Annotated in this window: 174 protein-coding genes and 4 pseudogenes; 76 read left to right on the forward strand and 102 right to left on the reverse strand. The window is 72.0% G+C overall.

Annotated features, from left to right (window positions below; translation table 11 throughout):
- Positions 1 to 208: 208 nt before the first annotated feature.
- The 5 genes from ABD832_RS30880 to ABD832_RS30900 all read right to left on the reverse strand — a co-directional run bounded on the left by ABD832_RS30880 (position 209) and on the right by ABD832_RS30900 (position 4,266).
- Positions 209 to 403: a hypothetical protein gene (locus tag ABD832_RS30880; RefSeq protein ID WP_344902209.1), complete on the reverse strand. Its 195-nt coding sequence runs from the start codon at positions 401 to 403 to the stop codon at positions 209 to 211.
- A 75-nt stretch (positions 404 to 478) separates the two neighbouring features.
- On the reverse strand, positions 479 to 748 hold the full coding sequence (locus ABD832_RS30885) for a WhiB family transcriptional regulator (protein ID WP_329085648.1): 270 nt from the start codon (positions 746 to 748) through the stop codon (positions 479 to 481).
- A gap of 128 nt (positions 749 to 876) precedes the next feature.
- Positions 877 to 1,206 (reverse strand): hypothetical protein, encoded by a 330-nt coding sequence (locus tag ABD832_RS30890; RefSeq protein WP_344902212.1) that lies wholly within the window; start codon positions 1,204 to 1,206, stop codon positions 877 to 879.
- 115 nt (positions 1,207 to 1,321) lie between these two features.
- Entirely contained in the window at positions 1,322 to 2,188 is an 867-nt protein-coding gene (gene tesB / locus ABD832_RS30895) for an acyl-CoA thioesterase II (RefSeq protein ID WP_344902215.1), read from the reverse strand.
- Positions 2,185 to 4,266, reverse strand: coding sequence for an ATP-dependent DNA helicase UvrD2 (locus ABD832_RS30900; RefSeq protein ID WP_344902218.1), 2,082 nt, complete (start codon positions 4,264 to 4,266; stop codon positions 2,185 to 2,187). The genes tesB and ABD832_RS30900 overlap by 4 nt, the downstream gene beginning before the upstream one ends.
- A gap of 190 nt (positions 4,267 to 4,456) precedes the next feature.
- On the opposite strand from ABD832_RS30900, the gene ABD832_RS30905 reads away from it, so the two are divergent.
- Together ABD832_RS30905 and ABD832_RS30910 are read left to right on the forward strand one after the other, a co-directional pair.
- Positions 4,457 to 5,635 (forward strand): alpha/beta hydrolase, encoded by a 1,179-nt coding sequence (locus tag ABD832_RS30905; RefSeq protein ID WP_344902221.1) that lies wholly within the window; start codon positions 4,457 to 4,459, stop codon positions 5,633 to 5,635.
- Positions 5,636 to 5,692: 57 nt separating this feature from the next.
- Positions 5,693 to 5,947 carry a glutaredoxin family protein gene (locus tag ABD832_RS30910; protein WP_344902224.1) on the forward strand — a complete coding sequence of 85 codons (255 nt, stop codon included), beginning with the start codon at positions 5,693 to 5,695 and terminating at the stop codon, positions 5,945 to 5,947.
- Positions 5,948 to 6,124: 177 nt separating this feature from the next.
- On the opposite strand, the gene nudC is transcribed toward ABD832_RS30910, so the two are convergent.
- On the reverse strand, positions 6,125 to 7,093 hold the full coding sequence (gene nudC, locus ABD832_RS30915) for an NAD(+) diphosphatase (RefSeq protein WP_344902227.1): 969 nt from the start codon (positions 7,091 to 7,093) through the stop codon (positions 6,125 to 6,127).
- 386 nt (positions 7,094 to 7,479) lie between these two features.
- On the opposite strand from nudC, the gene ABD832_RS30920 reads away from it, so the two are divergent.
- Genes ABD832_RS30920 through ABD832_RS30930 form a run of 3 tightly spaced genes read left to right on the forward strand, consistent with a single transcriptional unit; the run spans position 7,480 to position 12,193 of the window.
- Positions 7,480 to 8,646, forward strand: a complete 1,167-nt coding sequence (locus ABD832_RS30920) for a siderophore biosynthesis protein (RefSeq protein ID WP_344902230.1) — start codon at positions 7,480 to 7,482, stop codon at positions 8,644 to 8,646.
- Complete coding sequence (locus ABD832_RS30925) at positions 8,643 to 10,589, forward strand: IucA/IucC family protein (protein WP_344902233.1); 1,947 nt, start codon at positions 8,643 to 8,645, stop codon at positions 10,587 to 10,589. The genes ABD832_RS30920 and ABD832_RS30925 overlap by 4 nt, the downstream gene beginning before the upstream one ends.
- Positions 10,586 to 12,193, forward strand: coding sequence for an IucA/IucC family protein (locus tag ABD832_RS30930; RefSeq protein ID WP_344902236.1), 1,608 nt, complete (start codon positions 10,586 to 10,588; stop codon positions 12,191 to 12,193). Before ABD832_RS30925 ends, ABD832_RS30930 begins: the two co-directional genes overlap by 4 nt.
- 184 nt (positions 12,194 to 12,377) lie before the next feature.
- Here ABD832_RS30930 and ABD832_RS30935 read toward each other — a convergent pair whose 3' ends face one another.
- The 6 genes from ABD832_RS30935 to ABD832_RS30960 all read right to left on the reverse strand — a co-directional run bounded on the left by ABD832_RS30935 (position 12,378) and on the right by ABD832_RS30960 (position 20,488).
- Positions 12,378 to 15,647 (reverse strand): penicillin acylase family protein, encoded by a 3,270-nt coding sequence (locus tag ABD832_RS30935; RefSeq protein WP_344902239.1) that lies wholly within the window; start codon positions 15,645 to 15,647, stop codon positions 12,378 to 12,380.
- A gap of 225 nt (positions 15,648 to 15,872) precedes the next feature.
- Positions 15,873 to 16,667 carry an SAM-dependent methyltransferase gene (locus ABD832_RS30940; RefSeq protein WP_344902242.1) on the reverse strand — a complete coding sequence of 265 codons (795 nt, stop codon included), beginning with the start codon at positions 16,665 to 16,667 and terminating at the stop codon, positions 15,873 to 15,875.
- Positions 16,668 to 16,743: 76 nt separating this feature from the next.
- The gene (locus ABD832_RS30945; protein WP_344902245.1) at positions 16,744 to 17,397 is read right to left on the reverse strand and encodes a hypothetical protein; all 654 of its coding nucleotides are present in this window, start codon (positions 17,395 to 17,397) and stop codon (positions 16,744 to 16,746) included.
- 45 nt (positions 17,398 to 17,442) lie between these two features.
- The gene (locus tag ABD832_RS30950; RefSeq protein WP_344902248.1) at positions 17,443 to 18,639 is read right to left on the reverse strand and encodes a cytochrome P450; all 1,197 of its coding nucleotides are present in this window, start codon (positions 18,637 to 18,639) and stop codon (positions 17,443 to 17,445) included.
- A 31-nt stretch (positions 18,640 to 18,670) separates the two neighbouring features.
- Complete coding sequence (locus ABD832_RS30955) at positions 18,671 to 19,363, reverse strand: TetR/AcrR family transcriptional regulator (protein WP_344902251.1); 693 nt, start codon at positions 19,361 to 19,363, stop codon at positions 18,671 to 18,673.
- 204 nt (positions 19,364 to 19,567) lie between these two features.
- On the reverse strand, positions 19,568 to 20,488 hold the full coding sequence (locus ABD832_RS30960; protein WP_344902254.1) for an EamA family transporter: 921 nt from the start codon (positions 20,486 to 20,488) through the stop codon (positions 19,568 to 19,570).
- 35 nt (positions 20,489 to 20,523) lie between these two features.
- Between ABD832_RS30960 and ABD832_RS30965 the strand changes: the two genes are divergently transcribed.
- Complete coding sequence (locus ABD832_RS30965) at positions 20,524 to 21,006, forward strand: Lrp/AsnC family transcriptional regulator (RefSeq protein ID WP_344902257.1); 483 nt, start codon at positions 20,524 to 20,526, stop codon at positions 21,004 to 21,006.
- A gap of 58 nt (positions 21,007 to 21,064) precedes the next feature.
- Here ABD832_RS30965 and ABD832_RS30970 read toward each other — a convergent pair whose 3' ends face one another.
- The 9 genes from ABD832_RS30970 to ABD832_RS31010 all read right to left on the reverse strand — a co-directional run bounded on the left by ABD832_RS30970 (position 21,065) and on the right by ABD832_RS31010 (position 37,030).
- Positions 21,065 to 24,943, reverse strand: a complete 3,879-nt coding sequence (locus ABD832_RS30970; RefSeq protein WP_344902260.1) for a UvrD-helicase domain-containing protein — start codon at positions 24,941 to 24,943, stop codon at positions 21,065 to 21,067.
- Between the two features lie 28 nt (positions 24,944 to 24,971).
- Positions 24,972 to 28,391, reverse strand: coding sequence for a UvrD-helicase domain-containing protein (locus tag ABD832_RS30975; RefSeq protein ID WP_344902263.1), 3,420 nt, complete (start codon positions 28,389 to 28,391; stop codon positions 24,972 to 24,974).
- Between the two features lie 278 nt (positions 28,392 to 28,669).
- Complete coding sequence (locus ABD832_RS30980) at positions 28,670 to 31,573, reverse strand: CDP-glycerol glycerophosphotransferase family protein (protein ID WP_344902266.1); 2,904 nt, start codon at positions 31,571 to 31,573, stop codon at positions 28,670 to 28,672.
- Positions 31,574 to 31,686: 113 nt separating this feature from the next.
- On the reverse strand, positions 31,687 to 31,995 hold the full coding sequence (locus ABD832_RS30985; RefSeq protein ID WP_344902269.1) for an MGMT family protein: 309 nt from the start codon (positions 31,993 to 31,995) through the stop codon (positions 31,687 to 31,689).
- The gene (locus ABD832_RS30990) at positions 31,983 to 32,207 is read right to left on the reverse strand and encodes a hypothetical protein (RefSeq protein ID WP_344902272.1); all 225 of its coding nucleotides are present in this window, start codon (positions 32,205 to 32,207) and stop codon (positions 31,983 to 31,985) included. The genes ABD832_RS30985 and ABD832_RS30990 overlap by 13 nt, the downstream gene beginning before the upstream one ends.
- Positions 32,208 to 32,463: 256 nt before the next feature.
- Positions 32,464 to 33,900: a S8 family serine peptidase gene (locus ABD832_RS30995; RefSeq protein WP_344902275.1), complete on the reverse strand. Its 1,437-nt coding sequence runs from the start codon at positions 33,898 to 33,900 to the stop codon at positions 32,464 to 32,466.
- Positions 33,894 to 34,886, reverse strand: a complete 993-nt coding sequence (locus tag ABD832_RS31000) for a hypothetical protein (protein WP_344902278.1) — start codon at positions 34,884 to 34,886, stop codon at positions 33,894 to 33,896. The genes ABD832_RS30995 and ABD832_RS31000 overlap by 7 nt, the downstream gene beginning before the upstream one ends.
- A gap of 117 nt (positions 34,887 to 35,003) precedes the next feature.
- Positions 35,004 to 36,302, reverse strand: coding sequence for a S8 family serine peptidase (locus ABD832_RS31005; RefSeq protein WP_344902281.1), 1,299 nt, complete (start codon positions 36,300 to 36,302; stop codon positions 35,004 to 35,006).
- On the reverse strand, positions 36,296 to 37,030 hold the full coding sequence (locus tag ABD832_RS31010; RefSeq protein WP_344902284.1) for a hypothetical protein: 735 nt from the start codon (positions 37,028 to 37,030) through the stop codon (positions 36,296 to 36,298). Before ABD832_RS31010 ends, ABD832_RS31005 begins: the two co-directional genes overlap by 7 nt.
- A gap of 129 nt (positions 37,031 to 37,159) precedes the next feature.
- Here ABD832_RS31010 and ABD832_RS31015 point away from each other — a divergent pair, with 129 nt between their 5' ends.
- Both ABD832_RS31015 and ABD832_RS31020 read left to right on the forward strand, forming a co-directional pair.
- The gene (locus ABD832_RS31015; RefSeq protein ID WP_344902286.1) at positions 37,160 to 37,642 is read left to right on the forward strand and encodes a hypothetical protein; all 483 of its coding nucleotides are present in this window, start codon (positions 37,160 to 37,162) and stop codon (positions 37,640 to 37,642) included.
- A complete protein-coding gene (locus ABD832_RS31020; RefSeq protein WP_344902289.1) occupies positions 37,639 to 37,944 on the forward strand; it encodes a winged helix-turn-helix domain-containing protein in 306 nt (101 codons plus the stop codon). The genes ABD832_RS31015 and ABD832_RS31020 overlap by 4 nt, the downstream gene beginning before the upstream one ends.
- Before the next feature lie 174 nt (positions 37,945 to 38,118).
- Here ABD832_RS31020 and moeZ read toward each other — a convergent pair whose 3' ends face one another.
- Together moeZ and ABD832_RS31030 are read right to left on the reverse strand one after the other, a co-directional pair.
- Positions 38,119 to 39,300, reverse strand: coding sequence for an adenylyltransferase/sulfurtransferase MoeZ (gene moeZ / locus ABD832_RS31025; RefSeq protein ID WP_344902292.1), 1,182 nt, complete (start codon positions 39,298 to 39,300; stop codon positions 38,119 to 38,121).
- 88 nt (positions 39,301 to 39,388) lie between these two features.
- A complete protein-coding gene (locus ABD832_RS31030) occupies positions 39,389 to 40,300 on the reverse strand; it encodes an alpha/beta fold hydrolase (RefSeq protein WP_344902295.1) in 912 nt (303 codons plus the stop codon).
- Between the two features lie 605 nt (positions 40,301 to 40,905).
- Between ABD832_RS31030 and ABD832_RS31035 the strand changes: the two genes are divergently transcribed.
- The 4 genes from ABD832_RS31035 (at position 40,906) to ABD832_RS31050 (ending at position 43,252) form a co-directional block, all read left to right on the forward strand.
- On the forward strand, positions 40,906 to 41,220 hold the full coding sequence (locus ABD832_RS31035; RefSeq protein ID WP_344902298.1) for a hypothetical protein: 315 nt from the start codon (positions 40,906 to 40,908) through the stop codon (positions 41,218 to 41,220).
- Positions 41,221 to 41,736: 516 nt separating this feature from the next.
- Positions 41,737 to 42,048 carry a hypothetical protein gene (locus ABD832_RS31040; RefSeq protein ID WP_344902302.1) on the forward strand — a complete coding sequence of 104 codons (312 nt, stop codon included), beginning with the start codon at positions 41,737 to 41,739 and terminating at the stop codon, positions 42,046 to 42,048.
- A gap of 61 nt (positions 42,049 to 42,109) precedes the next feature.
- A complete protein-coding gene (locus ABD832_RS31045) occupies positions 42,110 to 42,739 on the forward strand; it encodes a TetR/AcrR family transcriptional regulator (protein ID WP_344902306.1) in 630 nt (209 codons plus the stop codon).
- A 282-nt stretch (positions 42,740 to 43,021) separates the two neighbouring features.
- Positions 43,022 to 43,252, forward strand: a complete 231-nt coding sequence (locus ABD832_RS31050; protein ID WP_344902309.1) for a DUF3107 domain-containing protein — start codon at positions 43,022 to 43,024, stop codon at positions 43,250 to 43,252.
- A gap of 478 nt (positions 43,253 to 43,730) precedes the next feature.
- Here the strand turns inward: ABD832_RS31050 and ABD832_RS31055 are convergent, their stop codons facing one another.
- Positions 43,731 to 44,396 (reverse strand): ferritin-like fold-containing protein, encoded by a 666-nt coding sequence (locus tag ABD832_RS31055; protein ID WP_344902312.1) that lies wholly within the window; start codon positions 44,394 to 44,396, stop codon positions 43,731 to 43,733.
- A 264-nt stretch (positions 44,397 to 44,660) separates the two neighbouring features.
- On the opposite strand from ABD832_RS31055, the gene ABD832_RS31060 reads away from it, so the two are divergent.
- Positions 44,661 to 46,730 carry a DEAD/DEAH box helicase gene (locus ABD832_RS31060; RefSeq protein ID WP_413224493.1) on the forward strand — a complete coding sequence of 690 codons (2,070 nt, stop codon included), beginning with the start codon at positions 44,661 to 44,663 and terminating at the stop codon, positions 46,728 to 46,730.
- A 100-nt stretch (positions 46,731 to 46,830) separates the two neighbouring features.
- On the forward strand, positions 46,831 to 47,703 hold the full coding sequence (locus ABD832_RS31065) for an alpha/beta fold hydrolase (RefSeq protein ID WP_344902318.1): 873 nt from the start codon (positions 46,831 to 46,833) through the stop codon (positions 47,701 to 47,703).
- 177 nt (positions 47,704 to 47,880) lie between these two features.
- Here ABD832_RS31065 and ABD832_RS31070 read toward each other — a convergent pair whose 3' ends face one another.
- From ABD832_RS31070 to ABD832_RS31080, 3 genes are read right to left on the reverse strand one after another with little or no spacing between them, the layout of a single operon-like run.
- Positions 47,881 to 48,789 carry a RecB family exonuclease gene (locus ABD832_RS31070; RefSeq protein WP_344902320.1) on the reverse strand — a complete coding sequence of 303 codons (909 nt, stop codon included), beginning with the start codon at positions 48,787 to 48,789 and terminating at the stop codon, positions 47,881 to 47,883.
- 6 nt (positions 48,790 to 48,795) lie between these two features.
- Positions 48,796 to 49,512 carry an MBL fold metallo-hydrolase gene (locus ABD832_RS31075; RefSeq protein ID WP_344902323.1) on the reverse strand — a complete coding sequence of 239 codons (717 nt, stop codon included), beginning with the start codon at positions 49,510 to 49,512 and terminating at the stop codon, positions 48,796 to 48,798.
- Positions 49,513 to 49,523: 11 nt separating this feature from the next.
- Positions 49,524 to 50,447 carry a TetR/AcrR family transcriptional regulator gene (locus tag ABD832_RS31080; protein ID WP_344902326.1) on the reverse strand — a complete coding sequence of 308 codons (924 nt, stop codon included), beginning with the start codon at positions 50,445 to 50,447 and terminating at the stop codon, positions 49,524 to 49,526.
- 80 nt (positions 50,448 to 50,527) lie between these two features.
- Here ABD832_RS31080 and ABD832_RS31085 point away from each other — a divergent pair, with 80 nt between their 5' ends.
- A complete protein-coding gene (locus tag ABD832_RS31085) occupies positions 50,528 to 52,282 on the forward strand; it encodes a right-handed parallel beta-helix repeat-containing protein (RefSeq protein WP_344902329.1) in 1,755 nt (584 codons plus the stop codon).
- A 146-nt stretch (positions 52,283 to 52,428) separates the two neighbouring features.
- On the opposite strand, the gene ABD832_RS31090 is transcribed toward ABD832_RS31085, so the two are convergent.
- Positions 52,429 to 53,079, reverse strand: coding sequence for a DUF6758 family protein (locus ABD832_RS31090; RefSeq protein WP_344902332.1), 651 nt, complete (start codon positions 53,077 to 53,079; stop codon positions 52,429 to 52,431).
- Positions 53,080 to 53,152: 73 nt separating this feature from the next.
- On the opposite strand from ABD832_RS31090, the gene ABD832_RS31095 reads away from it, so the two are divergent.
- Positions 53,153 to 53,551 (forward strand): NUDIX hydrolase, encoded by a 399-nt coding sequence (locus tag ABD832_RS31095; protein WP_344902335.1) that lies wholly within the window; start codon positions 53,153 to 53,155, stop codon positions 53,549 to 53,551.
- Here the strand turns inward: ABD832_RS31095 and ABD832_RS31100 are convergent.
- Positions 53,535 to 57,401 carry a hypothetical protein gene (locus ABD832_RS31100; RefSeq protein WP_344902338.1) on the reverse strand — a complete coding sequence of 1,289 codons (3,867 nt, stop codon included), beginning with the start codon at positions 57,399 to 57,401 and terminating at the stop codon, positions 53,535 to 53,537. The genes ABD832_RS31095 and ABD832_RS31100 overlap by 17 nt on opposite strands.
- A 375-nt stretch (positions 57,402 to 57,776) precedes the next feature.
- Between ABD832_RS31100 and ABD832_RS31105 the strand changes: the two genes are divergently transcribed.
- Together ABD832_RS31105 and ABD832_RS31110 are read left to right on the forward strand one after the other, a co-directional pair.
- Positions 57,777 to 58,445, forward strand: a complete 669-nt coding sequence (locus ABD832_RS31105) for a hypothetical protein (protein WP_344902341.1) — start codon at positions 57,777 to 57,779, stop codon at positions 58,443 to 58,445.
- On the forward strand, positions 58,445 to 59,005 hold the full coding sequence (locus ABD832_RS31110; protein WP_344902344.1) for a DUF6529 family protein: 561 nt from the start codon (positions 58,445 to 58,447) through the stop codon (positions 59,003 to 59,005). Before ABD832_RS31105 ends, ABD832_RS31110 begins: the two co-directional genes overlap by 1 nt.
- Here ABD832_RS31110 and ABD832_RS31115 read toward each other — a convergent pair.
- Positions 58,995 to 59,936, reverse strand: a complete 942-nt coding sequence (locus ABD832_RS31115) for an HpcH/HpaI aldolase/citrate lyase family protein (protein ID WP_344902347.1) — start codon at positions 59,934 to 59,936, stop codon at positions 58,995 to 58,997. The genes ABD832_RS31110 and ABD832_RS31115 overlap by 11 nt on opposite strands.
- A 435-nt stretch (positions 59,937 to 60,371) precedes the next feature.
- On the opposite strand from ABD832_RS31115, the gene ABD832_RS31120 reads away from it, so the two are divergent.
- Together ABD832_RS31120 and ABD832_RS31125 are read left to right on the forward strand one after the other, a co-directional pair.
- Positions 60,372 to 60,947 carry a biotin transporter BioY gene (locus tag ABD832_RS31120; RefSeq protein WP_344902350.1) on the forward strand — a complete coding sequence of 192 codons (576 nt, stop codon included), beginning with the start codon at positions 60,372 to 60,374 and terminating at the stop codon, positions 60,945 to 60,947.
- Between the two features lie 60 nt (positions 60,948 to 61,007).
- Positions 61,008 to 61,376, forward strand: coding sequence for a hypothetical protein (locus ABD832_RS31125; protein ID WP_344902352.1), 369 nt, complete (start codon positions 61,008 to 61,010; stop codon positions 61,374 to 61,376).
- Between the two features lie 106 nt (positions 61,377 to 61,482).
- Here ABD832_RS31125 and ABD832_RS31130 read toward each other — a convergent pair whose 3' ends face one another.
- Positions 61,483 to 62,487 (reverse strand): EamA family transporter, encoded by a 1,005-nt coding sequence (locus ABD832_RS31130; protein ID WP_344902355.1) that lies wholly within the window; start codon positions 62,485 to 62,487, stop codon positions 61,483 to 61,485.
- A 140-nt stretch (positions 62,488 to 62,627) separates the two neighbouring features.
- Here ABD832_RS31130 and ABD832_RS31135 point away from each other — a divergent pair, with 140 nt between their 5' ends.
- Positions 62,628 to 63,872, forward strand: a complete 1,245-nt coding sequence (locus ABD832_RS31135; protein ID WP_344902358.1) for a magnesium transporter MgtE N-terminal domain-containing protein — start codon at positions 62,628 to 62,630, stop codon at positions 63,870 to 63,872.
- Positions 63,865 to 64,356, forward strand: a complete 492-nt coding sequence (locus ABD832_RS31140) for a DUF1003 domain-containing protein (protein ID WP_344902361.1) — start codon at positions 63,865 to 63,867, stop codon at positions 64,354 to 64,356. The genes ABD832_RS31135 and ABD832_RS31140 overlap by 8 nt, the downstream gene beginning before the upstream one ends.
- 99 nt (positions 64,357 to 64,455) lie before the next feature.
- Here ABD832_RS31140 and ABD832_RS31145 read toward each other — a convergent pair whose 3' ends face one another.
- Complete coding sequence (locus ABD832_RS31145; RefSeq protein WP_344902364.1) at positions 64,456 to 66,378, reverse strand: Xaa-Pro dipeptidyl-peptidase; 1,923 nt, start codon at positions 66,376 to 66,378, stop codon at positions 64,456 to 64,458.
- Positions 66,379 to 67,068: 690 nt separating this feature from the next.
- On the opposite strand from ABD832_RS31145, the gene ABD832_RS31150 reads away from it, so the two are divergent.
- Positions 67,069 to 68,211, forward strand: a complete 1,143-nt coding sequence (locus tag ABD832_RS31150) for an Mrp/NBP35 family ATP-binding protein (protein WP_344902366.1) — start codon at positions 67,069 to 67,071, stop codon at positions 68,209 to 68,211.
- Between the two features lie 101 nt (positions 68,212 to 68,312).
- Here ABD832_RS31150 and ABD832_RS31155 read toward each other — a convergent pair whose 3' ends face one another.
- The 5 genes from ABD832_RS31155 to sigE form a co-directional block, all read right to left on the reverse strand.
- On the reverse strand, positions 68,313 to 68,666 hold the full coding sequence (locus ABD832_RS31155; protein WP_344902368.1) for a sec-independent translocase: 354 nt from the start codon (positions 68,664 to 68,666) through the stop codon (positions 68,313 to 68,315).
- Between the two features lie 114 nt (positions 68,667 to 68,780).
- On the reverse strand, positions 68,781 to 70,427 hold the full coding sequence (locus tag ABD832_RS31160) for a S1C family serine protease (RefSeq protein WP_344902371.1): 1,647 nt from the start codon (positions 70,425 to 70,427) through the stop codon (positions 68,781 to 68,783).
- Positions 70,428 to 70,522: 95 nt separating this feature from the next.
- Positions 70,523 to 71,560 (reverse strand): sigma-E factor regulatory protein RseB domain-containing protein, encoded by a 1,038-nt coding sequence (locus ABD832_RS31165; protein ID WP_344902374.1) that lies wholly within the window; start codon positions 71,558 to 71,560, stop codon positions 70,523 to 70,525.
- On the reverse strand, positions 71,557 to 72,090 hold the full coding sequence (locus ABD832_RS31170; protein WP_344902378.1) for an anti-sigma factor family protein: 534 nt from the start codon (positions 72,088 to 72,090) through the stop codon (positions 71,557 to 71,559). The genes ABD832_RS31165 and ABD832_RS31170 overlap by 4 nt, the downstream gene beginning before the upstream one ends.
- Positions 72,091 to 72,142: 52 nt before the next feature.
- Positions 72,143 to 72,775 (reverse strand): RNA polymerase sigma factor SigE, encoded by a 633-nt coding sequence (sigE, locus tag ABD832_RS31175; RefSeq protein WP_344902381.1) that lies wholly within the window; start codon positions 72,773 to 72,775, stop codon positions 72,143 to 72,145.
- Positions 72,776 to 72,946: 171 nt separating this feature from the next.
- Here sigE and ABD832_RS31180 point away from each other — a divergent pair, with 171 nt between their 5' ends.
- Complete coding sequence (locus ABD832_RS31180) at positions 72,947 to 73,597, forward strand: O-methyltransferase (protein WP_344902384.1); 651 nt, start codon at positions 72,947 to 72,949, stop codon at positions 73,595 to 73,597.
- A 74-nt stretch (positions 73,598 to 73,671) separates the two neighbouring features.
- On the opposite strand, the gene ABD832_RS31185 is transcribed toward ABD832_RS31180, so the two are convergent.
- On the reverse strand, positions 73,672 to 75,171 hold the full coding sequence (locus tag ABD832_RS31185) for a leucyl aminopeptidase (RefSeq protein ID WP_344902387.1): 1,500 nt from the start codon (positions 75,169 to 75,171) through the stop codon (positions 73,672 to 73,674).
- Positions 75,172 to 75,431: 260 nt separating this feature from the next.
- Positions 75,432 to 75,599: a DUF3117 domain-containing protein gene (locus ABD832_RS31190; protein WP_084195322.1), complete on the reverse strand. Its 168-nt coding sequence runs from the start codon at positions 75,597 to 75,599 to the stop codon at positions 75,432 to 75,434.
- Positions 75,600 to 75,788: 189 nt separating this feature from the next.
- On the opposite strand from ABD832_RS31190, the gene ABD832_RS31195 reads away from it, so the two are divergent.
- Positions 75,789 to 76,634, forward strand: a complete 846-nt coding sequence (locus ABD832_RS31195) for a PaaX family transcriptional regulator (protein ID WP_344902390.1) — start codon at positions 75,789 to 75,791, stop codon at positions 76,632 to 76,634.
- A 155-nt stretch (positions 76,635 to 76,789) separates the two neighbouring features.
- Positions 76,790 to 77,572 carry an enoyl-CoA hydratase-related protein gene (locus ABD832_RS31200; protein ID WP_344902393.1) on the forward strand — a complete coding sequence of 261 codons (783 nt, stop codon included), beginning with the start codon at positions 76,790 to 76,792 and terminating at the stop codon, positions 77,570 to 77,572.
- A gap of 89 nt (positions 77,573 to 77,661) precedes the next feature.
- Here the strand turns inward: ABD832_RS31200 and ABD832_RS31205 are convergent, their stop codons facing one another.
- Positions 77,662 to 78,276, reverse strand: a complete 615-nt coding sequence (locus ABD832_RS31205) for a DNA-3-methyladenine glycosylase I (protein ID WP_344902396.1) — start codon at positions 78,274 to 78,276, stop codon at positions 77,662 to 77,664.
- The gene (locus tag ABD832_RS31210) at positions 78,273 to 79,220 is read right to left on the reverse strand and encodes a hypothetical protein (RefSeq protein WP_344902399.1); all 948 of its coding nucleotides are present in this window, start codon (positions 79,218 to 79,220) and stop codon (positions 78,273 to 78,275) included. The genes ABD832_RS31205 and ABD832_RS31210 overlap by 4 nt, the downstream gene beginning before the upstream one ends.
- Positions 79,221 to 79,369: 149 nt before the next feature.
- On the opposite strand from ABD832_RS31210, the gene ABD832_RS31215 reads away from it, so the two are divergent.
- Positions 79,370 to 79,672: a hypothetical protein gene (locus tag ABD832_RS31215; RefSeq protein ID WP_344902402.1), complete on the forward strand. Its 303-nt coding sequence runs from the start codon at positions 79,370 to 79,372 to the stop codon at positions 79,670 to 79,672.
- Here the strand turns inward: ABD832_RS31215 and ABD832_RS31220 are convergent.
- The 4 genes from ABD832_RS31220 to ABD832_RS31235 all read right to left on the reverse strand — a co-directional run bounded on the left by ABD832_RS31220 (position 79,649) and on the right by ABD832_RS31235 (position 83,299).
- Complete coding sequence (locus ABD832_RS31220; RefSeq protein WP_344902405.1) at positions 79,649 to 80,236, reverse strand: LOG family protein; 588 nt, start codon at positions 80,234 to 80,236, stop codon at positions 79,649 to 79,651. The two genes, ABD832_RS31215 and ABD832_RS31220, sit on opposite strands and share 24 nt — an antisense overlap.
- A 9-nt stretch (positions 80,237 to 80,245) precedes the next feature.
- Positions 80,246 to 81,040, reverse strand: coding sequence for an LOG family protein (locus tag ABD832_RS31225; RefSeq protein WP_344902408.1), 795 nt, complete (start codon positions 81,038 to 81,040; stop codon positions 80,246 to 80,248).
- A gap of 320 nt (positions 81,041 to 81,360) precedes the next feature.
- The gene (gene dapE, locus ABD832_RS31230) at positions 81,361 to 82,422 is read right to left on the reverse strand and encodes a succinyl-diaminopimelate desuccinylase (protein WP_344902411.1); all 1,062 of its coding nucleotides are present in this window, start codon (positions 82,420 to 82,422) and stop codon (positions 81,361 to 81,363) included.
- 10 nt (positions 82,423 to 82,432) lie between these two features.
- On the reverse strand, positions 82,433 to 83,299 hold the full coding sequence (locus tag ABD832_RS31235) for a 2,3,4,5-tetrahydropyridine-2,6-dicarboxylate N-succinyltransferase (RefSeq protein ID WP_344902414.1): 867 nt from the start codon (positions 83,297 to 83,299) through the stop codon (positions 82,433 to 82,435).
- Between the two features lie 70 nt (positions 83,300 to 83,369).
- On the opposite strand from ABD832_RS31235, the gene ABD832_RS31240 reads away from it, so the two are divergent.
- Positions 83,370 to 84,194 (forward strand): hypothetical protein, encoded by an 825-nt coding sequence (locus ABD832_RS31240; protein ID WP_344902417.1) that lies wholly within the window; start codon positions 83,370 to 83,372, stop codon positions 84,192 to 84,194.
- Between the two features lie 149 nt (positions 84,195 to 84,343).
- On the opposite strand, the gene ABD832_RS31245 is transcribed toward ABD832_RS31240, so the two are convergent.
- From ABD832_RS31245 to fdxA, 3 genes and pseudogenes are all read right to left on the reverse strand, one after another.
- The gene (locus tag ABD832_RS31245; RefSeq protein WP_344902420.1) at positions 84,344 to 85,018 is read right to left on the reverse strand and encodes a DUF4178 domain-containing protein; all 675 of its coding nucleotides are present in this window, start codon (positions 85,016 to 85,018) and stop codon (positions 84,344 to 84,346) included.
- A gap of 11 nt (positions 85,019 to 85,029) precedes the next feature.
- Positions 85,030 to 86,110 (reverse strand): annotated as a pseudogene (gene dapC, locus ABD832_RS31250) (succinyldiaminopimelate transaminase).
- 205 nt (positions 86,111 to 86,315) lie between these two features.
- Positions 86,316 to 86,642 carry a ferredoxin gene (fdxA, locus tag ABD832_RS31255; RefSeq protein ID WP_344902423.1) on the reverse strand — a complete coding sequence of 109 codons (327 nt, stop codon included), beginning with the start codon at positions 86,640 to 86,642 and terminating at the stop codon, positions 86,316 to 86,318.
- A gap of 160 nt (positions 86,643 to 86,802) precedes the next feature.
- Here fdxA and ABD832_RS31260 point away from each other — a divergent pair, with 160 nt between their 5' ends.
- The 10 genes from ABD832_RS31260 to ABD832_RS31305 all read left to right on the forward strand — a co-directional run bounded on the left by ABD832_RS31260 (position 86,803) and on the right by ABD832_RS31305 (position 102,155).
- Positions 86,803 to 87,006 carry a putative acetyltransferase gene (locus ABD832_RS31260; RefSeq protein WP_344902426.1) on the forward strand — a complete coding sequence of 68 codons (204 nt, stop codon included), beginning with the start codon at positions 86,803 to 86,805 and terminating at the stop codon, positions 87,004 to 87,006.
- 86 nt (positions 87,007 to 87,092) lie between these two features.
- On the forward strand, positions 87,093 to 88,160 hold the full coding sequence (locus tag ABD832_RS31265) for an ABC transporter substrate-binding protein (protein ID WP_344902429.1): 1,068 nt from the start codon (positions 87,093 to 87,095) through the stop codon (positions 88,158 to 88,160).
- A gap of 127 nt (positions 88,161 to 88,287) precedes the next feature.
- Complete coding sequence (locus ABD832_RS31270) at positions 88,288 to 89,040, forward strand: class I SAM-dependent methyltransferase (RefSeq protein WP_344902432.1); 753 nt, start codon at positions 88,288 to 88,290, stop codon at positions 89,038 to 89,040.
- Between the two features lie 111 nt (positions 89,041 to 89,151).
- Positions 89,152 to 91,809 carry a hypothetical protein gene (locus ABD832_RS31275; protein WP_344902435.1) on the forward strand — a complete coding sequence of 886 codons (2,658 nt, stop codon included), beginning with the start codon at positions 89,152 to 89,154 and terminating at the stop codon, positions 91,807 to 91,809.
- Positions 91,810 to 91,812: 3 nt separating this feature from the next.
- The gene (locus ABD832_RS31280) at positions 91,813 to 93,870 is read left to right on the forward strand and encodes a UvrD-helicase domain-containing protein (RefSeq protein WP_344902438.1); all 2,058 of its coding nucleotides are present in this window, start codon (positions 91,813 to 91,815) and stop codon (positions 93,868 to 93,870) included.
- A gap of 51 nt (positions 93,871 to 93,921) precedes the next feature.
- Positions 93,922 to 95,763, forward strand: coding sequence for a sigma factor-like helix-turn-helix DNA-binding protein (locus ABD832_RS31285; RefSeq protein ID WP_344902441.1), 1,842 nt, complete (start codon positions 93,922 to 93,924; stop codon positions 95,761 to 95,763).
- A gap of 154 nt (positions 95,764 to 95,917) precedes the next feature.
- The gene (cysS, locus tag ABD832_RS31290; protein WP_344902444.1) at positions 95,918 to 97,297 is read left to right on the forward strand and encodes a cysteine--tRNA ligase; all 1,380 of its coding nucleotides are present in this window, start codon (positions 95,918 to 95,920) and stop codon (positions 97,295 to 97,297) included.
- 234 nt (positions 97,298 to 97,531) lie between these two features.
- Positions 97,532 to 98,008, forward strand: coding sequence for a GNAT family N-acetyltransferase (locus ABD832_RS31295; protein ID WP_344902447.1), 477 nt, complete (start codon positions 97,532 to 97,534; stop codon positions 98,006 to 98,008).
- Positions 98,009 to 98,126: 118 nt separating this feature from the next.
- Positions 98,127 to 99,065 carry an aldose 1-epimerase family protein gene (locus ABD832_RS31300; RefSeq protein WP_344902450.1) on the forward strand — a complete coding sequence of 313 codons (939 nt, stop codon included), beginning with the start codon at positions 98,127 to 98,129 and terminating at the stop codon, positions 99,063 to 99,065.
- Between the two features lie 273 nt (positions 99,066 to 99,338).
- The gene (locus ABD832_RS31305; RefSeq protein WP_344902453.1) at positions 99,339 to 102,155 is read left to right on the forward strand and encodes a penicillin acylase family protein; all 2,817 of its coding nucleotides are present in this window, start codon (positions 99,339 to 99,341) and stop codon (positions 102,153 to 102,155) included.
- Here ABD832_RS31305 and ABD832_RS31310 read toward each other — a convergent pair.
- From ABD832_RS31310 to mshB, 4 genes are all read right to left on the reverse strand, one after another.
- A complete protein-coding gene (locus tag ABD832_RS31310) occupies positions 102,047 to 103,291 on the reverse strand; it encodes an MBL fold metallo-hydrolase (RefSeq protein WP_344902456.1) in 1,245 nt (414 codons plus the stop codon). The two genes, ABD832_RS31305 and ABD832_RS31310, sit on opposite strands and share 109 nt — an antisense overlap.
- Positions 103,292 to 103,349: 58 nt before the next feature.
- Positions 103,350 to 103,793, reverse strand: a complete 444-nt coding sequence (locus tag ABD832_RS31315) for a hypothetical protein (protein WP_344902459.1) — start codon at positions 103,791 to 103,793, stop codon at positions 103,350 to 103,352.
- 78 nt (positions 103,794 to 103,871) lie between these two features.
- Positions 103,872 to 104,399: a DUF6113 family protein gene (locus ABD832_RS31320; RefSeq protein ID WP_344902689.1), complete on the reverse strand. Its 528-nt coding sequence runs from the start codon at positions 104,397 to 104,399 to the stop codon at positions 103,872 to 103,874.
- A gap of 14 nt (positions 104,400 to 104,413) precedes the next feature.
- Positions 104,414 to 105,421, reverse strand: a complete 1,008-nt coding sequence (gene mshB, locus ABD832_RS31325; RefSeq protein WP_344902692.1) for an N-acetyl-1-D-myo-inositol-2-amino-2-deoxy-alpha-D-glucopyranoside deacetylase — start codon at positions 105,419 to 105,421, stop codon at positions 104,414 to 104,416.
- Between the two features lie 118 nt (positions 105,422 to 105,539).
- On the opposite strand from mshB, the gene ABD832_RS31330 reads away from it, so the two are divergent.
- Positions 105,540 to 107,600 carry a S9 family peptidase gene (locus tag ABD832_RS31330; protein WP_344902462.1) on the forward strand — a complete coding sequence of 687 codons (2,061 nt, stop codon included), beginning with the start codon at positions 105,540 to 105,542 and terminating at the stop codon, positions 107,598 to 107,600.
- A gap of 46 nt (positions 107,601 to 107,646) precedes the next feature.
- Here ABD832_RS31330 and ABD832_RS31335 read toward each other — a convergent pair whose 3' ends face one another.
- The gene (locus ABD832_RS31335; RefSeq protein ID WP_344902465.1) at positions 107,647 to 108,030 is read right to left on the reverse strand and encodes a YybH family protein; all 384 of its coding nucleotides are present in this window, start codon (positions 108,028 to 108,030) and stop codon (positions 107,647 to 107,649) included.
- Between the two features lie 6 nt (positions 108,031 to 108,036).
- Here ABD832_RS31335 and ABD832_RS31340 point away from each other — a divergent pair, with 6 nt between their 5' ends.
- Positions 108,037 to 108,705 carry a LysR substrate-binding domain-containing protein gene (locus ABD832_RS31340; protein ID WP_344902468.1) on the forward strand — a complete coding sequence of 223 codons (669 nt, stop codon included), beginning with the start codon at positions 108,037 to 108,039 and terminating at the stop codon, positions 108,703 to 108,705.
- Positions 108,706 to 108,896: 191 nt separating this feature from the next.
- Here ABD832_RS31340 and ABD832_RS31345 read toward each other — a convergent pair whose 3' ends face one another.
- The gene (locus tag ABD832_RS31345) at positions 108,897 to 110,702 is read right to left on the reverse strand and encodes an ABC transporter ATP-binding protein (protein ID WP_344902471.1); all 1,806 of its coding nucleotides are present in this window, start codon (positions 110,700 to 110,702) and stop codon (positions 108,897 to 108,899) included.
- Positions 110,699 to 112,390 (reverse strand): ABC transporter transmembrane domain-containing protein, encoded by a 1,692-nt coding sequence (locus tag ABD832_RS31350; RefSeq protein ID WP_344902474.1) that lies wholly within the window; start codon positions 112,388 to 112,390, stop codon positions 110,699 to 110,701. Before ABD832_RS31350 ends, ABD832_RS31345 begins: the two co-directional genes overlap by 4 nt.
- 107 nt (positions 112,391 to 112,497) lie before the next feature.
- Here ABD832_RS31350 and ABD832_RS31355 point away from each other — a divergent pair, with 107 nt between their 5' ends.
- Positions 112,498 to 112,731: an RNA polymerase subunit sigma-70 gene (locus tag ABD832_RS31355; protein WP_344902477.1), complete on the forward strand. Its 234-nt coding sequence runs from the start codon at positions 112,498 to 112,500 to the stop codon at positions 112,729 to 112,731.
- A 2-nt stretch (positions 112,732 to 112,733) separates the two neighbouring features.
- Entirely contained in the window at positions 112,734 to 113,291 is a 558-nt protein-coding gene (locus ABD832_RS31365) for a Clp protease N-terminal domain-containing protein (RefSeq protein ID WP_413224498.1), read from the forward strand.
- Positions 113,292 to 113,390: 99 nt separating this feature from the next.
- On the opposite strand, the gene ABD832_RS31370 is transcribed toward ABD832_RS31365, so the two are convergent.
- The 3 genes from ABD832_RS31370 to ABD832_RS31380 are packed head-to-tail and all read right to left on the reverse strand — an operon-like array spanning position 113,391 to position 116,838.
- Positions 113,391 to 114,128 (reverse strand): succinate dehydrogenase/fumarate reductase iron-sulfur subunit, encoded by a 738-nt coding sequence (locus ABD832_RS31370; RefSeq protein WP_344902480.1) that lies wholly within the window; start codon positions 114,126 to 114,128, stop codon positions 113,391 to 113,393.
- Entirely contained in the window at positions 114,125 to 116,062 is a 1,938-nt protein-coding gene (locus ABD832_RS31375) for a fumarate reductase/succinate dehydrogenase flavoprotein subunit (protein ID WP_344902483.1), read from the reverse strand. Before ABD832_RS31375 ends, ABD832_RS31370 begins: the two co-directional genes overlap by 4 nt.
- Positions 116,059 to 116,838 (reverse strand): succinate dehydrogenase cytochrome b subunit, encoded by a 780-nt coding sequence (locus ABD832_RS31380; protein WP_344902486.1) that lies wholly within the window; start codon positions 116,836 to 116,838, stop codon positions 116,059 to 116,061. Before ABD832_RS31380 ends, ABD832_RS31375 begins: the two co-directional genes overlap by 4 nt.
- Positions 116,839 to 117,072: 234 nt before the next feature.
- Here ABD832_RS31380 and ABD832_RS31385 point away from each other — a divergent pair, with 234 nt between their 5' ends.
- The 7 genes and pseudogenes from ABD832_RS31385 to ABD832_RS31415 all read left to right on the forward strand — a co-directional run bounded on the left by ABD832_RS31385 (position 117,073) and on the right by ABD832_RS31415 (position 125,291).
- Positions 117,073 to 118,035, forward strand: a complete 963-nt coding sequence (locus ABD832_RS31385) for a LysR family transcriptional regulator (protein WP_344902489.1) — start codon at positions 117,073 to 117,075, stop codon at positions 118,033 to 118,035.
- A gap of 203 nt (positions 118,036 to 118,238) precedes the next feature.
- On the forward strand, positions 118,239 to 119,393 hold the full coding sequence (locus tag ABD832_RS31390; RefSeq protein ID WP_344902492.1) for a PP2C family protein-serine/threonine phosphatase: 1,155 nt from the start codon (positions 118,239 to 118,241) through the stop codon (positions 119,391 to 119,393).
- Positions 119,390 to 120,988 carry a sensor histidine kinase gene (locus tag ABD832_RS31395; protein WP_344902495.1) on the forward strand — a complete coding sequence of 533 codons (1,599 nt, stop codon included), beginning with the start codon at positions 119,390 to 119,392 and terminating at the stop codon, positions 120,986 to 120,988. The genes ABD832_RS31390 and ABD832_RS31395 overlap by 4 nt, the downstream gene beginning before the upstream one ends.
- The gene (locus tag ABD832_RS31400; RefSeq protein ID WP_344902498.1) at positions 120,981 to 121,430 is read left to right on the forward strand and encodes a response regulator; all 450 of its coding nucleotides are present in this window, start codon (positions 120,981 to 120,983) and stop codon (positions 121,428 to 121,430) included. Before ABD832_RS31395 ends, ABD832_RS31400 begins: the two co-directional genes overlap by 8 nt.
- Before the next feature lie 387 nt (positions 121,431 to 121,817).
- Positions 121,818 to 122,603, forward strand: coding sequence for a hypothetical protein (locus ABD832_RS31405; RefSeq protein WP_344902501.1), 786 nt, complete (start codon positions 121,818 to 121,820; stop codon positions 122,601 to 122,603).
- Positions 122,604 to 122,612: 9 nt separating this feature from the next.
- Positions 122,613 to 124,527 (forward strand): annotated as a pseudogene (locus tag ABD832_RS31410) (fumarate reductase/succinate dehydrogenase flavoprotein subunit).
- Between the two features lie 2 nt (positions 124,528 to 124,529).
- On the forward strand, positions 124,530 to 125,291 hold the full coding sequence (locus tag ABD832_RS31415) for a succinate dehydrogenase/fumarate reductase iron-sulfur subunit (protein WP_344902505.1): 762 nt from the start codon (positions 124,530 to 124,532) through the stop codon (positions 125,289 to 125,291).
- A 63-nt stretch (positions 125,292 to 125,354) separates the two neighbouring features.
- On the opposite strand, the gene ABD832_RS31420 is transcribed toward ABD832_RS31415, so the two are convergent.
- Positions 125,355 to 125,795, reverse strand: coding sequence for a MarR family transcriptional regulator (locus ABD832_RS31420; protein WP_344902508.1), 441 nt, complete (start codon positions 125,793 to 125,795; stop codon positions 125,355 to 125,357).
- A gap of 136 nt (positions 125,796 to 125,931) precedes the next feature.
- On the opposite strand from ABD832_RS31420, the gene ABD832_RS31425 reads away from it, so the two are divergent.
- A complete protein-coding gene (locus ABD832_RS31425; protein ID WP_344902511.1) occupies positions 125,932 to 127,404 on the forward strand; it encodes an MFS transporter in 1,473 nt (490 codons plus the stop codon).
- Between the two features lie 26 nt (positions 127,405 to 127,430).
- On the opposite strand, the gene ABD832_RS31430 is transcribed toward ABD832_RS31425, so the two are convergent.
- The 12 genes from ABD832_RS31430 to ychF all read right to left on the reverse strand — a co-directional run bounded on the left by ABD832_RS31430 (position 127,431) and on the right by ychF (position 145,518).
- Positions 127,431 to 128,855: a hypothetical protein gene (locus ABD832_RS31430; protein ID WP_344902515.1), complete on the reverse strand. Its 1,425-nt coding sequence runs from the start codon at positions 128,853 to 128,855 to the stop codon at positions 127,431 to 127,433.
- Positions 128,856 to 128,972: 117 nt separating this feature from the next.
- Positions 128,973 to 131,654, reverse strand: coding sequence for a hypothetical protein (locus ABD832_RS31435; protein WP_344902518.1), 2,682 nt, complete (start codon positions 131,652 to 131,654; stop codon positions 128,973 to 128,975).
- Positions 131,655 to 131,762: 108 nt separating this feature from the next.
- Entirely contained in the window at positions 131,763 to 132,176 is a 414-nt protein-coding gene (locus tag ABD832_RS31440) for a (deoxy)nucleoside triphosphate pyrophosphohydrolase (protein WP_344902521.1), read from the reverse strand.
- A 14-nt stretch (positions 132,177 to 132,190) separates the two neighbouring features.
- Positions 132,191 to 133,291 carry a C40 family peptidase gene (locus ABD832_RS31445; RefSeq protein WP_344902524.1) on the reverse strand — a complete coding sequence of 367 codons (1,101 nt, stop codon included), beginning with the start codon at positions 133,289 to 133,291 and terminating at the stop codon, positions 132,191 to 132,193.
- A 178-nt stretch (positions 133,292 to 133,469) separates the two neighbouring features.
- Complete coding sequence (locus ABD832_RS31450; protein WP_344902527.1) at positions 133,470 to 134,150, reverse strand: hypothetical protein; 681 nt, start codon at positions 134,148 to 134,150, stop codon at positions 133,470 to 133,472.
- Between the two features lie 14 nt (positions 134,151 to 134,164).
- Entirely contained in the window at positions 134,165 to 136,702 is a 2,538-nt protein-coding gene (locus tag ABD832_RS31455; RefSeq protein WP_344902530.1) for a type IV secretion system protein, read from the reverse strand.
- Entirely contained in the window at positions 136,699 to 139,188 is a 2,490-nt protein-coding gene (locus ABD832_RS31460; RefSeq protein WP_344902533.1) for an ATP-binding protein, read from the reverse strand. Before ABD832_RS31460 ends, ABD832_RS31455 begins: the two co-directional genes overlap by 4 nt.
- Complete coding sequence (locus ABD832_RS31465; protein ID WP_344902536.1) at positions 139,185 to 139,316, reverse strand: hypothetical protein; 132 nt, start codon at positions 139,314 to 139,316, stop codon at positions 139,185 to 139,187. The genes ABD832_RS31460 and ABD832_RS31465 overlap by 4 nt, the downstream gene beginning before the upstream one ends.
- Positions 139,317 to 139,339: 23 nt before the next feature.
- A complete protein-coding gene (locus ABD832_RS31470) occupies positions 139,340 to 142,381 on the reverse strand; it encodes a TcpE family conjugal transfer membrane protein (RefSeq protein WP_344902539.1) in 3,042 nt (1,013 codons plus the stop codon).
- A 47-nt stretch (positions 142,382 to 142,428) separates the two neighbouring features.
- Positions 142,429 to 142,704: a hypothetical protein gene (locus tag ABD832_RS31475; RefSeq protein ID WP_344902698.1), complete on the reverse strand. Its 276-nt coding sequence runs from the start codon at positions 142,702 to 142,704 to the stop codon at positions 142,429 to 142,431.
- Between the two features lie 151 nt (positions 142,705 to 142,855).
- On the reverse strand, positions 142,856 to 143,887 hold the full coding sequence (locus ABD832_RS31480; RefSeq protein WP_344902542.1) for a conjugal transfer protein: 1,032 nt from the start codon (positions 143,885 to 143,887) through the stop codon (positions 142,856 to 142,858).
- 542 nt (positions 143,888 to 144,429) lie between these two features.
- Positions 144,430 to 145,518, reverse strand: coding sequence for a redox-regulated ATPase YchF (ychF, locus tag ABD832_RS31485; RefSeq protein WP_344902545.1), 1,089 nt, complete (start codon positions 145,516 to 145,518; stop codon positions 144,430 to 144,432).
- Positions 145,519 to 145,674: 156 nt separating this feature from the next.
- On the opposite strand from ychF, the gene ABD832_RS31490 reads away from it, so the two are divergent.
- Positions 145,675 to 146,979, forward strand: a complete 1,305-nt coding sequence (locus ABD832_RS31490; RefSeq protein WP_344902701.1) for a DNA recombination protein RmuC — start codon at positions 145,675 to 145,677, stop codon at positions 146,977 to 146,979.
- A 127-nt stretch (positions 146,980 to 147,106) separates the two neighbouring features.
- Positions 147,107 to 147,628 (forward strand): DUF6542 domain-containing protein, encoded by a 522-nt coding sequence (locus ABD832_RS31495; protein ID WP_344902548.1) that lies wholly within the window; start codon positions 147,107 to 147,109, stop codon positions 147,626 to 147,628.
- Between the two features lie 95 nt (positions 147,629 to 147,723).
- Here ABD832_RS31495 and ABD832_RS31500 read toward each other — a convergent pair whose 3' ends face one another.
- Complete coding sequence (locus tag ABD832_RS31500) at positions 147,724 to 148,686, reverse strand: 4-hydroxy-3-methylbut-2-enyl diphosphate reductase (RefSeq protein WP_344902551.1); 963 nt, start codon at positions 148,684 to 148,686, stop codon at positions 147,724 to 147,726.
- Positions 148,687 to 148,818: 132 nt separating this feature from the next.
- Here ABD832_RS31500 and ABD832_RS31505 point away from each other — a divergent pair, with 132 nt between their 5' ends.
- Together ABD832_RS31505 and xseA are read left to right on the forward strand one after the other, a co-directional pair.
- A complete protein-coding gene (locus ABD832_RS31505) occupies positions 148,819 to 150,681 on the forward strand; it encodes a hypothetical protein (protein WP_344902554.1) in 1,863 nt (620 codons plus the stop codon).
- 27 nt (positions 150,682 to 150,708) lie between these two features.
- Positions 150,709 to 151,917, forward strand: a complete 1,209-nt coding sequence (gene xseA / locus ABD832_RS31510) for an exodeoxyribonuclease VII large subunit (protein WP_344902557.1) — start codon at positions 150,709 to 150,711, stop codon at positions 151,915 to 151,917.
- Here the strand turns inward: xseA and ABD832_RS31515 are convergent.
- A complete protein-coding gene (locus ABD832_RS31515) occupies positions 151,895 to 152,365 on the reverse strand; it encodes a GNAT family N-acetyltransferase (RefSeq protein WP_344902560.1) in 471 nt (156 codons plus the stop codon). The genes xseA and ABD832_RS31515 overlap by 23 nt on opposite strands.
- Before the next feature lie 73 nt (positions 152,366 to 152,438).
- Here ABD832_RS31515 and ABD832_RS31520 point away from each other — a divergent pair, with 73 nt between their 5' ends.
- A complete protein-coding gene (locus ABD832_RS31520) occupies positions 152,439 to 152,669 on the forward strand; it encodes an exodeoxyribonuclease VII small subunit (RefSeq protein WP_344902563.1) in 231 nt (76 codons plus the stop codon).
- A 123-nt stretch (positions 152,670 to 152,792) separates the two neighbouring features.
- Here ABD832_RS31520 and ABD832_RS31525 read toward each other — a convergent pair whose 3' ends face one another.
- Positions 152,793 to 153,326, reverse strand: a complete 534-nt coding sequence (locus ABD832_RS31525) for a DUF4245 domain-containing protein (RefSeq protein ID WP_344902566.1) — start codon at positions 153,324 to 153,326, stop codon at positions 152,793 to 152,795.
- 38 nt (positions 153,327 to 153,364) lie between these two features.
- Positions 153,365 to 153,970: a TetR/AcrR family transcriptional regulator gene (locus ABD832_RS31530; protein ID WP_344902569.1), complete on the reverse strand. Its 606-nt coding sequence runs from the start codon at positions 153,968 to 153,970 to the stop codon at positions 153,365 to 153,367.
- 83 nt (positions 153,971 to 154,053) lie between these two features.
- Here ABD832_RS31530 and glpX point away from each other — a divergent pair, with 83 nt between their 5' ends.
- Positions 154,054 to 155,088: a class II fructose-bisphosphatase gene (glpX, locus tag ABD832_RS31535; RefSeq protein ID WP_344902572.1), complete on the forward strand. Its 1,035-nt coding sequence runs from the start codon at positions 154,054 to 154,056 to the stop codon at positions 155,086 to 155,088.
- Between the two features lie 142 nt (positions 155,089 to 155,230).
- On the opposite strand, the gene ABD832_RS31540 is transcribed toward glpX, so the two are convergent.
- The gene (locus ABD832_RS31540) at positions 155,231 to 155,833 is read right to left on the reverse strand and encodes a DUF1707 SHOCT-like domain-containing protein (protein ID WP_344902575.1); all 603 of its coding nucleotides are present in this window, start codon (positions 155,831 to 155,833) and stop codon (positions 155,231 to 155,233) included.
- Positions 155,834 to 155,994: 161 nt separating this feature from the next.
- Here ABD832_RS31540 and ABD832_RS31545 point away from each other — a divergent pair, with 161 nt between their 5' ends.
- The gene (locus tag ABD832_RS31545) at positions 155,995 to 157,191 is read left to right on the forward strand and encodes an MFS transporter (protein ID WP_344902578.1); all 1,197 of its coding nucleotides are present in this window, start codon (positions 155,995 to 155,997) and stop codon (positions 157,189 to 157,191) included.
- Here ABD832_RS31545 and iolD read toward each other — a convergent pair.
- From iolD to ABD832_RS31580, 7 genes and pseudogenes are all read right to left on the reverse strand, one after another.
- The gene (iolD, locus tag ABD832_RS31550; RefSeq protein ID WP_344902581.1) at positions 157,182 to 159,041 is read right to left on the reverse strand and encodes a 3D-(3,5/4)-trihydroxycyclohexane-1,2-dione acylhydrolase (decyclizing); all 1,860 of its coding nucleotides are present in this window, start codon (positions 159,039 to 159,041) and stop codon (positions 157,182 to 157,184) included. The genes ABD832_RS31545 and iolD overlap by 10 nt on opposite strands.
- Complete coding sequence (gene iolB, locus ABD832_RS31555) at positions 159,038 to 159,859, reverse strand: 5-deoxy-glucuronate isomerase (RefSeq protein ID WP_344902584.1); 822 nt, start codon at positions 159,857 to 159,859, stop codon at positions 159,038 to 159,040. Before iolB ends, iolD begins: the two co-directional genes overlap by 4 nt.
- A 268-nt stretch (positions 159,860 to 160,127) precedes the next feature.
- Positions 160,128 to 160,994, reverse strand: a complete 867-nt coding sequence (locus ABD832_RS31560; protein WP_344902704.1) for a class I fructose-bisphosphate aldolase — start codon at positions 160,992 to 160,994, stop codon at positions 160,128 to 160,130.
- 207 nt (positions 160,995 to 161,201) lie between these two features.
- Positions 161,202 to 162,125, reverse strand: a pseudogene (gene iolC, locus ABD832_RS31565) (5-dehydro-2-deoxygluconokinase); the annotation flags it as partial.
- Positions 162,122 to 163,006, reverse strand: coding sequence for a TIM barrel protein (locus tag ABD832_RS31570; RefSeq protein WP_344902586.1), 885 nt, complete (start codon positions 163,004 to 163,006; stop codon positions 162,122 to 162,124). The pseudogene iolC and the gene ABD832_RS31570, both read right to left, overlap by 4 nt.
- Positions 163,003 to 163,980 (reverse strand): Gfo/Idh/MocA family protein, encoded by a 978-nt coding sequence (locus ABD832_RS31575; protein ID WP_344902589.1) that lies wholly within the window; start codon positions 163,978 to 163,980, stop codon positions 163,003 to 163,005. Before ABD832_RS31575 ends, ABD832_RS31570 begins: the two co-directional genes overlap by 4 nt.
- 291 nt (positions 163,981 to 164,271) lie before the next feature.
- The gene (locus ABD832_RS31580) at positions 164,272 to 166,026 is read right to left on the reverse strand and encodes an aminotransferase-like domain-containing protein (RefSeq protein WP_344902592.1); all 1,755 of its coding nucleotides are present in this window, start codon (positions 166,024 to 166,026) and stop codon (positions 164,272 to 164,274) included.
- Between the two features lie 67 nt (positions 166,027 to 166,093).
- Here ABD832_RS31580 and ABD832_RS31585 point away from each other — a divergent pair, with 67 nt between their 5' ends.
- The 4 genes and pseudogenes from ABD832_RS31585 to ABD832_RS31600 form a co-directional block, all read left to right on the forward strand.
- On the forward strand, positions 166,094 to 167,095 hold the full coding sequence (locus ABD832_RS31585; RefSeq protein WP_344902595.1) for a DMT family transporter: 1,002 nt from the start codon (positions 166,094 to 166,096) through the stop codon (positions 167,093 to 167,095).
- 538 nt (positions 167,096 to 167,633) lie between these two features.
- A complete protein-coding gene (locus tag ABD832_RS31590; protein WP_344902598.1) occupies positions 167,634 to 169,286 on the forward strand; it encodes a fumarate hydratase in 1,653 nt (550 codons plus the stop codon).
- A 240-nt stretch (positions 169,287 to 169,526) separates the two neighbouring features.
- A complete protein-coding gene (locus ABD832_RS31595) occupies positions 169,527 to 170,744 on the forward strand; it encodes a serine/threonine-protein kinase (RefSeq protein WP_344902601.1) in 1,218 nt (405 codons plus the stop codon).
- Positions 170,745 to 170,848: 104 nt separating this feature from the next.
- Positions 170,849 to 171,511 (forward strand): annotated as a pseudogene (locus tag ABD832_RS31600) (serine/threonine-protein kinase); the annotation flags it as partial.
- Here ABD832_RS31600 and ABD832_RS31605 read toward each other — a convergent pair.
- The gene (locus ABD832_RS31605) at positions 171,424 to 171,630 is read right to left on the reverse strand and encodes a hypothetical protein (protein ID WP_344902707.1); all 207 of its coding nucleotides are present in this window, start codon (positions 171,628 to 171,630) and stop codon (positions 171,424 to 171,426) included. The pseudogene ABD832_RS31600 and the gene ABD832_RS31605 sit on opposite strands and share 88 nt — an antisense overlap.
- Before the next feature lie 266 nt (positions 171,631 to 171,896).
- On the opposite strand from ABD832_RS31605, the gene ABD832_RS31610 reads away from it, so the two are divergent.
- From ABD832_RS31610 to ABD832_RS31640, 7 genes are all read left to right on the forward strand, one after another.
- Positions 171,897 to 172,562 (forward strand): hypothetical protein, encoded by a 666-nt coding sequence (locus ABD832_RS31610; RefSeq protein WP_344902710.1) that lies wholly within the window; start codon positions 171,897 to 171,899, stop codon positions 172,560 to 172,562.
- Positions 172,563 to 172,655: 93 nt separating this feature from the next.
- Entirely contained in the window at positions 172,656 to 174,056 is a 1,401-nt protein-coding gene (locus ABD832_RS31615) for a class II fumarate hydratase (protein WP_344902604.1), read from the forward strand.
- 73 nt (positions 174,057 to 174,129) lie between these two features.
- The gene (locus tag ABD832_RS31620) at positions 174,130 to 174,516 is read left to right on the forward strand and encodes a tautomerase family protein (RefSeq protein ID WP_344902607.1); all 387 of its coding nucleotides are present in this window, start codon (positions 174,130 to 174,132) and stop codon (positions 174,514 to 174,516) included.
- A 157-nt stretch (positions 174,517 to 174,673) separates the two neighbouring features.
- Positions 174,674 to 175,420, forward strand: coding sequence for a 3-hydroxybutyrate dehydrogenase (locus ABD832_RS31625; RefSeq protein WP_344902610.1), 747 nt, complete (start codon positions 174,674 to 174,676; stop codon positions 175,418 to 175,420).
- Positions 175,421 to 175,764: 344 nt separating this feature from the next.
- Positions 175,765 to 177,843: a helix-turn-helix domain-containing protein gene (locus tag ABD832_RS31630; protein ID WP_413224503.1), complete on the forward strand. Its 2,079-nt coding sequence runs from the start codon at positions 175,765 to 175,767 to the stop codon at positions 177,841 to 177,843.
- Positions 177,844 to 178,058: 215 nt separating this feature from the next.
- Positions 178,059 to 179,378 carry an MFS transporter gene (locus ABD832_RS31635; RefSeq protein ID WP_344902615.1) on the forward strand — a complete coding sequence of 440 codons (1,320 nt, stop codon included), beginning with the start codon at positions 178,059 to 178,061 and terminating at the stop codon, positions 179,376 to 179,378.
- A gap of 380 nt (positions 179,379 to 179,758) precedes the next feature.
- Positions 179,759 to 181,051, forward strand: a complete 1,293-nt coding sequence (locus ABD832_RS31640) for a tannase/feruloyl esterase family alpha/beta hydrolase (protein WP_344902618.1) — start codon at positions 179,759 to 179,761, stop codon at positions 181,049 to 181,051.
- A 64-nt stretch (positions 181,052 to 181,115) separates the two neighbouring features.
- Here the strand turns inward: ABD832_RS31640 and ABD832_RS31645 are convergent, their stop codons facing one another.
- Positions 181,116 to 183,092, reverse strand: a complete 1,977-nt coding sequence (locus tag ABD832_RS31645; RefSeq protein ID WP_344902621.1) for a glycosyltransferase family 2 protein — start codon at positions 183,090 to 183,092, stop codon at positions 181,116 to 181,118.
- A 60-nt stretch (positions 183,093 to 183,152) separates the two neighbouring features.
- Positions 183,153 to 183,887: an aggregation-promoting factor C-terminal-like domain-containing protein gene (locus ABD832_RS31650; RefSeq protein ID WP_344902624.1), complete on the reverse strand. Its 735-nt coding sequence runs from the start codon at positions 183,885 to 183,887 to the stop codon at positions 183,153 to 183,155.
- A gap of 298 nt (positions 183,888 to 184,185) precedes the next feature.
- Here ABD832_RS31650 and ABD832_RS31655 point away from each other — a divergent pair, with 298 nt between their 5' ends.
- From ABD832_RS31655 to ABD832_RS31665, 3 genes are read left to right on the forward strand one after another with little or no spacing between them, the layout of a single operon-like run.
- The gene (locus tag ABD832_RS31655; protein ID WP_344902627.1) at positions 184,186 to 184,860 is read left to right on the forward strand and encodes a response regulator; all 675 of its coding nucleotides are present in this window, start codon (positions 184,186 to 184,188) and stop codon (positions 184,858 to 184,860) included.
- Positions 184,857 to 186,263, forward strand: coding sequence for an ATP-binding protein (locus ABD832_RS31660; RefSeq protein ID WP_344902630.1), 1,407 nt, complete (start codon positions 184,857 to 184,859; stop codon positions 186,261 to 186,263). The genes ABD832_RS31655 and ABD832_RS31660 overlap by 4 nt, the downstream gene beginning before the upstream one ends.
- On the forward strand, positions 186,260 to 186,919 hold the full coding sequence (locus ABD832_RS31665) for a hypothetical protein (RefSeq protein ID WP_344902633.1): 660 nt from the start codon (positions 186,260 to 186,262) through the stop codon (positions 186,917 to 186,919). Before ABD832_RS31660 ends, ABD832_RS31665 begins: the two co-directional genes overlap by 4 nt.
- A gap of 86 nt (positions 186,920 to 187,005) precedes the next feature.
- Here the strand turns inward: ABD832_RS31665 and phoH2 are convergent, their stop codons facing one another.
- The 13 genes from phoH2 to ABD832_RS31730 all read right to left on the reverse strand — a co-directional run bounded on the left by phoH2 (position 187,006) and on the right by ABD832_RS31730 (position 199,993).
- On the reverse strand, positions 187,006 to 188,328 hold the full coding sequence (phoH2, locus tag ABD832_RS31670; protein ID WP_344902636.1) for an RNA 5'-3' helicase PhoH2: 1,323 nt from the start codon (positions 188,326 to 188,328) through the stop codon (positions 187,006 to 187,008).
- Positions 188,329 to 188,570: 242 nt separating this feature from the next.
- A complete protein-coding gene (locus tag ABD832_RS31675; RefSeq protein ID WP_344902639.1) occupies positions 188,571 to 189,338 on the reverse strand; it encodes an isoprenyl transferase in 768 nt (255 codons plus the stop codon).
- A 79-nt stretch (positions 189,339 to 189,417) separates the two neighbouring features.
- Positions 189,418 to 189,894, reverse strand: a complete 477-nt coding sequence (locus ABD832_RS31680) for a hypothetical protein (protein ID WP_344902642.1) — start codon at positions 189,892 to 189,894, stop codon at positions 189,418 to 189,420.
- 88 nt (positions 189,895 to 189,982) lie between these two features.
- A complete protein-coding gene (locus tag ABD832_RS31685; protein ID WP_344902645.1) occupies positions 189,983 to 190,972 on the reverse strand; it encodes a DUF7064 domain-containing protein in 990 nt (329 codons plus the stop codon).
- A gap of 73 nt (positions 190,973 to 191,045) precedes the next feature.
- Entirely contained in the window at positions 191,046 to 191,849 is an 804-nt protein-coding gene (locus ABD832_RS31690) for a TIGR04222 domain-containing membrane protein (protein WP_344902648.1), read from the reverse strand.
- A 139-nt stretch (positions 191,850 to 191,988) separates the two neighbouring features.
- Positions 191,989 to 192,423 carry an SCO6045 C-terminal-like domain-containing protein gene (locus ABD832_RS31695; RefSeq protein ID WP_344902651.1) on the reverse strand — a complete coding sequence of 145 codons (435 nt, stop codon included), beginning with the start codon at positions 192,421 to 192,423 and terminating at the stop codon, positions 191,989 to 191,991.
- Positions 192,416 to 193,231, reverse strand: a complete 816-nt coding sequence (locus ABD832_RS31700; RefSeq protein WP_344902654.1) for an MbnB/TglH/ChrH family RiPP precursor modification enzyme — start codon at positions 193,229 to 193,231, stop codon at positions 192,416 to 192,418. Before ABD832_RS31700 ends, ABD832_RS31695 begins: the two co-directional genes overlap by 8 nt.
- A complete protein-coding gene (locus ABD832_RS31705; RefSeq protein ID WP_344902657.1) occupies positions 193,224 to 194,210 on the reverse strand; it encodes a TIGR04222 domain-containing membrane protein in 987 nt (328 codons plus the stop codon). Before ABD832_RS31705 ends, ABD832_RS31700 begins: the two co-directional genes overlap by 8 nt.
- A 384-nt stretch (positions 194,211 to 194,594) precedes the next feature.
- Entirely contained in the window at positions 194,595 to 196,391 is a 1,797-nt protein-coding gene (locus tag ABD832_RS31710) for a phosphoenolpyruvate carboxykinase (GTP) (RefSeq protein ID WP_344902660.1), read from the reverse strand.
- Between the two features lie 290 nt (positions 196,392 to 196,681).
- Positions 196,682 to 197,209 (reverse strand): hypothetical protein, encoded by a 528-nt coding sequence (locus ABD832_RS31715; RefSeq protein WP_344902663.1) that lies wholly within the window; start codon positions 197,207 to 197,209, stop codon positions 196,682 to 196,684.
- Between the two features lie 233 nt (positions 197,210 to 197,442).
- Positions 197,443 to 198,750 carry a C40 family peptidase gene (locus tag ABD832_RS31720; RefSeq protein WP_344902666.1) on the reverse strand — a complete coding sequence of 436 codons (1,308 nt, stop codon included), beginning with the start codon at positions 198,748 to 198,750 and terminating at the stop codon, positions 197,443 to 197,445.
- Between the two features lie 205 nt (positions 198,751 to 198,955).
- Positions 198,956 to 199,456, reverse strand: a complete 501-nt coding sequence (gene greA, locus ABD832_RS31725; RefSeq protein ID WP_344902669.1) for a transcription elongation factor GreA — start codon at positions 199,454 to 199,456, stop codon at positions 198,956 to 198,958.
- Positions 199,457 to 199,564: 108 nt separating this feature from the next.
- Complete coding sequence (locus ABD832_RS31730) at positions 199,565 to 199,993, reverse strand: DUF4307 domain-containing protein (RefSeq protein WP_344902672.1); 429 nt, start codon at positions 199,991 to 199,993, stop codon at positions 199,565 to 199,567.
- Positions 199,994 to 200,225: 232 nt separating this feature from the next.
- Between ABD832_RS31730 and mca the strand changes: the two genes are divergently transcribed.
- The 3 genes from mca to ABD832_RS31745 are packed head-to-tail and all read left to right on the forward strand — an operon-like array spanning position 200,226 to position 201,851.
- Positions 200,226 to 201,110 carry a mycothiol conjugate amidase Mca gene (mca, locus tag ABD832_RS31735; protein WP_344902675.1) on the forward strand — a complete coding sequence of 295 codons (885 nt, stop codon included), beginning with the start codon at positions 200,226 to 200,228 and terminating at the stop codon, positions 201,108 to 201,110.
- A gap of 34 nt (positions 201,111 to 201,144) precedes the next feature.
- A complete protein-coding gene (locus ABD832_RS31740) occupies positions 201,145 to 201,456 on the forward strand; it encodes a hypothetical protein (RefSeq protein WP_344902677.1) in 312 nt (103 codons plus the stop codon).
- A 38-nt stretch (positions 201,457 to 201,494) separates the two neighbouring features.
- Positions 201,495 to 201,851, forward strand: a complete 357-nt coding sequence (locus ABD832_RS31745; protein WP_344902680.1) for a GNAT family N-acetyltransferase — start codon at positions 201,495 to 201,497, stop codon at positions 201,849 to 201,851.
- 34 nt (positions 201,852 to 201,885) lie between these two features.
- On the opposite strand, the gene ABD832_RS31750 is transcribed toward ABD832_RS31745, so the two are convergent.
- Entirely contained in the window at positions 201,886 to 203,046 is a 1,161-nt protein-coding gene (locus ABD832_RS31750) for a hypothetical protein (RefSeq protein ID WP_344902683.1), read from the reverse strand.
- Positions 203,047 to 203,181: 135 nt separating this feature from the next.
- On the opposite strand from ABD832_RS31750, the gene ABD832_RS31755 reads away from it, so the two are divergent.
- On the forward strand, positions 203,182 to 203,643 hold the full coding sequence (locus tag ABD832_RS31755; protein ID WP_344898950.1) for an STAS domain-containing protein: 462 nt from the start codon (positions 203,182 to 203,184) through the stop codon (positions 203,641 to 203,643).
- 46 nt (positions 203,644 to 203,689) lie between these two features.
- Here ABD832_RS31755 and ABD832_RS31760 read toward each other — a convergent pair whose 3' ends face one another.
- Positions 203,690 to 204,364, reverse strand: coding sequence for a DUF6766 family protein (locus ABD832_RS31760; RefSeq protein WP_344898952.1), 675 nt, complete (start codon positions 204,362 to 204,364; stop codon positions 203,690 to 203,692).
- A gap of 97 nt (positions 204,365 to 204,461) precedes the next feature.
- A complete protein-coding gene (locus ABD832_RS31765) occupies positions 204,462 to 204,869 on the reverse strand; it encodes a hypothetical protein (protein WP_344898954.1) in 408 nt (135 codons plus the stop codon).
- A 161-nt stretch (positions 204,870 to 205,030) separates the two neighbouring features.
- Here ABD832_RS31765 and ABD832_RS31770 point away from each other — a divergent pair, with 161 nt between their 5' ends.
- On the forward strand, positions 205,031 to 205,954 hold the full coding sequence (locus ABD832_RS31770; RefSeq protein WP_344902686.1) for a cytochrome P450 family protein: 924 nt from the start codon (positions 205,031 to 205,033) through the stop codon (positions 205,952 to 205,954).
- Positions 205,955 to 230,686 lie beyond the last annotated feature (24,732 nt).

Genomic DNA, 230,686 nt, shown 5'->3' on the forward strand with positions numbered 1-230,686 from the left:
TGAACGGCCTGGGTGAACAACCCGGGTGATCCGAAGGGCTCGTCCGAGGGGAACGGAAACGATCGAGGGGCGACCCCGGTACGGGCCCACCCCTCGATCGTCGTGCCGTTCTTCTATGTTCCTTTGTGTCTCGGCCTGCTGTGTCCCGGCCCGTGCCTCAGCCGATCCTCGCGAACCAGATACGAACCAGATGCGGATCGGATGCGGATCAGATGAGGCGCAGGATCGCGGTGCGCAGGCGGGCCGAGGCACGCTCCGCATCGCGCTCGGCGCGCCGGAGGCGCTGGAGACCGGCCGCCCTGCGATGTTCCTCCGCCTCGCGGTGGAGGGTTTGTATTCGGTCCCGGACCAGTTCTTGGTGCATAGACGACAGGTCGAGGCCGCTGGTGGAGAGGTAGCTCATCGGAGTGATCCTTTCGAGGAACGTTCTGTGGTGGTCGATCGGGTTCTCGGTGGTACCGGTCGGTGACCGGGTCGTTCAGGCAGCGACCGGGTTCTTGCGCGGACGCCCGCGCGGACGCTTCCGGGGGACGATCGCCCCACGCAGGACGAGCTCGCCACCCCAGACCCCCCACGGCTCCTCGCGCTCCAGAGCGCGAGCCAGGCAGGCCTCACGGATCGGGCAGCCCCCGCAGAGCGCCTTGGCGAACTCCACGTCCTCCGGAGACTCGGCGAACCACAGGTCGGGGTCGGTACGACAGGGGATTGTGGCTTCGTCGATCAGGTCCATGACCGTCTGGGCCCCCATCTGTTTCACCTCTCAGCTAGGCGTTGATCTTTGGTTACCTCTTGGGGTGGGGGTCAGGAACGACGCGGACAAACAAGAAGGCCGCGGATCCTGGTGCGGATCCGCGGCCTGAAGGCTTTTTTCCTCGGTCAGGTCATGACCGGAGGATGCCCCCAGGGTTGCGGACCGCGCAGTCCACCGTTTCCGATGTGCTGGGTCATTGCTGCGTAGCTGTCGCCCACCCGGGTCTCGGCAGCCGGGACGAACGCCACCGGCTTGACCGTCGCCGGAGCGGCCGTCGCCGGGAAGGCGGCGGGCGTGGCCCAGCGTCGGGCTTCGATCTGGAAGTGGGCAGAATCGTCCTGCGAGACCGGAGCTGCCGCACCGACGGTGAGGAGGGTCCGGACGGCGCAGGGCAGAACGGTGTTACGGCGCGAGGAAGCGAGTCCCATCTGGGACGGCATCAGGATGCTTTTCACAGCGGACTCACCTCCATTCGTTGATCGTCGGACAGTAGAGCCCGACTTGCATGACCATGACCCTAAACCCCTGCCGGGGAAGTGGGCAACATATTTTCTACCTGCGGTGTTGCGACTATCTCACGCGAATCATGGCCTCCTGAACTACCGACACGGCCAGGTCTCCGGACCGGGTGAACATCTCGCCCCTGGCGAGTCCCCGCGCCGCCCCCGACCACGGCGACTCCTGGGCGTAGAGCACCCACTCGTCCACCCGGATGGGGCGGTGGAACCACATCGCGTGGTCCAGCGAGGCGCCGGAGAGGTTGGAGGCGCCCCACGCCAGGCCGTGGGTGAGCAGCACGGTGTCGACGAGCGTGAAGTCGGAGGCGTAGGCGGCCAGCACGACGTGCAGCAGCGGGTCGTCGGGCAGCTCGGCGTCGTAGCGGAACCAGACGTTGGTCTTGGAGCCGCGCAGCTCCGGGTCGCGGTGGGCCTCCCAGGTGAGGGGGGTCACGTAGCGGGCGTCCACCGGCCTGGGCTTGGCGAGCCACTCGCGCATCGGCGAGTCGTTCCCCACGACCTGGAGCATCCGGTCCCGGAAGAGCGGCAGGGTCTCGGGGTCGACCACCTCGGGCATGGTGGTCGCCTGGTGCTCGACGCTGGTCTCGGTCACGTGGAAGGAGGCCGACATGGTGAATATCGCCTTGCCGTGCTGGACGGCCACCACCCGCCGGGTGGTGAAGGATCGGCCGTCGCGGACCCGTTCGACGTTGTAGACGATCGGGATGGCCGGGTCGCCCGGCCGGATGAAGTAGGCGTGCAGCGAGTGGACGTTCCGGTCGTCGGGCACCGTCCGGCCCGCGGCGACCAGGGCCTGGGCGGCCACCTGGCCGCCGAAGACACGCTGGATACGCTCCTCGGGGCTGCGGCCCCGGAAGATGTCGAGCTCGATCTGCTCCAGGTCGAGCAGGTCCAGAAGCTCCTTGAGCGCCTCGTTCACGCGTCCTCCGTCCGGTTCGCGGCGTTGCGGCACAGTTCGAGCACCGCTTCGCCGTAGCGATCCAGTTTGACGCGTCCTATTCCGGTGATCGCCAGCAGGTCCCGTTCCGAGAGGGGGGCCCGCTCGGCGATGGCCTGGAGGGTGATGTCGGTGAAGACGGCCCACTGCGGCAGCTTCTCGTTCTTCGACACCGCCGTACGCCAGGTCTTGAGCTCGTCGAGCAGCCTCTCGTCGTGGTCGGCGGGGCAGGTGGCGCACCTGCCGAGCTTCTGCTCGGTGGCGACGGCCAGGGTCTTGCCGCAGACCCGGCAGCTGATCGGCGAGGCGACCTGGCGGCGCTCCGGCGGGGAGGACCCGGCGCGGCCCTTCTGCGCGGAGCGGCCCTGGGGGGAACGGCCGGTGAGCCCGTCCAGGAAACTGGACGGCCTGCGGGAGCGCCGGCCCCCCGGGGAGCGCGCCAGCGCCCAGGAGAGCGCCAGGTGGGCGCGGGCCCGGGTGATGCCGACGTACAGCAGCCGGCGCTCCTCCTCGATCTGCTCGGGCGTCTCGGCATAGACGATCGGCAGCATGCCCTCGGTGACGCCGACCAGGAAGACCGCGTCCCACTCCAGGCCCTTGGCGGCGTGCAGCGAGGCGAGGGTGACCCCCTCCACCGGTGGCGCGTGCTGCTCGCTGGCCCGGCGCTCCAGCTCGGCCACGAACGCCGGCAGGTCCGCCCCGGAGGCGGCCATGTCCTCGGCGAGGTCGGCCAGGGCCTTGAGCGACTCCCACTTCTCCCGGGCCTTGCCGCCTCCGGGGGGCTGGGGGGTGAGGCCGATGCCGGACAGGATGTGGTGCACGGTCGAGGCGAGGGTGTCCCCGGGTTCGGCCGAGCGGGCGGCGCCGCGCAGCAGCACGACCGCCTGGCGCACCTCGGGGCGTTCGAAGAACCGGTCGGCGCCGCGCAGCACGTACGGCAGACCGGCCTTGGCGAAAGCCTGCTCGTAGGCCTCGGACTGGGCGTTGACCCGGAAGAGCACGGCGATCTCGCGGGTGGGCACCCCGGTGTCGGCGAGCTTGCGCACCGCGCGGGCCACCCCCTCGGCCTCGGCGGTCTCGTCGTCGTACTCGGTGAAGACCGGCTCGGGGCCGTCCGGGCGCTGGGCGATCAGGGCGAGCTTGTGCGGGGTGCGTGCCCTGTCGAGCACCCGGTTGGCCAGCGAGACGACCTGGGGGGTGGAGCGGTAGTCGCGGACCAGCCTGATCACGGTGGCGTCGGGGTACTCGACCGGGAAGCCGGTCAGGTAGCGGGTGGTCGCGCCGGTGAAGGAGTAGATCGTCTGGTTGGGGTCGCCGACCACGCACAGGTCGTCGCGTCCGCCGAGCCAGGTGTCGAGCAGCAGCTTCTGCAGCGGGTTGACGTCCTGGTACTCGTCGACCACGAAGTAGCGGTACTGCTGGCGGATCTGCGAGGCGACCTCGCGGTGCTCGGTCATCACCGCGGCGGTGAGCTCCAGGATGGTCTCGAAGTCGACCAGGTGCCGGTCGCGGCGGAGGTTCTCGTACTCCTCGTAGAGCCGGACGACCTCCTCGACCGCGACGGGCGGCGTCCGCCCGGCCTTCTTGGCCGCGGCCACGTAGTCCTCGGGGCCGATCTGGGTGACCTTGGCCCACTCGATCTCCGAGGCGATGTCCCGCAGCTCCGAGCGGTCCTGGTTCCTGCGCAGGGAGCGGCAGGCGTCGATCAGCAGCGGCAGCTTCGACTCGATCACCCTCGGCGGGTCCCCGCCGATGACGCGCGGCCAGAAGTAGGTGAGCTGGCGCAGCGCCGCGGCGTGGAAGGTGCGCGCCTGCACGCCCGGCGTGCCGAGCTGCCGCAGCCGCTGGCGGAGCTCGCCGGCCGCGCGTGTGGTGAACGTCACGGCCAGCACGCCCTGGGGGTCGACCACCCCGCTGCGGACCGCGTGCGCGATGCGGTGGGTGATGGCGCGGGTCTTGCCCGTGCCCGCTCCGGCGAGGACGCAGACCGGCCCGCGGACGGCTTCGGCCACCTCACGCTGCTCGGGGTCCAGTGCCGCCAGGACGTCGTCGGGCTCCACGGAGGCTCCTTCACGCAGTCGGACACACGCGGTCGGACGGACCGGGCGGCCCCATCCTCCCAGCCACCGGTCGGCACCGCTCATTCTGGCAACACGCCGCCGTCAACCTATGTGGTTCGCCGAGATGCACAAAGCACGTCCTTTGCTCCACAATGGGGGCTGATTGCTCCCAGGGAAGGAAAAAAGGCCCGTGCGAACTGGGGTAACCGCGGGTGCGCTCGCTCTCGCGGCGGTGATGCTCGGACCCGCGGTGATGCACACGACCGCGCACGCCCACACGACCGCCGCTCCGGCCCGGCTGGACGGCGCGACCACCGCCACCGGCACGAGGACGCCCGTGACCGGCCCGACGTCCCCGACCGGCATGGTCTCCGCGACCCGGAGCACCGTGACCGCGGCCCGGGGTGACGCGGGCGACCGGCGCACGGCCCGCGGCGCCGGAACCGGGACCGGGAGCCGGGAGAGCACCGGCGACGAGGCCGGACGCGGTGCGACGGGCGGCGCCCGCACCGGCGGGGCCGCGGAGCGCACCCCCACGCCGACCCCGACCCCCACCGCGACGGCCACGCCCGACCCGTCGAGCCAGGGCACCGTCGTCGACACCGTCTCCTACGGCCCGCACCCCCGCCAGCGGATGGACGTCTGGTACCAGTCCGACGAGATCAAGCGGCCCGCCGTCTTCCTCATCCACGGCGGCTGGTGGTCCTCGGGCGACAAGAAGTACATGACGGAGATCAGCCGGAGCTACGCCGAGCAGGGCTACGTCGTCTTCAACCTCAACTACCGCCTGTCCGGCGACGCCTCCTGGCCGGCCCAGCGCACCGACACCCTGGACGCCGTCGCCACGGCGCGCAGGCACGCGGCGCTGTGGTCCTTCGACCCGAACAACTACGTGATCATCGGTTTCTCCGCGGGGGGTCACCTGGCCACCGCGGCGGGCACCTACAAGAGCCGCCCGCGGGGCCTGCGGGGCGTGGTCGGCATCTCCCCGGTCGTCTCCCCGCTCACCGCGTACACCGAGGGCGCCGACACCTTCGACCTGAACAAGCGCAGGCTGCGCGAGGCCGCCATCAAGCTCGCCGGAGGCTGCGAGCCCACCGGCAGGTGCGCCAAGGTCTGGTCCAGCATGGAGGTGCCCTGGCACGCGAGCCGGGGCGACGCACCCATGCTGGTGGTGCACTCGGAGGACGAGTTCGTGTCGCCCGAGCACGGCAACCAGCTCAAGGAGCACCTGCGCCCGTTCGGCGTGCCGGTGACGGTGCTCACCGAACCGGGCATCGAGCACAGCGCTCCCCTGTACCGGTTGCCGGGCGTGGCCGAGCAGACTCAGGAGTGGGTCGCGCAGAAGCTTCTCGCTTCGGGAAGCTGAACGCCTCTCACGTTGTTGGCAATGGCGCCGGACATCACACGAGGGGATTTCTCAGACATGGCGCTGACTGTGTACACCACCACCTGGTGCGGTCCCTGCAAGCGGCTGAAGAGCCAGCTGGGCCGCGAGGGCATCGCCTTCACCGAGGTCGACATCGACAGTGACCCCGACGCCGCCTCGTTCGTCATGAGCGTCAACAACGGCAACCAGACCGTGCCCACCGTGGTGGTGGACTCCCCCACCGGGCGGATCGTCAGGACCAACCCCTCGGTGATCGAGCTCAAGCGCATCCTGGCGGGCGCGGGCGTGTAGCCGCCCGGCACCGACGCCTCCGGCCCCGGACCGCGGACGCACCCCGTCCTCGCGGACACCGGGGCCCTCGCGTGTCCGGATCCTGCGAGGTCGCTCGAATACGCGGACGGCCGGGCCGTACGGACGACGGCCGGGCCGTACGGACGTCCAGGGCCCAAGGGGACCGGTGGGCGAGGGTCACCAGTCGCCGTGCAGCGGCTCTCCGTACCAGGTCTCGATGAGCCTGCGGGCGATCGAGAGCGAGGACGGCAGGCGGACCTCGCCGCTCTCCAGCGCGGCCAGCAGCTCGGCGCGGCTGAACCAGTGCGCCTCGGCGATCTCCTCGGGCTCCAGGACGAACTCCGTCGTCGTGGCCCGCGCGAAGAAGCCGATCATCAGGCTGCGCGGGAAGGGCCAGGGCTGGCTGCCCATGTAGCGCGCGTCGACCACGCGCACGCCGACCTCCTCGGCCACCTCGCGGGCCACGGCGTGCTCCAGCGACTCTCCCGGCTCGACGAACCCGGCCAGCACCGACAGCCGCCCCTCGGGCCACTGCGGCCCCCTGGCCAGCAGGCACCGGTCCCGGTCGTCGTGGATCAGCATGATCACCGCGGGGTCGACCCGGGGGAAGTGCTGGCTGCCGTCGGCGGGGCAGACGCGGACGTGCCCGCCCGCCCGCACCTCGGTGCGGCTCCCGCAGCGGGGGCAGAACTCGTGGGTGGAGTGCCATGCCTCCAGGGCGACCGCGTACACCAGCAGCCCGGCGTCCAGATCGCCCAGCAGCGAGCCGACCTGCCGGAGCCCGGCCGCGGAGACCTCTCCCCGCCCGGCGGGGAGCGCGGCGGCGAGCCGGTCGAGAAGGGCGGGACCGGAGCCTGTGGCGCCCGGGGGGGCCACGGCGAAGTAGGCGACCTGCTCGGCGTCCACGCCGAGCAGGTAGCGCTCCCCCTCGGGCGCCTCGGCCGGGGGCAGCAGCACCAGCCCGGCCTCCTCGCCCTCGCGGCGGACCAGGGCCCGCCCGTCGTCGACGACCACGACCCTGGTCGCCCCGTCCGCCCAGGCCCGCTCCAGCCATCCGGCGTCACCGCGGAACGCGGCCGACCGGTCGATGGCGGTGCGTGCGAGCAGCAGGGGGCCGAGCAGTCCTTCTTGTGCGGTGATCTCCACGCCGTTCCGTCCTCCCGAACCGAGTGCACATCCTATGCGCCGTGACCGGCCCTGCCCCGCGGCCCGTTCGGGTAGCCTCCCTCCCGACGGATCCCGTACGCGCCACGGCGACCGGCCGCTCCCGTCCGGTCCCGCCCCGCCCCGCCCCGCCGCGAGAGGACCGCCTCGGGGAAGGAGCGTCCCCGTGGGAAGGCCGCTCCCGCGCGAGGACCGGCCCGCGGTGGGCACCGGGACGCGCGTCTCCACCGGCACGGCGTACAGGGATGCAGGAAGACCCCGATAGGCGGGCGACACGGGTATACACGGTCAATACCCCGGTCCCCCGTACGCGATGATCGCCGTCTGACTAGGATGCGGACGGTTAGGTTAGCCTTACCTGATATGGGGTGTCTGCATTGCGGCTGTACCTCACCGCGCTGAAACCGACGGACTCGGTGACCGACGGTTTCCTACCGGCGGCACGCGCGCTCGGCTGCGAGGTCACCATCCTCACCGACCGTCCCGGGCACCACCGCGACGCCGGGACGGAGGTGCTCCACTGCGACGTACGGGACCCGCGAGCGGTGATCGACACGGTCGCGCACCACGTCCCCCCGGACGCGATCTTCTCCAACTCCGACCACATCCAGGCCGAGACCGCGCTCGCGGCGGCCTACTTCGACCTCCCGGCCAAGGACTGGCGGGCCTGCGTCGACACCAAGAACAAGGCGCTCACCCGGCGGAGGCTGGCCGCGGCCGGGGTCGAGAGCGTGTGGTCCCGGCGACTGGGACCGGCCGACCCGCTGCCCGGCGACCCGCCCTTCCCCGCCGTCGTCAAGCCCCGCGAGGGCGTGGCCAGCGAGGACGTGGTGCTGGTCCGGGACGCGGACGAGCTCACCGAGGCCGTGGCGGGGATCAGGGCACGGCGGCCCGGCGAGGCGCTGGTCGTGGAGGAGTACCTCGACGGGCCGCTGCACACCATGGAGACGCTCGGCGACGGCGAGCGGATCGAGGTGCTCGGCGGTTTCCGCACCGTCCTGGGCCCGCTGCCGCACTTCGTGGAGGAACGGCTGGACTGGGAGCCGCCTCCCGGCCGCGACCACGTGCTGCGGGCCCTGGAGGCGCTGGGGGTGGGGCTGGGCGCCTGCCACACCGAGTACGTGATGACCCGGCGGGGACCGCGGATCGTGGAGGTCAACTACCGGGTGATCGGCGACCACTGCGAGTTCCTGCTCGCGGACCTGCTGGGCGTGCCGCTGTTCGAGCTGATCCTCGGCGTCCATCTCGGGTCGGGGCTGCCGGCTCCCGGCCGGGCCCGGGGGCACGGGACCGCGCTGAGCCTGGTCGCCGGGCGGCCGGGGACCGTGGCCGCGGCCCCCGGGACGGTCGTCCCCGCGGGCGGCGAACCGGTCAGGGTCTGGCACCGGCCGCTGCGCGCCGTGGGCGACCGGATCGAGCCGAACCACACCAACCGCGACTACCTGGGGATCGTCCGCGCGATCGGGCCGGACCGGGCGAGCGTGGACGCGGCCATCGCGGGCTTCACCACCGCGAACCCGTGGGTGATCGCATGACCGGTTCCGGCCAGGGACCCGCCTCCCCCGCCGGTGCCGTCACCGGCCCCGGCCCCGGCCCGGGGTCAGGCTTCGGCTCGAAGTCCGGCCTCGGTTCGGGTGCTGGCTTCGGCCCGAGGCCCGGCCTCGGCTCGGGTCCCGAGATCGGCTCAGGTCCCCGCCTCGGCCCGGGGTCCGGCCCGGTGAGCCCGCGGGAGCCGTACCTGGCGGCCCGGGTGCTGAACGCGCTGCTGCGCGAGGACTACGGCGGCCTGGCCGGGCGGATGACCCGCGGCAAGGACGGGGTCGCGCTGCTGCTGCCCGGGGGCAGGCGGGTGCGGCTGGTCCCGGGCTCGCTGTTCCAGGACTTCGTGACGGCCCCGCAGGAGGCGCTGCGCCTGGAGGAGGTGCTGCACGCGCTGCGGGAGGTCTCCGCCCCGGCCGACGCCCCCGGGGTGGAGTCGTTCGTCCGGGAGTGCCGTGAGGCGCTGCGCGCTCTGGACCTGCACGACGCCCGGCGCGAGGAGGTGCTCGCCCGGCTGACCCCCGTTCCCGGCGGCACGACCGCCACCGGGGGCACGCGGTACGAGACGCTGGCCGCCTTCGTCGACCACCCGGTCTACCCGACGGCCCGCTGCCGGTTCGGGCTGTCCGACGAGGAGCTGGTGGCGTACGCGCCGGAGTTCGCGCCCGTCTTCGCGCTGCGCTGGGCCGCGGTGCCGCGCGAGCGGCTGACCGGGGCGGAGGTCCCGTGCGCGCCCGTCTTCGAGGCCGTCGGGCTCGCGCCGGGCCTCGCGCGGACGCACGCGCTGTTCCCCGTGCACCCGCTGACGATCGGCGAGGTCGGGCAGGTCGGGTGGGCGGTCGTGGCGCCGGAGGCGTACCTGGAGGTCAGGCCCACGCTGTCGATGCGCACGGTCGAGGTCTCGCCGGGCACGTACCTGAAGCTGCCGCTGGCCACCAGCACGCTCGGGCTGCGCAACCGGAGGTCGATCAGGCCCGGCACGCTGGCCGACGGGGCACGGGCCGAGCTGCTGCTGCGCGCCATGCCCGACCCGCGGGTGTTGCTGGCCGACGAGCAGACCTACGGCCATGCCGGGCACGAGTACCTGGGCTGGCTGCTGCGGCGCCACCCCGCAGGGGAGGCCGTCACGGTCGCGGCGCTGCCGGCACCGCTGCCCGGGGGCGGGACGGTCGTGGAGGAGCTGGCCGGGCGGTGGTGCGGAGGGGACGTCGCCGGGCTGCTCGGTGAGTACCTGCGGGTCCTGTTCGGCTACCACGTGCGCCTCTTCGTCAGGTACGGCACCGCGCTGGAGGCCCACCAGCAGAACCTCTCGCTGGTGTTCGGACCGGCCGTCGGCTCTCCCCTGCCCGGCTCCGGCGTCCCGGCGTCCCGCGAACCGGCCCTCGGCGCACCGGAACCGGACCCCCGCGGACCGCTCTCCCGTGGACCGCTCTTTCGCGGACCGGGGCGTGACACCGGGCCCGGCGGCGTGGGCGGTGGCCTGGCCGGGGTGCTCGTCAAGGACAACGACGGCCTGCTCACCTCGCCCGAACGGCTGCGGGACGCGGGCCTGGCGGTGCCGGACTTCACCGATCCCCGGATGCTGACCGACGATCCGCACGCGCTGGCCGACATGTTCGTGACCATCACCCTGCACCTGGCCGCCGCGGCCCCGGTGTTCGGCGCGCTGGCGCCGCGCCCGGCCTTCGAGCTGGTCCGCGGGACGCTGGCCGAGGCGCTCGACGAGTACGGGGAGGACCCGATGGCCAGGCTGCTGCGGGCCAGGACCCTGGACGCCGCCCGGCTCGTCGGGAAGTCGATGGTCACGGCCGGGACCCTGGTGGACAAGGCGCGCACCGGCGCGCGCGACGTGAACAAGTTCTACGGCACAAGCGGGCCGAACTACCTGCGCCAGCCGCCCCAGGCCGCACCGGCCACGACCACGCGAAGGACGTCATGACCAGCCTCGCCCTCGACTCCCCGGCGTCCGTCGCCGAGGAGGCCTCACTCGCCGCGCTGCTGCGCTGCTGCGTGCGGGAGATCTCGGGACCCCGCGGCCAGGTCGAGTACACCCGGCCGTACGTGCTGCTGCGCGTCGCCGGCACCCTGCTGCGCGTCCGCGCGCACGGCGGCCTGGCGCTGCGCTTCGACGGGCGGGCCGAGTGGCTGGAGAACGGCTCCTGGCAGCCGCTCTCGGCGGAGAGGCTCGTGCGGCTGGTGGAGAGCGAGCTCGGCGAGGACAACGACGAGTTCGCCTCCCAGGTGGCCGAGAGCAGGGACGTCATGACCACGCTGCTCGCGGCGCGGCGGGACGCGCCGCCGCCCGCCGATCCGTGGCTGGCCTCGGAGCAGGCGCTGGTCTTCGGGCACCCGTTCCATCCCAGCCCCAAGGCGCGCGGCGGCGACGGCTGGCTGCGGTACGCGCCCGAGGCGCACGCGAGCTTCCCGCTGCGGCTGCTGGGGGTCAGGAGGGACGTGCTGGCCGGTGCCGGTGACACGAGCTCCCTGGACGCGCTCGGCCAGGCGCCGCCGGGCTACGCGCTGCTGCCCGCGCACCCCTGGCAGCTGGAGCTGCTCGCCGCGGACCTGGCCGCGCCGCTGGCCGACGGCCGCCTGATCGACCTGGGCGAGGGCTCCCGCAGGGCGGTCCCCACCTCGTCGGTCCGCACGGTCTACGAGCCGCTGATCGACCGGTGCCTGAAGTTCAGCCTGGACGTGCGGATCACCAACTGCCTGCGGAAGAACTCCTGGTACGAGCTGGCCGGGGCGGTCGAGCTGAGCCGCCGCCTCGAACCGGTCTTCCGGGACCTGTCGGCCGCCTTCCCGGGCACCCGCTGGCTGCCCGAGCCGGGCTACCGCTCAGCCGCCCTGGGCACCCGGCTGCTGGAGGGGCTGGGGGTGATCGTCCGGGTCGCGCCGTGGTCGGTCTGCCGACCGGGGGTGACCCCGCTGCTCAGCGGTGCCCTGGCCGCGGCCGGGCATCCGGTGGCCGACCCGGTGGGCTGGTGGCGGGCGTACGTGGAGCGCGTGGCGCCGCCGGTGCTGGAGGCCTACCTCGGCCACGGCGTGGTGCTCGAACCCCACCTGCAGAACGTCCTGATCGGCGTGGACGCGGCGGGCCTGCCGGTGGAGGCGGTCTTCCGCGACCTGGAGGGGACCAAGCTCGTCGCCGGGCGGCACGAGGTGTCCGGGCTGCCCGGCCGGGTCGCCGAGGCGCTCACCTACGACCCGGCCGCCGGGTGGGACCGGGTGGTCTACTGCCTGATGGTCAACCACCTCCCCGAGATCGCCGCCTCCCTCACCGAAACCGCTCCGGGCTCCGGGGACGGGGACGGGCCGGGCGACGGGGACCGGGACGGGAACGGGCTCGGACGCGAGCTGTGGGCGGTGGCCCGGGAGGTGCTGGCCGGGTACGCCGGGTCCCGCGGGTGGCCCCGGCCGGTGGCGGACCTGCTCTCCGGCAGGCCGCTTCCGGCCAAGGCCAACCTGTCGGTCAGGTGGGCCCGCTCGGCGGACCGCTCGGCCGGGTACGTACCGGTCGCGAACCCGCTGCCCCCGTTCTGACCGGTACCGGTCGCGGACCCACCGGTGCCGTCCCGAACGCACGAGTGCCCGGTCACGGGCCCATCGGTGCCGTTCCGGGCGCACGGGTCCCGGTCGTGAGTGCGGGCGCTCTTCCGGGGGTGCGGAGAGGGGGCGGCCGCGGTGCGCGCGCCGCCGCCCCCTGCCCTCCCCGTCCGCGGCGGGGTCAGTGGGAGTGAACCTCCAGCTCGTAGAGGGAGTAGCCGTTCGAGGTGCCGCGGGTGACGCCCTGGACGCGCACGTAGCGCGCCTGGACCGGGGCGAACGTCACGTTGTCGACGCCGCCGTTCCCGCCGGTGACCGAGCGGACCGTGGTCCAGGCCGAGCCGTCGGCGGAGGTCTGGATCGAGTACGCCGACCCGTAGGCCGCCTCCCAGCGCAGCACCGCCCTGGACACGGTCGCGTTCGATCCCAGGTCGACCTGGAGGTACTGGTCGTCACTGGACGAGCTGGACCAGCGGGTCCTGGGGTCGCCGTCGACGGCCCGGCTCGCCGGGTGGAAGAGCTGGCTGCTGGAGGCCCTGGCGCTCTTGCCCTGGGCGAGGTTGGCGATCGCGTCGCCCCGGTGCGCAGGGAACGACACGACCTCCTGGTAGGTCGGCCGGTTCTGCCAGGAGATCAGCGAGTGCTTGATGCCGCCGAGCGGGGAGTGCTCGATGGCGTCGGAGCACCACTGGTCGCCCGCGGAGCAGACGTCGTCGGCCGGGTAGGTCGTCGCCGCGGGCTCGGCGAGCGCCGCCGACAGGCTCTCCAGCAGCACGGTGCGGCAGCCCGCGACGGTGCCGCCCCCGCAGTACCTGGCGGGCAGCGGCCCGGAGACCTGGTCCCCGAGCACCGCGCGCACGTCCTTGCTCACGTATCCCCACCAGCCGTACTGGAACGCCGAGCCCTTGTGCGCCTGGGCCTCGTTGGCGGAGGCGGGGAACGAGGACACGTCACCCTGCTGGTGGCCCGAGGGCGACTCGTTGATCTGCAGGGCGTTGACCAGCGACTGGTAGAGGCCGTCTCCCAGGCCGGGCCTGAACTGGGCCCGGACCAGCTTCGGCCACCACGCGTCGAACGCGCGGATCGCCTCGGCGTGGGCGTAGTTCTTGCTGCCCGGTGAGGTCTCCACCCGCTTGGCGCCGGACGCGGCCCAGGCCGACAGCTTGGAGACCGTCGAGGCCAGGGCCGGGTCGGTCACCGCGGCGCTGCCCAGGACCCGCAGCAGGTCGGGCAGGACCCTGGTGCCGCGCAGGTCGGTCACGGCGGCCTCCGCCATGATCTTCACGGTGCCCGCCTTGTCGAGCTTGCCGGCACCGGCCAGCGCAGCCTTGACGGGCCGGTCCAGCAGGTCGGCCCGGTGGACGGGACCGAAGCTGAAGTTGCCGTCCGCGGCGCCGTAGTCCTTGGCCTGCTTGTTGTTCCAGCTGACGAAGTAGTCCTGGCCGGCCGACTGCGGATGGGTGGAGGCGGGGGTGTAGGTCGCGGTGTTGGTGGCGGGGTCGAAGCCCGCCCACTCGTGCGCCGTGTCGGCCGTCATCGGCAGGTTCGGGTCGGAGACCGCGGACCTGACCGGGGTGTTGCCCGACATGAAGTACGCCGCGTCGCGGGAGTTGACGTAGAACCAGTTGAACGCGAAGCCGATGGTGGAGGCGGAGTTCATGAACGCCGCCGTGTCGCCCATCTGGCCGGGGTCGTTGAACATCTGGAACCCGATCGCCGAGTCCACCTCGTGCCGGTAGGTGGACCGCAGGGTGGTGAAGGCGGTGGGCCGCCCGCCGACGGTCCCGCGCCAGCTCACCAGGCCGTACCGGGTGCGCTGGACGACCAGGTCGTAGGAGCCCCTGGCGGTGGAGTCGGCGACGGTGGGCTTCCAGGAGTTGGTCTTCCTCAGCGTCTCCATCGCGGTGCAGACGCCCTGGTGGAGGTAGTGGTTCGAGGAGACGGTGGGCGTGCCGCCGCCGGGCTCGCACAGCTGCAGGGCGTAGGTGTCGGTGATGTCCTGGGCGCTGGAGGTGGCGTTCCAGGCATAGTCGGTGCCCCGGCCGAGCAGCACGTAGAGGTTCAGCCCGGCGAAGGCGGCGCCGCGGGCCCGGACGCCGGGTCCGGACAGCTCCTGCAGCATGAGGAGCTGGGGGGCGAAGTAGCCGGTCTGCGGGCCGAACACCGCGATCGGGTGCCCGGTCGAGGACTCGGCGGCCGACACCACCACGGCGTTGGACATGCCGGGCTTGGAGTTGTCGACGAGCAGGCCGTCCATCATGCCCTTGGGGGCGGTGGCCGAGGGGGCGGCCGAGGACGCGGCCGAGCCGGTCTCGTTGGCGGTGATGTCCACCGGTGCCGTGGCCGGGTCGGGAAGCACGACCCCGGTGGCGCCGGACGGCGCGTTCCCCGACGGGAAGCTCTGGCCGTTGTGCAGGGTGAGCGTCGTCTCCGGGTCGTTCTGCGAGCGGAACGCGGTCCAGACCTGGTCGCCGACGGCCGTGCCGTACTTGGCGCGGGCCGCGACGCGGACCAGCGCGGACTGCATCTCGGCGCCGCCGCCACCGCCGAACAGACCGCCGATCACGCCGGAGATCGCCACCAGGTCGGTCATGGTGAAGTCCACCGGCCCGCCCGCGTTGGTGATCGCGTCGAGGTGGCCGGTCAGCACGTACTCGCCGGGGCAGTTGCGGTCCGCCATGCAGCGGTCGATGTAGGCGTTGACACCGCTGATGTAGTTCTGCACGTCGTCGTAGAGCTGGGCGCCCCGCGGGCCGGAGGCCCTGACCCGGTCGATCTGCGCCTGCAGGTCGGCCTCGGTGTAGGGGGCGTTGCGCCAGGCGCTCTGCTCCAGCGCCCGGTTGCCCGGCGCGCCTCCGGCGAACGGGGTCAGCTCGCCGCGTCCGACGTGCCGCATCAGGTCCATCACCCACAGGCGGTCCTGCGCGCCCGCGTACCCGGCGCCGAACATGGTGCCCTCGCGGGTGGTCCCGGTGATGTGCGGGACACCGGTCGCCTTGTCGCGGACGATCGTCACGTCCGGGCGGGGGCTCGTGGTGCTCTCCACCTGTCCTTCGGGGACGCCGAACGAGGCGTCGTTGAAGAAGTCGGAGATCTGCTCGTTCGTCAGGCCGGTGTAGGCCGAGACGAGGTTCGCGTACCGGCCGAGCTGGTCGTCGCTGTGCTTGGGCTTGGTCCCCAGCGCCTGGTGGGCGAGGATCCCGGCCAGGGTCGCGTTGCCGTTCTGCCCGGGGGGCAGGATGTCGGCGCATTCGCCCAGGCAGTAGTCGTCGGGGGGGAGCGAGACGGCGGCCGCCCCCGACGTGGAGGCCGACGCGGACGCCGCCGTGGATCCTGTGGCGGACGCGGCCGTGGACGCCGATGCGGAGGCGGGGACGAGGGGGGATGCCAGCGCGAGGACCAGCAGCAGCGCGGGAGCCGCCGTGATCGTCCGCCTGAGGCGTGCATGCATAGGAGAATCCCTAAAACATGAGACATACTCGGATGTTGAGAGGAACATACGTTCCGTCCAACACCGAATCAATGGCCGCCGTGAGAATCGTCCGCGCCGATCCCCGGCCGCCCGGCGAGGCGGCCGGACGCCGTCCCGCCCGGCCTTTCCGGCCCCCGCGTGCCGCTCCGCCCCTGCCTTCGTCTTCGTGTCCCGGTGTCGCCCGGACGGCGAGACGTCAGGACGTCAGGGCTTGAGCCCGACGCCGCCGAACGCGTCAACCTCCTCGGGCTCCCCCCACGAGCTGGGCGCCGGCCGCCACCGCGAGACCGACACCACGCCGGGGTCGAGCACCTTCAGGCCGTCGAAGAACCGGGCGATCTGCTCGGGGGTCCGCAGCCGGTAGTCGTAGGCGCGGCCCTCCTGGACGACCTGCTCCGCCTGCTTGGCCGCCTCCGGGATCACCACGTTCGTCCCGTCCTCGAAGACCAGGTAGCTCCCCGAGGGCAGCGCGTCCACGAACCTGCGGACGAGCGCGCGGGCGTCGTCGTCGTCGGGGACCGTGCCCAGCACCCCGAACATCATCAGCGCGATCGGCTCGTCGAAGTCCAGGGTCGCGGCCGCGCCGCGCAGGACCGTCTCCGGGTCGCGGGCGTCGGCCTCCAGGTAGGCGCACTCGCCCTCGGGGCTGCTGGTGAGCAGCGCCTGGGCGTGGACGAGCACCAGCGGGTCGTTGTCGACGTACACGATCCGGCAGGTGGGGTCGGATCGCTGCGCGACACCGTGGACGTGGTCGTCGGTGGGGAGCCCGGTGCCGATGTCGAGGAACTGCCGGATCCCGGCCTCCTCCACGAGGAAGCGGACGACGCGGCCCTGGAACGCGCGGGCCTGCCGGACGACGGCCCCCATCTGCGGGTAGCCCTGCAGGATGTACCCGGCGGCGACCCGGTCGGCCTCGTAGTTGTTCTTGCCGCCACCGAGGTAGTCCCAGACCCGGGCCTGATGCGGAATGTTGGGGTTGATACCGGATATTTCCGTCATGGGGCTCTCTTTTGGTCTGATCATTTTCTGCCCAACATAGAGGATCTGTCCGTATACCGGCGCTCTTTCCGCAAGATCATTCTTGTGCGGCACCGGTCTTGACGGCACCGAACACGACGACCGTGCTGAACGTCGTGCCGTCGATCTGGTACGCGTAGCAGCCCGGCCCGCCGACCGTCGTGGTGCCCGGCAGGCTGTTCGGCGGCATGGTCACCTCGGCGTGGAACCCGTCGTCGCGCACCTCGCCGGTGTAGGAGAACCTGGCGCTCGCCGTACCCTTCCCGTCGATCCGGTCGGCGCGGATGAGGACCGGCCCGGTGTACCCCGAGGAGAGCCAGCGGACCTTCTTCACGTACGAGCCGTCCGGGTCACGGTCGCCGGGGCGGAGCTCCAGGACCGTACCCTTCATGAAGTAGTCGGCGATCGGGTACAGCGGCCCGTCGCCGAGCACCCCGGCCGCCTCCCCGGGCCCGGACCACGGGCGCCGGGGGGTGGTGGGGCAGGCGGCCCCCGCGCGGACGGCGGGGAGCCGGAGCGGCGAGGGCCTCAGCGCCACCGGGGACGGCGACGCCGAGGCGGAGACGGACGCCGGCGCGGACTCCCGAGCGGACGTCGGCGCGGACGCCGGGGGTGACGCCGTCCCGCGCGGTGACGGGCCGGAGCAGGCCGCCGCGGCCAGGGCGATCACGGCGAGTGCCGACGCGCGCGTCAGTGATATCGGTGGCGTCATAGGAGCCACTATCGGCCATCCCGCGCGCCGCGTCGACGCCGGCGGTCAGCCGGCCGAGGTGAGCAGCGGCAGCCTCCGTACCCCGGTCAGGTTGGGGCTGGCCAGGAACTGCGGCGGCTCGTCCGGGTCGGTGCGCAGACGGGGAAAGCGGTCGAGCAGCATACCGAGCGCGATCCGTCCCTCCAGGCGGGCCAGGGGCGCACCCAGGCAGAAGTGGATCCCCCGGCCGAAGGCGAGGTGCGGGTTGGGATCGCGGGTGGGGTCGAAGACACCGGGGTCGGCGAACTGGCGCGGGTCGCGGTTGGCCGCCGCGACCCAGACCATCAGCAGCTCTCCCGCGGGCACGTGCTCGCCGCCGAGCTCGACGTCGACGTCGGTGACCCGGCCGAGGGTGGCGAACGGGCTGAAGAAGCGCAGGGACTCCTCGATCACCGCGGGAATCGTCGACCGGTCCTCGCGGACCCGGCCGAACCACTCCGGGTGGGCGTCCAGGCAGAGCACCGTGTTGCCCAGCAGCATGGTGGTGGTGATGTGCCCGGCCAGCAGCAGGAGGTTCGCGAAGTTCACCACTTCTGTCCGGGTGAGGCGCTCGCCGTCCACCTCGGCCTCGACGAGCTTGGTGAGCAGGTCGGCGCGCGGCCTGCGCCGCCGCTCCTCGACGTGCTCGCCCAGGTAGTCGGTCAGGTGCGTGACCTGCTCCCTGACGTAGGCCAGGTCGCGCACCTGCTCCTCGCTCTGGTCGCGGAGGGAGAACTGCCGGGAGCTGTCGAAGATGCCGTCCACCCACTGCTTGAACAGGTGGCGGTCGCCGGCGGGCACGCCCAGCAGCTCCGCGATGACGATGACCGGCAGCGGGTAGGCGAGGTCGGCCACCAGTTCGAGCCGGTCCCGTCCGTCCAGCGCGTCCAGCAGCTCGCCGGTCACCTCGGCGATCCGCGGTTCGAGGTCGGCGACGACCTTGGGGGTGAAGGCGTGGCTGACGAGCTTGCGGAGCTTGCCGTGCAGGGGCGGGTCCATCTGCACCAGGTTGCCCTCGGTGGGCTCCTGCATCTCGGGGGGAAGCGTCCGGGCGGTGTCGGAGGAGAACGTCTTCGGGTCCCCGAGGATCCGCATCACCTCGGGGTAGCCGTAGACGTTCCACATCCCGGTGGTCTCGTCGAACCGGACCGGCCGGTCCGGGTGGCGGTCACGCAGCCAGAAGTGCCCCTCGTGCAGGCCCCATGCGTCGTCGATGATGGTCATGGCGTGCCTTCCTGGTCGGGACGGACCCGGGTCAGCCGGGCTCGTCCGGGCGTTCGTACGCGTAGATCCACTTACGGAAGGGCGGGATCAGGTCCTCGATGATCTCGATCATCTCCGAGGCCGCGTCGGCCAGTTCCCGATCACCCGGCGGTACGGCGGGCTCCAGGGCGTTCCTGACCACGTACGCGAGCGACTCCGCCTTGGCCGCCACGTCCATCGGTTCCTCGGAACGGTAGACGTGGAAGCCGGTCGTCACGGCGCCGAAGGTGTACAGCGGGTTCGGCACGTCGGCGCGGAACAGGCCGTGCCGGGTCATCAGGTCGTGGAACCGCTCGGCGACGAGCAGCTCGCGGCCCCGCAGGGAGGCGTCGGCCCGCGTCGCGTGCGTCCCCTCCACGAAACCGGCGGCCATCGCCCCCAGCACCGGCCTGCGGGCGACGGCCAGGAACGTGGAGGAGACCATGCGGTGCGGCAGCAGGGTGCGCGGGTCCCGGCGCAGCTCGTCGAGGAACTCCTCCAGGTACGCGATGGACTCGCGCAGCAGCACGGCCTCGAAGAGCTGCTGCTTGGTCCGCCAGTGGAGGTAGACCGTGCCCTTGCCGATCCCGCTCTCCCGGGCGACGTCCTCGACCGTCACCTTGCGGTAGCCGTGGCGTACGAGCAGCCCGGCCGCGGCGTCGAGGATCCGGTCGGTCCGTCCGACCGGCCCGGTCTTCTCCTGCACCCCTTACCCTCCCTCTGACGCGTTGACCAATTATGAAATCCGGTCAACACGTCAACGGTAACCCCCGGCCCGGCCCCGGGCAAGCCCCCACGCCGGACGGGTCGCCTGCGTCGTCCGAACGTGACGGCACGTTTCGCACATCGCGTCGTGTTGTGTCGCAGACCCGGGCGTCGGCGAGGAGGGCACGGGCCACGGACGAGCCCGTCAGGCCCGCTCCGGGGTGGGGCGGTGCAGGACGACCGCCAGCACGACGAGCGCGACCCCGGCCAGTTCGACGGCCGAGGGGAACTGCCGGAGCACCACGACACCGATCACCGTGGCCGTGGCCGGAAGAACCGCCACCAGCAGCGCGTAGGTGGCACGGGTCATCCGCGCCATGGCGAGCTGGTCGCAGACGTACGGGATCACCGACGAGCAGATCCCGACCCCGATCCCGGCGGCGAGCACCATCGGGTCGGCCAGTGCGGGGGCGGCCTGCCGGAGCGCCACCGGCGCGACGAGGACCGAGGCGACCAGCATGGCCGCGGCCAGCGCGTCGATGCCGCTGATGCCACCGTCCGCGCCACCCGCGCCACCGCCGCTCTCACTACCGGTGCCGCCCGGCCGCCGGGACGTGCGGTGGGCCAGCACGATGTAGGCGGCGAACAGCAGCGCGTTGGCGAAGGCGAACACGAGCCCGAGCCCCTCCCCGACCGGCCGCACGTCGGTCAGCGCGTAGACGCCGCCGACGGCCGCCACGAGCGCCAGGAGGTTGCGAAGGGTCCGGGCGCCGAACGCGGCCAGCGCGATGACGGGCAGGAACTCGATCGCGGCGACGGTGCCCAGCGGGACGCGGTCGATCGCCAGGTAGAAGCAGGCGTTCATGGCGGCCAGCACCGCACCCCAGGCGACGATCGTCCGGCGGCCTCCCGCGTCGAGGCGGGCGAGGATCCGCCAGGGGCGGCGCCAGAGCGCGAAGACCAGCGCGGCGCTCCAGATCCTCAGGCCCGCCACCCCGAGGGGCGCGAGCCTGGCGAACAGCAGCACGGCGAAGGCCGGGCCGAGGTAGTGGAAGACGGCACTGCCCATGAAGTAGGACCACGGGGGCACCGTCGCGATGAGGGCACGCGGGCCCGCGGACGACATGCCCCCTATCGTCGACGGGCCCGTAGATTGGCGAAATGGCGAATCGAAGGATCAGGCCCGAGCGGGCGTACGAACCCAAGGGAATCGACGACCTGGACCTTCGCATCCTCACCGAGCTGCAGACCGACGCCAGGGCCGGTCTCGCAGAGCTGGGCCGAAGGGTCGGCCTGTCGGCGCCCGCGGTGGCCGACCGGGTACGGCGGCTGGAGGAGACCGGCGTGATCACCGGCTATCGCGCCGAGGTCGACCCGCGGGCCCTGGGCTTCCCCGTCACGGTGATGGTCCGGATCCGCCCGGCGATCCGGGAGCTGCAGCGCATCGCCGAGATCGCCGAAGAGGTCCCACAGATCGTCGAGTGCCACCGCATGACCGGCGACGACTGCTTCTTCTTCGTGATGCACCTGCGGACGGTCGCCGAGCTGGAGCCGATCCTCGACCTGTTCACCCCCTACGGCCACACGACGACGTCCCTCATCCACACCTCCCCCGTGCCGCGCCGCCCCCTGCCCCTGGGTTGAGCCGCCCCCGCGAGGGCCGCCCGAGGGCCTCGGGCCGGCCTCCGGGGAGACCCCGGGATCAGCCGAGGACGGGCACCGACTCGACCAGGGCGACCAGGCCGCGCTCGTCGAGCAGGTCGACCGGCCGGACGGTCTCGTTGAGCAGGACGTAGTGGAAGGCCGCGCCGACCTGCGCCAGGGGGACGCCCGCCAGGTGGGCCCAGGCCAGCCGGTAGGCGGCGAGCTGGACCGAGGCCGCGGCCTCGGCCTTCCCGCCGGTGGGACGGCGGCCGGTCTTCCAGTCCACCACCTCGTAGCGGCCGTCGGAGATCTGGAAGACCGCGTCCATCCGGCCGCGGACCACCCGGTCGGCGATCATCGTCTCGAAGGGGACCTCGACGTCGAGCGGTTCCCGCTCCACCCACTCGCTCTCCTCGAAGCGGGCGCGTAGCTCCTCCAGGTGGGCGTCGGTCTCCTCGAAGTCGTCGGACGCGCCGGGCAGCTCGAACTCGTCCATCAGCCGCTGCTGCCCCCAGCGTCCCTCCAGCCAGCGGTGGAAGGAGGTGCCGCGCCGGGCCAGCGGGGCGGGCTTCTTGGGCACCGGGCGGCGGATCTGCCGGGCCAGCGCCTTGGGGTCGGAGGCCAGCGTGACCAGGGCGGAGACGGTCAGGTGGGCGGGCAGCTCCACCCGTCCGGTACCGCGCCTGCGGTTCAGCTCCCGTTCCCTGAGCAGGAGCTCGATGTCGCGCTCCCACGCCTTCGCCCGTTCCCTGTCCCATCCCCGCAGGTCGGCCACGGGCACCGGCCGCTGCTCGTCGGACTCGAAGGCCACGGGCGCCGTCCGCTCCACCGCCACGGACGGCGCGTCCCCGTCCGCGGGAGGCCCCTCCTCCGCGGTCGCGGGGGCACCCGCCTTCCCGTCCGCGGGGACACCCTCCCGCGCGGTCACGGGGGTACTCTCCCGCGCGGTCACGGGAACTCCCTCCCGCCCGGTCACGGGAACTCCCTCCTGCTCGGTCGCGGGAACGACGTCCCGGGCCGGGGGGAGGGACGGCGTCGCCTCGCCCCCGGGATCGCCCGGGAAGGGCACGTCCCGCGGGTCCTCGAAGGGGACGTCCCGGGGATCCCCGGCGAACGCGTCCTCAGGGCCGTCCGGGAAGGGCACCTCCCCGGGGTCGTCCCCGAAGGACCCGTCGTCCGGGGCGTCGGGGAAGGGCACCTCGGAGAAGGGAGCGTCGGGGAAGGGCATGTCGGGGAGCGGGACGTCCTCGTACACCGCGTCGCGCACCGGGCCGGAACCGGCCGGCACCGCTCGCGCGGACCCCGCCGGGCCGGAGGAGCCCGCGGGGCCCGCGGGGCCCGCGGAACCGGGAGACCCGGCGCGGGCGCCGTTCTCCGCCAGGGTGGCCAGGGCCGCCTCGACCATGGTCGCGCCGTCCAGGACGGCGGCGTAGCGGACGTCGTCCGGCGCGATCGGCCAGGCGGACTCGGGCGGCTCGGCCAGCAGCGGGTTGGTGGCGCCCTCCTCCGGCTCCGGGGCCCAGAACGCCACCCGCCCGCAGGTGTCACGGATCTCCACCAGGAAGTCGGACGGCTCCAGCGGCTTGGCCGCGGTGCCCCAGCGGTACCCCGACGCGATCAGCAGGTAGTGCGCGCGGGTGACCGCGACGTAGGCCAGGCGGCGCTCCTCCAGCAGGTCGCGGTCGCGGCAGCGCTCGTCGAACTCGGCCAGCTCCTCCTTGCTCAGCCCGGTCAGGACCGGCAGGTCGGAGGCGTCCCCGCGGAGCGGGTAGGGCAGCTTGCGGGGGTTCTCGGTCCACTTGGGGCTGGTCGTGGGACGGGCCGGGAACATGGTGCCGACGGTGAGCGTCCCGGCCTTCGACAGCGCCTGGGACAGGCCGGGCACCACGACCACCGGCCACTCCAGGCCCTTGGAGGCGTGCACGGTCATCAGCTTGACGCTGTTGCTCTCGCCCACCCGTCCGGCGTCCAGGCCGTTCTCCTCCTCGTCGGCCGCCTTCAGGAACGCCAGGAACGCGCCCAGCGTCGGGTCCTCGGAGTCCCCGGCGAACCGGGAGGCGGCGTCCAGGAAGGCGTCCAGGTCGGCGCGGGCGGCGAACGGGCCGACGGCCGTCCCCCGGGCCGCCACCTCGATGTCCAGGCCGAGCCGGCGCTCGACCTCCTGGATCAGGTCCGGGAGCGGCTGGCCGGTGTGGGCGCGCAGCAGGCGCAGCTCCTGGGCGACGGAGACCAGCCGGACCCGCGCCAGCGGGGAGAACAGGTCCTGCCACTCGGGACGGTCGGGCAGCTCGTCGAGGGCGTCGATGAGGCTGCCGCGCTCCTCGGCCATGTCCGCCACTACCTGGTCCAGCGGATCGGCCACCGGGGAGGCGCCCTCGCGGGTCTCCCGGTTCAGCTCGCGGGCCCGCTCCCCCAGCTCCCGCAGGTCGGCGGGGCCGATCCGCCAGCGGGGACCGGACAGCAGCCGCACCAGGGCGTCCCCGGCGCTCGGATCGTAGATCACCCGCAGCGTGGAGACGATGTCGGCCACCTCGGGCACGGTCAGCAGGCCGCCCAGCCCGACGATCTCCACCGGGATGCCGCGCGACTCCAGCGCCCGGCGCAGCGCGGGGAACTGCGAGCGCTTGCGCGCCAGGATCGCCACGTCGTGGGGCTGGAGCGCCTGCGGGCCGCCCCAGACGCTCTGCTTGGCCCGCTTGCGCTCCCCCTCGCCCCAGGGCATGCCGTCGGGCGCGCTCTCGGCCCCCAGCACCCGGGCGATGCCCGCGGCGATCCAGTCCGCCTCGTCGTCGGCGGTCTCGTGGAACGCGCACACCACCCGGCCGCGCTCGACCCGGTTGCCGCCGGGCACCAGCACCGGCACCTCCCTGGCCTCCATCCGCAGCGGCAGCTGGAGCCGGGCGGCGACGTCCAGCACGGCGTCGCCGTTGCGGAAGCTCACCGACAGGCGGCGGATCGGGGCGAGCTCCCCGGCGGCGGTCCTGAAGTCGCGGGGGAAGCGGGTCAGGTTGCCCGCGGAGGCGCCGCGCCAGCCGTAGATGGACTGGCAGGGGTCGCCCACGGCCGTCACCGGGTGGCCACCGCCGAACAGTGCGCGCAGCAGCACGAGCTGGGCGTGACTGGTGTCCTGGTACTCGTCCAGCAGGACGACGGCGAACCGGCCGCGCTCGATCTCGCCGACCTCGGCGTGCTTGGACGCGATCCGGGCCGCGAGCGCCATCTGGTCGCCGTGGTCGACGACCTCCCGGCTCCGCTTGAGCCGGTCGTACGCCTCCACCAGCGGCAGCAGCTGCTCCCTGGCCCGCTGGGTGAGCAGCGGCCTGCGCTGGTCCTTGACCGGCGTGCCGGGCAGCTCGGCGAAACGGGCGTCCAGCCAGGCGCCGACGTCGCGCACGTCCCGCGGGGTGCGCAGGTGCTCGGCCATCTCCCCGGCCAGCTCCAGCACCGCGCGGGTGACGGTCGCCGGGCTCCACTCGACCTCGGCCATCGGCCCGTCGTAGGCGCTGACCACCCGCACGGCGAGCTGCCAGGCGACGGCCGGGGAGATCAGGCGCATGGTCGGCTCCAGCGCCTCGCGCAGCGCGTGGTCGGTGACCAGGCGGGCCGCGTACGCGTGGTAGGTCGAGATGGTCGGCTCGCCCTCCATCTGCTGGGCGGGCACCTGGCCGGTCTCGACCAGGCCGGTGAGCCGCTCGCGCACCCGGGCGGCCAGCTCGCCCGCGGCCTTCCTGGTGAAGGTCAGGCCGAGCACCTGCTCGGGGCGGACCAGCCCGTTGGCCACCAGCCAGACGACGCGCCCGGCCATGGTCTCGCTCTTGCCCGACCCGGCCCCGGCCATCACGACCATCGGCTCCAGGCCGGCCTCGATCACCTCGGCCTGTTCCGGGGTCGGTGGCAGGATGCCCAGCTTGGCGGCCAGCTGGACCGGACTCAGCACGCGGCGCCCCCGCGGCGGTCGGCGGGCCTCAGCACACCTGGTCCCCGTTCTTGCTGACCGGGCAGCTCGACCGTACGGCGCAGGTACGGCAGCCGTCGTTGACCTTCGCCTGGAAGAACGGCCCCGACATGCCGGTCGCGACGGTGTCGACCATGTCGCGTGCCCAGCCGGGGTCGGAGTCCTCCGACAGGGGCGGCTGCGCCTGCTCCTTGGCGCCCTTCTTGCCCGCGGCGTCGCCCACCTGGACCAGGGCGGCACCGCCCGGTTCGGTCATGCCGTGCCGCTGGAAGGCTCCCAGCAGCGCGGCGAGCTGGTAGACCCCGAGCTGGGGGTGGCGCTCCAGGTCGGCGTCCCTGGGGCCGTTCTTCCCGGTCTTGATGTCGATGATCACCGCCCGGCCCTCGCCGTCGCGCTCGACCCGGTCGACCCGCCCCTTGATCTGCACCCCTTCGGAGACCGTGGCCGTGAACGCCTCCTCCAGGCCGACCAGCTCGCGGGGGTTCTCCTGGTGCCAGCGGACGAACTTGGAGATCATCTCCTCGGCGACCCTGCGCTGCTTGCGGTTGTACCAGACGCCGCCGAAGTCGAGCTCGTGCCAGACGTCGTCCAGTCGCTTGCCGAGGGTCTCCTCGGTGGGCATGCCGGTCGCGGCGAGCACGGCCAGCGCGTGCACGACCGTGCCCAGGCCGCGGGCCACGTCGGTGCCGCCCGCGCCGACCGAGGTCTCCAGCAGCCAGCGCAGGCCGCACTTGCTGAAGCTCTCCACCGCCGAGGGCGAGACGCGCACGATGTCGTCGGGCCAGCTCAGCGGGCGGTCGTCGGACAGGGGCGTCAGGGCGTACCAGTCGTTGGGGTGGGCGCCGGGCACCCCGGCGACGGCGAGCCTGGCCAGGTGCGCGGCGGCGGACCTGCGCAGCGGTTCCGGCCGGGTGGAGTCGGCGACCGCCGACCGCAGGTCGGCCACGAGCGCGGACATGCTCAGCCAGCGCGAGCGCTCGTCCATGCCGCTCTCCTCGGCCGAGCCGGGCACCAGCTCGGTCAGGAAGCGCGAGGGCCGCTCCTCGGTGTCGTCGCCGCCCACCGCGGTGACGACGAGCCGCCTCCTCGCCCGGGTCGCGGCCACGTAGAACAGCCGGCGCTCCTCGGCGAGCAGCTGGGAGGCGAGCGCGGCGCGGACGGCCGCCGGGTTCTCGTGCTCGGAGCCCTCGGCCCTGGCGACCATGTCGTCGGTGCTCAGCATGGACCCGCGCAGCCGCAGGTCCGGCCAGGCGCCCTCCTGCACCCCGGCCACGACCACCACGTCCCACTCCAGGCCCTTGGCGCGGTGCGCGGTCATGATGCGGACCGTGTCGCCGTCGGGGGCCCGTTCGGCCAGGGAGTCCCCGGGGATCTCCTGCGCGACCAGGTCCTCGACGAACACGTCCACCCCGGCGTGCGGGAGCCGGTCGACGAACCGGGCGGCCTGGTCGAAGAGCGCCACCACGGCGTCCAGGTCGCGGTCGGCCATGGCGCCCCTGACGCCGCCCCGCAGGCTGGTCTCGGTCCACCGGGAGGCGAGCCCGGTGGCCTGCCAGACGGCCCACAGCACGTCCTCCGCGGTACCGCCGCGTCGTACGGCCTCGGTGGCGGCGGAGATCAGCCCGGCCACCCGCTCGGCGGGCGCGGCCACGTGCGGCTCGACCCGCACCAGCTCCCGCGCGTCCTTCAGGGCCGCGACCAGCAGCTCGCCCGAGGAGCGCGGCCCGGTGGCCTCCCGCTCGACGGGCAGGTCCGCCAGGCCGTCCGCCCCTTCCGCGCCGTCCGCCGTTCCCTCCGCGGGCCCGTCCCCATCCGACGTCCCCCGCGCCGCGGTCCCGGCGTCGCCGGCCTCGATCCCGTCGCCGGAACCGCCTTCGGCCTCGTCCCCGGCCCCGTCCGTGGAATCGCCCCCGGCCCCGTCCGTGGAGTCGTCCGTGGACCCGCCGGCCGGTCCGGTGCCGTCCCTGCCGGCCGTGTCCCCCTCGGCCCCCTCGGCCCCCTCGGCCCCCTCGGGCCCGTCTGCCGGTACGCCTCCGGGGTGGGCCAGCGCCTCGTGCTCGGCGACCCGCAGGGCGCGGCGCAGCCGGCGTACGCCGATCATGTCGGTGCCGCCGAGCGCGCCGGTCAGCAGCTCCTCGGCCATCCCCTCGTCCAGGTTCTCCGGGTGCAGCGCCACCTGGATCAGCCTGATCAGCGGCCGGACCCCCGGCTCCTGGAACGGCGGCACCTCCCCGCCGGTGACCATGACCGGCACCCCCGCGGTGACCAGCGCGCGGCGCAGCAGCGGCACCTGGCGGGTCGCGGAACGCACCAGCACCGCCATCCGCGACCAGGGGACGCCGTCCAGCAGGTGCGCCCGGCGGAGCGTGTCGGCCACGATCGCCGCCTCCTGGGGGGTGCCGTCGGCCACCAGCACCTTCACGTCGCCGGGAACGGCGTCCGGCAGCGCGCGCAGGTCGCGGTGGGCGGCTCCGCCCGGGGTCGCGGGCAGCCGGGAGGTGACCCGGCGGGTGGCCCGGAGCAGCTCGGCGCCGCTGCGGCGGCAGACGCGCAGCGCGACGACGGGCGCCTTGGCCCCGGCGGCGTCGCGGAAACGGTCGGGGAAGTTCATGATCCCCCGCACGTCGGCGCCGCGGAACCCGTAGATCGACTGGTCCGGGTCGCCGACCACGACCAGGTCGCGCCCCTCCCCGGCGAGCTGCTGGAGCAGGAACTCCTGCGCCGGGTCGGTGTCCTGGTACTCGTCGACGAAGACGGCGTCGTACGCGGACCGCTCGCGGGCCCGGGTGTCGGGGTCGGAGAGCAGCGCACCGGCGGCGCGGATCAGCTCGGCGTAGTCGAGCACCGGCTCGACGTCGAGGTCGAACCTGGCCTGGTAGCGGCCGGCGAACCTGCCTGCGGCCACCCAGTCGGGGCGGCCGTGGCGGCGGCCCAGCTCGACCAGCTCGGGCCCGTCGAGGCCGCGTTCGGCGGCACGGGCCAGGAAGTCGCGCAGCTCCCCGGCGAAGCCCCGGGTCTTGAGGGCCTCGTGCATGTCCTGCGGCCAGTGCACGGCGCCGTCCTCCAGCTCGCCGTGCAGCAGGCGGCGGATCTCCAGCAGCTGCTCGGGGCCGGTAAGCAGGCGCGGCGGCACCTGCCCGGCGAGCAGGGCCTCGCGGCGGAGCAGGGCGTAGGCGTAGCTGTGGAAGGTGAGGGCCAGCGGGGTGCGGGTGGTGCGCCGCAGCCGGGCGGTGATGCGCTCGCGCAGCTCCTCGGCGGCCTTGCGGCTGAAGGTGAGGACGATCACCCGCTCGGGGTCGGCGCCGCGGCGCTCGATCCGGTCGACCACGCTCTCCACGATCGTGGTGGTCTTGCCCGTACCGGGCCCGGCGAGCACGAGCAGCGGGCCTCCCCCGTGCGCCACCACAGCCCGCTGGTGCTCGTCGAGCACAGGGGCAACAGCCCTCCCTGCATCCTCACGACGTACCAGCCGCCAGTCCCGACCACTCACAACTCGCCATTCCACCAGATCCCGGACGATGATCGTGCCGAGTCCGGGGGTACGACATGGCGGATTCCGCGCCGGGCGTGGCGGACGGCGGGCGGGTGCGGGACGGCGCGGCCCTCAAGGCACCGCCCGGACCTGGGCGGAAGCGCCGGAAGGCACCGAAGGCGGAGGCTCCCGGGAATCCGTTCGAGAAAACGGTGCCCGGGAGCCCGCCGGGCGGGTCAGGAGACGAACACGTGGTCCACGAGTCTCGCGGTCGCCTTGCCGTCGTCGCGGGGCGCGTAGGTGCGCTGGAAGAGCTCGTAGCGCTCGGCGTGGGCGGCGGCCACCTCGTCGATCGTGCCCAGGGCACCGACGACCTCGGCCGAGGTGGACAGCAGCGGTCCGGGCGCCTCGGCGGCCAGGTCCAGGTACAGACCCCGCTTGGAGGAGTAGCGCTGCAGGTCGTAGGTGAAGAAGAGCATCGGGCGGCCGGTCGCGGCGAAGTCCACCATGACCGACGAGTAGTCCGTGATCAGCACGTCCGCGATCAACAGCAGGTCCGTGACGTCCGGATACGTCGTGACGTCGCGTCCGAGGCCGGCGGGCACGTTCGGCGCCGCCTGCATCGAGTGCGCCCGGATCAGGAACTCGTGCCCGGGGCCGAGCGCCCGGCGCGCCTCGGCCAGGTCCAGCCGGACCGAGGCGTTTCTGCGGTCGTAGTCGCGGTAGGTCGGCGCGTAGAGCACCACCCTGGCGCCCTCGGCGATACCGAGCCGCTCCCGCACCCGCGCCGCCAGCTCCTCGCGGTCCGGGGCCACCAGCACGTCGTTGCGCGGGTAGCCGCTCTCGAGGACCTCCCCCTGGTAGCCGAAGCCCCGGCGCAGCACCGGGGTCGCCCAGGGGCTCTGCGAGATCAGCAGGTCCCAGCCGCGCACCTCGGCGGCCTGCCGGTGCCAGGCCGGCGGGCGCGGGTCGCGGGACATGTGCGGCAGGTCGTTGCCCATCCGCTTGAGCGGGGTGCCGTGCCAGGTCTGCACGACCGTCTGGTCGTCGCGTGCCCGGAACCACGGCGGCAGGAAGCCGTTGGTCACCACGTACCGCGAGCGGGCCAGCACCGCGTAGTGCTCGCGGCTGCCCGCGCGCACCACGGTCGGCGCGGGGCCCTCGGCCCCGAGCTCCGCGGGCCCGGGAGGCGTGAACGCGCCGTCCTTGACCACCCAGATGTGCTCGCCGCCGTCACCGCGCCGCACCCGCTCCTCGTAGATCGCGCGGACGTTGCCCTCGTACTGCCGCCCGTCGTAGGCGACGTAGACGGTCGCGCCGGTGAGCTCGCGGGCCCGCTCGGCGGGGTAGAAGCCCCGGCGCAGCGCGTACAGGCCGCCCGCGCCCTTCTCGTCGTCGGGCAGGTGCTCGGCCACGGAGAGCACCGGGATGTCGAAGCGGGTGGAGATCAGCCGGTACTCGCGGCCGTCACGGATCTTCGGCTCCTCGTCCAGCCCGTCCAGGATGGCGTGGTCGACGCGGAACGGGACGATCTGGCCCCTGCCCGTCCCCGTGCGGACCGCCATGCTCCAGGTGCCGCTGCCCAGCGGGGCCGTGTCGCCGAACCTCGGCATCGCGGCGGGCGTGAACCGCACCGTGAACCGGGAGCCGTCGCGCTCCAGGGGGACGGCGTGGATCAGGCCGGTACGGTGCTTGAGGGTCAGCTCGGCCGTGCCGGAGCCCGGGAAGGAGCCCTCCAGGGTGAGCGCGCCCCCCTCGTCCCAGACGGCCGAGGTGATGACCGGCCGGATCCGGTGGGCGGAGACGCTCACCCGGTCACGGCGGTCGCGCAGGACGGTGATCTCCCGGTCGCCGACGACCGTGCGGCTCTCCTTCGCCTTGCCGATCATGACGGAGGCCGCCGGATCGCCCTTGGGCTCGATCCAGAGCCGGCCGCCGTCGCGTTCCTGCAGCAGCGAGTCGACCGCGAGCGGCACCACGACGGCGGTGCCGCCCTCGACGGGGGTGAAGTCCGCGGCGATCCGGTGACCGTCCAGGCGGGCCTGGCCCCTGGTCACCTCCTTGCCCGGCAGGAAGACGCCGACCTCCAGGCGCTCGCCCTCCAGGCGCACGCCGGTCAGCTCGGCCCGGGTGGGCTGGAGCACGATCTGCAGCGCCCGGTCGGAGGTCCAGACCGGGCGGATCCACCAGCCCTTGCCGAGGTCCAGGCCCGAGGGCCGCTCGGTACGGCCGGTGCTGGGCCCGCGCAGCAGGCCGACGGAGCGGGCACCCCGGCTCCAGATCACGATCTCGGCGCGCCAGGTGGTGGTGTCCTGCACGGCCTCGCGGCGGCGCAGCATCCGCTTGCCGCCGCGCACCACGGCCCGCACCGCCGAACGCCAGCGCAGCGGCCAGGGGCTCAGCTCGGCGACGAAGCCGGACCAGTCGTAGTTGCAGCCGGCCTCCTCGGCCCCGTGGGTGGCCTCGGGGTGGAAGACCCTGCGGGTGCGCATCCGCACCGGCGGCAGCCAGCGCGGGCCGCGCAGCACCACGCTCGCCCGGTTGAAGCGGCGGCTGCGCACCGACAGGCCCGCCAGGTAGGCGTGCCCGCTGACGCGCAGCCGTCCACCCGACCAGGACAGGTCCTCGATCTGCGTCATCGGGATCAGGTCGGCGGCCCGCAGCCGGTACAGCGCCTCGGGCAGCTCGTCCTGGAGCGGCAGGTCGGCGTACCAGCGCAGGTTCTTGCGGACGCGCTTGGACGGCTCGGCCGCGGCGGCCACCAGCTTCTGCAGCGCGTCGCCGTCGGCGAGCTCGTCCACGGAACGGTGCTCGATCAGGTGGAAGGCGATCCTGCGGGCGACCGGCAGCTCGCGCTTGACCTTCGGGTCGACGCCGGTCACGTACGGCTTCACCAGCGTGACGAACTCGCGGCGGCGGGCCGCGCCGCGCTTGGTCGAGATGTCCAGGCGGGTGCCCAGCGGTCCGGCCAGCACGTCGGCGTCGAAGCGGCGGCGTTCCTCCGGTTTCAGCCCGCCGGCCAGGACGGCGTCCATGACCGCGCCGAGTGGCTCTCCCCGGTCGCAGAGGTCCTGGACAGCCCGCAGCCGGTCAACGACGGGATCGCCGCTGGCTCGTACGGGGGTGGCACCGGTGGCCATGGGGAAAGCACCGCCTTTCGGACAGAGCGCTGTCCTTGGCCATGGTAGTGCGCCCCGGCGGAGGCGGTTACGCCGTGGAATACGGGCCTGAGCGATTTACAGGATTTCGTGATCTACGGCTTCCCGTCCCATCTGGCCGCGCGCATGTCCACGCGCACGCCCCGCAGCGGGGTCCGCTCCGCCCCCCAGCTCTCCAGGCAGCGCCGCTCGTGGCCGGGCGGGGCGGTGCCGTCCGCGTGCACCACGCGCCACCAGGGAACCCCGCCGCCCCAGGTGGACATCACCCTGCCGACCTGGCGCGGGCCCCCCTCGCCCAGGTACTCGGCGATGTCGCCGTAGGACATGACCATGCCCGGCGGGATCCGCTCGACCAGGTCGAGCACCCGCTCGGCGTACGGGGTGGGGTGGCCTACCTGCTCCATACGGTCGGCCCGGCCGCGAGGATCTCGTCGAGCGTGCCGAACTCGTAGGCCGTCGAGCCGTTCAGCTGCTCGACCAGGCCGTCGCGGATCGCGTAGGACTCGCCGTCCTCACCGACCAGCCGCGCCCCCAGGAGCGCGGAGACGCGCGCCAGCTGGGCCACCTGCCAGTCGGAGCCCGGAGCCCCGGACAGGCCGCCGTTCCAGACCGCCACGACGTGGACGACCCCGTCGTGCCTGGCCAGGATCTCTCCCGCCTCCTGCGTCCCCCCTGAACTCGAACCCCGCCTGCCCCAGCACGGCCGCGAGCTCCGCGAAGGCGAGAGGCGCAGGGCGCTGCACGCGCAACTCGTACCCCATAGGGCGCGAGACTAGCGAACGCGGCCGACATTCCGGGGCGGGAATTCAGACATCCGGGCTACCGCATCCGAACGTTGTCCAAAACGCAGTCGAATCGACGTCGAACGGTGCTCACGTCCGCGACCTCCGGCGCCGTCTCCACACGGACGCCACGACCCCGGACGCGCCCCGGCCCACGTCCCGGCCGGCACCCCCGCCGGTGTCGCGACCGGGGCGCCGGTTGAGCATCACCACGGCCCCGGCGAACGCCAGCAGACCCCCGGCGAGGCCCGTCCCGTACAGCCAGAGCCGTGCCGGCTCGGGGCCGGGCGTGCTGGGCCCGGCGGACGGCAGGCCCTCCCCGAAGTGCATGCCCTCGGGCACCGGGAGCGGCACCCGCACCGCGCCCGCCGTCAGCCGGCCCGCCTCGGCCAGGGCCCCGGCGGCGTTCACCACGCCGAACCCGAGATGGTCGTCGTAGCCGCCCCGGGGGCGGGCCGTGGCCGAGGAGGTGAGGGCTCGCGCCACCAAGTGCGGGGAGATCGTGGGATATTTCGCTTTTATCAATGCGGCGACCCCGGCCACCAGGGCGGCCGCCGAGCTGGTCCCCTCCGACGAGCCGTACCCTCCGCCGGGCAGGACCACCGGGACGCCGACCCCCGGCGCCACGACCTGCACCGACAGGTTGTCGCTGCTGAACTCCGCCGGCCTGCCCAGCTCGTCCACCGCGCCCACGCCGATGACCCCGGAGTAGCCGGCCGGGAAGTTCCAGAAGGACGTGCCCTTCTCCAGGGTGTACGCGGAGTCGCCGTCGTTGCCCACGGCCGCGACCAGCACCACGCCCTTGGACAGCGCGTACGACACGGCCTCCCGCTCGCTCTGCTCCGGCCCGTAGGCCCCCAGCGACATGCTGACGACCTGGGCCCCGTGGTCGACGGCGTAGCGGATCGCGAGGGCCAGAGGGCTGCCCGCGTTCGAGCCCAGGTTCTCGTCACGCAGGGGGGAGCGGCCGTCCGCCCGCTCCTCGACGATCAGCGGCAGCGAGAGGACCCGGGCCCCGGGCGCGGCCCCGAACACCCCCTGGGTGCCGTTCCTGCCGGACCCGGCGATGAGCGAGGCCATGGCGGTGCCGTGCCGCCCGGCGTCCGGCCGGTTCCGGTCGAACTCGATCGATCCCATGTCGGGACCGGAGATCACCCGCCCGCGCAACTCGGCCACCCGGTCGTCGACCCCGCTGTCCACCAGCGCCACGGTGACGCCCGCACCCCGGGTGACCTTCCACGCCTGCTCGACGCCGAGCATCTCCAGCACCCAGCGCTGGTCCCTGCGCGCGTTCGCGGCCTCGTCCGGCGGGGCCGAGGCGTCCGGGGAGGCCGAGACGCCGTCCGGGGAGGCGGGACCGGCGAGGGCACGGGCCGGAAGGACGGGCCCCGGCAGGGCGGAGACCTGGGAAGCGGAGGCCGCCGTGGCCGGGGACGCGGCCGGTGCCGTGATCGATACGGCCAGCGCCGTCAGCGCGCAGAGCGCGGCCCGTGCTCCCGCGGCACGGAGCCGGAACGGCCTCAGCACACGTTCCCCTGGGTGCACTGGGGCACGGCGCTGGGCTCGTCGCCGAGGGCGCGGGCGATGCGTCCGGCGACCGCCTGGGCGGCGGGCCACAGCTCGCTGTGCAGGATCTCCTCCGGGGCGACCGCCTGGCGGGTGCGGCCGTCGGCGTAACCGGCGGCCGAGAAGACGAGGTAGGGGCCGACCCCGGTCCAGGCGTTGCGCTGGCGCTGCGCGGCCCCGAACAGCTCGCTCGCGGTGCCCGGGAAGGCCACCGGGCGTACCCCCACCCGGTCGTCCACGGCCAGCTGGCCGGACGCGGCGATCCGGCGGTCCTCGTCGCCGAGCACGGCGATGCCCACGGTGAAGACGAAGGTGGACGTCTGGTCGGCGTAGGTGGCGCGCAGCAGCGTGCGGCAGCCGTACTCGGTCAGCACCGAGCCGACGGGCGCGTCCGTGCCGGCCGCGCAGGAGACCTCGGGGGCCAGGCCGATCCTGCGGGCGTACTGCTGCACCCGGCCCAGGCCGATGTACTCCAGCTCGACGGGGAAGACCAGGTCCGCCGACCAGGTGCGCCAGCGGCCGGCGATGTCCTCCCGGATGTAGCGGGCCTGCTCGGCGGCGGTCAGCGGGCGCGAGCTCGTCTCGCGCAGCAGCCCCGCCGCGCCGGTCAGCACGTTGGTCCCGGCGACGGCGAGGATCGTGCCGATCAGGATCAGGAAGATCGTACGGAAGCGGATGCCCTGTTCCAGGTCGGCCAGCTCGGCGCGCTGGATCGCCGCGCGGTCACGGCGTGTCGCGGGCCAGCTCCGCACCCGGGCCCGCCTGGCCCCGGCCCCCGGCCCGCCGCCCGCACCCGGCCCGGCGGCGCTCCGCCCGGGCACCCGGCCGGCACGGCCCGTCCCGGGACCGCTCACCCGGGAACCGGACGGCGGCCAGCCGCCGCGAGCGCGGGGGGCGGAGGCTCCCGGGCGCCGCTCCGGCTCCTGGGACCGCCCTGGCTGCGACATACTCCGATGCTACGTCGCGGCGCCTCCGCGCCCTATCGGCACGGGCTATTTTCACCTCGCCCGCTCCACCCGCTCCGCCCGCCGCTCCCGGTCCCGGCCCGCGCGCCACGCGCCCGCTCAGCCGCGCGGCACCGCCACCGGATCGCGCACCGGCCCGCTCCGGGCCCTCGGCGAGCGCCTGCGACCCACGGACACCGCGATCGCGACCAGGGAGACGACCGCGCCGAGACCCGCCGCCACCGCCACGCCGCCGTAGAGGGTGATCCTGGCCCGGTCGCGGTGGACGACGCGCACCGGCTCGGCCGGTGGGCCCAGCGGGCGGGCGGGATCGTGGCCCCCGGCCCCCCTGGCGGTGAGGGTGTGCCCGGAGATCCTGGCCGCCGCGGCCAGGGCGCGGCCGGCGTTGACCACCCCGAACCCCATGCCGGTGTCGTAACCGCCGGTGGGCCGCCGGATGACCCCCGCGGTGATCGCCTGCACGACCAGGCCGGGCGACATCTTCGGGTATTTGCTCTTGATGAGCGCGGCGACGCCGGAGACCAGGGCGGTGGCCTGGGAGGTGCCGCGGCCGACCCAGTACTCGTCGCCGGGACCGGCACCGAGGATGTCCACCCCGGGGGCGGCCACCAGGACCGAGGGGTTGCGGTTGGAGAACGAGGCCCGGCGCAGCCCCCGGTCGGCCGCCGCGACCGAGACCACCCCGGGGAAGGCCGCCGGGTAGGAGTAGGGGGCGTGGCCGCCGTCGGCGGGCTCGTCGGCGCCCTCGTTGCCCGCGGCCGCGACCAGCACGACCCCCTTGGAGATCGCGTAGCGGATCGCCGACCGTTCCTGCCGGGTCGCCAGGTCCTTGGAGATCGACATGTTGATCACGTCGGCGCCGTGGTCCACGGCGTACCGGATGCCCTTGGCCACCACGTTCTCGTAGCGCCGGGCGGTGTTGAACTCCTGGAAGCCGGGCTCCTCGTCCTCCAGGATGACCCGTACCGACAGCACCTTCGCCTTCGGCGCGACACCGATCACCCCGTCGGCCCCGCCGGGACCGTGACCGTGACCGGCGATGAGCGAGGCCATGTACGTGCCGTGCAGCCGCAGGGGGCTCACCCACGGCGGGTTGGCCCCCGTCGTGAAGTCCCTGCCCTCGACGACCGAGCCGGCCAGGTCGCGGTGGGAGCGGTCCACCCCGGAGTCGAGCACGGCCACGGTCACGCCCCTGCCCTCGGAGATCCGCCACGCCGCGGGCAGGCCGAGCGTCCGCAGCACCTGCCGCTGGCTGTCCCGGACGTCGTCGGCCCGCGCGGCCGGTACCGGTGCCACCGACACCAGGGCCAGCGTCGCCAGGGCCGTCATCGCCGCCGTCGCCGCCGTCGCCGTCACCGCCGTCACCGGCCCGGCGGGCGGCCGTGGCGCGCTCAGCACCGCCACTCCGCGGACAGGCAGTCGGGGCGGGCGGGCGTGGACAGGCCGGAGAGGATGTGGTCGGCGATGTCGCCGGTGAACGCGAAGAGGGTGGGACGCTGCTCGCCGACCGCCTTGGCGGGACGGCCGTCGGTCTGGCCCGCCGTGGCCATCACCAGGTACGGCCCGGCGTGGCGGGCCACGCTCGCCTGGCGTACGGCCGAGGCGAAGCGGTCGGTGACGGTGCCCGGGAAGGCCAGCGCCCTCAGGCCGGGCGAGGGGCGGCCCTTCGCGGGCAGCGCCGCCTTCACCCGGGCGGCGCCGATCTCGTCGTTGAAGACCGCGACGCCCACGGTGACGACGACCCCCTGGAGGGCGTCGATGTAGGTGGCGCGCAGGACGCCCAGGCAGCCCGCGCGCCGGAGGGTGCCGCGCAGGCGGGCGTCGACCGCGCCGTCACAGCCGGTCTCCGGGGAGATGCCCACCCGGCGGGCCCGCTCCTCACCGCCCTGCTCGGCGGCGTACCGGACGGTCGCGGGGAAGATCCTTCCCGCGGGCCACGCCTGCCAGCGCCTGGCCACCTCGTCCAGGGCCGCCCGGTCCAGCTCCGCCCGGGTCGGGCCGCGGGTGAGCTCCGCCCCGGCGGCGCTGGTCGCCACCCCGGCCACGGCCGCGCAGAACAGCGTCAGCACGGAGGCCACGAGCAGCGTCGGCCATGAACGGCGCCGCTGACGTGGGACTTCATTCACGCTCTCGACCTTAATGCGGCAAGGCTGGTGTCATCCTCCGTTCCGTCCTGATCCGTCGAAATGAAAAGTACTTGACGTTTTGGAAAGGAGAAAGTACTTTCCATATTAGAAAGAGAGCGAGGAGCCCCGATGAGCATCTCCCCCGAGGACGCCGCCCGCACGCTGGCCGACGTCCGCACCACCCAGGCACAGGCCCTGCGCGCCGAACCCTGGTTTCCCGCCTGGTACCCCGTCGGCGTGGCCCTCTTCGCCACCGGGGTCACGTTCGTCTCCGAACCCGGCACCGATCCGGCGGTGACGGCCGGTGGCATCGTCGTGCTGACGATCGCCCTGGTCGGGCTGGTGCTGAGGCTGACCTTCGCCGCCCGGATGCGCGCCCACCGGAGCCTCCTGTCCGCGGCGGCGCTGACCGGGTTCGTCGTCTGGGTGCTGGCGAGCATGGGCGTGGCGTTCGCCGTCGCCTTCCCCCTGGACGCCGCCCGGGTCGCCTACTCCGGCACGTACGGCTGCCTGGTGATGACGGCGTTCATGGCCGCCACCGGGCCGCTCGTCGGGCGCTGGATATCGAGCCGGCTCGCGGCGGGCGTGGAGCAGGCCGAGGAGACCCGGTGAGCGAGCTCGACCCCGTCATCCACGCGCCCGCCCGGTTGCGGATCGTCTCGCTGCTGGCCGCCGCGGAGGAGGCGGAGTTCGGGTTCGTCCGCGACCAGGTGGGGCTGAGCGACTCGGTGCTGTCCAAGCACGCCGCCGCCCTGGAGGCGGCCGGATACGTCGACATCCGCAAGGGGTACGTGGGCAAGCGCCCGCGCACCTGGCTCAGGCTCTCGGCCCCGGGACGGCGGGCCTACCGGGCACACGTCTCCGCCCTCCAGGAGATCGTCGCGAGCTCGGGACTCACCCTCGCCCCGGAGTGACCCCGATCGGCCCGCCCGGCCGGGCGGTCGGGACGGTCCCGGCGGGCACGACGGCGGGGCGGGTGGGACGGCCGACGGGGCGAACCGCTCAGGACGAAACGAAAGGCGCCCCGCGGAGCGATCGCTCCGCGGGGCGCCCGCGTACGGGTGGCCGGTGCCCGCCCAGGTGCCCGCCTAGTAGGCCGGCAGGCTCGGGTCGACCGTCTTGATCCAGCTCAGCACGCCACCACCGACGTGGACGGCGTCGGAGAAACCGGCGTTCTTGACGACCGCCAGCACCTCGGCGGAACGGACGCCGGACTTGCAGTGCAGGACGATCTTCTTGTCCTGCGGGAGCCGCTCCAGGGCGGAGCCGTTGAGGAACTCGCCCTTGGGAATGAGCACGGCGCCCGGGATGGAGACGATCTCGTACTCGTTCGGCTCGCGGACGTCGATCACGTAGACGTTCTCGCCCCGGTCCTGCATGGACTTGAGGTCGGCCGCGGTGATGGTGGAGCCGGAGGCGGCCTCCTGGGCCTCCTCGGAGACCGCGCCGCAGAACGCCTCGTAGTCCTCCAGCAGGCTGGTGACCGTGGGGTTCTTGCCGCACAGCACGCACTCGGGGTCCTTGCGGACCTTGACCGAGCGGTAGGTCATCTCCAGGGCGTCGTAGATCATCAGACGGCCGACCAGCGGCTCGCCGATGCCCGCGAGGAGCTTGATGGCCTCGTTGACCTGGATGGAGCCGATCGACGCGCACAGCACGCCGAGCACGCCGCCCTCGGCGCAGGAGGGGACCATGCCGGGCGGCGGGGGCTCGGGGTAGAGGCAGCGGTAGCAGGGGCCGTGCTCGGCCCAGAAGACGCTGGCCTGCCCGTCGAAGCGGTAGATCGAGCCCCACACGTACGGCTTGCCGAGCAGCACGGCCGCGTCGTTGACCATGTAACGGGTAGCGAAGTTGTCGGTGCCGTCCACGATCAGGTCGTAGCCGGAGAAGATCTCCATCACGTTGTCGGTGGTGAGCGCCTCGTTGTGGACCACCACATTCACCAGCGGGTTGATCTCACGGACGCTGTCGGCGGCGCTCTCGGCCTTGGGACGGCCCACGTCGGACTGGCCGTGGATCACCTGGCGCTGCAGGTTCGACTCGTCGACCACGTCGAAGTCGATGACGCCGAGCGTGCCCACTCCCGCGGCGGCGAGATAGAGCAGGGCGGGCGAGCCCAGGCCGCCGGCGCCCACACAGAGCACCCTGGCGTTCTTCAAGCGCTTCTGCCCGGCCATGCCCACGTCCGGGATGATCAGGTGACGCGAGTAACGGCGCACCTCGTCGACGGTCAGCTCGGCTGCCGGCTCTACCAGCGGTGGCAACGACACAGTTCTGCTCCCGTTTCAGGGGGTCTCGGCGATTGCGGCTGGCGGCTAGCACAGCACACTCCCTGCACAAACCAAACCGGTGCCCGGCTCATTCCCCGACCGGCGCGAGGAGCGCCTCACGGATCAGGAGCCTGGCCTCGCGGGCCACCCTTTCCGGTAGCTCCATCTGGGCCACGTGCCCGGCGTCGGGCAGCAGTACCAGCCGTACGCGGGGGAAGGTCCGCCCGGCGCGGGCGGCCATCCGGGGGTTGACGAGCCGGTCGTGGCGGCCGTGGATCACCAGCGTGGGGGCGTTCACCGTGGCCGCCTGGCGCCACAGGTTCGCCTCGCCGCGCCGGAAGTACTCGGCGACGATGCCCCGGGCCGAGTTGACCAGCGCCGCCCCCGAGTACGGCAGCCCGTCCCTGCGCCGCAGTTCCTCGGCCGCCTCCCGCAGGCGGTCCGGGTGGATCCGCCCGACGTCGGCGTAGCACATGGCCATGGTGGCGCCGAGCCTGCGCTCGGCGGGCAGCATGGTCAGCCGGTCCGCGGCCCACTCGCCGAGCCGGGGCACCGTGGTCAGCGCCACCCGCGCCGGCCCGTACCGGGGGACGAGGTCGGGCATGGCCGGTGAGATCAGGGTGAGCGAGCGCACCAGGTCGGGGCGGGTGGCGGCGACCCGGACCGAGACGGACCCGCCCAGGGAGTTGCCGAACAGGTGGACGGGCGCGGCCGAGACCCGTTCGATCAGCGCGACGACGATCCGGGCGTGGGCGTCGACGGAGTAGTCGCCGTCCGGCGGCTCCGGGGAGTACCCGGCGCCGGGCAGGTCGAGGGCGTGGCCGGTCACCAGGTCGGAGAGCTCGCCCATCAGGTCGGTCCAGTTGGTCGCCGAACCCGCCAGCCCGTGCACGTAGACGGCGGTCTCCGCCGCCTCCCGGGGCGTGGACCGTACGTGGACCCGCTGCTCGCCGAGGTCGACCATCTCCCCCGGCCAGTGGGGGATCGGGATACGCGCCACTGTTCCTCCTACTCGTCCGGCCTCCTTCCACGATAGTTCGGCCCGCGGTGGTTCGGCCGGGGAGCCGCCGGAAGCCGGTGCTCACGGCCGGGTGGAAGCCCGTTCCCACGGTCCACGGAAGCCCGTTCCCGCGGCCTCGCGGGGGTTCGCGGGGGCCCGTGCACGCAGAAGCCCGCGCACGGCTCGCGCAGGGCCCGCGCAGGTTCGGTCCCGCGGCCCGCGAAAGCGCGTCCCGGGACCGACAAAAGCCACATAAGACCATTTTCACACAATGCCTTTTATTAGCGCATTTATCGTCATTAGATGAACGGCCTTCCCGGACGCTCGCCCGGCCGAAGGACGGCCGACGACCCCCCGCCCACACCCGGAACCCTAGAACAAATACGACATTAAAGACATTTCATAATATAAGTTACGTTTATTATCTAAGTTCAATAATAGCCAGCCAAGGAAAGGGCAAAAGGCCGCGATCTTCGTTTGTCGTAAGAGATGCGAGGAAACCATGACAAGCAGGGATGGCTGATTGCTGGTCATCTCCGACAATTTCTGGCTTGACCAGAAAATGCCGAAAATCGGGTAACCGAACCTTTCAAGGGGGAAACGCAATGCCCAAGTTCAACAGTGTCATCGCAGGGCTCGCGATCAGCACGGCGCTGACCGGTGGAGTCGTCGGTATGGGCGCAGCGACCACCGTCACGTCCGCCGCCGCCTCGGTCACCACGGTGACCGCCGCCGCCTTCCCGACCCACGGCTGCGGCTGGGGTCACCGTCGCCACTGCTGTGGTGACCGGTACCGTCACCACCACAAGCGCTTCAAGCTGATCATCAACAACAACAACGACAACAACAACGACCTGGAGAACCGCACCGACCGCGTGGTGCCGCTCGTCGCCGCCGACCCGGTCGTGCCGGTTCGCTAGTCGCCGAATCGCGGAAACATCCTGATCCGGTGTGACGCGACCTCGGAACGTCGTGAAAATCACGGAAGGATCCGCGGCTCTCCGCGATCCGGACCGTGACGGAGGGACAGGGATTCCGCATCCGCCCAGATCGCTTTCTTCCAGAGGGACGCGACCCGGACGGTGAAGGCGGGAATCCGGGAGCGACTTTCCCGGAGTCCTGACTCTCGACACAGTGCGAGTTCTCATTTCTCACGAACACGGGCGGGGGCAGCGCGGTTCTCGGACCGCGGTGTCCTCGCCCCGTGCCGTCCGCCTTCTCCTCTTCCCGGGCCTTTCCCCGTCCCCACCCTCACCTCCTCACCCCCTCCGCGACCGCGTACAAACCGTCGCCGGGACGGTGAGCACCATCCCGCCGCTCCGGCGCCGCGTCCTTCCCGGCGTGCGGCAGCACAGGTCGTACGCTGGGCCGTGTCCGACGTTTGCGGGAACGGGCACGGGAGAGGGAACGTGCCGTAGCCCGGATGACGACAGGGGATGTCAGAGATGGACGTGCACGGCGAGACCCAGCGTGGCGGAACGGCCGATCACCGTGCCGAGGAGCTGCCGGTCGAGACGCCCGAGGCCGACGCCGCCGAGCAGCACCGGCCGGTGCGCGAAGGCGGCTCCGCCTCGCCCCTCGGCCCGTCCGCCGACGGTGAGGCCGACCCCTCCGACGTCGTGGAGCAGAGCCGCACCCCGCGCGAGGACGACCCGGAGTGGCCCGAGGTCATCCCCCTGGAGGCCGACCCGGCCGACGCCTTCGAGCAGCGCCGCACGGTCGAACTCGACGAGGACGACTATCGCTGACGCGCATTACCCACGCGTAGGATGGCCCCAGACGCCAGGAGCATCACCCGAGGAGACCCACGTGACCGCTACCCCGGACGCCAAGCCCCGGGGCACCCGGCTGCCCCGGACGGCCCGCCGCCGCCAGCTGCTCAGCGCGGCGCAGGAAGTGTTCGTGGAGAACGGTTACCACGCGGCCGCGATGGACGAGATCGCCGAGCGGGCCGGGGTCAGCAAGCCGGTCCTGTACCAGCACTTCCCGGGCAAGCAGGAGCTTTACCTGGCCCTGCTCGACCTGCACGTGGACGACATGATCACCCGCTGCCGGGACGCGCTCGCCTCCACCACGGACAACAAGCAGCGCGTCCAGGCCGCGATCGGCGCCTTCTTCGACTTCGTCTCCAGCCAGGGTGAGGCGTTCCGGCTGGTGTTCGAGTCCGACCTGCGCAACGTCGCCCCGGTCCGCCAGCGGATGGAGCGCAACCTCCGCGAGAGCGCCGAGATGATCAGCCAGGTCATCCAGGAGGACACCGGCTGCTCCAGCGACGAGGCGCGCCTGCTGGGCGTCGGCCTCGTCGGCATGGCCGAGGTCAGCGCCCGCTACTGGATCACCAGCAACGGCTCCATCCCCAAGGACGCGGCCACCCATCTCATCGCACGGCTGTCCTGGCGCGGCATCTCCGGTTTCCCCCGCACCGTCGCCGACCACTGAGGACGGCCCCACGTCCTTTTCGTGGAGATTCGAGGGCGCCTCGTGCCGTCCACGAAACCCGCCCGCGTGCCGTCCTGAAGCGACGCCACCGGCGCCGGGACCGTCCCCCACCGGCGCGATCTCTCCTGCGACCGTCCGCCCCGAAGCCCGCCCGGACCCCCCGGGACCGGCTCGTCCCCGTTCACCCGCCGCGATCACTGTTCGCTTGACGCGATCAGACGGCGCGTCGGATCCCCGATGGGGCGACCATGGGACGAGCAACCCTCATCGAAAGGGAGCAGGATGGAAATCAAGATCGGCGTACGTTCCGTGCACCGTGAACTCGTGGTGGAGACCGACCTCACGGCCGAACAGGTCGAGAACGAGCTGAGCGCGGCCCTCGCGTCCAGCGGAGGCGTCTTCACCATCACCGACGTCAACGGCCGCAAGGTCATCGTCCCCGTCGCCTCGCTCGGCTTCATCGAGATCGGCGAGGAGGAGGCGCGTCCCGTCGGTTTCGGCGGCACGCTCTGACGGATCCCGGGCTCGCGCCAGGTCGTCGCCCCTCACCGGCGTGGCGCGGTCCGCGGATCCGGCACGACGGACCCTCAGGTGCCCGGGCACTCGTCCCGTTCGCCGAACCCGCAGCAGCGCGGGCGCCGGACGCGGCGGAGATGCTCCCGGCCCCGGCCGACGGCCGGGCAGGTCGCGCCCTCCCTGCGCAGCACCGGACGCGAGGTCCAGCGGTTCGGTCCACATCTCGTCAAGGAACTGCCATAGCGGCGCGAGGCCCTCATGCCTGGCACGCTACAGCGGTTCGCCGCCGGACGCTTCCCGATCCACGGACCGGCCCGCCGGTCCGCCTCTCACCGCCCGTCGGCGGACCCGGGGACCCACGGAGAGCCCACGGAGCCCACGACACCCTCACGCGGCTCCCACGAGGCCCTGAGGGCTCCCGGGGCGATGCTCACGGCCCCAGGGACCCAGGGACCCCGGGCTCTCGGGGCGGTGCTCACGGACCCGGGGTCAACCCCAGGGCGGCCATCCGCTCGCCGTGCTCCTCGGTCAGCCGGGTGACGAGTTTGCCGATCTCCCCCCCGGCCGCCTCGGCCAGCAGCTCCGCCAGCGCGGGCCTGGCCTCGGCCACGTACCGACCCTGGCTGAGCGCCTCCCCCACCAGCCGCCGGGACCACAGCGCCAGCCGCCCGGCCAGCTTCGGGTCCTCCTCCAGCGCCGCGCGGACCCGCTCGACCGCGAACTGCGAGCGCTCCTCGTCGACCAGGACCTCGTCGACCAGGCTGCGCGTCTCCTCGCCCATCCCGGCGGCGGCCTCGCGGTAGAACGCCTCGCGGTAGAAGTCGAGCGCGATGCCGGTGCCCACGTACGCCTTGACCAGGGCCTCCAGCCAGTCACCCGGCGTGGTCCTGGCGTGCCAGGCGTCCAGCGGCCCGACGAACGGCGCCATCGCCTCCTCCGGGTCCACGCCCAGGGAGGCGATCCGGTCGCGCAGGAGCTCGAAGTGCGCGTACTCGACCGCGGCGAGACCGCCGAGAGCGGCCCGATCCGTCAGCGAGGGGGCGTGGCGGGTGGCGTCCTCGGCGAGTCTGAGGAAGGCTGTCAGCTCGGCGTACGCGAGGACACCGAGCAGGTCGGCGATGCCCGGAGGGGAGTCACTCATGAAGGCAGCCTACGAGCTCTCCGACCTCACGATTCACCGGGAATACGAAGAAATCGGTTCTCCGTTGTGGTATCGAGTACACTGCTCTGTGAAAGTGCGACCGCACCGTGTTAATCCGGGATATCCACTCCCGTACGCCCCCAACAGTCGGCGTGACGCCGCAGCGGTCGCTGATGACATGAGAGGGCTGGACCTTCCGCGAGGACCCGGCACGGGGAACACGTTTTCTGCCCGTGGTCCCGGCAGGCCTGCCTTCAACGGAGAATGAGGCAGGCCAAGCTGACGACGTTCCGAGACCTCGGAGTCACCCCAGAGATCGCCGATGCCCTTGAGACCGAGGGCATCATCGCGCCGTTCCCTATCCAGGAGATGGCACTCCCCCTGGCCCTCAACGGCCAGGACATCATCGGCCAGGCGCGGACCGGCACCGGCAAGACCTACGCCTTCGGCGTGGCCATGCTGCAGCGTGTCGGCAAGCCCAGGAAGAACCGCAAGAAGCCCCGCGGGCTGGTCGTCGTGCCGACCCGCGAGCTCGCCGTCCAGGTCACCGAGGACCTCGTGACGGCGGCCGGCAAGCTCGGCTCGCGGATCCTCACCGTCTACGGCGGGCGCGCCTACGAACCCCAGATCGAGGCGCTCAAGCAGGGCGTCGACGTCATCGTCGGCACCCCGGGCCGCCTGCTCGACCTGGTCAAGCAGAAGCACCTCGACCTCAGCCAGATCGGGACCCTCGTCCTGGACGAGGCCGACCGGATGCTCGACCTGGGCTTCCTGCCCGACATCGAGCGGATCATCAAGCTGATCCCGGCGGAGCGGCAGACGATGCTGTTCTCCGCGACCCTGCCGGGCGAGATCGTCGCCCTGTCCAGGCGTTACCTCACCCGTCCCACCCACGTGCGGGCCGAGAACAACGACATCGAGGCCGAGGCGACCCCGCAGACGACCCAGTTCGTCTGGCGCACGCACCGGATGGACAAGATCGAGATCGTCGGCCGCCTGCTGCAGTGCGAGGGCCGCGGGCTGACGATGATCTTCTGTGAGACCAAGCGCGCCTGCGACATGGTCGTCGAGCAGCTCAAGGAGCGCGGCTTCGCGGCCGCGGCCGTCCACGGCGACCTCGGGCAGGGCCAGCGCGAGCAGGCCCTGCGGGCCTTCCGCAACGGGAAGATCGACGTGCTGGTCGCGACCGACGTGGCCGCGCGCGGCATCGACGTCGACGACGTCACCCACGTCGTCAACTACGACTGCCCGCAGGACGAGAAGGCGTACGTCCACCGGATCGGCCGCACCGGCCGGGCCGGCAAGACGGGCATCGCGGTGACCTTCGTCGAGTGGGAGGACATGACCCGCTGGAAGGTCATCAACAACGCGCTCTCGCTCTCCTTCCCGGAGCCGGTCGAGACCTACTCGACCTCCCCGCACGTCTTCAGCGACCTGAACATCCCCCCGGGCACCAAGGGCGTGCTGCCGCGCGCCAACCGGTCCCGCGCGGGCCTGGCCGCCGAAGAGGTCGAGGACCTCGGCGAGACCGGGCGGATCCGTTCCCGCTCCCCCCGCAAGGGACGCGAGGACGACTCCCGCCGCGGGCCCGACGACTCCCGCAGGGGACGCGACGACGAGCGTGAGGAGCGCCGCGAGCGCCCCGCGCGCACGTCCCGCGAGCGCCGTCGCACCCGTGGCGGCCGGACCGGCGAGGAGACCCCCGCGCCGATCACGTCCGAGGAGACCCGGCAGGTCCGGGACGTCGAGCCGGTCCAGGACACCCTGCCGGTCCAGGACGTCCCGGCGGTCCGTGAGGTTCAGCCCCCTGTCGCCGAGATCGCCGAGGTGGAGACGGACGTGGCACCCCGCAAGGACATCCGTGACGACACCCGTGACGACCGGCACGCCGAGTCCGCGCCCCGCCGGGGCCGGACCCGCAAGGCCGGCCTGAACCCGGAGGTGAGCCTCGTCGGCACGCCCGAGACGCAGGCCCACGCCGAGCCGGCCGAGGACGAGACGGCCCCGCGCCGGCGCCGCGGCAGGCGCGAGCAGGTGGCCGAGACGGCCCAGGCCCCCTCGTGGGCCGAGGAGCCGGTGACGGATCTCAGAGAGGACGACGACACCATGGCCGAGCGCTGGGACGACGAACCCGTGGCGGAGGCCCCCGCGCCCCGGCCGCAGCCCGAGAAGATCATTCCTCCGAGCCCGTTCTCGGTGATCTTCAAGTCGCCCGACCTGGCCTCGGAGGACGACGAGATCGCCCCTTCGGCGGCCTCCGAGCGCGTGCAGAGCCGTCGCAGGCCGCCGGTGCGCGGCGGTGCCCAGCAGCGAGGGCCGCGCCGCCCGAGCTAGCGGTCTCGATGTCGAAAGGGGCGCGACCGTGCGGTGGCGCCCCTTTTCGCGCTCCAGGACGCACGGAGCGATGTCAACAAGAGAGGTATCGTGGGGCCACGTGAGTACGCCGCGTTTTCTGACCCTGCCTCCAGGCGTCCGCTCCCGTCGGATCGAGACGGCCGTCGGCGCCTTCGCCGCACTGGAGGCCATACCCGTCAGCGGCGTCCCCGAGCGCCGGCCCGCGCTGCTGGTCCCCGGCCTGACGGGCAGCAAGGAGGACTTCATCGCGGTCCTGCAGACGCTCGCCCAGTCGGGGCGCCAGGTCGTCGCGATCGACATGCGGGGCCAGTTCGAGACCGGCGGCCCTGACGACCGGTCCGCCTACACCTGCGCCGCGCTCGGCAACGACGTGGACGTGCTGGCCCAGGTGATCGGTCACGGCGCCCCCGTCCATCTGGTCGGCCACTCCTTCGGCGGCCTGGTCACCCGGGAGGCGGTCATCGACGGCCGTACCCGCTTCGCCTCCTACACGCTGATGAGCTCCGGGCCCGCCGCGATCGTCGGGCCCCGGGCGCGGGCGGGCCGCTTCATGATCTCCGAGCTGCCCGAGCAGGGCCTGGAGCACATGTGGCACACCCGGATGGAGCCCGAGGCGATGGCGGCCGGCGTGTCGGACGAGATCGTCGCCTTCCTGCGCAAGCGGCTGTTCGCCAACTCCGTCACCGGAATGTTCGCGATGACCGAGGAGGTGCTCTCCGCGGCGGACCGCTGCGACGAGCTCACCCAGGTCGAGGTCCCCACCCTGGTGCTGTACGGCGAGCACGACGACGGCTGGCCCCCGCACATGCAGGCGGAGATGGCCCACCGGCTGGACGCCGACTGCGTGGTCGTCCCCGGGGCGGCCCACTCCCCCGCGGTGGAGGCCCCGGAGACCACCGCCGCCGCCCTCATCCGCTTCTGGAACGCCGCCGAGAACCCGCTGAGGAACTGAGGCGGGTCCCGTCGGGGGGCCGCGCGGCGGTTCCCCACCGTGTCCTGCCCGCCGGACTCACGGGCATCCCGGCCGAGGGCCCGACGAGCGCGTCCCTGGTCCCCCACCGTGTCCTGCCCGCCGGGTGCACGGGCGTCCCCGGCCCGCACCACGTGTGAGGGTCCGAGGGGCGCGTCCCTAGTCCGCCAGCGCGGCCCAGGGCTCGCGGTCCTCGCCCGCGGCCTGCCCCTCGGGGCAGTGGCGGCGGAAGTCGCACCACGAGCAGAGCGGTCCGGTACGGGGCGGGAAGATCGCGTCGATCTCGGGGGGCACGGCGGGCGGGGTCCGGTCGGCGCCCGCGGCCCGCGCGGAGGTCCGCCCGGCCGCGGGGCGGGCCTCGGCGGCCCAGGCCCGGTAGCCGTCGTCGGCCCGCGACGCCTCCTCGGCGATCTCCTCGGCGTGGCCGAGGTGGCGGGCCAGGGACTCGTCGGTGTGCTCCCACTCCACGATCGAGGCGGTCGGCAGGTGGTGGAGCTCGACGCGGTGGCAGGGCCGGTGCAGCATCCGCGAGGAGGCGATGGCGTAGACCGCCAGGGCGAGCGAGGAGCGGGCGTCGTCGGTGTTCAGCGGGCGGCGGCCGGTCTTGTAGTCGACCACGACCAGTTCCTCGCCGCGACGGTCGAGCCGGTCGATCCTGCCGGACAGGGCCAGGGTCGCGGTCCGCGTGGCCACCGTGCGCTCGACGCCGACCGGTTCGGCGGCGGGGTCCAGGCTCGCCACGTACCCGGAGACCATCTCGCGGGCCCTGTCCCGCCAGGTGGCCGACTGCTCGGCGTCACGGAACCCCTCGCCGATCCACCCCCGGTCGAGCAGCAGCCCGGCGACCTGGGGCGTGCGCCGCTCGGGCGGCTCCCGCCACCAGGCGGCCAGGGCGTTGTGCACGCTGGCGCCCACGCTGTTGTGCGCCCAGGGCCGGCCCCTCTGCGGCGCCGGCCGGTCCATGTAGGTGAACCGGTAGCGCCGGGGGCAGTCGAGCCAGGTGTTCAGCCGCGACGGCGTGCAGGAGTACAACCGCCGCGGCATGCCCTCCAGGGGAAGCTGGTCCATCGAGGACTATTCGTCCCGCAGGTTCAGCCGGATTCCCGCCGCGCGCGTGCCGTCGGTCAGCGGACCCTCCTCCTCGGGGGCCTCCGGACCACGGGTCAGCGAACCGGAGAGCCAGGCGTCGAACTGGGGCTCCAGGTCGCCGACGGTGCTCTCCTCGCCGTGCGCGGGCAGCACCCGGGTGCGGTGGGGGAGGGTGAACAGCCGTCCGCCGATGGCGGTCAGCTGGTCGGCCAGGGCGGGGTACTCGCCGCCGATCCGTCCCGGGCCGTCGGCCTGGAGGGTCTTGCCGGTGAAGACCGCGTCCAGGCCCTCGCAGTAGAGCGAGACGCCGCCCTGGGAGATGCCCGGGGTGGACATGACCTCCAGCTGGACGCCGGCGACCTCGAACAGGCCGTCGTCCTCCATGTCGATGTCGGGCCAGGTGTCGGGCCAGGTAAGCCGCCACAGCGGCCGGTCCTTGGGATGAAGGGCGATCACCGCCTCGTCCCTGGCCGCCACCTCGATGGCCGCGCCCACGTGGTCGGGCAGGCCGTGGGTGCAGATGACCGCCAGCACCTCACGTTCTCCGACCTTCTCCAGGATCTTCTCCGCGTCGCGCGCGGGGTCGATGACGATGGCGTCCTCGTCGTCGCCCAGGATCCACGTGTTGTTCTCGACCTTGTGCTCGACGCCGTCGACATCGACGACGCCCTCGGTCACCACTCGCTCGATACGCGCTGTCACGCTTCCGAACTTTACTGCCTGATCCCGCCCCGCGGTCCGGAGCGGCGTCCGCGATACGCGCGCTGCTGGCAACCCCTGGAGCAGTACGCCCGCGGGCGCCCCGTCCCGCCGCGCTCCATGGCCGTGCCGCACACCGCGCACGAGAGGCTTTCGTCACGCCTTTCATCACGTTGACGGATCAGCGCCTCGACGCCGTCCAGCACCCGCCGCAGGCCGAACTCGAAGGGGTCCTCGGGCTCGTCGTAGCCGCCCGCCTCCCACACGGCGGTCAGCGTCGGATAGCGGGACAGCTCCGCGAAAAGGGACTCCCTGGCCCCCCACCAGTCCTGCTCGGAGACGCCCGTCCGCCGCTCGACCCTGGCGACCTCCGCCTCCCTGACGGCCTCGCCCTCCACGAAACGGCCGACCAGGCCCACCACGGCGACCATCTCGGCGGGGCCGAGGCCGATCCCCGCCACGGTGGCGAGCGCGTGCTCGAAGCCGGCCATGGCGTTCGGCCCGGGGACGGACCGCGTGCCGCGCACACCGGCCAGCCAGGGATGGCGTCGGCACAGCGCCCGGTAGCGCCGCGCCCACGCCTCCAGGGCCTCACGCCACCCGGACCGGCCGCCCGGACCGGGCGGGACGTCCGAACCTGCCGGAAGGCCTGAACCGGCCGACGGTTCCACCTCGGCCACGGTCTCGCCCAGCACCGCGTCGCACATCAGGTCGACGAGCTGGGTCTTCCCCGGAACGTGCCGGTAGAGCGACATGCCGGTGAAGCCGAGCCGCTCACCGACCCGCCGCATGGACAGCGCCTCGATCCCCTCGGCGTCGGCGATCTCGACGGCGGCGCTCACGATCGCGCCGACGCTCAGCCCCTGCCTGGACACGGCGTCCCGCGGCTCCCGCCACAGCAGCTCGACGGTCCGGTCCGGATCCTCCTGGGCGGCCACCGTCCCCCTCCCTTGACGCTCGGCCCCGTTATCTGTTTATAGTGTATAGATTTGTTTACAGCATAAACAAGGAGCTCTTCTTGAACGAACTCTACGTGTCCCCCTCCGGTGACGACACCGGGCCCGGCACCTCCGGACGACCGCTGGCGACCCTCGCCCGCGCCCGCGACCTGGCCCGCGACCTGGCGCGTGATCCGGCGCGGGACGCGTCGGTCGTGGTGCACCTGCTCCCCGGCGTCCACCGGCTCATCGAGACCCTGGAGCTCACCGAGGCCGACTCCGGCGTGACCTACCGGGGCGGGGACGGCGGCGAGACCGTCGTCAGCGGCGGCAGGCGGATCGCCGTCCGGCCCGGGCAGGACGGCGTCTGGACGGCCGAGGTCGGCGACCTGGAGACCCGCGGCCTGCACGTCGACGGCCGCAGGGTGGAACGGGCCTCGATCGACGGCCTCCCCGGCAACGCCGTCAGGACCGCCACCGGATACGTCACCGACAGCGCGGAGCCGCTGAGCTGGGGCAATCCCGCCGACGTGGAGTTCGTGCTGCGCGGCGTCTACCCGTGGACCGAGGCCCGCCTCGGCGTCGCCGCCGTCGAGGCCGACGGGGACTCGACCGTCGTCACCATGGCCGAGCCCGCCTTCGGCTGGGCCGTCGAGCTCTACAACTCGGTGGTGCCCTGGGAGGGCGGGGGCGAGTCCTACGGCCCCGGCCTGCCGACCCGGGTGGAGAACGGCACGGGGTTCCTGACCGAACCGGGCACCTTCGTCCTGGACACCTCCCTGCCGGGACGGCACGTACTGCGCTACCGGCCCCGCACCGGCGAGGATCCCGGGCGGACCGAGGTCGTCGCGTCCGCCCTGGAGACCCTGGTGAGGGTCGCGGGCGCGCACGACGTCGCCTTCGAGGGCGTCACCTTCGCCGACGCCACCTGGCTGCGGCCCAACCGTCCCGAGGGCTTCCTGCACTACCACGGCACCGGCTACTACGACGGGGGTGCGATCGAGAAGGTGTCGTTCGGCGAGGGGGCGTGGGTGACGGTCCCCGCGGAATCCCTGACGATCCCCGCCAACGTCGTGTTCGAGGACGCCGTACGGGTCACGGTCGAGGGGTGCCGCTTCACCCGGCTGGGCGCCACGGCGCTGCGGTTCTCCGGCGGCGCGGACGTCCTGGTCCGCGGCAACGTCTTCGAGGACGTCTGCGGCGGAGGGCTCACCGTCACCGGGAGCCGGGCGGTCAGGATCGAGAACAACCTGGTCCACGACACAGGGCTGGAGTACTCCGGCTCGCCCGGTATCGCGGTGGCCGGGGGCGAGGACTGCGTGATCGCCTGCAACCAGGTGAACGACGTCCCGCACTGCGGCATCGTGGCCGGTCCCGGCCGGGGCACCCACATCCTGCGCAACCTCGTCTTCAACACGCTGAAGGTGCTGGCCGACGGCGGCGGGATCTACCTGTCCGGCCCGCAGGGCGGCTCCCACGACGACGGCGCGCTGATCCGCGGCAACGTCGTCCGGGACACGCTCACGCCGTACAACTTCGCGCTCTACACCGACTACGGCGCCGCCTGGGTCACCGTCGAGGGCAACGCCGTCCAGCGTGCCGACAACACCGCCACCCTGCAGGTGTGGCCGCCGCTGGAGAACGTCGTCCTGCGCGGCAACCTCTGGGACGCCGCCCCGGTGGGCTGGGACGAGCCCCCGCCCGGCGTGACCGTCGAGGGTGACGTGGTGGCCGCCGACGAGGCCGACTTCGCCTCCCGCGCGGCGGGCGTCGTCGCCCTGGCGGGCCTGGAGGCCGGTCACGCCCACCTGAGGGAGCGGCGGCCGGTCTCCTGACCGTCCGACCGGCCCGGCGTCCGTCCGGGAACCCGCATCGGCCCTGACCGCCGGGAAGCCCGTGACCGGCCCCGGCCCGGAGACCGTTCCGCCGGCCGTCCGGGAGCCGGTGACACCGGCTCCGACCGCCGGGGAGGGCCGTTCCGCTAGCCTTCGGGGGTGCCGAGGGCCGCCAGGCGCGGGGAGAACGCCCCGAAGGGCAGGTCGAGGGCCTGGTCGCGCTCGCGGAGGTCGCGCAGGGACAGCTCGGCCAGGGTGATCAGATAACCCGCCTCGACCGGCCACACGATCGTCCAGAGCCAGTTCCCCAGGGCCTCCCCGGCGTAGACGGCCCGGTCGGGGGCCGCGGTGACGCACCACAGGGCGGTCGGGTGTCCTCTGACGTCGACCTTGGCGTGCGGCGGGCCCTTGTCGAACCCGGTCCCCGGATCGGTGCCCTCCAGCCCGGCGAGGGCCGCGCCCAGCCCCACACCCGGTTCCTCGGCGACGATCAGCAGGTCGGCGGGCCCGTGGGTCAGCGAGGGACCGGAGAGCGCGGTCACGGTCGCCCGCGCGCCGTCGCGCTCGTCGCCCACGTCGGCGAACCCCGTGACCAGCCAGCCCGCGGGCAGCGGCCAGGGGACCCAGACGGGGACCTGGGACAGGCGGGTGACGGCCTCCACCGAGGCCGCGGAGGGGGATCTGGGTGGCCGGAGCGGGAGGACGTCGCCGTGCGGACCGCAGCTCCATGCACTCGACCAGGCACCCGGCGGGCGGAGCGGACCGAAACACCGTGGGCAGGTAGGGGCGGCTTTCACGTCTACCCACGCTGCTTCCTCCGGCGCCCGCCGTCAAGAGTCCTGTCCGTTATCGCACTGTAATGTTGTTCAGGTGCGCGTAAATTGTGTCGGGGCGATCGTCGTCGACGCCTCCGGACGAATGCTCCTGGTCCGTCGCGGCCGTCCCCCGGGCGAGGGGCTGTGGTCGATCCCCGGTGGCCGCGTCGAGCCCGGGGAGTCCGACTCCGAGGCGGTGGCCAGGGAGGTCCTGGAGGAGACCGGCCTGACCGTCGCGCCCGGCCCCCTCGCCGGGACCGTCGACCGTCCCGGCGTCGACGGGGCCGTGTACGAGATCCGCGACTACCTGGCCGAGGTCACCGGCGGGGCGTTCGTCCCCGGGGACGACGCCCTGGACGCCCGGTGGGTCGCCCCGGCCGAGCTCGGCTCGCTCCCCCTCGTCCCCGGCCTGCTGGACGCGCTGACCGGGTGGGGCGTCATCGGGCCGAGGTGAGCGTGGAGCGCCACAGGATGAGGTGGTCGGCGCTGTAGGTCGTGGAACGGCCCAGGGCCAGCACCTGCTCCCCGGAGACCGCCACCGCGCCGAGCCACTGGGCCCCGTCGCCGTCCAGGCCGTCCGGGCCGCCCCGGCCCGGGGTGTGCCGCTTCCAGGTCAGGCCGTCCTCGGAGATCCAGGCCACGCTGTCACCGGAGCCGGGGACACCCTGCCAGCCGACCGCGATCACACCCTCCGGCGTCGCGGCGAGGTCGTGGACCGCCGACGCCCGGTCGGCGGGGAGCCAGGAGAACTCCCAGTTCATCCCGTTGTCGGTGGAGACGGCGCCGAAGGCCCGGACGCCGTCCTCGGTACGGGCGGTGCCGCCGACGACGACGTACCCGCCGAACAGGACCACGTGCCGCAGCCCCGCGGAGGTCGCCCCCGGGGGCAGGACCGGCTTGCGCGCGCTCCAGGTGACCCCGTCGGCCGAGACCCAGACCACCCCGGTCTCGCGCTCGGCCGTGCCGGTGCCGCCGACGGCCACGTACCCGGACGAGGTCGCGGAGACGTCGTGGAGCCGCACCCCGGTGCCGCCCGCGGGGAGCTTGGCCGCCCGGGTGTAGCGCTTGAGGTCGGGGGTGAACCACAGGACGGGCACGGTCGCGGCCGGGCCCCGGTCCTCGCCCGCCATGACGTAGCCGGACGCGCCCACCGCCACCGCGTGCGGGGCGAGGAAGTCGTGGTCGGCCGCGGGCGCCAGCGGGCCCAGCAGCGGCACCCTGCGCCAGCTCTCGCCGTCCGACGAGGTGACCAGCAGCGGCTCGGTGGAGGAGGCGTCGGTCATCGTGCCGCCCACGGCCAGCCATCCCCGCTCGCCGTACGCGACGTCGGCGAGCGCCTGCCGCCACGGGCCGCCCAGCAGCCGTGCCGGGCCGCCCGACGTCCAGTTCTGGCGGCCGGTGCCCATGCTCCAGATCCCGGCGTCGCCGGAGACGGAGCCGACCGCGACGAACCGGCCGTCCCCCGCGGCGACCCTGGCCGTCTCCCTGGCGGCCCTGGTCAGGCCCTCGATCCCGTCCAGGGTGACCGGCCGCGGCTCGCCGCCCTTGGACGCGGTGATCAGGACCACCCGGTTGTCCACGTCGGCGGCACGCTCGTCGCCTCCGACGACGAGCGTGCCGGCGTCGGACAGGGCCAGGGCACGCAGCGAGCCCGGCACCGTGCCGAGGTCGGTGGTCCTGCGCCAGTCACGGCCGTCGGTGCTGGTGTGGACGGTGTAGCGCTCGAAACCCGACTCGACGACCGCGGCCACCCCGGCCGAGGAGGAGGCCAGGCGCTTGACGCCCGAGCCGTCGGGTCCCAGGCCGGTGATGGTCCCGCAGGCCTTCCAGTCGGCGCCCTCGGGCGAGCAGTGGACGCGCACCTCGCCCTTGTCGTCGCGCTGCTGGGTCGGGACGAGCACGAACCCGTCCCCGGCCACGGCCAGCGCGCCCGGCTCGGGGACGACGCCGTCGAGGGCGGCACCGGTCCGCTGCCACGTCCTGCCCCCGTCGGTCGAGCGCAGAATGACCGAGGTGGACTGTCCCTGCGCGGGATCGGCCAGCGCGACGACGGTGTCCCCGGCGGCGACGACCGCCTTGATGCCCCGGACCTTGTCCGGTGTGCCGATCTCCCGGGTCTCGACCCGGTCCCAGGTCCGTCCGTCCGGGGAGACCCAGGCGACGGCACCGGTGCCGCCGTCCTGCAGCACCGTCGCGCCGACCGCGACGAACCCGGACCGGGTCCTGGCCAGGTCCATGATCTTGTCGCCGCGGGAGAAGGCGTCCGCCAGCCCGGCCGGGTCGACGAGGGCCCACTCCTCGCCGTCGGTGCTGGTCCACAGGCCGTGCCCGGAGCCGAGGGGGTCGTTGCCCGCGGCCAGCCAGCGGCCGTCGCCGCCCGCCACCCGGCCCACCGTGGTCGGCCCGGTCTCCTGCCCCGCCGGGCCGGTCACCTTGCCGAGCCGCCAGGTCGCGCCGGAGTCGGACGAGACCAGGAACAGCGGCCGGGGAACCGGGCTGGTGGTGTCACTGCCGACCGCGACCATGACCGAGCCCACCGCGCTCACCGCGTTGAGCACCTGGTTGGAGCCGTTGCCGCCGACACCTGCCTGCGGCACGAAGTCGTCGTCGCCCGTCCCGACCTCGTCGCCGACGAGCTGGAGACCGGTGGCGAACGGGCTGTTCACCCAGCCCCAGTAGACCAGGCCGCCGCCGACGGCGACCGCCAGGACCATGACCATCAGGAACGGGAGCACCAGGCCCCGGCCGCGCCTGCGCCTGGTCGGGCTGGAGCGCCGGACCGCCGAGGGTGCGGCGGACGGCCGGTGGTGCCGTCCGCCGTTGGGACCGCGCCTGCCCGGCGGGCCCTGCGCGACGAGCAGGTCGGGCCTGGCGGGTCTTCCTCCCGGCGGGCGGCCCACCCTGCGTACCGGCTCGAAGTCGTCCTCGACCGGCACGGCGGGCCGTTCCGGCTCGGCGTGCCGTTCCGGTCCGGGGACGGCCGTGGCGGGCCGGTCCGGAACGGGTACGGACGCGGCGGGCCGCTCGGGGGCGGGCGGCGGTTCCGGTACGGCCGCGGCGGGCCGTTCCGGCTCCGGCGCGGGTTCGGGGGTCGCCGGGATGACCGGTCCCACCCTGATCCCCTCCCGGGGCGGGGCGGGGGCGGGCGGCGGGGCCGTGTCTTCTCCGGCTCGCTCCCGGGCCGCCTCTTCCTGTGCGGCCCGCTCCCGGGCCGCGTCTTCCTGCGCGGCTCGCTCCCGGGCCGCGTCTTCCCTCCCTGTCCGCTCACGGAGCGGGCCGGAGGCCACCAGGAGGTCGGGCCGCTCCGCCCGCCTCCTGCCCCTGCGCTCGGGCGGGGGGCCGGAGGCGACCAGCAGGTCGGGACGGTTCACCAGGCGCGGGCGACCGCCCTCGGGCACGGCGTGACGCCCAGGCCCCGGTGGCCGGTCACCGGAGGGACCGCCCTCGGCAGAGGCCGGGGCAGGAGGGCCGGAGGCCCGGTCAAGGGGACCGGAGGCCCGGTCAAGGGGACCGGAGGCCCGGTCAGGGGGGCCGGAGGCCTGGCCAGGGGGACCGGAGGCCTGGTCAGGGGCACCAGAGGACGACACAGGAGGGGTCGGGGGCACCGGCGGGGGGTCCTGCGAGGACGCGGGCGGTGGCGCCGGCGGGGTGGCCGGGGGCGGTTCGGACGGCGTCCCGGAGGTGGACGGCCCGGCCGGGCCGGGAGCGGGCGCGTAGGGCCTGCCGTAGGGGCGGCGGCGCTCGCCACCGAGCCCCTCGGGGCGGGCCCGGGGCGGCTCGTCGTCGTCCGGGGTCGGCGCCGAGAACGGCGGGAGCAGCCACGGGGAGGCCAGCGGCACCCCTCGCGAGTCCTCGCCGGAGGGGCCGGGCGGGGAGTGCTGGAGGGTGGGCGGGGAGTCGTACGGGCCGGGGGCGTGGGGGTGACCGGGGGTGTAAGGGTCCGGGGCGTAGGGGTCGGGGGTGTGGAGGTGCCGTCGTCCCGCCTGGTCCGTGGCGTCGTCGCGGTCTCCGTGCCGGTGCGCGCCGGGGTCGCGGACGTCGTCACCGTGCGCATCGTCGCGGACGCCTTCGTGCGCGCTGTCGCGGACGCCGTCGTGGACACCGTCGCGGATGCCGTGACCGTGTGCGCCGTCGTGGACACCGTCGTGAACGCCGTGGCCGTACGCGCCGTCGCCGTGGACGCCGCCGTCGCCCTCCGGCCACTCTCTCGAGCGCGGGTCGTGGGAGCCCGAGGCCACGCTCAGCACCTCCTCGTAGGAAGCCCGTTTCGGCCCGGGGTCACCACCCCGGATCGTTCCAGTCATCTCCGCGCCGGTAGACCGCAACCCCTATGGATGCGGCAAATCGAACGCGACCCTACTCCTACCCCGTTCCCCGTAAACGATCACCTCCCGCGACCCGCCGCCTGAGGTCGGTCGCCCACAGTCCAGAGCAACACGTCCGGGCCGCGATGACGAGACCTCTCTAGTCAGATTTATCGAGCGAGCGCCGGAATTGAGGGGGTTTGTCCGCATAATTTTGAGTTCACCGGCCGGCCAAGAGCTCGTACGAAAGATTTCGGCCATCTTTTCCGGACGCTGGGGTTCGCTTCGTGCCACTCTGTGCGCATTAGTTCACAGACTGCCGGGGGCGGCGGCATGTAGACCTGAGCCTGAAACCCACCACCCCAGGGAGCAGACATGAAACGGCTGGGGCCCGTATACACACTGGCCGCCGGAGCGGCGATGGCCGTCGCCCTCGGCACGATCAGCGCCACCACCACACCCACCGCCCAGAACGCCGCAGCTCAGGGCGACACGGCCGCGGCGGTGATCGAGGCCACCTCCGAGGCCACGCCCACGGCCACCCCCGAGGCCGCCAAGACCGTCAAGCCCACCCCCGTCAAGGCCGACTACGCCGGGCGGGTCACCGGCAACGGCGGGCTGATCGCCATCTCCATCCGGAACGGCAAGGCCGTCGCGTACTTCTGCGACGGCAGGATCGAGGCCTGGCTCAAGGGCAAGGCCGCCGACGGCAAGGTCACGCTGTCCGGCCGGAACGACGCCTCGATCACCGCGAAGCTCGGCGGCGGCAAGGCCGCCGGGACCCTCGCGTTCAACGGCAAGAAGTGGACCTTCAACGCCCCGGTCGTGAAGAAGCCCTCCGGTCTCTACCGGGCCACCGCGGTCGTCCGCGGCGCGAACGTCCGCGCCGGATGGATCTACCTGGACGACGGCACCCGCGTCGGCCTGACCGTGGTGAACGACGAGGTCGCCGACGTGGCGATCCCCGAGCCGGGCCAGAACGCCGTCGTCGACGGTGTCGAGGTCGACCCCCAGGACGTCGACGAGTTCATCGAGGGCTTCTGATGAGTGACACACAGATCACACCGGTCCCGCAGCGCCAGAACCTCACCCCGCTCCTGGTACCGCTCGTCGTGGGCGGGCTGGTCGCGGTCGGCCTGGGCGTCTACGGACGCCTCCACGCCCCCACCGGGTACGCGATCGGCGTGGCGGGCTTCTCCGGTGCGCTGGCCATGAAGTCCTGGCTCACCACCGGCGCGTTCCTGCTGGCGCTGGTCCAGCTGTTCTCGGCCCTGGTCATGTGGGGCCGGATCAAACTGGACGTACCGTGGATCGGGACCCTGCACCGCTGGTCGGGACGGCTGGCGTTCGTGCTGACGATCCCGGTCGCGGTGCACTGCCTGTACGCGCTGGGCAGCCAGTTCGACGTGCCGCGGGTGATGATCCACTCGCTGCTCGGCTGCTTCTTCTACGGCGTCTTCACCGCGAAGATGCTCTCCCTGCCCAAGCGGGGGCTGCCCGGCTGGACCCTCCCGGTGCTGGGCGGGCTGACCTTCGTCGCCCTGACCGGGCTCTGGCTGACCTCCTCGTTCTGGTTCTTCACCACGATCGGGGTCAAGCTGTAGGCGGCGTGAAGGCGGTGGTCCGCCCCAGACCGGCGGCCCTGCCCTTCGCGGCCACCACCAGCGCCATCTTCCGGGACGCCTCGTCGATCATCTCGTCGCCGAGCATGGCCGCGCCGCGCATCTCGACCGTCGTGTGGTACTCGTACGCGTCGAGGATCAGCTCGGCGTGGTCGTAGTCCTGCTGCGTGGGTGAGAACACCTCGTTCGCGGCCTCGATCTGGGAGGGGTGGAGCACCCACTTGCCGTCGAAGCCGAGCGCGGCGGCCCGGCCGGCCACCCGGCGGAAGCCGTCCAGATCCTTGATCGCCAGGTAGGGGCCGTCGATGGCCTGGAGGTCGTGCATGCGGGCGGCCATCAGGATGCGCATCAGGACGTAGTGGTAGGCGTCGCCCTCGGTGTAGCCGGGCGGCTGCTCGCCGACCACCAGGGTCCGCATGTTGATCGAGGCCATGAAGTCGGCCGGGCCAAAGACCAGCGTCTCCAGGCGCGGGGACGCGCCGCCGATGGCGTCCACGTTGACCAGGCCCCTGGCGTTCTCGATCTGGGCCTCGATGCCGATCCGGCCCACCGGCAGGCCGTTGGCCTTCTCGATCTGGGTGAGCAGCGTGTCCAGCCACATCACCTGGGCGGCGTCCTCCACCTTGGGCAGCATCAGGCAGTCGACGAACTCCCCGGCGCCCTCCACGACCTCGATGACGTCGCGGTAGGTCCACCGGGTGCCCAGGTCGTTGACCCGGACCACCCTCGTCCTGCCCGACCAGTCGCCCTCCCGCAGGGCCGCCACGACGTTCTTGCGCGCGCCTTCCTTGGCCGACGGCGCGACCGAGTCCTCCAGATCGAGGAAGACCTCGTCGGCGGGAAGGCCCTGGGCCTTCTCCAGGAAGCGGGGGTTACTACCGGGGACCGCGAGACAGGAACGTCGGGAACGCATGAAAGAAGTATCTCTCTTCCATAGCGACGCTTCGCGTCGCGGTTCGGCTGTGTTCATGGCGATGCTGCGCGTCGCGGTGAGGCTCTGTTCATGGCGATGCTGCGCGTCGCGGTGAGGCTCTGTTCATGGCGACGCTGCGCGTCGCGGTGAGCCCGCTCAGACCCGGCTCCTTCCCTCGTCGGGCGAGATCGCTCGTTCCTCACGATTTCGCCCTCCTCAGTCCAGTCGCCGGCGCGGCCTCACGGGTCCAGTCGCCGGCGCGGCCTCACGGGTCCAGTCGTCGGCGCGGGCTCACGGGTCGGCGCTCGGGAGGGCCGTTCCGGGACTATGGCATCCGGACAAAGACCCCGGTCTGTTGTTGGCGGGGATCTCGTAGGACCCTTACCGGGGATGCCAGAGAATGGCATCAAGAATCGGCTAAGGGAGACACGCACGATGGCAAACGCTTCTTCGATGGCCAGGCCCGCCGTCCTGTCCGATCTCATCCCGGGCTCCCGCGTCCGCGACGCCGCGCTGGTGGTGGGGGGCGCGGCCCTGACGGGCCTGGCCGCGCAGCTCAGCTTTCCGCTGCCCGGTTCGCCCGTTCCGGTCAGTGGCCAGACCTTCGCGGTCGTTCTCGTCGGCGCCGCCCTGGGCATGAACCGCGCCGTGCTGAGCATGCTGCTCTACCTGGCGGCCGGTGTCGCGGGCGTGCCCTGGTTCGCCAACGGCGCCTCCGGCTTCGGCGGGGCGTCCTTCGGGTACGTGATCGGCTTCATCGCCGCCGCGGCCCTGGTCGGCAGGCTCGCCGAGCGCGGCGGGGACCGCACCGTCGCGCGTACGGTCGGCACGATGGTCCTGGGCAACCTCGTCATCTACGCCTTCGGCCTTCCGGTCCTGATCGCGGTCGCCAAGGTGGACCTCGCCACCGGCCTCGCCCTGGGCGTGCTGCCCTTCCTGCTCGGTGACGCCCTGAAGATCGCCGTCGCGGCCGGGCTGCTCCCCGCGGCCTGGAGGCTCGCGCGGCGCTGACCTCGCGGCGCGTACGGCCTGTGCCCTCGCCATGGGCGGCACAGGCCGTACATTCGTCTCATGGGCGTGATCGAGGAGGGCGCGAAGAAGTCGAGCGTTCTGTGGTTGTCGCTGGACCGGCCCCGGCTGGCCTGGCACACCTGGCACGACGACGCGATCTACCTGGTCACCGGCGGGGGCGAGCAGTCGCTGCCGGGGCTGGCCGAGGCCGGCGAGGTCCGGGTGACGCTGCGCAGCAAGGACAACGGCGGGCGCCTGGTGGCCTTCGACGCCCTGGTGGAGGTGGTCGACCAGGCCGAGGCACCCGGTGCGGTGGCCGCGCTGGCCAAGGAGCGGCTCAACGCCCCCGACGCCGGGCGGCTGGTGGAGCGCTGGGCCGCCGGTTCCCGGGTGATCCGCCTGGTGCCGCGCGAACCGGTCCCCTCCTGACCGCCGAGGTCGCGTGGGCCGGTCTCTGACACCGAGGCCAGGCGGACCGAATTTCCGACACCGGGCCGCGGGCCGGTCTCCTGACCATCGCGCGGCGCGCGGGCGCCTACGGGGTCGGGGACGAGTGACGCGGGCGCGGTGCCCGGGGCTCGGGAGCCGTGTCGGGCGCCGGGAGGTCCCGGGGCACGACGGCCGCGTCCGGTACCGGTACGGGAGCCGCGGTGGCCCGCTGCGCCAGGTAGGCGCCGACCAGGACGATCGCGCCGCCCGCGATCTGGAAGGGGCCGAGCGCCTCGCCGAGCAGGATCCAGGCGGCCACGGCCCCGGCGATGACCTCCAGCGAGGCGACCGTGGAGCCGACCGCGGCCGACAGGCGGCGTACCGCCAGGACGCCGAGGATGTACGCGAGCACCGTGGCGACCACGATCAGGCAGACCAGCGCCACGACCGCGGGAAGGGTGTGGCCGGGGACCGGGGTGGCCGTACCGCCGAACGCCCCCCAGGGGATGTCCCACGGCCGGGAGATCGGCGTGAGCACCACGGCGGCGCCGAGCAGGCCCCAGGCGACCAGGCCGAGCGGGTCGATGTCGGCGCCGGAGTTCTCGCTGAGCAGGAAGTACCCGGTGCAGCAGGCCGCAGCGCTCACCGCGAGCAGCAGGCCGAGCGGGTCGAGGGTGAGACCGGACCAGATCTCCACCACCACGCCGAGACCGGCCACGGCGACGACCGCGCCGACGTAGGCCGTCCGCGGCGGGCGGGCCCTGCGGACGAACCGCACCCACAGGACCACCAGCACCGGCGAGGTGAACTCGATCAGCAGGGTGACGCCCACCGGGAGACGGGTGATCGCCGCGAAGAAGAGCGCCTGCACCCCGGCCACCGCGATCACCGCGTACGCCGCGAAGAACGGCAGCCGCGAGCGCGGGATGCGCAGGGCCGCGGGCCGGGCGACGGCGAGGATGCCGGCGAGCAGCAGGCCCGCACCCGCCATCCGGATCCACGCCGCCTCCAGCGGGACCAGCCCTGCCGCGCCGAGGTACTTGGCCATGGGGCCGGAGAAGGCGAAGCACAGCGAGGAGGAGAGCGCGATCAGCACTCCGGCACGTCTCATGGGCCACCATTTTTCTGTAATTACCGTCGAGCCGTTTTGATGCTGTCATGCTGGAATGCGGGCTGGCAACCCGGATCCGGGGAACGCGCAGGGAGCGTGCCGACCACGAGCTCTCTCCGGGGGCCGCCTACGCTTCGGATGTGAGGATCTTCATCGCGCGGCTCGCCGGCACCCCGGTCTTCGACCCCGCCGGGGACCAGATCGGCCGGGTGCGTGACGTGGTGGTGGCCATCGCCGGCAGCACGCCACCGCACGTGCACGGCCTGGTCGTCGAGGTACAGCCCCGGCGGCGGGTCTTCCTGCCGATCACCCGGGTGCGTTCGGCCAAGGCCGGGGCGGTCGTCTTCAGCGGCACGCTCAACATGCGCAGGTTCGAGCAGCGGGCGACCGAGACCCTGGCCATCGCCGAGCTGCTCGACCTGAGGGTGGAGGTGGACGGCAGCCGGGCGACGGTCCTGGACCTGGCCATGGAGGAGACCCGGCGCGCCGAGTGGCTGATCACCAAGGTGGCGGTGCTGGGCAGCCCGCCCGGCATCGGGCTGCGCCGTCGCGGCGAGACCAGGATCGTCGACTGGGCCGAGGTCCGCGGCTTCGGCGCGGTCCAGCAGGACCAGGGCGCGGCCAACCTGCTGGTCGCGTTCGAGTCGATGCGCGCCGCCGACCTGGCCGGGGCCCTGCACGAGCTGCCCGACAAGCGCCGCACCGAGGTGGCCGCGGCCCTGGACGACGTACGGCTCGCCGACGTGCTGGAGGAGCTCCCCGAACGCGACCAGATCGGCATCCTGAGCAGGCTCGCCCCGGAACGGGCCGCGCACGTGCTGGAGGAGATGGACCCCGACGACGCGGCCGACCTGCTGCAGGACCTCCCGATCGAGCAGGCCGAGGCGCTGATGGCGCTGATGGAGCCGGAGGAGGCCGCCCCGGTCAGGCGGCTGCTGGTCTACCCGGAGAACACCGCGGGCGGGATCATGACGAGCGAGCCGGTGGTGCTGCCGCCGAACGCCACGGTCGCCGAGGCGCTGGCCCACATCCGCCAGACCGACCTCACCCCGGCGGTGGCCGCGCAGATCTACGTGGCCCGGCCGCCGGTCGAGACGCCCACCGGCCGCTTCCTCGGCCTGGCGCACTTCCAGCGGCTGCTGCGCGAGCCCCCGTCCACGCTGCTCGGCAGCATCCTGGACACCTCCCTGGACCCGATCAGGCCCTCCTACACCCTGAACCAGGTCACCTTCTACCTCGCCACCTACAACCTGGTGGCGGTCCCCGTGGTGAACGAGGCCGGCCGCCTGGTCGGTGCCGTCACCGTGGACGACGTGCTCGACCACCTGCTGCCGGCCGACTGGCGCGAGCGGGACGACCGGCCGGAGAGGGACGAGAATGGCTGACCGCCTCGACCAGCCCAGGCAGCCCGGCCTGCGGCTGCGCCCGCACTACGATCCCGAGGCGTTCGGGCGGCTGTCGGAGAAGATCGCCCGGTTCCTGGGCACCGCCAGGTTCCTGGTGTACATGACGGGGTTCGTCGCCCTGTGGGTGCTGTGGAACGTCTTCGCCCCGGGCTCGGTGCGGTTCGACCCGTACCCGTTCATCTTCCTGACGCTGATCCTGTCGCTGCAGGCCTCGTACGCGGCGCCGCTGATCCTGCTCGCCCAGAACCGGCAGGACGACCGGGACCGGGTCCAGAACGAGCACGACCGCAGGGCCGCGGAGCGCAACCAGGCCGACCTGGAGTACCTCACCCGGGAGATCGCCGCCCTGCGGATGGCGCTCGGCGAGGTGGCCACCCGCGACTACATCCGCTCGGAGCTGCAACGGCTCCAGGAGGACCTTCAGGAGGACCTCCAGGAGCCGCAGGCGCCCGCGGAGAGGTGAACCGGACCTCGGGGCCCTTCACCCCGGCCCGTACCGCCCGGGACCCCTCTGGGCCCCGGACGGCCGTCGGTCGGCAGAGCCGTCGGTCAGCAGGGACCGTCAGTAGAAGAGGTTCTCCGGCTCCGGCAGGTCGACCAGTGCCGGGCCGCGCCAGCGGGCGGCGTCGGAGGGCACGTCGCGGGCGCTCAGAGTGCTGAGCGTCAGCGGGACCAGCACCTTGCTGGCGGCCAGGTCGACGGTGACGTTCGCGCCGGTGCCGGCCTCGTCGCTGTAGGTGGCGTCGGTTCCGGCGATCACCAGGGCGAGCCGGTGTCCCTTCCTGAAGACGTACTCCTGCGGCAGGGTGTCCCAGGCGATCCTGGCGTAGGTGCCCGGGGTCATCGGCGAGGGGTCGCTGAGCGAGCCGCGGTTCTGCGCGTCGATCCAGCCGCGGGCGACGATCTCCAGCGGCCGGGTGGCCCGGTTGGTGACGACCTTGCGGTAGCAGGCGTCGTCGGAGGCCGTGCTCTCGCCGTGGCAGCTCTCCTCGGTGACCGTGCTGATGCCCTGGCCGCGCCTCCAGTCGATGCGGCTGTCCTCGCCGAAGTCGACCAGCAGGGCGGTCAGGTTCGCGGTGGGCGCGTCCAGGGCGACGCGCAGGTCCACCACGGGGGTGCCGGACATGCGCAGGTCCAGCGGGAGCGCGCCGGTGGTGAAGGCCACCCTGCCCGGCTTGGCCGTGCCGACGTCGGCCACCATCTCGTCCTCGGACAGGCGCAGGTCGGTGAAGGCGGCGGTCTGGCCCTTCCTGGCCGGGACCAGGCCGAAGGAGCCGTTCGCGGCCGGGCGGAAGGGGACCTTCACCGAGAGCGGCGCGGGCCAGTCGCGCTGGGTGATCCAGCGGTCGAGGCTGGTCTGCACGTCGGCACGGGGCTCGCGCATGATGCCGTTGTCCACGCCGAGCAGCCAGCGGTCGAACCAGCGGTGCAGCGTGTCGACCCAGGCGTCACGGCGTCCCTCGAAGTCGAAGGGGTCCACGTGCTGGTACTGCCCGACCCAGATCTTGCGGGGGACGTTCCGGTCGCCCAGGGCCTTCCACCACACGGAGAAGTTGTCGGGCTTGACGTTGAGGTCGTTGACCGTGTGCACCGCGAAGACGCTGGCGCGCACCTTGGAGACGTCGGCCATCGAACCGGCGATGTAGTCGCGCTCGGCCCAGAAGGGGTTGTGGTTCCCGGTGTCGTCGCCGTCCTCGGCGTCCAGCCGCGACCAGGTGGCGGCGCACTTGGCCGGAGGGTCGGTGTCCACGTAGTTCCCCAGCCACGACATGTAGTCGTAGTTGTAGACCACCCCGTTGGAGCGCTGGTACCGGTACCAGGAGCTGATCGCCGAGATCGGCACGATCGTCTCCAGCCCTTGCACGCCGGTCGCGGCCACCGCGTTGGCCAGCGTGCCGTCGTAGGACTTGCCGATCATCCCGGCCTTGCCGGTGGTCCAGTCCGCGGCCGCGGGCGTGCCGTCGGCGCGGTAGGCGGTGGCGCGGCCGTTCAGCCAGTCGATGACGGCCTTTCCGCCCATCACGTCGGCCCGTCCCCCGACGTCGGGGCAGCCGTCGGACCGGGTGGTGCCGATCATGTCGACGTGCAGGACCGCGTAGCCGCGCGGCACGAAGTAGTTGTCGTAGTACAGCGGGAACTTCGTCACGTTCCCCGCGTCGTCGTAGACCTTCCGCTCGGACTCGTTGCCCCGGCCCGAGTTGTCGTAGTACGGGCTCTCGTCGATGATCACCGGGACCCGGAGGCCGGGGCCGGACTCCCGCGGCCTGATGATGTCGACGCGGACCCGGTCGAGACGGCCGTCGGCGTCGCTGTCGAGGCTCGACTCGACGTAGACGTGCTCGCGGACGGCGTCGGCGTAGGAGAAGACCGGCTGGGTCCTCCCCTGTTCGACGGTGATCGAGGGCCGTGCGGCCGCGTGGGCCGGGGGGGTGACGCCCGCCGCCAGTACGGCGAAGGCGATGAGGGCTGCTCGTGACTTCCGCAAGCGGAGCCTCCAGGAAATTGGGGAAACACCCGCAATCTCCATGAATGTCCATATATTCGGAAGATCTCTTTATACCTTTGACATCACCCTGGGTCTGGCATGTGACACTGCCCCCGCCGCCTTTGACCGCCCCTCAGGGACGGGATCGGCCTCCGGAAGCCCGTCACGCCGGAGACGGCCGACAAGACCGGTCAGGCCACTGCCCGAGGGCGGCACCCGCCCGGCCTCGTTCGTCCCCGGCCGACGCTCGGGCGCCCCGGAGGGGCCGCGGTGGCACGTCGCAGGAGGCCAGGACCGGGTCGTGCCCGACGAGCAGGCCGGTCCCCGGGCCACGGGTGGTGCGGACCCGGGCCTGCCGGAGCGTGCGCCGGACCGCGAGCCCCTGTGAGCCGACACACTCTCCGGACTCGCCCGCCGTCAGGGTCACGGAGTAACCTGAGAACGTTGCACGCGCATCTACATGTGAATTGTCCGGATCCGGGGACCATCGTCGGAACCGGAATTACCTCCGCCGTTCCCGGGTTCTTACCATGGATCCACAACGTCGGCCTTTTCCGACCGGATCAGCCTCTCGCACGCCATGACGGCATCGCGTCGGGCGGTCCCGCCCGCCGCACGCCTCTTCGATAACAGACAAGGAGGGACGGCATCCCCGTCGCCTCAAGGTGGCGGTGTATTGCCGACACTTCGATGGCACCTACCCCGGAACTGGTGATGGCCGCCCTGGCGACCGTCAACGATCCTGAGATCCGTCGGCCGATCACCGAACTCGACATGGTCAAGAGCGTCGACATCTCCCCCGAGGGAGCGGTACGTGTCGCGATCTTCCTGACCGTGTCGGGCTGTCCCATGAAGGACACCATCACCCGGGACGTCACCGGCGCCGTCTCCAAGGTCGGCGGAGTGACCGGCGTCACGGTCGAGATGGACGTCATGAGCCCCGAGCAGCGCAAGACGCTGCAGACCAAGCTGCGCGGCGGCAAGGGACCCGAGAAGGAGATCCCCTTCGCCCAGCCCGGCTCGCTGACCCGCGTCTTCGCGGTCGCCTCCGGCAAGGGCGGCGTCGGCAAGTCCTCGGTCACCGTCAACCTGGCCGCGGCGATGGCCGCGAGCGGCCTCAAGGTCGGCGTGGTCGACGCCGACATCTACGGCCACAGCATCCCCCGCATGCTCGGGGTCTCCGAACGGCCCACCAAGGTCGAGGACATGATCATGCCGCCGGTGGCGCATGACATCAAGGTCATCTCGGTCGGGATGTTCAAGCCGGAGGGCAACACCCCGGTCGTCTGGCGCGGCCCGATGCTCGACCGTGCCCTGCACCAGTTCCTCGCGGACGTCTACTGGGGCGACCTCGACGTGCTGCTGATGGACCTGCCCCCGGGCACCGGCGACATCGCCATCTCCGTCGCGCAGCGGATGCCGTCCGCGGAGCTCCTGGTGGTGACCACCCCGCAGCAGGCCGCCGCAGAGGTCGCCGAGCGGGCCGGGTCCATCGCCGTCCAGACCCACCAGCAGATCGCCGGCGTCATCGAGAACATGTCGTGGCTGCCCTGCCCGCACTGCGACGAGCGGATCTCGGTCTTCGGCGAGGGTGGCGGTCAGACCGTGGCCGACGCGCTCACCCGTACCCTCGGCGCCCGCGTGCCGCTGCTCGGCCAGGTGCCGATCGACATGCGCCTGCGCGAGGGCGGCGACGAGGGCAAGCCGCTGGTGCTGACCGACCCGGACGCCCCGGCCGCGGCCGAGCTGAGCCGTATCGCCGCGGCCCTCGGCAAGAAGTCGGGAAGCCTCAGGGGCATGCAGCTCGGCATCTCGCCGACCCGGCGCGGCTGACCGCACCCGCGGTCACCAGAACGGCGTCCCGCCCCGGTGGTCCAGCGGCCCGGCCGCGCACCGGGGCACGGGCGACCCGAAAGCCCCGGTGGCCCGAGAGCCTAGGTGGCCTCGGAGTCGTACGGGGGGATCTCCCCGTATCCCAGCTCACCGGCCGGGTAGGACGTGGCGGGTTCGGCCGTGGCCGTCGCCGTCGTGCTCTTCCAGTCGTCCTCCAGGTCCGCGGTCAGGTGCTTGCGGACGAAGTTCTTGGGATTGAGATCGGCCGGGTCGAAGTCGGCGAACTCCGGCCCCAGGCCGGTCCGCAGGTCGTCCCTGGCGTTGTTCGCCATCCGGCGCAGGTTGCGCAGCGTCCTGGCCGCCTGTGAGGCGGCCTGCGGCAGTTTCTCCGGCCCGAAGACGAGAAGCGCGATGACCACCAGCGCCACGATCTCAGGCCAGCCGAGTCCGAACACGGTGATCTCCTACCGGGACGATGCCATGAGCACCTCTCCGGCGGCACGCCGGAGAGGTCCCACACTAATACCCCGGCCAGGGACACGCGCCCGTGGCCGGGGGGCGACGAGGGCTCAGGAGGGCGCGGGCGTCGGCTGGTCCGGCGCCGCGCCGACGATCACGGTCGCGCTCTTCTCCTGACCGCCCCGCTGGTACTTGACCGTGAGCTTCTCACCGGGCGCCCTGTTGCGGATCATCGCGATCAGCTCGTTGCCGTCCTGCAGGACGACGCCCTCGACCTCCAGGATGACGTCGCCGGGCTTGAGACCGGCCTGGGCGGCCGGGCCGTTCGGCTCGATCGGCTGGGTGCCCTCCGTGACCTGGGTGGCGATCCGCACCCCGACGCCCTGGTAGCGCGGGTCGATGGTGACGCCGATCCGCGACTTCCTGGCCTTGCCGGTGGTGATCAGCTCCTGGGCGACCCGGCGGGCGTGGTTCACCGGGATGGCGAACCCCAGGCCGATGCTTCCGCTCTGGCCGCCGACCGACCTGCCCAGCGTGGCGATCGCCGAGTTGACGCCGATGACCTCGCCGTTGGTGTTGACCAGCGGCCCGCCCGAGTTGCCGGGGTTGATGGCCGCGTCGGTCTGGACGGCACTGAGCCAGGTGGTGTCGGAGCTGTTCTCCTCGCCCGCCTGGACGGGACGGTTGAGCGAGCTGACGATGCCGGAGGTGACCGTGCCGGTCAGGCCCAGCGGGGAGCCGATGGCGATGACCGGGTCGCCCACGACCACGTTGTCGGAGTTGCCGAGGGTGATCTCCGGCGCGCCGAAGGTCTCGTTCGGCTTGACCACGGCCAGGTCGGACTCGGGGTCACGGCCGACGATGACGGCGGAGGTGGACCTGCGGTTGTTGAACTGGATCTGGATCTGGCCGTTCGGGGCCGCCGCGGCGACCACATGGTTGTTGGTCACCACGTACCCGCCCTTGATCAGGAAGCCCGAGCCGGTGCTGGAGCTCGCCCCGCCCTCGACGGCCAGCGAGACCACGCTGGGCAGGACCTTCGACGCCACGCCCGCGACCGAGTCGGGAGGGCGGACGTTGGAGCCCGAGGGGGCCTTGTCCAGGCTGAAGGAGGGGTCGCGTCCCGAGTCCGTCGGCCGGGTGAGCAGGTAGGTGCCGACGCTGCCCAGCAGCGAGGCCAGCAACGCGATCACCACGGCGAGGATGACCAGCGTGGGGGTACGGGGTCCGCGCCGGGCCACCGCGGGCGCCGTGCCGCCGAAGCCCAGGGGCAGGCCGGAACCTCCGGGGGGCGGAGCCCAGCCGGGACCCATGCCCGCGGCCTGGGCGGGCGGGGGCGGGCCGAGCGGCGGGCCGTAGACCGCCGTGTCCTGCCGCGTCCTGCCGGAGGGGTCGCCCCAGCCCTCCCCGGCCGGGAAGGAGCCGTGGGCGGAGTGGCCGGGGTCGGAGGAGGCCGGGCGGCCCTCGCCCGGTGCGGTGGGGGCGTCGTGGCGGAGCAGCTCGGGCTGTCCGTGCCGCTCGCGGTCCCACGTGCCGTGGCCGGAGGGGTCGTCGGACCGGTTCCAGACGTCGTCGCGGGGACGCTCCGCCCCGGCGGGGGCGGTCTCCCCCGCGGGCAGGAACTCCGGGCGGGAGAACTCGGGGCCGGAGGGGCCGGCGCGGCGGGACTGCTCGACGCCGTGTCCGCCGTCGGCGAATTCCGACGGCGTACGCCCCTCAGCATCGTGCGCCTCGTGGGTACGGGCCTCGTCGGTCATCGGATACTCACCACTCCTTGCCTCGCAGGCGACCGCTCACCGAGTCGACCCGGCAATCTTCCCCCGAGCGGCATACGAGATGTGTAAAGCACGCGTCATTCGAAGGGATTGACCCAGGAGAGCACGCGCGCGGCACCGCGGCCGAGCCTCGCCCAGAGATCGGGGACGGGCTCGTGCGGCAACGCCGCGACGGCGGCGTCGGCCATGTCGGCCGGCGCGTCCGCAAAGACGGTGTAGACATGACCCCCACTCGCCCAGATCGTCTCCTGCCCCGCCGGGTCTCGAACCCAGATCGTATGCCCGTTACGCCGCTCGGCATGCCAATCGCGGAGACGTTCCTCATCAAGCATCCCAGGCTGGATGAAAACCGACACGACCGACAGGCCGTCGGAGTACCCGAGATATACGTGACCGGCGGCGGCGCGGTGCGCGGCGAACAGCTCCAGGCGGCCCGGCAGGGCGGTGGGGAAGTGCCAGCCGGCGGCCCGCAGGCGGGGGATCTCGGCCAGGTCGAGGCCGCCCGCGGGCATCGCGGGCACCGTGTGCCGCGCCGGGGTGGCCGGTCGCACGGTCAGGTCGACGAAGGCGGCGGTGTGCACGATCCGGCCCCGCGCGTCCAGCAGGTCCCGGCGCAGCACCGGCCCGGCGGCGCGGTCGAGCCAGTAGCGGGCCGCGACGGTGCCGTCGGTGCGCAGGACGTGCACCAGGCGGGCGGGCCGCCCGCAGGCCTGGCCCTCGCCCGCGTCCACCACCCGGTAGTTGCGGGCCAGCACCTCCAGCATCGTCTCGGACGGGCTGGACATGCCTCCGGCGAGGGTGCCGGGATCTGCGCTCTGCGTGAGGCCCGAGGGCTCGGCGCGCACCGTCAGCCCCGCTCCGGGGGCGTTGTGCACCTCCTGCACCACCGAGGCGGTGCCCGAGGCGCCCCAGACGGTCACGTACCGGGTGCCGGAGTATCCCCGGGTGCGGCCGGCGATCGCGGCGTCGCGCAGCAGGGCCAGGCCGGTGTCCTCGCTCTCCGCGTCGTCCGGCGGACCGGTCTGGGAGGAGCGGACGGCGTGCGCCGGACCACCCGTCACCAGTCCCAGCACCATCAAGGCCGCCAGGAGCAGGGTGACGGGCAGCCGGATCACGGAGTGGGCGAGTAGGTCGGCGTCGCCGACCCGCCATAGGGCGCGGTGTTCCTGTGCTGGTTGGCGAACATGTCGACCGGGGGCACCACGCGCGGGTTGGGATCGGTGCCGCCTACCGCGAACAGCGTCCCGATCGCCACGGCCGCCGAGGCGACGCCAACCGCGACGTACCCGGCTCGCCGGGCGCGGCGGGGACGGCCCCCGGCGCGGCCACGGGGCCGGTTGTCGGGGGGAGCGACGCTGTGCATGCTCGGGATGGGCGCTCCCGCGAAGGTGCGCGGGGGCGGAAAGGGGCGCTCGCGCGGGGGCAGCGGCCCGCCCGGCTCGGCCATCCGCAGCAGGGACATCGTCAGGTCGGTCGGCATCGCGGGCCCGTCGAGGGACCGCAGCCGGCTCTTCAGCGCCCGCACGGCGTCGACCTCGGCCCGGCACGGGGCGCAGAAGGTCAGGTGCGACAGGGCACGGTCGCGCTCGTGGTGATTGAGCTCACCGTCGACCAATGCGGATACACGCTCTCCGAGATGACTCATGCGCACTCCTTGCCAAGAGGCTCGTCGTGACATTCGTCATGACTGTGGTTTCTCATGCGAACTCCTCCCCGTGAGTAACGCTCGGGGGGAGTTGGTCGTTCCGCGGCGCGCGGTGCTCCAGCGCGTCGCGCAGCTGCGCGCGCCCGCGGTGGATCCGGCTGCGGACCGTGCCGAGCTTCACGCCGAGCGTCGCGGCGATCTCCTCGTACGACAGGCCCTCGATGTCGCACAGCACGACGGCCGCGCGGAACTCGGGCGCGAGCGCGTCGAGCGCCGCCTGGATGTCGGGCTCCATGTGGGCGTCGTCGTACACCTGCGCCGGGGAGGGCTCGCGTCCGCGCAGCCGCTCCGCGGCGTCGTCGGCGAACCCCTCGAACCTGATGCGCTGCTTGCGCCGCGCCATGTCCAGGAACAGGTTCGTGGTGATGCGGTGCAACCAGCCCTCGAACGTGCCCGGAGTGTAGTTCGACAACGACCTGAAGACCCGGACGAAGACCTCCTGCGTGAGGTCCTCGGCGTCGTGCACGTTGCCGGTCAGCCGATAGGCCAGCCGGTACACCCGCGCCGAGTGCGTCCGGACCACTTCCTCCCACGTGGGAGGCGTCCAATCAGACACGGGAGCTCCTGACTGGTGGTCGGGCTCGTCCACCAGCACTCCTCTCTCCGGGACCACCGCTATCGCCATAGTGCCTGGTTTCGTCCCTTCGTGCGCACCGACTGTCTTCCGGACCGGCAAAGGCCGCTTAAACCGTGCAACGCACCGGGGGTCACATGAGTTCCCGATCGGGCCTGCCTCCCTTAGGCTGCGACCGAGCGTCTATATGACGGTGTACGGAGAAAGCGGGAGGAGAGGCCGATGGCAGAGACGCCGCCCAGTCCGTTGGAGGCCACTCTGGCCTATGCCGACGAGTTCCACCGGGAGGACGACATCCTCCGCGCCGCGCGCCTGCGCGGGGCCGAGGTGGGGGCTCCCCCGATCCTGCCCGGCGGCGGCGCCGCCCTCTGCTTCCTCGCCACCGCGGTCAACGCCCGCGCCGTCGTGGAGATCGGCACCGGCTGCGGGGTCTCCGGCCTGTGGCTGCTGCGCGGCATGCGCCCGGACGGCACGCTCACCAGCGTGGACGTCGAGCCCGAGCACCAGCGGCTGGCCAGGCAGAGCTTCGCCCAGGCCGGTTTCTCCGGCGGCCGGATCCGCCTGATCACCGGCCGGGCCCTGGACGTGCTCCCCCGCCTGTCCGACGGCGGCTACGACCTGGTCTTCTGCGACGGCGCCACGCACGAGTACGCCGACTACCTGGCCGAGTCGATCCGGCTGCTGAGGGTCGGCGGCGTCGTGGTCTTCGACAACGCCCTGTGGGGCAACCGGGTGGCCGACCCCGTGCAGCGCGACCCGGACACCGTCGCGATCAGGGAGCTGGGCAAGCTGGTCCGCTCCGACGAGCGGCTCCGCCCGCTGATGATGCCCCTGGGCGACGGCATCCTGGCGGCCGTCAAGCTCGCCGACTGACCCCGGCCCCGGCCTCCGCTTTCAGGGACCTCCGGGGGCCGGGAGGCCGGGGACACGCCGGTGGCGGCGCGTCCTCACCGTTCCGGCAGCCCCGCCAGCCACTCCAGCAGCAGGCGCACGCCGTACCCGGTGGCGCCCTTGCTCAGCAGGCCCTCGTCGGCGCCGCTGCGGCCGACGCCCGCGATGTCCAGGTGCGCCCACGGCCGTCCGCCGGTGAACTCGCGCAGGAACAGCGCCGCGGTCACCGAACCCGCGCCGTAGGTGGATCCGGTCTCGATGTTGGCCAGGTCGGCCACGGACGACTCCAGGGCCGGGACGTAGTCCTCGATCAGCGGCATCCGCCAGAGCGGTTCCCCGCCGGCCTCCCCGGCCTCGGTCAGCGCCTCGGCCAGGGCGTCGTCGGAGGCGAAGACCGCGCCCAGGCCCTTGCCCAGCGCGATGCCGATCGCCCCGGTCAGGGTGGCCACGTCGACCATGACGTCCGGGTCCAGCTCGGCGTCGGCGTAGGCCAGCGCGTCGGCCAGCACCAGCCGGCCCTCCGCGTCGGTGTTCAGCACCTCCACGGTCCGGCCGCCGTACTGGGTGATCACGTCGGAGGGGCGCTGGGCCGAGCCGGAGAAGGCGTTCTCGGCGGTGGCGACCAGGCCGGTGACCCGGACCCGCACGCCGAGGTCGGCCAGCGCGCCCAGGACCGCGATGACCACGGCCCCGCCCGCCATGTCGGTCTTCATGAAGACCATGTTGCTGGTCGGCTTGAGGGAGATCCCGCCGGTGTCGTAGGTGATGCCCTTGCCGACCAGGACCACGTGGCCGCTCGCGCCCTCGGGCCGGTAGTCCAGCCGGATCAGCCGGGGCGGGCTCTGCGCCCCCTTCCCGACGGCGAGGATCCCGCCGAACCCGTCGTCGGCCAGCTCCCGCTCGTCCCACACCCGCACGGTCACGTCCCGGTCCGCGACGTGCTCGCCGGCGCGCTCGGCCAGCCAGGCCGGGGACTTCACCGAGGACGGCGTGTTGGCCAGGTCCCTGGCCAGGGCCACGGCCTCGGCGATCACCCGCGCGCCGCCGACCTCGGCCTCGGCCTCGTCGCCGACGAACTCCAGCGTCACCCCCGGCGTCTGCTCCTCCCCTGCCCGGAAGGTGTACGTGGCCAGCAGCGCGCCCTGCACGAAGGCGGCCACCGGACCGGCGGGGAGCACGATCCTGAGGGCGTCCCTGCCCTTGCCGCGGCGTGCCACCGCCGCCCCGGCCTTGCGCAGGGCCGTCGCCGACCCGTCGCCGATCCCGTACAGGAGCACCCGGCCCACGGCGTCGCCGGTGGCGACGGGAACCTCGACGATCTCCCCGGCCTCGCCCTTGGACCTGTGGTGGGCGAGCAGCGCCGCCGCGGGCAGCGGCAGGTCGATCTCGGGCGCCAGGCCGGCGTCGAAGGGGACGGCCAGCAGCTCGGCGTCCCCGTAGGACGGGCCGGTGTCCCCGGAGGCGGTCTCGGGGTCGGCGTCGGCGTCGGGGGCGGTGACCCACAGCCCACGGGCGTACGGCTCGCGGGGCAGGAGAAGGGAGGGGGAGAGGGGCATGGGGCGACTCCAGTCATCGGGTCCGGCGGAAGGGAGAACGCCGGGGAAAACACCGGGAGGACACGGGGAGGACACTCGGACACCGTCGACGACGTCACGGAGGGGTCCGCGGAGAACACCGCGGCCCTGGCGCGAGCCGCCGTGAGGCGGTCCGGCGGCCAGGGCCGTGTTCATCGTCGGTCGCGCGGGCCGTCGCAGGTGTCATGCTCCCCGAGCAAGCTCAAATAGGGCCCGGCTCCACCACTGTCGTCAGATCGGGATCAACCGACGATCTTCTTCAATTCCTCACCAAGGGCGCTCGCCTCGTCCGCCGAGAGCTCGACGACGAGACGTCCGCCACCCTCCAGAGGAACCCGCATGACGATGCCCCTGCCTTCCTTGACGACCTCCAGCGGACCATCACCGGTCCTCGGCTTCATAGCCGCCATGCGTGTATCCCTTCCTGCTTCGGGCTCCGGATCTCCGACTGACCCGAGGGTGGCCGACGCATTCACGTCTTCTGTGATGTCCTATTATCCCGCCTCCGCACGGAGAATGGGAACGATCAGTATCAGCGTCGGCTCATCCGGCGATCAAGACCGTTGTCCGAGCCCCCTCGGAGGACCAAACTTGTCCTCGTGAACGCCCGCGCCGCTCTCTTCGATCTGTACGGGGACCATCTGCGGTCCCGGGGCGGCCGCGCCTCCGTCGCCGCCCTCGTCCGGCTGCTCGCCCCCCTGGACATCGCCCCACCGGCCGTGCGCACCGCCGTCTCGCGGATGGTGCGGCAGGGCTGGCTCTCGCCCATCCGGCTGCCCAGGGGGCCCGGGTACGAGGTCACGCCCAAGTGCGTGCGCCGCCTGGACGAGGCGGCCCTGAGAATTTACCGAGTCGGGACGATCACCTGGAACGGCCGGTGGCACGTCCTGGTGGTGGACCCCGTGCGCGAGCGGTCCAGGCGGGAACGCCTGCGGGCCGAGCTCTCCTTCATCGGGTACGCGCCCATGTCCGAGACGACCTGGATCGGGCCGCGCCCCTCCCTGGAGCTGGACGCGATCCTGGGCGGCCAGGGCGTCCGCGCGGACCGGTTCGAGGCGGTGCTCGAGGGCGACCCGGCCGCGCTGGTCGCCAGGACGTGGGACCTGGACGGCATCGGAGCCGCCTACGAGGAGTGGCTGACCCGCGCGCGGGACCTGCTGGACGCCCTGCCCGCGGACGCGGGCTGCGACCAGGTCTTCGCCACCCGGAGCAGGCTGCTGCACGGCTGGCGCAACTTCCTCTTCCGCGATCCCGGGCTCCCCGCGGAGCTGCTGCCCCGGGGCTGGCCCGGGGAGAGGGCCAGGACCTACTTCGAGCGCGAGGCCGGGCGGCTGCTCCCGGCCGCCGCGACCTTCGTCGACCGTCACCTCGGCGAGCCGTGGGACGGCCCGCAGGAGTCGCCGCCCCAGGCGGCACGGAGAGCGACAGCGCAGGATATGCCGTAAAGGACTGGCCGTAACCTCCCAGAAGCCCCCAGAAGGCCGCAGAGGGCTCTCAGGACGCATCCTGAGGGGCATCCTGGGAGAACGCGGACCCGGACCGGCGTCGCCGACGTCACGGCCCGGACGAGCAGAGCCGAACCATCCGGAAGGAGCACACGTTGAGCGACGTTCTCTACTCCGTCGACGACGCCGTCGCCGTCATCGTCATCAACCGGCCGGAGGCGATGAACTCGCTGACGACCTCCGCGAAGGCGGCCCTGCTGGAGGCGGTGACCGAGGCGTCGCGGGCGGACACCGTACGGGCGGTGCTGCTGACCGGGGCGGGACGGGCCTTCTGCGCCGGACAGGACCTGGGCGAGCACGCCGCGAACCTGGAGGCCGGCCGGGGCCTGGACGGCACCGTGCGCGCCCACTACAACCCGATCATCCGGACGATCACCGAGATGGACAAGCCCGTGGTGGCGGCGGTGAACGGTGTCGCCGCGGGAGCGGGGGCCTCCCTGGCCTTCGCCTGCGACCTGCGGATCGCCTCGGAGAAGGCCAGGTTCGCGATGGCCTTCTCCGGTATCGGGCTCGCCCCCGACTCGGGAGCCTCCTGGACCCTCCAGCGTCTGGTGGGACAGGCGCGCGCCACCGAGCTGCTGCTGCTCGGCGAGCCGCTGGGCGCGGTCCGCGCGCTGGAGCTCGGGGTGGTCTCCCAGGTCTTCCCCGCCGAGGAGCTCGACGCCGCGGCCCGGACGATGGCCGTACGGCTGGCGCAGGGCCCCACCGGCGCCTACGCGGCGACCAAGCGTGCCCTGCGGTCCGCCGCCACCGGCACCCTGGCCGAGGCGCTGGAGGTGGAGGCCGACCTCCAGGACGCCTGCGCCAAGACCGATGACCACCTGAACGCCACCCGCGCCTTCCTGGCCAAGGAACGGCCCGTCTTCCAGGGCCGCTGACCCGGGGGCTTCCGGAGCCGCCGACCCGGGAGGGCCGGCTCCGGTGCTCGCGGGACCGCCGGGGGACGACCGGGACCGGGGTCCGGCCCTCACCGGCCCCGGCGCGTCCAGCAGTCGGCGACGTGGTCGTTGACCAGGCCGATGGCCTGCATCAGCGCGTAGGCGGTGGTCGGGCCGATGAAGCGGAAGCCGCGCGACTTCAGCTCCTTGGCCAGCGCCTTGGAGCCGGGGGTCTGCGCGGGGACGTCCGCCAGGGTCGCGGGCACGGGCGAGCCGGGGTCGGCGTGGGCCCAGACGAGGTCGGACAGGCCGATGCCGAGCGCGGCCCGCGCGTTGGCGATCGTCGCCTCGATCTTCGCCCGGTTGCGGACGATGCCCGCGTCCGCGAGCAGCCGGTCGACGTCCGCCTCGCCGAAGGCGGCCACGGTCGGGATGGAGAACCCGGCGAAGGCCGTCCGGAAGTTCTCCCGCTTGCGCAGGATCGTGATCCACGACAGGCCGGACTGGAACGCCTCCAGCGCGATCCGCTCGAACACCCGGTCGTCACCGGTGACCGGACGGCCCCACTCGTGATCGTGGTAGTCGATGTAGTCCGGGGCCGAGGTGACCCAGCCGCAGCGTACGAGTCCCGCGGGGCCCTCTCCCGCGGGGCCCTCGGTGTCCGGGAGGGGTGTGACCCCCCCGGGGTGCGAGGGCTCGCTCACCGGGCTCCCCCGGGCCCGCGCGGCTCGGGACGGTCGTCGTCGGGGTTCCCCGCCCCGGCGAGGTCCCGCGGGGCCGTGGACCCGTGGGTCTCGATCGGTTCCGGACTCCGGGAGGCGTCCGGGACCACGGTCGGTTCCGGGCTCCGGGGGGCCTGTGAGATCACGGTCGGTTCCGAAAGGGCGGTCTCCCTCTCCGGGACCGGCGTGACGCTGGACACCGCGGCGGCTCCCGAGACCGGGGTGGGATCCGGGTCCTGGACGGGTTCCGGATCCGGCGCGATGGTCCGGACCTGCTCCGGGACCGGCGCGATGTCCGGAACGGGCTCCAGGGCCGGCACGAGACCCGGGGCGGGCTTCGGATCCGGGTCCGGGGTGGGATTCGGGATGGGATCCGGGTCCGGCGCGGGCTCCAGGTCCGGGACAGGGCTCGGTTCCAGGACGGGCTCCGGTTCCAGGACGGACCGGGAGGGGTCTTCCCGCGCGAAGGGCGGCGCGTCCGGCCGCCACGGGTCCGCGGCCACCGGTCCGGAGGAGAGCTCCTCGACCTCCAGCGGCCCGCCCGTACCGGACAGGGCGTGGTACGGCGCCTCGCGCCCGGGGCGCTTGGAGGCCGGCAGGGCCGGATCGAGCTCGTGGCGCGCCTGGAGCCTGCCCGCGAGCAGCTCGGACACCCGCTGCTCCAGCACGGCGATCCTGGTGTCGCGCTCGCTCAGCGCGCCGGCGACCCGGTGCAGCGTCTCGTCGACGCTCTGCGTGTGGTAGCCGACGAGGCTCACCGGCAGTTGCAGGGCCACGAAGTCGACCGCGCCGAGCCGGCCTGCCGCGGGCAGGTCCAGGGGGGGCACGTCGGGGGGGAATTCCTTGAGCTCACCTCCCCGCCCCATGGCGACCGCCGTGACACCGGCGATCACGGCTATGGCAGCGAGGGCTAAGACGACCAGCACATACGAATCGTGCCACAAGTCGGCTGGCCTAGGATCGGCTCGTGACCTCTCCGTTTCCCGAAGCGTTTCCCGAAGAGACCGGAGCGTTTCCCGAAGGGAGCCGCCGTCCGTCCCCGTCCGCCGATCCGGCACCGGGAGTGTTCCCCGTCGTGCTCGGGCCCGGTGACGAGGTCGATCCCGGCTGGGCCGAGGCCGCCTCGGCCGAGGAGGTCGAAAAACTCGTCCGCGCCGGGCACACCGTGGTGGTCACCCCCGCCCGTCTGACCGGGGTCCCTCGCGGGGACGGGCCGGACGCCGAGGCCGCGGAGCTGGCCGCGGCCTCGATCTGCGCCTGGCTCGGCGCCCGGGTCTTCCGTACCGGCCGCCCCGGGCAGGTGCGGCGGGCGGTGGAGATGACCGAGTCCCTCGCCGGGAGGCGCCCGCCCGCGCTAACCCGCCGTGGCCTCGCCTAGCTCCTCGGGACTCGGCTCCAGGTGCCTGGTCGTCTTCTCCAGCAGCTCGAACGCCTCCTCGACCGTGGTGGCCCAGGAGATGGCGTCGAAGACGTTCGGACGGGTGAAGCCCTCCTCCTGCATGTTCCGGACCAGCTCCCGCAACGGCGCGTACAGGCCCCAGGGGTCGAGCAGCACCAGCGGCTTGTCGTGCAGGCCCAGCGTGCGGGACGTCCAGATCTCGAACAGCTCCTCCAGCGTCCCGATGCCGCCCGGCAGCACCAGGAAGGCGTCGGAGCGGGCGTCCATGACGCCCTTGCGCTCCCGCATGTCGGTGGTGACCACCAGCTCGCCGGACTCCTCGTCCGCGATCTCGATGTCCACCAGTGCCTGGGGGATCACCCCCACGGTGTGGGCGCCGCCCGCGCGGGCGGCGCGGGCCACCGCTCCCATGCAGGAGACCGTGGCCCCGCCGCTCACCAGGGCGTGCCCGCGCCTGGCGAGCTCGGTCCCCACCTGCTCGGCGAGCTCCAGGTACCTGTGGTCGATCCTCTGACTTGACGCGAGGAATACGCAGATGAACACCCGGCGATCCTATTCGGCGTCGCCGACGGTGGTCATGGCCGACCTCTCCTCGTCCCCCAGTCTCCCGCCCCGGTTCTGGTCGGCCTCCACGATGATGCGGACGGCCTCGTCGACGTCGTCGGTGACGTGGATCAGGTCCACGTCCGCCGGGGAGATCTTGCCGGTCTCCACCAGGGTCTTCTTCATCCAGTCGATCAGGCCGCCCCAGAACTCCGTCCCCATCAGCACCACGGGGAACGAGGTGACCTTCCTGGTCTGGACCAGGGTGAGGGCCTCGAAGAGCTCGTCCAGGGTGCCGAACCCGCCGGGCAGCGTGACGAACCCGCAGGAGTACTTCACGAACATGGTCTTGCGGACGAAGAAGTAGCGGAACTCGATACCGAGGTCGACGTACTCGTTCATGCTCTGCTCGAAGGGGAGCTCGATGCCCAGGCCGACCGAGACGCCGTCGGCCTCGACGGCCCCCTTGTTCGCGGCCTCCATGCAGCCGGGGCCGCCACCGGTGATCACGGCGTAGCCGGCCTGGGAGAGTTTCCGGCCGAGCTCGACGCCCATCTCGTACTCGGGGGTGCCCGCGGGGGTGCGGGCGGAGCCGAAGACGGTCACCGCCTGGGGGAGTTCGGCGAGCTGGCCGAAGCCCTCCACGAACTCGGCCTGGATGCGCAGGACCCGCCACGGGTCCATGTGCAGCCAGTCGGCGGGGCCCCTCCTGTCGAGAAGCCGCTGGTCGTGGGTGGAATCGGAGACGAGGTCGCCACGGACCACGGCGGCCCCCTGACGGCGCTCGGGACGTTTTTTCTTCATGCCGGTCACCGTACTGCCGCCTCCGGTGCCACCCTTGGAAAAATCTTGAAAAATCTCCATGAAAACGTGGAACCGGATTTTGAGCGGTGCACGTCTAACTGCCGAGGGTGCTGCTCGGGACTGAAAGTGGCTTTCCCCGCCAAATGGCCGGCGAGGAAAGCCACTTTCATTGTGTCCGGGGTCCTTCCGATCCCGCCGGGCGGGATCCCGGCCGGGACGCCCGGCTCGGGACGGTCACCGGCCACCGGGACCCGCCGACCGGGATCACCGCTCAGGACGGCCGGGCACCCCGCTCGGGACCTGCCGATCGGTGCCGTCCCTCAGGACAGCCAGTCGAGCATCCTGCGCTCGCAGTCGGCGATCTTCTCCAGCGCGACGAACTCCCCCCGCTGGTGGGCCAGGTTCGGGTCCCCGGGGCCGTAGTTGACCGCGGGCACGCCGAGACCGGAGAAGAGCGAGACGTCGGTCCAGCCGAGCTTGGCCCTCGGCGTGCCGCCGACCGCGTCGACGAAGGCCGCCGCCACCGGATGGGTCAGGCCGGGCCTGGCCGCGGCGGCACCGTCGGTGAAGCGGACCTCGAACCCGTCGAACACCTCGCTCACGTGCTCGCGGGCGGCCTCCAGCGACAGGTCCGGGGCGAACCGGTAGTTCACGGTCACCACGCACTCGTCGGGGATCACGTTGCCCGCGACGCCCCCGCCGATCCCCACCGCGTTCAGGCCCTCGTGGAACTCCAGCCCGTCGACCACCGGCCTCCTGGCCCGGTACGCGTTCAGGACGGCGAGCACCGGCTCGGCGGCGTGGATCGCGTTGACCCCGAACCAGGACCTGGCGCTGTGCGCCCGCTTGCCCCGGGTGACGACCTGCGCCCGGAGCGTTCCCTGGCAGCCGCCCTCGATCATGCCGTCGGTGGGCTCCATGAGCACCGCGAAGTCCCCGGCGAGCAGGTCCGGGCGCGTGCGGCTGAGCCGGAGCAGCCCGTTGCGCTCGGCCTCGATCTCCTCGCAGTCGTAGAAGACGTACGTCACGTCCCTGCACGGCTCCGGGAGCGCGGCGGCCAGCTTCAGCGCCACCGCGACGCCGGACTTCATGTCCGCGGTGCCGCACCCGTACAGCAGGCCGTCCTCCACCCGGGAGGGCAGGTTGCCCGCGACCGGAACGGTGTCCAGGTGCCCGGCGATCACCACCCGCTCGGCGCGGCCCAGGCCGGTGCGGGCCACGACCGACTCTCCGTCGCGCTCGACCGTCAGGTGCGGCAGCGGGCGCAGCGCCTCCTCCACGGCGTCGGCGAGCGCCTTCTCGTCGCCGCTGACCGACTCGACGTCCACGATCCGGGCGGTGAGCTCTCCGACATCCTGCGTGAGGTCCAGACGCGTGCTCATGCCCGCGACCCTATCCGTGTCCGTGGCCGTGCAGGATCCGTCCCAGCTCGGCCCGGCCGGGCCTGTGGCCCTCCTCCAGGCGCTCCAGCAGCAGGACGCAGCGCAGGCCGAACGCGCCGCCGGTGAACTCGCGGTTCCGGATGCCCCCGGCCGCCACCCACCGGTCGGGAACGTGGCCCCGGTCCACCTCCTCGCCGGTGCGCACGTCCACGATCGGGGTCGAGCCTGACAGGATCGTCCCGGCCCCGATCACGGCGCCCCGGCCGACCCGGGCCCCCTCGGAGATCACCGCCCGGCCGCCGATCAGCGCCCCGTCCTCGACGACCACGGGCGCCACCGCGGGCCGCTCCGCGAGGACCTCGGGGTCCTCCGCGCCGTCCCGGCAGGCGGCCTCCCCCACGCCGACCCCCGCGGACAGGTGGACGTTCTTGCCGATCTGCGCGCACGAGCCGATCGAGACCCACGTCTCCACCGTGCTGCCCTCGTCGACGTGGGCGCCGATGTCGACGAACGAGGGCATCAGCACGACGCCCGGCGCCAGGTAGGCGCCCCAGCGGGCGATGGCCCCGGGCACCACGCGCACCCCGTCCACCGCGGTCTTGAGCGGGACGCGGTCGCGGTGGTGGAAGTCGCCCACCTGGGACCTGGCCAGGCCGAGGACCCGGAACGCCAGGGCGACGGCCCGCCGGGCACGCTCGTCCACGACCACCTCGCCGGTCCTGGAGACCGAGGCCACCCGGGCCTTCCCGCTGTCGAGCATGTCGACCGCGCTCACCACGACGGCGCGGGCCTGGCCGTCGGCCGGGCTGAGCTCGTCCCGGCGCCACCACAGCTCGTCGACGGCCGCGGGCAGCGGGCTGGCATCGGTCTGGGTCATGGCCCGGAGCTTAGTGTTCGCGACCTTGTGACAGACCGGGCAATCGCTGGGGACCTGTAGGTTCTTGACCGTGCAACGGCCGTTCTCAAAAGGGGTCATCGCGATCGTCGTGATCGTCGTCGTGCTCGTGGTGATCGTCACCGCGGGCCTGTTCCTCCTGTTCAGGAGGACACCACTGGTCGATCTCGGTGAGGGGTGCAAGGTCACGACCCCGTCGGCCTCGCTGGACCTGAACATCGAGCAGGCGCAGGTGGCCGCGGTCATCGCGGCCGTGGCGGCCCGCAGGAGGCTGCCCGAGCGGGCCGTCGTGATCGCGTACGCCACCGCGATCCAGGAGTCCAAGCTGCAGAACCTCTCGGGCGGCGACCGCGACTCGGTCGGGGCGTTCCAGCAGCGGCCCTCGCAGGGGTGGGGTAGGCCCGACCAGCTCATCGACCCCGTCTACTCCGCCGGGAAGTTCTTCTCCGCGCTGGTGAAGGTGAAGGGCTACCGGAAGATGCCGCTGCACGAGGCGGCCCAGGCGGTGCAGCGCTCCGCCGACGGGTCGGCGTACGCCCAGCACGAGGAGGACGGGAAGATCCTGGCCGCGGCGTTCACCGGACGCGTCCCCGGGGCCGTGCACTGCTGGTTCCCGACCCCCGACGGCACGACGCCGCCACCGCCCGACACCGAGGAGGCGGCGCGCAGGCTCGGCCGGGCACTCGGGCCCGGGACGGCGTTCGAGGCGCCCTCGCGCGGCCGTGGCTGGCTGATGGCCGGCTGGGCGGTCGCCCACGCCAAGGAGTTCGGGCTCGCCAGGGTCGGCTACGACGGCCGCACGTGGGTGTCGGCCGACGGGCACGACGGCTGGAAGGCCGACTCCCGGTTCACCGCCGGCAAGGTGCGGCTCTTCTGAGTCCCGGGCTCGCGAACGTCTCTCCGCCCGGGGTCCGGAGCCTGTGCCGGCTTCGAGCCCCAGGCCCATGGGCACCTCCGGCCAGGGGCCTGGACCCGCACCCGCCCGGCTCCCCCGGGCGGCCACGGCACCCGGGGGAGCCGGGCCGGTCAGCCCTTCTGCCCCTTCTCGATGCTGATCGTGCCGGGGGCGAGCGGCTGTGCGTAGGAGGAGGTCCAGGGCTGGCCCTGGAGGCGCTCGAAGCTGAGCAGGCGGCCGTCGGCGGCCCGGTAGTCGGCGAAGTCCAGCAGGCCCCGCTCGGGCATCGACGTCACCCCCTCACCGCGGAAGGCGGCGGTCCCCCGGTCGACCGGGAAGAAGTCGACGCCCTCGACGCTCAGCGTGGCCTTGGCGGGGATCATCCCCTCGGCCGGCACCGGCGTCCACAGCAGCACCTCCAGGTGCGGCGGCTCGCCCGCGCTGCCGGAGCGCATCTCGATCGAGAGCCACTGGTAGCGGCGGGTGCCGTCGTCGAGCAGGTACTCGGTCCACTGGTTTCCCTGCCATGACAGGTACAGCGCGCCGAGGACGCGGCTGCGCACTCCCTGGCACTCGATGGTGTCGCCGACCTTGATCGTACGAGGGTCGGGGTAGTCGATGCCGACGCGGCCCGCGGTCGGCGCGGGCAGCGGCGGCGCGGTCTCGACCGGGGTGGGGGGTGTCTCGCCGGGAGCCTCCGGAGCATGACCGTTCCTGTCCTGGCGGGTCGTCGTGAAGAACGCGACGAGCAGCAGGACGATCGTGGCGACGCTCAGGCCGAGTATCACGGCGACCGCAGGGGTCATGCCGCGCGATCCTACTGGAGGCGGCGCACCGCCGCACTGATGCGTTCGTCACTCGCCGTCACGGCGATCCTGACGTGCCGCTCACCGGCACGGCCGTAGAAGTCACCCGGAGCCACCAGGATCCCCCGCCCGGCCAGGGCCCGGACCTGCTCCCAGCAGCCCGTCCCGTCGGAGGCCCACAGGTACAGGCCCGCGGTGGAGTGCTCGATCTTCCAGCCGGCCGACTCCAGGGCGGGACGGAGCGCGGCGCGACGGGCGGCGTAGCGGGACCGCTGCTCCTCGGCGTGCTCGTCGTCGTCGAGGGCTGCGGTCATGGCCGCCTGGACCGGCGCCGGCATGATCATGCCGGCGTGCTTGCGCACCTCCAGCAGCCGCGCGATCAGCGCGGGGTCCCCCGCGGCGAACCCGGCCCGGTAACCGGCCAGGTTGGAGCGCTTGGAGAGCGAGTGCACGGCGATCAGGCCCTCGTGCGAGCCGCCGCAGACGTCCGGGTGCAGGATCGAGACCGGCCGTTCCTCCCAGCCCAGCTCGATGTAGCACTCGTCGGAGGCCACGACCGCGCCGCGCTCGCGCGCCCACGCGACGACCTTTCGCAGGTGCTCGGCGGGCAGGACCTTTCCGGTCGGGTTGGACGGGGAGTTCACCCAGACCAGCGGCACCCGCTCGGGCCCGAGCGCGAGCAGCCCGTCGGTGGCGTACGGCTCGGCGTGCGCCAGGCGCGCTCCCACGTCGTAGGTGGGGTACGCCAGCTCGGGGAAGATCACCCGCTCGCCGGGCCGGACACCGAGAAGGGTCGGCAGCCAGGCCACGAACTCCTTGGAGCCGATCAGCGGCAGCACGTTCGCCTGGTCCAGCAGCACGCCGTGCCTGCGGCGCAGCCATCCGGCCGCGGCCGAGCGCAGGCGCTCGGTGCCGTAGGTCAGCGGGTACCCGGGGCTGTCGGAGGCGTCCGCGAGGGCCTGGCGCACGACGGCGGGCACCGGGTCGACGGGGGTGCCGACCGACAGGTCGACGATTCCGCCGGGGGTGCGCCGCCGCCTGCTCCTTGAACGGGACGAGCCGGTCCCAGGGGAAGTCCGGCAGGCCGGTCACCGCGACCTCACCGGGGTGTCCGGGGCGTCCAGGGCGTCCGGGGCCTCCGGGGCGGGGAACCGGCCGGGAATGGCGTACATCGGGATCAGCCGTCGTCTCTCGCTGGATCGGGTCGTGAGCGGTGGCGTGTGTAGGGACCGGCCGACGGGCCGGGCCGGTGGCGCGTGCCGGAGGGGAAGCGCGTTCACCCCCTCCGGCACGGCCACTAGTGGCTCTCGGCCTGCGGGGGCAGGGCCGCGACGACGGGGTGGTCCTTCTCGATCTTGCCGACCTTGGAGGCGCCGCCCGGCGATCCCAGGTCCTCGAAGAAGTCCACGTTCGCTTTGTAGAAGTCCTTCCACTGCTCGGGGAGGTCGTCCTCGTAGAAGATCGCCTCTACCGGGCAGACGGGCTCGCACGCGCCGCAGTCGACGCATTCGTCGGGGTGGATGTAGAGCATGCGCTCACCCTCGTAGATGCAATCGACGGGGCACTCCTCGATGCACGCCTTGTCCAGGACGTCCACGCAAGGCTGCGCGATGACGTAGGTCACCTCGGGCTCCTTCTTCTTTACGCACCTAGGCACGACTTCGACCGCGGGTTGCTAAGCCCTAGTATTGCCGTGCCTGCCACATGTCTGAAACGCGAGGGGGCAAAAGTCGATGGCCCCTGGTTTCAGTGCTCGCCTGAACGTCACCCTAACCTCATCCGACGTGGGCAAAAGGGTCACCACCCGCAGACGGGTGCCCGAGGGGTTCCGCGACGCCGTGGGTGAGCTGGAGTTCTGGCGCGACGGGGTGCTGGGCGTGCGCAAGCGTGACGGCACCCTGGTGGAGATCGCCGAGGAGACGCTCGCCGCGGCGAAGGTGGTCCCGGACCCGCCGCGCGGCCGGACCTCCGAAGGGCCCCCCGGGTAAGCCGCTCGCCAAGACACGTGTAAGCCGTGCGATGGGAAGGGCCGCGCCGCTCGACCTCGCAGGCCGGGACGGACAGTATTCGGCCCGTGACCCTACGTACCAGATGTGCCGGCACCTGCGCCGTGATCCTCGCGACCGTGATCGCCGGATGTGGCGCCCCGGCCACCCAGAACGCCCAGCTCCCGCCGATCGACGCCCAGGCGGCCTCCATGAGGGAGGGGTTCTCCACGATGGAGCGCCTCGTGGAGGCGGCCAAGAAGGAGGGCACGCTCAGGGTGATCGCGCTGCCCCGCGACTGGGTGAACTACGGCGAGATCATCGACACCTTCGGCGACGAGTACGGGATCAAGGTCGAGCAGCTGGAGCCACAGGCGAACAGCGCCCGGGAGATCGAGGCCGCCGACCGGCTCAAGCCCGACGTCTTCGACCTCGGCATGGACGTCGCGGTGGCCAAGGCCGAGATGTTCGCCCCCTACCGGGTCCAGAACTGGCACGACATCCCCGACCACCTCAAGGACCACCGGGGGGCCTGGTACGCCGCGTACGGCGGCTACATGTCGATCGGGTACGACCCCGCCAAGGTGGCGACCCCGGCCTCCTTCACCGACCTGCTCAAGCCGGGGCTCAGCGTCTCGCTGCCCGGCGATCCCCGGGAGGTCTCGGCCGCCTTCAACGGGGTGATGGCCGCCTCGCTCCTGGACGGTGAGGCGCGGGCGGAGCGGGGCGTGGACTTCTTCCAGCGTCTCAAGAGCGCGGGCAACCTCTCGTCCGCCCCCAAGGCGGCCTCGGTCGTCGTCGACTGGGACTACCACAACGCCGAGCGGGCGGCCACCGGGAAGGGGTGGAAGGTCGCGGTCCCCAAGGACGCCGTCCTCGGCGCGTACTACATCCAGGCCATCAACAAGAAGGCCCCGCACCCGGCCGCGGCCCGGCTCTGGCAGGAGTTCCTCTTCTCCGACCGGGGTCAGAACCTCTTCCTCAAGGGCTACGCCCGCCCGGTCCGGATGGAGGCCCTGGAGATGCGCGGCACCCTGGACAGGGAGCTGGCCGCCAAGCTCCCGCCGGTCAAGGCCAGGCCCGTGGTCCTCACGGTTCCGGAGATCGACCGGGCCCGCGCCTATCTCCAGCGGGAGTGGGCCAGGAAGGTGAGATGAGCGGGGCTGGTGGGACTGATGGGTCAAGGTCGCCCAGAGGCTCTAAAGTGTCTGGAGAGTACCGATAAGAGGCCTTGACGTCTCAGAATGAGAGCTGATCGTCTTGCGATACGACACCCCGGGTTTGATGAGGTGGAACGCTCGCACCCACGACAACGGCTTCGGATACGTCTCGGCGCACGGCGCTCCCCTGGTGGACCTGCTCGACCCGCAGCCGGGGGAACGCATCGTGGATCTCGGCTGCGGCACGGGGACGCTGACGGCCGAGATCACCTCCCGGGGCGCGTACGTCCTGGGGGTCGACGGATCACCGGCGATGATCGAGAAGGCCAGGGCGGAGTACCCGGGGCTGGACTTCGTCGTCGCCGACGGCGGTGACTTCACCGTCTCCCGGCCCTACGACGCGGTCTTCTCCGACGCCGCGCTGCACTGGATGGGCCGGGAGCCGGACGCGGTGATCGCGGGCGTCCGCGAGGCCCTGACGCCGGGCGGCCGGTTCGTGGCCGAGATGGGCGGCGCGGGCAACTGCGCCGCGCTGACGGCCGCGCTGTCCACCGCCTGGCGGGAGTACGGGCTGCGCGAGCCCGACCTGCCGTGGTACTTCCCCACGCCCGCCGAGTACGCCTCGCGGCTGGAGAAGGGCGGCTTCGTCGTCCGCCTCCTGGAATACTTCGACCGGCCGACCCGGCTCGACGAGTGCCCGGGCGGCGCCGCCGACTGGGTGCGGATGTTCGCGCGTCCGCTGCTGCAGGAGGTGCCCGCGGAGACGGTCGATCCGCTGCTCCGCCGGGTGAACGAGCTGGCCGCCCCCGCCCTGCGGCGGGAGACCGGCTGGATGGCCGACTACGTACGGCTGAGGTTCGCGGCCGTACGCCGCTGAACCGACTCTATGCGCCGGGGCGATTTGCCAGACTATGGTCTGTTCCATGAGTCTCGTTCCCCGGCCACACGGAGTGTCTCGGGCGGCTTGAGGGGCTGGTGAAGGGAACGGATGAACTTCTGTCTGAGTGACCTCGTGCCGCCGCTGCGCTGGAGCGACGCGGCCACGATCCCACTTCTGCGCGACCAGCCCGACCTACCGGACGCTTGGTGGCGGAGCCTGCCGATCGCCCGGGTGCTCGCCGTGCTGGGCCCGGAGCGGCTGGCGGAGATCCTGACCGAGCTCGCCCTCAAGCACTGGCCCGCCGCCGCCGTGGGCGACGTGCTCCCCGCCCTGCACGTGCTGGACCCCGAGGACGCGGACGAGCCGTGCACGGCCATCGCCCTCGACCGCGCCGGGTCCTGGCCGGGACTGCTCGCGCTGACCGGCCACGACCTGCGCGACCAGCCGTTCATCCAGCCGGTCCCGCTGCTGCACACCCTCTTCGCGGCGGTCCTCACCCGCCTGACGGCCTCCGCCCCCGCGACTCCCCTGAGCTCCGCGAGGTCCGTGGGCTCCGTGGGCTCCGTGGACTCGGTGAGGTCCGCGGGCTCCGTGGACCCGGCGAGTTCTGTGGACCCGTTGGACTCGGTGGTTTCGGCGAGTCCCGCCGCTCCGGCGAACCTCGCGGTCACGGCGGGTCCCGCGGTCCCGATGAGCCCTCCGGTTCCGGTGGCCCAGGCGCCCGCGGCCCCGGTTCCCGGTGCTCCGGTCGCCTCCTCCCCGGACATCGCGGACGTCCAAGAGGTCCAGGAGGTCCAGGAGGTCCCGGCGTCGCCGGAGGGTGGGGATGACCGGGCGGCCTCCGACGTCTCACGGGCCCCGGAGAGCCGGACGGCCGTGGAGACCCGGGCCGTGGAGGGCCCGAAGGTCGAGGCGATCCCGGACGCCCCGGAGGCCCCGGAGGTCGCGGACACCCCGCAACCTCCGGACACCCCGGACACCCCGGACGCTTCAGAGATCCCGGACACCCCCGACAGCGTGAACACCCCGGAACCTCCGGACGCCTCGCAGGTTCCGGACGCCCCGGAGATCCGGACGGCCTCGGAGGCCTCCGAGGCCGTCCCGCACGGGGCCGAGGCCGCGCCGGCCGCCGAGGCTCTCCGGGACCGCCGGGCGGAGGAGGCCGAGGAGGACGCCGCGCCCGGGTCCCTCTTCCGGCCCGCCGCGGCCAGAAGGAGCCGCGCCGAGGCCGGTTCCGTGACGGAGCACGAGGATCCGGACGGAACGCGGGACGCCCCCGAGGACCAGCCCGAGGACCAGGCCCACGACCGTCTCCAGGACCGTGCGGACGACCCGGCCCAGAACCAGGCGGACGACCCGGCCCGGAACCAGGCGGACGATCAGGCCGGGGACGAGGCCGAGAGTCAGGCCCACGACCCGGCCGAGAGCCGGGCCGACGGCGATCTCGTCCCCGATGTCGTACCGCACCTTTCGCGGGACGCGTCCGAGCCCGGCGACGAGGCGTCCGGGCCGGTCCCCGGCGGCGAGCCCGAGTCGCGGGCGGCGAGCCTGCACGCGCTGGTCGACGGTGTCTTCGCCGACGCCGAGGACAGGCGCTGGGCCGTGGCCCAGAACAGGCTGTTCAGCGACGTCCCGGCGACCGTGGAGGCGCTGGCCAAGCTGTTCGCCGTGTCGCCGGACGTGATCCGCGACCTGGAGACGGACCTGCGCCGCGAGCTGGCCGAGTGGATCGCCTCCGACGAGGCCGCCCCGTACCGGGAGCACCTGGAGAGCGTGAAGGACCTTCTCGGCAAGGCCGCTCCCCGGGAGCGGCTGATCAACGCCGCCGACTGGCACACCCGGGAGCTGCGCTCGCTCGACGTACCGGCCTGGCAGTTCGTGCTGGCCTCCCTGCCCGAGTACCACGTGGTCGACGAGTGGCTGGTGGAGGGCGACATCACCGAGCTGCGGCACCGTACCCGCGACATGATCAGCGCCGCCACGCCCCCGCTGACCATCAACAAGGCCCTCGACATGGTCTCCTCCCTGGGCATCCACCCGGAGGTGTCCAAGGAGTGGCTGGAGAACGTCCCGCAGCTGCGCATCCTCGGCGCGGGCGAGCGGCCCCCGCAGCGCGGCGGCGCCCCCTCGCTGACCGTGGAGAAGCCCGGCGACGGCGCGGGCGACCGGCTCGGCGACGGCGGTGCCGAGGGACGGAACGGCGGCGGTGCCGACGGGCAGAAGGCCGGGGAACCGGCGAAGGCCCCGTTCCGCCCGCTGAAGGACGTCTCGCTGACCCGGCGCTGCTTCCGGCAGCCCGACGGCCGCTGGTGGCTGAGGATCGACGTCACCGCCGACCACCTGCGGGGAGCCGAGTGCCCGCTGCCCAGCGGGTTCGCCGCCTACCTCGGGATGGCGCCCGGTGTCGGCCGTACGGTCAGCAGCGCGGTCGGCGAGCTGGCCCTCAACTGGCAGGACAGGCCCGTCCTGGAGTCGCTCGGCACGCTGCTCGCGGACGTGGGCGCCAAGGAGGGCAGCCACCTGTTCCTGACCCTGTCGGACGAGGGGGTCCTGCGCGCCAGGCACCTGCCGGCCGCGGGGGACGAGGTGGAGACGACCGCGCGGGCGTTGCGGCTGGTCGGCTACACCGCGGCGGGCGGAACCCCGGAGCAGGCCGTACGGGTCATCGCCACCCGGGTCGGCATGGGCGGTCCCGCGGCCCTGCCCGACCTCCTCACCCGGTTACGAGAACGCGGGGACCGCGATCTCCTGGCGCTCCTGGCCTGATCCGTGCCCCGCCTCGCCCTCTCCCCCGAGTTCCCGGCCGGACTCGCCGCCCTGGCCCGGCCGGTGCGGCGCGACGTCGTGGTGTCGGCGCGCAGGTTCCTGCAGAACGTGGCGGGCGCACCGCATCCCGAGCGGGTCAGGGGGGCCAGGGACCCCAGGGTGGCGACCCTGAGGCTGGCCGACCGGCACCGGGGCGTCGTGGTCAGGCAGCGGGACGTCTACTGGCTGCTGACCGTGCTCCCGGACGCCGAGGCGTGGGCGTACGCGCAGCGCCACCGGTTCGGCGTCAACACCGCGCTCGGCGTGGTGGAGATGTGGGACGCCGAGGCGCTGGACCGGGTCAGGCCCGCGGTGCGCAGGGCCGCCGAGGCGACCACGTCCCGGCTGTTCTCCGACATCTGCGACAGCGACCTGGCCGAGCTGGGCGTCGACGGCCGGTTCCTGCCGCTGGTGCGGCAGATCACCGACCAGCTCACCCTGGAGGCCCTGGAACCGCTGCTGCCGCCCACGCAGTACGAGCCGCTGGCCGCGCTCGCCCGGGGCGAGTCGATGGCCGGGGCCTGGCGGGAGCTGGAGAACTGCCGCGCGGTCGCCCCCGGCCCCGAGCCGGTCAACCCCGAGGACTTCGGCGCCGCGCTGCTGCGCAGCCCGGACCGGGCCGTCTTCACCCCGCACCCGCGCGAGCTGAACCGGGTGCTGGAGGCGCCCGGCTGGTGCGTGTTCCTCTACCCGCCCCAGCACCGCATGGCCTACCGGGACTCCTACCCGCAGCCGACGCTGGTCACCGGGGGCGCGGGCACCGGCAAGACCCTCGTCGCCCTGCACCGGGCCGCCCACCTGGCCTCCCGCGCCACCGGCCAGGTCCTGCTGGTCACCTTCTCCCAGGGGCTGAGCGCCGACCTCGCGGCCCGGCTGGACGTCCTGATCGAGGACGAGGTGATCCGCAAGCGGGTCGAGGTCGGCAACGTCGACCGGCTGGCCCACCGCATCGTGGCCGAGGCCGAGGGACGGCCGCCCTCGCTGGTCGGCGGCGCCGAGCTGACCGCGCTCTGGGAGGAGACCGCGACCGGTCACAGCCCGGCGTTCCTGCTGCGCGAGTGGGAGCAGGTGGTACTGGCGCAGAACCTGCGGACCCTGGAGGAGTACCTGGAGGCTCCCCGCCCGGGACGCAGCGTCGAGCTGTCGCGGCGGGAGCGGGCCGTCGTGTGGGACGCGGTCGGGCACGTCACCGAGCAGTTGCGGCGGCGCGGCAGGCGGACCCTGCTCCAGCTGGCCTCCGAGGCGTCGACGCTGCTCGGCCGGACGACCGGGGACCTGCTGGAGGAGACCGAGCCGGTTAGGGAGCCGTACCGGCACATCGTGGTGGACGAGGCGCAGGACCTGCACCCGGCGCAGTGGCGGCTGCTGCGGGCGGCGGTGCCGCACGCCCCCGACGACCTGTTCGTCGTGGGCGACCCGCACCAGCGCATCTTCGACACCCGGGTGACGCTCGGAGCCGTCGGCATCGACGCGATCCAGCAGCGCCTGCGGGTGTCGTACCGGCTCCCGCGAGAGATCCTGTCGTGGGGGGTCCGGCTGCGCGGGGGCGGTCCCGCCGACGGGCTCGTCAAGGGTGTGCAGGAGCTTTACGGGTTCCGGGGGGTCCGGTACGGGCCGCGGCCGACGGTCCGCGCCTACGATTCTCCACGGGATGAGCTGACGGGGCTGGTGGCACAGGTGGGACAGTGGGTGGACGAGGGTGTGCCTCCGGAGGAGATAGCGGTGGCCGCCAGGACCTCCGGCCTCGTGCGCGACGCACGGGCCGCCCTGCGTGAACTGGGAGTACGGGTGACGACACTGCACGGCATGAAGGGCCTGGAGTTCCGGCGGGTCGCGGTGATCGGCGTGAGCGACGGGACCGTGCCCGACCCCGCCGCCCTGACCCCCGTCGGCGAGGACCCGGCCGCCAGGGCACACGACCTCCAGCGGGAACGCGGGCTGCTGTACGTGGCCTGCACCCGGGCCAGAGAACTTCTCTACGTATCCCACTCCGGGCGGGCCAGTCCCTTCCTTCCCACCTGATCACATAGTCTCTGAACTGCGGATATATTCCCCTTTGCCGGTTGGACCTCAATGAACCTCAGCCTGAGCGACATCGCGCCACCCCTGCGCTGGACCTCCCCCGGCCAGGTAGCGCCGATCGCCACCGACCCCCGCCTCCCCGAGGCGTGGTGGCAGGCGCTTCCGCTCGACCGGGCCTGTTCCACCATCGGGACCTCCGAGGTCGCCGGACGCCTGACCGACCTCGCCCTGGCCTGCTGGGGCCACCTGATGCTCGGCGACGTCCTTCCGCTGCTCAGGTTCGCCGACCCGGCCGCCAGCGTCCGCACCCCCGAGGGGCTCGGCCGCGAGACCGTGCACAAGCTGTTCACCGGCGTGCTGGAGCGGTTGCTCGAACCGGTCACCGAGGAGAGCGTCGCCAGGATCCGCCCGTCCCGGCCCGACCGTCCGCTGCCCGAGCTGATCGACGAGGTCTTCGCCACCCTGGACGAGCGGCAGCGGGCCATCGCCAGGGACCGGCTGTACGCCTCCCAGCGGGCCACGCTCGACGACCTGGCCCAGCGGTTCTCGGTCACCCGGGAGCGCATCCGGCAGATCGAGCGCGATCTGCGCGACCACGTCGAGGCCTGGCTCGCCAAGGAGGACGCGGCACCGCTGATCGGGCACGTCTCGTGGCTGCGGGGACGGCTGGGCTCGGCCGTGCCCGCCGACGACCTGGCCGCGGCGGTGCCCTGGCACCGCAGTGACCTCGCCACCCTGGGCATCCCCGCCTGGCGGTTCGTCCGCACCCTGCTGTCCGGCTACGAGCAGGTGGACGGCTGGCTGGTCGCCGGGGGCGCCGACGAGCTCAGGGAGAAGACCCGGCAGCTGTTCACCGACGGGCCCCGCCCGCTGGACGAGGCCGTCACGCTGGCCAGCCAGCTCGGCATCCGCGAGGACGTGGCCGAGCGCTGGCTCATCGCGGTCCCGCAGCTGCGGGTTCTGGACGGCCACGTGGTGCCCTGGCCGCGCAGCGTGAACGACAAGGCCGAGGCGGTGCTCGCGGTGGCGGGCGCCCCGCTGAGCCCCGAGGAGATCCAGGAGCGCATCGGCGAGGACTACAGCCTCGTCGGCATCCGCAACCAGCTCACCGCCGACGACCGGTTCCTGCGGGTCGACCGGAACAAGTACGGGCTGACGCGCTGGGGCGGCGAGCAGTACCTGGGCATCCGGGAGATGATCGTCAGGGAGATCGAACGGTCCAACGGCGAGGCCTCGGTCAACACGATCGTCACCAGCCTCACAGGCCGCTACGACGTGAGCGAGAGCTCGGTCCGCGCGTACGCGGGCGGCCCCGGCTTCGAGCGCACACAGCGGGGCTGGATCCGGGTGGCCGGGGCCGAGCAGGCCGAGTACCAGCCGCGCCGCGACGTCTCGGAGACCCGGCGCTGCTTCCGCAGCCGCGACGGGCGCTGGTGGCACCGGGTGGACGTCAACGCCGAGCACCTGCGCGGCTCGGGATCCCCGCTGCCGACCGGTTTCGCCGCCCACCTCGGCATGGCCCCCGGCGGCCAGCTGACCGCCTCCACCCCCTCGGGCGACGTGGTGATCAGCTGGCACAACCAGCCGACCATGGGCTCCATCCGGCCCGTCCTGGTCGCCGCCAACGCCTCCGAGGGCGACCACGTGTTCCTGACGGTCTCCGACGGCGGCGAGCTGCTGACCCGCTACCTGCCGGCCGCATCGCCGACCCTGCCCGCCCTGAACCGGGGACTGCACCTGATCGGCTACACCGCGCCGGTGGCCTCCGAGGCCGAGGGCCTGCGCCTGATCGGCGCCCGCATCGGCCTGCCGGACGGCTGCACCCGCGAGGAGGTCATCACCCGCCTCCGCGACCGCGGCGACCGGGACATCCTCACCTTCCTCGAGGGGTGAAGCCGTGCTCATGGCGTCCGCTCCGCGAACGCGGACCCGGGCGCCACACGGCCATGCCTTCCCTCGTCAGGCGAAATCGCTCGTACCTCACGATCCCGCCCCCTCGGTCCAGGCACGGCCGCGCCCGGGTCGGGGTGCCGCGTAGGCTCGACGCATGTTGCGCCTGTATGACACGCGGAATCGCCGGATCGAGCAGATCGTGCCGGAGGGGAGCCGTTCCCTGCGGATGTACAGCTGCGGCCCGACCGTCTACAGGTCGGCCCATGTCGGCAACCTCCGGTCGTACCTGCTGTCGGATCTGATCAGGCGGGTCAGCGAGCGGCAGCGGGTCCGGGTGGTGGCCTGCCGCAACATCACCGACGTCGGTCACCTGGTGGACGACGCCGAGATCGACTCCTCGGGCGAGGACAAGGTGCTCGCCCAGGCGCGGGCCGAGGGGCGCAGCCCTCTGGAGATCGCGCGGTTCTACGAGGCGTCCTTCCTGGCGGACACGACCGCGCTGAACATCCGCCCGCCCGACCACTCGCCCCGGACGAGCGAGACCATCGACCTGATGGTCGAGATGATCGCCAAGCTGATCGAGAAGGGGCACGCGTACGCGGTGCCCGACGGATCGGTCTTCTTCGACGCGACCTCCTTCCCGACGTACGGGGAGATCTCCGGCAACCGGCTCGACCAGCTGCGGCCCGCGCACCGGATCGAGGGCGTCGACCCGCGCAAGCGGTTCCACGCCGACTGGGCACTGTGGAAGCCCTCGGAGGGGGAGCCGACCTGGGAGACCCCGTGGGGCCGTGGTTTCCCCGGCTGGCACATCGAGTGCTCGGCCATGTCGCTGCGCTACCTGGGCGAGCACATCGACGTGCACACCGGCGGCATCGACCTGCGCTTCCCGCACCACGAGGACGAGCGTGCCCAGTCCGACGCCACCGCCGGGCACGAGGTGGTACGGCACTGGGTGCACGGCGAGCACCTGCTCTTCGACGGGCGCAAGATGTCGAAGTCCACCGGCAACGTGGTCCTGCTCAAGGACGTGGCAGAGGCCGGGCTGGACCCGCTGGCCGTGCGGCTGGCGCTGCTGGAGCACCGTCACCGCCAGCAGATGAACCTCACCTGGGACACCCTGCGGGCCGCCGACAGGACCCTGCGGCGCTGGCGCGGCCTGGTGGCCCAGTGGTCGGAGTCCCCGAGCGGCCCGATGCCCGCCGACCAGGTCTCCCGGATCGAGGCCGCCTTCGACGACGATCTCGACACCCCGCTGGCGCTGCGGCTCCTGCGCGAGCTGGAGCGCGACGGGTCGGTGGCCCCCGGCTCCCGCTTCGAGGCGTTCCTGCACCTCGACCAGATCCTCGCCCTGGACCTGTCCATCGACATCGGCAGGACCAGGAGCCTCCCTGCGGGCGCCGCCGAGCTGCTGGAGCAGCGCTCGCGGGCCCGCGACGCCAGGGACTGGGCCGCCTCCGACCGGCTCCGCGACGAGCTGGCCGCCCTCGGCGTGCGGGTCACCGACACCCCGGAGGGCCAGACCTGGGCCTGACGGCCTGACGGTCCCGGACGACCGTCCCGGGACCGCGAAGACCGGGACCGCGGAGACCGGAAACCCGAAACCGCGGAACCCGGGACCATGGAACCCGGGACCATGGAACCCGGGACCGCGGGCCCGGGACCGCGGGCCCGGGACCGCGGGCCCGGAAAGGGCGTCGCCCCGCCCGGAAGGGGGGAAAGCAGCAGATCACTCGTAATGTCGGTCGCGACCGGTAGCGTCCGGCCCATGAGTGAGAGCACCGTCGCCGTACGACCCGGCACGATCGCGGATCTGGACGAGATCGTCGCCTGCAGTTCGGCGCTGTTCGCCGAGGACGCGGGCACCCGCGATCCCGCCCTGAACGTGAACTGGCCGAAGGAGCACGGCCGGGCCCGTTTCGCCGACGCGCTGGAGGACCCGAGCCGGCTGGTGATGGTCGCCGAGGACGGCGACCGGATCGTCGGCCACCTGACCGGCGCGCTGTCCGAGCCCACCCCGATGCGGCCGGTCACCGTCGCGACCCTGGGCAGCATGTACGTCCAGCCGCCCTACCGGGACCGCGGGATCGGCACCAGGCTCGTGGAGGAGTTCAGGCGGTGGGCCCGCATGCACGGCGCCCGCTACGCCGGGGTGACGGCCTACGCGAGCAACGAGGGCGCCGTCCGCTTCTACCGGAAGAACGGTTTCGCGGTGCAGTCCACGGTCCTGGAGACGGTGCTGTAGGTGGTGCGGGGGCCCGGAACGGCCCTGGAGCGGTCCCGGAACGGTCCCGGGCCGATGCCGGTGCCGTAATGGGACGGGGCGGCGATACGACCGTGATCGATGGGTGTTCAATGACCGGGTGACGAATATCGCGCCCACCGGGACCCAGCACACCATCGCGGCCGACGGCTTCGAGGCCGTCATCACCGAGCTCGGGGCCGGCCTCAGGAGCCTCACCCAGGACGGCAGGCCGCTCGTCGTCGACTTCCCCGCCGACCGGCCCCCGGTCGGCGGGGCGGGGCTGCCCCTGATCCCCTGGCCGAACAGGATCGAGGACGGCCGCTACACCTTCGACGGCGAGGAGCGGCAGCTCGCGCTGAGCGAGCCCAAGACGGGCAACGCGATCCACGGCTTCTCCCGGACGTTCCCCTGGCGGGTCCTGTCCCGTGACGAGTCCTCGATCCGGATGGGGCTGCGGCTGTTCCCCCAGCTCGGCTACCCGCACATCCTGGACCTCTCCATCCGGTACGCGCTGAGCGCCACCGGGCTGGAGGTGGAGATCGAGGCGGAGAACGTCGGTGCCACCGACGCGCCGTACGGCTTCGGAGCCCACCCCTACCTGACCCTCGGTGCCCCGGGCACCTCCGTCCCCCTCGACGAGGCCGTGCTGGAGCTGCCCGCCGCCCAGTGGATCGCGGTGAACGAGCGGAAGATCCCCACCGGCCGCAAGGACGTCAAGGGGACCGAGTACGACTTCCGGACCGCCCGCCCGATCGGCGGGACCGAGCTCGACACCGCGTTCACCGACCTGGAGCGCGGCGACGACGGGCTGGTGCGGGTCAGGCTGACCTCCGGCGACGGAACCGACGGGACCGGCGGGGTCCAGCTCTGGGCGGGCGAGGGGATCGAGTGGCTCCAGCTCTACACCGGTGACACCCTGCCCGAGGAGCACCGCAGGCAGGGGCTGGCGGTGGAGCCGATGAGCTGCCCGCCGAACGCCTTCGCCACCGGTGAGGACGTCGTCCGGCTGGCCCCCGGCGGCCGTGCCGTGCACCGCTGGGGGATCGGCCCGGCCTGACGGCCGCCGCGAGAACCCCGCGCGGCGCCCTCCTGGGCGCTCCTGGCCGGGTCCGGCCCGAGGGCCTCGATCCCCGTGGCCCGGCCCGGCCAGGGCGACGGTGTGGCGGACGGCGCCGTCGGCCACGACGCCGGACCGGCCGTTCGAGACGGCCGGGGTGTCGACCAGGCCGGCGGCCGAACGTCTCATGCCCGCATCTTCGTCAATGATCATCATGCCGGGACGGCGGGGGTGGTGCCACACTTGCGGGACCATGCCGTCTAGGAGGTTTTCGTGAGGTTCCGCCCATATGCCCGGCTCCCCCGCGCGCTCAGGTGGCCCGCGCGGGTGCTCACCGTTCTGCTGGTGCTGGGCCTGGCGCTCGCCGGTGCCGGGGTGTGGGGCGTGCGGGCCTCGTTCCCGCAGCTCGGTGGTGAGCTCACCGTGGACGGCCTCACCGCCAAGGTCACCGTGTACCGCGACGGGACCGGCATCCCGCACATCTACGCCGACTCCCCCGACGACCTGTTCACGGCCCAGGGGTACGTGCACGCGCAGGACCGTTTCTTCGAGATGGACTTCCGCCGTCACGTGACCGCCGGCCGGCTGTCGGAGATGTTCGGCGCGGCGACGCTGACCGAGGACAGGGTCATCCGGACCATGGGCTGGCGTCGGGTGGCCGAGAAGGAGCTGCCCCTGCTCGACGAGCGGACCAGGCGCTACCTGAACGCCTACGCGGCCGGGGTGAACGCCTGGATGCGGCAGAGCGGCGGCTTCGCCGACCGGAGCCTGGAGTACGTGCTGCTGCGGGCGACCAGCCCGGACTACCGCCCCGAGCCGTGGACCCCGGTCGACTCGCTGGCCTGGCTCAAGGCCATGGCCTGGGACCTGCGTTCCAACATGAGCAGCGAGATCGGCCGCGCGCTCGCGGCGAGCAGGCTGCCGCGCGGGCGGGTGGAACAGCTCTGGCCCGACTACCCGTACGGCACCAACCCGCCGATCGTCACCCGGGGCTCGCTCGGCGGGCGCGGGTTCGACCAGAACGCCGAGCCCGGGGCCAGGACCACCGAGCCGCCCCGGCGGCCGGGCGAGCGGGCCCCGGAACCGACCCAGGGCCCGGCCGAGCGGGCCCCCGAACCGACCCTGCGGCCGGACGCGCCACCGGACGGCCGGGTCGCGGGCGCCAGGACCCCCGTCGGAACCCCTGCCGGGACCTCCGGGACCCCCGTCGGGACCCCCGGGACCTCCTCCGGGGCTCCCGTCAGGACGACGGACGAACCGGCGGACGACCCTGCGGACGGGCCTGCGGACGAGCCTGCGGACGGGCGGGCACCGGACGTGACGGAGGCCGGGGCGCTGGCCCGGGCGGCCGCGGCCGTGCGCGCGGTGCCGAGCCTGATGGGCGACCCTTCGGGCGGCTCCGGCATCGGCTCCAACTCCTGGGTGGTCGGCGGTGGGCACACCAGGTCCGGCAAGCCGCTGCTGGCCAACGACCCCCACCTGTCGGCGGGGATGCCCTCGGTCTGGTACCAGGCCGGGCTGCACTGCCGGATCAAGAACGCCGAGTGCCCGTTCGACGTCACCGGATTCACCTTCTCCGGCGTGCCGGGGGTGATCATCGGCCACAACGACAGGGTCGCCTGGGGCTTCACCAACCTCGGCCCCGACGTGGCCGACCTCTACCTGGAGCGGACCAGGGAGGACTCCTACCTGTTCATGGGCGACTGGAAGCCGATGGCCACCAGGGTCGAGACGATCAAGGTGGCGGGTGGCGCCGACATCCGGCTCACGGTGCGCGACACCATGCACGGGCCGATCATCTCCGACGTCATGAAGGACGCCGAGGGCACGCTGCCCGGCATGGGCACGGTCCTCGGGCAGGAGGCCGACGCGGTCGCGCTCCAGTGGACCGCCCTGGAACCGGGCAGGACCGCCGACTCGATCTTCGCGTTGAACACCGCGCAGGACTGGCAGCAGTTCAGGAGGGCGGCGAGCGGGTTCGAGGTGCCCGCGCAGAACCTGGTCTACGCCGACACCGCGGGCAACATCGGCTACCAGGCCCCCGGCCGCATCCCGGTACGGACCCGCGGCGACGGCACCTGGCCGGTTCCGGGCTGGACCGGCGAGTACGCCTGGCGGTCGACGATCCCCTTCGCCGAGCTGCCCAGCGTCTACAACCCGCCGGAGGGCTACATCGTCACCGCGAACAACGCGGTCGCCGACCCGGACCGCTACCCGCACCTCCTCACCAGGGACTGGGCCTACGGGTACCGCTCCCGGCGCATCCTGGACCGCCTGGGCCGGGCGGTGAAGGAGGGCAAGGTGGACGTCGCGGCGATGAGCGCGCTGCAGCAGGACGACCACAACGGCTTCGCCCGCTTCCTGGTGCCCAGGCTGACGGCCGTCGAGGTGGCCGGGCCCGCCCGGGACGCCCTCGCGCTGCTGCGCGGGTGGGACCACTCGCAGGGCGCGGGCTCGGCACCGGCCATGTACTTCAACGCCGTCTGGCGCCACCTGCTCATCGAGACCTTCAACGACGACCTGCCCGAGGGCGCCCGGCCCGACGGCGGCGACCGCTGGTTCGAGGTCGTACGGGCCATGCTGGAGCGGCCGGACGACGCGTTCTGGGACGACCGGGCCACCCCGCGCGCCGAGACCCGCGACGACATGCTGCGCCGGGCGATGGCCGCGGCCTACGACGAGCTGACCGCCGAGCTCGGCCCGGACCCCGGGGACTGGCGCTGGGGCGACCTGCACTCGCTGGAACTCGTCCACCAGACCTTCGGCACCTCGGGGATCGGCCCGATCGAGTGGCTCTTCAACCGCGGGCCGTTCCCGGTGGCCGGCGGTGACGACGCGGTCAACGCCGCAGGCTGGGACGTGCAGGAGGACTACACGGTGGGCTGGCTGCCGTCCATGCGGATGGTCGTGGACCTGGCGGACCTGGACGGGTCCCGCTGGATCAACCTGACCGGCGCCTCCGGGCACGCCTTCCACGACAACTACTGGGACCAGGCCCCGCTGTGGGCGGACGGACGGACCGTCCCGATGCTCTCCCGCGCGGAGTCGATCAAGAAGGCGGCCGTCCACACGCTGGTCCTCACCCCCTGAGGGCGGGCCCGGGCACCCGCCGGGGGTGCCCGGGCGCCGCGGCTCAGGGGGTCAGCACGCGGGACTCGCCGATCGCCAGGTCCCACAGGTCGGCGCGGTCCCGCCCGGCCGCCTCCCAGGCCGCGCGGGCCTCCAGCACCGGCGCCAGCAGCGGCTCGCCGGACAGCACGAACGTCCCCCCAGTGCATGGTCGCCATCCGGCGCGCGCCCACGTCCGCGCACGCCCGTACGGCCTGCTCGGGGTCGACGTGCGCGGCCTTCATGAACCAGCGGGGCTCGAACGCGCCCACCGGCATCAGGGCCAGGTCGATGCCGTCCGGGTAGCGGGCCCCGATCTGGGCGAAGCGCTCGCCGTAGGCGGTGTCCCCGGCGAAGTAGATCGTCCGGTCGTCGCAGGCGATCACCCAGCCGCCCCAGAGCGTCCGGCAGGTGTCCCAGACCGACCGGCGGCTCCAGTGGTGGGACGGGACGAAGTCGAACCGGACGCCGCCGATCCGGGCGCTCTCCCACCAGTCGAGCTCGGTGACGTCGCGGAACCCGCGCCTGGTGAACCAGGACCGCAGCCCGGCCGGGACCAGGACGGGCGTGTCGCGCGGCAGCCGCCGTACGGTCGGCGCGTCCAGGTGGTCGTAGTGGTTGTGGCTGATCACCACGGCGTCGATCCGGGGCAGGTCCGCCCAGGCGACGCCGGGCGGGGTGAGGCGGGGGCGGACGCCCGGGATCTTCCTCGCCCACACCGGGTCGGTCAGGACGGTCAGCCCGCCGATCTGCACCACGTACGTCGCGTGTCCCACCCAGGTGACGACCGCGTCGGTCCCGGCCGGGCGGGGAAGCCCGTCCCGGTGGACCGGGATGAGGTCGGCGTCCCCGACGCCGGGCCGGAGCGTGCCGTGCCAGGCGACCGCCAGCAGTTCCCGGAACGTGGGGATCGGCGAGGTCAGCCGGTCCTTGAAGCCACCCGGCCAGGTCCGCTGCGGCGCGGGCGACCGGGCCGGCCGCAGCGGGGGCGCCGGGCGGGTGCGTGCCGTCCCCGCGGCGAACCGGGCCGACCAGCCGGAACGCCGGCGCGGCACGACAGGGGGGACGGGCTCCTCGGCGACGTGTGAGGCGGTCTCGGGGTGGGATGTCGGCGACATGGGCGGCCCCCTTCGGTCATCGTCGGCTCACCCCCTGTTGATCCCCTCACACGGGGATTCATTCCTTTTGCGGGGATCCGCTCTGAACACCCCGGGACCACCAGGGCGATCTGCGGGCGTAGTTGCCGTCCTCCAGGTTCGCCAGCCGCTCGAAGACGTTCCAGGACGCCTGGTTCCCGCAGATCAGGATGGAGGCCACCACCGCGAGGAGGTAGAGCGGGAGCATCGGCAGGCCCACGCAGAGCATGTACTGGGAGGCGTGCCGGTCCTCGTGCCGCAGCAGGGCCTCGGTGAGGTACCCCTCCTCGTGCCGGGTCAGCACCACGTTCCCCACGGTGAAGGCCGAGGCGATCGGGAACCGGAAGCGATAGCCGTACGCGAGGATCAGCCCGTCCGGTCCCGGGGCCGGCCGGGCGCGGCCGAGGCGCGCCACCAGCAGCCCCGTGGGCGTCGACAGGTTGATGTAGTTGAGTGTTCGCCGTACCCGGTGGAACCGTCGCATATCGGGATTGTGCGCCATCCGGATGTCCCGCGGTAGCGCCGTCGCGCCACGGAGCCCTTCCCCGGCCCAGGAGACGGCTCAGGAGACGGCGGGAGCGCCCGGCGGGGCGGGTGCGGGCGGCGCAGGGGGCGGCAGGGGCGGGGCGGAGGGGTCGGGCGGGGTGGACGCGCCGGGGGCGGCGGACGGGCGGGGCCCGTACCCGTGCTGGGTGAGCAGCCAGGATCCGCCCCCGGCCGACGGCGCCAGCAGCACCCCGGCCGCGATCGCGATCAGGCCGCCGTAGAGGTAGACGTAGCCAGCCACGTCGTCGGCGATGACCAGGTCGCCCTCGGGCCGTCCGGCGGCCCAGATCACGGTGATCAGCGTCCAGCCCGCCGCGAACGCCAGGGACACCGACTTGCCGCGCGCCATCCGGCCCGCCCCGTAGGAGATCGCGAACAGCAGGACGACGCAGCCGAGGGCGGAGACGGGGACGGCCCCGACCGACCAGGAGTGCTGGAAACCGCAGAGCAGGCCCACCAGGAACCCGAGTACGGCGAGCACCGCGCAGGCCGCCACGGTGACGACCGTCTCCGAGGGGCTGCGCACCACCGGCACCTGCTCCATCACAAGCACCGAGGCTAGTGGATACCGGCGAAGAGGTCGTCCTCGCGGTCGTACGGCTCGCCGAGCCCTCCCGTCTCGACGGGCGCTCCGGCTCCCGGGGGGCCCGGCACGCCTGAGGCCAGGACGAAGTGCTCGATCCCCAGCACCTCCTGGCCGACGGCGTTGGACAGGGCGTACCAGGGCGGGACCACGCTGATCTGGGTGGCGTGCGCCCGCATCGCGTCGATCTTCCGGCCGAGGTGGGCGCGGGCGTCGATCTCGGTGGTCACCTCCTCGTCCGCGCAGCCGAACGGCAGGTCCTCGACCGGCTCGGCCAGGAAGGGCGTGTCGCTGTCGCGCAGGGCCTCCGCGCTCCTGCACAGCACCGACCGGGGAACGGCGGTGTGGTAAAACTTGGCGACCCGCCACGGCCCCGTCCCGCCGGGTGCCGCGACCTCCCCGGGTGCCGCGCCACCGCCGGAGACGGGATTCTCCCCGGAGGCGGGTGGCTCATCAGAGGCGAGGGCCGGAACCAACGCCGGGACGAACGCCGGGTCTGCGGCCAGCTCGACGGCGCGCCGGGAGACGCGGTGGGCCTGGATGTGGTCGGGGTGGCCGTAGAAGCCGTTCTCGTCGTAGGTGACCAGGACCTGCGGCCGGACCTCGCGGATGATCGCGGCCAGCTCGCCCGCGGCCTCGTCCAGGTCGGCCCGCCAGAAGGCGTTCGCCCGGTCGTTGGAGGCGACGCCCATCATGCCGGAGTCGCGCCAGCGGCCCGCCCCGCCCAGGAACCTGTGGTCGGTGACGCCGAGCGCCGCGCAGGCCGCGGCGAGCTCCCCCACCCGGTACGGGCCCAGGGCGTCGTCCCGGTCGGCGGCCAGGTGGGCCAGCTCCGCGGGGATGACCTCCCCCTCCTCGCCGAGGGTGCAGGTCACCAGCGTGACGTGCACCCCCTCGGCGGCGTACCTGGCCATGGTCGCCCCGGTGCCGATGGTCTCGTCGTCCGGGTGGGCGTGCACGAGCATCAGGCGCCGATCCGTCAGCCGCTCCGTCATGGGTCGAGGGTACCGACGCCGATTTCACCCGACATATCGGGATCCGGTCGGTGCCGTCGCCGCGGGAGCACGAGCCGGGCGGGACGGAGCTGGCAAGATGGCTCGTATGAGTGAGACCTTCCCTCGCCTGCACGCCAGGACCCGCCGCTTCACCCTCGGGGCGCCCCGGGGGTTCACGATCGCCCCGGGCGGCGACCGCGTCGTCTTCCTGCGGACCCGGGGCGGTTCCGACCCCGTGACCTGCCTGTGGGAGTACGACGTGCTCAGCGGGGAGGAGCGGCTCGTCGTCGACCCGCGCGACCTGGCCGGGGACGACGAGGACCTGCCGCCCGAGGAGCGGGCGCGCCGCGAGCGGAGCAGGGAGCAGGCCGGGGGCATCGTCGGGTACGGCACCGACGCCGCGGTCACCGTCGCGGCGTTCGCGCTCGCCGGCGGCCTGTACGTGGCGGACCTCGCGAGCGGGCGCGTACGCCACCTGGAGACCTCCGGGCCGGTGATCGACCCGCGCGTCTCCCCCACCGGCGCCCACGTCGGCTACGTCACCGGCGGCGCGTTCCACATCCAGGACCTGCGGGACGGGGTCGACCACGCGCTGGCCCGTCCCGAGACGCCGGAGGTCACCTACGGCCTGGCCGAGTTCGTGGCCGCCGAGGAGCTGGACCGGATGCGGGGGTACTGGTGGTCGCCCTCCGGTGACGCCGTGCTGGTCGAGCGGGCCGACGAGTCCCCGGTGCAGCGGTGGTACATCGCCGACCCGGCCAACCCGGCACGCCCGGCCGTCGAGCAGCGCTACCCCTCGGCCGGGACGGCCAACGCCACGGTCGAGCTGTTCGTGCTCACCCTGACCGGGGCCCGCGTCCCCGTGCCCTTCGACGACGAGTACCTGGTCAACGCCGTCTGGGACGCCCACGGCCTGTGGATCGTCACCATGACCCGCGACCAGCGGACGATGCGGCTGCTCGCCGTCGACCCGGCCACCGGCACCTCCACCGTGGTGCGCGAGGACACCGACCCCGCCTGGGTCGACGTGGTCACCGGCGTCCCGGGCCACCTGTCCGACGGCCGCCTGGTCTGGGCCGCCCACTCCGAGGGCGGTCACCGCCTGATCGTCGGCGACGAGCCGGTCACGCCGCCCACCCTTCAGGTCCGCGAGATCCTCGACGTCGACGGCGAGACCGTGCTCTTCCGGGCCAGCGGCGAGCCCACCGAGATCGCCGTGTGGGCCTACCGCAACGGCCGGATCACGCTCGTCAGCCCGGCCGAGAGCGGCGTCTACAGCGGTCACACCGCGGGCGGCACCCTGGTGCTCACCGGCCAGACCCTGACCGGCGAGGGCTCGGCCACCCGCGTCCTGCACAACGGCACGCCCCGCGGCCACATCGCCTCGCACGCCGACCGTCCCGGCCTGGACCTGCGGGTCTCCCTGATCAGGACGGGCGAGCGCGAGCTGTCCACCGCCGTGCTCCTGCCCGCCGGCCACGTGCCCGGCTCGGCCCGGCTCCCGGTCCTGATGGACCCGTACGGCGGCCCGCACGCCCAGCGCGTGCTGGCCGCGTCCGGAGCGCACCTGACCAGCCAGTGGTTCGCCGACCAGGGGTTCGCGGTGGTCGTGGCGGACGGCCGCGGCACCCCGGGCCGGGGCCCGGAGTTCGAGCGGGCCGTCCTGCACGACCTGGCCGGGCCGGTGCTGGAGGACCAGATCGACGCCCTGCACGGCGCCGCCGCGCGGTTCCCCGACGACCTGGACCTGTCGCGGGTCGGCATCCGGGGCTGGTCCTTCGGCGGCTACCTGGCCGCGCTGGCCGTGCTCCGCCGCCCCGACGTGTTCCACGCGGCCGTCGCCGGGGCCCCGGTGACCGACTGGCGGCTGTACGACACCTGCTACACCGAGCGCTACCTGGGCCACCCGGACGAGGGGCACTACGACTCCTCGTCGCTGTTCGGCGACGCCGAGAAGCTGGACCGCCCGCTGCTGCTGATCCACGGCCTGGCCGACGACAACGTGGTCGCCGCGCACACCCTGCGGCTCTCCTCCGCCCTGCTGGCGGCGGGCCGCCCGCACACCGTGCTGCCGCTCTCGGGCGTCACCCACATGACCCCCCAGGAGGTCGTGGCCGAGAACCTGCTGCTGCTCCAGGTCGACTTCCTGAAGAAGGCGCTCGGCTAGAGCACCCCGCGGGCACCCGGGCGTCCGGGTGTCCGCGGCGCCGGGGTCAGCCCCGGGTCTCGGGACGGTCGATGACGCGCAGCCAGGTCCCGTCCGCCTGCCGCCGCGCGACCTGGACCCGGCCGCCGGTGCCGTCGGACGGCCGCGTCGAGGTGAGGGCGAGGTCGCCGTTGCGGACGGTCGGCAGCGGCTCCTCCACCTCGAAGGCCGGCACGTGCCGGAGCATCTGCTCGTACACCGCGCGGATCGCCTCGTGGCCGGCGGTCCGCGACCCGGGCGGGTAGGCGACCACGGCGTCGGGTTCGTACAGCGCGACGAGTCCCTCGACGTCGCCGGCGTCGGCCCGCTCTGCGAACAGCCGGGCCAGGTCCTCGGGCTCGGCGGCGGCGCCGACCTGGCCACGCTGCTGGCCGGGTTCCACCGGGACCATCCCGCGGTGGAGATCACCCTCACCGAGGACGACTCCGAACGGCTCGTCGAGGCGCTGCGCGGCGGCCGGCTGGACGCGGCGATCATCGCGTTCGGCGGCACCCCGCCGGAGGGCCTCGGACTCCGCGTCCTCACCGAGGAGCCGATCGTCGCGGCCGTCGGCCACGACGACGAGCTGGCGCGGAGGACGGAGATCGCGCTGGACGACCTGCGCGACCGGGTGCTGATCAGCCTCCCCCGGGGCACCGGCATCAGGGCGATCCTGGACGACGCCTGCGCGGCCGCGGGCTTCTCCCCGCGGATCGCCTTCGAGGCCGGCAGCCCGGAGATGCTGGCGGAGCTGGCCGCGCGGGGGCTGGGCGTCGCGATCGTGCCCGCGTCCACCGTCGCGGAGCGGCGGGACCTGAACGCGCTGACGATCCACCCGCCCGGCCGTCCCGCCCTCCCCGGCACTCCCGGCCGGCCCGGCACCTCCGGCCGGCCCGGCACCTCCGGCCGGCCCGGTCACCCCGACGGGCCTGATCTCTCCGGCGGGGCCGGCCTCCCCGACGTAATGGCCCTCTCCGAGCGGCCCGGTCTGCGCGGCAGCCTGGCCTTCGCCTGGCGGGGCGAGGGGCCGATGAGCCCCGCCGCCCGGACCCTGGTGGAGCGGGCACGACGTCTCCTCGGCCCCTGACGCGGCCCCCCTCGCCCCGGTCTCCAGCCCCGGCCTGCCGGACGGACCCGGGGCGCCCGCCCGGTGTCCGTCCGGCGCCTGCTGAAAGCCCGCCCGGTGCCCGCTCAGTGACCGCTCAGTGCCCGCTCAGTGCCCGCTCAGCGCCCGCTCAGTGCCCGGTCAGTGCCCAGTCAGTATCCCTCGGCACCTGCTCAGTGCCCGCTCGGCGCCCGCTCGGTGTCCGTCCTGTTGCCCGAGGGCCCGAACGCACCCTCGGCCGGGGTGCCGTGCCAGCTTCCCCACAGGGCCGCGTACGAGCCGCCCGCCGCCACCAGCTCGTCGTGGGAGCCCAGCTCGCTGATCCGGCCGTCCTCCACCACCGCGACCCGGTCGGCGTCGTGGGCGGTGTAGAGGCGGTGGGCGATCGCGATCACCGTACGCCCCTCCAGCACCGCGGCCAGCGAGCGTTCCAGGTGACGGGCGGCGCGGGGGTCGATCAGCGAGGTGGCCTCGTCCAGGACCAGGGTGTGCGGGTCGGCCAGCACCAGCCGGGCCAGGGCGAGCTGCTGGGCCTGGGCGGGCGGGACGGACTCGCCGCCGGAGCCCACGATCGTGTCGAGCCCCTCGGGCAGGGTCTCGACCCACTCCCAGGCCTCGACCGCCTCCAGGGCCTCGCGGACCCGCGTGTCGTCGGCCTCCGGGCGGGCGATCAGCACGTTGTCGCGGACGGTGCCCCGGAAGATGTGGTGCTCCTGGGTCACCAGGGCGACGTGGCCGCGCAGGTCCTCCAGGGGGAGCTCGACCAGCGGGACGCCGCCGACCGTGACCGAGCCGGTGCGGGGGCCGTGGACGCCCGCGAGCAGGCGGCCCAGCGTGGACTTGCCCGCCCCGGACGGGCCGACCATGGCCAGCCGCTCGCCCGGCTCGACCACCAGGTCGACGTCGTGCAGCACGTCGTGGCCCTCGCGGTAGGCGTAGCGGACGCCGTCGGCCTCCAGCCGGCTGCCCTCGGGCCTGGCCGAGCCTGGCTCGCGGTCGTCGGGCACCTCGGAGACGCCCAGCAGGCGGGCCATGGAGGCACCGCCCACCTGGAGCTCGTCGATCCACATGAGCAGCCGGTCGAGCGGGTCGATGAGCTGCTGGACGTAGAGGGTGGCCGTGGTGACCTGCTCCAGCGAGGCCCAGCCCCGGATGTAGAACAGGCCGCCGACGACGAGCGTCGCCACGACCGGGATCACGTAGCCGAGCTCGACGGCGGGGAACCAGACCGTGCGCAGCCTCATCGTGTAGCGCTCGGCCGCCCAGGAGCGGGCGATGTCGGTGTCGGTGCGCCGGTGCCGGCGCTCCTGCAGGCCCAGCGCCTCCACGGCGCGGGCGCCGGTGACGGTCTCGGCCAGCCCGTCGGTCATGTCGGCGTACGCCGCGCTCTCGCGCAGGTACCCGTCCCTGGCGCGCTTGAGGTACCAGCGGGTGGAGATCCACAGCAGGGGGACGGCGAGCAGCGAGGGCAGCAGGAGCAGCGGCCCGACGACGACCAGGGCGCCGATGGTGATCACGCAGGTGACCAGCGCGATCAGCGTCTCGGGCACGGCGTGCCGTACGGTGCGCGAGAGCGCGTCGACGTCGCGCGAGGTCCGCGAGATCAGGTCGCCGGACCCGGCGCGCTCGACCGTGGAGAGCGGCAGGCCGAGCACCCGGTCGACGAACTCCTCGCGCAGCTCGGCGAGGACCTTCTCGCCGAGCCGGGAGGAGGCGTACACCGCGAACCTGATCAGCACCGCCTGGGCGATCAGGAAGGCGCCGATGCCCAGTGAGACCGCGGTGACGTCGACGCCGGCGCCGCTGTGGAGCCCCTGCACGAGGCCGCCGAGCAGCCACGGCACCGCCAGCCCCGCGACCGCGGCCAGGCCGTGCAGGGCCAGCGCGCCGAGCAGCTCGCGCGGGTACTTCAGGGCGAGCCTGCGGGCGTAGGCCCGCACCTGCGCGCGGTCGGCGACGGGCAGGACCTGCCTGCTCATGGTGTCTCTCCCCGGGTGACGACGGCGGTGTATCCGGGGTGGGCGGCCAGCAGGTCCCGGTGTGAGCCCTGGGCGCGCACGACGCCGCCCTCGACGTAGACGACGTGGTCGGCGCGGTCCAGCACCAGCGGGCTGGTCGTGCAGACCAGGGTGGTCCGGCCGGCGCGGGCCTTGGCCAGCCGGTCGGCGATGCGCGCCTCGCTGTGGGCGTCGACCGCGCTGGTGGGTTCGACGAGGACGAGCACCTCGGGATCGAGGGTGAGCGCCCTGGCGAGCCTGAGCCGCTGCCGCTGGCCGCCGGAGAACTCCCGGCCCGCCTCGGCGACGCGCCCCTCCAGGCCGCCGGGCAGCGCATCGACGATGTCGGTGGCGCACGCCGCCCACAGGGCCTGGGAGATCTCCTCGGCCGAGGCGGTGCCGGTGACGTCCAACTCGTCCCGCAGCACGCCGGCGAAGAGCAGGGCGTCGTTGTCGGCGACCAGGATCCGGCGCCGCACCTCCGAGACGGGCAGGCCGTCCAGGGACACGTCGCCGAAGTCGACGTCGCCGTCGTCGTAGCGGCCGAGGCGGTCGGCGATGGCCGCGGCCTCCTCGGGGACGGCCGCGGCCAGGGCGGTGAGCATGCCTGGGCGTACGGCGACCCCGGAGGCCACGTCGCGCAGCAGGCCGCCCTCGGACCGGCCGGTGCCGCCCTCGATCGCGGGCCGCAGCGAGAGGATCCGCACCACCCTGCGGGCCGCGACATGGCCCTTGGTCAGCTTGTCGGCGGTCTCGGTGAGGGTGCGCATGGGACCGATCAGGAAGGTGGCGTAGCCGTAGAAGGCGACGAGCTGGCCGACGCTGATCTCGCCGCGCTGCGCGAAGGACGCGCCGAGCCAGGTCACCCCGGCGATCAGCAGGCCGGGCAGCAGGACCTGGGCCCCCTCCAGGACCGACTCCACCGCAGCCACCCGCACGCCGGCGTGGCGCACCCGCTGGGACTCGGTGCCGTAGCGGTCGGCGAAGACCCGCTCGCCGCCGATGCCGCGCAGCACCCGCAGGCCCGCGACGATGTCGGCGGCGCGGGTGGACAGGTCGCCCTGCAGGTCGCGGTGGGCGTTCTGGCGCCGATGCAGCGGCTTGAGCAGGGGGGCGACCGCGGCGGCCATCAGGGGCAGGCCGATCAGGACCGTCAGGCCGAGCGTCGGCGAGGTCCTGATCAGGATCACGGTCACCGCGGCGATGGCGACGACCGCGCCGACGCCGCGGAGCAGGATGTCCATCGCGTTGCCGATGTGGGCGATGTCGGAGTTGCCGACGCTGACCACCTCGCCGGTGGACATCCGCCGGGGCAGGGTCGCGCCCAGCCGGGTGGCCTGCCTGACGGTGACCTGGACGGTCCGGTAGGCGGCGCTCAGCCAGTTCAGGACGGCCATCCGGTGACGCAGGACGCCGGTGACGGCCTGCGCGACGCCGAGCGCCAGCACGACCCCGCCCCAGGTGAGCAGGCCGGGCAGGTCCTCGGCCCGGAGGGCGTCGATGCCGTTGCCCACGGCGGCCGGGACGAGCGCCATGGTGAGCCACCACAGGGTCGCGTAGAGGGTGCCCAGCAGCAGCGACCTTCTCTGGGTACGGGCGATCCACCGCAGGTAACCGATCGGGCTGCGGGCGTCGGGAACGCCGGGATCGGCGACGGGTAGGGAGCGCATGGCCCTGCCAGCCTGACAAAGTCGGCCCTCGTCAGGCAAACCATTTACTGACAGCGAGCGCGTCAATCACGGTTGACATCGAGGCGATGTCAACTTACATTGACACCATGAGCGATACGGCACAGCTGGCCTCCGACGCCGGCAGCCGCGATCCGGCCGTGGGCCTGAGGGCCGTGCGGGCGCTGCGGACACTGGTCGACCGGCTGGAGGCACTCCAGGTGGAGAACGCGCGGGAACAGGGCTGGTCCTGGCAGGAGATCGCCCACTGCCTGGAGGTCACCAGGCAGGCGGTCCACAAGAAGTACGCGGGTGGCCGAGGGCTGCTGAGAAGGGACAGATGACCATGTTCGAGAGATTCCACCACGAGGCCCGTCAGGCGGTGATCCTCGCGCAGGAGAACGCGCGCCGCCTGCGGCACCAGATCATCGGCACCGAGCACCTCCTGCTCGGGCTGCTCGGCCGGCCGGGCAGCCTGTCGGCCCGGGTGCTGGGCCGTCACGGCCTCGACCACGACGCGGCCTTCCGTGCCGTCGCCCGCCTGTCCCCGCGCAGGCCGGGCGCGGCCCTGGACGCCGAGGCGCTGGAGACGATCGGCATCGACCTGGCGGCCATCAGGGAGAAGGTCGAGGCCGCCTTCGGTCCCGGTGCCCTGGACCGCGAGCCCGCCCCCCGGCGCGGCCGGCTGCTCGGCGGGTCGCACATCCCCTTCAGCCCCCGCGCCAAGAAGACCCTGGAGCTGTCGCTGCGCGAGGCCGTGAACCTCAAGCACAACTACATCGGCGACGGCCACATCCTGCTCGGCATCCTGCGCGAGGGCGAGGGCCTGGCCGCCCGCGTCCTGAAGGACGCGGGCGTGGACGCCGCGGCCCTGCGGCGGGAGGTCGTCACCGAGCTGGGCTGAGACCCCGTCGGCCCTACCGGCCCTACCGGCCCTGTCGTGCCCCGGCCGCCCGGAGGAGCCGTCGGAGGGACCGGCCGGGGCCGGGCGGGCGTGACGGGCCTACCGGGAGGCCCGCAGGTAGTCGTGGTTCATCTGGGCGATGGTGTCCAGCGGGATGCCCTTGGGGCAGACGGCGGTGCACTCCCCGGTGTTGGTGCAGCCGCCGAAGCCCTCGGCGTCCATCTGCTCGACCATGGCCCTGGCGCGGGAGTCGCGCTCGGGCTGGCCCTGCGGCAGCAGGCTCAGGTGGGTGATCTTCGCGGCGGTGAAGAGCGAGGCCGAGCCGTTCGGGCAGGCCGCGACGCAGGCGCCGCAGGAGATGCAGGTGGCGGCGTCGAACGCCGCGTCGGCGTCGTCCTTCCTGACCGGGACGCTGTGCGCGTCCGGGGCCGATCCGGCCGGGACGGAGATGAAGCCGCCCGCCTGGATGATCCGGTCGAACGCCGAGCGGTCCACGACCAGGTCCTTCACCACCGGGAAGGGCGCGGCGCGCCACGGCTCGATGGTGACGACGGCCTCGTCCTCGAAGTGCCGCATGTGCAGCTGGCAGGTGGTGGTGGCCACCTGCTCTCCGTGCGCGACGCCGTTGATGACCATCCCGCACATGCCGCAGATGCCCTCGCGGCAGTCGTGGTCGAAGGCGATCGGGTCGTCGCCCTCCAGGATGAGCCGCTCGTTGAGGACGTCGAGCATCTCCAGGAAGGACATGTCCGGGGACACGTCCTGGACCCGGTAGGTGACCATCCGCCCGGTGTCGTCGGGGTTCTTCTGCCGCCAGACCTTCAGGGTGAGGTTCACTTGTAGCTCCGCTGGCTCATCGTGACGTACTCGTAGTCGAGATCTTCCTTGTGCAGGACCGGGCCGTTCTCGGAGTGCTCCCAGGCGGCGACGTAGGCGAAGTGCTCGTCGTCGCGCAGGGCCTCGCCGTCGGCGTCCTGCGACTCCGCACGGAAGTGGCCGCCGCACGACTCGGTGCGGTGCAGCGCGTCGACGCACATCAGCTCGGCCAGGTCGAAGAAGTCGGCCACCCGGCCGGCCCGCTCCAGCGCCTGGTTGAGCTCGCCCGCCTCGCCGGAGACCTTGACGTTCCTCCAGAACTCCTCGCGCAGCTCGGGGATGCGCTCCAGGGCCTTGCGCAGCGACTCCTCGGTGCGCTCCATGCCGCAGTAGTCCCACATGAGCTTGCCGAGCTCGCGGTGGTAGGAGTCGGCGGTACGGTCGCCGTCGTTGGTCAGCAGGGCGTCGATCCGCCGGCGCACCCCGATCTCGGCCTCGGCCACGGCCTCCTCGTCGACCTCCCCGTACGGGCCGTTCGCCAGGTAGTCGCCGATCGTGGTCGGCAGCACGAAGTAGCCGTCGGCCAGGCCCTGCATCAGCGCGGACGCGCCGAGGCGGTTGGCGCCGTGGTCGGAGAAGTTGGCCTCGCCGATCACGAACAGGCCCGGGATCGTGGACTGCAGGTCGTAGTCCACCCACAGTCCGCCCATCGTGTAGTGGACGGCCGGGTAGATGCGCATCGGCTGGGCGTAGGGGTCCTCGCCGGTGATGCGCTCGTACATCTCGAAGAGGTTGCCGTACTTCTTCTCCACGGCGGCGCGGCCCAGGCGGCCGATCGCGTCGGCGAAGTCGAGGTAGACGCCCAGGCCGCCGGGGCCGACGCCGCGTCCCTCGTCGCAGACGTTCTTGGCGGCGCGGGAGGCGATGTCACGCGGGACCAGGTTGCCGAACGCCGGGTAGATGCGCTCCAGGTAGTAGTCGCGCCCGGCCTCGGGGATCTCCGCGGGCGGGCGGGCGTCGCCCCGCTCCAGCGGCACCCACACCCGGCCGTCGTTGCGCAGCGACTCCGACATCAGGGTCAGCTTCGACTGGTACTCGCCGCTGACCGGGATGCAGGTCGGGTGGATCTGGGTGTAGCAGGGGTTGGCGAACATCGCGCCACGCCGGTGCGCCCGCCAGATCGCCGTGGTGTTGCAGCCCTTGGCATTGGTGGACAGGAAGAACACGTTCCCGTAGCCGCCGGTGGCCAGCACGACCGCGTCGGCCAGGTGCCGCTCGATCTCACCGGTGACCATGTCGCGGACGATGACGCCGCGCGCCCGGCCGTCGGAGACGATCAGGTCGAGCATCTCGTGGCGGGTGTGCATGGTGACGGTGCCCGCCGCGATCTGCCGCTCCAGCGCCTGGTAGGCGCCGAGCAGGAGCTGCTGGCCGGTCTGGCCCCGGGCGTAGAAGGTCCGCGAGACCTGGGCGCCGCCGAAGGAGCGGGTGTCGAGCAGGCCGCCGTACTCGCGGGCGAACGGCACGCCCTGGGCCACGGCCTGGTCGATGATGTTCACGCTGACCTGGGCCAGCCGGTAGACGTTGGACTCGCGGGCGCGGAAGTCGCCGCCCTTGACCGTGTCGTAGAACAGCCGGTAGATCGAGTCGCCGTCGCCGCGGTAGTTCTTGGCCGCGTTGATGCCGCCCTGGGCGGCGATGGAGTGCGCGCGCCGGGGCGAGTCCTGGTAGCAGAACGAGGTGACGTTGTAGCCGAGCTCGCCGAGCGTCGCCGCGGCCGATCCGCCCGCCAGGCCGGTGCCCACCACGATGACGTCGAGCTTGCGCTTGTTGGCCGGGTTGACCAGCTTGGCGCTGAACTTGCGCTTCTCCCAGCGGTCCTCGATCGGGCCGTCCGGCGCCTTGGTGTCGCGGATGGGCTCGCCCTCGGTGTACCTTCCGACCGGTCCGTTCACTTGATCACTCCGATCACGACGGCGGCCGGGACCGCCAGGAAACCGACCACCAGCAGCACCGACAGGCCGGTGGCCGAGGCCCTCAGCGTCCGGTAGCTGCGGCGGCTCGCCAGGCCGAGCGTCTGGAAGGCGCTCCACAGGCCGTGGCGCAGGTGCAGGCCGACCATGACGACCGCGAGCACGTAGAACAGCGTCACCCACCAGCGCGACGGGGCGAAGCCCTCCACCAGGCGCTCGTACGGGGTGGAGGCGGGCCCGGCGGGGTTGGCCGTGCCGAACGTCAGGTCCAGCAGGTGGTAGATCAGGAACAGCACGATGACGACGCCGCCGTAGCGCATGGTGTGGACCGCGTACCCGTTCGACCGGGACCTCCGCCTGACCGCGTACCTGACCGGCCGGGCCCTGCGCGCCCGCCGGGCCAGGGAGACCGCCGCCCACATGTGCAGCGCCACCGCGACGACCAGGCCCACCTCGACGACCGTCAGCAGGACGCGGCTCGGCAGCAGCGGCTCGCCCATGGTCCGCAGGAAGTCCGCGTAGTCGTTGAAGGAGTCGGCGCCGAGGAAGCTCTTGAGGTTCCCGGCCATGTGCCCGACGAGGAAGAGCACCATCACGGCACCCGTGACGGCCATCACGACCTTGCGGCCGTTGGTGGAGGCCAGGAAGCCGCCCTTGCGCGCGGGCGGGGCGGGGCGGGCTCCCCCGGGGCTCTTCGCGGTGCCCTTCGAGGGGGTCACCTGCGCGGTGGCGGATCCGCGCTCAACAGTGGCAGTCACACACGCGACGCTAGGTAGGGGGCTTTACCCCCGTCCAAGTCATCGTGGATGTGGTTTCCATAGCCTGTGGCTATCAACGGTGCTTTGTCGCCTGTTCGGCGCCGTGCCCGCTCGCGGGGTGCGAGCAATCTCACATCCTCCCGGGCCCCGGCGCCCGCCCCGGATCCGCCCCCGGGCACCCGGTGCGCTATGGGGCCCGGAGCCCCGCGGGACCGACCCCCTACGCTGGAGAACGTGCAGTTCCAGCAGCTGGCCTACTTCGTGGCGGTCGCCGAGACCCGGCACTTCACCCAGGCCGCCGAGCGGATGCGCGTCGCCCAGCCCTCGCTGAGCAAGCAGGTCAGGGCCCTGGAGGCCGAGCTCGGCGCGCCGCTGTTCAGCCGTGCCCGGGGGAACGTCACCCTCACCCCCGCCGGTGAGGCGCTGCTGCCGCTGGCCCGCCGGATGCTGGCCGACGCCGAGACCGCCAGGAGCGAGGTGGGCGAGCTGGCCGGGCTGCGCCGCGGCCGGGTCCGGCTCGGCGCCACGCCCTCGCTGTGCGCCGGGCTGCTCGCCGACGTGCTGGCCAGGTTCCACCGGACCTACCCCGGCATCGAGCTGCTGGTGGAGGAGGGCGGCTCCCGCGACCTGGTCCGCACGCTCGCCCGCGGCCAGCTCGACCTGGCGCTGATCATCATGCCGCTGCACAGCGACGACCCCGCCCTGGTCACCGAGGAGGTCCTGAGCGAGAACCTGGTCGTCGCCTCCCCCTCGGCCGGGCACACCCGCAGGCCGTACGCGCGCATCGAGGAGCTGCGGCGCCGGCCGATGGTGATGTTCCGGCGCGGCTACGACCTGCGCGAGGCCACGCTGGCCGCCTGCCGGCAGGCCGGGTTCGAGCCCAGGTTCGCGGTGGAGGGGGGCGAGATGGACGCGGTGCTCCGCTTCGTGGAGGCCGGGCTGGGGGTCGCGCTGGTGCCCTCGATGGTCCTGGACGGCCGCCCGGGGCTGACCGGGACGCCGCTGGCCCCTCCCGGGCTGCGCCGCACGGTCGCCATCGCGCACCGCAAGGACGTCGAGCCCACCCGCGCGGCCCAGGCCTTCCGGGCGACCCTGCTGCTGTTCCTCACCGACGCCGCCCGCGACGGCGACCTGCCCGAGGGCCTCGACCTGATCACCCGCACGGGCACCGGCACCGATACGAGCACGGGCACGTGAGCGGCGGGGCCGTGGGTCCCGCGGGTCCTGCGGGCGCTCCCCGGGGTGGCGACGGTGACCTCATCGAGATGGGCCGGGCCCGTCGTATCGTTCCCGACATCTGGCAAGATATGGAACGTCTCACACGGGCATCCTCAGTTACCGGACCATCGCACTATTCTACGTAGCGTCGATAGGTTCTCCGATCCCACGAAGAGGCGTCAGTGACCGCCCCCGCCAACGAAACGCTCACGCTGCTTCTCATCGAGGACGACGCGGGCGACGCCTTCCTCGTGGAGGAGCTGCTCGGCGAGGCGGAGCAGCCACCCAAGATCATCTGGGTGCGGAGCATGGCCGAGAGCCGGGAGCGGCTGACCGACGACGTCCAGTGCGTGCTCGTCGACCTCTCACTGCCCGACGCGACCGGCCTGGAGGCGCTGGAGCAGGTGCTGTCGATGGCGCCGCACGCCGCCGTGCTCGTGCTCACCGGGCTGAACGACACCCACGTCGGCGTGGAGGCCGTCGCCGCGGGCGCCCAGGACTTCCTGGTCAAGCAGGACGTGGAGGCCCGCCTGCTGGCGCGGGCCATCCGCTACTCGATAGAGCGCAAGCGCGCCGACCTGGCCCAGCGCAGGCTGGTCGAGGCCGAGCTGCTGACCAAGGAGAACTCCCGCCTGGAACGCGGCCTGCTCCCCGTCCCGCTGCTGACCTCGGACGGGCTGGAGCACCAGGCCCGCTACCTGCCCGGACGCAGGCGTGCCCTGCTGGCCGGTGACTTCTGGGACACCGTGCAGAGCCCCGACGGCGCCGTGCACGTGGTGGTCGGCGACGTGTGCGGGCACGGCCCCGACGAGGCCGCCCTCGGGGTCGCGCTCAGGATCGCCTGGCGGACCCTGGTGCTGGCCGGGCACACCGGCAACGACCTGCTGACCACGCTGGAGTCGGTGCTCCGCCTGGAGCGCAAGTCCGCGGAGATCTTCACCACGCTGTGCATCGTCACGATCGACCCCTCGCTCGACCACGCGCGGATGCACGTGGTCGGCCACCCGCCGCCGCTGCTGATCCGCGACGGGGAGATCGGCGTGGTGCCCGGCACCCCCTCGGGGCCCCCGCTGGGCATCTTCCAGGGCATCGAGTGGTCGGCGATCGACGTACCGCTCGGGCGAGACTGGTCCCTGCTGCTCTACACCGACGGCCTGATCGAGGCCACCGTGGGCGGCGGGCCCGACCTGCTCGGCACCGAGGGCCTGCTCCGGCTCGTCCAGGAGGAGGGCGGCATCGAGCTCGACCGCCTGATCCAGCGGGTCATCGAGCTGAACCGCGACGCGCTCAGCGACGACCTGGCGACCGTCCTCATCTCCCGGAGCGCGCAGCGGTGACCGGCCGCTCCGGGGACGCCAGCCCCCGCCCGCTCTCCGTCCCCGACGCCGGCCCTCCGGGAAGGTTCGGGCGGCTGCCGGTACGGCGCTGGTTCCTGTTCAGCGGGATCGGCATCGCGCTGGTCTTCATGATCTCGTCCGCCGTCACGATCAACGCGATCGAGGAGACGCGCCAGGCCAGGGAGGCCCTGGTCGACGTCGTCGACCCGGCGGCGCTGCGCACCCTGGAGATCTCCAACGCGCTGACCTCGCAGGAGAGCTCGGTGCGGGCGTACGGCAGGACCAACGACGACGCCTCCCTGGCGGCCTACCGGGACGCCATCGCCGCGGAGAACGTGGCGATGGCCGCGCTCGTCGCGCTGATCCCCCGGATGCCGGAACGCGAGACGGTCGGCGTCGAGGTGGACCGCCTCAGGAGCACCGGGCAGGACTGGCGGCGCGACTACGCCGAGCGGGTCATCGTCGCGGTGCCCGTCCTGAAGAACGAGGCCGCCCGGGAGAACGCCGCCGTCAACGCCGCCCGGTTCAACGAGGTCCGCGCCTCCCTCACGACCCTGCAGGAGCACCTGAACCGGCTGCACGACAACGGCACCGCCCGGTTCGACGCGGGCTGGCAGGCGCTCTACATCGCGCTCATCGGGGTGGCGGTGGCGCTGCTGGTCGCCGGGGTCGCCGCGGTGCTCATCGTGCGCCACGCCGTGCTGCGCCCGCTGGCCGAGCTGACCGACCAGGTCCGCGCGGTGTCGCAGGGCGACTTCGACCACCGGCTCGCGGTGGAACGACCGGCCGAGCTGGCCGAGCTCTCCGGCCACGTCGACGCCATGCGCCGCCGCATCCTGTCGGAGTGGCGCCGGGCCTCCGAGACGCAGCGCAAGCTGGAGGACCAGGCCACCGAGCTCAAGCGCTCCAACGCCGAGCTGGAGCAGTTCGCCTACGTGGCCAGCCACGACCTTCAGGAGCCGCTGCGCAAGGTGGCCAGCTTCACCCGGATGCTGGAGCAGCGCTACGCCGGCCAGCTGGACGAGCGCGCCAAGCAGTACATCTCCTTCTCGGTCGACGGCGCCAAGCGCATGCAGCTGCTGATCAACGACCTGCTCGACTTCTCCCGGGTCGGCAGGGCCGGCGGCGAGCGCGTCATGATCGACTCCGCGGTGCCGTTCAAGGCCGCGATGCACAACCTGGACGCGCCGATCGAGGACGCCGGGGCGACGGTGACCCACGACGAGCTGCCCGAGGTGCACGGCAACCGCGCCCAGCTCACCCAGCTGTTCCAGAACCTCATCGGCAACGCGATCAAGTTCCGCGGCCAGGACCCACCGGAGATCCACATCGGGGTGCGCCGCGACGGGGACATGTGGGAGTTCTCCTGCACCGACAACGGCATCGGCATCGACGGTAAATACACTGACCGCATCTTCCTGATTTTCCAGCGCCTGCACAGCCGGGACGCCTACGCCGGCACCGGCATCGGGCTGGCGCTCTGCAAGAAGATCGTCGAATATCACGGCGGCCGCATCTGGCTGGACACCGACAGGCCCGACCGGCCCGGCACGACCTTCCGCTGGACCCTTCCCACTGGAGACCCCGATGAATGACCTGCGCTGGATAGACGTTCTCCTGGTCGAGGACGACCCGGGTGACGTCCTGCTGACGCGGGAGGCGTTCGAGCTCAACAAGGTCCGCAACAAGCTGCACGTGGTCAACGACGGCGAGCAGGCCATGGCCTTCCTCCGCAAGGAGGAGGGGTACGAGGACGCGCCCCGGCCCGACCTGATCCTGCTGGACCTCAACCTGCCCCGCAAGGACGGCCGGGAGGTGCTGCAGGACATAAAGGCCGACGAGCGGCTCCGCGGGATCCCGGTGGTCGTGCTGACCACGTCGGAGTCCGAGGAGGACATCCTGCGCAGCTACAACCTGCACGCCAACGCCTACGTCTCCAAGCCGGTGGACTTCGACCAGTTCATCAGCGTGGTGCGGCGGATCGACGACTTCTTCGTCACCGTGGTCAAGCTGCCCAGCTCCAACCAGCACTACTGACGCGGGCCCCCGCGGCGGGGACCGGGGTCACGGGTCGTACCGGGCGATCCCCACGCGATCCCACGCGATCTCCGCCCGGCCCCCGCCCGGTCCTCGTGAGGGGCCGGCGCGGCGGTCTCCCCGGCCTCCGAGACCTCTCCGTGATCATCCACCCCTTGAGAACCCGCAGGCGAGGAGCCCTGCCCCGCCAACGTGACAGGAATCACACCGGGTCAGTGAAATTGTGAGTGACCCCTCTGACACAAGCCCCGGGCTCCGTCGTAACGTATCCCCCACCAATATGCGCGCGCACGTGTGAGCCGGCGCGACCATGGCCCGACACGTGGCAGAACTGAAACGACCCGGACCCCTGGGCGAGCGGGGTCCGTGGGAGGTGGAGAGGTCTCGATGACCCAGACAACGGCCGAGAGCCCGGCCAGAAGACAGCGTGCGCAGATCAAGGAGCGCACCCTGCGAACGGACCAGTGGTGGCGCTATCCACTGGTCACCTTCCTCATCTTCACGGCATTCCTCGTCTACGCCACATGGGCGATCTTCGATAACAGCTACTTCGTGTCGCCGTACCACGCGCCGTTCGCGTCGCCCTGTCTGGCGACGAGCTGCCCGCCGGAGTCGAGACTGTTCGGTCTCGCACCCTTCGGCGACTGGTACACCCTGCCCCCGGGACTGCTGATCCTCGGGCTTCCCGCGGGCTTCCGCTTCACCTGCTACTACTACCGCAAGGCCTACTACCGCGGGTTCTGGCTCTCCCCGCCGGCGTGCGCGGTCAACGAGCCGCACAAGAAGTACACCGGTGAGTCGCGCTTCCCGCTGATCCTGCAGAACGTGCACCGCTACTTCTTCTACGCGGCCATCGTCGTCGGCCTCATCCTGGCCTACGACGCGGTGAAGGCGCTGATCGAGCGGCCGGGCGGCCTGGGCACCTGGATCCTGATCGCCAACGCGATCCTGATCAACCTGTACACCCTCTCGTGCCACTCCTGCCGGCACATCACGGCCGGGCGCCTGAACCACTTCTCCAAGCACCCGATCCGCTACCGGGCCTGGGGCTTCGTCTCCAAGCTCAACGCCAGGCACTCGCAGCTCGCGCTGATCTCCATGTTCTCCGTCATGGGCGCCGACCTCTACGTCCGCCTGGTCGCCAAGGGCATCATCGCCTTCCCGTTCGCATAAGGATCACCTGTGGAAATCGAGCGTCACGAATACGACGTCGTCGTCATCGGCGCCGGCGGTGCGGGCCTGCGGGCGGCCATCGAGGCCCGCCAGCAGGGCAAGCGGACGGCCATCGTCTGCAAGTCGCTGTTCGGCAAGGCGCACACGGTCATGGCCGAGGGCGGCGCCGCCGCCGCCATGGGCAACGTCAACAGCGACGACAACTGGATGGTGCACTTCCGCGACACCATGCGCGGCGGCAAGTTCCTCAACAACTGGAGGATGGCCGAGCTGCACGCCAAGGAGGCCCCGGACCGCGTCTGGGAGCTGGAGGCCTGGGGCGCGCTGTTCGACCGCACCAAGGACGGCAAGATCAGCCAGCGTAACTTCGGCGGGCACGAGTACCCGCGGCTGGCCCACGTCGGTGACCGCACCGGCCTGGAGCTGATCCGCACCCTGCAGCAGCGCGTGGTCGCGCTCCAGCAGGAGGACGAGCGGCTGCACGGCGACGCCGAGGCCTACATCAAGGTCTTCCAGGAGTGCACGGTCACCCGCCTGCTCAAGGACACGGGCGTCGCCCCCGGCGAGGGCGGCGCGATCTCGGGCGCCTTCGGCTACTGGCGGGAGAACGGCAAACTCATCCTGTTCGACGCCCCCCGCGGTCGTGCTGGCCACCGGCGGGATCGGCAAGTCCTACGTGGTCACGTCCAACTCCTGGGAGTACACCGGCGACGGTCACGCGCTGGCCCTGCTGGCCGGGGCGAAGCTGATCAACATGGAGTTCATCCAGTTCCACCCCACCGGGATGGTCTGGCCCCCCTCGGTCCGCGGCATCCTGGTCACCGAGTCCGTCCGCGGCGACGGCGGCGTGCTGAGGAACTCCGAGGGTAAGCGGTTCATGTTCGACTACATCCCCGAGGTGTTCAAGGACAAGTACGCCACCTCCGAGGAGGAGGCCGACCGCTGGTACGACGACCAGGCCAACAACCGCCGTCCCCCGGAGCTGCTGCCCCGCGACGAGGTCGCGCGGGCGATCAACTCCGAGGTCAAGGCGGGCCGCGGGTCACCGCAGGGCGGCGTCTACCTGGACGTCTCCACCCGCCTGCCGGCCGCGGAGATCGTCAGGCGGCTGCCGTCGATGCACCACCAGTTCAAGGAACTGGCCGACGTCGACATCACCAAGGAGCCCATGCAGGTCGGCCCGACCTGCCACTACATCATGGGCGGGGTCGAGGTGGACGCCGACACCGGCGCCGCGGCGGTCCCCGGGCTGTTCGCGGCCGGTGAGGTCTCCGGCGGCATGCACGGCTCCAACCGGCTGGGCGGCAACTCGCTGTCCGACCTGCTGGTGTTCGGGCGGCGCGCGGGCGCGGGAGCGGCGGCGTACGTGGACGCCCTGGCGGGCCGTCCGAGGATCTCCGAGGAGAGCGTGGCGACCGCGACCGCGGAGGCGCTGGCCCCGCTGGAGCGGTCGGGCGAGAACCCCTACGAGGTCCACCACGAGCTGCAGCGGACGATGAACGAGCTGGTCGGCATCATCCGCAAGGCCGAGGAGGTCACCGAGGCGCTCGAAGGGGTCGGGAAGCTCAAGGAGCGGGCCCAGAACGTGGGCGCGGCCGGGAACCGGATCTACAACCCGGGCTGGCACCTCTCGCTCGACCTGCGCAACATGCTCCTGGTCTCGGAGTGCGTGGCCAAGGCCGCGCTGCTGCGCGAGGAGAGCCGTGGCGGTCACACCCGCGACGACTTCCCCTCCATGTCGGCCGAGTGGCGTACCAAGATCCTGCGTTGCGGCCTCACCCCGGACGGCTCCTCCGTCACGGTCGAGGAGCAGGTCCAGACCGCGATGCGGGACGACCTCATCGCGCTGTTCGACCGCGACGAGCTGAAGAAGTACATCACCCAGGAAGAGCTGGCCGCCTTCGACGCGCTGGCCAAGGAGTAACCATGAGTTACAAGGCGAAGTTCCGCGTCTGGCGAGGCGAGGGCGGGGAGGGCAAGCTCGAGGACTTCACGGTCGAGGTGAACGAGGGCGAGGTCGTCCTCGACATCATCCACCGGCTCCAGGCCACCCAGGCTCCCGACCTCGCCGTCCGGTGGAACTGCAAGGCCGGCAAGTGCGGCTCCTGCTCGATGGAGATCAACGGCAGACCGAAGCTCGGCTGCATGACCCGGATGTCCACCTTCACCGAGGACGAGACGATCACCGTCACGCCCATGCGGACGTTCCCGGTGATCAAGGACCTGGTCACGGACGTGTCGTTCAACTACCAGAAGGCCAGGGAGATCCCGTCCTTCACCCCTCCGTCCGACGTGAAGCCGGGCGAGTACCGCATGCAGCAGATCGACGTCGAGCGGTCCCAGGAGTTCCGCAAGTGCATCGAGTGCTTCATGTGCAACAACGTCTGTCACGTCATCCGTGACCACGAGGAGAACAAGCCCGGCTTCGCCGGTCCGCGCTTCCTGATGCGGATCGCCGAGCTGGACATGCACCCCTACGACGTGGCCGACCGCAAGGACTCCGCCCAGGAGGAGCACGGCCTGGGCTACTGCAACATCACCAAGTGCTGCACCGAGGTCTGCCCCGAGCACATCAAGATCACCGACAACGCGCTCATCCCCATGAAGGAGCGCGTCGTCGACCGCAGGTACGACCCGCTGGTCTGGCTGGGCAACAAGATCTTCAGGCGTCCGAACTCGAAGTCCTGACCCACCCCTCGTACGACGGCGCCGCCACGGGACCTCCCGGGCGGCGCCGTCGCGTCTTTGCCCTCAGTCCCGCCACAGCCGGCGGGTCTGCTCCCGCATGACGTCGTCGGCGCGGACGGCGAAGTCGTGGATGACCGCCAGCTCCGCGTCGGTGTAGCGCCCGGCGAGCTCGGCGTAGGCCCGGTTGACGTCCGCCAGGATCTCCTGCAGCGCGCGGTAGGGGCCCTCGCGTACCAGCTCGACGAGGACGCGGCGCCGGTCCGCTGCGTCCCGCTCACGGCGCACGTAGCCCGCCTTCTGCAGCCGGTCCACGACCGCGGTGATGGCGCCGCCGCGCGTCAGCCCGATCCGCAGGGCGAGGTCGTGGGGCGTCAGGGGCCCTTCCTTGTCGAGAAGGGCCAGGCAGTTGAAGTCGGTCACGTTGATCCCGGCCCGCCCGGCGATGCCGACGTGGAACAGCGCCGCCCGCATGGCCGTCAGCCGCCCCTGGTCGGACACGGCCATGATCATTTCCGTGCGGTTCCCCGGCTCCGTTGACACGTCGGCCCCCTCTTCCTATTCTCTCTAAAATAGAGAGGCTCTAAATACGAGAGTCTCTATTTTGGTTCAAGAACCCTAGTCGATCCCCCCGGAAGAGGCCATGCCCGTATCCGCTCCCCCGACCGGCCCGCCCCTGTCCCGGCGGCGCTGGATCGCCCTCGGCGTCGTGCTGAGCGCCGCCTTCATGGACAACGTCGACGCGACCATCCTCGGCATCGCGCTGCCTCGCATCCAGCGCGACCTCGGCGCCGGCCACACCGCCGCGCAGTGGAGCCTGGCCGGGTACGCCTTGGCGTTCGCCCTGCTGCTGATCACCGGTGGACGGCTCGGTGACATCTTCGGCCGCAGGCGCCTCTTCCTGATCGGCGTCGCCGGGTTCACCGCCGCCTCCGTCGCGTGCGGCGCCGCCATGACGCCGGAGGCCCTCGTCGCCGGCCGCCTGGCACAGGGCGCGATGGCCGCGCTGATGGTGCCGCAGGTCATGTCGGTGATCGTCACCATGTTCGCCCCCGCCGAGCGGACCCTGGCGTTCTCGCTGCTGGGCGCCGTCCTCAGCGCGGGCAGCGTCAGCGCCCCGCTGCTGGGCGGGCTGCTGACCGAGTACGACGTGCTGGGCACCGGCTGGCGCGCGATCTTCTACGTCAACGTGCCCATCGGGATCCTCGCCTTCTGCGCGGCGCTGCGGTTCATGCCCGAGACCCGCTCCGACCGGCCGCTCCGGCTGGACCTGATCGGGGTGGCCCTGGTGACGTCGGCCACGCTGGGGATCATGTACCCCCTCGTGCGGGGACCGGCCGAGGGCCTGCCCGCCTGGACGTTCGCCGTGACGGCCGGGGGCGTCGCGCTCCTGGGGCTGTTCGTCGTCCAGCAGCGGCGGCGCCACCGCCGGGACGGCTCCGCGCTCGTACCGCCCACGCTGTTCCGGCGGAGATCCTTCACGGCCGGGGTGGTCGTGGTGCTGCTGGTCTTCTCCGGCGTGACGTCGTTCTTCCTGGTGCTGACCTACCAGCTCCAGTCCGGCCTGGGGTGGACGCCGCTGCGCACCGCGCTGGTGACGCTGGCCTGGCCCGTCGGCATCACCGCCACCACCCACCTGGCGCTGCGCCACGGCGCGGCCCACGGCCGCCGCCTCATCGGCGCGGGCGCGCTCACCATGGCCGCGGGCACCCTCGTCACGATCGCCTGTGTACGGGTCATGGGAGCCGGTCTGGCCTGGCCGCACGTCGCCGCCGCCGAGCTGGTCGTCGGCCTCGGGATGGGACTGTGCGTGCCGATCCTCACCGGCGTGGTGCTCGGCGACGTCCCCGCCGACGACGCCGGTGCCGGCTCCGGTGTCGTCAACACCGGTATCCAGTTCGGCACCGCCGCCGGGATCACGATCGTCGGGGCCGTCTTCTTCGCCCTGGTGACCGAGGGAACCGGTGACCTCGCGGACCGGTTCGGCGCGGCGACCGCGACGGCGCTCTGGTGCAACGTCGGCGTCTTCGTCCTGGCCGCGCTGCTGAGCCCCCTGCTTTCCGCCCCGTCCCCGGCCGAGCCGTCCGGCCCGTTCAGGGACGCGGGAGTTCCATGAGGCTCTGGTCCGGACCCGGCCCGGACTCAGGAGGAGCGGCGGAAGAGACCGCGCTTCTTCTTGCCGGGCTCCGCGCCGCCCTCGCCGGTGCCGGGCTCCGCGCCGGCCTGGCCCTGGACCGGGTAGGCCGCCGTCCGGGTCGGCTCGGCCGCGGACCGCTCGCCTCCGGCCGGCCGGTCCCCCGGATCTCCCGGGCCTGCGCCCAGGACCTCGGGAGCGCCGAACGTGCTCCCGGTGGCGTCCCTCGGCTCAGGACCGAGGGGCCGGAAGTCGTCGGGCGGGCCGCTGTGGAAGCGCGGGCCGTCGAGGTCGGTGCCGCCGCGGGGCGGCTCCTGCGGGAACGGCGCCCCCGGGTACTCGGCCGCGGCCCCCGGCGGGAAGCCCTTCTCGTCGGCCCCGGGCCCGGGCGGTGTGCTCTCCCGGGGCTCCCGGAAGGCGACCGTCGAGCCGTTGTGGCCGAGCGGCCCGATCGGGCCTGCCGGACCCGCCGCCGGGCCGGGGACGGGACGGCCGTACGGGTCGACGTGTCCACCGGGCTGCTCGTAGCCGGGCCCCGGCATGTAGGCCGTGGTCTGCTCGTACCCGCGGGGGTACTGCTCGGGGGCGTAGCCCTCCGGGTAGGCCGGGCCGTACATCTGCATGGGGACGAGGCTGATGATCGGCGCGTAGGCCGTGCCGGACTGGTAGTGGGCGGGGACGAACGCCGACCCGGCCGGATACATCATCGGGTCCACCGGCTCCCCGCGGGGGCCCGCCATGCGGGGACCGGCCCTGCGGATCGCGGCGGCATGGGCCAGGCGGCGCAGCCTGCCCTCGAAGATGAGGACGGCGAACAGCACCAGCAGCACCAGGATCAGCGCCGGGATGCCGAGCTGGCGGCTCAGCGTGGCCCCGTCGAACTCGGAACCCGCGTTGCGGATCTCGTACACCGAGCCGGAGGCCCCGTCGTCGAACGTGGCGGTCTCGGTCGGCGCGGCGGACGGGAGCGGGGTGGTCGGCGGGGTCTCGTTCGGGGGGAACTGGACGTCCGGTTCCTGCGCCGGCTGGGTGGCCGGGGCGGTGTCCGTCGGCATCGTGGGCGGCGGCACGACCGGGGCCGTCTCCTGCGGGGGAGGCTGGGTCGCCGGAGCGGTGTTCTGCGGGGGCGCCGCCGGTGCCGTGGTCTTCGGCGCCTTCGGCGCCTTCGTCTTGGGCGGGACGGTCACCGTGGTGGTCACGGTCTTCTGCGGCTCGCCGGGATCCTGGGGCGGATCCTCCGGCGGGTCCTGGGTGACCGTGACGGTGACGATCGGCGTGGGCTCCTCCTCGCAGGGCGCCGCCGGGTCCACGTCACATCCGGGGATCTGCGACGGGTCGGCGACCAGCGCCCTGACCGTCGTCGCACCGGCCGCCGGCGAACCGGCGAGCGGTGCCACCCCGAGCAGGACGACACCGCTGAGTCCCAAGGACATCACAACGGCGGAGACAGCTGCTCTACGCCGCACTCGCGTCACCGGTGTCCTCCACGCAATCAACCATGAACACGTCAAGGAAATACTAGTCGGGCAAAAGTAACAGTAAACCGCGTTTTACAAAACGGAACGGGACCGACGACGTTGCTGGATCCGCCTCTGCAGCCAGAGTAGGCCCAGCAGCGACGCCACCGCCAGCGCGACCACCGGCAGACCGCCCATCCCTGTCAGCAACGGACCTGACTCCGCCATCGGCCGCGCCTGTCCGGCCGGGGCGTCCAGGTCCTGCGGAAGGGGTGCACCTTGCGGCGCGGAGGCCTGTGCGGAGCCCTGCGCACCCGCGGGGAAGGGACCCGCGGGCGGCAGCCGGAGCTGGGAGCCGTTCGCGGTACCGGGCATCTGGACCGTCCCCGCCATTCCCATGGAGAACGGCGGCATCTGTCCCTGGAGTCCCTGAGGGGGCATGCCCGGCACCTGCGCACCCGGCATCTGCGTCCCGCCCTGCTGACCCGCCCCGCCCTGACCGAAGCCGGGCTGACCGACACCTGGCTGGCCGACACCGGGCTGGCCGACACCGGGCTGGACCATCGTCAGGTGGCCCGGTCCCATCGGGCCGCTCATGGCGCCGCCCGCGGGCCCGCCCATGGGCCCGCCCATGGGTCCGCTCGCCTGGTGGTTCGCCGCTCCCCGCTTCGGCCCGTCCGCCCGTCGGCCGGGCACGGTGCCCGGCCCCTGCGGAAGCGCCCCGATCTGTCCGATCATGTTCTGCGGCATGCCGGGGCCCGTCGCCCCCTGGCCGGGGAAGAGCGGACGCCCGACGGCGGGCTGCCGGCCCGCACCCGGGTACTGACCGACGACCGGTTGCCGGCCGATGTTCGGGTACTGGCCGATGTTCGGGTACTGGCCGACCACCGGCCCGGCCTGTGCCCGGCGCGTCCCGGCCCGGCCGGCCGCCTTCCTGGCGCCTTCCTGCCGCCCGGACCCTGTCGCACCGGGTACGGATCCGTCCGTGCCCTGACGACTCGTTCCGGCCCGGCCGTTCGCGCGCTGCCCGGCCTTCCGGCCGGTGATCCCGCCACCCGCCTCGGGGCTCAGGACCGTGTAGTCCATGCCGCCCTGGGGGACCGGGGTGACCGGTGCCGCCTGCCGCCCGGCGGACGGGGCCGCGGGAACACCGGTCGCTCCCTGCGCGCCGGGCACGCCGGGGATCATGCCGAGAACACCGGAGGGCACGCCACCGGACGCGTGCGCGGTGCCGTACGGGCCGTGCGGGCCGTACGGACCGTGCTGCGCCTGTGCCGCACCACCCGGAACGGCGGCGCCCACGGAGGGCTGTGCACCCATCGTGTCCGGGCCGGTGTTCCCCGCGCCCGGCACCGGGTTCACCGGGATCGTCCCGGTGCCCGTTCCGGTGGCGGGGGTGCCCGTCGCGGGGGTGCCCGTTCCCGTGGCGGTGCCACCGGCGGTGCCGGGGCTCGTCGCCGTGCCGGGGTTCGTTCCCTGACCGGGGCTCGTCCCTGTGCCTGGGTTCGTTCCCGTGGCGGGGTTGGCCCCCTGACCGGGCGTCGTTCCCACGCCGCCCGTCCCGGCCACCGGGCCACGGGCGATGATCGCGGGTTGTTCCCCCAGGGCGTCGAGCACGGCCACCAGCGTGCGCCGGTCGGCCTCGCCCGGCTTCACCGCCATCACGTCCCACCGGGGCGTGGCGACCTGTCCGGCCGGCTGAGGAGGCTCGGGAACCGTGCCCGCCCCACCGGCCGCGCCGACACCGGGCCTGGCGGCGTCCGGCGTGCCGGCACCGGGACTGGTGACACCTGGCGTGCCGGTTCCGGACGCGCCCGTGCCGGGCCTGGCGACGGCGGGACCACCCGTACCGGGGGTACCACCACCGGCATCGGGCCTGGCGGCGTCGGGCCTGACGACATTCGGCGTACCGGCGCCGGGACCGCCCGTACCGGGCGTACCCGCTCCGGATCCGGCAACGCCGGGCGTGCCGGCAGCGGGACCGCCCGTACCGGAGGTACCGGCACCGGGCCTGGCGACACCTGGCGTACCTGCACCGGGCGTGCCGGTGCCCGCGTCCGCGCGTCCGGGCTGCGGGGTGGTCTGTGCCCCCTGGGCGGGAGCGGTCCCGGTTCCGGGAGCACCGCCCTGACCCCCCTGGGTCCCGGGAGCCGCCTGCGAGGGCGTCCCCGGGGACGCCGGCGACGCAGAGGTACCGGCGGCGGGTCCGGACATGACCAGCCGGAGCTCTCCCACCGGGCGGGAGACGTCGACCCTGCTGGGCTCTCCCGCGCCCTGTCCCCGCGGTTGTCCCTGACCGGCCTGGACCGGTCCCGCCTGCGTCACCGGACGCCTGATGACACCTCGCGCCTGCTGCGTCACCGTCGTGCCGTCGGCCGCGCGCATCCGGGCCACCGCGGTCAGGATCATGTCCCGCGCGTGCACGGGCACGCTGAGCAGGACGTTGATCGAGCCGCCCCTGGCGGGCAGGTCACCGACCCGGCACACCGCCATCCCCCTGGGAAGCGAGGCCGGCGACTCGGTCCTCATCGGGCACAGGACGCCCCTGAGCACCCAGTGCGGAGCCGTCGCGACCGCCAGCCGGACGTCGGTACCCGGCCCTTCGAGCCGGATCCGGAAGGAGACCAGCTCGTCACTGCGATTCGCCTCCGACCCCGTGAGGGAGTCGACGGCCGCGGCCAGGTCGAAGGGCGGCCGGACCGGGTCGTCCCCCTGGACGGCGTACGCACCCGTGGCACCGCCGAGGACGAGCACCCCCGCTCCCACTGCTGACACGATCCGAATACCACGACACCAACCGGTCACCGCATATCTCCGTTCCCCCGAGTGCGGGCGCGCGACATCGCCACGTCCAGTAGCAGTTATGTCACGTCACGGAGTCGATCAATCCTTATTGAACCGATCTTGCCCATCGTTGAGGCGACCTTGTACCGCCCGGACGATGGGCAGATCCGCCGGGAGCCAGGCGACGTCGTCGAGTTCGTCCGCGCCCAGCCAGCGCAGATCCAGGTGTTCCCTGGCCTCCGGCCTGCCCTCGGCGATGACCGCGAGCCAGACCCGCAGGACGTAGCCACCGGCCAGCGCCCAGTCCCCGCCGACCTGTTCGCCCACCTCGATCAGGACGCCCAGCTCCTCCTGGCACTCCCTGACCAGGGCCGCGTGCTCGCTCTCACCGGGATCGACCTTCCCTCCCGGAAGTTCCCAGCCCCCCGCCAGCTCGGGAGGGTCGGCGCGCTGGGCGGCGAGCAGTCTCCCCGCGCCGTCGACGATGGCGGCGCCCACAACGACTTTTTCCATGGGGCCCGATTCTGTCAGCCCTGTTCCTTCAATCTCAGTTGCTCGAGAATCTGGGGGTTTTGCAGCGGCCGGGTGTATCCCACGATTCCGGTGCGGTCCCGGTAGGTGGTGACCTTGATCGGCCCGCACAGCCGGCATCTCGCCTCGACCATCTTGCCCGGCGAGACCACCATGCCCACGTGTCCCGGACGGTCGGGGCCGGTGCCGGGGCCGGAGTTGAAGAAGACGAGGTCGCCCGCCTGCTCCTCGCCCGCGGGCACCCGCACCCCGAACGGCCACTGCCCGAACGTGGTGCGCGGGATGGTCAGGCCGACGCTCCGGTAGGCCATGTAGATGATGCCGGAGCAGTCGTATCCCGCCGGTCCGGTACCGCCCCAGATGTAGGGCTTGCCGCGCTGGGCCATGGCGTACTCCAGGATCGCGGCCACCGTGTCGGACGGCGCGGCCTCCAGCAGGGGCTCGTCACAGCTCTCGTCGGCCTCCGGCGGCGTGGTGACCTCGCCGTCCTTGGCGTACTTCCCGGCGATCTCCATGACCTGGTCGACATACCACCAGGCCCGGTTGTAGACGAACAGCGCGCGGCGCACGTCCTCCGGCGCGCCGTTCCGCTTCAGCATCTTCGCGGCGCCTAGGATGGCGTCCGCCGGGTTGTACACGTCGGCCCAGCCGTCTCCGTCGCCGTCGGAGGCGTAGCCGTTGAACGTGGACGGGATCTTGATCTTCGCCTTGCCGCCCCAGGTGCTGATGAGGAACTGCATCGGCCCGGCGGCACCGGCGTAGTTGACGCCGTTCTGCACGCCCGGGAGCTTGGAGCGCCCGTGGTCGGTCTCGCGCTTGCCGACCCCGGCGAGCACGTTCCACTGGACGCCGATCTCCTCGCCGTGCTCGCGGTAGAGCTTCAGGTACTTCTCGGGGATGTCCGAAGTGGCCGTCTCCGACTCGTCGCCCACGGTCCGCGCACCCGGCTCGCAGGCGGCCTGGGCCTCCGGGCCGCTGACGGACGGGAACGACGGGAAACCGCTGATCATCATCATCGGCGCCATGATGAGCGTGATCATGCAGAGTGCGGCGACGCCGAGGATCAGCCCGAGACGAAGGTGCCTGTTCTGTCTCATCGGCTCCCGCCGCTCATCCGACCCCGCCGTTCGTGGTCCCGCGGTTCATCCGCCCTCGCCGTTCGTCCGGGCTCACCGTCCACCGGCCCCGCCACTCGTCCGGGTCCGCCGCTCACCGGCCCTGCCACTCGTCCGGGTCCGCCGCTCACCGGGTCCGCCGTTCATCCGGTCTCGTCGTTCATCCGGCCTCGCCGCTCTGACCGGTCTCGAAGGGCTGGTCGTCTCCCTCCTGGCCGGAGTCGGCCGGCTGGAGGTCGTGGACCCGCCATTCCGCACCGGCCTGGATGAGCGTGACGGCGTACTCCGCGGTCCGCCGGCTGCTCCCGCTCTTGGCGGTGACGTTCTGGGTGCCGACGACCACGAACACCACCGAGGCGCTGTCGATCTGCCGGATCTCCTTCACCCGCGCCGTCCCGACCGAGACGATCTCGTCGGCCTTGTTCGCCTCGATCGTGCCCGGGGAGGTCACGGTCCGCAGCAGCACGCCCGAGAACTCGGCCGTGGTGTAGCCCTTGAGGCGGTCGCCGTAGACCGCCGGGTCCTCGTCGTGGCCGAAGGTGCCGTACTCGGCGGTGAAGCGCCGCGCGTAGTCCGCGGCGGCGGCCAGCTCCTGCCTGGTCATGGGCAGGTAGGAGTAGACGTCGAACGGGGCGTCGCTGGCCGTCGCGGCCGGGCGCGCCGGCTCGGCGTCGCCCTGCCGCTCCGTCCCGGTCACGCCGCGGGTGGCACCGGCCGGGTCCGGCCGGCCCTCCGGTCCCGCGCCGGGGCCGGATCCCATGGTCAGGTAGACGCCCACCGCCGCGAGCAGCGCGACCAGCACCGCGAAGACGACTCCCCGCCGGTTGCCCAGCTCGGTCATGGTCAGTCCCTGCCTCAGTCCCTGCCGGGCTTCGACGGGCGGAGCCAGAACGGCGGCGTCGCCTCACCGGACTCCCCGTTGCGCTCCGACCGCCTGGTGATCCACAGCGGGGGCGCCTCGGAGGACCGGCCCCCGGAACCGGAGCTCCGCGAGCCGCCCGAGGAGCTGCGCGGGCCACCGGAGCCCGCGGGACCGCCGCCGCTCCTGCCACCCCCGCCGCCACCGCCACCGCCACCGCCGAAGATGCTCCCGCCCGACGACCCGCCCCGCGGGGAGGACCCGGAGGAGCCGCCCCGCGAGGAACCGGACGAGGAGCCGCCCGAGGACCCGGAGGGGCCGCGGGAGGAGCCGCCGAAGATGCTCCCGCCCTGCCTGCCGCCGCCCGTGGAACCCGAGGAGGGTGCCGGGGGCCTGACCGACGGGGAACCGGACGACCTGCCCGTGGAGGAGGGCCCGCCGGAGGGACGACCGGCCGGGGCGGACCCGGAGCCGCCCTGCGGCGCCCAGCCGCCGGAACGGCCGCCGAACCAGCCCCCGGAGTTCCGCGCCGAGGAGCCGCCGGACCTGGCCGGGGGCGTGCCGCCTCCCGTACCGGTGCCGGAGAGGTTGAGCGGCGGTGCGGCGCCGGGGCGTGCCGCGGTGACCGGGCGGCCCGTGCCCCTGCGACGGCCGGCCGCCTGGGCGTCGGTGTCGAGCGGGGCCGGTTGCGCGCCGGCCGGGACCCGGGTGCCCGACGGGGTGGCCGGCGTGGCGCCGCCCTCCTCGCCGCGGACCCTGCCCTGGGCGACCGCGGCCGCCGCCGCGCCGACCGAGGCCCCGCTCGCCATCGCGGCCGCCTGCAGCATCGGTTCGGCCTTGCGCATGCCCCACCGCCCGACCCTGGCCGCCGCCACCGGCGGCAGCGCGGACGCGGCCCGCTGCAGGGTCGGCGCGGTGGCCGCGTCGCCCAGCATCCGGGTGGTGAGGGTGTGCCCGTCCATGGACGCGAACAGGTGCTGGAACGGCCGCCGGTAGAAGAACACCGCGATCGTCAGGATCGCCATGAACATGACCTGAAGACCCCACGGCATCGCCGTGGAGATGATCAGCGCGTAGCCGTACACGAGCACGCCCAGGACCAGGGCCAGCACCGCCTGTCTGAGCAGGGTGCCGATCAGCATCTCCACCCAGCGCATGGCGATGATCCGACCCGACCCCGGATGGACGCCGATCAGCAGGAAGACCGGGGCGAGGATCAGCAGCAGCAGGAACCCGACCTTGAGCACCAGCAGCGAGACCGCCACCAGGAAGATCAGCAACCCGGCGACCACCGCGGCCATGAAGGCGCCGATCGCGACCCCCAGCCGGTTCGTCCAGTCCTTGCCCTGGAAGAGCGGGAAGACGGGCGCGTTCTGCAGCTTGTCGGCGATCTCCGTCTCGTACCGTTCCTGGTGCGAACCCGCCTCGGGCATCTCGGTGTTCTTGAGCTCGGCCGCGTCGATCGTCTGGATCTCCAGCAGCCTGGCGCCGAACAGCTTGATGATCGGGGCGTCGGCGTCGGCCGTGCCGAACTGTCCCATCAGCCACGGCTTGCAGACCAGGGTGGACCAGAGCGCGTCGGCGTTCTGCTCGACACCGGGCACGCCGCTCTGGCCGTACCCGCTGCCCTGGGCCTGCGGTGCGGCGTCTCCCGGCCGCGGCAGGCAGGACGTCCCACCGGCCCCGGGCAGCCCGGAGAAGGCCGAGTTGATCACCTCTCCGGTCTTGTCGGTGACGACCTTCCCGACCCCGGTCAGGTCGCCGGGACGGCTGAAGAACCAGACCGCCACGGTGACCGCGAGGACCATCCAGATGACGCCCTCGGCGGTGGTGGTGGCGCGCTTGCGGATCAGCCCGTACCAGGCCAGCCAGATGGCGCCGAGGATGACGATCGGCCGCAGGTACGGCCAGTACATGGCGTCGGCGAGCCGGATCACGATGTCGTCGACGACGTTCTTGATCGCTTCCAGCGGGCCCTCGGTGGCCGCCGCCTGGTAGGTCGTGATGGTCAGCCGGTCCAGCGCCTTGGCCCACAGGAAGACCGTGTTGGCCATGGCGTTGCCCATCACCGCCGCGATGTCGTCGCAGCCGAGCAGGTGGGTGTGCCAGAACTGGCCGCTCATGCCGTAGGTCGCGTAGTTGCTCTGCGTCCCGGGGGCCTGCGCCGGCAGGGTGCCCGGCGCGGGGTCGGCGACCGGCGGTTTGATCAGCCCGTCCACACCGCCCGCGACGATGTCCGGCGACAGGTCCGGGGACATGTCGCAGGGCGCCGCCGCCACGGCCGTGGACGTGTCCGAGGGCAGGACCAGCGGCAGGGCCAGGAAGGCGGCCAGCATCACCAGCCCGACGGCGATCCGCCTGCCGAGCCGTCCCCCGCGGACGCGACCCTCGCCGCCGCGCCGCAGGAACCGCCCGCGAGACCCGCCTGATTTGCCGGGGACGCGCCTCGTCCGCGAGCCGGGCCCGCGGGTGGAGCCCCGCCCGCCCGGGTCCCGCCCGCGCGTGCCCGTGATTCCCCTGAGGGAGCCTTTCATGACCGCACCTCCAGCGCCGCAGCCCCCGGACCGCCGACTCTGCCGCCCCCAGGATCATGCACTTTCTCGTCGGGTCTGTCACGGGTGGGATTCGTGTCCAGCCAGCGCAGCAGCTCGTCCGAGACCAGGTCCACCCCGATACGGCCCGCCCGGCCGTCCAGGTCCCGGAAGACGCACTCGCCGTTGCCGAGCGAACGGAGCACGGCCTTGTGCTCCTCGGACGGCTCGACCCCGAGCAGCGCCATCACGTGCTCCACCTCGACCCGTTCGGTGGAGCGGAACGCGAACACCGACGACAGGCAGTTCGTCACCTGCTCGCTCAGCAGGTCGCCGGCGTTCTGGGAGACCAGGACCAGCGCCGTGTTCCGGGAGCGGCCCATCCTGCTGACCTCGGGCACCAGCTTGGCGCCCTCGGGCGTGGAGGTGATCGCCCACGCCTCGTCCAGGAAGATCGCCTTGGGCGACCGGCGGTCCAGGCCGTTCATCAGGCCCCGCGCGAACTGCGCGACGAGGTAGAGCAGCGCCACCGACAGGCGCTGCTCGTAGGAGTAGTCGTCGCGGCCGGTGGAGGCGTCGGGCAACGTCAGGCCGCCCAGGGTGAAGACCGTGGTCCAGCCCTCGGTGTCGATCTGGTCGCCACCGGAGGGATCGAAGCAGAGCCGGGCCAGATGCATGTCCGACATGGAGCGGAGCACCGCGCCGAGGTTCTTGGAGGCGGCGTCGTCGGTCCGCTCCAGGAAGTCGACGACCTTGCCCAGCGAGGGGTCGTCGGCGTTGGAGACCGCCGCGACCGCCTGGATCATCGCCGACTCGCGCTCCTCCGACATGCGCGGCAGCAGCAGGCGGAGGGTCTCGGTGGCCATCGTCTTCTTGGCCGCGAGGTCGTCGCCGAACGAGAACGGGTCGAGCAGGCCCGGCGCCGCCGAGCCGAGCGGGATGATCCGCGCCTTCCTGCCGCGCTGCTGCAGCAGCCGTACCAGCGAGTCGGCGTCGCCCTTGGGGTCGATGACCGCGACCGTCACCCCGCGCAGCGCCATCTGGTAGATCATCAGCAGTGCCAGCGTGGTCTTGCCGCCGCCGGGCTCGCCCGTGATGGCGATGGCCGTCGGCCGGTTGCGCGTCGCCGCCACCAGCGGGTCGAAGTGCACGATGCTGCGGGCCCGCCCCAGGGTCTCCCCGATGTACGGGCCCATCCAGCCCGAACCGTTCTCGTCGGTCCGGTCGCCCAGGTCGACGGTGGCGGTGGCCATGCCGCCCGCGATCGTGCGCAGCGGCTGCCGTTGCGCGTAGGCGTTGACCCGGACCTTCTCGCCCGGCAGCGTCTCGCAGAACAGCGAGAACTGGTCGCCGGTGGAGTTGACGATGTCGATGCCCATGTCGCGGTAGTGCTCCACGACCGCCTCGACCCGCTGCACGCAGATCTCCTCGGTCGGGGCCGACACGATCAGGCGGTGCCAGCCGTAGACGAACGGCAGGCGCTCCTTGGTGATGCCGTGCTCCAGCATCCGGGCCGCGTCGATCTGCTCGGCCAGCGCCAGCGGCGCCTCCGCCCCGGCCTCCCGGATGTGGATGTCCATGTCGCGGGCGTGCGCGAGCTGGCGCGCCACGTCCTTGCTGGCCTTGACCGGCGGGATCAGCCGCATCCTGGAGCTGATCTCCACCGGGAAGGGGAGCTGGTCGGCGAAGTGCATCCAGGGCTCGCCGTCGGGGAACGGCATCAGGTCGGGGAACCGGGCGAAGGACATGTGCGCCACGTACGAGTCGCCGTGCGGCTGCTCGATCCTCAGCAGCGCCCTGCCGTTGTGGATCTGCCCCTCGACCAGGGACTCGATCTCCCCCTGCCCCCACCTGCGCTTGGGGCTCGCCGAGGCGGGCGGATCCCCCAGGGAGCCGGTCGTGGCGTGCTGGAAGAGCCAGGCGAGCTCGACGGAGGTGGCGTGCCTGGCGTACAGGGAGCTGGCCGCGAGCGCCCTGCCCAGCCGCTCGGCCTGCTCGGACCACTTGGCGATCTCCGCCTTGGGGACGTGGTCGTCCTCGATGCCCAGGGCCTTCTCGCTGCGCTGGTAGAAGCCGAAGAGCTGGGAGAGCACCCCGGCCCCGAGCTGGCGCCCGCGCTGGCCGAGCCGCACGCCGAGGTAGACCTCCTTGGTCCAGAAGTCCTTGGCCCAGACGTGCCGGTACATGTCCTCCAGGTAGTCGCGCCAGCCGGGTCCCTCGTCGGAGGTGGCGTTCAGCGCCATCGCCCACTCGGCCGCCGGGTAGGTGCGGTGCGCCACCCGCAGGTGGACCTCGGCGTCGGGCATCCGGATCGCGGCCAGCGCGATCGTGATGTTCGTGGCCAGCGCCTCCCGCTCCTCCGGGGTGATGAACTCGTAACTCACGGTGGGAAGCCTGAAGTAGGCCCAGACCGACGAGTCGGTCAGCAGGATCCGGTCGTCGAAGTACCGGACGGCGAGGCGGCTGCGCGCCCGGGAGGCGCGGCTCACCGTCCCTCCCCCGCCGAGCGTCCGGCCGTGCCCGCACCGCTCGCGGCCGTACCCGGGCGGCCCTCGGCCGGGTCGCCCGCCCTGCGCCGGCACGGCCCGCTCACCCGCGTCCGGTCCAGCCCGTTCACCACATCTCCTCGTGCCCGGGGGATCACTGGGCTATTTCCTCCTCGCTGGGTCGGCTCGACTGCACCGTTCCGAAGCCCGCCACCACGACGCCGGCCAGGGCCAGGTACGCCCGGCGGCCCGGCGCCCTCAGATGGGACGGTTCCACCCGGTCGTCCCTGCCGGGGGCCAGCGCGTCCTCCCAGGGGATCCGGACGATCGCCCGGCACCTGCCCCGCGCGACCGCCTCGGCGTGCTCCACGTCCTCCATGCTGCGGCGGCTCACCCCGTTGACCACCATGACGGCCCGCTGGCGGAGGTCGGCGCAACCGTGCCCGTCGAGCCACTCGTAGGTCATGGCCACCGCATCCGGCCCGTCCTCGCTGGCCGGGACGACGAGGACGAGCTGGTCGGCGTAGGGCAGGACGCGGGCGGCCAGGGCCGCCGCCGGGTCCACGACGATCATCTTGTAGTACCGGTCGAGCATGTCCATCGTCCGGCCGAGGCGCCGGTCGGAGAAGAGCGTGCGGTCGGCCAGGCGCTTCTCGGCGTCGGCGTCGCTGTCCCCGGCGACGACCTCCAGCCCCGAGGCGCAACGGCTGGTGTAGGCGCGCATCCCCAGGTAGCCCTGGACGCCGTCGAGCCCGGCGAGCAGGGAGCTCAGCGTCTCGGGCGACTCCCCCTGGATCCTGCCGGACAGCGCGTGCGAGCCGGTGCTGGCGTCGACCGCGAGGATCCGGTCCTCCCGGTAGCGGGCCAGCGTGTGGCCGAGCATGAGCGCGGTCGTGGTCTGCCCGGCGCCGCCGGTGCATCCCAGCACCACCACCCGGCGCGCGCCGCTGAACACCGCCCTTGCCCGCGCCTCGTCGATCTCCGAGCCGTCCGTACGGCCACCGCCGGCGGGCCCGATCACCACCTGGGCCAGGCGTCGCCAGCCGCCGGAGGAGTCCCGGCCGACCACCGACTCCACCCTGCGGACCCTGGTCTCGGCCTCGCCGTACGAGGAGGCGGGCACGGGGGGCGCGGGGGTCACCGGATCGGCCTTGGCCGCTCCGGTGGGGACGGCGCGGATGGACATCCCGGCGCCCGGCTGGGCGCCGCTCGGGTCGGCCGGACCCGTCTGCGCGCCCGCGAGCCGCTCGGGAGGCCAGGCCCGCGCGGAGCCCGCGGAGCTCGGGGTGCCCGGGTCGGCCGGACGGCCGATGGGGGCGGGACGGCCCCTGCGGTGCCGGCGTCGCGCGCTCTCCTCGGCGGACACCGCGTCCGCGGAGTCCGCCGGGTCTGCGGTGTCTGCGGTGTCCGCGGGATCGGCCGCGCTCGCCGCGCCGGTCGCGTGTGTCCTGCCCATCGTGTTCGTCTCGCCGGTCGTGTTCGTCTCACCGGCCGGGAGCCCGGTCGCCTCCGCGGACCGCCACCCGGCCGGGGCCGGGCCGACGAACCTGGGAACGAAGGGCGTGACGGCCGGGTCGGCGGGGTCGCGCACGGGATCGGAGACGGCGGGCCGCCCGGGGGTCTCGGTTGTCCCGGCCGGTTCGGGCCGTTCAGGACGCTCGGACCGCTTCGGTGTGCCGGTCGGCTCGGACAGCTGCGGTGTCCCGACCTGCTCGGGCTGCTCGGACCGCTGCGGTGTCCCGGCAGGCTCGGGTCGCTCGACGGGAGCGATCGGCACGGCGGGCGGAACGGAGGCGGACGGGACGGACGTGGACGGGATCGACGCGGGCGGACCGGTCAGGGGCGGCACGGGAGCCGACGGGACCTGCGGGGCCGCCGCGGCGCGCTGGGCGTCGGCGGAGGCGGCCAGCCTGCGCAGGCGGCGCAGCGCCTCGGTGCCGATGGGGGCGGACGGAGCAGGTGAGGCCTCGGACGCCACCGGCCCCCCGGCGGTCACCGGCGTCTCGGACGACGGCCTTCCGGACACCCCCGGCGTCTCGGAGGACGACGGGGACGCGGGGGAAACCGGGAACGCGGACGACGGAGGCGACGGGGACGACGGGGACGCGGAGGATGACGTTGACGCGAGGGACGACGGGGACGCGGAGACCCGTCCCCCGGCCCTCGCGGAACCCTTCGTCCCCCCGGCCGTCCCGGAGCCCTCGGCGACTCCGGAGTCCTCGGCCTCCCGGGCGCTGCCCGTGCCCTTCGTCCGGTTCCGGTCTTCCGGTTTCGTGCCCTTCGCCTCACCGGTCCTGCCGAAGCCCCTCCGGGCCCGGCCGGAACCCGTCGCCTCGACGCTGTCGTCCGGGGCGGCGATGTCGTTCCCGGCGGACGCGGTCACGGCCGGGGTGTTCCCCTCGCCGACCCGCTCCACGGACGACGAGGAAGCCGATCCCGCACGACCGGAACCCCCCCGGCCCATGCCTTCCGGACGCGTACCCGGCACGACGGGTCCCCCGGCCTGCCCAACGGCCGGCCCCGTGGCCGGTTCCGCCGCGGAGACGGGCAGCGACGACATCGGTGGCATCGGCGGCACGGTGACCGGCATCGCGACCGGGAGCACGGCCGGCACCGTCTCGACGGCCGTGGCCTGGCCGAGCGCCGGGGCGGCCCCCCGGCGCTGGGCGCGGGTCTGGCTCCAGGTGATCCGCTCGCGGGCGACCGGGGCGGTGGCCGCCGCCGCGGCCGCGGCGGCCACCGCCGGACGCACCTCGCGGGCCGCGGCGCGCTTGGCCTGTGCCTGGCGGACCTTGCGGGACGCCTTGACCCGGACCGACCCGTACTGCGGCGCGGCGCGCCAGACCCGGCCGTTCAGCGCGACCTCGGCAGGCTCGGAGACGGGTGCCATCCGGCACCAGGTACGCGGCTCGCCCACGTAGCGCAACTGCGACTGGAGCAGCTCGGTGAGCCTCTTGCTCTCGATCACCGGCCGGGTGGAGAGCCAGGTGACGATGCCGGGCGGCACCAGGTAGATGACGTGCCAGGGAGCCGCGAAGGGGAGACCGAGCAGGTAGAGCAGGAGCGACCACGGGGCCAGCACTCCCACGAACCCACCGATCCAGACGATCGGGAGCGGCATCGGCAGCCGTAGGTCGTACAGCTTGTAGAGCCGCTTCTCGATCCTCCAGATATTGGTGTACGTGGGCAGATCCACGTGATCCTCCTCTCCGCCTCTCCTTGTGTGACCGTTCGGGCGCGGTCTCAACCCCCCGAGATGCCCAGCGCGCCCGCGATCGCCTTGGCCGTCACCTCGATGATGTTCGGCACGTAGAAGATCACTCCGATGGCGATCGCCAGGATGATGAACTGGACGAACCTGGTGATCTCACGGGTGAAGAGGAAGAAGAGGGCCACCACCGAGACGATGACCAGGAAGAGGGGGGCGAAGAAGCTGCGGAGGAATTCGGCGAGGCCCTCGGTGTTGACGCCTGCGGGAGGAGCTGTGGGCTGAGCGAGCTCCACGACGCTCAGCAACATGGTCTTGAGAATCACTTCTTGTCCTCCGTACTCACGATCGCGCCCGCCGGGTGATGACGGGCCCGCGACGCGTGCGCGCCGGGGCCCGGACCGGTGGATCGTCGATCAGGGGGGGTCTGCTCACCGTGGACCGGCACCATTCGATCATGAGTCATCCCGCCACGGATCGGTACGCGCCGCGGATGTCCTTGACGAACCATTTGTCGCCCTGTTTGACCATGGTGAGCAGGTACGCCTGTTCGAGCTTGCCTCCCATTTGGCCGGGGTCCGCGGGCTCCGGTTCGTCGGACGTCGGCGTCTTCGCCGGGACGCCCCACGAGACCGTCGCGGTGACCTGACGGGTGCTGCCCGCGGGGAGGGGCACCGAGAGGTCCTTGAGCTGCAGGAAGGTCAGGGCTCCGGAGAAACCCTCCAGGGTGGTGCCGGCGTCGGCGTAGAGCCGCAGGGAGGCGGTGTCGCTCGCCGCGTACGCCTTGAAGAAGCCCTCCAGCGAGGGGCGCAGTTCCTGTTCGGCGGCGCGGTCGCGGTCGGGCGCGGGCTTGGGCGGCAGGTCGGCCGCGCCGGGCGCGGGCAGGATGCCCGGCCGTCCCGCGACGACGAACCTCTTGGCCGATCGGTCGTGGTAGATGGGCACCGACAGCAGCTGGCGGCGGTCCTCGGACTGGTAGGCGACGGTGACGACGGCGTTCTCGGCGTCGACGACCTCGATCCCGTACGGTTGCACCGCTCCAGCGCTCATCCTGCCGAGACCGTCCCAGCCGAACTGCGACTCGACGCCCTCGGGCAGGTAGGGGGCCAGCCTGGACTCCCGCTCCTCCAGGCGTGCCCCGTCGAAGTTCAGGTAGACCTCGGCGAACTGGGCCGCGAAGGCCGAGCCCGGGACGGTGGGGAAGCCCTCTCCCGCGACGGGGGCCGTGCCGGCGGGGGTGTTCGGCTGGGTGAGGCGCTCGAAGGGGGCTCGCACCCCGTTCACCACGATGACGATGATCAGTGCCCAGAGCACGGCACGGCCGGCCCACACCAGCCAGCGGCCTCCGCCGCCGGACCAGCGGTTGCGGGGCGTGCCCCTGCGGCGCGCCGGAACACGGTCGAGGTCGGGATCGTCGGGAAAATCCGGGTATGCCGACAGCTCGGGGTCGCCAGCGATCCGGGGATCACGCTGGACCGTCGACCTTCGAGCCATCACGCCTCCGCTCGCGTCACTTCCGGCCGGTGCGGTGTCGTATTGCCGCCGATCCCGTTGGCCAGGGTGACGCACTTACTCTAGCCGCCCCGCCGATTCTTCCAGGAAAGCCACGCCTATGCTGCAGGCATCGTGATGACTGAGCAAACCGGGTCTGGAACCCCGGCGAGGCCGCCGATGCCGCAGATGCCCGACCGAATGTGTATTACCCCTGGCCAGGGCGTGGGTCGATTACCCAAACGCCACCCATTGCTAACTGGACGGTTCGCGGACTGTCGCGACCTGCGCATTTAACGCGAAATACGTCACCCAGTGTCACAAACGACAAAAAACCCTGTTCCAGGGTGCCGGGCCGTGCGCGGGCCCCCGGGACCGAAACGGCCCGGCCCGGCTCGCGTGGAGCCTGGCCGGGCCGGAACGTGTTCCCGGTCCTCGCCGCACGCCGAGTCCTCGCCGCACGCCGGACCTTCACCGGACACGGAAGCTTCGCCGGACGCGGACCTTCATCGGACGTGGAACCTTCGCCGGACGTCGAACCTTCGTCAGACGTTGAAGCGGAACTCCACCACGTCGCCGTCGCGCATGACGTAGTCCTTGCCCTCGATCCGGGCCTTGCCGACCTGGCGGGCGGCGGCGATGGAACCGGCCTCGACCAGCTCGTCGTAGGAGACGATCTCGGCCTTGATGAAGCCCCGCTGGAAGTCGGTGTGGATGACCCCGGCCGCCTCGGGAGCGGTGGCGCCCTTGCGGATCGTCCAGGCCCGGGTCTCCTTGGGGCCGGCGGTCAGGTAGGTCTGCAGGCCCAGGGTCTCGAAGCCCACCCTGGCCAGCTGGGTCAGGCCCGACTCCTGCTGCCCGACGGACTGCAGCAGCTCCAGCGCCTCCTCCTCGTCGAGCTCGACGAGCTCGGACTCGATCTTGGCGTCCAGGAAGACGGCCTCGGCCGGGGCGACCAGCTCCGACAGCCTGGCGCGGAGCGCGTCGTCCACCAGTTCGTCGGCGTCGAGGTTGAAGACGTACAGGAACGGCTTGGCGGTCAGCAGGTGCAGCTCGCGCAGGTCCGCGGGGTCGATCCCGGCGCCCTTGGCCCCGGCGTACAGGGTGGTGCCGCCGTCGAGGAGCTTGAAGGCCGCCTCGGCCGCGTCCAGTGCGGCCTTGCGGTCCTTGTTGGTCCTGGACTCCTTCTGCAGGCGGGGGATCGCCTTCTCCAGCGTCTGCAGGTCCGCGAGGATCAGCTCGGTGTTGATCGTCTCGATGTCGCGTCCGGGAGAGACCCCGCCGTCCACGTGGGTCACGTCCGGGTCGTCGAAGACCCGGATGACCTGGCAGATCGCGTCGGTGTCGCGGATGTTGGCGAGGAACTGGTTGCCCCGTCCCTGCCCCTCCGAGGCGCCGCGGACCAGCCCGGCGATGTCGACGAACTCGACCTTCGCCGGCAGGATCTTCGCCGACCCGAAGATCTCGGCCAGCTTCTCAAGACGCGGGTCGGGGACGCCGACGATGCCCACGTTGGGTTCGATGGTGGCGAACGGATAGTTCGCCGCCAGGGCGTTGGCGGTCTTCGTCAGCGCGTTGAAAAGCGTTGACTTGCCGACGTTGGGCAATCCGACGATGCCGATGCTCAGGCTCACGTGAGCCGAGTTTACGCGGAATGACCCGGTGCCGGTCGCCACGGACCCCGTCAGCCGGCCGACACGAACCCGTCACGTGGGGCGATCGGCCCGATTTCGGAGGCGTGTCGGCGCGCCAGGAGGGGCCGGGCCTGGAATCATGCCGGGGTGGACGTCATGGCGCTCTCCTTCCAGCTGGCGGTGGGCCTCGCCGCGGGACTCGCGATCGGGTTCCTGCTGGGGCGGGCACGGGCCGCCTCCGGAGCCACCGACATGGTCGCGCGCCTGGCCGACGCCGAGGCCCGCGCGAAGATCGCGGAAGAGAAGCTCGCCTACGTCGAGGGACAGCTCGCCGACCGGTTCCAGGCCCTGTCCACACGCGCGCTCGACGTCAACAACCTGCGCTTCCTGGAACTGGCCGAGACGAGGCTCGCCGCGGGCCGGGCCGAGGCCGCCGGGGAGCTGGAACAGCGCAAACAGGCCGTCGAGCACCTGATCGAGCCGCTCAAGGACACCCTGTCGCGCGTCGAGACGCAGCTGCGCGACACGCAGGCGGGCCAGCGGGCCGCCCACGCCGAGCTGGCCAAGCACATCGACGTCGTCCGCGAGAGCAACGAGCAGCTCCGTGCCCAGACGAGCACGCTGGTACGGGCCCTGCAACGCCCGGAGGCCCGGGGGCGATGGGGGGAGCTCCAGCTCCGCAGGGTGGCCGAGATCGCCGGGATGCAGCGGTTCTGCGACTTCGACGAGCAGGTCAGCGTCACCACGCCGGACGGCGTCCTGCGGCCCGACATGGTGGTGCGCCTGGCCGGGGGCAAGAACATCGTGGTCGACTCCAAGGTCTCGCTGGCCGCCTACCTGGAGGCCGCCGAGTCGACCGACCCGGACCACCAGTCGGCCCGGCTCGACGCCCACTCCCGGCACGTGCGCGAGCACGTGGACCGGCTCGCCTCCAAGCCCTACTGGCAGGCGTTCAGCCCGTCCCCGGAGTTCATGGTGCTGTTCATCCCCGGCGAGGCGTTCCTCGCCCCGGCCCTGGAACGCGACCCCGCCCTGCTGGAGTACGCCATGCGGCGGCGGGTCCACATCGCCACCCCCACCACGCTGATCACCATGCTCCGCACCGCGCAGTACGCCTGGCAGCAGGCCGCGCTCAGCGAGAACGCGCGGGCGATCTTTGAGGTCGGCAAGGAGCTGTACGAGCGGCTGAGCAGCATGGGCCGCAACGTCGAGTCCCTGGGCCGCTCGCTGAGCCGGGCGGTGGAGTCGTACAACAGGACGGTCGGCTCGCTGGAGACGCGGGTGCTGGTCAGTGCCCGCAAGCTCAACGACCTGGGCCTGGTCGAGGAGAAACTGGAGGGGCCGCGGCCGCTGGAGGACCTGCCGCGCGCCCTGACCTCACCCGAACTGCTCGCGGAAGAGGAGCCAAGCCCGTCTCTCGTGTCCCGCCTGAACGGTAGGTTGACCAACGACCTGCCCTGAGACCTTTCCCCGTGGACGCCTGCGGCCGGACACTGGAGGCGACGGGACCGACGACGCGGGGGCCGAGGTCAAGGGGACGAGTGGTGGACGAGCGAGGCGGCGTGCAGCCGCCCGGCGGGGTGATCGCATGAGTGAGCTTGACCGGCCCGGCGGCATCCGGCTGACCGTCCGGGGCGCGCTGGCCCTCGTGCTGGTGACCACGCTGCTGGGAGGCGTGCTGCAGTCCCTGTCGGGGCTGTCCGCGCTGACCGGCGTGGCGTTCGTGATCGGCTGCGCGGGTGCGACGGCGCTGGTCAACCCCAGGGAGCTGCTCTCACTGGTGGTCTCCCCGCCCCTGGTCTTCTTCGTGACCACCGTGCTCGTCGAGGCGGTCCGCTCCCTGTTCGCGGCCACCCCGCTGCAGGCCTTCGGGCTGGGCATGTACACCGCGCTGTCCCAGGGCGCCCCCTGGCTGTTCGGCGGCTCGCTCCTGGTGCTGCTGATCGCCTGGCGTCGCGGGCTGACCCGCTGCGTCCGCGAGCTGCGCGACGAGCTGAAGACGGCCAAGGCGTCCGTACCCCGCCCGAGAAGCGGGGAGACCGCCTTCGCCCCCGAACCCGAGGGGTACTTCGAGCCCAAGGTGTACGGGACGCCGCGCGACGAGCGCTGACCCGTCCTCGCGGCCCCGGCCGGACGCCGTCGCGGACCGGGTGGCGGTCACCGGCACGCCCCGGCCCGGGGGCCGGGGCGTGGGAGGACGACCGGTCAGACCGCCGTGACGCGCAGGTTCTTACGGAGCTCGTGCGGGAGCGCGAACCGCACGTTCTCCTCGACGGACTCGACCTCTTCCACGTCCTCGAACCCGTTGCGGGCGAGGCGGGCGAGGACCCCGGCGACGAGCTCCTCGGGCACCGAGGCGCCGCTCGTCACACCGACCGTGGTGACGCCGTCGAGCCAGGCGTCCTGGATGAGCGAGGCGTCGTCGACCAGGTAGGAGGCGTCGGCGCCGTGGTCGAGGGCGACCTCGACCAGCCGCTTGGAGTTGGAGGAGTTCTCCGAGCCGACGACGATCACCAGCTCGGCCTGGGCGGCGATCTCCTTGACCGCGACCTGACGGTTCTGGGTGGCGTAGCAGATGTCGTCGCTGGGCGGGTCGATCAGGTTGGGGAAGCGCTCCTTGAGGCGGGAGACCGTCTCGACCGTCTCGTCCACCGAGAGCGTGGTCTGCGAGAGCCAGACCAGCCTCTCGGGATCCCTGACCTGCACCGTGCCGACCGACTCCAGCCCGTCGACGAGCTGGATGTGGTCGGGGGCCTCACCGGCGGTGCCCTCGACCTCCTCGTGGCCCTCGTGGCCGATGAGGAGGATGTCGTAGTCCTGGGAGGCGAAGCGCTTGGCCTCGTTGTGCACCTTGGTCACCAGGGGGCAGGTCGCGTCGATCGTCCTCAGACTGCGACGGGCGGCCTCGCGGTGGACCTCCGGGGAGACGCCGTGGGCGGAGAAGACCACGATGGCGCCCTCGGGCACCTGCTCGGTCTCGTCGACGAAGATCGCGCCGCGCTCCTCCAGCGTCCTGACGACGTGGGTGTTGTGGACGATCTGCTTGCGGACGTAGATCGGCGCACCGTACTGCTCCAGCGCCTTCTCCACGGCCTGGACCGCACGGTCGACCCCCGCACAGTAACCACGGGGCTTCGCCACCAGTACGCGTCGGTTCGCAGGGGTCATGGAAGTCATGCTCTTATGCTACGTGGACGCGCCCGCGAGACGGCCCATACGTCCCATGAGCCCGGCGCACCATCCCGTAGGCCCGTCCTTGTCACATCTGTCCTTCCCGACACAGACCTCCAGGGAGACGCCATGTCAGTCCCCGACATGATCCGCAGTGTCACACAGAAAGCAAAAGATCTTCCCCTGCACATGCTGCAGACCGCCCTGAGCGGGGTCGGCCAGGCTCTGCTCCTCGGCGACCGGGTCCGTAACAAGATCAAGGGCTCCTCCGGCCGTGAGGACGACCTCGACGAGTCCCGGGAGGCGACCGCCGACGTACCGGCGGACGTCGAGGAGAGCACCGTCGAGCAGGCGGGGGAGGCCGAGAAGCCCGCCCGCAGAGAGCCGGTCATCTTCGCGCCGCGTCCCTCCAAGACCGTGGACGAGGCACCGGCCGAGAGCGCCGTCGAGCAGGCGGAGAAGCCCGAGAAGGCCGAGAAGGCCGAGAAGGCCGCCCGTCGTGAGCCGGTCATCTTCGCACCGCGGCCGTCCAAGATCACCGAGAAGGCACCCGCCGCCGGGAGCAACGGCACCGGGCCCTCGCACGAGCCGGTCATCTTCAGCCCCGCCAAGCCCACCGCCCCCAAGCCCGCCACCCCCGAGACCACCACCCCCGAGACCGTGGCCTCTGAGACCGTGGCCGAGGCCCCCGCCACCACGCCCGAGACCCCGGCCGACAAGACCTCGGCCACCAAGCCCTCCAAGGCGGCCGAGACCTCCGAGACCTCCGAGACCTCGGTCGCCGAGACTTCGGCCGAAAAGACCCCTGCCGGCAAGACCCCGGCCGACAAGACCGGGACCGACGAGGCTCCGGTCACCGACACTCCGGACACCGAGACCTCTGTCACCGAGACCTCTCTCACAGAGAGCTCCGTCACAGAGAGCTCCGTCACCGAGGCCCCCGCCGCGAAGCCCAAGGCCTCCAAGGCCGCCAAGCCCTCCAAGGCCGCGAAGACCGCCCCCGCCGAGGAGGCCGCGCCCGCGAAGGCCGAGGACACGAAGGCCGAGAGCACGAAGACCGGCGAGGCCAAGGCCGAGAGCACGAAGACCCGGAGCACGAAGGCCGGCAGGAGCAAGGCCGACGAGACCGAGACGGCCACCCCGGCCACCCCGGCCACCCCGGCCACGGCGCCCGCGGCGAAGAAGCCCAGGACCACCAAGGCGACCAAGGCCGCCAAGGAAAAGGAATCGGCGCAGGCCCCGGCCACCCCCGCCACCACCGAGACTCCCGAGATCGCCGAGCCCAAGGCCGCCGAGCCCGAGACCGCCGAGCCCAAGGCCTCCGAGCCCGGGACCGTCGAGTCCAAGTCCGCTGAGACCGAGACCATCGCGTCCGAGACCGCCGAGACCCTGAGCCCGCGGCCCGAGTCCGAGGCCACCACCGCGAAGCCCGCCACCCGGAGGACCGGCACGAGGGCCACCGCGAAGCCCGCCACGGTGGCCACGTCCACCCCCAGGACCCGCAGGGCCCCCAAGGCCGCTCCCACGAACGCGAAGACCGCCTCCGAGGTCACCGGGAACACCGGAGACGTCGAGGACGCCGGGGACACCGACACCACCGGGAACACGGGGAACACCACCCCCGTCCCGGTGGGCGCCGTGATCGAGACGCCCCCGGCGACGAAGGTCGAGATCGCGGAGGTCAAGGTGGCGAAGCCGGAGACCCAGGACGCCGCGCTGGTCGAGGTGACCGGCACCCGGGTCGCTCCCCCGGAGACGGCCGGGTCCGTCACCGCGCCGACCGCCGACGTGGTCGCCGCGGCCGGTGCGGTACCGGCCGAGCCGCTGCCCGGTTACGCGGACCTGACGGTGGCGTCGCTGCGGGCGCGCATGCGCGGCAGGACGGCCGGGCAGATCAGGGACCTGATCGCCTACGAGCGGGCCACCTCCGCCCGCGAGGCCGTCGTGCGGATGTACGAGAACCGTCTGGCCAAGCTGGAGGCCGGGGAATAGTCGCGCCCGGCGCGTAGGCTCCCGCCCATGAGCTCGAAGTCCACTCCTGAGCAGCCCCTTCCGGTCCGCACGGTCTTGCAGATGGTCGGCGGCTGGATCGGCAAGCTCGGCACCGTCTGGGTCGAAGGGCAGATCACCGAGCTGACCGCCCGTGGCGGCACGGTGTTCCTGACGCTGCGCGACCCGGTGGCCAACATCTCGGCCCGGGTCACCTGCCCGCGCGGCGTCTACGAGGCCACCGTCCCCCGGCCGGTCGACGGTGCCCGGATCGTGACGCATCTCAAGCCCGACTTCTGGGTCAACAAGGGTTCTTTCGCGTTCACCGCGCTGGAGATGCGGCCGGTCGGGGTCGGTGAGCTGCTGGCACGGCTGGAGCGCCTGCGCCGGCTGCTCGCCTCCGAGGGTCTCTTCGGGGTGGACAGGAAACGGCGGCTGCCTTTCCTGCCCGGTACGGTCGGGCTGATCTGCGGCCGTGACTCGGCCGCCGAGCGCGACGTGCTGGAGAACTCGCGGCGCCGCTGGCCCGCGGTCCGGTTCACGGTGGAGCCGGTGGCCGTGCAGGGGCCGTACGCGGTCGGCGAGGTCATCGAGGCGCTGCGCAGGCTGGACGCCGACACCGACGTGGACGTGATCGTGATCGCGCGGGGCGGCGGGTCGATGGAGGACCTGCTGCCCTTCTCCGACGAGGCCCTGGTGCGGGCGGTCGCGGCGTGCCGTACCCCGGTGGTCAGCGCGATCGGGCACGAGCAGGACAATCCGCTGCTCGACCTGGTCGCCGACGTGCGCGCGTCCACGCCCACGGACGCGGCGAAGAAGGTCGTGCCGGACGTCGGCGAGCAGCTCACGCTGATCCGCCAGCTCCGTGACCGGGGCCGCAGGGTGGCCAAGGGCTGGCTGGACCGCGAGACGGCCTGGCTGGCCGCGGCCCGTTCACGCCCCGCCCTCGCCGATCCGGTACGCGAGGTCGAGCGCAGGGCCGAGCAGGCCGAGCAGCTCAGGGACCGGGCGAGGCGTTCCCTCACCGGTTCCCTGGACCGCGCCCAGGACTCGCTGGAGCACCTGCGCGCCCGCCTGGTCTCGCTCTCCCCGGCCGCCACGCTGGAGCGCGGCTACGCGATCGTGCAGCGCCCCTCGGGCGACGTCGTACGGCTCGCGAGCGAGATCTCCCCGGGCGACGAGCTCACGGTGCGCTTCTCCGACGACCGGGTGACGGTCAGGAGCGATTCCACCACGTGAGCGAGGGGTAGCCGTCGTCGATGAATCCGAACTCCCGGTAGAGGGCCTCGGCGTCGGAGGTGGCGTGCAGGTCGACCCGGCGGACCCCGGCCCGCCGGTACCACTCCAGCAGGGCGTTGACGACGGCCCGGCCGTGGCCCCTGCGCCGGTGGCCGGGGTCGGTGGCCATGCCCTGGATGTAGCCGTAACGCCCGTCGGGGAGGCTGGGGCCGGGCATGCGCTCGAAGATCAGGCCGACCCCGCAGGCCGCCAGCCTCTTGCCGGGCGCGTCCACCACGTAGACGGCGGTGTCGGCACTGCCGAGCCGCTCGGCGAGGCTCTCCGCGTAGGCCGGCCGCCAGTCCTCCTCGACCGGGAGGCTCCCGTCCAGGGCCATCCTGTCGGCCAGGATCTGACGCAGCCGCACCAGCTCCGGAATGTCGTCGAGGGTCGCGTCACGAACGCTCATCCGGGCATTCTGCCAGCCGTACCCGGCGGTGGGACGGGCGGGGAGGCGGCGCGGACGATCTAAGGTGGGGTCCGTGGCCGATGAGAAGACACCGTCGTACGAGCAGGCGCGCGAGGAGCTGACCGAGGTGGTCCGCCGCCTCGAGGCGGGCGGGCTCACCCTGGAGGAGTCGATCGAGCTCTGGGAGCGCGGGGAGAGGCTGGCCTCACTCTGCGAGGAGTGGCTGCAGGGGGCCCGGGTCAAGCTCGCGGCGGCCATGGCCCAGCGACGGCAACCCGACCCCGGCGCGGACGCCCCCTTCTGATCGGCCGGCGCCGACTGCGGCCGGGGAAAGACCGGACGACGGAGGCCGGACAGCGTGACCGGATGACGAGGGCCGGACGACGCGCGGCGCGCGAGCGGCCGGGCCTCCGGCCGTTCCAGGACGCTAGGACGTGATCTTCGGCTGCTGCCGGAGGGACCCGGCCAGGGTGGACAGCTCCTGCCAGGAGGCGGTGCCGGTGACGACGACCGTGACGTCGGGCAGGAGACGTACCAGGGAACGCTGGTCCTTGTCCTCGCGGACGCGCTGTTCCCAGGTCACGCCGCCGATCTGGACGGTGCCGGTGGCCGTGGAGGTGTTGGCGAGCCGGTTGGCGAACTCGGCCGCGGGCTTCTCGTCGCTCTGGGCGAGCATCGCGTGGCGGCGCTCGGCGGTGGCGAAGCCGAGCCTCCAGGTCGTCCAGCCGCCGTCGTTCGTCCTGCGGGAGCTGTTCGGCACCCATCCGGGGGCGACCTGCCCGGGCGCCCACACCTGGAAGGGTGCCGTACGGCGCAGGTCGGCCAGGGCGAGCGAGTAGTCGACCTTGGGAATGCGCTCGGTCCGGCTCTGCGGCGTGATGAGCAGGAAGAGGCCGACGGCCGCCAGACAGACCGCCATCGCGAACGCGTAGCCGTAGAAGCCCTCAGTGAACCTTCGCACGACCACCGACACTATCCGTTCCGCGGGGCGGTCCCGTCTCAGGGGCGGCGGATCTGCGCGACGATGGCCAGCACGTCCTCGGCGAGCACCCGGGAGGCGTCCTCGTCGTCGGACAGGGCGACCTCGGAGACGGCCGCGGCGAGCGCACCGGTGAGGACCACGACCAGCGCGCCCTCGTCGCCCTCGAACAGGGCGGCGTTGCGCTTGGCCCACTGCCGGAGCCGGTCGCGCATGATGACCTCGAACCCGGGCGGCCCGTCGCCGCGCAGGAACAGGGCCGACAGCTCCCGCTCGGCCAGGCAGCCCTCCAGGTAGGCGCGGGCCCCGGCGATGAACAACCGCATCGGGTCGCCCTCGCCGCCGGCCCTGGCCTCCTGGACCGCCTGCTTGGTCCGCTGGGTCTGCCGGGTCTGGAACTCGTCGAAGAGGGTGAGGTAGAGGTCGGCCTTGCCGGAGAAGTGGTGGTAGAGGCTGCCCACGCTCGCCCCCGCCCGGGAGACCACGTCGGTGACCCCGGACTCGGCGAAGCCGCTCGTGACGAACGTCTCCCTGGCCGCGGCCAGGAGTGCGACGCGCGTGGCGGCACCCCGCTCGGAGGTCCGCGCACCCCCGCCCTTCACCAGCCGTTCCGTGTCACTGCTCATGGTGGGCAGATTATCCTCCGCCGACCGGTCACAGGGGTGCCAACTACGATCGTTGCAACAATCCACGAGAGGGGTTTCCCACCATGTCCGATCAGACGTCCGTTCCCGCCACCCTCGCCACGGGTGAGCACGCACCTGATCGCAACCTCGCCCTGGAGCTCGTCCGCGTCACCGAGGCGGCCGCGATGGCGGCGGCCCGCTGGGTCGGGCGGGGTGACAAGAACGGTGCGGACGGCGCCGCGGTGAACGCGATGCGCCAGCTGATCAACACCGTGTCGATGAGCGGCGTGGTGGTGATCGGCGAGGGCGAGAAGGACAACGCGCCGATGCTCTACAACGGCGAGCTGGTGGGCGACGGCAGCGGCGCGGCGTGCGACGTGGCCGTCGACCCGATCGACGGCACCCGGCTGACCGCGCTCGGCATGCCCAACGGGATCTCGGTGATCGCGGTCAGCGAGCGCGGCTCGATGTACGACCCGTCGGCGGTCTTCTACATGGACAAGCTGGTCACCGGCCCCGAGGCCGCCTCGTCGGTGGACATCAACGCGCCGGTGGCCGACAACATCGCCGCGGTGGCGCGCGCCAAGGGCGGCGAGCCGTCGGACGTGACCGTGGTCATCCTGGACCGGCCCCGCCACGAGAAGACGATCCGGGAGATCCGGGAGGCCGGTGCGCGGATCAGGCTCATCACCGACGGCGACGTGGCCGGTGCGATCATGGCGGCCCGGGTGGGAACCGGCGTCGACCTGATGCTCGGCGTCGGCGGCACCCCGGAGGGCATCATCGCCGCGTGCGCGCTCAAGTGCCTGGGCGGTGTCATCCAGGGCAGGCTCTGGCCGCAGGACGAGGCCGAGCGCCGCCGGGCGCTGGACGCGGGCCTCGACCTGGACGCCACGCTCAGCACCGACGACCTGGTCAGGTCCGACGACGTGTTCTTCGCCGCCACCGGGATCACCGACGGCGAGCTGATGCAGGGGGTCCGCTACCGGGCCGGGCGGGCCGTCACCAGCTCCCTGGTCATGCGCGGCCGGTCCGGGACGATCCGGAAGATCGAGAGCGAGCACCAGCTCTGGAAGCTGCGGGCCTACAGCGCGATCAACTTCGACAACGCCCGCTAGGCGCGGGCGGGACACGCCCACGGCGGACACGCGCCGTGGGCGTCGGCGGCGGACACGCGTCGCGGGTGTCAGCGGTGGACGCGCATCACGGACGCCGACGATGAACGCACGCCGAAGGTGCCGACGACGGACGCGCGGGGCGTCAGCGGCGGAACCAGGAGCGCCGGGGGCGCTTCGGGGACTTGGCCACGATGTTGCCGCACGTGACGATGCCGGTGATCTCGATGACCGGGCCGTCGGGCGAGGCCCGGACATGGTTCTTCTTGCCCCCCATGTACATCGAGGCGGGCATCTCGATCCGCACCCCCTCGGGCACGATCAGGGTGAGGGTGCCGAACAGCACCGTGACCTGCAGGGTCACCCGGCTGGACTGGAGCAGCGCCTCGCACAGGTCGAGCGTGACGTTGGCGCAGATCGCGGTGGCCGGGAACCGGGTCGGCACCACCCAGCGGCCCGAGCGTTTCTCCGAGCCGAAGAACGCCGTCACCGGGCGGACGTCGGTGCGCAGCGGCTGTGCCTCGGGCGGAAGCAGGTCGGCCGTGAGGGCGGAGAGCTCCCCCAGCGTGCGCGCCCGGTAGAGGGCCTCGACGCGCTGCTCGTACTCGCCGTGGTCGAGGCGTCCGTCGGCGAGCGCGTCGCCGAGCACGACGGCCACCCTCTCGCGGTCGGCGTCCCCGGCTCTGAGGTCGGCGGGACGCGGCTCGGGGACGTGACGGCGGATGGCGGGGGGCCGGTGACTCTCCACCCTTCGACCATAATCGCCGCCGGGCCCCGGCGCCTCGTCCGGCGCGCTCCGGATGTGCGGGCGGACGGGCGGAACCGGCAGGTGACGGGCCATTGACCACCGGGTACGCCGCCCATACCCTGACGGGAACTTGAATCCCCCTCATGTTCCCGGAGATCGTCATGCCGACCCCCCGTGACAGGCAGGCACGCGTGGCGACCTGGGCGGCGTTCTTCGTCCAGGGGCTCTGTTTCGCCACCCTGCTCACCCATGTGGTCGACCTCCAGCGCCGCTTCGGTCTCAGCGACGGCGACCTCACCCTGGTCCTGCTGCTCGTCCCGGTGATCTCCGGAGTCGGCAGCGCGGTCGCGGCCCCCCTGGCGAGCCGGTTCGGCAGCGCCCCGGTGCTGCGGATCTCCCAGATCGGCGTCTGCACGGCCGTGATCCTGCTGGGCTGGAACGACGGGCTCACCGGGCTGTACGCGCTCAGCGCCGTCTTCGGCCTGTTCGTCGGCGCGGTGGACGCGGCGATGAACATGCAGGCGGTCGCGGTCGAGCGCAGGTACGGGATGAGCGTGCTGACCGGCTTCCACGCCGTGTGGAGCGTCGGCTCGATGCTGGGCGCGGGCGCCAACTCCGCCTTCAGCGCGCTCGGCGTGCCGCTGGGCTGGTCGTTCTCCGTACCGGTGATGATCGGCGCGCTGATCTCGGTGGTCCTGCTCCCGCGCCTCTACCGGCGCGACGAGGAGGGCGTCGAGACGCCGCTCGAGGCCGTGACCTCCCGGTCGCCGTGGCGGCCGATCATCCCGCTCTGCCTGGCGATGGCGTTCCTGTACGTCGGTGACGCGGCGGTCTCCAACTACGGCACGGTCTACATGGAGAAGGCGCTGGCGGCGAGCGGGTGGCTGGTGCCGTTCGGCTACCTCGTCTACCAGGCGGCGATGCTGCTGGCCCGGGTGCCCGGCGACCTCGCCGTGCGCAGGTATGGGCCGGCGCCGGTGGTGCGCGCGGGCGCGGTGATCGCGGCGGCGGGCATGCTGGGCCTCGTGCTGGCACCCGGCGTCGTGGTGGCGGTCGTGTCGTTCGGCCTGGTCGGCATCGGCCTGTCCGTCATCGCCCCGCAGTCGTTCTCGGCCGCGGGCCGCCTCGGCGCCGGGGCGGAGACCGCGATCGCCCGGGTCAACATGTTCAACTACGTCGGCTTCCTGGTGGGGGCCGCCGTGGTCGGCACCCTCAACGACACGGTGAGCATCAGGGTGGCGTTCGTCCCGGCCGCCGTGCTGGTGGGCCTGATCGTCTTCCTGGCCCGGGGGTTCCGGCCGGACCCCCAGCCCGCCACCGGGCCCGCCACCGGACCCGGGGCGGGGGATCACAGGTAGGGGCGCCGGTCCCGCCTGGCCCGCTCGTAGGCGGCGCGCGCCCGCCGGGTCTCCTCCCCCCGCGACACCTCGGCCACCGGTACGTCCCACCAGGCCGTGGTCTCCGCGCCGGGGCCGGGCACGGTCTCGACGTACACCACCGTGGTACCGGTCGCCCGCCTGGCCTCTGCCAGGGCCAGGCGCAGGGACTCCGGGCCGTCGGCGCGGAGCACGTTCGCGCCCAGGCTGGCCGCGTTGGCGGCCAGGTCGACCGGGAGGAGCGCCCCGTCCAGCTCCCCGCCGGCACCGCGCAGCCGGTAGGCGGTGCCCAGCCGCCCGGCCCCGACCGCCTCCGACAGGCCGCCGATGGAGGCGAAGCCCCGGTTGTCGACCAGCACCACGACGAGCTTCACGCCCTCCTGCACGGCGGTGGCGATCTCCTGGGCCATCATCAGGTACGACCCGTCGCCGACCAGCACGAACACCTCCCGCTCCGGCACGGCCAGCTTCACCCCCAGCCCTCCGGCGATCTCGTACCCCATGCAGGAGTAGCCGTACTCGACGTGGTAGGACTTCGGGTCGCTCGCCCGCCAGAGCTTGTGCAGGTCGCCGGGCATGGACCCGGCCGCGTTGACCACCACGTCCGTCGGGTGCGCCACCTCGTTGAGCATGCCGAGCACCACCGGCTGGGTCAGCGCGTCCCCGGTGGTGAGCAGCGCGACCTGCTCCTGCCACTCGCGGGTCAGCCGGGCCGCCCTGGCCGTCCAGTCCGGGTCGGCCCGCCAGCCGTCCAGGGCGGGGCCGAGCGCCTCCAGCGCGGCGCGGGCGTCGGCGACGAGCATCTCGCCGGAGTGCTTGGCCGCGTCGAAGGCGGCGACGTTGACGTTGAGGAACCGCACCCCTCCTGCGGCCTGGCCGAACAGGGTGCGCGAGGCGGTGGTGAAGTCGGTGTAGCGGGTGCCGATCCCGATGACCAGGTCGGCGTCACGGGCCAGCTCGTTGGCGGCCGCGGTGCCGGTGTGGCCGACCGCGCCGACCGCGCAGGGGTGGTCGTACGGCAGCGCCCCCTTGCCCGCCTGGGTCTCGCCCACCGGGACGCCGTGCCGGGCGGCGAAGCCCGCCAGCTCCCGCCACGCCCCGGAGTAGACCACGCCGCCCCCGGCCACGATCAGCGGGCGGCGCGAGCTCCGGGCCAGCTCCGCCGCCCGGGCCAGCGCTGCCGGCTCGGGGACGGGCCGCGCCACGTGCCAGACCCTGCGGGCGAACAGCTCCTCGGGCCAGTCGTACGCCTCGGCCTGCACGTCCTGCGGCAGGGCCAGGGTGACCGCGCCCGTCTCCGCCGGGTCGGCCAGCACCCGCATCGCGGCCGGCAGCGACGCGACGAGCTGCTCGGGCCGGTTGATCCTGTCGAAGAAGCGGGAGACCGGGCGCAGCGCGTCGTTGACGGTCACGTCGGGGAAGCGCGGGTCCTCCAGCTGCTGCAGCACCGGGTCGGCGACGCGGGTGGCGAAGACGTCGCCGGGCAGCAGCAGCACCGGGATCCGGTTGATCGTGGCGAGCGCCGCGCCGGTGACCATGTTGGTGGCGCCGGGACCGATCGAGCTGGTGCAGGCGAAGGTGGACAGCCGGTCGCGGGCCCGCGCGTACCCGACGGCGGTGTGCACCATGGCCTGCTCGTTGCGGGCCAGGTAGTACGGCAGGTCACCGGAGGTGCCCGCGCCGCGCTCGGCCAGGGCCTGCCCGATCCCAGCGACGTTGCCGTGCCCGAAGATGCCCAGGCACCCGGCCACCAGCCGCTGCTCGACGCCGTCGCGTTCCGACCACTGGTTGGCGAGGAAGCGCAGGAGCGCCTGCGCCACGGTGAGCCTCATCTCCGCACCCCCGTCATCGGGAGCCTGGGGTCGGCCTGCTCCCGTGCCCACGAGTCGCGGACCCAGGCGTGCCGGGGGTCGTCGCAGAAGGCCATCGACCGCTCGGACGCGGGCCCGGCCAGCACGTTCAGGTAGTAGAGGTCGTAGCCGGGGGCCGCCATCGACGGGCCGTGGTACCCCCTGGGCACGAGGACGACGTCACCGGACGACACCTCGGCGAGCACCTCGTGACCGCCGTAGACCCGCTGGTAGCCGGGGCCGCCCTCGAAGTAGTAGATCTCCTCCAGCACGGCCTCGTGCTCGGAGGCCTCGTCGTGCTTGTGCGGCGGATACGACGACCAGTTGCCGCCCGGGGTGAGCACCTCGACCGAGACGAGCTTGTCGCACTCGAAGACGTCGGGGGCGCAGAAGTTGTTCACCTGCCGGCTGGCCTGGCCCGCGCCGCGCACCTCGACCGGGACCTTCTCCGCCGGGCCGTACCGCACCGGAAGGCGCCTGGTCGCGCGGGCCGAGGGGAGGGCGAAGCGGCCCCGGCCGGTGACCCGGGCGCTCGCCCCGATCGGCAGGTAGGCGAAGTCGGTGACCCCCTCGAAGACCGAGGGCCTGCCGTCGAGCGTGATCCGCTGCCCCTCGCACTCGACCACGCACTCGCCCGAGAGCGGCAGGACGAGCATCTCCTCGTCCCCGGTGTCGAAGCTCACGCCCTCGCCGGACAGGCAGAGCACGCGCAGCCCCGAGTAGGTCCACCCGGCGGTCTCCGGGGTGATCGACAGCGCCCACGGCGCCCGCGCGGTGCTTCCCGCCGGTACGAAGGTCATGGCCTCTCCTCACGTGACGACTGGGCGGCGTCCCGTTGATCGTGTCGGTGACCGCCTCGGTGACCGTTTCAATGATCGCCCCGACGGCCTCTCAGGTCACTACCGAAGTGACCGCTCGGTCCACCGTCGCGGGGGCCTGTGGGATGGTCCGCCCGGTGACCTGCGCGGTGACCTGCGGAGTGACCTGTGGGATGGTCCGCGCGGTGGCCTCCGTGGTGTCCTGTGGGGCGGCCCGCGCGGTGGCCTTCGTGGTGGCCGGGGCGCCGGTTCACGCCTCCTCCAGCATCTGCGCGGCGGTGTCGACGGCCGCCGCCACGTCGTCGTCGGCGGGGTACAGCAGTGCGCGGCCCACCACCAGCCCCCGCACCCCGGGAAGCCGCAGCGCCCCGCGCCAGGCCGCGTGGACGACCTCCGGCGCCTCGCCCGGGTCGCCGCCCAGCAGCAGCGTCGGCAGCGTGGTGGCGCGCATCACCCGTTCCATGTCGTCCACGACCGGGATCTTCAGCCAGGTGTGCGCGGAGGTCGCGCCGAGCGCCTGGGCGACGTGGACGGAGCGGACGACCCCCTCGGGCGACAGGTCGTGGACGATCTCGCCGTCCACCCTGCGCGACCAGAACGGCTCGACCATGGCGACCAGGTCGTGCGAGGCCAGCTCGGTGACGGCCCGGCCGCACGCCTCCAGGGTGCGGGCGGTGGCCCGGTCGTCCACGCCGATCCGGCAGAGCATCTTGCCGCCGTCCAGGCGCGCCCGGACGATCGAGGAGGCGTCGTAGGCGGTGAACCGGTCGTCGAACTCGAAGGCCGACCCGTGCAGGCCGCCCCGGTTCATCGACCCGATGACGATCTTCCCCTCCAGCGCGCCGAGCAGCAGGAGGTCCTCCACCACGTCCGGGGTGCCCAGCACCCCGTCCACGCCGGGACGCGCCAGCGCCACGCAGAGCCGTTCCAGCAGCTCGGCGCGGCTCTCCATGGCCGCGGGGCGGCCCCTGACGCCCACCATGCCCCTGGCCGTGTGGTCGGCGGCGACGATCAGGAGCCGGTCGCGCTCCTGGAGCAGGCTCCTGCGCTCGCGTGCCGCCAGCGCCTCTGCGATCCGGCCGGGATGGCGGGCCCGGATGCTCGTCACCGTGGCCATGGCCGGGCCCGTGACCGTGGCCGGGCCCGTGGCCGCGGTCGTCGCCGGACCCTCGGCCGTGCCCGTGCTCGCCACCGGGCCCTCGGCCGTGCTCGTCACCGTGTCCGCCGTCGAACCGCCGGCCGTGCCCGTGCCCGTACCCGTCGCCGGGCTCGGGCCGCTGTCGAAGAAGTGCACCCCGTACGACCGCCCGCCCGGCCGGCCGGTGAGCAGGGCCGTCACCTCCTCCCGCCGGGGCATCGCGGGGGCGCAGGCCAGCCGGCCCGCGACGATCGCCCCGGCCGCGTTGGCGAACCGCAGCGTGTCCTCCAGCGGCCAGCGCTCCAGCAGGCCGTGGCACAGGGCCCCGCCGAAGGCGTCCCCGGCGCCGAGGCCGTTGACCACCTCCACCGGCACCGGTGGCACCCGCACGGTCTCGGACGCGGTCATGCCGAGCACCCCGGCCGGGCCCTGCTTGACGATCGCGAGCCCGACACCCGCCTCCAGCAGCACCTCGGCGGCCGCCTCCGGGTCGCGCGTGCCGGTGGCGACCTCGACCTCGTCGAGGTTGCCCACCGCCACCGTGACGTGGCGCAGGGCCTCGCGCACCAGGTCGCGGGCCTCCTCGGGCCGGGGCCAGAACATGGGACGGTGGTCCAGGTCCAGCACGGTGTGCGGGACGCGTCCCCTGGCCCGCCAGGCGGCGAAGTGCGCGCTCCGGGAGGGTTCCTGGCACAGGCCGGTGAGGGTCGCCCAGAACAACCGCGCCCCGGTGACGGCCTCCAGGTCCAGCTCCTCGGGGAAGATCTCGAGGTCGGGCGCCTTGGGCAGGCGGTAGAAGTACAGCGGGAAGTCGTCCGGCGGCATGATCTCGCAGAACGTCACCGGGGTCGGCAGGTGCGCCACCGCGGTGACGTAGCGGTCGTCGACCCCGTACTCGCGCAGCGCGTCGTGCACGAAGAGCCCGAACGGGTCGTCGCCGGTCCTGGTGATCACGGCGCTGGTACGGCCCAGCCGGGCGGCGGCCACCGCCACGTTGGTGGGACTGCCGCCCAGGTACTTGCCGAAGGTCTCCACCTCGCGCAGCGAGACGCCCACCTGCAGCGGGTAGACGTCGACGCCGGCGCGTCCCATGGTCAGGACCTCGATCACGGGCCCGCCCCGCCGCCCGGGCCGGCGAGCCCGTTCAGGTACGCCAGGCTCTCGGCCACGTTCTCCCGGGGGTCGGCGTCGGCCGCGTCCCCGGGGGCGATCACGACGTCCTGCTCCAGCACGTACCAGCCGTCGTACCCGGCCGCGGTCAGGCCCGCGACGATGGCGGGCACGTCCACGTCGCCGCGGCCCAGCGGGCGGTAGAGGCCCTCCTTGACGGCCCGGCCGTAGGGCAGCTCGCCCGCCCTGACCCGTTCGGCCATGGCGGCGTCCACGTCCTTGAGGTGGACGTGCGCGATCCGCGCGGCGGCCCGCGAGACCAGCTCGGCGGGGTCGGTGCCGCCCGCGAGCAGGTGACCGGTGTCCAGGCAGAGCTGCACGGGGCTGCCGTCGAGCACCCGCTGCACCTCGCCGGGGTCCTGCACCACGGTCCCGACGTGCGGGTGCAGGGTGACGGAGCGGCCGAACTCCTTGGCGCTCTTGAGGATCCGGCGCAGGTTGGTCATCAGGGTCTTCCAGGCGGCGGCGTCCAGCTCGGGCCTGGCGTCGTAGCTCTCGCCACCGGTGGAGGCGGCCAGCACGACCGTGTCCACGTCGCCGTCGGCGAAGGCGCGCATCGCGGCCCGGACCACCGGGAGCGGGTCGTGGTCGTCCTCGTGCAGGACCACCGGGACGAACCCGCCCACCGCGCGCAGCCCGTACTCGGCCAGCAGGGCGCGGCAGCGGGTCGGCGAGGGCGGCAGGAAGCCCTCGGGACCGAGTTCGGTGGCCGTCAGGCCCAGGTCCCTCATCTCGGCGAGCACCCGGGCCCGGTCCAGCTGGTACCCCCAGCCGGGGACCTCGCAGACGCCCCAGGAGATCGGCGCACCGGCAATTCTCACAGGACCACCTCCGCGACGCGTACCGGGCGCCCCTCGCGCCGGGAGAGTTCCGCGGCCTCGGCGAGATAGAGCGCGGCCAGGGCGTCCTCGACCGTGCAGGGACTCTTCGTCTCCCCTCGTGCCGCGCCGAGAAACGCGTCCAGCTCGGCCACGTAGGCCGCCCGGAACCGGCTCGTGAAGTCGGGCCACGGCTCGCCGGGCGGTTGCAGCCCTTCGACGCTGGTCAGCGGCGCGCATGGGCCGAGGCCGACGGCCCGGGTCCGCAGGGTGCCCGCCAGTTCCATCCGTACGTCGTACCCGGCGCCGTTGTAGCGGGAGCCCTGCAGGGTGACGAGCGTGCCGTCGTCCAGGGTGAGCAGCGCGGCGCTGGTGTCGACGTCCCCGGCCTCGGCGAAGAACGCCTCCCCCCGGTTGGCGCCGGTCGCGTAGACGGTCTCGGCCTCGCGGCCGGTGACCCAGCGCAGGATGTCGAAGTCGTGGATGTGGCAGTCGCGGTAGATGCCCCCCGACAGCGGGATGTACCCGGGGTCGGGCGGCCGGGGATCGGCGCTGAGCATGTGAACCCGGTGCAGCGTGCCCAGCTCGCCGTCGGCCAGCGCCCTGCGCGCCGCGGCGTACCCGGCGTCGAAGCGGCGCTGGAAGCCGATGTGCACGACCGTGCCGCTCCGCCTGACCGCGTCGAGCACGCGCAGGGTCTCCGGTACGCCGGCCGCGACCGGTTTCTCGCAGAACACCGGCACCCCCTCGGCGCAGGCGCGCGTCAGCAGCTCCGCGTGCGTCGCCGTGGGGGTGGCGACGACCAGCGCGTCGGCGTCGAAGGCGTCTCCCACCCGGGCCCCCAGCCTCGCGGCCACCGCCGCCGCCCGCCCGCCGTCCGCGTCGTTCACCACCAACTCGCCGACCCCGGGGTGCGCCGCCAGGGTCGCGGCGTGGAACGCCCCGATCCTGCCGAGCCCCAGCAGTCCAACACGCATGATGCCTCCGCGACAGGAGAGAGCGGCCGATCTCCAGTTCTAGGCGAGGAGCCGGTCGCCGTCAAGAATTTGTCAGGACATGAGGACGATGTCATCCCGTACGGGACACGAGGGCGGGTACGGTGACCGGCACGTCGGAACGGCCCGCACCGGCCACGGTGCCGACAGGGCATGCGCGGTCGGCAAGGCATGCGCGGACAGCAGGGCATGCGCGGTCGGAAGCGCATGCGCGGGCGGCAAGGCATGCGCGGTCGGAAGGACGCGGCCGGTGCGGCCCGCGCGGTGGGGACGTCAGCGGGGCAGGGCGGCCGCGAAGGCGCGGATCGTCTCGTCGGCGCGGTGGACCGGAAGACGCGCGAACCCCATCACCAGCGCGGGCGGGCCGGGGGCGTGGCGCATCGGGGCCACCGGCTCCGTGGACAGCCCGCAGGCCAGGGCCGCCTCCGCCGCCGGTGCCTCGTCCCAGCCGGCCGGCAGCTCGGCGAGCAGGTGGAGCCCGGCCGAGACGCCCCGCACGACGATCTCGGGAAGGTGCTCGGCCAGGGCCCCCGCGAGGGCGTCCCGGCGGGCCCGGTACTCCCGGCGCATCCTGCGCAGGTGCCGGTCGTAGCCACCGGTGGTGATGAAGTCGGCCAGGACGTACTGCTCCAGGACGGGTGAGCCGAGGTCGAGCTCGCCGCGGGCCAGCCGCAGCGACTCGGCGATCGGAGCCGGGGCGGCCACCCATCCCAGGCGGAGCCCGGGGGCGAGGGACTTGCTGACGCTCCCGGCCAGTATCACCCGGCCGGGGGCCAGGCCCTGCAGACAGCCCACGGGGTCGCAGTCGAAGCGGAACTCGGCGTCGTAGTCGTCCTCCAGGATCATCGCGTCGGTCGCGTCGGCCCACTCGATCAGCTCGGCGCGGCGCCGGGGGGAGAGCACGACCCCGGTGGGGTACTGGTGGGCGGGGGTGAGCAGCACGGCCCGTGCCCCGGTCGCGGCGAGGGCTCCGACGTCGATGCCCTCGTCGTCCACGCCGACCGCGACCGGGTCGGCGCCGGCCGCCCGGAGCAGCGGGAGCTGGCGCAGACTGGTGGGATCCTCGATCGCCAGCCGGATCCGGCCGGGACGCGCCGCGGGACGCGTGTCGTCCCGGACGAACCAGGCGAGGCCGTGCCGGTTCGCGACCTGGGGGAGCCTGCCGGCCAGCGCCTGGATCGCCAGGCTCAGCCCCTGGGCGACCCCGCCCACGATCACCAGCTCGTCCGGGCCGACGTCGGCCGCCCGGACCCTTCCGAGGTAGGCGGCCAGCTCCTCGCGCAGGGTGAGGACGCCACCGGGATCGCCGTAGTCCAAGGCGCCGTCGGGCAGCGAGGTGAGCGTCCGCCGCATCGAGGCCATCCAGCGCTGCCGGGGGAACCCGCTCAGGTCGGGCGCGGCGGCACAGCGCCCGGCGGACGAGTCGCGCCCGGCCGCCGGAGCCTCCACGGCCTCCCGGGCGGTCCCGCCCGGTGCGGGACGCCCGGCCCGCGGAAGGCTCCCGTCCGGAAGGGAGGGTCCGGCCGGTGGGATCCTCCCGGTGCGCGAGGACCCCCCGGTCCGCGGAGGGCTCCCGGCACGCGAGGGACCCGCGACCGCCGGAGGACTCCCGTCCGGCGAAGGTCTCTGGGCCGGCCTCTCGGTCCGCGAAAGGCTCCCGGCCCGCGAAAGGCTTTCGGCCCGCGGAACGCTTCCGGCCCGCGGAACGCTTCCGGTCCCCGAAAGGCTTCCGGTCCGCGGGACGCTCTCGGCCCGCGAGGGGCCGGACGTGGCGAAGCGGGCGGCGGCCGGGGCCACGGTGGTGCCCACGCCGACCCTGGAGAGCAGGAAGCCCTCGGCGACCAGCTGCTCGTAGGCCTCCACCACCACACCGCGGGAGAGCCCGAGGTCCCTGGCCAGCTCACGGCTCGCGGGCAGGCGGACTCCGGCGGCCAGCCGCCCGTGCCGTACGGCCTCGCGGAGCTCGCGGGCGATCTGGGCGGCGACACCGCCCGCCGACCGGTCGACGACGAGGTGCAGATCGGCCAATTGGCCCTCTTTTTCTCAGGATCATTGGACCCGGTGGACGAACCATTGCCTTCCTAGCATTCCGTACATGAACCACGATGTCAGCAGGTCGGAGCTGCGAGGGCCGGTCCAGGCCGCGGGCGGGATGTTCCTGGTGGGCACCCTGGCGGGGATCTCCGGGGTGATCGGCGACTACCCCGTCTACGGCGGCCAGGCCCTGCGCTACCTGGCGGCGGCCGTGATCCTGCTCGCCGTCGCCCGGCTGGCGGGGCTGCGGTTCCTGCGCCTCACGCCCCGTGAGGTGGCGCTGCTGGTGGCGCTGGCCCTGACCGGGCTGGTGCTGTTCAACGTGTGCGTGATCGAGGGCACCCGGCACGGCGGGCCCGCCCTGGTCGGCACCGTCCTGGGCGCCGTCCCGCTGGCCCTGGCGCTGTTCGGCGGGCGGCCCTCGCGGAGGGTCCTCGGCGCGGCGACGGTGGTCGTCGCCGGGACGACGGTGGCCACCGGCCTGGGCAGCGGCGACCCGGCCGGGCTGCTCTGGGCGCTCGGCGCGCTGGGCTGCGAGGTCTGCTTCTCGGTGCTCGCCCTCCCGCTGCTGCCCCGGCTGGGCGCGGTGCGCGTCTCGGCCTACTCCACGGTGCTGGCCGTACCGCTGCTGACGGCCGCCGGGCTGCTGGCGGACGGCACCGCGCTGGTCAGGGTGCCGACCGTGCCGGAGGCGGCCGGCCTGGCCTACCAGGCGGTTTTCGTGACGAGCGTGGCGTTCCTGCTGTGGTACGACGCCCTGCCGAGGCTCGGCCGGGGGACCGCCGGGCTGTTCGCCGGGCTGATCCCGGTCGGCGCCATCGTCACCGGCGTGGTCCTCGGCCTGAGCGTCCCCACCTGGCCCGACCTGCTCGGCGCGGCGCTGGTGGTCGCCGGGATCGCCATCGGTCTCAGCCCCAGGGGTTCACCCGCTGACGGGGCACGCTCACCCGCTGCGCCGGCACGTCGGCCCGCTGCGGCGGGCTCACCCGGCGCTCACGGCCCTCGGTCCAGCGGGACGAGTTCGCCCGCCGCCGGGAGTCACCGGCCCGCTCGGGACGGCTGACCCGCCATCCGTGGGAGCCGGGCGAGGACACGGCCGCCCTCACCGGGGCCAGGGCGATCGGCGCCTCGGTCAGGGCCAGGCGCGAGTCGGGCCAGCTCACCGGCCACTCGGGCGTCCGCCCTCCGGCCTCCTTGATGCTCGACAGCGTGATGGCGATCAGCGACACGGTCAGCCCGGCCACGATGAAGACGGCCACGAGCACCAGCATGACGATGCTTCCGGCCGGGACGGTGTTTCCCACGTCCATGATGCCCCTCCTGCTTCCCCGGGCGCTCGGCCCGGCCTGCTTCCAGCTTCTCCCCTCTCTCCGAACACACATGGACAAAAGCCGCATATCCCACCAACCCTTGTCCCGAATATTCGGTTTTCATCACATATGTCCCCTTGGGTTTGCCCGGTCGAGGGACGAACGCCCCCCGGCCGGCCACCGCGGCCGGGAGGCGTTCGTCCCCCGGGCGGCCACCGCGGCCCGGCACCCGGGTGAAGCCTTACCCTCTAGGGAAAACGGAGCTGACCCCCGCACGAAGGATCGACGACGATGCCCGAGTTCGACTACACCGACCTGCTTCCCCTGGGACCGGACGAGACGGAGTACCGCCTGATCACCTCCGAGGGGGTACGGGTCGTCGAGGCCGCGGGGCGCAGGTTCCTGGAGGTCGAGCCCGAGGCGCTGCGGCTGCTCACCGAGACCGCGATCCACGACATCTCCCACTACCTGCGCTCGTCCCACCTCGCCCAGCTCCGCAAGATCATCGATGACCCCGAGTCGAGCGGCAACGACCGGTTCGTCGCCCTGGACCTGCTCAAGAACGCCTCGATCTCGGCGGGTGGCGTCCTGCCGATGTGCCAGGACACCGGCACCGCGATCGTGATGGGCAAGCGCGGCCGGCACGTGCTCACCGACGGCGCCGACGCCGAGCACATCTCCCGGGGCGTCTACGACGCCTACACCCGGCTGAACCTGCGCTACTCCCAGATGGCCCCGCTGACCATGTGGGAGGAGAGGAACACCGGCTCCAACCTCCCCGCGCAGATCGAGCTGTACGCCGAGGACCCGGGCGGCCACGCCGACGCGTACAAGCTGCTGTTCATGGCCAAGGGCGGCGGCAGCGCCAACAAGTCGTTCCTGTACCAGGAGACCAAGGCGGTGCTCAACGAGGCCAGGATGCTCCGGTTCCTGGAGGAGAAGATCCGCTCCCTCGGCACCGCGGCCTGCCCGCCGTACCACCTGGCGATCGTCGTCGGCGGCACGTCCGCCGAGTTCGCCCTGAAGACCGCCAAGTACGCCAGCGCCCGCTACCTGGACTCCATCCCCGTCGAGGGCTCCCCCTCCGGGCACGGCTTCCGCGACACCGACCTGGAGGCCAAGGTCTTCGAGCTCACCCAGAAGCTGGGCATCGGCGCGCAGTTCGGCGGCAAGTACTTCTGCCACGACGTCCGCGTCATCCGCCTGCCCCGCCACGGCGCCTCCTGCCCGGTCGCCGTCGCGGTCTCCTGCAGCGCCGACCGCCAGGCCCTGGCGAAGATCACCCCCGAGGGGGTCTTCCTGGAGCGGCTGGAGACCGACCCGGCCAGGTTCCTGCCGGAGACCACGGACGAGCAGCTGTCGGACGACGTGGTGAGGATCGACCTCAACCGCCCGATGGACGAGATCCTGGCCGAGCTGACCCGGTACCCGGTCAAGACCCGCCTGTCGCTGACCGGGCCGCTCGTGGTCGCCCGCGACATCGCCCACGCGAAGATCGGCGAGCTCCTGGACGCGGGCGGCGAGATGCCCGAGTACCTCAGGAACCACGCGGTCTACTACGCCGGCCCGGCCAAGACCCCCGAGGGGTACGCCTCGGGCTCCTTCGGCCCGACCACGGCCGGGCGGATGGACTCCTACGTCGAGCGCTTCCAGGCCGCCGGGGGCTCCAAGGTCATGCTGGCCAAGGGCAACCGCTCCCAGCAGGTCACCGACGCCTGCAAGGCCCACGGCGGCTTCTACCTCGGCTCCATCGGCGGCCCGGCCGCGCGCCTGGCCCAGGACTGCATCCGGAAGGTCGAGGTCCTCGAGTACCCCGAGCTGGGCATGGAGGCCGTCTGGCGGATCGAGGTCGAGGACTTCCCCGCGTTCGTCGTGGTCGACGACAAGGGCAACGACTTCTTCACCGACTCCACCGGCCCGGTCCTGACCATCGGCCGCCGCTGACCGGCCCCGGGCCGACCCGGGCCGGCCCTGGGATCGGCCCGGGTCGACTCGACTCGATCCGGGCCGGCTCGGCCCGCACCGTCCCGGCCCGAATCGGTGAATTCGGGAAACGTACGGGATCGGCATGATGTCACTCTCGGTTTCCGAACAATCACGAGAGAGAAAATCTGACCGAAGTTGGCAAGAAGATTCGGCCGGGTCTCTACTGGTCGCATTACGCAAATCGGTAAGCTGCACCACATGCGTGCGCCACCCGGATACCTTCTCGCCGCGCGCTACCGGTTGTCGGAACCGGTCGGCCGAGGCGGCATGGGCACCGTTTGGCGAGCGCAGGACGAGCTGCTCAACCGCGAGGTGGCGGTCAAGGAGGTCCGTCTCCCCCTGATCCTCGACGAGGAGCTGCGCGCCGAGCTGTGCGCCAGGACCGAGCGCGAGGGACGGGCGACCGCGATGGTGGCCCACCCCTCGGTCATCACCGTCTTCGACGTCGTCACCGAGGACGAGCGCCCCTGGATCGTGATGGAGCTGCTGCGCGCCAGGTCGCTGGAGCAGCTCCTTCAGGACCACGGCCCGCTGCCGCCGCGTCAGGTGGCGGAGATCGGCCGCCAGGTCCTGGGTGCGCTGCGCGCCGTGCACGCCAAGGGCATCCTGCACCGCGACGTGAAGCCCAGCAACGTCCTGGTCACCGACGACCGTGCCGTGCTGACCGACTTCGGCCTGGCCGCCCTGGAGGGCGACGTGTCCATCACCCAGGCCGGCATCGTGCTGGGCTCGGCCGGGTACATCGCCCCCGAGCGCGTCCTGGGCGCCAAGGCCAGCCCTGCCGGTGACCTGTGGTCGCTCGGCGCGACCCTCTACACCGCCGTCGAGGGCAAGGGCCTGCACGGGCGCCGTACGGCCGCCGCCGCGCTGGCGGCGCTGACCAGCGGCGAGCCGATCCCCATGGAGCGCGCCGGGCCGCTGGCACCGGTGCTGCGCGGCCTGCTCATGATCGACCCGAACGCCCGGCTGGACACGGTCCGGGCGGCGCTGATGCTCGCCCGGGTGGCGGCCGGCGGCACGGCCGAGGACCTCGTCCCCCGGCCGCCCGTGGCGCGGCCCGGCTCCAGGCCGTACGCGGACGGGTCCGGCAGGAGCGCGCCGGCCTCGGCCCCGCCGTTCGGCCGCCGCTCGCAGCACCGCGGACTGCACCGGGTCGGCTCCGCGCCGCCACCGGCCCCGCGTCCCACCTCGCCGGTCTCGCCGCCGCCACCGTCGGGACCGTCGTCGGGGCCGCAGTCGGGACCGTTCTCGGCACCGGGGCAGTCGCGGTCGCACCGGCGGACGAACGAGGGCGTCCACCGGAAAAATGTAGACATTTCTGTAGGAAACAACTCTTTTGTCCGTTTCATGACGCCGTTCATCAGGTTGGTCCTCCCACGTCTTCTCTGGCCGAGGGAACTCCGTAAGCGCGGGTAAAGCACTTCTCAAGGGGGAATGGCTATCTTCTTCTCATGCCGGAACAGCAGACGCGCGTGCTCGCGGACCGTTATGAGCTGATCGCGCCAATCGGCCGGGGGACGATGGGCACCGTGTGGCGGGCCCACGACCGTTCCCTCGGCCGTGAGGTGGCGATCAAGGAGATCCGTCAGGAGCCCGGGCTCAGCGAGGCGGAGCGCACCGAACTTCGGGAACGGATGATCCGCGAGGGTCGTACGGCCGCCCGCATCAGCCACCCCTCGGTCGCCACCGTCCACGACGCCATCGTCGAGGACGGCAGCCCCTGGATCATCATGGAGCTCGTCCAGGCGCGCTCCCTGGAGCAGGTGATCGAGGAGGAGGGTCCGCTCCCGCCGCGCCTGGTCGCCGAGATCGGGGCCGACCTGCTGGGGGCGCTGCGCGCGGCCCACGCGCAGGGGGTGCTCCACCGCGACGTCAAGCCCGGCAACGTGCTGATCACCGAGAGCGGCCGGGTGGTCCTCACCGACTTCGGCATCGCCAAGGCCGAGGGCGACACGAGCCTCACCAAGACCGGCATGGTGATCGGCTCCCCCGGCTACACGGCACCGGAGCGCGCCCGTGGTGAGCACAACGGCCCCGAGTCCGACCTGTGGTCGCTGGGCGCCACCCTCTACTTCGCGGTCGAGGGCCGCCCGGCCTACGAGCGGTCCTCGGTGGCGGAGACGCTGGCCGCGCTGATGAGCGAGCAGGTCGACCCGCCGACCCAGGCGGGACCGCTCCGGCCGGTGCTCGAACAGCTCCTGGAGAAGGACCACACGGCGCGCCTGACGGCCGCCCAGGCGAGCGCGATGCTCCGGGCGGTGGCGGACACCCCCACGCACCTGGCGAACTCGCTGCCCTCCACCCCGCCCCCCCGCCGCACCGCCCCGCGCGACCCCGGCACCCGCGCGGCCGTCCGCGACCACTCCGACGGACGCACCCGCCCCGAAGGACGCGCCCGCCTCGAAGGACGCGCAGCCGGAACGCGCCGAGCCGGCCGGGCTCCCGGAGGACGCCGACGCCGCGAAGCACACCGGCACCCCCGGCGTCCCCGCAGCCCCGGACGGCCCGGACGGTCCGGACGCCTCCGGGGACGACGACGGCGCGGGCGGTTTCGACGCCGACCGCACGATGGTGGTCATCCGTCCCAAGGACGGCCTGCGCATCCCCGCCGAGCCGGCTCCCCCGGTGGCCGCCCCGGGCCGGTCGACGGCCTCGCCCTACCCGGACCGTCCGGTGTCCACCGACCTCGGCAGGCCGGTCGCGGGGCGGCAGAACTCCCCCTCCCTCGGCACGCCCGTCGCCCGGGGGCCCGTGACAGGCCGTTCCTCCGGTGCCTTCGAGGAGACGGACGTCTCCTCGTCGGCCACCCCGCCCCACGGCTTCCCGGTGGCGGGGTCCGACCCCTCCCCCACCCCGCCGCACGGCTTCCCCGCGACCGGGCCGGACTCCGGGCCGTCCACCGCGGTGCTCCCGCCGGTCCCGGCCCCGGCAGGTCCGCTGCCGCGCGCACCCCTGCCCGGCGACCGGTCCCCGGGAGCGGGCGCGCCGTCCGGCCTCCCCAGGCACCCGGGCCCGGCGGCCCCCCAGCCCTGGCGCCCGCCGGGGCCCGAGGCCGGCCGCTCCCCCGGCCTGGGCACCGATCTGTTCGCGATCGCCGGGCAGAACGGCCATCCGGTTCCCGGGCAGCCGCAGGCCCCGCCCCGCAAGCCCAAGATCGGCATCTTCGTCCTGATGGGGGTGGCGGCGATCGCGCTCGTGGTGATCATGATCCTGGTGGTGGTGGCCTTCACCTGAGGAACGGCCCGCCGGGGCGGATCCTCCGTACGCGACACCCGTCGATGCCCGCTCAACCGGTTTGATTCCTCTCATAGGACGCAGACTGGATCCATGAGCGAGTATCGGATCGAGCATGACTCGATGGGCGAGGTACGGGTGCCGGCGGGCGCGAAGTGGCGGGCGCAGACCCAGCGGGCGGTGGAGAACTTCCCCGTCTCCGGGCGCGGGCTGGAGGTCCCGCACATCGCCGCGCTCGGCCTGATCAAGGCGCTCGCCGCCGAGGTCAACGCCGAGCTCGGGGTGCTCGACAAGGAACTGGCGCGGGCGATCGCCGAGGCCGCCACCGACGTCGCCGAGAACGAGTGGGACGGCGAGTTCCCGGTCGACGTCTTCCAGACCGGTTCCGGCACCTCCTCCAACATGAACGCCAACGAGGTCATCGCCACCCTCGCCGAGGAGCGGCTGGGCAGCCCCGTCCACCCCAACGACCACGTGAACGCCTCACAGTCGTCCAACGACGTCTTCCCCACCTCCATCCACGTGGCCGCCACGACCGAGGTGTCGTACCACCTGATCCCCTCCCTGCGGCACCTGGCGACCGCGTTGCGCGAGAAGTCGCTGGAGTTCGAGGGCGTGGTCAAGGCCGGCCGGACGCACCTGATGGACGCCACCCCGGTCACCCTGGGACAGGAGTTCGGCGGGTACGCCACGCAGATCGACAACGGCATCGCGCGGGTGCGGAGCGCCCTTCCCCGCCTCGCCCAGCTCCCCTTGGGCGGCACCGCGGTCGGCACCGGCGTCAACACCCCGCCCGGCTTCGCGGCCAAGGTCATCGAGCGGCTGCGCGAGGCCACCGGCCTGCCGTTCGCCGAGGCCCCCGACCACTTCGAGGCCCAGGGCGCCCGCGACGCCCTCGTCGAGCTGTCCGGCCAGCTCCGCACGGTCGCGGTCTCGCTCAACAAGATCGCCAACGACCTGCGCTGGATGGGCTCGGGCCCCCGGGCCGGGCTGGGCGAGATCAACCTGCCCGACCTGCAGCCCGGCTCCTCGATCATGCCGGGCAAGGTCAACCCGGTCGTCCCGGAGGCGGTGACCATGGTCGCCGCCCAGGTCGTCGGGAACGACGCGGCCATCGCGTTCGCCGGCGCGTCGGGCACGTTCGAGCTCAACGTGATGCTCCCGGTCATGGCGCGCAACATCCTGGAGTCGGTGCGGCTGCTGGCCAACGTCTCCCGGTTGCTGGCCGACCGCTGCGTGCACGGCATCACCCCCAACGTCGAGCGGATGCGCGAGTACGCGGAGTCCTCGCCGTCGATCGTCACCCCGCTCAACCGGTACGTCGGGTACGAGGAGGCCGCCAAGATAGCGAAGCAGGCCCTGGCCGAGCGCAAGACCATCCGCGAGGTCGTGATCGAACGCGGTCACGTGGCCAACGGCACCCTCACCGAGGAGAAGCTCGACGACCTGCTCGACGTGCTGTCCATGACCCGGCCGCCCTCGCAGCCCGGGTGAGCCCGCCGGCCGGGATGTCCTCATCCCGGCCCCCCGGCGTCACCGCTGCCGGGCACCTGGAAGACTTCTCGGCATGACCCAGATCAAGTTCTACGGCCGCCGGGACGTCTGGTCCGGCCGGCGCCGGCATGTCTCCGACCTCGTGCACGGTTGCCTGGTGGACGTCTGGCAGCTGCCCGAGGACAAGCGGTTCCACCGGTTCCTGCTGCTGGACGCCGAGGACATGATCTGCCCGCAGCGCAGCGAGCGGTACCTCATCGTGGAGATCGTCTGCTTCAACGGCCGGTCGGACGAGGCCAAGCGCAAGCTGATCCGCGCTCTGTTCACCCGGGCCGGTGAGGTGCTCGACCTGGCCGCCGAGGACCTGGAGATCATGATCATGGAGTCCCCCAAGACCAACTGGGGCATCCGCGGCCTCCCGGGCGACGAGCTGACGCTGATGTACCCGGTCACCATCTGACCGCCGCTTCACCGCTGGAAGGGCTTTGGGCGGATGCCTCCGCGTCCGACGGCCCGGAAAGCCGGACCCGGGGCGGCGGTCCGCCACATAGGCGTACGGCGCACTGTGGGGACGGGCGACATGGGCCGGAACCCGGGGCGTGCTTAGATTCGGCAGCATGATTGACCTATCCGGCCGCAGGGCCGTGGTGACCGGAGCGGGCAGCGGGATCGGGCGTGCCTGCGCGCACCGGCTGGCCGCCGCCGGAGCGCACGTGGTGGTGGTCGACGTCCAGGCCGAGGCCGCGGCCACGGTCGCCGCGGAGATCTCGGGCACCCCCGTCGTGGCGGACCTGTCGGAGCCGGACTTCGTCCGGGCGATCCCGTCCGGCGCGGACATCGTGGTGAACAACGCCGGGTTCCAGCACGTCTCCCCGATCGAGGAGTTCCCCCCGGAGGTGTTCTCCAAGATCCTCAAGGTGATGGTGGAGGCGCCGTTCCTGCTGGCCAGGCAGGCCCTTCCGGGGATGTACGAGCGCGGCTGGGGCCGGATCGTCAACATCTCCTCGGTCCACGGCCTGCGCGCCTCTCCCTACAAGTCGGCGTACGTCACCGCCAAGCACGCCCTGGAGGGGCTATCCAAGGTGATCGCCCTGGAGGGCGCCGCGCACGGCGTCACCTCCAACTGCGTGAGCCCCGCCTACGTCCGTACACCCCTGGTGGAGAACCAGGTCGACGCGCAGGCCGAGACCCACGGCATCGGCAGGGACGAGGTGGTCGAGCAGATCATGCTCGCCCCCGCCGCCGTCAAACGGCTGATCGAGCCCGCCGAGGTGGCCGAACTCGTCGCCTACCTCTGCGGCCCGCACAGCTCCTCCATCACCGGCGTCTCCCTACCCCTGGACGGCGGCTGGACCGCCCGCTAGTCAAGAATGGGCACCACGAGCCACACGTCACCGCGAACAGGCCACCCAAACCATCCCAGGGGACCCGCCCCCATGAGACCGCGCCAAGTGACCGGCCCAGTGAGGCCGCGCCGCGCCGGTGACCGGCCGTGAGGCCGCGCCGGTGACTGGACTGAGGAGAGGGGAATCGTGAGGAACGAACGATCCCCCTCGACGAGGGAAGGAACCGGATCCGAGCGGCCTCACCGCGACGCGAAGCGTCGCCATCAACACTGAGGAGAGGGGAATCGTGAGGAACGAGCGATTCCCCTCGACGAGGGAAGGAACCGGATCCAAGCGGCCGAACCGCGACGCGAAGCGTCGCCATGAACACTGAGGAGGGAGGGGTCGTGAGGAACGAACGATCCCTCCCTCCGAAAGAGGGAACCGGATCCAAGCGGCCGAACCGCGACGCGCCAGCGTCGCCAAGCAACACCGTCTTTCTCGAGCTCCTCGCCAGGGAGGCCTCGGCCGTGGAGTTCGAGGCGCCCGTCCTCGCGGCGCGCGGCAGGGGGGTCGATGCGCGGGAGCTGGCGGAGCTGGAGGAGGCCAAGCTCGTCGCGCTGAGGGTCCGGGCGCTGCTGCGGCGCAGGGCCAAGCGCGAGGCGGAGCTGTCGGCGCTGTTCGACACGGCGGGCGACCTGGCGGGGCTGCGTGACCTGGACGCCGTCCTGGAGGCCATCGTGCACCGGGCCAGGCAGCTGCTCGGCACGGACACCGCCTACATGACACTGCACGATCCCGAGCGGGGCGACACCTGGATGCGGGTGACCGACGGCTCGGTGTCGGCGAAGTTCCGGGCGTTGCGGCTGGCCATGGGAGCGGGGCTGGGCGGGCTGGTGGCGCAGACCGCGACCCCGTACTCCACGGCCGACTACTTCGCCGACGAGCGCTTCCGGCACAAGACCCACATCGACGACGCGGTACTGGAGGAGGGCCTGGTCGCCATCCTGGGGGTGCCCCTCAAGCTGGGCGCCCGGGTGATCGGCGTGCTGTTCGCGGCCAACCGGAGCGTGCGGCCCTTCACCCAGGACGAGGTGGCACTGCTGGGCTCGCTGGCCGCGCACGCGGCGGTGGCGATCGACAACGCCCGGCTGCTGCAGGAGACCAGGAACGCGCTGGACGAGCTCAGCGAGGCCAACCGGCAGGTGAACGCGCACAGCCAGGCCGTGGAGCGCGCCGCACTCGCGCACGACCGGATGACCGGCCTGGTGCTGCGCGGCGGCGGGGTCGAGGACGTGGCGGCGGTGGTGACCGAGGTGCTGGGCGGTTCGCTGACGGTGCTCGACGACGCCGGGCACCCGATCGCCGGGGACGCGGGTGTGCTGGCCGGGGAGGCTTCCGGTCAGGTGCCCTCCGAGTCGCGTACGAAGGACAGGACGTCCGGCCGGGTGTCCTCGGGACCGCGCACCAGGGAGGGATCGTCCGGACAGGCGCTTTCCGGGCCGCGTACGACGGCGGAGGTGATCGCGGAGGCGGCGCGGTCGTCGAGGACGCTGGGACGCACCGTGCGGCGGGGGGACCTCCTGGTCGCGTCGGTGGACGTGGGCGCGGAGCCGCTGTGCACGCTGGTGCTGCGCGTCGGCGGCCAGGTGTCCGACGCCGACCAGCGCATCCTGGAGCGGGCCGCGCTGGTCACCGCGTTGCTGCTGCTGTTCCGGCGCTCGGTGGCCGAGGCCGAGGGCCGGGTCAGGGGGGAACTGCTCGACGACCTGATCTCCCGGCCCGCGCTCGACGGCCTGGCCGACCGTGCCCGCCGGGTGGGGGTGAACCTGGAGGCCGACCACGTGGTGGTCGTGGTCCGCCACGGTGGCGGGCGTGACCGGGCCGCCTTCTGGGCGTCCTCCCAGGCGGCCCTGAGGCAGGGACTGGCGGCCCAGCGCGGTGACGAGGTGGTCCTGCTGCTGCCGGGGTCCCGGCCGGGGCCGGTGGCCGAACGGGTGGCGGCCGAGCTGAGCGCCTCGCTGGGCCACCCGGCCACGGCGGGCGCCGGGGGTCCCGTACGGGGGCCGGCGCAGGTGGCCGCAGCGCACCGGGAGGCGCAGCGCTGCGCCGACGCGCTGGTGGCGCTGGGACGCTCCGGGGACGGCGCGGGTCCCGAGGAGCTCGGCTTCGTCGGCCTGCTGGTCGGCGAGGGGCGCGAGATCGGGACGTTCGTCGCCTCCGCGCTCGGCCCCGTGATCGACTACGACGCCCGCAGGGGCACGGCGCTGGTGCGGACGCTGGACGCGTACTTCGGTACGGGCTGCTCGCTGTCGCGTGCGAGCGAGAGCCTGCACATCCACGTCAACACCGTCACCCAGCGGCTGGAGCGGGTCGGGCAACTTCTCGGCGAGGACTGGCAGTCCCCCGACCGGGCCCTGGAGATCCAGCTCGCCCTGCGCCTGCACCGCCTCAGCGGCTGAGACCTGTCCCGCACCGGCCGCACGGGCCGCGGAGCAGGCCGCACAACCGCACGGGCCGCGCCAGTCGCGCGGGGCCCGGGATCCCCCGCCCGGGCCCGCCCGTCCGGCCGTCCACATAGATCACCGGAAGGCTATGGCGGCCACGCCCATAGGAGTGACGCACGTCACTCCGTACGGTTGCCGAAACCCCCCAACGGCGACCCCTGGTGAGTGAGATGGCAGAGAATACCCGCACCCCCATCGGCAAGATCGTCGGTGCCAGCCTGATCGGTACCACGATCGAGTGGTACGACTTCTTCCTGTACGGCTCCGCCGCCGCGCTGATCTTCCCGAAGCTGTTCTTCCCCGAGTCGGAGCCGCTGGTCGGCACCCTGCTGGCGTTCCTGACCTACGCGGTGGGGTTCGTGGCCCGGCCGCTGGGCGCCCTGGTCTTCGGGCACTACGGCGACCGGCTCGGCCGCAAGAAGCTGCTGGTGCTCAGCCTGATGCTGATGGGCGCGGCGACCTTCCTGATCGGCTGCCTGCCGACGCACACGGCGATCGGCGTCGCGGCCCCGTTGCTGCTGACCGCGCTCCGGCTCGTCCAGGGCTTCGCGCTGGGCGGTGAGTGGGGAGGCGCGGTGCTGATCGTCTCCGAGCACGGCGACGCCGAACGCCGAGGCTTCTGGGCCTCCTGGCCGCAGGCGGGGGCTCCGGGCGGGAACCTGCTGGCCACCGCGGTGCTGGCCCTGCTGGCCGCGGTCCAGAGCGACGAGGCGTTCCTGAGCTGGGGCTGGCGGATTCCGTTCCTGCTCTCCGGCGTACTGGTGCTGATCGGCCTGTGGATCCGGCTGACCATCAGCGAGTCGCCGATCTTCCAGCAGGCCGTGGCCAACGCCGAGCCCGCCCCGTCGATGCCGATCGTCGGCGTGTTCAGGTACCACTGGCGGGACGTGCTGATCGCGATCGGCGCCCGCTTCGCCGAGAACGTCTCCTACTACGTCCTCACCGCGTTCGTGCTGGTCTACGCGACGACCACGGCCGGGCTGACGAAGGGCGTGGTGCTCAACGCGGTGCTCATCGGGTCGGCCGTCCACTTCGTCTCGATCCCGATGTGGGGCGCGCTCTCCGACCGGCTCGGCCGCAGGCCCGTCTACCTGCTCGGCGCCGCCGGGGTGGGCCTGTGGGCGTTCGCGTTCTTCCCGCTGATCGACACGAAGAACTTCGCCGCCGTCACGCTGGCGGTGACCGTCGGACTGGTCCTGCACGGCGCCATGTACGGGCCCCAGGCGGCCTTCTTCTCCGAGCTGTTCGCCACGAGGATGCGCTACTCGGGCGTGTCGATCGGCTCGCAGCTCGCCTCGATCGTCGCGGGCGGACTGGCCCCGCTGATCGCGGTCGCCCTGCTGGACCGCTACGACTCCTCACTCCCGGTCATGCTGTACGTGGCCGGAGCCGCCGTGCTGACCCTGATCACCGTGTACGTCTCCCGGGAGACCCGCGGACGCGATCTCGTCACCATCGGCACCCACGACGAGGCCAAGACCACCCGCTGAACCGTACGGAGAGACATCTGATGTGCAGTACTGATGGCGACGCTCCGCGTCGCGGTTCGGCCGCTCTGATCCGGCTCGTTCCCTCGTCGCTCATCCGCTTCGCTCCTGCTTGCCTGCGACGCTTCGCGTCGCGGTTCGGCCGCTCGAACCCGGCTCCTTCCCTCGTCACTCATCCGCTTCGCTCCTTCGCTCCTCGGTCCAGTCCCCGGCGCGGCCTCACGGCACTCCTCGGTCCAGTCACCGGCGCGGCCTCACGTACTGATGGCGACGCTTCGCGTGGCGGTGAGGCCGCTCGAACCCGGCTTCTCGGTCCGGTCACCGGCGCGGCCTCACGGGTCAGGACGGCCGCGGGGGTCGCGGTCGTCGGCCTCACCGCTCTGGTGGCACTGGCCGGAGCGCCGGCGGCGAGTGCCGGGACCTCACCGGCGCACTGTGCCCGGCTGGACCGGGTGGTGGTGCCGGGTGCCGAGCACCAGGTGAAGGCATGCCTGGACGACCTCACGACGGCGGGCACGACCGTCTCCGGGCACACCGTCCCGGCCCACTGGGCGGGCCTGCACCCGGCGGGGGCGGTCAACCCGAAGGGCGTGCCCGGCATCCAGGTCGACGGCTACTTCCCCGACACCTCGACCTCCAACACGACGCACGGCTGGAACCACGACTCGCAGTTCGTGCTGCGGCTGCCCGACGACTGGAACGGCGGGCTGGTGGTCACCGGCACCCCTGGCAACCGGGAGCAGTACGCCAACGACTTCACCGTCTCCGACTGGGCACTGGCCAAGGGCTACGCCTACGCGGTGACGGACAAGGGCAACGTCGGCGTCACCTTCCACCGGGACGGCCGCAGGCCCGGTGACGCGATCGCCGAGTGGAACCACCGGGTCACGCAGATCGCGCTCGCGGCCAAGGCCGTCGTCGCCCAGCGCTACGGCAGGCTTCCCGGGCGGACCTACGCCGCGGGCATCTCCAACGGCGGGTACCTGGTCCGCTGGCAGCTGGAGAACCGGGCCTGGCTCTACGACGGCGGCATCGACTGGGAGGGCACGCTCTGGCGGGTCAGGGGCGACAACCTGATCAACTACCTGCCCCCGGCGCTGCGGGCCTACCCCGCGGGTGACACCCAGGCGATGTACGACGCGGGATTCGCCCGCGGCTCGGAGTTCCTGTGGCCGTTCCACCACCAGTACTACTGGGACCTGACCCAGCGCCTCTACCGTGAGGAACTCGACCCCTCCTTCGACGGCGACACCGAGGCGGGCACCCCCTTCTGCTCCTCGGGCACCCCGGCCTGCGACACCGACTACGACTACGACGCGCGCAAGCCGTACGCGGCGGTGCGGAAGATCGGGCTCACCGGCCGGATCGGCAAGCCGCTGATCACGATCCACGGCACGCTGGACGCGCTGCTGCCGATCTCCCGCTCCAGCGACGTCTACGCGGACATGGTCGGCGGGCACCGGCCGTTCCGCTACTACCGGATCACCGACGGCACCCACGTGGACAGCCTCTACGCCGCCTATCCCGACAGGCTGCGCCCGTTGCTGCCGTGCTTCCGCAGCGCGTTCGAGACCCTGGAGGGCTGGGTGGAGCGCAGGCAGAGCCCGCCGCCGAGCGCGACCCTGCCGAGACCCTCGACCGGCGACCTGTCCAACGAGTGCCGTCTGAGCGGGTGACACCACCCCACCACCGCACCACCGCCACAGCGCCACACCGCACCACCGCACCGCCGGGCGACCCTCAGCCGAGCATGTACCGCCGCTGCGCGGTGCGGGTCGCCCGGACCGCGTTCCTGACCCCCGGCACCCGCAGCGCGAGTCGCCTCAGCAGCGGGCGGCGGTGCGGGGGCGGGCCGTCCGGTACGGGCTCGCGGATCTCCACCCGCCCGCCCCGGTTCATGACCACCGTGAACCGCAGGGGGGTCTCCCGGCCGTCGATCCGCAGGAACGGCGCCCAGCGGCCGGGCGAGAGGAACTCCTCGCGGTAGGTCAGGCGGGTCGGGAACTTGGCGATCAGCCGTCCGGCGAGCTCGCCCGGGACGCCCGGCTCCACCAGGGCGGGTGCGACGATCTCCTGCAGCCGTCCCGTGGTCTGCCGCAGCAGCAGCTCGGCGGGCGGCCCCCCGCTCGGCGGCACGTACGGCACGGGGACCACGACGAAGGCGTGCCCGCGCGGCCCGACGGCCGTGGCGGCCGGTGAGACCAGGGCGATCGACTCGGGGAACGAGCGCGGCTCCACGCACACCCCGAGCTCGCCCCTGGCCGACCACCAGGGGACGACCAGCCGCTCCGAGCGTCCGACGACCGTCCCGGCGCAGCTGAGCGGGGATCCGGTCACCCGGGTACGGGCCTGGCGCGCGGCCCCGTACATGCGCACGTGAAGCTCCCACAGCCCGGCCGGCAGCGGGCCGCCACCGGCGGCCGCCTCCGCGTCCAGCCGGGCCGTGCCGGTGACCTGGAGCCTGACCCCGCCGTCGTGCCGGCAGCGGATCATCGAGCAGTCCACCGGCAGCAGGTGCACGTCGCCGGTCTCCTCGTGCCTGGCGTAGACCTCGAACCTGGCCCGTGCCGCGGCCTGGCTGACGTCGGCCAGCTCGGGCGCCAGGCGGAGCCCGTCGAGGCGGACCGGGGGCTCCCACAGCAGGCCGTCGTCGCCGTAGGGGACGAAGCGCATCGGGGTGCCGTCGGCCTGGGTGATCTCCACGGTGAGCGCCATGACGAGCGCGCCGTCCTCCCAGGCGACCCGCTCCAGGTCGGCCTGCAGGCGGGTGTCGCGCATGGCCCCGGCCAGCGCGACCAGCTCGTCGAGCCTGCCCGCGCGCAGCAGCGCGGCACGGGCCCGCAGCTGCACCGGCAGCAGGGCGTCCAGGCGCGGGGGGAAGCGTTGCAGGGCCAGCTCGCGCAGGGTGGCGAAGGTGGCGGCCCGGTTCGCCGGGGAGGTGACGAACCTGCCGCCGCCGAGCCGCCGCAGCACCGCGGTGCGGAACCACTGGGCGTACATCCGGTCCCTGCGGCCTCCCTCGGGCACCTCCTCGTCGATGATGTCGAGCAGCTCGCGCAGCTCGGCGGCCCAGACGTAGGGGTCCTCGGGCGGGCCGGGCCGTTCGGCGACGTGGCAGCAGACCGGGTCGGCCAGCACGACGACGACCTTGGCCCGCAGGTAGGCGCGGAGCACGAAGGCCTGCTCGGCCAGGCGCCCGCCGGGGTCGGGGAAGGTCAGTCCCTGGGCCACCAGGAAGGTCCTGCGGAAGAGCTTGTGCGGGGTGAGCAGCGTGAGCAGCCGGTCCTTGACCACGTCGGCGCGCTCGCGGTCGGCGTCGAAGACGGCCGAGGGCGGCCTCCGGTCGTCGGTGAGCCGTCCGACGAGGATGTCGGCGTCGGTCTCCAGGGCGCGCCGGTACATCCGCTCCAGGGCGGGGCGCTCCAGCCGGTCGGTCTGGTCGAGCAGGTACACGTACTCGCCCCTGGCGGCCAGGAGGGCGGCGTTGCGGCCGCGCATCGGCGAGCCGGTCCGCTCCAGGTGCAGCACGCGGACGTTGGGCCGCACCGCGGCCACCGCGTCGAGGCGCTGCCCGGTGCCGTCCTCGGAGCCGTCGTCGGCGAAGACGACCTCGTACTCCTCGGGGGCCATCGACTGGTCCAGCACCGAGCGGATGCAGGCGTCGGCGCCGTCACCGGGGTCGCGTACCGGCACCACCACGCTGACCTTCACGTCCATGCGGCCCAGGGTGCGGGGCGCGGCGGCGCGGGACGGTCAGACTTGCCGACTCCTGGGCTCTCAGTACCAGCCCTTGGCCTGGGAATGGGCCCAGGCGCCGCAGGGCGTGCCGTAGCGGCCCTTGATGTAGGTCAGCCCCCACTCGATCTGGGTGGCCGCGTTGGTCTGCCAGTCGCTTCCCGCGCTGGCCATCTTGTGGCCGGGCAGGGACTGGGGGATGCCGTACGCGCCGCTGGAGGTGTTCATGGCGCGCTCGTTCCAGCCGCTCTCCTTCATCCAGAGCTTCTCCAGGCAGCCCCACTGGTCGCCCCAGCCGCGGGACTCCAGCATCTGCTTGCCCAGTGCCCGGTTCCCGGTGGGGTTGGAGGTGCCCGGGGGGAGCTGCTGGGGGTTGAAGCCTCCGCCGCCCGGCGCCTTGTCGACGATCTTGACCTGGCTGAGCGGATCGCGGTTCTCCCGGCGGGCGGCCAGCCGGTCGGCCTTGAGGGCCTGGGCGGCCTGGGCCTTGAGCGCGTCGGACTTCATGTCGGAGCCGAACGGATCGGGGCCGAGCACCTGCGCCATCTCGTCCAGGGTGAGCGGCTTGCCGGGCGGCGCCGAGGCGTTCTGCACGGCGGTGTAGGCGGTGAACGCGCCGCCCCCGACCAGGAGCAGGAGCACGCCGCCCCAGATCAGCACGGGCTTGGAGGGACGTCCTCTGAGCGCCTTCGTCCCGGGGCTCGCGGCGTTCCTGCGGGACGAACGGCGGGCGCGGGACGCCGAGCGTTCCTTCAGTTGCTGTGATCCTGGACTCACGACCTATGAGCTTGCCGTGCCAGGGGGGGTGGTCCGCAACCGGAACGCGAGAGTTGGTCGCCGTCCCGTCCCCGCCGCCGCGGACGCGCGCGAACTAAGGCCAGGCCACGGCCGCTTTACGACCGATGAAAAAGAAGACGTGATTTTGCTCACACTTTACCCGGCGGCCCCCGCGGTGGGCCCGGCGATCTACGAACGCTCGATTCACGGTCTGACCACCTCATTCAGGTACTGTTTGCGCTATGTCAGGGTTTTGTGACCCTGCAGTTCCATCAAGCCTTGGGAGAAGGTCCACCCGGTGGCAGGCATCCTCCTCGTCGAAGACGACCCCGCGGTCCGGATCGGGCTGGAGCTCGCGCTCACCCGTCAGGGTCACACCGTCACCTCCTACGCCAGCGGCGAGGAGGCACTGGAGCACGTCAAGGTCCGCCGGCCCGAGATCGCCATCCTGGACGTCATGCTGCCCGGCATCGACGGCGTCGAGGTGTGCCGCCGCATCCGTAGGCTCGACCAGCTGCCGGTGATCCTCCTCACCGCCAGGGGCGACGACCTCGACGTGGTCGTGGGTCTGGAGGCGGGCGCCGACGACTACGTGGTCAAGCCGGTCGAGCCCCGCGTGCTGGACGCCCGCATCCGCGCCGTCCTGCGCCGGATGGAGTCGGTGGCCTCCGACCGCATCACCTTCGGCGACCTGGTCATCGACCGGGGCGCGCTCAAGGTCGTGCTGAGCGGCAGGGAGGTCCACCTCACCCCGACCGAGCTGCGGCTCCTGCTCGAACTGGTCCGCCATCCCGGCCAGGTGCTCAACCGCAGGTACCTGCTGCGCGCCGTCTGGGACCACACCCACGTCGCCGACTCGCGGCTGGTCGACGCCTGCGTCCAGCGGGTCCGCGCCAAGATCGAGGCGGTCCCCGCCGAGCCCGAGTTCATCCACACGGTACGGGGATTCGGCTACCGGTTCAGCCCGCCGTGAGACGCACGCACACCGGCCTGCGCGTCCGCCTGGTCTTCACCTTCACCGTCATCGCCGTCGCGGCCTCCGCGCTGGTCGCGGGGATCGGCTACGAGTTCGTCAAGAGCCGCATGATCGACCGTGCCGAGCAGGTGGCCGTGAGCGACGTACGCGACACCCTGGAGGGCATCAGGGTGCCGATCGGCGCGCTCTGGCCCGGGGACAGCCCGCCCACCGACGACGAGATCAGCGCCCTGCAAAAAAGCCTGCGACCGCAGGGCGGCCGGGTGGTGGTCCGCTACGAGGACTACCTCTACCCCGACGGCGACTTCGGGATCAGCGACGTCCCCGCCGACCTGGGGGTGCGGGCCACCCAGCGGCTGGTCGCCAAGCGGCAGCTCATCGACGGCGACATGTGGCTGCTCATCGGCACGCCGGTCTGGCGGATCGAGCCCATCCACACCGCCCAGCCCACCGGGATGACCGTCTTCGTGTTCGCCCCCCTGATCGAGGAGCAGCGGCTCCTGAGCGACCTGCGCCAGCCGCTGGCCCTCGCCGGGGGCGCCATGCTGATCATCGCGCTGGGCCTGGGACTGGCCTCGGCCCGGCGGGTCCTGCTGCCGGTCAGGCGGCTGGGCTCGGCGGCGCGCGCGCTCGGCGCCGGCCACCTCGACACCCGCCTGCCGGTGCACGGCCAGGACGAGCTCGCCGAGCTCACCGCCACGTTCAACGACACCGCCGCCGCCCTGGAGCGCAGCGTGCTCGAACTGCGCTCGCTGGAGGCGATGTCCCGCCGCTTCGTCGCCGACGTCTCCCACGAGCTGAGGACCCCGCTGACCGCGATGACCGCGGTCACCGACATGCTCTCCGAGGAGGCCGAGCGGCTGCCGCGCGAGCCCGCCGCGGCCGTCCGGCTGGTGCTGCAGGAGATCGCCCGGCTGCGGACCCTGGTGGAACAGCTCATCGAGGCCAGCCGGTTCGACTCGGGCACGGCGACGCTGAACGTCGACACCGTGAACATCGTCGACGCGGTCTGCGACTGCCTGGCCATGCGGGGCTGGACGGACCAGGTGCGGGTGAACGTGCCGCAGGGGCTGTCGTTCCCCCTCGACCCCCGGCGCTTCGACGTCATCGTGGCCAACCTGGTCGGCAACGCGCTGCGCCACGGGGAGCCCCCCGTGCTGGTGACCGCCCGCAGCACCCCGAACGGCCTGGAGGTGAAGGTGCGCGACCACGGCAAGGGCATCCCGGCGAAGGACCTGCCGTTTGTGTTCAACCGTTTCTACAAGGCGGGGGCCCGCGGGGACGGCAGCGGCCTGGGGCTGTCCATCGCCCGCGCCAACGCCCAGCTGCACGGCGGCACGATCTCGGTACGCGCCCAGCACCCCGGGACGCTCTTCACGGTCTGGCTGCCCCCCGCATGAGCGCCGCCCCCCCGGAAGGCGTCCCCTCGCGATCCGTTCCCGGCGCCGCCTTCACCAGAAGCCCTCGTACCGGAGTCCCCCGTCCGCGTCGTTCCCCGGCCGCGGGCCTGGCCCGCCTGCTCGTCGTCCTGCTGGTGGCCGCCGGGTGCGGCATCTCCCCCACCGACGTCCAGGACCACGGCCGCCCGCCGGTTATCAGCTACAGCCCCACCTGGGTGACCGTCTACCTGCTCAAGGGCGGCAGGCTGGTGCCCTCCAAGATCCCGGTGGTCTCCGACTCGGCCAAGAACATCGTCGACACCCTGTTCCGGGCCGGCAGGCAGCCCCCGGAGACCGGGCTGACCAGCGCGCTCAACGACTTCAGCCACTACGACACCAAGACGACCCGCTACGGCGACAACGTCGGCACCGGGGACAAGCGCAACGAGCCGGACGACAACCGGGGCTACCGGCTGAACGTGATCATCACCGGTGAGGGGGAGATCTCCGAGGCGGGTCTCGCCCAGATCACCTGCACCATCCGGCAGAACAAGCAGGAGAGCATCTGGAGCGTCGAGGTCACCCGGCTCTTCCCGGGGACCCCGAAGTCGATGGGCGACCGCACCTGCTTCGAGTACCGGGGACTGGCCGCCCCGGGCGTCCGGCTGCCGCCCTGACGGTCCCGTACGGTCCCGCGGCCCACGGGTGAAGCGGTGACGTCTCCCGGCACCGGGGCGGGCGGGCCCCGGTGCCGGGAGGGGCGTCACATCGTGATGTCCTCCAGCATCTCGGTCACCAGCGCCGCGATCGGCGAGCGCTCCGAGCGGGACAGCGTGACGTGCGCGAACAGCGGGTGGCCCTTGAGCTTCTCCACCACCGCGACCACGCCGTCGTGCCGGCCCACCCGCAGGTTGTCGCGCTGGGCGATGTCGTGGGTGAGCACGACCCGGGAGTTGGCGCCGATCCGGCTCAGCACGGTGAGCAGCACCCCGCGCTCCAGCGACTGCGCCTCGTCCACGATGACGAAGGCGTCGTGCAGGGAACGCCCGCGGATGTGGGTGAGCGGGAGCACCTCCAGCATGCCCCGGTCCATGACCTCCTCGATCACCTCGGGCGTGGTGACCGCGCCCAGGGTGTCGTAGACGGCCTGCGCCCACGGCCCCATCTTCTCGTTCTCGGAACCGGGCAGGTATCCCAGCTCCTGGCCGCCCACGGCGTACAGGGGACGGAAGACGATGACCTTGCGGTGCTGGCGGCGCTCCAGGACCGCCTCCAGGCCGGCGCACAGCGCCAGCGCGGACTTGCCGGTGCCCGCCCGGCCGCCCAGCGAGACGATGCCGACCTCGGGGTCCATCAGCAGGTCCAGGGCGATCCGCTGCTCGGCGGAACGGCCGTGCAGGCCGAAGATCTCACGGTCGCCGCGCACCAGCCGCACGGACTTGTCGGGCAGCACCCGGCCCAGCGCCGATCCCTTGCTGGACAGCAGCCGCAGACCCGTGTGCGTCGGCAGGTCGCGGGCCTCGTCCAGGTCGGCGGTGCCGTGCTCGAACAGGGTCTCCACGTCCTCCGTGGTCACCTGGAGCTCCGCCATGCCGGTCCAGCCGGACTCGACCACCAGCTCGGCGCGGTACTCCTCGGCGGACAGGCCGATCGACGCGGCCTTGATCCGCATCGGCAGGTCCTTGGAGACCAGCACCACGTCCTTGCCCTCGGCGGCGAGGGTCCTCGCCACGGTCAGGATGCGGGTGTCGTTGTCGCCGAGCCGGAAACCGACCGGCAGGATCGACGGGTCACTGTGGTTGAGCTCGACCCGGATGGTGCCCTCGCCGATCGGCATGGGCTCGTCCAGACGTCCATAGGTCACCCGAAGGTCGTCGAGGTACCTCAGCGCCTTGCGCGCGAAGTATCCGAGCTCTGGATGGTGGCGTTTGCCCTCCAACTCGGTGATGACGATGATCGGGAGGACGACCTCATGCTCGGCGAAACGGCTCATCGCCGTTGGATCCGCCAGGAGCACCGAGGTGTCCAGGACGTACGTGCGCCGCTTGACTGCCGGCGACGTGGGTGAGGACGAAGGGTTTGCCACGCGTTCTCCCCCGGGCACCAATGACGGCGCCCTGCCATGAGCTGGGATGCGGACCGGCCCTGGACCCGCCCACGAGAACACCGAGCGGGGACCGTCGGCCGGCCCTCCTCAGCGATTCGTGACGCAAAGGCGGGCCCTCTCCGGCGTAGGCGAGCTGTGCTCTCCTACTTCTTACGGTACGTCCTGATTGACCGATTTCCAACTGGTTTAGACCAGCCGAAAGCGGCCGTTCATGCGGTGTTTCAGGAACCGTACCTGCGGTGCCGCGCGGCGTAGGAGCGGAGGGCCCGGAGGAAGTCCACCCTGCGGAAGTCGGGCCAGTAGGCCTCGCAGAAGTAGAACTCGGAGTGGGCGCTCTGCCAGAGCAGGAAGCCGGAGAGCCGCTGCTCCCCCGAGGTCCGGATGACGAGATCCGGGTCGGGCTGGCCGCGCGTGTAGAGATGCTCCGCGATGTGCTCGACGTCGAGGACCTCCACGAGTTCCTCGATGCTCGCGCCCTTGCTGGCGTGCTCCTGGAGAAGGGAGCGCACCGCATCAGCGATCTCACGCCTTCCTCCATACCCAACGGCAACGTTCACAATCAAACCGGGACGATGTGATGTCGCCTCTTTTGCGTCCTTCAGGACACGGGCCGTGCGATCGGGAAGAAGATCGAGCGCTCCCATGGGCTTGATGTGCCATCCGTCGGCCACCAGCTCCTGGACCACGTCCTCGATGATCTTCATCAGGAGGTCCAGCTCGTCCTTGGAGCGGTTGATGTTGTCGCTCGACAGCAGCCAGACGGTGACGACCTCGACCCCGGCCTCGCGGCACCAGCCGAGCAGTTCCGAGATCTTGTCCGCGCCCTTGCGGTGCCCGCGGCTCACGTCGTCGATGCCCATCGAGCGCGCCCAGCGCCGGTTGCCGTCGACGATCACACCCACGTGCCGGGGAGCCATCTCCCTCTGGCGGGACAGCTTCGCCTCAAGCCGGCGCTCGTACAACCGATAGACGAGATCGCGCACTCCCATTGGAGCCCCTCCCTCAGCACCCGCCACGAATGAGCGCTGACAGGCAATTATCGCCGTCCCGCGGACCCCTCCGCCCCCTCTACAGGGTTCTGGCGGGCTTGCCCGGTCTGTACGGCCCCAGGGCGTCCTCCGCCTCGGCGACGATGTCCCCGACGAACGCCCCCAGCTCGGCCGAGGTCAGCACGGCGCGCAGGCCCGGCCCGCCGTCGCCCCCGGCCTCCACGACCGCCCGCCTGGTGAGCCGCCACTCCCCGGCAGGCCCGCGCCGTCCGGGCACCCACAGCGGGACGGTACGCAGCCGGCAGCGCAGTTCACCCCCGCCGACGACACCGTTCCTGGCCCGGTAGCGAAAGGCGAACAGCTCCGCCTCGCCCGGGAAGCGGTCGTCGGGGTCGGGCCACCACGCCTGGTGACCGGCGCGCGCCTCGGCGACCCCGCGGGCCAGGCCCGCGAGAAGACGGCCGCACCGCTCGCCCACCGTCCCGTAGAGCGCGCCGTCCCGGTGAAGCTCCAGCGTGATCTCGTACGGCGTGCCGAGACCGTCCCGGCACGCCACCGGCGTAACGGTCAGATAAGAACCATCAAGACAACGCAGTCCCCCCACCTCAGAGAGGGTATCCCCGGCTCAGACCGTCAAAACGTGATCAACGCCATCCGTGTCCCCGCCAGCCGGGCGGCTGGTGCCACTCGGTCCAGCCGTACCCCATGCGCCCGTCCCCGGCCTCGAACCGGCACAGGGCACGCGGGAAGCGGGCGACCTCCCCGTCCGGCGACGTCATGGCGACCGGGGCGAAGGCGAGCGGCACCGCCGTCATCGGCATCCCGGGCACCTCCAGCCGCGCCAGGGACGGGAGGTCGTCCGGGCCGAACTCGCTCGCCGCGGTGAACCCCTCGCGGTGCTCGATCTCCCCGCCCGGAGGGACCGTGAAGCACGGCCAGGGCATCTCGAAGCCGACGTTGGCCCGCATGCCGTGGAAGAACGTCCCGTCGTCCATCCGCCCGGAGCTCCACAGCCACGACGTCCGCCACCAGTCGCGCTCCCCCCAGCTGTGGTCGCGCTCGCCGTACCCGGAGAAGGCGATCTCCTCGCCACCGGCCCGGACCGTCCCCGCGACCTCGCAGGGGATCTCGTAGCGCGGGAGGAACCCGTAGGGGTAGGCCCCGCCGACGGTCGTCCACTCCAGGTCGAACGCGAGCGAGGTCGTGACGGCGTCGTTCTCCGCAGCGGTCCCGTCCGGAGTGGTCCCGTCCGGGTGGGCGTACGCGGCGGCGGGGTCGTCCAGCACGAGCGCCGCGCCGGCGTCCAGGGTCAGCCGGAAGGAGCGCAGGGGGTCCGTCACGTCGTGGGTGGCGGAGAACCCCGCGCCTCGCACCGCCAGGTCCGGACCCGGAAGCGGGACATGGTGGTCGGCCAGCAGCACCGTGGGCCGATCGGGACCGACCAGGCACGCCCAGTACCAGGCGCGGTTCCAGTTGGGGTACAGGCCCAGCCGGACGTAACCGGCGAGCGAGCCGTCGGCGGCCGCGAAGTCGAGGTAGAGCGACTCGCTCCACAGCGGCTCGACACCGGGCGGGTGCGGGTCCTCGTCCTCGGGCCGCAGCGGCCACGTCCCATGGTCGACGATCTTCACCACGGCCACTCCGATGCAGGCGCCCGATCAGGTACCGGCCCAACCTAACCGATCGGGCACCGGCCGGACGGTCCCCTCAGGGGCCTCCGCAGCCCCCGCCGCCCCCACCTCCGCCGCCACCACCGTCTCCGCCGCCCCCACCGCCTCCGTCGCCGGACGAGCCCCAGCCGCCGTCCTCCGTGCCGTGGGTGCCCGCGGCCGTCCCGCCGTACATCCCCCCGTCGCCCCCGCCTCGGTTGCGGCGGGGGCGGGGCGCGGGACGGGGGTGGTCCAGGGACAGGGCCTCCGACAGTCTTCCGTCCCTCATCCGGCTCAGGCCGTACAGGGCGACGTCGACGACGCCCGGCCGGTCCTGGACGGTCCGCTCGCCGGGCCGGGGCGGCAGCGTCCTTTTCTCGCGGTACCGCAGGCGGTGATGGGCCAGCGCGGCCTGGCCCGCGCGGTTGGGGTGGGTGGGGTCGGCCCGGCCCGAGCCCGGGGGGTCGATCAGCCCCAGCTCGCGCAGCCGCGTGACCTGCGCCGCGACGGCCGGTCCCGAGACGACCCTCCCCCTGATCGTCCAGACCGGCAGGCCGTCGGCCTCCGCCTCGACCATCGCGAGGATCTCGGCCTCCACCGGATGGTCCACCCGCTCCGCCCGGCCGGACACCCGGGACAGCCGCCCGTCGCGCCGCGCCCGGACATCTCCTGCGGTGGTGAGCGAGACCAGCGCGGTGTCGGCCATCCGCGCGGGCCCGCCCGCCAGCAGCGCCAGGTCGTACGCGGTCAGCTCCGGGCCCTCGTAGACGCGGGAGGAGTGCGCGGCCAGGCGCATCGCGACCAGCCCGGCCACCGCCAGCAGCGAGACGCCCACGACGACGACGATCTGAAGAGCGGACATGACGACCTCCGGGACGGTGCCGCTGCGTGAGGTTCTCCGTACCCATCACGACGAACGGCGAAGAGGGGGAGTTTCACGGTTCCGGTTCCGGTCCCGGCGGTCCTGGAAACCGACGGGCCGGAACCCGCGAGCCGGTACGTCAGCCCCCGGTCCGGCGACGGGTGAAGACGGACCGCAGCCGGGACGCGGTCGCGAACCCCCGGAGGCCGGGCTCCCGTACGGCCGGTTCCCGGACGCCCTGCTCCTGGGCGGCGGGGCCCGGCAGCCGTCCCGCGGCCCGCAGGTGGCCGGCGAAGTCGTGGGCATCGGCGTGCGAGCCGCCCGGCGGCTTGGGACGGCCCCGCGCGTAGGCCCGGAACTCCGCGGCGAAGTCGTCGCCGAGCGACGCGACCAGGTCGGGACGGAGCCTGGCGACCGTCCTGCGCCGCTTGGAGATCAGGCTGGTCTCCTGGACGCGCAGCCGGTCCCGGTCGAACCCCGCGGGCGCCTCCCGGCCGGCCACCAGCGCCGCCACCAGGGCCGCCTGCGCCCCGGCCAGCGCCTGTCTGGCGGCGTCCCCCTCGTCCTCAGGCACGGGACGCCATCGCCCCGCGGATCCGGGCCATCTCCCCCTCCAGCGCGCCGTCACTGGGATAGTCGTCGTCCCATTCGAGCAGCACACCGGGCGGATCGACCCGCGCGCACAGCTCGGAGAGGATCTCCAGCACGTCGTCGGGGACGTGAGCGGTATGGGTGTCGTGCCAGAGCCCGTCGCGGGAGTGTCCCCCGGCGACGTGCACGTAGGCCAGCTCGGCGAGCGGCAGGCCGTCCAGCGCCGCGGTGGCCGACAGGCCGAGGTTGACCTGGTTGGTGTAGAGGTTCGCCACGTCGACCAGGAGCCCGACCCCGGTCATCTCCACCAGCTCGCCGAGGAAGGCGGCCTCGGTCATCTCGTCCTCGGGCCAGCCGAACAGCGCCGCGACGTTCTCCAGGGCCAGCGGGACCGGAAGGGCCTCCTGCGCCCGCCGGACGTTCTCGGCGATCACCGACAGCGCCTGCCGGGTGCGCGGGACCGGGAGCAGGTGCCCGGCCTCCATGCCGCCCGCCCGCACGAAGGCCAGGTGCTCGCTGACCAGCGGCGCCTCCAGGGCCCGCGCGCAGTCGGCCAGGTGGGCCAGCCGGCGCGGGTCGGGGGGCTCGGCGCCGCCGATGCCCAGGCCGACGCCGTGCGGGATCACCGGCACCCCGCGGGCCCGCAGCACCCGCAGCGACTCCGGGAGCCGGTCCGGGTGGACGTTCTCGGCGATCACCTCGACGAAGTCGATCCCCGGCAGGCGCTCCACGGTCAGGTCGATCTCGGGCCGCCACCCGATGCCCACGCCCAGCGTCGCGTGCTCAGCCACCACCGCACCCGCCACCGCCGCAGCCGCCTCCCCCGCCGCAGCTGGAGCCGCCGGACGACCCTCCCGAGTCACCGGACGAGCCGCCGGAGTCACCCCAGCCGCCGGAGCCGATGTCGCCGCCCCCGCCCCCGTAGGTGACGTCCCCCGAGCCGGGGGAACCACCGCCGCAGGCGCCCGCGGCGCAACCGCCCGACGAGCCGCCCGTGTCCTGGCGCTGGAGCTCGTCCTCCAGGCCCGGCTCGTTCAGCTCGCTCAACCCGTACAGGGCCACCGGGAAACCGACGGCGAAGGCCAGGTCGGGCGTGGCGGACCGGACCCCCCGCACGTGCGTCCTGCGGGCCGCCGCCAGCACGTCGTGGCCGCTGCGGCTCAGCGCGTCGCGCAGGGCCCGCTTCTGCCGCGAGTAGGTGGACAGGCCGACCACGGTCGACAGGACGCCGACCAGCAGCACGAGGATGCCGAGCCCGCGGGGCCCGGCGAGCAGGCAGCCCGCGGTGAAGACGGCCGCGGCGACGGTGGCGATCAGGAGCCGGTTCAGCAGGCTCCGCGCGTGGTCGAGCGCGCTCTCCGGTACGAGCAGGCCCAGGCCGAGCAGCCGGTAGCGCAGGCCCTCCAGCGCCTTCCCGTCGGAGACCGCACGGCGCAGGTCGCTCAGCGGGACGGAGCCGCCGCGCTGGTGGAGCGCCTCCATGAGGGCGTACTCGACGGGGTCCGGGGAGGGCGTGGCGCCGGCGACCAGGCTGACCAGGCCACCGCGCGAGACCCGGATCACCCCGGCCCTGGCCAGCAGGCCGATCGCGGTGTTGATCACGCGTCGCGGCCCGCCGGAGAGGTAGGCGAGTTCGTAGGGGGTGGGCGGTCCGGCACCGTGGCCCGCCATGACCGAGCGGACCCGCCGCTGCTCACGGCTGAGTGCCGAGGCCGTCAGGACGACGACCAGGCCGATGGCGACGGCGACGACGAACAGCAGGGACCACATGTCCGCCTCCTCGGGGGAAGGTGGGGCGTTGGGGTGACGTCCCGGTACACAGGTAGACGCGCACAGCCTGGCAGAAGTTTCGTCGCCGCTCGACGGCGGCCCGGTGAGACGTCGCTCACCACAGGGCGAGCGACATCCGGCGGCCCCGGCCACCCGTCCTCACCTGCGCGTTCTCGTCCGGTCCGCTCGCGGGGCACCGGCACGCCACGCGCCCGCGCCCGGCCCGCGCAGGACGCGGGCCGGACGCGGGCGCGGGTGTCCCCCCGGCCGGGGAGTGCAGACGAACGCCTCCCGGCCGAGGTCGGCAAATCCCGTTGAAGACACCACGGTCAGTCAGACCATGAGCCAGACCTCACCGGGAGGCGTTCACCTCCCTCCTCACTGTCAGCCCAGGCGGGCGACCAGGGCCTCGTACTCCTCCCAGAGCTCCTTGGGCATGCGGTCCCCGAACGTCTCGAAGAAGGCGGGGATGAGCGACGCCTCCTGCCTCCAGACCTCCTCGTCGACGCTGAGCAGCATCCGCATGTCCTCGGCGGAGACGTCCAGGCCCTCGGTGTCGAGCTCGGCGGGGAGCAGCCCGATGGGGGTGCTCACCGCCTCCGCCCGGCCGTTGAGGCGGTCGACGATCCACTTGAGCACGCGGGTGTTCTCACCGAAGCCGGGCCAGACGAACCTGCCCCGCTCGTCCTTGCGGAACCAGTTCACGTAGTAGACGCGCGGCAGCTCGGCGTTCTCGCGGCGGCCCATCTCGAGCCAGTGCGCGAAGTAGTCGCCCATGTTGTAGCCGCAGAAGGGCAGCATCGCGAACGGGTCGCGGCGCAGCTCGCCCACCTTCCCCTCGGCGGCGGCGGTCTTCTCCGAGGCGATCCCGGCGCCGATGAAGACGCCGTGCTGCCAGCTCAGAGCCTCCGTCACCAGCGGGACCGCGCTGGCCCGGCGCCCGCCGAACAGGATCGCGGAGATCGGCACGCCCGCCGGGTCCTGCCACTCGGGCGCGATCGTCGGGCACTGCGCCGCCGGGACCGTGAAGCGGGCGTTGGGGTGCGCGGCGGGCTCGGCGGAGTCCGGCGTCCAGTCGCGGCCCCGCCAGTCGGTCAGGTGCGCCGGGGGCTCGTCGGTGAGGCCCTCCCACCACACGTCGCCGTCGTCGGTGAGGGCGACGTTGGTGAAGATGCTGTTGCCCCACAGCGTCCTGACCGCGTTGGCGTTGGTGGACTCGCCGGTGCCGGGGGCGACGCCGAAGAACCCCGCCTCGGGGTTGATGGCGCGCAGCCGTCCCTCGGCGTCGAAGCGCATCCAGGCGATGTCGTCGCCGATGGTCTCGACCTTCCATCCCGGCAGGGTCGGCTGGAGCATGGCCAGGTTGGTCTTGCCGCAGGCGCTGGGGAACGCGGCGGCGATGTAACGCGTCCGGCCCGACGGCGGGGTGAGCTTGAGGATGAGCATGTGCTCGGCCAGCCAGCCCTCGTCACGGGCCATGGTGCTGGCGATCCGCAGCGCGTAGCACTTCTTGCCGAGCAGGGCGTTGCCCCCGTAGCCCGAGCCGTAGGACCAGATCTCCCGGGTCTCGGGGAAGTGGCTGATGTACTTGGTGGGGTTGCACGGCCAGGGCACGTCCGGCTGCCCGGGCTCCAGCGGGGCACCGACCGAGTGGACGGCCTTGACGTAGGAGCCGCGCTCCTCGATCAGGCGCAGCGCGTCCTCGCCCATCCGGGTCATCACCCGCATCGAGACGACGACGTACGGCGAGTCGGTGATCTCCACGCCGAGCTGGGAGATCTCCCCGCCCAGGGGGCCCATGCAGAACGGCACCACGTACATGGTCCGGCCGCGCATGCTGCCCTTGAAGATCTCACCGAAGGTACGGCGCATCTCGGCCGGGGCGATCCAGTTGTTGGTCGGCCCGGCGTCCTCCTCGCGCTCGGAGCAGATGTAGGTGCGGTCCTCGACCCGGGCGACGTCGCTGGGATCGGAGGCGGCGTAGAAACTGTTCTGCCGCTTGACCAGGCGTTTGAAGGTGCCCTGCTCCACGAGCAGGTTGGTCAGGCGGGTCCATTCGGCCTCGGAGCCGTCGCACCATTCGATCCGGTCCGGCTGTGTCAGTTCGGCGATCTCCCTGACCCACTCGGCCAGCTCGGCATGGCCGGTCGGGGCGGCGGTCACATCTACGGTAACGGACACTACGTGGGCTCCTTTGCACTTCTCGCGGCCAAATCATCATTGACGACACGACCGCTTCCGATCCAATTGGCATAGACCATTGAATTCAGCGGTAAGACGTCCCGGCGTCCCTTCCCGATCATCACCGACAGCGCGTGACCTGGAAGGAGTCGCGTGGTTTCGAAGGCCCTACCCAGAAGAAGTGCGACTAAAAAAAGCCCTCCCGGCAGTGGTATAGGCCAATGAGAAAGGTCTAAACCAATGACTCGGAAGGTTCAGACCAATTTCTCGGCCATTTCCGCTGACCAGGCTCAGGAATTCGAACCGGGCCCGGCCGCCCGGACGCGGTCGACGTGCTGGAGGGCGTCCCTCAGATCGGCCAGCCAGGTGTCGGTGTGGTCGCCCACCAGACGCACGCACCAGGCGAGCGCGTCGCTGCGGCTGCGGGCCACCCCGGCCGCGACGAGAGTGTCGAGGACCCGGCGCTCGGACTGCCGCAGGCGGGTCATGACGGGCACGGACAGTGTGGTGAACATCACTGTCTCCTCGCCCGCGACCACTCCCCAGGAGACCTTCCTGCGGAAGCGGCGCTCGGCCTCCACCGCGATCTCCATCCGCCGCTCCCTGGTCTCCTCGCGGAAACGCAGGACGCCGCCCTCCAGCGCGGCGGCGCGCTCGACCTCGGAGACGTCGTCGCCGAGCGCGGGAGGCCGGAGCCGGCCGATCACCGTGATCTCCTCGCGGTCCAGGACGATCTGCACCTCGCCGTCGAACCAGTCGGCGGGCAGCCTTCCCGAGAACCAGCCGCGCAGCTGCTCGGCTGCTTTACTGTTTTCCATGTAATAGAGATTACAACGCTACGTCCGACGAGACCAGCCTCGCGCCGCGCAGGAGCAGGGAGCGCGGCACGCCCGGATCTCGGGACAGGGCCGAGGACGGAATCGGACAGGGGCGGCGACGCGTACGGGAGCATCGGCGGACGCCGGGAGCAGGCCGGTGCCGTCGGACAGGCGTCGCCGGGGTCACGCCGTCGGGCCGGCGTTACGGGACCGGCGTCGTCGACGCCGATGGGTCAGCGCACGCGGGCGGCGACCTGCGGGCTGATCCGTACGACCCCGGCGAAGTTACGGGTGCTGACGGGGACGAGCTTGACCACGTCCCCGGTCCTGGGGGCGTGCAGCATCTTGCCGCCACCCCAGTAGATCGCCACGTGCGAGACGTACCCGGGATTGGTGGGGTCGTGCCGCCAGAACAGCAGGTCGCCGGGCTGGGCCTGGGACAGCGGGATCTGCGGGCCCGAGACGAACTGCTGGTGCGTCACCCGGGGCACCTTGATGCCCGCCTGGGCGTACGCCCACTGGACCAGGCCCGAGCAGTCGAAACTGTCGGGACCCTCGGCACCCCACACGTACGGGCGGCCGACCTTGCCCGCGGCGGCGGTGAGCGCGGTGTGGAGCTGGGCGGTGGTCATGAACGACCCCGCCGACCAGGTCGTACGGCGCGGCGCCGTCAGCACCGGGTTGATCACGGCGACCTGTCCGCCCCTGGGCAGGACCCGCAGCAGGGCACGGCGCAGCTTCCCGGAGTCGGCGCGGGGAGCGCTCACCACCAGCGCGTTGTTCTCCGGGATGCCCAGGGCTCGGGCGGTCTGGCGGGAGACCACCGCGTCGATGGCACCCATTCCCATCGTGGCGTAGGCGCCGACGCGCAGGTTCCGCCCGGCGGTCGTGAAGGTCTTGCCCAGCGGCATGCCCCCGTCGCTGCCCAGGACGAAGGAGACGGCGACCTCGCCGGCCGAGACGTTCCTCCAGAGCCGGTCCGAGCGCGCGGTCGGCCTGGGGGTGTACGCGCGGAACGTCGAGGGGTCGACCCCCAGCGTCTGCACCCGCTTGCCGTCGAGGACCACCTCCGCGGCGTCGGCGCGCTCCACGGCCCGTACCCCGGCCAGCCGGGTGATCCTGGCGACCACGTCGTCACCGAGCGACCGAGGCGCCACGACGAACAGGTGCGGCTGCCGCATCGCGGTCAGCGGCGCCACCGGGGACGGCCCGGACGACGGCGCGGACGACGGCGCTGCGGGTGCGGTCGCGGCCGTCCCGCCCCGGGCGGGCTCGGCCGCGGCGGCGGGCGCGGTGGCCACGGACCTGCGCATCACGACGGTCCCGCGTTCGGTCTCCGGCATCTGCGTGAGGATCACCAGGCCGGCGGCCGGCACGCTGACGGTCATGACCGCGACGACCGGCACGAGCCACCGCAGACGGGCGGCTCGCGGGGAACGGTAGGGGTGGTACGGGTTACGGGGGCCGAGACGGGGACGGTAGGCGAGGTCCTGGCGGGCCTCCCGGATCAGATCGGAGACGCGCGGCCGCCGATAGAACACGACTTTGTTCCCTTCCCCGATGACCCAGCCCTACGAGAGTGCCTTACCCCGCGCCACAATGTACGCGAACCTCGCGAAAACCGCCTTATTGGTGGTGGGGCGGCCGTCCCTGTACGTGACGATCCGCCGGGACGGAGGTCCCGGCGGATTCGTGGAGGAAGGACGCGCGGCTCAGGAGTGGAGCGCGAGCGGCGGACGCGGTGGCTCAGTTGCCGATGTAGGGCACCGCCTCAAGGATCTCCACCGTGTTGGAACGGCCGTTCGGCATGGTGTAGGTCGCCTTCTCGCCGATCTTCTTGCCGTTGATCGCCGCACCCAGGGGCGACTTGGGCGAGTAGACGTCGATCGGGGCGCCGCTCTCCTCGCGGGAGGCCAGCAGGAAGGCCACCTCCTCGTCGTCGCCCTCGAAACGCACGGTGACCGTCATTCCGGGGCCGACCACGCCCTCGGTCCGGGGCGCCTCGCCGACCTTGGCGTTGTCCAGGATCTGACGGAGGTGGAAGATGCGCGCCTCCATCTTGCCCTGCTCGTCCTTGGCCGCGTGGTAGCCGCCGTTCTCCTTCAGGTCTCCCTCTTCGCGGGCTGCCTCGATCTTCTTGGCGATGTCGACGCGCCCGGGCCCCGAGAGGTGCTCAAACTCAGCCTTCAGGCGGTCGTACGCCTCCTGAGTGAGCCAGGTGACGCTCTCGTTGTGGGAGTCGGCCACGGGTTCTCCTTGCTTCCTCTAGGGGGCATGGTGCTTCAGGGGGTTGCGGTCGGACGAATCTCGAAAGGCTAACAAGTTAAGCCCTCCACCGCCTCCCCAAATGTCTCACTATACGAGATAGCAGTACTGGACATCGACGGAAGTGGCCTGGGCACTGGTGTCTAGCCGTTCGGTAAGCCGGACATGCTCCTCACCAGGGGGGATACCGACCTCCTTGTTGCCCACCTCGGCATGGTCGACGTCCATGGCCCGGAGACGGCAGCGCGCCGAGCGGTCCGCCGGCTTGTACGCCTCGAAGGTGATCCGCACGGAATCGCCGCGGCTGACGTCGAACGTGACGACCTGCTCGAAGACCTCCGTATTCCCCTTCGACGCCCACATCACGTACCCCCACCCCCCGGCGCAGACCGCGCAGAGGATGGCGATCACCACGTGCACGACCAGGCGCCCCCGGCGCTCCGGGCGGTCGGGAAAGTCGCCCGGGCTGCCGAGGACGGGACGGTCCTGACGGCCCTTCTCGGCTTCGCTGGTGGCCATCACGGAATCTCCCTGCACTACCTCGGTGTTATCCGAGACGATTGTCCCTCGCGGGGGTGTCGCCCTCGCGACCGCCCAGGAGAAACTAACCTTTCTTCGGAGTGACGTAAGCCGAGGGCACGCGGGACGAGGCGCCGCAGTGGCGCGGGGGGCACGGCCGGACAGGCCGTCCGCCCGCGCGGCGGCCGGTGACATCGAAGAGCGTGACCGACACAGAGGAGACACCGAGCCCGTGAGTGCACCGCTCAGGCTGATGGCCGTTCACGCGCATCCCGACGACGAGTCGAGCAAGGGCGCCGCCACCATGGCGCGCTACGTGGCCGAGGGCGTGGACGTGCTGGTCTGTACGCTCACCGGAGGCGAGCGCGGGTCGATCCTGAACCCCAAGATGGACCGTCCCGAGATCCTGGAGAACATCGCCGAGGTCCGGCGGCTGGAGATGGAGCGCGCCCGCGAGATCCTCGGCGTGCAGCAGCGCTTCATGGGGTTCGTCGACTCCGGCCTGCCCGAGGACGAGAACGAGGCGCTGCCCGAGGGCTGCTTCGCCGTGCAGCCGATCGAGGTCGCCTCGGAGGGCCTGGTGGCGGCCGTCCGGGAGTTCAGGCCGCACGTCATCCTCACCTACGACGACGACGGCGGCTACCCGCACCCCGACCACATCATGACCAACCGCGTCTCGGTGGAGGCCTTCGAGGCGGCCGGCGACCCCGACCGCTACCCCGGCACCGGTGAGCCCTGGCAGCCCCTGAAGCTCTACTACCACATGGGTTTCACCAAGGACCGCTTCGAGGCGCTGCACGAGGCGATGAACGCCCGGGGCATCGGCTCCCCGTACGCCGACTGGATCTCCCGCTGGGAGGACCGGCCGCAGAAGTGGCCGGTGACCACCCGCGTCCCCTGCGGGGACTACTTCGAGGTCCGCGACGAGGCGCTGCTCGCGCACGCCACCCAGGTGGACCCGGACGGGTTCTGGTTCGTCTGCCCGCGCGACCTGCAGCGCGAGATCTGGCCGACCGAGGACTACCACCTGGCCCGCTCGCTCGTGGACGTCGAGCTTCCCGAGAACGACCTGTTCACCGGCATCCACGCGGACACGGTCTCGCCCGCCTGCCACTGACACGACCGCGGGGGGGCGGTGGCAGACTTGAACCGTGATTGCATTCGACACCGCCCCTACGGGCCCCACGGGTGACGTCAGTCCCGGCCTGCTGGGTTTCCTGGTCGTGGCCGGGCTGGGGTTCGCCCTGTACATGCTCGTCAAGTCGATGAGGAAGCAGATCTCCAGGATCGAGGTCCCCTCGGAGGCGGAGCTGCGGCAGCGGCGGAACGACGCCGGGGCCGACGGTTCCACCGGGCCGGCGGAGCCCCCGGCGTCCACGGCGTCCACGGGGTCCACCGCGTCCACGGCCCCTCAGGTGCCTCCGGGGCCTTCGGCACCCCCGGCGCCGACCACCGCTCCCTGACCCCGGCTCCGGCCGGGCCGACACCTTCGAGGACGAGCATGGCCGAGACCACCGGTCCCACCGGTCCCACCGGTTCCGGCGTGGCCGTCTCCGACGACCCCGGGGCCTCCCGCTTCGAGATCACGGTGGACGGCACGGCCGCGGGATTCGCCGCGTACCGGCTCCGGGCCGGGAAGATCATCTTCACCCACACCGAGATCTCGCCCGCGTTCGAGGGCAGGGGCCTGGGCGGACGGCTCGCCTCGGCGGCACTGGACGCGAGCCGGGCCTCGGGCCGGGCGGTCGTGCCGCTCTGCCCGTTCGTCGCCGGTTACATCCGTCGGCACCCCGCCTACCGGGACCTGGTTCCGGAGGGGTACGCGGACCTCGTCGACGAGGAGACCACGCAGACCTGATCCGCCCCGCCGCCGCTCGGAAGGCCCCCGGCCGTCAGTCGCCGAGGGCGTCCGTCGAGGACCAGGCCCGCTCCAGTGCCTTGGGCAGGCCCCAGTGCCCCAGCGGGGTGAGCACCTCGGTCCGGTCGACGATCCCCAGGCAGGCCCAGAGCGGGGTGACCGAGCTGAAGAGCGTCTCGGCCGCGTCCAGGTCCTCGGGCTCGTCCATGTCGACGTCGATGTCCTCGGACTCGGCGATGAGCCGGGCGATCCGTTCCGGCGAGGCCAGCACCCCGGGACCGCGCCTGGCCAGGGCCGCGACCACGGCCAGCCAGTCGGCGTGGTGGATCGCGCAGAGCGCGGCCAGCACCGCGTCCTCCGGGCCGAGCTCCCCCTCCAGGTCGGAGAAGACCTCCACCCGGTCGTCCTCCTCCGGCAGGTCCGAGATCGGCCCCGCGATGCCCGCCGTGACGGTCATCCACAGCTCCTCGTCGTCGGCGGGCAGCGGCTCCTCCTCGTACCCGGCGCAGGCCCGCAGCACGTTGCCGGGATAGCCGGGCCTGTCCAGCATCTCGCGCAGCCGCGCGGCGGCGACCCGCAGGTCCCTGGCCGGACGCTCGGGGACGGGCAGCTCGGCCAGGATGCGGCGCAGCTCGCCCAGGGCGAACGCCTCCTCCTCGTCCCAGGCGGCGAAGAGCTCCTCGTCCTGCTCGTCGGAGACGGCCGCGCCGGGGATCCGCCCGTCCGGCAGCGGCCCGGTGAGCCAGCGTTCCTGCAGGTCCGCGTACACCTCCCTGGCCCCCTCGTCGCCCCGGGCGAGGGCGTCCGGGTCTATCTCACCCTCGGCGACCTTCTCCTCCAGGTGGGCGACCAGCCTGCGGAACATCTCCTCGCCGACCGGCCCGCGCTCGTCCTCCTCGGGCCAGACGAAGAAGCTCCGGGTGAGCAGGAGCGGCTCGGTGCCGGTGGACTCCATCCAGCGCTGCACGTCCCCCACGGTGGCGCCGCCGGACTCGATCGCGCTGAGCGTCGCCTTGGCCGATTCCCAGAACGGGACCGAGAGCGGATTGCCCGCCGCGAGCATCGCCCTTCTCAGGTCGGGCAGCGCCACCAGCGCCACACCGGACGGCACGGCGAGCAGCGCGCGGGCAACATCACGCCGGGTCAGCCCGGAGGCCGCTCTTCCGGCGTGCGCACAGACGAAGTCGAGATCCACGCCCAGTGAGCCTACGCCCGAAGTGCCCCGAGCACACCATCCGAGGGGCCGTCGCGCCCGTCCGGGGGTGTGCGAGACGTTCATCCGATCTGGCTGCACAATGGAGGGCGGGACACGCGAGAAGGACTGGAGAAGATGGGCACGCACCCCTCCGACGAGCTGGCCTTCACCGTCGATCTGGGCGAGCCGGGCAGCCATGCCGTGGTTCACGTCCGCGGTGAACTGGACTGGAACAGCGCCCCCACCCTCACCACCATGGTCGAGCACCTGTGGGACTTCCTCCGGGACGGTTTCCTGATCCTGGACCTGGGCCCGATGACGTTCTGCGACTCCATGGGGCTCGGCACGCTGATCGAGATCTCCAAGGGGTGCCGGGCGCGCGAGGTGCGCTTCGTGCTGGCCGCCCCACCGCCGTCACTGTGCCGCACCCTGAGGATCACGGGCCTGAACACGGTGTTCGAGCTCCGCGACACCCTGGTGGAGGCCCTGGAAGGGGTCCCACGGGGCCTTGGGGGCCGTCAGGACCGCGGCGGCACCGAGGCCGCCGTGGATCGCCGCTCCGACGCCGACGGCGGCCAGGTCGGCGTTCCCGGCTGAACCGTCGTCCCGAGTCCGGACCGGCCCCGGATGCGGGGCGTCCGGTTCAGCCCTCCACGCCGGTCGCCTCGTGCGGGGCGCCGACCGGCTTGGACTCCGGTGACCCCCGCTGGCGCAGGTAGATCGAGAGCACCACCATCGACAGCACCGCCAGGAACTCCGACTGCCAGTTCTGCAGGGTGCGGTTCCAGAAGTCGGCCGAGAGCGCGTACTGCCCCCAGCTCACCGGATCCTCCAGCCGGGTGAGTCGTTCGGTGTTGTAGGCCGCCGTGCCCGCCACCGACTGGGCCAGCCAGGAGAGCAGGAAGATCGCCCCCATGGCCAGGCCGAGGGAGCGGCCGTACAGGCCCTGGCGCAGCCCGCCCGCACCGGCCCAGTCCGGACCGTCGGGGGGTGCGTGCCTTCCGACCTTCTGCTCGGCGTCGTCCTCGGTGCCCTCGTCGCCCGGCTTCTTCGACTCCGGCGACCCCCGCTGCACCAGCCAGACCGTCGCCAGGATGAACAGCAGGAACTGCAGGTACTCCGACTGCCAGTTCTCCGCGACGTCGACCGCGAAGTCCGAGGAGGTGACGTACTCCGCCCAGGACAGCGGCGCCGACCCCTCGGCGAGGCGATCTTCGTTGACGGCGGCGTTCCCGGCGAAGGACTGCCCGATCAGGGCCAGCACGAAGGCGACCAGGAAGAACAGGCTGAGGGAGTTGTCCCGGACGAAGCGTCTCACCGTGATTCCCTCCTAGCGTTGCAGCAGGCCGATGGCGAAGAAGTACACCAGCCCGACCGCGATGATCGTGACGGTGGTGGCGAACATGAGGCGCATGTCAGGTGCTCACCTCGCAGTCGTAGGGCAGGTCCCGGCGGGGGGCGCATCCGGCGCCGCGTACCAGCCAGCCGGTGGGGAGGCGGTGCAGGAAGACGGTGTCGCGCGCCAGCCGCACCCGGGCCTCGTCCCCCCAGACCTCGGCGTCCAGCACCTCGCCGCCGGGCAGGTCGAGCTCGGCGATGGTGGAGGCGCACGTCCGGTCGCCCGAGGCGAGGCTCTCGGCCGCCTCGGGGACCAGCAGGGCACAGGCCCGCTCGGGCTGGCGGGCCTGCAGGGCGTCGTAGAAGCGCCGCGCGGCCTCGCGGGCGGGCTCCTCGTCCGCGGACGCGCAGCCCGCCAGGCACGTCAGGCCCACCGCGCACGCCACCACCGCCGTCGCGGCCCGCACCGTACGGTCAACTCTCATCCGTCGCTCCTGCCCCGTCGGACGTGATTATCACACCGTCTCCCGAGACCCGTCCGGTCACGGGCGCGACACGCCCAGGCCGGGGCGGCGGGGTTCCCGCCGTCACTCCGTCCGCGGCTCCCGGCTGTTTTCGGCGGGCGAGCCAGGGCATGCACGACCGTATGCCTGATCTCGACAACACCCTTCCGCTGCTGCTCGAGGGCTACGGCTGGCTGCCGAACCTCCGGCGCCGTACCGGGAACGACGTGGTCCGCACGCGCCTGCTGGGCATGCGCGTGACGGCGCTGTGCGGTCCCGAGGCGGCGCGCTTCTTCTACGACGAGGACCACATCAGGCGCGTCGACGCCCTGCCCGGCCCGGTCAAGAGCACGCTGACCGGCAACGGGGCCGTGCACACCCTGGACGGCGCCGACCACCGCCTGCGCAAGGCGATGTTCATGTCGCTCATGACCGAGGACGGCGTCCGCGACCTGGTCGACCACACCGTGGCGGCCTGGGACGACGCGGCGGCCTCCTGGCCCGCCGGCCGGCCGGTCGTGCTCTTCGACGAGGTCTCCAGGGTGCTGACCCGAGGGGTGACCCGGTGGACCGGCGTCCCGGTCGCCGACGACGACGTGGAGGCAACGGCCCGCTCCCTCGTCGCCCTGGTCGACGGCTTCGCCACCGGCGGGCCGCGGCACTGGCGGGCCCGCGCGGCCCGCGGGCGCCTGGAGGCGTGGCTGTCCGGTCTGGTCAGGGACGTGCGGGACGGGGTGCGCTCCGCGCCGGCGAGCTCGGCGCTCGCGGTGGTCGCCGGTCATCGCGGCCCCGACGGGGAACTCCTCGACCCGCGCGTGGCCGCGGTGGAGCTGCTCAACGTGATCCGGCCGACCGTGGCCGTGTGCTGGTACGTCACGTTCGCGGCCCACGCCCTGCACCGCTGGCCCGAGCAGCGCGCCGCCCTGCGCGAGGTCGACGACCGGAGCCTGTTCGCCGAGATGTTCGCCCAGGAGATCCGCCGCTTCTACCTACCCTTTCGGGTCCGCCGGCTGTTTTCTCGTGTTCTGCGTGTAGCTATAGGGGCGGCGTCGCGTGGTGACTCTTGATCGGCTGGGCAGGGGCTACAGTAGTCCGATCGAGGAGGGCTCTTTGGTGGCTAGTCTGAGCACGCTGCGTCTAGGGCGCTCCAGTGACACAACTCAATGGACTGCCAGCCGTCTCCTTGTGGATATGGAGCCCTACAAGTTCGAACGACCGCAGGGCGGTTCGCCTGTGTGTCGACAGAGACGCGCGGCTGCGTTCGGGACCTTGATCGTCGCCCTCCCCGCAGGGCCCAAGGCGGGCGGCGACCCACGCGTACGCGGCTCACGCGGTGCCGCGGGTGGGGGGGGGGGGGGGGGGGGAATAGGGGGGGGGGGGGTGGTACCGGCGATCTGGAGGCGGCGCGCTAGCATCTGGCGGGCCGCTGAGCGTACGCGCCTGGCCTCGCTAGAGTAGCGAGGTGCAGGGGCGCGCTCAGGACGCGTCGGCGCATCGGGGGGGGTGGGGACAGCGTGGGACAACGCGGGCATCCCGGCCCTAAATAAAAGCGGGACTGACCGTCGCCGGCGAGCGGGTTTTCGTCGCTCCCGTCCGGCTGGGCCTCGCCTTGGCATGCGGCGGCGGCTGAGGGCAGCGTCCGCTGAGGTGCCGGTACGCTGGACCGAATGGCTAGGTTGAGAGACTTAAAGACGCCATGCCGTTGGACAGTCGTGGCGGGGGGCATTGGGCCGTGCCATGGGCAGCGCTGTGCTCAGGCGGCAGTGCAGGTAGAAGTCGCTCGCGGGGCCGTGTGTGGCTCCGTGTTCCGGCGTCGGCAACACACAGGGGGGCCGCGGTGATGAGTGCGTTCGGGTTCTGGTGGCCCGTTGGGGGGGGGCCCTTGGCTCAAGGAGGGGTGAGGTAGGGGGTCCTGAGTGCAGGTATAAAAGATGAAATGATGTATGCTGATGGAGGGCGCTGGACCTCAGACGGATACAACAGTCGTGATCACTCGGTCCCGTGAGGTAAGTCGGGAGGCGAGGCCGGTCAGTTCATGCTCGGCTTCCCATCGCTATCGGCTCGTGAGCGGGGCAGTTAGAGGTCGCGGCGGCTCTAGGCGAGGGAGCCTGGTGTGGTGGCCCAGTGCGCTGCGTCGAGCGTTTCACGCGTTGGTGCTCTACGACCAAACGTGGTAGGGGCGCTGGGGCGGCGTCGTACATGTCGGCTCTGGACTGCGGCCGAGGGGCGGGTTCACTTGATCGGATTGACCGATGCCGACAGCTGGTAGCGGCTACTCGAACAGACGTGGCTGGACATCTCCATGGGTAGATGGGCCTGCGCGAGCGGTGGTTTCGTGGGTTCACTTTCTTCTCCGTCAGTTCGCATGAGTCGAGCGTGGCTGGCGGGCAGGCTGGGCGAGGAGCGCAGGGAGTGCTTCGCCCAAAGCTGTCTGCTGCAGGCGTGGCCCGTGCACCGGAAGGCGCTACTCGTTACGAGCGAGGACGGCATATCCGTGGGCGTTTTCAGCGAGGCCGATCATCGAAGGGAGTCTGCTGTGGTAGGTGCTGCTGGAACAGTCAACATACTAGCGCGTGGGCTGGTTCCGCGGCGATGGCCCTGCGGGTGATCATGGGGAAACGCGCGGGACGCGTCCGTAGGTGCTGAATAGGACGAGGGAGGCCTGACCAACCAGCTTTCTGGGCCGTATACGCGTGGACCCGCAGAGTTTAGTCGGGCGCGGCGTCTTCGCGCAGGGATCGCTCGGATGTATACGTTCCTGCTGCGCGAGCAAACGCGGGTAGCCGACCTGGTCAGGTCAGGTCGGCGTTGGGCCGGCGTGGACGCTGTGATCGAGATTGCGGCAGCGACTGCCTATCGCCGTACCGCGCGAGGTGGGGTGGTTCGGCGATTTGCGTCGGGCACAAGAGACCCAGATCCCCGGCTTTGAGGGGCTCGGCTGGTGAGCCTTTCGATGGTGAGACGTCCTGGTTGCTGGGCCACTGCCCGCAGCTCAGGCGCTCCCCGGCTTCTCACGCGCGGAGGCGATCAGGGCGCTCCTTCCTTCCGCGTCGCGAGGTTACGGGTGACGGGGCCGGATCACGGTGGCTCGTCCCGCCGGTCAGTTACGCGGTGCCCACTAGACCGCGTCCCAAGTCCAAACGCCCGCTGTTTCCATTCTGCGCTGGCTGGAGGACAGGCTCGGCGGAGGACCTAGTTAAGAGGGGGGCACGTCGGCACGTGCGGCTACCTGTCGGGCTATCCGTGGTGTTAGACTGGGCGCTTCGTCTTGGAAAGTGCGGCAGATCGTCAAGGTCAACCGACCTGCATCCCTGCTTGACGCCTGGCTAGGTCCACACCCGGGAGCAGCTGGTGGTGCCGCGGCGCCGGCTTCCAGTCAGATCAACCGAGGGGGGGGGGGGCTGCTGTCACGCGTCTGCGGCAGGCTCTACGGTCGGTGGATAACGAGACCCAGTGCTTCGCGCGCCAGCTATTGGCTGGCGTCATGGTGGCTTAAGGCGTAGCTGGAGGCGGGGGTGGCAGCCTGGAGTGCCGGACTCTGGGCCGTACTGCGTCGCCGATTACCGCTCAGTCATGGTGGCATTCCTCGTGCTAAGATAGACGGCGACTACCGGCGGCGGGTTGCCGGCTGCTGATCCGGCACGATCCGTACTCTTCGACAGAGGCCCTCAGAAAAAGACACCGGGGGGGGGGGGGGGGCCGGCCTTAAGTACGTAACTGCGAGGCTGTCATGTGCTCCGCGCCGCGCCGAGGAGGGTAGCCAGAGCGCGAAAGTACTAAACCGCTACGTCGGAGCGGTCTGCGAATGGCGGCCTAAGGGTGGCCTACCTTCCTGGCAGGAGCGTGGCGACGTTACGCCTGCTGCGCGGGTACCCTGCATAGTTCGGCGTTGACTCTAGCGTGGCCCGTGATGGTATATAGAACAGGCGCACATACTCTACCTTCGGTCCTCGGTCTTCGGCCGTTACCATAGGTGTGCGGCGGACTTCTACGAGCGTGTTCGCGCTCGGCGGACGGCGCGCTGGGGGATCTTCCTGGGGGCGACCGTGTGGCTGGCAAGGGGGACGCGGGGTTGCGCCGCGGTGCGCTGACGCTCTTGGCTGAGCCGCGGTAGCTACGCTGCGCGGCGCGTGCGGCCGTCCTACGGGGCCCTCGGCGAGCCGCGCTGGAGGTGGCTGTGTGAAGACTGGCGCACCCTCACAGCCAGTGGGCTGGCGGCCAGGAGTACAGCGCGACGACGAGATGCGGCTTCTTTGCTGCAGCCACGCGTGCGAATATCTTCAGGCCTGTGGCACCAAAGCCCTGGGTCAGGGGGCGTACAGTGCGACGGCTTCACTCTGGCGCGAACCCTTAGGGCCAGCGTGCGGCCACCCGTCGTCCCGCAGGGGCGGCTGTGGCTGGCGTGCGCTTGGCCGCTGCAGGCGAGGAACTACTCGTAGACCCGCGAATCTGGGCACACAGGGCCCCGAGAGGGCGCTGGCTCATTCGGCGGCCCATGGCCGAGCCTGGGCCGCTTCACCGGCCGTCGGGAGACCCGGCTCCCAGGGTCCGGCGGACACTCACTGTACTGCTAGCTAGACACTGTCGTACGGGGTCTGACCAGAGGCCGCGTCATGTCCCTCGGTCGGGCGACCGGTACGGGCGACGAGGTGCCTCTGGCTCGGCTCTTGGCCGCTCGCCATCTGTCGCCCGCCGGGCGCGCCCCGGTTCCGTTGCTGGCGGTGACGCGAGTCTGTCTCGGAGCTAGCCTCTTCGGCGTACAGGTCCTGGTAGGTCGTACGACATTGTCGGGGACCCCAGCTGCTGGCGCTGGGTTCGTGGTGCCTCGGCACGATCCCGGCCGGGCAGTCTGAGCCGGACGGGCACTCAGCGGGTGGCATACCGGCATGTGTGTGTAGGCCGGACCCTGGCGAGGTAAAACGCTAGTGAGCAGGGGGCGCAGACGCCGCGCAACAGGATCTCGCGAGTGAAGGAGCGTACGGCATGGCCTGCGTAGGAGAGAGGTCTCCGATGAACCGAGCTTGAAGGACGCGTACCCCATGTTCCGCTGTATCTGCGTGGGGCTATGCTATCGGCAGGCACTCGGCCGGACAATCGGTGGAGTGGTGTGTGGCCCTGGTGGGGGACGAGTCCTTCGCCGTAGAGCCCGGCGCACGGCGACGTGGCCGCTGCTGATGCAGCGTGGGTATGAGGCGAGGCGCGTAGGGCCACGGTGTCATGTGATGTCCCGAGGTCGTTCTTACGTAGTCGTTTCGAGGTTACGAGGGGCACGTACCGGCGTAGCTGATGAACGGAGCGGTCTAGTTCGTCCAGGGAGGCGTCTAAGGTGACCGCGAGGAACGCCCGGACGTGGAGCGCGGGTGTAGCTTATGTCACGCCAGGCTCCGAGGCCATAACGGCCACGGGCGGGTGTCCGATGACGGTTCTTATTCGCCACCCCCGCGAGGGTGGGCCTAGCGGAAGTAGGCCGGCTTCTACAGCGGGACCTACTTCCGTCGAGGCGATGCAGTTCAATGGAGCGGCCTCTTGTTTCTGATCGCGGGGTGTACGAACGGCCTGGACTCTGGTGGGTACCGGGGCGCCGCGGTGGGCTGGAGGGGCATGGTCGACAGATGCGTGGAGGAGGCGCTGTAACGAGCGTGTCCGCCGCTGCGACCTCGGCGGTCGGCGCTGCCCACCGCGTTGACTTGCAACGAGTAGCGCATAAGAAAGTTCTGGAAAGGGCTGGGCAGGTTGCGGGGGCGTAGCGGAGCGCTTGGCCGGTTCTTCGAAGCGTGACTAGGGTGCCGGAGTGCGGGGCGGCTATGCGGCGGGGCTGGGCGCCCTGCGTTTTGAAAAAAAAAAAAAAAAAGGAGAAAAGTTCCCGCCGTCTAGTATGGTCCGCTAGGAGTTCCTGCTCGGCCACTGCCGGCTGGCGGCACAGGCGGCGCGGTGGCGCGACGGTGAGCTTCACGCTCGGCGCCGGGAGGCAGACGCGGCGCGGGGAGTGAGCTCGGCGCGAGGAGGCGCTGGGGCGACCGGTGAAGGCGCGGCGGGTCGCATGGTCTCCCCAAAGAAGTCCACGGAATACACTGCTGTAGGCGCAGTTGGCCACGGGGCGGGATCTTACGACCAGTCTCCGGCGCGGAGGGTTCGTCGGGGCCGCTATACAGGCGTGGATCGCTCGACTGGTGGTGCCGTGCACAGCTTCGATAAAAGAAGATGTCTCTAAATGCGACAAACGCCGCTGCTGCCATGCGGTCTAGCCTGGCGGCAAGCATGTGTGGCTGGCTGTCTACCGGCTCGTGGCTGGGTCTTAGAGAAGCCGGGATCGCTGCTGGTAGACGCGCGCGTACTTGGCTGCTGGCGCGAGATGCGCATCGCCCCGAGGGGGCTTCTGCCGGCGCGTGCTGGTACGGCCGACATGCGGGGTGAGGAGGTGATATTTCTTTACACGTCTGGTCGCCCGAGGAGCTCCGCGAGGTTCCTGCGGCGAGGAGGCGGTCAGGGACTGGGGCGAGTTCGGGCCGTTCGAGTGACACGGGGGTACGTTCAGAGCTCCGGCACTCTCGGTGGGCTTCCTAGCTCGTCGTCCTTAGGTGGCTGCCCGAGCGTAGCCCGAGCGTTCGCCCTGGTCAGCGCCTCCGCCTGCTGTGGTCCGGGGAGGCGGCGCGGTGCCGGGTGCGGGCCCGGCGTCGGCGACGTACAAGGTGGTGGCTGGTCTGTGCCTGGAACGGGTCATGGCCTGGTATCTATGCCGCCTCGCTGTGAGCCGAGCGGCCTGGGGGCCTGGTCGTAGTACGGCGGCGCGGGACTGGGCTCGTCGAGGGCGTACCACCCCCGACCCCCCGCTAGCGGGCAGGGGGGCGCGCCACGGCTGGGTCGACGAGGGGCCTCGGGGCACCTGAGGCGGCGACGGCGGCTGCCTGCGCTTTACCTTCCCCGGTGGACGGCTCGGGCCGGGCACCCGCCAATCGGGCGGGCGTCCTGGAGGACTATGCGAGCCTTGTTACGACTCATGGCGCGATGGGGCCCCTGCTCGCAGCCTGTACGGGGTAGTTACCGTCCGAGGTCAGGTGGTTCCGGCGAGGGCCGGACGCGCCTGGACGCGATGCCTGAGGGCGGCTTCTGGCCGACTGGCGCGGGCGGGTTTCTAGATGACGATCAGTCCCGGGGGGGGCCGGGGGAGGTGAACGGCTAGGAGAGCTCTTTCTAGCGGTCCGCAGGATCTCCACTCGACAAGCAAGCCAGACCCACGTCGGGCGTGGCACGAGTTCGCTGCGCCGCGGGGGCCCTGCTTGTCGGTAGCGCTGGTGCGCTGACCTTCGGAGCGGTCGTCGGCCGGGGGGCGGCACACCGGGAGGCGGCCAGAGGCGGCCTTCTTGGGCACGGTCTACCGTCTGGCGCTTTGGACTCGGCACGGGCGTTTCCGGGCTTCACCGGGTGGGGTCTGGCCAGCGGCGCCAGGCTTCGGTGCTCCGGGCGTCTGCGATCGAGGTGGGCCGTCGTGGTGCCGCGTTCTCGGCGACCAGGCGACCGTGCGGCTCTCTGCACGGGCGGACCAGAGCGTTGGGCTACTCAGATTCCCGCTGGCCTCGGGCCTGGGTCGTAGGCGGTGGCTTGGGGCGGAGGGCGAGACCCGGAGCGGGGCGACTCGGTCGGGGGGCGTACTCGGGCGTAGGGTGTCCTGCAGCTGCTGCATCAGGGTGCACTCTGGGGATGGGCGTCTCTGGTGCGGGTGAGCTGGACCCTGTCGGCCCCGCTAGCGGGCCTACTCGTAGTTCGAGCGACCAGCTGGGGGGCTGTCAGCCTAGTGCTCGTTGGTAGTTTTCTGTGCCCGTCACCATACCGCCGGCGGCTGCCCTGCTGGCGCAGAGGCTCCCGCTCTTTCTGCGGACTCTGCGATGGAGCGCGCTGAGGCGTTCTGAGTCTTGGACGGAGTTCTCTCCGGGGATCAGCTTAGAGGCCGGGGTCTAGAGCCGGAGCCCCTGGTGTCGTCGCGCTCCGACGGGGTGAACCGTAGCCCATGGGGCCTGGGGCCGGGGTCCTTGGCTTGAGTGATATAGCGCTGCGTAATGTATCTCGAAAAGAGTAAGTAGTAATCACATCGGCGCGCTACTATCTGCACGCGCGCGGGCTCCTCGCAGGGGGTGTCGGTGGGGCGGACGGCCGGGACGGCTCTCAGACGCGGGCGGCCGCGTAGGCCCAGGCTCCGGTTCTAGGTCCTCTGGCTCCGCTTCATCACCGCTCTGGTAGGCCCCACTCGAAAACGCCCCCGAGTCGCTCAGCGACACGCCGCCCCCAGGTTCCTCCTACGTACTTTTGCGCAACTGTGCAGCTGCACAGTGGCATCTCCGTGGCGCGCGAGGGCTTCGCGCAGTCAGGGCAGGGCCGCGGGTGGTGACTGGGGGGGAGGCATGCGCTGGCAGGTGAAAGGGGCCGCTCTGGCCCACAGTAGGGCCCGTCTATATGTCTTGCTCGTTACCCGGCCGACCGGCGCCCCTGTCCTGCATGAAGCAGGGCGGGGACGCTCGCCCGAGTCTGCCGCCCCACGCACTTGTTGGCCGTATGAATCCCGCGGTCCCCTCCTCCTGGTCGTCGCGGGTGGCGGGTCGCGCCCTCTCGGTAGCGCAGCGCGCACGACCTAGGTCCACACGTGCAGGGCGTGGGTAGAGGGCCGAGGTGGCGTGTTGGTGTCTGTTGGTTGGCAGTGGCTCAATGCTTGAGTTGGCGCGTTGTCCCTGTGGTCCGGCCACGCCGCTGGTGTCCTTATCGGCGTATCTACGCGCCCTATAGCTTCTCTCGCTATATCAGGCTGCGGAGGACGCGTCCCGACCTTGGGCCGACGCAGTACCTTGCGGCACCCTGGCGATACGGGCGCGCGTGCCTGTTCTCGTAATCCAGGATCGGGTGACTCGTGGGCGCCTAGGGTCCGGCCTCGGCCGCGCTCCGGCGGTGCCAGGGCCAGGCGTCGGTCAGGCGCGCCGCGTAGCGGACTGAGGCATGGGGCCTCCGCGGCGGGAAGCTGCGCGCTGGACGGGGTGGCTTGTTGATGCGTGGGGTCGGGCCCATGCGGTACTCTGAGGAGAGAGTCTCTCTCGCCGCTCCTGGTCGGGGCGTGTCGTTAGAACGCCTGGGCGTTCCGAGCGCCGTCGGAGAAGCGCTACGCGAGGATCGCGTGCTCTAGGGAGGCGTCCGGCCCGCCGATTACTCACGCTGACGCTCGCCGGTCACTGCCCGTTACAGGGTCGAGGGCTAGCGCCGCCTCGGCCTAGGTCAGGCGTGAGTCCTTGCCAGGACGACGCCGCGTTGGCGCCTCGGCCACGCGGCCCGTCGCAGGGAGGTGCAGCATGCAGCCCGTCGCACGTCCATGGGTGTGAGCTACCAGTCGACCAGCGGGGGCGCCCGCCGCGGCCCGCCTGCGCACTGAGGTTGGCGCCGCAGGTGGCGATAGGGCAGGGCGCCCGGCCTGCGGGCGAGGGGGCGTGGAGCCGAAGCGGCCCAGACCTGTTCCAAGGCGCGGGGGCACCTATCCTTGTCTGTCGGCGGCCGGGCCGGCACGACCCGGAACCTGGGGGGGGGGGGGGGGGGGGGCGCCCGGGCCGCCAGCGGCCGGTCCGCTAGGGTGCAGCGCGGAGCGCACCTGCGGTGCGAACCGCTCGGGGTCCGTCAGGATGTGCCTGGGCGGAGGCTTGAAGGCCAGCATACGTCGGAGGTGCCTGTGCTCGAGAACGTACCCTGTGCGGGGTGGGGGGCCTCGAACGGCGCTGATCGCCTGCAGTCGCGTCCTCTTTCCATCTTTTAGAGCCGAGGACCTCGCGAGCTCGCTCGTCCGACCAGACGTAGAAGCTGGCTAGCATACTAGCCTGGGGACATATCTCGCTCCTCGTCCGCTCCGGCGCTGGGGGGGGGGAGGCGTCCAGCCATGCTGGGAGAGCGACATATCCCGCCCCGGCTCGGGGATGCGCTATCTTCGGCTAGCAGGTCCTTAGTGCGGGCGGTAGGCCAGCGCGAATCTGCGCATTCTGCCCAGCACACATACGTGTACGCTGTATTGCTCGGCTGACATTTACAAATATATCTTATATGGTCCCACCGCTTCCGGCGCACCCGGCAGGTCTTGAGGGAGCCGTAGTACCGCCGCAGGTAGCAAGGGGTGGCGTTTCGTAGAGGCATGCTTCTCGAAGTGCAGCGCACTGCCTCACCCTAGTCGGCGTCCACGCTGTAGCGGGCGAACCAGCTCGCGGCCGACGTTCATATGTTCCTTTGTTGTGGTCGTAGTATCCGGGTGGGCCATGCCTTGCGCTGACTGGTCCATGGCCTCCTACGTTGTGGACGGCCATGCGCCGCAGCGCGCGGCGCTGCACCAGGTGCGCCCCGGCCATCCTCGTCGCGGAGGGCCGCCAATCCCCGGCCAGGCAGTTGCGTCCCGGGCAAATCCCCCCAACGATCGAATCAACTCCCGGCGTCGTCCGGGCATGGGGTCTCGCACTGCGGCTCGGGTGATAAATCTCCAGGGTGCCTGCGCGCGGGCGCGTTGGTCGCTAGCAGGATACTCGCATACGCACATCGAAGCGCGGGAACTTGGAATGGCGGCGCCGCCGAAGCCGCCCCGCCGCGTCGTACATAGAGTACAGCGCGGGCGCGGGGGCACAAGCACTTTCCATCAACCGGGTGACATAGCTCGCGTGCTGTACTAGCGCCAGCGTCATTGCTGTGCTCCGTGGTGGTGGGTACTACTGATCTTCTGCCCGTCGCGCTGTGTCCCTGTAGTGGCGTCTGTGTGAGCGCGGACCGCCTCAGTTTGTCATGCCTCCTTCGCTCCACGATCTTCAGAATTACTGGACGCGCTGTGCTTGGTCCACTACACACAGGCCCACACACGTGGCGCGGCGTCATGGTGGGGGGGGTGGGGGCGGAGGGGGGGGGGGGGGGGGGTGTGGGGGGGGGGGGGGCACCCTCTTGCAGTGCGCGGTGGGGACGGCGTATCAGCGTGAGCAGCCTTCAGTCGGGGGGGCCTGTCTGGTGAGGTGCGGGGGGGGGGAGGGGGTCCGCCCCCGTTGACTCCGGGGCGAGGTCTCAGGGATCATCGGTCGCAGTGCGTTCGTTAAATCTCACCCGCCGTCAGGGTCAGGGCGTTGGCGGGAACTGGCTGGCCATTTCGGGGATAAGTAGAGGTCGTTCTCGCGGTGTAGAATAACGGGTGGCCCATCTGCAAGGGGTGGCAGTTAAGACGCGTCATACTCCAGCCACGACGCTCCGTGGGTCGCCGAGTTGCATAGGGGCCTGGGTGGCGGAGCATAGTACTACGCGCGTTCCACGTCCCGGGCTCGTGATATCCTCCGCTCGAAGTCGACGCTGACCGTTGGACAGAAGTGCGGCCGTTCATGCAGGGCTGTGTGGCCGTGTGGTCCGTGCCCTGTGCTGTCTAGCCTGAACGACTCGTGAGGTCCAATCAATACTTCACTGTGACACCGCGCGAGTCGTCGTCGGCACTGCTCTGTAGTCTCAGCTGCTGATCAAGTCGGCGCACACGTCGCGGTTCGAGTGTCCGGGCGCTTGCCGGCGCAGGCGGGCTCGTCCCCGCGCAGGGGTAGACCAGCTCCACGCGATTGTCGCGTGCTGCTTGCCGTATGAGGGACTCCTGGTCCAGTATGCGCGTCTTCAAGCAGGTTCATGATAGATCAGGCTCCGTCTCCTACCGCGTGGAGTTTGCGTACAGCTCTTCCTGCGGCTGACAGGTGTGTGTGCTCTGGCTGGGTCGTGCGCGTCTCAGCGTTTCTAGCGGTCCCGTCTCGCGGCTGACATCCTAGCTCACTAAAGTCTGCACTAGGGTCCAGCGTCTGCTCTCACCACGCCATATCTGTCTCCGGTTATGCGTCTACGCTCTCGCGTGCGAGGTGTTGTCTTCGCTGCTGGTCAGAGATTTGGTCACTACCTTGCAGGCGGCCGGGGGCGGGGGCTACCGGCCAGTGTGCGGCCACGCACAGCTGGTCTGGTGTCGTTTCGGTCGCTCTAGTTGCACGTTCCGGCCCGAAGGTGCCGAGCTTAGGCTCGGTCACCAGCCCTGCCACTGCCAGCGGGCGCGCGGCGGCGACAGATCGCGCCGCGAAGGCGAGCAGGCCTCGTCGCCGTCCGGTGTCGGCCGCCGGGTGAGACCGTGTGCCTTCGTGGTCAGCCCGTCCGGTGTTAGAGGGGGCAGGCAGGTTGGTCGCCGGCCGAGGCCTGGGTCTCGACGGCGGTGGAAGAGATAAAATCCAAAAAAAGCGGGTCGCTCTCCTTGGCCTGGTGACGCTGTCCTTTCAGGTGGCCCGAGCATGAGGGCAGGTCGCGCTCGGGGTGTGCAGGTAGGCCGAGTTGTCCTCCGGGCTGCGGCGGCGCATGGCTAGCGAGGCTGCCGGGGGTGTGAGCCGCCGCTGGCCGCGGTAGGCGGTGAAGGCCGTCCGCCGTGCCGGTGTATCAGGGTGCCGAAAGTTATGACGGTTGGGCAGAAGGGCGGCATCATCGTCGTCTGATTTAATTAATGGGTACGCTCGCTGGCGCAGGCACGGTGTTGAGGGGTGTCGGTCTAGCACCGGTCCAGGCGGCTGCGCGGGGGCGTAGGGCTGGCCGGCGCGGGCGCAGCGTGTATCGGTCGGGTGGGCTAGCACAGAGTCAGGCGCCAGGGCGGCGCGCGCGGCCCCCTACGCGCGCTACACGTCGCTCCTAGTTGAAGTATGCTCCCTAGCGGCGCGTGGACGCCAAAAAGGCTGGGAAGCACGTCGGTAGAAGTCGCCGGCCGCACCTTGGTCGGAGAGAGTGCGATGAGTGTGTCGTGCGCGGCCGAATCTCCCCATCCGGGCAGAGGAGAGGGGGGGTGGGGGGGGGGCGAGTATCATGTCGAGTTTGCAGTGACGCTTAGGACTGCTCAGGTGTAGGCGTGCGGTTGCTACTGTCAGTCGGGCTGTGCTGTCTTTCAGGGTGGACCTGCACCGGCGGCTTGATCGCGGGCTCTAGGGTCCTGGGGGTGGGGTGGTCCCGTGGCGTTCGGGAGCCTCCTGGCGGGGCTAGCGGAGCTAGCTCAGCGGTTCTGTAGGCTCCCCGGCGGTCGCAGGGCGTCGATAGAAGGCGGTCGTGAGGGGGCGATCAGGCAGCGGCCGCCGTCGTGTCGGTGGCTTGGCAGGCGCCGAGAGATGACCGCGATAGCATCATCATGTGCACAGGGGGTACTCATTGGCGTTGGCTGACCCGGACATTTATAAGTCGCGGTCAAAAAAAAAAAACGCATCTCGCAGGGCCAGCTCCCGCCCAGCTCGGGTCCCTGCAATCGCGCAGCAGGGGCGGGCGAAGGTGGGTGCTCTGGTAGAGCCTGTTCCACGAGAGCACTCCCGACCGGTGAGCAGGTCGCTTGAACAGCGGGCGTCCGGGCTTCCACCAGGTGTCTGCTCGCGGGTCGCCTGTGTGCATTTCGTGTGCGGCCAGGCTTCAGGTCACAGGGTGTGTATGACCTGTCCTTGACGTATTGCCTATGTGCGCTCCTGTTATCTTTTCGTGTCGCTCGAGGAGTGGTTGTTCTGGATCCACGGATATACACAGGGCGCCATCGCAGCACGAGCGGCTGTTGCTCGTTACAGGTGCCTGCTGGAGGCTGTCCTCCAGCAGCGGGCGTTGAACAGCGGCGGCTCTTGGGGGGGGGGCGGGACTGGGTCGTGGGGCACACGGGTCCCTGTCGTGTGAAAAATAATAAAAAATATAACCGGGGGACACGAACCGGCGGTAGCCACGGCTCGCGAAGGAGGCGATGCGCTCCGGGCGGGGTGGCGGGGGGCGCGTCTGAGCTGGCGGGCAGTGGCCGTACGGCGTCGGCAGGTGTTCAGCTATTTCAAAGCCTCTTACAGGCCCAAGGCTCGTGCGGCCGGGAGATCAATGGCGGCGTGGATCTCGTTCCGACGCCGGACGTTCCACCTTCGGCGCTGGTTGGTCGATGGGCGATCCGCTGGCGCTAACCCAAGATCGATCACTCATGTGACCAGAGCCTTCACCCGTTCAGCGTCGAGCGGCGGTGACACTGGGACCAGGTGCGGGACCACGGTTGTCGGTACAGTGAACGTTGGTCGCTGGGAGCGAAATGGTACGGCGCGCGATCTGGGCGGGTTCGGAGATACGGGGCTAGAAAGCCTCGCTTGTCAAAAGGGGCACTCTCTGCTCGACTAGTTCTCGGGAGCGAGTGTCGCGGGTTGCCGCCTCTATAGCGATCACACGCGGGGCGCCATCGGGTAGACCGCGCGGACCACTGGCTCCATGTAGGTTGGGCTGTCCCCGCTAAGGAGTCTACCATGTGCCAGCTACTCAATCCTCGGTATGTCACTATGGCGCACATCTACCTGGTGCGAATAAGACGATCCGTGTGCCACCGGTAGCCGTGCGCCTTCTTAAGTCGTCGTATGTTATAACGCGGTGACGGGGTTGGCAGTGGACCGAGCTTGGCGAAGCTATTTGGGCATTCCGGCTCCCGCGCTCCGCGCCATACAGCACTGCCGATCATGGAACTGGACGGGAAGTGACCCACTGCCCCAACCCATGTACATTCGTTCTGCTTGTACAGTTTGGCTATCGAGCTCACAATGGCTAGTTGTCCAGCACGGCGTCGTCGGCGTAGCGTCCAGCGTGGGTAGTACGCTGCTCTGGAGTGCAGGCCAGTGTCGCGACATGTGCGCGACCACGCCTCGCGCATGCCCTAACCTGGTCCGTGGATCGAGAGAGCTTAGCGCTAGCGCGGAAGAACAGCTCGGCCAGGACCAGGCTACGCACGGGCATCCAACACATCATAGTGGCGCTTCCACAGACCGGTTGTTATTCTGTGGCGACTAGCCTGCCGAATCCGTGCTGGCGAGCATGACGGCGGCGATTTCCCCGTGGCTTGTTTCGTCGTCCTGGTTGTTTTCTCGCTGGTGTGTGATCTCAGCGGTGACGTTGTTCCGCGATCTGGTCGCTAGCTCAATATATGCCGTACGATCATTTCATTTCTTTAGTCCTGTGGACTCACTTGATGGCGCGCCCCGGGCTCCGCCGCGGGCGTCGTCCGCGGTGGCGGCGCCGGGCCCATTGCTCGGCGCCGCGACGATCTCGCTCGGTGCCCAGTACGTGCCCTAGGTCGGTGCGCCAGCGATACAGCTGTTCCACGCTGGGGGTTCGTATCGGGGGCACGCGGACGGGGCCTGCAGGCCGCTCGTGCGGGGTAGCTCGTGGAGCTTGGAGGTAGATCAGAATTCGCGCTGCTCGCACAACGGGGCGGGGCGGATGGGCGGTGCGGGGCGGCGCGTATTGCTGAGTATCCTGGGCTGCGGCGGGCACCATGCGTACTACCTAGCCAGGGCGGCAGGCGGACTGCTGCTATGGCCCGGCAGGAGCGCGACGCTTGTAATCGCGTCATCCCCTGGGCTACCGTGGGCCGGTAGGCGCGGGTCGCCGGGCCGCCTTGGGGGATGGCAGGTGCGAACGAGCGCGGGGCCGGGTGTCCGGCGAACCGCTGCGGGTCGAACGTGTAGTGGCTTGCCTTCCACATGAGGAGCGGTCGTGGTTTCTGTGCCGGTATAACGTTCCCAGGCTAGGGTCTAACCAAAGGCGCTCCTCGATCGGGGCTGCCCTGCCAGGACAGGGTCCCCCCAGACGGCTCGGGGGCGCCTGGGGCCTGTACGAAGGGGGCGAAGGGTTAGTAAGCGGCGGATCTCCTAAGGGGCGTAAACGAATTCTCTGGACGAACAGGCTCCCGGTCGTTGCAGACCTTCAAGAGTAGGGCGGCAGTCGGGCGCGCTGCTCGGGCCACGTCAGGGCGTGGGCCGCGAACGAGTTTCACGTACCCAGTCAGCACTGTAAGTGATATAGGAGGCTGGCGGCCACGGTCGGGGCTCGGGATCAGCGTTGAGCGGGGGGCTTAGCTCACCTGCGGCTCTATCTTATCGCAAGAGCGCGGAGGCGGGTCGAGAGTTCTGCCGCGTACACGGGGCGCCTCGCTATGACCGGCCGACCACGCGCGAGCGTGGCCGGGAAGGCTCGCTCGGCTGCGTGAGTGTCGCAGCCCCGTCCGCTTGTTCACCGTACCCTGAGCGGGCATGGTTTGGAATGAAACGGGAGGGGCGTGACAGCTACGCTCCTAAGGCGCCGCGGTCCGCGTCAGGGGGGCTGCGGCGCGCTAGTGGCCGTGGCGGGCCCAGCCGGTGGCGTAAGGCGCGTCGTATCTCAAGGAGGCTGACGAGGGAGGGCTATGGGGGCGCGTTGCAGCGTTCCTATCGTCGTTGCGTCGGGCGTACGGTCGGGAGCGGGACCGTTCTTAACCGGTCACTGCTGCCTGTGACGGTGCATTCACCCGCTAAGGAGACTCGTCGTCGAAGAGACTTTAGTCGACCTCCTGCGGCAGCGAGGTGCGGCGAGCCGGCGGGCAGGATTAATGGCCGCCGCGCGTCGTCGCAGGCGCGCCACGAGTGCAGCATGGTCGTACCAGTGTCGCGAGCTGCCGTCCTCTGGAGTCATGAGTCAGACACTGGATATCAGTCGCCTGCGCAGCGCGTGTGGTCGGAGGCTGCTCGCCAACGTCGGTGTGTGTCCGGCCTGCCGTTTGAGGCGGCCGTAAATGGAAGGTACCTACTGGACGTTGGGTGTGCTTGCCTTTGACCGTGGCCAGTGTCGAAGTTGGCTCGTGAGTCGGGGGGCAGGGCAGTGCGTACGATCAGCGCCTGGATGCTGTTGGTCCTGCGTCGTAGAAGATAGCGCGCCGCCTCGGGAGGTCGGCGGCAGGGCGATGCGGGTCGTCGGTCGTACAGCGCTATGGCCCAGGCAGTCCCAAGGTGCGGCGGGTGTTCGACCGCTGTTGGCACTTGGTGCCCTATCTGCTGCGTGCGTTCGCCAGGTGAAAAAAAAAAAAAAGCGGGCGCGTGGAGGTTCTCAGTTCGGCTAGCCGGCCGGTAGCCGCTCTCGAAGCCGGCGGCGGTAAGGGTGTGTTCGAGATTCAGGGGCATACGTGTCGTGGCATGGGCCGCTGGCTCGCCCGCCGAAAGACAGCCGGGAGCGCGCGGGATCGGAGTTGGAACGGCGAAGGGTGGATACTACTCATTGTCGCCGCCGCCCCGGCTGGGCGGTCGGCGCCCTGCTGTACCGGTGACTGGGTTCTCGGGAGACGGTGTGATAATGCACGGTGTCCGTACGGGGCAGAGAGCGAGCGGTATGATGAGTTTGGACCTGTGAGCTGGTGCGGGGGCCGCGACGGCGGTGGTTGGCGTGCGCGGTGTGTCGCTGACGTGCCTGGTGCGGGCTGCGCTTGCCGGCGGACGAGGTAGGGCCGCTGCCCGCGAGGCCAGCGCGGCGCTTCTAGGGTCTACGGACGCCTGCAGTCTCCTGGCCATAGCCGAGTGGGGGGGGGGGGGCCGGGCCTAGTGCCCTGCTGGCCGTCGGGAATTACTCACTTGTGAGCCGGCTGTCCGCATCAGGCCATCTGCCTTCGGGGCGACGCGGACGTGCGTGCTCCCAACCATCTCGTGGCCGAGGCTCTTAGCTGGCCTGCGGGTCTTGCCTATGATGTTGCGTGTCGTGGTGAACTCTGGAACTCTATTCGGTCTGCGAGGTCATGGAGGGCAAGGGGATTCAGGCCGCGGGTGCGGGCTGGCGGCAGACACGTGCGGTCTTCCTGGGTCAGGTAAGCGTTGCCGGCCTCCGTGCGAGCAGCGGCTGCTGGTACGGGGCGGCGTGCCGGAATGGCGCCCTCCCGCCGAGGAGCGTCGTGGCCGCTACGAGCTGGCGAGGGTGAGTCCCGCACGGACTGGTTACGTTAGGGCGCTGATGTTCGCCCTACCGACCCGTCACGATCATCGCGGTCGGGTGTCTGGATGTAGCTTCTTCGCTCATCGCTCTGCTGCAGAGACGCTAGAGGGAATCATCGGTGGACGCTAGCGTCGGGGACTAAACTGCCGGCCCGCAATCAGCCTTGGTTCTTCCAGGGCGGGGGGCGTGCTGTGTGTGGGCGCTCTTCGTGCTGGGCGCCTGATCAGGGCAGGTGGTCCTTCGAGCGAGGAAGCGGAGTGGTGGCAGGCCGAGGGGGCCGGTGCCGTCAAGCGAAGTATTCTCTCGCCCATCCGCGAGGGGTCGGCGGAGCCGTTGGGGGGGGCAGGGGTGCAGGCTGGTCGGAGTACGTCGTCGGCTCGCTCCGGATACTGCTGTCCCGTGGTCTTTAGTTCTCTGTGTACCGATCAAGGCGAGTAACTGCAGTCGGAGTAACCTGCAGTTCCTGTCTGTTTCCTGGCGACGGTCTGGCTGGTGGCTACGCGGTGGGTCGGCCGGGAGTCGAAGATTCATGCCGGGGCGACGAGGTCACGAGGGAGCGACCGCGATCTAGAAGGTCGAGGGTCAGTCGCACTCCCCTCGTACGGTCCTGCCTTGGGGCTCGGTGCTGGCGGGCTGGCGGCCAGGGCGCTGTACGAGCCGCGTCCTCGGCCTGGCCATGGGGGCTCGATGCTCATGCTCAATGCGGAGTGAGTGGTCTGGCTGGCCCAGGTCAGTGGCGGGCACTTGGCGGTGAGCTTACATGAGGCCACTCGAAGGCGACTCACCACATGGCTGGAGGATCCCGTGTGAGCTGGGGCATGTAGCGGCGCTCGAACTGCTGCCGACATTCTGGAAAGCCAGCAGCGGTCGCTGCAGGAACTGTCAGTGGCGAGTTCCTGGCGGTTGGCTGTCGATTGGGTGCTACTGTCGATCTATCCTGGCAGCGGCGAGCGGGGTCAGCCGTAGTCCAAGGTCGCGGTCGCACGGGGGGGGGGGGGGGGAGCCTAGCGCGCGGCGCTGACGAGGGGCTGAACTGGTGCTTGGAGGGGGCCTGAATTCGCGGACTGCAGCGCCGCATTGCGGCGGGTCGCGGGGGCGCCTTAATGCTAGGTTGGCATTGCGTCCCTGGATCCGAAAGAACTCGCTGTGGTGCGCTTACGACTCCGGTTTGCAACTGGCCCCGGGTACCGCCAGACAGACTCCGAAGAAAACCATGGCCGGCCGTCGGCCGTCGGAGGCGGCGATCCGATCTCGGGGCGTTCCTCTCTCGGTTGCCGTTATACGTTGCCGAAAATGGAAAGCGCGTCGTGTCCTGGACAGCGCGCCAAGGGGCCCGCGTGGGACCTTTCGGCTGAGGGCGCTCCACAGCGGTGGTCGCGGTGGAGCTCGACACCTGTTGGCATATAGATGCGCCGTGTATCATCAGGGTGGCGGCAGCGAGTGAGCGGCTCATGAGGCTTGCGTGAGTGTTGGCACGAAGTCGCATGGACGGTGAGGGGGGGGGGGGGGGGCGGTCTAACAAGTAGACTTGCCCCTTAGACCTCGCTCGCGAGGCTGTGCCTTTGTACATTTCGCCGTCTCTCGCAATCAATTCTCGCCGTCTTGGAGATTCTCGATCTTAGGCGTGCGTCAGGAGCCCCCATGGATTGCGCAGAACTGTCATCAGGGCCCGAGGTCGCAGGATCAGGGAATACGCGTTCCCGGAGGGCCTCTAGTCCTGACAGGTGCTTCGCGGACTTCATGGGTGGTGAGGTGGGCTTGGCTTTTGCCTGTCCATTAACGGGGGGGCGAGTCGTCCTGAGCTTGCCACGTCGGACAGGCGGACGTGAACCTAAGCGGGGCGTATGGGCTTCTGGCTAGCAAGTCGAGGTTGCCTCCGGCGCCAGTAATCTGTGTGTATCAACGGTGTTTGTGTGCGTTATAGTTGCGCCAGCATCGCATCGTAGGGTGCGTGGCCGGGGGCGTATCTTCGTCCTATTGCGCTTCTCTCCGCTGTGTCCGCGCGCCGACGGAGGTCATTGATTCCATTGTGCAGTCGTTTCCACCCCTGTCACGATCGGCTACACATACACTGAACGGTTCCTCGGGCACACCCCGCGGGCGGGTGAAGCGTGTGGGCTCGAGGGCATGTGGGACGAGCTCTCGGTTACAGTGGGCGGCGCGACCAACCGCTTTTGACACAATGGGTGTCCCTTGTGCTATTTCGGATTCCGGCATGACTTACGGGCTGTGCGTAGGCGTCGATCTGGGTGCAGTGGAATCTCGACTAATCCGTCTGTGCGGCATCGCCGTGAAAGAGCGTCATCCGTTTATTGCGCGGGGCTGACCCGGGCGTGATAAGTTGGCTCCTCCCGGTGCGGCAAATACGTGTGTCTGACCCTCACGCCGTGCCTCGTTCGGCGGTAGGTGGCGGCTGGTGGCGCTTGGTTGCTTGCCCTGGAGGCCTGATGGAAAGGGCCTGTATTGCTCGGCGGGCTTGCTCGCGGTGTTCTAAAGTGGCTATCGTCCGTTGCGGCTCTCTTTCGGATTTCATACTTGCCTGAGTGTCCTCGAGCGCGTTCTCCGGACTACTCCATGGCCCAAAAGGATTGTGATTAACGGGATCGACGCTGCTCGAGCGCAGATCTGAGTCCGGCGGCGCACACAGCCGTGGGTGGACGTGCTAGGCGCTGGGAGATGGATGGTTGTCGCACGCTACGGGGCGGCACCCGAGGCGGCGGGCTGCGCTAGCTGCACACAGCGCTCTGGTAGCTATCTTCGTCTGGCCTCGGAGGAGTAGAGCGAGGGCGCGGGCGGTCGGCGAGTGAGGTATGTTCCGTCAGAGCTTTGGTCGCTTCGTCACCTCTGGATGATGATGAGGTCGCCGAGGGTTGAGATAGACCGCGGACATTTTGACGGCCTCGCGCGTTGCGGGGGCGAGCGAGGGCGGTACCTGCTAATCAGGGAGGTGTACCCCGTGTGTCGGATCTCGTGCAGGCACCGCTGTGGGCCTTGTTTTAATCGTCATGGGCCTCCCTGTGCGTGGGCCATGCTGTGGCTGGGGGGCGCGATGACTGGGGCGGTTCCCTCGGCGCTGGCCCGTCTGCGCGACGAAGGCAGGCGAGGGGCTCTTCCGGCGCGCGCTGGTACGGAGAGGAGGCGTTCCGCTCCTGGGTCGGAGCTTTGGGCGGCCGTCTCCCTGGCGGTTGCGAGTCTGCGCCGTTCGCGGCCCGAGCTCGGCGGCCAGGGTGTGTAACCATGGTGCGGGGTCAGCCGCCGGCGCGGTACTGCGCATAGATGCTGGGACAGGTCCCGCATTTCCTCGGGCATCATACGTGCTGCGGGCCTGCGCCGGGTTAGCGAGGAAGGAGCCGCTGGTCCCGGCCGCCGGGGACGAACGAGGATGGCTGTGGATAGACCGTTCTATACGGGCGGGACCAATCGAGCAGGGGCAGCTTGATCTTGCAGGACTGCCGGAGGAAGGACGGTAACCGGGTGGAGGTCCATTCTCGCAGACCGCTGGAGGGGGGAGCTCGGGTGCGCGGAAGGACTTGCGAGTGCATGGGCCGCGCTCTGACGCGATGCTCAGCTCACGCGGCCGACTGGGCTGGCCGTGGTTCCGCTGGTCGGTCTCTCTATAGCTGGCCACCGCGCGGTCCTTCCCCCGGGTTTGGGTCATTGTGTCTCGGTGTCCACTGCTCTTCAAAGTTCGCCTCAGTGGACTTATACGCGTGGTGTGTGTTGACTCGGCCGATCCACTGCTCATGCGTGCGCGAGTCCTGAGGTTACTATTCGAGCGTCGACATGTTGGACTAGGGCCCGAGGTACCTGGACGCGGCCGAGACGCTTGCTTCAGCTCGGGTCACCACTCGTGTGCGCTGCTGTGGGCCTGCCTGGGGATCGTCGGACGGACGGCTTGAGGTGGGCTCACGCTAGCCCGCTGGGGCAGGCTGGGTGCGCTGGCCCTTACAGGTGGCACTGGAAGTGGGGGGGCGGGCGCTGGTCGCTCGGAACGGGACGCGGCGGCTCGGTGGCGACCTGACGGCCGGGGGCTCTTTCCGAGCGGCGGCGGGGCATCAGGTCTTAGGGGCGTGGTCTCCTGCGTCTGACAGAGGTCGGCGCGACGCGGTGCCATCGGCGAACGGCAGGAGTCCGCTGGTAGGTTCGGGAGGTGGTGCCGTACTCAGTGAATGTAACCCGGGCGACAGCCGGACAGGCGAACGGGCTATGAGGGCGGCACCGACCGCCCGGCGCCGAGCATGTTTTCCGCTGTCCCATGCTTGCCGTCCAGTGCCGGGGCCGAGTGCGGAGCCGTCTCCGGCCAGGGACCGTGCGCATGCTCCTGCAGTATAGGCGCGGGGGCGGTAGGTATCCTCAGTGTGGGTGAATGACGATCTGTCGCCCGCCGCGGTTAGCGCTGGTACGCTAGGACGATATCCGCGCGGCCGTGCCGTCGCTACCAGTGGATCTCTGAAGTTCGGAGGGCCCCGGGTCGTGCCGGGACGGCCCAAAGAAAAAGCCCTCCTGGCTACATAGGCCGGGATACCGGTGGGTTACGGCGGTGGGAACAGTGTCTCGGGTGCTTGCATGCTGCGTCGCTGGCGAAGTGCTGTCGGCCGACTGCCAGAGTCGCGGGGTGCAATGGGGAGTCGGTGTCGGCGCCGGGGGTGCCGGTACGGGGGCGCGGGGTCGGCGCTAGGAGGGCGCGCTGAGTGTGGCCCGTGGTGACTAGGACATCAGCTATAAGAGGGCGAGGTGGTAGGCCCCGGGACATGGCGCGGTGTGATGCGGTGCCGGGAGCACTCGCGCCGGCCTCGGTGGAAACGGTTCGTCGGCCCGGACGGTCGTTCGTTCCGCCGGGGCTGAGCTCGGCAGCTACCGCTGGGCTCGTTGCGAGGGGACTCGGGGCTTCGATCACTGGTGAGATTGCATGCTTCCTTCATCGGAGCTTGGACGAGCATTGTACAATGGGGCGAATCGCGGCGGTCGGGGGCACCAAAAGAAATAGACACGCTGCACACGACGCTAGGAAACGTCCTACGGGCAGCGGGCTGGACGTCGCCCGTGGGGGGGGGCCCGTAGGAGGCGGTGTTCGAATGCTAATTATCACGGTTCAAGTCTGGGGCCACCTAGGAGAAGGAAGACAGGCTCCTGCCGGGGATCTGACTGGCGCGGTCGTGTCGAGTGCAGTGCCGGTCGAGACGTGTGCCGCGTTGGATGGCTGGCAGAGTGAACAGGTCACAGTTCTCGGGGTAAGCTTCTAGTAGTCCACGTAGGCCGAGCTGTGGCCAGGTTGTTAGTTCTCGTGCGGCCAGGTATTATCGCGGCTTGGGCCAGGTCAGCGGGGGGAGCTTATGAGGTCTGAAGCCGAGGAATCCGTCCGGTCCACCTGGGTGGCGTTTGCGGCCGAGTCAGTCGTCCTCGTCGCTGGGACGGGCCTCGAAGTAGTCGCGCTCGTCAGGGGACTGCAGGGTGTCACCGTGCGCTTACTTCTGGCGGGCTGCGGTGCCTCAACAGGGGGCGGGTAGTTATACTGGCAGTTCTCTGAAGCCGTAGGCTGGGAGCGTCGATGCCCGCGGTGGCGTTGCATGCGCCTCGTGCAGTTGGGCCGGCTAGATTTGTACGGCGCTCGAAGCGTGTTCCGTATGGTGAAGACACCCAGTTGTGAGTTACACACTATTGGTAGTGATTTGCTAGGGGGAGGATGCGTGGTGCAGTGGGCTCAGCCGGTTCGTGCCCGGGGTGATAGCTAGTCGGGGGTCGGGCTCGGCCAGCGGCTCGGAGGGGCTCTTTGTCCGCCTCAGTCTCCCCGTATATTTATCCTGCGGGTTTGTGGTTTTATACATATTTTATCCGTGCTGTAAACACAATATAGTGGCTGCGCTGTAATATATCGTCATGCCCTTTGGATCGGTGGGGGGGGGGCGGGTAGGGGCCGCCGTCGTCGTGCTATGTGAGGTGAGGATTAGACGCGTGGGCACGCTGGAACTCTGCGAGCGGCCTTGCCAAACCCAAAGCCGGGCTCAAGAGGGTCGGACGAGGTCTCGTATCAGCTGCGCGGCGAAGACGGAGCTCGCCTTCCGCAGGATGACATAGATCAAAGCTGTGCTCTCGGTTGGGCGTGCGTGTCCCGGTGAATCTTAGCATGTCAGATTCCACCGCATGGCAGAAGCCGGAGGTCGAACTGAAAGTCGCCTCTATGGATAGGGCGGCTGTCTGAATTCGGGCAGGCGGTCGCTCGCATCTCCAGCAGTCTGCGTGGCGGCTAGCCGGAGCCGTCGGCGATGTTCTCCAGGATCTCGGGTAGCGGTTCGCACTTGAATGTGTGTCGGGAGGTCTCACCGGTGATGGTGGCGACGAGCGCGCTCGCCTCCGGTGAGCGTTAATCAGTTATCCAGCTACGTCGACCCGCCGCACTCGGCCACGTAGCCCGCGTTCCTATGTGGGCTGGCGCCCTTGGGCTTCGACTGCAGTCGTGCTGAGGGTGGGGGAAAGGGTTCGGGTGGCGCGTGATACGGGCCTAGTCATGCCTGATGCGGTGCAGCTGCAGCGGGGCTCGGGGGTGATCTATCATCTCTTTGTCGGTCATCAACGCTTGCGTGTTCATCGTTCGATGTCCACACGGCCGCTCCGAGGCGGGCTGCAGGAGCGGACGGGCCTGTGCCTGGAGCGCGTGCTTTCACCGCGCGCGCACTGCTGCGCCTCGTGCCGCGTGCTCCTTCGGCTTTACGTCGCATTTCCTCGTTAAGAATTAGGTTAGCGTTTCTCCTGGGGCGGAGGGTGTGGCGCGAGGCGACAAGGACAACCCGCGCGAGGGTACAGGGATCGTCTTCGGATAACACCGAGGGTAGTGCCGGGATTTTCGCGTGATGGCCTACGGTCGGCGAATGCTCGGAGAAGGGGTGGGCCGTAGTACCCGTACCCGTCCTAGAGCAGCCCGGGTCGACATATTCCCGGAGCTCTAGCGCGCGGAGATGGCGCCGTGGAAAGACGGCCTGGTCGTAGGCAGCGATGGTGATCGCCATCACTGCGGGGCTGCGGGTCGGGGGTCTGGGGCGGTCCGTGGGGGGTGAGGGGTATGAGGCGTGATGTGTTGGCTGTCGAAGGGGTTATAACGGAGGTCTTCTGGAGCAGGTTCATGTCAGCGGATTGCGCGAGCGTCATGGGCGCGGCGATTCGTGCGGGATTCCACCTTCGAGGCGTTACAAGGCCTGGGCGGTTAACAAAAAGCGTGCGGCGCGCTGGGGGCTGTCTGCCTGTGTGCGCATGGACGTCGACCATCAGCGCGAGGTGGGTCTCAGTACAATAGATTCAGGTATCAGCTCCACGTGCGCCACCTGTGAGGAGCATGTCCGGCTGACCGCCGGGCTATAGCACCTAGTGCCGGGGTGCGAGGTGCCATCTTCCTCGCGCCTATCGCGTCGATGTCTTTTAGTACAGGGCTGCTGATCTCTATAGTGAGTGTAGCATTTGGGGAGGGGCGGTGGAGGGCTGGAAACTTGTTAGCGGCTTGGTTCATCGCAGTATTGGACTTAGGTCCGACTTGCCGCTAAGTCCGTGCCAGTGCTGAAGAGCACTATGATGCCCCCATGTATAGGAAGCAGAGGAGTAACGGCCGTGCGTTCTGGACTACTTAGCAATAAACGGAGAGGCGTTGCGTACAATGGCGCTCGAGCTCAGGTAAGTGATAGATGTTCGGTACGACCGGCTGAAGGCGTTGGTAGTTTATGATCACACTCCGGGGGCCATGGGATGGGGGGGGCGGAGCAGTCGACGCTTGCAAGAGGGCAAGAAGTGCGTTAGGCAAGGCCCGGCGAAGAGGTGAGAAGCGCCTGACATGTCGATTACGGGTCCGGCTAACCCGATCGCAGGAGGGGGGGGACGGACGCAGGACTAGCAGGGGGGGCAAGATGATGGGCGGGGCATCTTCCACTTCGTCCGTCAGATCTGGAGGCAAGTTCGGGCCATTAAGGTGCGGGCGAGGCTCGCACGCGGATCGGTGCGGGGCGTGTTGCGCCACGTCAGGGTGGTGGTGACGTCACTCGTGC

The organism is Streptosporangium longisporum, assembly GCF_039534895.1.
GTDB lineage: Bacteria > Actinomycetota > Actinomycetes > Streptosporangiales > Streptosporangiaceae > Streptosporangium > Streptosporangium longisporum.

Excerpts from the sequence above, each read along its gene's own strand:
- ABD832_RS30880 (WP_344902209.1), bottom strand. The coding sequence starts at position 403 with ATGAGCTACCTCTCCACCAGCGGCCTCGACCTGTCGTCTATGCACCAA.
- ABD832_RS30885 (WP_329085648.1), bottom strand. The coding sequence starts at position 748 with ATGGGGGCCCAGACGGTCATGGACCTGATCGACGAAGCCACAATCCCC.
- ABD832_RS30910 (WP_344902224.1), top strand. The coding sequence starts at position 5,693 with ATGGCGCTGACTGTGTACACCACCACCTGGTGCGGTCCCTGCAAGCGG.
- ABD832_RS30925 (WP_344902233.1), top strand. The coding sequence starts at position 8,643 with ATGACCGGTTCCGGCCAGGGACCCGCCTCCCCCGCCGGTGCCGTCACC.
- ABD832_RS30930 (WP_344902236.1), top strand. The coding sequence starts at position 10,586 with ATGACCAGCCTCGCCCTCGACTCCCCGGCGTCCGTCGCCGAGGAGGCC.
- ABD832_RS30935 (WP_344902239.1), bottom strand. The coding sequence starts at position 15,647 with ATGCATGCACGCCTCAGGCGGACGATCACGGCGGCTCCCGCGCTGCTG.
- ABD832_RS30940 (WP_344902242.1), bottom strand. The coding sequence starts at position 16,667 with ATGACGGAAATATCCGGTATCAACCCCAACATTCCGCATCAGGCCCGG.
- ABD832_RS30945 (WP_344902245.1), bottom strand. The coding sequence starts at position 17,397 with ATGACGCCACCGATATCACTGACGCGCGCGTCGGCACTCGCCGTGATC.
- ABD832_RS30950 (WP_344902248.1), bottom strand. The coding sequence starts at position 18,639 with ATGACCATCATCGACGACGCATGGGGCCTGCACGAGGGGCACTTCTGG.
- ABD832_RS30960 (WP_344902254.1), bottom strand. The coding sequence starts at position 20,488 with ATGTCGTCCGCGGGCCCGCGTGCCCTCATCGCGACGGTGCCCCCGTGG.
- ABD832_RS30965 (WP_344902257.1), top strand. The coding sequence starts at position 20,524 with ATGGCGAATCGAAGGATCAGGCCCGAGCGGGCGTACGAACCCAAGGGA.
- ABD832_RS30980 (WP_344902266.1), bottom strand. The coding sequence starts at position 31,573 with ATGGCCACCGGTGCCACCCCCGTACGAGCCAGCGGCGATCCCGTCGTT.
- ABD832_RS30985 (WP_344902269.1), bottom strand. The coding sequence starts at position 31,995 with ATGGAGCAGGTAGGCCACCCCACCCCGTACGCCGAGCGGGTGCTCGAC.
- ABD832_RS31000 (WP_344902278.1), bottom strand. The coding sequence starts at position 34,886 with ATGTCGCAGCCAGGGCGGTCCCAGGAGCCGGAGCGGCGCCCGGGAGCC.
- ABD832_RS31015 (WP_344902286.1), top strand. The coding sequence starts at position 37,160 with ATGAGCATCTCCCCCGAGGACGCCGCCCGCACGCTGGCCGACGTCCGC.
- ABD832_RS31035 (WP_344902298.1), top strand. The coding sequence starts at position 40,906 with ATGCCCAAGTTCAACAGTGTCATCGCAGGGCTCGCGATCAGCACGGCG.
- ABD832_RS31040 (WP_344902302.1), top strand. The coding sequence starts at position 41,737 with ATGTCAGAGATGGACGTGCACGGCGAGACCCAGCGTGGCGGAACGGCC.
- ABD832_RS31050 (WP_344902309.1), top strand. The coding sequence starts at position 43,022 with ATGGAAATCAAGATCGGCGTACGTTCCGTGCACCGTGAACTCGTGGTG.
- ABD832_RS31055 (WP_344902312.1), bottom strand. The coding sequence starts at position 44,396 with ATGAGTGACTCCCCTCCGGGCATCGCCGACCTGCTCGGTGTCCTCGCG.
- ABD832_RS31060 (WP_413224493.1), top strand. The coding sequence starts at position 44,661 with ATGAGGCAGGCCAAGCTGACGACGTTCCGAGACCTCGGAGTCACCCCA.
- ABD832_RS31070 (WP_344902320.1), bottom strand. The coding sequence starts at position 48,789 with ATGGACCAGCTTCCCCTGGAGGGCATGCCGCGGCGGTTGTACTCCTGC.
- ABD832_RS31100 (WP_344902338.1), bottom strand. The coding sequence starts at position 57,401 with ATGACTGGAACGATCCGGGGTGGTGACCCCGGGCCGAAACGGGCTTCC.
- ABD832_RS31105 (WP_344902341.1), top strand. The coding sequence starts at position 57,777 with ATGAAACGGCTGGGGCCCGTATACACACTGGCCGCCGGAGCGGCGATG.
- ABD832_RS31110 (WP_344902344.1), top strand. The coding sequence starts at position 58,445 with ATGAGTGACACACAGATCACACCGGTCCCGCAGCGCCAGAACCTCACC.
- ABD832_RS31115 (WP_344902347.1), bottom strand. The coding sequence starts at position 59,936 with ATGCGTTCCCGACGTTCCTGTCTCGCGGTCCCCGGTAGTAACCCCCGC.
- ABD832_RS31120 (WP_344902350.1), top strand. The coding sequence starts at position 60,372 with ATGGCAAACGCTTCTTCGATGGCCAGGCCCGCCGTCCTGTCCGATCTC.
- ABD832_RS31125 (WP_344902352.1), top strand. The coding sequence starts at position 61,008 with ATGGGCGTGATCGAGGAGGGCGCGAAGAAGTCGAGCGTTCTGTGGTTG.
- ABD832_RS31130 (WP_344902355.1), bottom strand. The coding sequence starts at position 62,487 with ATGAGACGTGCCGGAGTGCTGATCGCGCTCTCCTCCTCGCTGTGCTTC.
- ABD832_RS31140 (WP_344902361.1), top strand. The coding sequence starts at position 63,865 with ATGGCTGACCGCCTCGACCAGCCCAGGCAGCCCGGCCTGCGGCTGCGC.
- ABD832_RS31150 (WP_344902366.1), top strand. The coding sequence starts at position 67,069 with ATGGCACCTACCCCGGAACTGGTGATGGCCGCCCTGGCGACCGTCAAC.
- ABD832_RS31160 (WP_344902371.1), bottom strand. The coding sequence starts at position 70,427 with ATGACCGACGAGGCCCGTACCCACGAGGCGCACGATGCTGAGGGGCGT.
- ABD832_RS31170 (WP_344902378.1), bottom strand. The coding sequence starts at position 72,090 with ATGAGTCATCTCGGAGAGCGTGTATCCGCATTGGTCGACGGTGAGCTC.
- sigE (WP_344902381.1), bottom strand. The coding sequence starts at position 72,775 with ATGGCGATAGCGGTGGTCCCGGAGAGAGGAGTGCTGGTGGACGAGCCC.
- ABD832_RS31180 (WP_344902384.1), top strand. The coding sequence starts at position 72,947 with ATGGCAGAGACGCCGCCCAGTCCGTTGGAGGCCACTCTGGCCTATGCC.
- ABD832_RS31185 (WP_344902387.1), bottom strand. The coding sequence starts at position 75,171 with ATGCCCCTCTCCCCCTCCCTTCTCCTGCCCCGCGAGCCGTACGCCCGT.
- ABD832_RS31190 (WP_084195322.1), bottom strand. The coding sequence starts at position 75,599 with ATGGCGGCTATGAAGCCGAGGACCGGTGATGGTCCGCTGGAGGTCGTC.
- ABD832_RS31225 (WP_344902408.1), bottom strand. The coding sequence starts at position 81,040 with ATGAAGAAAAAACGTCCCGAGCGCCGTCAGGGGGCCGCCGTGGTCCGT.
- dapE (WP_344902411.1), bottom strand. The coding sequence starts at position 82,422 with ATGAGCACGCGTCTGGACCTCACGCAGGATGTCGGAGAGCTCACCGCC.
- ABD832_RS31235 (WP_344902414.1), bottom strand. The coding sequence starts at position 83,299 with ATGACCCAGACCGATGCCAGCCCGCTGCCCGCGGCCGTCGACGAGCTG.
- ABD832_RS31245 (WP_344902420.1), bottom strand. The coding sequence starts at position 85,018 with ATGACCCCTGCGGTCGCCGTGATACTCGGCCTGAGCGTCGCCACGATC.
- ABD832_RS31270 (WP_344902432.1), top strand. The coding sequence starts at position 88,288 with ATGAGGTGGAACGCTCGCACCCACGACAACGGCTTCGGATACGTCTCG.
- ABD832_RS31275 (WP_344902435.1), top strand. The coding sequence starts at position 89,152 with ATGAACTTCTGTCTGAGTGACCTCGTGCCGCCGCTGCGCTGGAGCGAC.
- ABD832_RS31285 (WP_344902441.1), top strand. The coding sequence starts at position 93,922 with ATGAACCTCAGCCTGAGCGACATCGCGCCACCCCTGCGCTGGACCTCC.
- cysS (WP_344902444.1), top strand. The coding sequence starts at position 95,918 with ATGTTGCGCCTGTATGACACGCGGAATCGCCGGATCGAGCAGATCGTG.
- ABD832_RS31295 (WP_344902447.1), top strand. The coding sequence starts at position 97,532 with ATGAGTGAGAGCACCGTCGCCGTACGACCCGGCACGATCGCGGATCTG.
- ABD832_RS31310 (WP_344902456.1), bottom strand. The coding sequence starts at position 103,291 with ATGTCGCCGACATCCCACCCCGAGACCGCCTCACACGTCGCCGAGGAG.
- ABD832_RS31315 (WP_344902459.1), bottom strand. The coding sequence starts at position 103,793 with ATGCGACGGTTCCACCGGGTACGGCGAACACTCAACTACATCAACCTG.
- ABD832_RS31320 (WP_344902689.1), bottom strand. The coding sequence starts at position 104,399 with ATGGAGCAGGTGCCGGTGGTGCGCAGCCCCTCGGAGACGGTCGTCACC.
- ABD832_RS31330 (WP_344902462.1), top strand. The coding sequence starts at position 105,540 with ATGAGTGAGACCTTCCCTCGCCTGCACGCCAGGACCCGCCGCTTCACC.
- ABD832_RS31335 (WP_344902465.1), bottom strand. The coding sequence starts at position 108,030 with ATGGTCCCGGTGGAACCCGGCCAGCAGCGTGGCCAGGTCGGCGCCGCC.
- ABD832_RS31345 (WP_344902471.1), bottom strand. The coding sequence starts at position 110,702 with ATGAGCAGGCAGGTCCTGCCCGTCGCCGACCGCGCGCAGGTGCGGGCC.
- ABD832_RS31350 (WP_344902474.1), bottom strand. The coding sequence starts at position 112,390 with ATGCGCTCCCTACCCGTCGCCGATCCCGGCGTTCCCGACGCCCGCAGC.
- ABD832_RS31355 (WP_344902477.1), top strand. The coding sequence starts at position 112,498 with ATGAGCGATACGGCACAGCTGGCCTCCGACGCCGGCAGCCGCGATCCG.
- ABD832_RS31365 (WP_413224498.1), top strand. The coding sequence starts at position 112,734 with ATGTTCGAGAGATTCCACCACGAGGCCCGTCAGGCGGTGATCCTCGCG.
- ABD832_RS31400 (WP_344902498.1), top strand. The coding sequence starts at position 120,981 with ATGAATGACCTGCGCTGGATAGACGTTCTCCTGGTCGAGGACGACCCG.
- ABD832_RS31405 (WP_344902501.1), top strand. The coding sequence starts at position 121,818 with ATGACCCAGACAACGGCCGAGAGCCCGGCCAGAAGACAGCGTGCGCAG.
- ABD832_RS31415 (WP_344902505.1), top strand. The coding sequence starts at position 124,530 with ATGAGTTACAAGGCGAAGTTCCGCGTCTGGCGAGGCGAGGGCGGGGAG.
- ABD832_RS31420 (WP_344902508.1), bottom strand. The coding sequence starts at position 125,795 with ATGGCCGTGTCCGACCAGGGGCGGCTGACGGCCATGCGGGCGGCGCTG.
- ABD832_RS31425 (WP_344902511.1), top strand. The coding sequence starts at position 125,932 with ATGCCCGTATCCGCTCCCCCGACCGGCCCGCCCCTGTCCCGGCGGCGC.
- ABD832_RS31430 (WP_344902515.1), bottom strand. The coding sequence starts at position 128,855 with ATGTCCTTGGGACTCAGCGGTGTCGTCCTGCTCGGGGTGGCACCGCTC.
- ABD832_RS31440 (WP_344902521.1), bottom strand. The coding sequence starts at position 132,176 with ATGGAAAAAGTCGTTGTGGGCGCCGCCATCGTCGACGGCGCGGGGAGA.
- ABD832_RS31445 (WP_344902524.1), bottom strand. The coding sequence starts at position 133,291 with ATGAGACAGAACAGGCACCTTCGTCTCGGGCTGATCCTCGGCGTCGCC.
- ABD832_RS31450 (WP_344902527.1), bottom strand. The coding sequence starts at position 134,150 with ATGACCGAGCTGGGCAACCGGCGGGGAGTCGTCTTCGCGGTGCTGGTC.
- ABD832_RS31455 (WP_344902530.1), bottom strand. The coding sequence starts at position 136,702 with ATGAAAGGCTCCCTCAGGGGAATCACGGGCACGCGCGGGCGGGACCCG.
- ABD832_RS31475 (WP_344902698.1), bottom strand. The coding sequence starts at position 142,704 with ATGTTGCTGAGCGTCGTGGAGCTCGCTCAGCCCACAGCTCCTCCCGCA.
- ABD832_RS31480 (WP_344902542.1), bottom strand. The coding sequence starts at position 143,887 with ATGGCTCGAAGGTCGACGGTCCAGCGTGATCCCCGGATCGCTGGCGAC.
- ABD832_RS31490 (WP_344902701.1), top strand. The coding sequence starts at position 145,675 with ATGGCGCTCTCCTTCCAGCTGGCGGTGGGCCTCGCCGCGGGACTCGCG.
- ABD832_RS31495 (WP_344902548.1), top strand. The coding sequence starts at position 147,107 with ATGAGTGAGCTTGACCGGCCCGGCGGCATCCGGCTGACCGTCCGGGGC.
- ABD832_RS31500 (WP_344902551.1), bottom strand. The coding sequence starts at position 148,686 with ATGACCCCTGCGAACCGACGCGTACTGGTGGCGAAGCCCCGTGGTTAC.
- ABD832_RS31505 (WP_344902554.1), top strand. The coding sequence starts at position 148,819 with ATGTCAGTCCCCGACATGATCCGCAGTGTCACACAGAAAGCAAAAGAT.
- xseA (WP_344902557.1), top strand. The coding sequence starts at position 150,709 with ATGAGCTCGAAGTCCACTCCTGAGCAGCCCCTTCCGGTCCGCACGGTC.
- ABD832_RS31515 (WP_344902560.1), bottom strand. The coding sequence starts at position 152,365 with ATGAGCGTTCGTGACGCGACCCTCGACGACATTCCGGAGCTGGTGCGG.
- ABD832_RS31530 (WP_344902569.1), bottom strand. The coding sequence starts at position 153,970 with ATGAGCAGTGACACGGAACGGCTGGTGAAGGGCGGGGGTGCGCGGACC.
- glpX (WP_344902572.1), top strand. The coding sequence starts at position 154,054 with ATGTCCGATCAGACGTCCGTTCCCGCCACCCTCGCCACGGGTGAGCAC.
- ABD832_RS31545 (WP_344902578.1), top strand. The coding sequence starts at position 155,995 with ATGCCGACCCCCCGTGACAGGCAGGCACGCGTGGCGACCTGGGCGGCG.
- iolD (WP_344902581.1), bottom strand. The coding sequence starts at position 159,041 with ATGAGGCTCACCGTGGCGCAGGCGCTCCTGCGCTTCCTCGCCAACCAG.
- iolB (WP_344902584.1), bottom strand. The coding sequence starts at position 159,859 with ATGACCTTCGTACCGGCGGGAAGCACCGCGCGGGCGCCGTGGGCGCTG.
- ABD832_RS31560 (WP_344902704.1), bottom strand. The coding sequence starts at position 160,994 with ATGGCCACGGTGACGAGCATCCGGGCCCGCCATCCCGGCCGGATCGCA.
- ABD832_RS31575 (WP_344902589.1), bottom strand. The coding sequence starts at position 163,980 with ATGCGTGTTGGACTGCTGGGGCTCGGCAGGATCGGGGCGTTCCACGCC.
- ABD832_RS31585 (WP_344902595.1), top strand. The coding sequence starts at position 166,094 with ATGAACCACGATGTCAGCAGGTCGGAGCTGCGAGGGCCGGTCCAGGCC.
- ABD832_RS31590 (WP_344902598.1), top strand. The coding sequence starts at position 167,634 with ATGCCCGAGTTCGACTACACCGACCTGCTTCCCCTGGGACCGGACGAG.
- ABD832_RS31595 (WP_344902601.1), top strand. The coding sequence starts at position 169,527 with ATGCGTGCGCCACCCGGATACCTTCTCGCCGCGCGCTACCGGTTGTCG.
- ABD832_RS31610 (WP_344902710.1), top strand. The coding sequence starts at position 171,897 with ATGGTGGTCATCCGTCCCAAGGACGGCCTGCGCATCCCCGCCGAGCCG.
- ABD832_RS31615 (WP_344902604.1), top strand. The coding sequence starts at position 172,656 with ATGAGCGAGTATCGGATCGAGCATGACTCGATGGGCGAGGTACGGGTG.
- ABD832_RS31620 (WP_344902607.1), top strand. The coding sequence starts at position 174,130 with ATGACCCAGATCAAGTTCTACGGCCGCCGGGACGTCTGGTCCGGCCGG.
- ABD832_RS31625 (WP_344902610.1), top strand. The coding sequence starts at position 174,674 with ATGATTGACCTATCCGGCCGCAGGGCCGTGGTGACCGGAGCGGGCAGC.
- ABD832_RS31630 (WP_413224503.1), top strand. The coding sequence starts at position 175,765 with ATGAACACTGAGGAGGGAGGGGTCGTGAGGAACGAACGATCCCTCCCT.
- ABD832_RS31635 (WP_344902615.1), top strand. The coding sequence starts at position 178,059 with ATGGCAGAGAATACCCGCACCCCCATCGGCAAGATCGTCGGTGCCAGC.
- ABD832_RS31645 (WP_344902621.1), bottom strand. The coding sequence starts at position 183,092 with ATGGACGTGAAGGTCAGCGTGGTGGTGCCGGTACGCGACCCCGGTGAC.
- ABD832_RS31665 (WP_344902633.1), top strand. The coding sequence starts at position 186,260 with ATGAGCGCCGCCCCCCCGGAAGGCGTCCCCTCGCGATCCGTTCCCGGC.
- ABD832_RS31675 (WP_344902639.1), bottom strand. The coding sequence starts at position 189,338 with ATGGGAGTGCGCGATCTCGTCTATCGGTTGTACGAGCGCCGGCTTGAG.
- ABD832_RS31690 (WP_344902648.1), bottom strand. The coding sequence starts at position 191,849 with ATGTCCGCTCTTCAGATCGTCGTCGTCGTGGGCGTCTCGCTGCTGGCG.
- ABD832_RS31705 (WP_344902657.1), bottom strand. The coding sequence starts at position 194,210 with ATGTGGTCCCTGCTGTTCGTCGTCGCCGTCGCCATCGGCCTGGTCGTC.
- ABD832_RS31715 (WP_344902663.1), bottom strand. The coding sequence starts at position 197,209 with ATGGAAAACAGTAAAGCAGCCGAGCAGCTGCGCGGCTGGTTCTCGGGA.
- ABD832_RS31730 (WP_344902672.1), bottom strand. The coding sequence starts at position 199,993 with ATGGCCACCAGCGAAGCCGAGAAGGGCCGTCAGGACCGTCCCGTCCTC.
- ABD832_RS31745 (WP_344902680.1), top strand. The coding sequence starts at position 201,495 with ATGGCCGAGACCACCGGTCCCACCGGTCCCACCGGTTCCGGCGTGGCC.
- ABD832_RS31755 (WP_344898950.1), top strand. The coding sequence starts at position 203,182 with ATGGGCACGCACCCCTCCGACGAGCTGGCCTTCACCGTCGATCTGGGC.
- ABD832_RS31765 (WP_344898954.1), bottom strand. The coding sequence starts at position 204,869 with ATGAGAGTTGACCGTACGGTGCGGGCCGCGACGGCGGTGGTGGCGTGC.
- ABD832_RS31770 (WP_344902686.1), top strand. The coding sequence starts at position 205,031 with ATGCCTGATCTCGACAACACCCTTCCGCTGCTGCTCGAGGGCTACGGC.